The organism is Pseudoalteromonas luteoviolacea S2607 (assembly GCF_001625575.1).
GTDB lineage: Bacteria > Pseudomonadota > Gammaproteobacteria > Enterobacterales > Alteromonadaceae > Pseudoalteromonas > Pseudoalteromonas luteoviolacea_E.
This window is the reverse complement of record NZ_AUXV01000072.1, coordinates 57,672-288,357: the sequence shown is the minus strand read 5'-3', so window position 1 is coordinate 288,357 and position 230,686 is coordinate 57,672. Positions and strand designations below refer to the sequence as shown.

Below are 230,686 nucleotides of genomic sequence, written 5' to 3'. Positions count from 1 at the left end.
TTCTTTTGTATTCATAAATATGTACCAAAAAGTACCTAGCTTACCAATTTGTACTTACTATTCAGTAAGTTCGCTTACTCCTAATATTATCACGAATCGACAAACACTCTAGGTGAACATATGAACTTTACAAAATCAGGTCGCGCTGTAATCGTGGGTGGCTCCAGTGGTATGGGTTACGAAACAGCGAAAATTTTACTCAGCCATAATGTGCCCGTCACGTTAATAGCAAACAACGCAGATAAATTAAAAAGTGCGGAGCAAACTTTACAATCAATGGGTGATGTCACGAGCGTGCAGCTAGACCTCTACGACCGTCAAGCCGTTCAAGCATATGTCCAGAGTTTATCTCAGTCGCAGCTGCAGGTGAGTTATCTGGTAAACGCGGCGGGCTATTTCTCACCATTAGCATTTTTAGAACATCGCGATGGAGACTTTGACCGTTACCATGAATTGAATCGAGCACTCTTTTTAATTACACAAGCGGTAGCTAAAAATATGGTATCAGGCAAAGGTGGGAGCATTGTTAATATTGGTTCCATGTGGGCGAAACAGGCAATAAAGGCCACTCCTTCGTCGGCTTATTCCATGGCAAAAGCTGGCTTACATGCGCTGACTCAACATTTGGCGATGGAGCTGGCTCCCCATAATATACGTGTCAATGCCGTCTCTCCTGCGGTTGTGAAAACCCCCATCTATGGGGCTTTTATTGAACCGCATGAAATTGACTCGGCATTAAATAGTTTTAATGAATTTCATCCGATTGGGCGCATAGGGGAGGCGCATGAAGTGGCTCAAACCATTGCTTATTTACTTAGTGATAGTACGCAGTGGGTGACGGGTGCAAATTGGGATATTGACGGGGGCGTTATGGCCGGAAGAAATTAGAGGGTGTTGGCCTTTGGTATTTGTATATCAAGGGCCACTGCCAATGGCGGCCATTAGTGTGTAACGCGAATTTACGTGTGAATTAATCAATCTAAATCGAATAAAATAGCTAGTAATTACATTGTATTTCAAGGATATTCTTAATTAGAAAAACGGAGCTTGATGTAAGGAGCATGAAGTGAAAACAGTGGTGATTCTAGGTGGCTATGGCAACTTTGGAAAAAGGGTTGCAACCGCACTTGCTCAGGATACAGGAGTTAACCTTGTCATAGCGGGGAGAAGCCAAGTTAAAGCACAAGCGTGTGTAGACAAATTAAAGCCTGCGGCCAAAGCGCAACTCAGTGTATGGCAGATAGATATTTTTGCCGCCAGTTTTAGTGAGCAACTATGCCAACGCAGTCCATTTTTGGTGATCCATACTGGTGGACCTTTCCAAGGCCAAGGGCATGGTGTACCTCAAGCTTGTATTGACGCTAATGCACATTACATAGATCTGGCTGATGATAGGCAGTTTGTATGTGACATTCACCAGTTGGATAAATTGGCAAAAGCGCGCAAAGTGCTTGTTGTCAGCGGTGCGAGCTCAGTGCCAGGCTTATCTTCAGCTGTCATAGAGCATTATCAACCGCTGTTCAAAGAGATTAAATCCATTGATATTGCGATTGCGCCAGGGAATAAAGCTGAACGAGGATTAGCGACAATCGCAGCCATTTTGTCTTATACGGGCCATCCTTTCCAAGTGTTCAAAGGCGGGCGGTGGCAGCCTGCTTATGGTTGGATGGATGCCAATGTAAATGACTTTGGCGGTATTGCAAAGAAGCGAGGTCTGGCTAATGTAGATGTCCCTGATCTATTGATCTTTCCCGAACGATACAGGGTGACTGACAGAGTCTCATTTCAAGCGGGGTTAGAGTTGCCTTTATTACACTGGAGTATGGTGTTTATGGCAACATTGGCCAAGCGAGGTTTCGTCAAAAATTGGGCACCTTATGCAAAGCTGATCAGCTCGATGAGCAATTTATTACTGCCATTTGGCAGTGATATTGGTGCGATGGAAGTACATATCTCAGGGGAAGCACAGGCGCGTAAAGATGTAGTTTGGCGGCTGTATGCACCAGACGGCCAAGGGCCTTATATTCCTACTTTATCGGCCATTATCATTGCAAAAAAATTATTGGCAGGTGATATCAATAAGCGAGGGGCGATGCCGTGTGTTGGGTTGTTTGAGTTGGCTGATTTTGACGCTTACTTTGAAGATTTGGGTATTTATGCGCAAGTGGAGATAAGACCGTGATAGAGCCATATTTTATTGCCAAACTGATTCACATATTGGCTGCGGTTGTTGTGACAGGCACAGGCGCTGGGATTGCTTTCTTTATGTTTATGGCAAACCGTTCTGACAATCCGCAAGCAATTTATATTACGACAAAGTTGGTTGTTTTGGGGGATTGGTTGTTTACAACCCCTGCGGTGATCACGCAGGTAGTCAGTGGTGTGTATCTTATGCATTTACTTGGTTATTCATTTGATTCTGATTGGTTTTATGCGGTAGCTGGGTTATTTACCCTGATTGGGTTGTGTTGGTTACCCGTGCTAAAAATTCAGTACCGTTTACGCGATTTAGCACAGCTTAATGCACACAAAAACCAAGTATCGAAAGAGTTTAAATCTTTAATGCGGATTTGGACACTATTAGGCATTCCAGCGTTCGTTGCAATTTTGGTTATCTTTTGGTTGATGGTGTTTAAACCACTTTCAGTCGTTTAATTTTTGGGGGGCACATGAAGCTGCTTTATCACATGGCCTGTTATTCTTTGGCACTGGTGTGGATCTTTACTGGTTTAACCTCGATGTTTTTTGCCCCTGAAGTTGGGTTTGATATTTTGGCACACGCGCAGATAACTGGTGTACTTGCGCAAGTAGCGGTGTATGGCGGTGGTGGGCTTGATATCGTATTGGGTTTTTGGCTTATAACGCGTTATGCGCTTAAATATTGCTGTCTGGCCCAAATCGTAACTATATGTACTTACAGCGTATTGTTGACATTTATTGATGCTTCATTTTGGTTGCACCCCTTCGGACCTGTGACAAAGAATTTGCCGATTTTGGTGCTAATTACTTGGTTATATCAAGTCGATAAAGAAGCCAGTGGGGTGAAGCTGTAGCGCAGAGCATTCCCATAAGTGGGTTTTGAATAATATGTGATTGCTATCTATAGTGTAAAGGAGGTCATTTGTTGGAGAGGTAGTGTGCGATTAGCTGGGTTTATTTTGTTGCTTGGGCTAATTTGTAACAGTGCAACTGCCACCACAATTGACGAAAAAATTAAGGAAGCGGAAGACTACCTACGTATTGATCCATCTCGCTCGCTTGCTATTCTTAATGCTATTCCACATATCCATGCAATGACAAACGCACAACAAGTGCGGTGGCATATCGCAGCAATGCGAGCAGCTGTGCCGACTGGCAATAACAAACTACTAATAGACTCTTTAGAGGTGGTCTTTCATCATCACAAGCATCCTTACTTTATCGACAAGCTAGTATCGATTACGAGCGGGACCGGTATTTGGCTGCGTAAACACGATTACCTTCAAGATGCGCAACTGAGTTTTGAGTGTTCATATAAACATGCCATAAATGATAGGCAAAGGTTGACGCTCACAAATAGCTTGGCTCTATTGGCTCGGCAGCTAAATGATCTGGAAAAAGCAAAAGCGCTCTATGTGAAAGCGAAAAAGATGGCGCGTTTAGCAGATAGGAAAAATCTGCTCGCGATTATTGAAAACAACCAAGGGATGATAGCGCTAGAAGAAGGAAACATTACCTTGGCTGAGCAACATTTTAGGGTAGCACTTGCTGGTTATCAAAACGTGGATAAACGTTCTGGACAAATATCCGCAGGGGTTAATTTATTGTTTGTGTTTGTGATTCAGCAGCAATGGATTAATTTTCAAAGATTATACCGACCAACAGAAACACTGGCACAGGCCTTTCCCAACACAGCTAAGCAATCGTTGTTACTGTGGTTAAACACTCGCTTTAAGCATATGCAAGGCGATCCGCTTAACGAACAAGAAAAGACGATGCTTTTATCTGCATATGAACAGCTTGATGATGAGAGAATTAGAGCGCTTGTAGCGCAGCATCTTGCCGGTGCAATGGATGTCGAATTACCAAAAAGTGTTGCGCCGAAACCAGTCCGATTTAACCGACCTTGGTTTGAAAAAGTGAAGCAATGCGATTGGTAGTACGAGATTGTTTATCATAAAATTAAAAAATTATAAGTATATTATATTATTGAATTCATGAGTGTTTATGCCATGATTGCGGTGATTAAAAATGATAAAAAGGACTATCATGAACCAATTAACCGCGCTAATTTTAGCAACGCTCTCAACGTCAACCCTCGCTTCCAATACTCAATGGGAACTGCTCACCGATACTCAGTTAAATGGTGTACTGGACTCGAGTACTTCGCAATTACAGACGCTAACTTTAACAACCTATGCCAATCAGTTTAATGCAGTTAATAATGCATCCCCCGATGCGTCAGTGATTCAGGGGGAATTTGAACTGCCCAATACTTTTGAGCTTGGCTCAGGCGTTGTGCAGCGTATTCAATTTACAATCGCCAATGAAGGCAAACGAGTATACTTTTTAGGCCAAGGAAGCGCGCAACAAGGATATCGAGGTACTTGGTATGGCCCAAATAACAACGCAGGTGACTTTAGGCTCGACACTAAATCGGCCGAAGTTTCTGTGCCGGTAAACTGTGCGCAAATTCTAAGTGAAAACCCTGAAGCATTATCTGGTGTTTATACCATAGATCCAGACGGTGCGGGTGCCCATGCACAATTTGAAGCCTATTGTGATATGGAAACAGACGAAGGGGGCTGGACGCTCATCGGTACTTACAGTAAATCAGAGCCGGGCGGTAAACAGTATATTAGCGACTATTCGCCTCAACCAGATACAACACCAACTAACCCTACTGCCACAGGGCTATATCAAGGCTCTTTGGGCGCTTTCAGAGATATTAGAGAGCAGGTGGCATGTGACTTTGCCAGTTGCAGAAATGCATATCAAACAGCGATGAGCGAAGCTGAGCTAGATATGGTGCGCTACACATGGGGCTATTTAGATCAGCAAGAAAAGCAGAAAAATACACCTTTGCCAGATTGCCGTGCCACATATCAAGTAACAGGCACAGCGTTTACACACTGTTTGATTAATACTGATAGAAACAACACCAACGTCGTAGGTTGGCAGCGAGATATTCATGCGGGAAATCATTCATGTTGGCTTGCGCATGGTGTTTATAGACCTACGTCATTGGGTTCATCACGATGCAGTTACTTAGCTCAGGCAAACGGAACTCGCTGGGGTTTGTTGTGGGCTCGATAAATACGGATTAATGGTTTAGTTGCTTCCGTTGACACTGAATGGCAAAGCGCTGTGTGGCAGTTGCTTTTGCCATTTCTAGATTATGTCTATGCGTTTGTTTTTTAATCTAGTTGAATACGGCTTCTCATCTAAAAGCGCAGTATGGGTGATTACATAGTGATTAGGCCTAATAAATACACGTCATGTAAGTTAGTAGCCAAAAATTGAATTTAAGTGAATGCCGTACAGCCCGCCTCGGCATTACGAAGCGCAATAAATAAGAATACTTATCTAAACCTACTGCCTACACCCTCTATGTGGAGTTGTAATACAGGGTCCATTGGTCCAGCATGGCATTTGCCCTGAGTGACACCAGTAATCTTTTGATGCGATAGCCCCTGCGCCAACTTGGTTTGTTACCTCGTGATTGAGTGTCTTATTATTAAGTTGCTTTATGTTTTTTTTGCTTAATTTTAATTTCATTTCGAGCTCCTTCTGGTTGTTTTTTGTTCGTTACCAGCTTTGCAGGATATGATAACGCTGTCAATTGCAAAATAAGGCTTAGTGCTGATGATAGACGATGTGGGAACCTGCCACTTTGTAAGGGGGTCTTTTAAGTTGCTGTATTTATTTTGAAAACTAGCTTAAAACGACCGAAAGTATTGATTAGCGTATGAAATTTTGGAGATAGCACAATGAGCGCAGAACTAAACCAATAAATAATAAATTGCGACAATACAGGCTGTTGGTCGCATTAAGCTTTTATTTGTGCCGTTTATTGAGGCATCTTTATGCCCATGAGCATAAAAAGGTGTGCACAGTTGTGTACTTAAGGTGACGCATTTAGGGCGTTAACTATTACAATTCCACGAGTATGGGTATGAGAAAATACAAAAACTTAAAAGTTGCAGTCTGTATGGCGAACTTGCTTACAGCTACGTCACTGATGGCAAACAGCAGTCAAAGTTTGACGAATGATATTTGGCAATATGAAGATGTCTTTAATATCGAATACGCGGCTTCGCCTGAGGTACACCCAAGTGGCTATAAAGTCCTATATGAGCGTCGCGCTATGGACATTATGTCTGATAGTGTTCGCTCTAACTTATGGGAGCTGGATTTAAAAAATAAAACACACAGCCCATTGTTATCCGGCAACAAGCAGTATCGAAGTGCACGATATTCACCAGATGGTTCACGTGTGGCTTATTTAACAAATGCTGAGGGTGATAATCAACTGTATGTGCGTTGGTTAGAGAGCGGTAACACTGCTCGAGTTACGAATGTGACGCAAGGTGTTCGTAATCTGAGTTGGTCACCGGATGGTAAATGGATTGCCTTTACGATGTTTAAACCCAAAGCCCATAGCGGTATTTTTAAAGAGATGCCAAAAAAACCAAAAGGTGCACAGTGGGCAGGCAATGCGACCTATATTGATACCAAGCTGTACCGTAGAGATGGTGGCGGATTTATCAAACATGGTTATGAACATATTTATGTGGTGCCTTCTGAAGGTGGTACACCACGTCAATTAACGACGGGTGATTTTCATCACCGCTCTCAAATGACATGGAGTGAAGATGGTAAGTCTATCTACTTTAGTGCCGATCGACATAAAGACTGGCAGGATAGACCTAGAGAGTCAGATATATTCCGCATAGATGTTGCGACTCAGCATGTTACGCAAATTACTAACGAGGTTGGTCCCGAGCATAGACCTAAGATCAACTATCAAAGAAACAAAATCGCCTATCTTGGTTTTAAAGATAACAAGCGTTCAAGCCAAAACTTTGATATTTACATGGTGGGCTTAGATGGCAAAGAGCCTGTCAACTTAACTGAATCTTTGGACCGCCCTATTAAATCTCATCAATGGGATAAAAAAGGTCGCGGCTTGTATTTTAGCTACGACGATCACGGTCAACAGTATGTTGGTCATGTTACTTTGAAAGGAAAAGTGACCGAGAAACTTGCGTCGTTAGGCGGGCAATCTTTAGGTCGACCTTATACATCTGGTGACTTTGCAGTTGCAGGTAATGGCCGTTTAGTGGTCACCGCAGCCAATACGCAGCGGCCCGCAGATCTGGCATTGGTTGACAAGCGACGGAGTGTTTCCATGCTCACGGAGCTTAATGAAGATCTTCTTGGTCATAAGAAGAGTGCGCAGGTAAAAGCATTAACGGTAAAATCTTCTGTGGATGGGCGAGAGATTGAGGCATGGTATGCATTACCCCCAAATTTTGATAGCGCTAAGAAATACCCTTTGATCTTAGAGATCCACGGAGGCCCACATACAGCATATGGTCCAAACTTCAGTACTGAGGTACAACTGATGGCTGCCAAAGGCTATGTGGTCGTGTGGTCAAACCCACGAGGAAGTACGTCATATGGTGAAGAGTTTGCCAATTTAATTCACCATGATTACCCATCAAAAGATTACAATGATTTAATGGATGTTGTTGATGGCATGGTGGCTAAAAACTTCATCGATGACAATAACCTATTTGTTACTGGTGGTTCAGGAGGTGGTGTACTTACAGCTTGGATTATCGGTAATACCGACAGATTTAAAGCTGCGGTTGTAGCAAAACCTGTAATCAATTGGATTAGCTTTGTATTGACCGCCGATGCTTATAATTATTATGCAAAATACTGGATGCCTGGGATGCCATGGGAAAAGACAGAGCACTTGTGGAAGCGTTCTCCATTGTCTTTAGTTGGCAATGTAAAAACACCAACCATGCTGCTGACAGGTGAGTTAGATTATCGTACTCCAATGAGTGAAACAGAACAGTACTATCAAGCTCTGCAATTACGAAATATTGATACGGCGATGGTACGTATCCCTAAAGCGGGTCATGGTATAGCGGCAAAGCCCAGTAACCTTATTCAAAAGATTGGTAATATTATGGCGTGGTTCGAAAAGTATAAAGACCCGTCATAAACCATTTTAACGGAGCTGATGGGGCTCCGTTTACTGTTTTAGGCCATAGCAACCTGTGGCCTTCCTTCATTTGTCAGTGTTTTTCTAATAACCAAATACAAACAAAGCGTCGATGCCATGCTCATCATCACAAAAATGGCAATCATAATCATCAACTGATATTTAATGGCGACCATAGGAGATGCGCCTCCTAGGATTTGACCTGTCATCATGCCCGGTATTGTCACCAATCCTGTCGTTGCCATTGTTGCTAACATAGGTGCTAAAGCATGCTGTAGTGCATGTTGAACAAAAGGGCGCGTTGCCTCTAATGGGGAAGCCCCCAAAGATAAAGCTGCTTGATATTCTGGCCAGCGCTCTTTTAGAGAAGAAAAGAAGCTCTGCAAGCAGACGATATTACTGGTTAGACTGTTGCCAAGTAGCATGCCTGCTAGCGGAATTGCGTACTGTGCATGATAATAGGGGTCTGGCTTAATCACTGCCGTAGTGAGTATTATCAGCAGTGGAAATAGCCCTGCGGCAAGGCTCATTGCGACCGGAAAAAATAGGGCTTTCAGAGGCAGCTTTGTTTTGCTGACAATAGCTGAAGTACCCACAATTACCATGATAATCAGCCAACTAAGATTGATCCAAATGTTATTCAACTGAAATAAAAACTCTAAGTATAAACCTATCATTATCAGTTGTAGCGTCATGCGACCTAAACCCACCAATGCGTCTTTGGCAAAACCTAACTGATAATGAAAGTTTATGTAAAATGGAATGAGTAATGTGAGGCTAAAAGTGGCTAATTGCCACCATTGAATATCTATAACACTTTGCATAATCGAAACTATCTTAATCTATCCAACATGGGTTAGTTAATTATTGTTGACGCTGTGACTAAGCTAGCACTGGAGCATGACACTTTTATTGAAAAAACCAGTATGAAAGGATGGCGAAGTTGAAGAGGGGGCTGGCGCAATAAAAGCAGCCCGCTCATTATGTTTATATTTTTTTTGTGCCCAAAAACTGGTAGTTGGAGAAGGTTGTCTGTGAGGTTTCTTCAATATCGACAAAAAAGGAGAAAGTGCCGTTCATCTCCATATGCGTGTTTTTAGGTAAAACACTATTGTTAATGGTCTGAAATTGCATGCTTAATTTAAAATGGCTGATATCCGCAAGTGCCACGGGGCTAAACGTCTCAGTATTAATAATGTTTACCTCTTCAATGCTGGCTGTAGATTTATTAATTGTGACTGTGCCTGTCAGTTTTCCTATCGCATCTTTACCAAGATCAGCAAGTTCGACAGGGTAGGTAAATGTGATGGTTTGATCCGTCTCTTTGTCTAAAGAGAGCGCATTTGGATTAATAAGTTCTGTGAGTTTGATGCTATAGCCTTGGTGCTCGCGATTAGATGCAAAGTTTTTTGCTTCTTTTGGCGTTGGTTTTATTCCATTGAGTTTAAGTAATTGCCAGCGTTCTCCATGGGGATTTTGTGGGGCATACTGCGCGTAAACTTCGGTTTTTTCGCCTTCCTCGACCTCGTTGTTATAATAGGTGAAAGCCCACTTGCTGCGTTCAGTTGCTTGAAATTTTGCAATTGCCTTTTCTACAAACTGTTGATGTGTCCCCTCAAGCGCCAACGTTGAGAAAGAAACAAATAAGCAGGTATATAGTGCGTGTTTTATTGCCATCATGCGTGCTCCTTTTTATTTAAGTATTGGAGCTTTGGTGTGAAATAGACGTGAAATGGGGTGAGGGTAAAAGCCTATTTATGACCACACAATAGGCTTTTGATATCAGCTTTGGTCGGCTACTAGCAGGTTAACCATTTGCACGCATCCGTGCCACAGGTTGAGGTAGTGACAGGGTATTTACCTGCTGCGATCTGTCTCGTTAGCTGGTTAGGGAGACGTTGTTGATCGGCGCTTAGTGTTTTTAGTGCTTTCGCTTTTATCTTCAACTTCATGATCTTTTCCTTGTTTTATTAGAAATATGTTATTCACATGAATATCTGTACAACTCATCAATCAGGCATTGGCAATATTGCCGTGAAGTTAAAAATTAGCATGTTTATTCTGAGTTTCTCAATGCTTTTATGGTATTAATCTGTCATTGTGGGTTATGTGTGCCGTTATGTACCTCTAAAGCCTTCAATATTAAGTAGCAGTTCTTGTCGTAACACTTGAGTGAGTTTGCCCGGTGTATATGAACCAGACAGGTGCCTGTCGACACTTGTTGAGGCGGCTGGATCATACAAATTATCAGCCCCCGATAGCCGATAAAACTGATTAACAATCGCAGTCGTGTGTTGTGGGTCTGCCTCAACCATAATCATAGCTTGGGCTAGAATACCCCGGTGCAGTCCATGATTATTGGTGGATGATAATGCAATACGTTGGGCAGTCCCTGTGACTTTTAGTGATTCGATGTTTAAATTAAAGCGCCCATCACAGTAAGCTCCGGGTGTTTCGCCATACTCACTTTGAATGCCAAGATTATTGAGTGCACTGCGGATCGGTTCACATAAAGCAATGTAAATTTCATCCACATCCAGCGCTTGAGATTTGGTCTGCGCGAATATCAATGAGAAGTTTAAGATCCCCGGTCCATGGGGCACCGCGGTGCCACCGCTGTCTCGAACTGAAACTGGCCAGTCGAGTTGTGATAGTGTTTGGCAAGCTTGTGCAAAAAAAGGGAGCTTGGCTTCTTTACGGCTTACAATCAACGATTGTGGGCATTCCCACAAGCGAATTGTCGCGGGCTGCTCTCCTTTGGCAACCTGTTTCAATAAGGCTGCATCCTGTGCAAGAGCATGGTCTGTATTTTGCGCAATTGGCTCATTGAGCACAGTCCAATGGTGAGACTGATATAGGCGTTTTGCAAGTTCTTTTTCTGTCATGAGCCATTACTTCCTTTGATTAACATGTTACGCATCGTGGTTTAGTGTAGACGTAAAAGTTTATTGTGTATTTAACCTTTATCTGCCAGTGCTAATTGCGATGTTGGCATCATCATGCTCTGGTATCTAAGTTCACCTAAAAATGCTCTCGCTGCGGGCCCAAGGCTGTCTCCGTCGACAAAAGTAAGATGCAGTTGGGCTTTGCGTGTACGCCCTGTTTGCAAATCTAATGGGATTAGCTCGCCTTTATTTAGCGCTTGCTCGATGAGTGGTACGGGTAGCCAAGCAAAACCGAATCCTTGTTTAATCATGTCAATAGATGTACGCATATGGCTGACAGTCCACCGCTGTGAAGCTTGCAACCAACCCGAATCATGGCTTTTCGCGACAGCTGAGTCTCGTACGACTATTTGACGATGTGACTTAAGATCTTCCAGAGTGAGTTGTCGCGAGGTCTGATGGAGTGCATGCTCTGGACTTGCTACAGCGATAAAATCAATCTGGCACAACTCTTCGCTAAACAGTCCTTCTAGTGTGAAAGCTGAAACCGCAATGTCTACCAGCGCATTTTCGAGTTGCTCATTGGCGCCATTGAGCACGGATTCAACCAATTCAATACGCAAAAATGGAAACTCACTCGAGACTTTATCAAGGACTTGGTACAGCATATGCGAGGGAAATATTTCATCGATGGCTATGCGTAATTTTGTTTCAACCCCTTCGGCGAGGGTAGTACCGATTGTTTCGACTTTGGATGCTTCGTTTAGCAAGTATTCCACTCGGCGCAGCATTAACTCACCCGCTTCTGTTAATACTGTTTTTCGTCCTTCGATGCGAAATAGTTTGACGCCTAATGCGGTTTCGATTTTATTCACTGAATTATGAATACTGGATTGGCTTTTGTGGATTTGCTGAGAGGCTTGATTGAAACCACCAAAATCAACAACCGCTTTAAACATTCGCCATTGCTCTAAGGTTACTTTGAGCATGATAATTCCTACCTTTTACTGTCTGAAAAACACGATGAAAATAAACTGATTAGAACGGTACGCTACCATAATTATAATATTCATTCTCTATTTGAGAATAGTGTAGGGTGCAATACCGCGATTAAGTGTTTGGGCTATTTTCGCGTATAGTGCTCAATTTAGTTTGCTTTATTCAGTTACAGTACAGTCGGTTACGCTAAAGTTTAAGCTCCCAAGCACTGGAGCTCATCGGTTATAGGTGGGCTTTTTTCTCGCGTTTTGATGTGGTAATTGGTGACTACAAATAGCCACAGTACATGTTAAGCCAACGGTCCTTTCCCCCAATCGGGCTTTTGTGCTTTTTGCGCTAACTTTTTAGCTCGTTTTGCTTCACTTTTTCGAACATGTTTAGAGATCCATTTAATCAATTTTGGCATGAGTTCAGGTGGAAAATTGTGGCCCATCCCCGGCACGATTTTGAGTTTGGATTTACGGATTTGTTGGGCTGTTTTTTCACCTTCCTGACTGGGGATTATGGGGTCTTCTGCACCGTGGATCACCAACGTTGGTGCCTTAACCTTTGCCATTAGATTTTGCCGACCGCCGCTTGCCGCCATGGCCGCGAGCTGCCTTTGAAAGCCATGAGGATTATAGGCTCTATCTACTGTTTCAATTGCTTGGCGTTTTAGGGTGCGTTCATCTTGGGGGTATGCAGGGCTGCCAATTAACTGGTTGAGCCGAATATTGTAATTGATGGCAGCATCTCGATTGGTTGCACTTGGCCGCAGCCGAGCTAATTGAGCAAATACCTTTAAATTTGAATGTGTGAGCTTCAAAGCAGAAGAGGTAGACATAATAGAAGTTAAACTCAGTACCTTTTTTTTCTGTTTGGCCGCAATAAGTTGCGCTATCATTCCTCCCATAGAGGCGCCAATTAAATGGGCGCGCTTCACTTTAAGTGCCTTCATGAGGGCGAGTGTATCTTCCGCCATTTCCTCTAATGTGTAAGGTGCATTGGCACGGATTGGTAAGCGTGAACTCAGCCATGATTTTATCAAACTTGGTCTGCCATACTGCTCTAGTTGAGTTGATAACCCCGCATCTCGGTTGTCGAAACGTATTACTCTAAACCCAGCTTCTGCCAAACCATAAAATAACTCGTCAGGCCATAGGGTCATTTGGGCGCCAAGCCCCATGATCAAGATAATTGCAGGGGCCTTTTTGTCACCTTCATCTTGATAGTTTATTGAAATACCGTTGTGAATTGAGACTGATGACATAGTTACGCTTAAAGTCAGTCAACTTACTTAAAGCATTTTAGGCATAAAAGTTACAAAATGCCTGCACCATTGAAAAAATGACGCCTATATACATAATTTCTTTCATAAATGGGACTAGCTCTATCTCGGTATGTGGGTTTCAACATGATATTGCTTGCGCAGTGAGTAGTGAGTATGAATAATAATGCAGCACATTTAACTCAATTAAATATGGAAACATGATGAGTAAAAAAACACCCCATGCGCATCAGCGCGGAGAGATAAAAGACAATGCACTTAAGGCATTGGTGACCAGCCCATTGTTCAAGAGTAAAGTTGAGAAAGCGAAAAAAGGCAAAGGCAGCTTTCGCAGAAAGGCGAAACATCAGGGCCAAGAGCCTTATTTTATGGCAGCGTAATTGCGTTTGCGGCAAGCCATAAAATAAGCCTTTTGACCCTTTCAACTAATTTGTAGGATCACTGACTAACCAGAAGGGATTTATCATGTATCGTAAGTATGTGCTTACTGTTGTTTTCGCACTTTTTTTTATTAGCGGGTGTCAATCAACTACATTTACGTACAACCCCGAAAACCATGCTCAGAACAGTTTAGCAGAAGTGCTTTTAGAACAGGGACCTCGGCGCTATGCGAACGACTATTTGGCTGAAATAGAGTATATCTGGAATGAACAGGGTAAAGAACTAAGCGGGCGGTTACCCTATGTCAGCGCAACGTTTTCAACAATGAAAATGCAGCCCGGTGTTTATCGTATTCAAGCGAAATGCGGCAATACGCAATTCTCGGGCAGTGTGGAAGGGATCTTTAATTTTCAAGCGCACGGCCAATATCGCATTTATTGCAAACAGAAGAAAGACCGCAATACACTCGGATTTACGGTCTCCACTCATGTCTCTTTAATACTTGAAACGCTCAAGTTGCAAATCGACTAATTTGATAATTGCTCATTGTGAACGCGTGAATGGGGTGTGTCATCAGCTGGTGGGCGTCTGCACCAAATGCTCGCTAAAATAGAGCCGCTGATATTGTGCCAAATAGAAAACAAAGTACCAGCTAATGCTGCCCCAGGGGCAAAAAACTTCATCGCTAGGGCCACCGCTAAACCTGAGTTCTGCAACCCAACTTCAAAAGCGATGGTTCGACAGATGCGCTCTTGGCAGCCACACCAACGAGCAACCCAATAGCCAGACAATAGGCCAATGCTGTTGTGTAGGATGACCGCAAGCAGAATGATGGGACCAAGTGAACTGATCTGGGTTTTGTTCAGTGCCACAATAACTGCGATGATAAAAATGATAGCGAGCATTGAGATAAGCGGTAAGATGGGCTGGATTGTTTTGACTGCCTTCCCAAAAACCATATTTATTGCGAGCCCAAGTAATACTGGCGCGAGTACAATTTTAATCAGATTGAGCATCATGGCCATCACTGGAATATCGACTAGTTGCCCCGCATAGAGCGAAACTAAAAAGGGGGTTAAAACCACGCCCAGTAAGGTGCTTATAGCGGTCATAGAAATCGAGAGCGCGACATCCCCTTTAGCTAAAAAGCACATGACGTTGCTGGCTGTCCCGCCTGCAACACATCCTACCAAGATCATACCAATGCTGAGGGTCGTGTTAAGTTGTAAAGCATACACGATCCCTATTGCAACGAGCGGCATGACCAAGTATTGCAATGAGACCCCCAACACGACAGCTTTAAGAGACTTGGCAACGCGACTGAAATCTTGCAGCGTCAATGTTAAGCCCATACTTAACATTATTAGGCTCAGCAACGGGATAATTGTCGGTTTAAACTGTGAGAAGCCCTCAGGTGTTGTATATGCGATAGCACTCAAGATTAAAGCCCACAGCGGAAATAGCTGAATAATACGATTTAACATGAAATATCCACTAGGTTGATTAGACGCACCATTAAACCCCAACAATGTGTAGTGAGTGTGGTGGTATTGGATAAATGGTTAATTTGTACAATGTTTGCACTGTTTGATATGTTAACAACCAGTTACTTCAAGTCAAGCATACTAAAATCGTGTTGTACTTAATCAACTCCAGTAACCAATGCGCTGATCAAGGTAGGTATTATGAGTGAGTATATTGTCGGACCAATGAACAACCTTTTATGGGGAAATGGGCAACTCCTTATTTACGTTTTGTTATTTGCTGGCGTGTGGTTTAGTGTGAAGCTGCGCTTTATCCAATTGCGTAACTTTGCGTATATGTTCAAGTTACTCAGACAAGATGGCAAGTCCGATCCACGAGGGATCAGCTCATTTCAAGCCTTGTGCACGGGCTTAAGTGCACGCGTCGGGACCGGTAATTTGGCAGGCGTGGCCATGGCCATTTCTTTAGGGGGGAGTGGCGCGGTATTTTGGATGTGGGTTATTGCACTGCTTGGCATGGCAACTGGGTTTGCTGAAAGTGTTTTGGGCCAATTATATAAGGTGCGAGACAGCCATCAGGAGTTTCGTGGTGGTCCTGCTTATTACATTCGTTCGGGGTTAAATAATAAATGGTTGGCGGTGCTATTTTCGCTCTGCTTATTTTTGGGTTATGGCGCCAGTTTTAGCGCTATGCAGGCAAATACTATTGCCGAAGCGTTGAATAACACCTTTGCAATCTCAACGAGTATCAGTGGTTTGGTTATTGCGGCTGTTGCAGGCGTGATTGTGTTGGGGGGCTTTAAGCGTATTGCGCGGTTTGCCGAGTTGGTAGTGCCTTGGATGGGGTTGGCATTTGTTGCCACGGCGGTGATTATTGCGGCAATGAATATCACTGATATTCCCACATTGGTTATCGATATAGTCATGTCAGCATTTGGCTTGACGGAGGCTTCTGCGGGGGCTTTGGGGGCCGCGATTAAGAGTGGTATACAGCGAGGCATGTATTCAAATGAGGCGGGCGCTGGGAGCGTCCCCCATGCCGCAGCAGGGGCAGCCCCAAAACCTAATCACCCAGTAGCGCAGGGCTATATCCAAATGCTGGGTGTATTTTTGGACACCATAGTGTTGTGCAGTTGCACGGCTTTAGTTGTTTTACTGGCTGGGGTTGGACCTTCAGGCGAAATTGCAGGAATAGGCGTAACTCAATACGCTATGTCAGTGCACTTTGGGGAGTATGGTGATGATTTTATTGCGGCCGCAATCACTTTGTTTGCATTCACTTCTGTGGTTGCTAATTATGCGTATGCTGAGAGTAACTTACACTTCTTTCATTTAGACAATAAATGGGGGAAGGGAGGATATACCCTCATTTATTTGTGTATGGTCGTTTGGGGAGCGAATGCAAGCCTTAAGGAGGCTTGGAACCTTGCAGATATGTCACTGGGATTAATGACGCTGGTTAACATCTATGCGATTGTGCAGCTAACGCCAACGATAGTGAATCTGATGCACGATTACGCAGATAAAAAGCGTGCAGGTGGTGCAATGGAGTTTCGTTGCAGTGAAGTGAAAATTCAAGGGCAGGTTGCTGACAATGTATGGAAAAACTAAATGAAAAATTGGTTCAAACATTTCTTTTCTAAACATGATGAGCATTGTGCTGAACACCAGACAGATGTATTTAATTTTACCACCGCATTACTGGGACAGAGTAAAACAGCAATGCTGCAAGCTTTAATACATGATGCGATGGGTAACCCTTTCATCACTGTACGCTATCATTTGGGTCGAAGACGCACAGATCCGTTGACCACGGAGTTTAACAGTGTTGCGTTGGTGAATATCGATAAGCTGCTTATCTCCAATCGCTGGGAGGTGCGAGCAGAAAACCAATGGCATGAAGGGGTCTACACTTTAGTGTTTAGCAAAGAAAAGTTGCTTGATGTGCTACATACTCGATCGATTTTCTACACTAATCAAGAGCAAAGCGAGGTTCAATCCTATTTAAGCTTGAACAGTTTGACGAGTTTAAATAAACCTATTTATCATCACATCATTCCCCTCATGCTGAAAAGCTATGCACGTCAATTTTCAAAAAAGCAGTCATCTGAACAAACATTTTTAGAGGTTAAGTTATTGAAAATACTTATGGATAGCTACCTTGACACGATGGCAAACACGCAATCTAAACAGTGGGATGAGCAGGCTAGAGAGTTGACCAAGGCGCGCTTTATCGAGCGTATAGCGGCTAATCATGTTGGCCGCTATACCGATAAGCAAGTCGTACAAGCGTACGAGACTCTGACTTCATTTTGATGGCTTGTTAAGCGCTAAACCAATCATTTAATTTTGCTTGGTAAGGTGTAATGTCACCAATATGTTCTCGTACCCACTCAGGGTTGTAGTAGGTATTCAAGTAGCGGTTGCCACTGTCGCAGATAAGCGTGACAATTGCGCCGCCTCGGTTGTCATTTTTCATTTTTTCCGCGGCACAAAGCGCTCCCCATAGATTTGTTCCTGTAGAAGGACCGGCTTTTCGACCGGTAAACTCTTCTAACCAGAGCATCGCTGCAATACTGGCTGCATCTGGCACTTGCATCATATGATCGATGACATCAGGCTGAAACGACTTCTCAACTTTTGGGCGGCCAATGCCCTCTATGCGGCTTGATCTTCCAGTGCAAACTGCGTCATTTTTTTGTGTATAACCTTGGTAAAATGCCGAAAACTCAGGATCAACAACCATCAGTTCTGTTTCGTAGCCCTTATATAAAATATAACGGCCAAGTGTCGCTGACGTACCGCCCGTGCCAGCTCCCATCACAACGAGGTCGGGGACTGGATGTGGTTCATACTTCATTTGGTTAAAAATGCTCTCAGCAATATTGTTATTGCCGCGCCAATCGGTGGCTCGCTCAGCATACATAAATTGGTCCATAAAATAACCATTGAGTTTTTCTGCTAGTTCCACTGCGGCGTCATGCATATCTGTTGCACACTCTACAAAATGACATTGCCCTCCGTAAAATTGAATTTGATCGATTTTGCTTTGTGCTGTCGATGCCGGCATGACTGCAACAAATGGCACTCCTATCATTTGTGCAAAATAGGCTTCTGATACAGCTGTACTACCTGAAGATGCTTCAATGACTGGCGTGCCTTCTTTTATTTTACCATTGCAAAGCGCATACAAAAAAAGCGAGCGAGCAAGTCGATGCTTTAAACTGCCAGTAGGGTGAGTGCTTTCATCTTTGAGATATAAGTAAATATCATTGAACTGGGGTATTTGAAATTTAAACAAATGTGTATCTGCAGAACGGTTTTGATCTGCTTCTATCTTGGCAATGCTTTTTTTTACCCAGCTTTTCATTTTATATCACTCCTACTCATGTTGGCTTAAACATTCAGTGTAGCTTAACTAGTTTATATTCTTTTTGGTTATAACTTATTCTACATTTAAACTGAGTGTAATTTAAGCTTTATTTCAATGGGGGTTTTGCCAGAGCTTATTGAATGGCAGTTTTTTTAATAGTTGAGCTGTGGCAAACTTAGAGCAACAATAATCTGTTGTCGACGCCACTAGCCCCATCGACAGCCCACTCGTTTAGAAGTTAAGGAGTAGACAATGAGTGCCACAAACCTCCAATCAACGCGGGCTTACACTAGCTTGTTACCCATCGTTTCATTTATAAAACCCTACAAGTGGGTCGCGGCCTTGGCATTGTGTGTGTTGGTGGTGACAGCCGGTCTAAATTTATCTATTGGTCAAGGGGTCAAGTTTGTTATCGATAGTGGCTTCATTGCAGGTTCTGAGGAGCAGTTAACACAAGCGATTGGTGGTTTGGTCATACTTATTTCTCTTGTTGCTATTGGGACGTTCTGCCGATTTTATTTGATGAGTTGGTTGGGAGAGCGGGTAAGTGCCGACATAAGAAAAGCTGTATTTAGTCAAATTGTGCATTTGCACCCAAGTTATTTTGAAGACAATCGCAGCGGTGAGCTGATGTCTCGTCTCACGACAGACACAACTTTATTGCAGTCTATTGTCGGTTCATCTTTTTCTATGGCACTGAGAAGTGGGTTGGTGCTAATCGGTGGCTTAATAATGCTGCTGGTCACTAATTTGAAATTAACTCTACTGGTCGTGGCTTGTGTACCTCTGGTTTTGGTTCCCATCATGATGTTTGGTAAACGTGTCCGTAAATTGTCTGAAAACAATCAAAGTGCAATTGCAGATATAAGTACCTATGCGGGTGAAATTATTCAGCACATCAAAGTTGTACAAAGTTACACACACGAAGAGAAAGAGAAGCAGGCCTTTGGGGGAGAAGTCGAAAAAGCATTTGATGTCGCCAAACAAAGTATCAAGCAACGGTCTTTTTTAATCGCAGCGGTGATCTTTCTGAATTTTGGTGCTATCAGTATCATGTTATGGGTTGGTGGCATGGATGTACTAGAAGGTCGCATGACTGGTGGTGAGCTAGGTGCATTTGTTTTCTATGCCATTATGGTTGCTATGTCAGTGGCGACTATTGCTGAAGTTTATGGTGAGTTGCAACGTGCTGCAGGTGCGGCGAGCCGCCTCTTAGAACTGTTAAAAATAAAAAGTGCGATTCAAAGTGTCGCAGATCCAGCAGCTATGCATCAGAGCGAAGATACTGTTATTGCTTTCAATAATGTGGACTTTTATTATCCTTCAAGGCCGGATTCCGCAGCCCTTAGAGCGATAAACTTACGTATTAGGCAAGGTCAGATAGTGGCACTAGTTGGACCTTCGGGTGCGGGGAAAACAACACTATTTGAATTATTACAACGGTTTTATGACCCGCAAGTTGGTGATATTCAGTGTAACGGTGAAGATATCAAAGCGCTGTCATTAACTGATCTTAGACAAAGCATGGGCATGGTGCCCCAACAACCTGTTTTATTTAGCTCTGACGTTTGGCACAACATCCGTTATGGCAACCCTAATGCCTCCGATGAGCAAGTTATTGAAGCCGCAAAAAGAGCGCATGCTCATGAATTTATCGAACAGTTACCTGAAGGGTATAACAGTTTTCTAGGCGAGCAAGGTGTGAGGCTATCAGGAGGTCAAAAACAACGTATTGCTATTGCACGCGCGATTTTAAAAGACCCTGAATTGTTGTTACTGGATGAAGCGACTAGCGCACTAGATGCTCAAAGTGAGTTTCATGTTCAAGCTGCTTTAAATGAATTAATGCACACGCGAACAACTCTGATTATTGCCCACCGTTTAGCCACCGTGACGCATGCAGATATGATCGTAGTGATGGATCAAGGACAAATCGTGGCCACAGGGACGCATCACTCATTATTAGAAGAGTCACCTCTCTATCAAAGACTATGTGAATTACAATTTGAAAAAGCCCAATCGGGTTCGTTGTAAACGCTTTAGGCTGCCATTTATGATTGAATTTAAATGACAGCTGGTACACCTAAGGGTGGTTAAGTCTGCGCTGAAATTCGGTTTAGTAAGTCTTTGACAAAAGGTGATTTAGCTTTGCCATAATCGTCTTGATGATGCTTTCCTGCCGCCAATACCGCTTTTTTTTGCGCTTCGTAGGCAGCTCTGTCTTGTGGGTTTGCAAGCATATGTACTTTATATGTAAGTTGCTTATGGTGCTCTTTACTATTTAGCTCAATGACATGGGCATGGATATTAAACTTCTCACCGTTAAATAAAACCCCTATGTCTTTGCGTGGACGAGTATCAGGAAATGGGTTGTCGCTGTGTTGTGATGTAAAACCAAAGCTTTCGAGGTAGGCTACCGCTTGTTCTCGTTGCCCTTGCTGATAAAGAATTGAAATATCAATGATACCTTTGCCCGCGACTTTAAAAGAGGATGAACCAAAATGGATAAATTCGAAACGTGGATCAGCCAACTGAGCAATCACTGCATTTGCGACATCGAGGTATACTGAACGCCAGGCATTAAAACTGGCTGGCACTAATTCATAGGAACAAAACTGAATCATGGTTAGGCTCTTAACGATTAATCAGTGCCAATTTTGCCCTGCTAAAGCACAAATAACAAATGGCTTTGACAGACAAAGTGGAATCATGAATTGCACCTTTATTCAATAATGCAAAGTAGTGTTCACTAATTTATGTTTTAATCTAAATGAAACTGGGAAAAACAGTACATCATAAGAGGGACTGATATGAAGAAACAAACACTGTGTGCGCTCGCGTTGCTGCTGGCTGGCTGCTCTGATAGTGAGGTGGGAGATGTATCTTTAGGGTTATTTACACTGAAAGATATAAAACTAGACTCGATGGTAGACCCTGTGGTGACGGGTGTCACCTGTCATGTTGCCAGTGTTGAAGCTGATTTAAGCTTATCTGATCCGAGTGATAGTTCTATCTCATGCCGCCAAACCGGTGAGATAAGCGCGCATATGATCGCACAAATAGATAAGTCTAAGTCTGGTGAAGTGGTTTTCAAAAAATCTAAAAGCATCTTTCTAAAGTCAATGAAAGTACGCCGAATCTATGACGCCAAAAGTCAGACTTTGATGTATCTGTCTTACAGTACAAAAGAAACATCGGGTAGCTTCAAGCACAGCTTATCAACAGTGCCTTTGTGGGGAACTGATGCTTATATAAAATCATCTGAAAAGTCACAATAATTATGCTGACAGGCCGATTTATTGCGTATCGGCCTTTGCTTATGCGCTTATTTCTCGCCTTGAACTTCAAACTCGTCAAATATCAGGCGAGCTTGTCCATCTTCTTCTACGATCCAGTGCTCTTTATGTACCACACCATAAGCCTTATTCATGGTCCATTTAGACGTTAACAGGTAGCCACCATTTGGTGATGCCTGCCATTCGACTTCGGTATAATCAACATTACTAAATCCTTGTGAAATAATATCTTGCCAAAATTGCTCAATTTGATCCCGTCCAGTGAAGGTTCCAAATGGACGAGCAAGCATGACAGCGTCATGGCAATACTGAGCTGCACAGCCTTGAGCATCTTGGTTGTTGAATGCATTTTGCCATGCTGTGATACCCGCTTTGCAGCGAGTGAGTGCTTGTGATTCAGTCATTTTGTTTATCCGTTCAGTTGCATTTGTCATAGCTTAGAAAATTTATTAACGTATAAAAACAGAATAAATAGAACTCATTGTTTAATTTTAAGAGACAATAAATGAATAAACTACGGCATATGTCTTTGTTTGCACACATTGTGGAGAGTGGTTCAATTACGGCAGCAGCTCAATCCTTAGACTTGTCTAAATCCGTGGTAAGTCAGCATCTAAAGTCATTAGAGCAAGATTTAGGTGTGACGTTATTAAAGCGAACGACTCGTAGGCAGAGTCTTACTTACGCAGGAAAAGCGTTCTATGAGCAATGTAAGGTGCTAAATCAGACTGCACAACATGCTTGGCATGAAGCCCAGCAATTTACTCAAATTGCGAAAGGGAAAGTTAGAATAACTGCGCCAAATGCGTTGATGTCTACACTGGTTGCTCCAGCAATTGCTGCTGTATGCATTGAGCATCCAGAGCTTGAACCAGAGCTCATTGCTGATGATAGGCAACTAGATTTACTCGAACAACACATCGACTTAGCGATTCGAGTGGGGTATTCAAAAGACAGTGATGCAAAGCAGCGTAAGATAGGTGAATTTAAAGATGTACTCTGTGGTCGGCCCTGCGTAGTAAAAGATCGCAAGCCACAAGAAGCGAAGTATATTGCTAACCTTTGGCAAGGGAGAGCGATAGAGCATACATTTATTGACGCACAGGGAAATACAAAGCAATTTTCTACCGATGCCAGCTGTATTGTGAATTCATTTGATACGAGTTTTGCCTTGATCATGAGTGGCGTAGGAATTGGGCTTGTACCCGAGTTTAAATTGACGGAGCAAGCAAGCGGGCTCGTACCTGTATTTCCAGAGCATCAGCTTGCGAGTAATCCTGTTTTTGCACTGTATACTTTTGGCAATCAAATACCATTGAGCATAAAAGTGTGTTTACAAGCAATCGAAACCAAGCTGAGCCAAACTATGGTATAGGTAGGGCACATTGCATGCCCTGTATTGATGAGGTACTTTACTGATTTTGCGAGTAAGGAGTATAGTCTCCCTCTGTGACGTATACCGCATAACCGCGACTAGGTGCGCTAAAATAGCCTCTCCCATCTTCATAAATAGTCACTTTTTCACTTGGGTCAAATGCATTGACGAGCGTTTGCCCAGCTAAGTTGGTAAAGCCGATGCTGTGAGTTGTTACCCATAGCCCTTGCTGTTGGGTATCGTGATTGTTGAGCACCACAATAGCGCCTTGTTTTGTTCCTTTACCGCCGCGTCTGGCTACATAGACATGCTGTACCGCGCCATATGGGTTGCCTGACTGAGATAAAACACTGAGTGCACCATCTGTATAGGTGTTACGCACAAACATGAGGCGGTTGATATCTTGCTGTAATGAGGCGGGAGCGACTACATCAAAACTAGGATTGTGGTAATCATGTTGCTTAATGCCGTAGTAGTGTGAGTAAAAAACAGTAGGTTTGCCTTCATGGGTTAAAATATAGGCATAGGCCATTTTAAAGTCCTTATGTAGCCATTTATCGTGCTCTTTTCCTGTGTCATGGTTTTCAACAAAGGTGACTACAGCAGTCCCTGGCAATTGATTACCAGTTTGGTTACGTACTAAACCGGCCTGATTGAGTGTACGCATATCAAAGCTTTGATTTTGATTACTCATTTGTGTCAGGGTTGATTTCAAAGGAAAGTCAAAGACATCAATGTCAGCTCCCTGTGCATTGACTGTGTCTACCCACGCTTTGATACTGCTGTCCCCGCCCCAGTACTCGGCGACCACAAAGGGTTGTTTGCCACCTGTTTTTGGCAGGCTATTGACCCATTTAGCGGCAAATTCAGGTTGAAACCCTCGCACAAAATCAAGGCGAAACCCATCAAAGTGATGCTCGTTTTTAAGCCACTTTCCCCAGTCAATGAGCTTTTGCTGCACGCGCGGGGAAAACGTATTACTGTCGTTACCAAACATTTTGGTGTTGGTAATGATATTATCGTTGCCTAAGTCACCAAGCCAATCATGCTCATCAACTGGGTGAAAATCGGCGTATTGCCAACCGTTGTCTGAACTTGGATAGTTGCCATATTGATTGCGCTCAGGAGGTGTTATTTTAGTATTGGTATAGGCTTGTAGGTGAGTCGCTGTGATTTCTTTGGCTGGAGCGCCTGGGGTTATTTGCTGCCAAACTTCTACTGGAAAAAAGCCGTTACTTTGTGCACTATCAGTCCACTGATTGCTGCTATTGAGCGTGCCTTGCTTGGCACTAAGTTTAATGAACAGGTCCTGCTGGGTTGGCACATCCAACCAGTACTCATCGATATCTTGCTTATCAATAATTTGGCCTCGGATAGCTGTGTTTAAACCTGAAAAAGCATTATTGCCGGGTCTGATTGTCGCAAATTGACCATCATTCGGCTCCTGTTCTACATAAAGGTGGCTTGATATTTGTGCATCTTTCGCATCTGTTATTGTGAGCTGATAGCCGCGTTGGTTGATGTCTTGATTCCATGGCATGGTCGAGCCATAGCCTTGAATCTTTATATAAATTCGTCCTTGTACACCTTTTAACTGCCAGCTAATTTCATTGCTTGGGTATGCCACATGGAGATGGTTATGCGCTTTATGCATAGCATAAGCTTTAACAGCAGGATTAGGCTCGCTGTCTTGTTCATTGGTATAGATGTGGTTGAGAACGACGTCAGCGTATACTTGAATGTTATTTTGCTGCAACTTGGTTATCATATTGGTCAGTTCTTGCTGGCTACCGAAACGCGTTTCTACGGTGCCTTTTTGTAAGTAACTGCCTAAATCATAATGGTCATAGATGCCATATCCCATATCGATAATTCCCCAGTTGCCTTTAGAGGGCGGTGGGATCCAAATACTGGAAAATCCAGCTTGAGAAAGGGCGGGGGCCTTGTTGGCGAGGTTGTCCCACCAAATACCGTTGTTATTTTTTTCATCGACGGGGACATCCCAAAAAAAGCCTTGCAGCATGACATCGTCAGTTGCAAAGCTGGTGGCTGGTAGGCCTAAAGACATGCACATAGCTAAAACATAGCTGGGTGCAAGTTTGGTAGTATTCAAGTGACTTTTTAAGATATACATGGCTGTTCCTTGCAAACAAATAGCGCGTGTTTTTTAAACACATGGATCTGCTAAGGTAGCATCATTGTAAATTTTTTGTTTTGAATACGTATGCAAAAACCGATTGTTAACCCTGAGGCATACTGATAAACACGTCTGTACCTGTATCATCATCACTGCGGTATTCAATAAAGCCATGTTGCTTTTCAATGAACTTTTTCGCTGTATAGGTGCCGAGTCCAGATCTATCCCCTTTACCATGGGTGACAAATTTCTCGAAAAATTGATTACGAATAGGGGGGGGGATTGGATCTGAGTTTTGAATGCGCAATGTGTGTAACTGCCCTTCGCTGCGCGCACTTATGGCCACCGCTTTTTGCTTTGTTGAAGCTTCTAGTGCATTTTGAATCAGTTGCGTGAGTACCGTAAATAATAATTGAGCGTCGCCTTTTACTTTGAGATTGGGTGATAAGTTGTTTGTGATCTGGATCTGCTCTTTAGAAATAATATGGCTTAGACCGAGCAATACTTTTTCTGTTAACTCATAGAGGGCAACAGATGCGATTGATAGTGCATATTCATCCCGCTCAATTTTTTGCAGTGCTTGCATGTTGTCGACATGTAACTGTAATTGCTGACAGTGCTGCTGAATATGATCTAAATATTGCTGTGCTTTCTCAGGTTCATTAAGGTGTACCGATAGCTTATCACTGGCATTTTGAATATCTCGTATTGGCGCGATTATTTGATGCTGGCTCATGCTTTCAAACTGATCTTGCAGTTTGGCATTTTCCATCATGGTATCGATTTGGTTTCGCATTAAGCGGTTTGATTCTATTGAGCGGCAATGGGCTTTGACTCGAGAGCGCACAATAGAAGGGTTGGCTGGCTTAGTAATATAGTCGACTGCACCGAGCTCTAAGCCTTTCACTATGTGTTCCGTTTGCTCTAGGGCCGATAAAAAAATCACCGTGATATGCTGTGTTTGAGGGTCTGATTTTAACCGCTTACACACTTCGATACCGTCCATATCTGGCATCATTATATCCAAAAGAACGAGATCGGGTTGCGGTTCCATCGCGCAAATTTGCAGTGCTTTCTTACCGTTTAAAGCAGCCTTAACTTTATAATCTTTTCGTAAAATATCACTGATCACTTTAATGTTGTCTGCCACATCATCCACAACCAATACTTGAGTAACATGTTCTTGTTGGGTGTGCTCTGCTGGGGTTTGCTTGATTGCTCTAACAGGCTTACTCAATGCTCTTTGCAAACGAGATAGGAGTATCTGGCTAGAAAAAGGCTTTACGATGTATTCAGATACGCCGCTTTGGATCGCCTGCATCACGTTGCTTTGATCTATCGTTGCGGATGTCATGACAAATGGAATGAGGGCAGTACGCGGGTTGCTGCGAACCCATTGTAATAGGGAGATACCGTCAAGCTTTGGTAATTGCCATTCAGAGATAATGAGCTGTACATCGTGATAAGTGAGTTTTTCTCGGGCATCTACACCATTTGAACTTTGAATAACCGTCACATTGCCGAGCTTTTTTGCTGTACTTGCAATCATAGAACGGATTGTCTCATGGGGTTCTACAATGAGTACGGTGATGATTTGGCTACTGTCACTATTGGTCATTGGATCCTCCGCGTCGATTCCGTTTAAAAAAAGATTAAACGCTAATTAGCTGCCTGTGCGCACGCGACTTCATAACTGAGTGATAGTTAGACAAAAATTAACTGTTCTTATTTTGCACATGTTCTTCAAAAGTGTCTAATAATTATGCATACAGATTTAAAAATTAGATATTAAATTATCCTAATTGGCAGCGTGATGTTGCTAGGAGAACCAAAACGTGAGAATTAAAACTCAATCAAGGAGTAAGATATGAAGCCTTTGCGGCTGCTATTCGTCATTGTAAGTACGTTTGTATTGATGGTCAGCAATCAGAGCTGGGCGCAACTTAAAGTTGAAAGTATCTCCGCGTATAACGGCTTGGCAAACCCACAAATTTACGCGGTATCCAAAGATCCTCAGGGGTTCATGTGGTTTGGCAGTGCCGATGGTGTTAAACGCTACGATGGCTACGAGTTTATTAGCTTTAATCACGACCCTGACGAACCAAATTCGCTCTCGGCCAATAGCGTCGGTGCGCTGCTTTTCGACAAAAAGGGGCAATTATGGGCTGGCACTTGGGGTGGTGGGCTCAATTTATTTGTGCGTGAAAAACAGCATTTTGTTCATTTCAAGCATGACCCGAATGATCCTCATTCTCTGGGGGCAAACAAAGTACAATCACTTTTTGAAAGTCGCGACGGCACTTTATGGGTCGGTACCAATGGCGGCGGTTTGAACCGATTGCAAGAAGACGGTCAAAGTTTTGAGCGTTTTGTGCACATTGACGATGATCCGAGCAGTTTGGGAAACAATCGGATTTGGAGTATTAGTGAAGACTTGAATGGCGGAATATGGGTTGGCACCTCCAATGGTTTATATCGGTTAGATCGAAACTCGGGCAAGTTTCAGGGGTTTGGTGTGGCGCCAAATTCTTTAGATCATGCTGAAGTTAGACAAGTTTCTGTTGATGAACTTGGACAAATATGGGTTGCTACTCGAACGAGTTTTGGCTTGTTTAACCCCAAAATTAGTGAATATAAAACGTATGATTTACCGTCAGGCACATTACCGAGCGTGACTCGATTAATGTACTTTAACGGCGATATCTTGCTCGCGTCTTTTGCTGGTATTTATCGCTTTTCTCCTAAACTCTCTCAATTTGTACCTGTGATCCCAAATGGTAAATTGACGTTGCTACAAAATCGAGATGTTCGCCAAGTATTGATAGACGACAGTGGACTACTGTGGGCGGCGACGCGCTACTCTGGGGTACAGAAGGTCTTTCCAAATCCTGCTGCATTTATTTCTTGGCAAGATTATTTGCAAGAAGAGTTGCTTTCAGGGCTGTTTAATCAGGTATTAACAGCTGAAAAAGCCAGTCAAGGTGGTGTTTGGTTAGGAACTGGTCGCGGTTTAGTTCACTTTGATGGTAATGAAGAGTTTATTCCATTCGCAGATGCGCAAACTTTACAAGGTAATTATCGTTTACGTGTGCACAGTATGGCGCGAGACGAGCAAGGCCAATTGTATGCGGGGACTAGCTTTGGATTGTATAAAGTGGATGAACTGAACAAGCAATTAGAGCTGGTCCCACTTACTTGGTTGGCAGATTCGCGCCGCTCTGTAGAACACGTGAGTTTTGACAGTGAAGGGCATATGTGGCTGGTGTTGTCGGGCCGAGATGGCATGATCCGCTGGCAAGTTGGTACAGATGATAAACGCAGCTATATTGCACAACAAGATTTGGAATTTGTTTTTCATGACAGTGAAGGTCAGGTATGGGCTGGAACTGACGGTGAGGGGGTGTTTCGCGTTAACCCAGAAAGTGGTCAGTTTGAGCAATACACAGCATATGGCGATAAAGTTGGTCCAAATGGCAATTATGTGACCCATGCTATGCAGCAGGGGGGGTATGTTTGGTTGGCAACCAACCGCGGAGTAACTCGCTTTGAATTGGCAACAAAGGAGTTTAAGCAATACGTAAATACAGCATCTCAAGTAAACTTTGCCGTTAAGTCGATTGTCGCTGATGAAGAAGGCTTTTTATGGTTTGCCAGCGCAAGTGGGGTGTTTAAATTTGACCCGACATACGGTATTTTTCATCAATTTACGACCAATGATGGGTTGATTAACCATCACTTTTTAGCTCGTTCTTTTGTTAAGTTTGAAGACAGAATTCTATTTGGCAGCATCGATGGTATCACTGGCTTTAACCCGAAGTCTGTACAGGTTAATACCAGTGCTCCGCCAGTGGCATTTACTCAAGCATTTATTGATGGTAAACCGATCGACATTCAAAGTGGTCAGGTTGAACTCAATTACAATGATAAAAACTTATCTATTCACTTTGCGGCTTTAGATTACCAGGCCACGGGTGATAATCGGTATCGTACTTGGCTTGTTGGGTATCATGATAATTGGAGTGCAACTACACCAGCTCATACGGTCAATTATCGTGAGTTACCACCAGGTGAATACCAACTCAAAGTACAGGGCAGCAACAACCATGGAGTGTGGAATCAAACGGGAATAGAATTATCGATAATCAGTGTGCCCGCGTGGTATCAAACACTGTGGTTCAGAATTTCTTTACCTGTGTGTGCGGTGTTGTTGTTGTTATTGTTTTTTTGGTGGCGAGTAAGACAATTACGTGAAAACAGTTTAGAGCTGGAGCGAAAAATTGCCCGCAGAACTCGCGATATCGTAGTGTTGGGTGAAGTGGGGAAGGAAGTCGCGGCCACGTATGACATGCATGTCATCAGCGAAACCATTTATAACCATTTAAGTACCATACTACATTGTGAGTTCTTTGCTGTTGGTGTGTTTTATGAAGATAAACAATATATTGATTATATATACGCCATGCAGCAAGGAGAGTTATACGAGGCGCTAGAAAGTCATACCAAAGTTGTGAGTAGCGCAGATGTTTATTGCGTAGCGCACGGTGAAGAGTTTTATGCTGCGACTGACGAAAGTTGGCAGCAAATGAACTTAAAAGCATGTAATAACCTATATGGTGAGCAAACTAAATCTGTTTTTTGTGCCCCCTTAATTGTTGAAGGGAGAATTCTTGGGGTTTTCACCGTGCAGTCCAACAAACCCAAAGCGTACAAAGAAGTTCACCTGAATGTACTTCGTACTGTGGCAAATCATGTAGCAGTAGCACTAGCTAACTCACTGTCTTACAGTGAATTAAAAGAGGCAGAACAGCGTTTAGAGTTAGCGATGCAAGGCGCCAATGCGGGTACGTGGGAATGGGACTGCCAAAGTGACAAACTGGTTACGAATGCCATTTGGTCGACAATGTTAGGGTATCAAGAAGGCGAGCTTGAACAGCAATATGGCGAGACGATTAGCAGATGGCGCAGCCTTTTACATCCAGATGATTTGGCACGGGTTGAGAATGCATTGCAGGCGCACCTGAGCAAACAGTCAGAGACTTATCGCTGTGAATTCAGAATGAGAACTTCTGACAACGAATGGAAATGGATACTCAGTATGGGCCGCAGTGTCAATGTCAATCAAGATAGTCGACGAAAAGAAATGTTTGGCATTCACATGGATATTTCTGATGCTAAAGATCTAGAAACGGCGCTAAAGCAAGCAAAAGAGCGGGCAGAGAGTGCCACACAAGCTAAGTCTGACTTTCTTTCTAATATGTCCCATGAAATCCGCACCCCGATGAATGCTATCATTGGTATGAGCTATTTAGCGCTGGAAACCGAGTTAGATCATAAACAGCGAAACTATGTTGAGAAAATCCATCGTAGTGCAGAGTCTCTATTGGGGATAATCAACGATATATTAGACTTTTCAAAAATCGAAGCCGGCAAACTGGATATTGAACATGTGGAGTTTTGTTTAGAAGAAACAATTGGCAGTTGTTTGGACGTTATTTCTGTCAAAGCCAAAGAAAAAGGGCTGGAGTTGTGTGCGCATATTGATGCGGATATACCTGCTTACCTCATTGGTGACCCATTACGGATTTCTCAAGTTTTACTTAATTTAGGGAGTAATGCGGTTAAGTTCACAGAGCTTGGTGGAGAGGTGTTGTTAGATGTCAGGTTAGAGAGCCAGTTTGATGGCGACATCACCCTTAGGTTTGCAGTCATCGACTCTGGTATTGGTATGACGCCAGAGCAGCAAGCTAAGCTTTTTAGTTCGTTCTCGCAAGCGGATACATCTACGACGCGTAAATATGGCGGCACCGGGCTTGGCTTGGCGATCAGTAAAAAGCTCGTAGAGCTCATGCAAGGTGATATTCACTGCCAGAGTGCGCCGGGTGTAGGCAGCACTTTTAGTTTTACACTGCTGGTAAACGATGCGTTAAAAGCGCCAGACGCCTATCCTGAACTCGGTATTCGAAGTGCGCTCATTATCGATGATAACTCAAGCTCAAATCGCAATTTGCAGTCATGCTTAGGGCGCTTAAATATTGATTCTGAATGCATGATGTCTTCACAGGCTGATTCAATAGCCAAGCTGGCAGCTGAACAAGACGTGGTGTTTATCGACGCGCGGATTGAAAATGAATTGGGGCTATTGAAACAGTTAAGAGCTGGGGGAGATAACACCGCCTGTATTGTCATGCCACTATATGAAACGCAGTCAGTCGAGTCTTATTTACAAGTATTCAATCGAGCAACCTATTTACAAAAACCATTTCTACCGAGTACCGTAGACGACAGCTTACAGCGGGCACTTGGACTGTTGAAAGATGCTCACCAGCATACAGACAAGCAAGATGCGACCATCGACTCGTTGACTGGTGCACACCTCTTGCTAGTTGAAGACAATGACCTTAACCAAGAATTGGCTATTGCCCTGTTAACGAGTCATGGTATATCGGTAGAAGTCGCTGAGCATGGTGCTCAAGTGTTGGAAAAGCTATCCACAGGCAGCTTTGACGGTGTGCTAATGGATTGCCAAATGCCAGTAATGGATGGTTATACAGCGACGAGAAAAATAAGAGAGCAAACGCAGTACGCGTCTTTACCAATTATTGCCATGACAGCCAGTGTGATGATGGATAATCAAGAAGCTGCGTTAGCGTGCGGTATGAATGATATTATCGGTAAACCGCTCAACGTGGAAAAAATGTTTGCGACGTTGCAAAAATGGATAGTTGTAAGCAATACCGGCAGATCTTCTAGCCCTAATTCACAGGCTGCAAATGACGTCGAAGAATATCCAAATATTGCTGGAATTGACGTGGTGGTGGCAAAATCAATATCGCAAGGGGATGTTGCCTTATTTACACGTTTACTAAAGCGCTTTGCTGATAAACATCAGCACTTTAGTGAACATTTTGAGCAAGCTGAATTAGAAGCGAGCGACGATCCTGATGCTCCGATGCGCTGTGCACATACTTTGAAAGGTACGGCAGGTAACATTGGGGCTACAGAGGTCCAGAAAGTTGCTGGTGAATTAGAAAGTGCATGTGCTGAAGGAAAACCTGTCGATGGGATTATTGTTAAGGTGCAAAATCAATTGATGCCTTTGGTGGCTGATATTTATCGCGCTCTAGGGGAGCTAGCGACGGATGAAGTCGCCCCTTCAGACGATTTGCATGCGCAGCTGTCTGAATTTGAAATCAGCGAAAAGCTAGCACAGCTAACCACATTGCTTGCGGATTATGATACTGATGCAATCGACCTTGTCGGTGAGCTCTTGCCCATTTATCAAGGGACGGCATTTTTCGACTCGTTTAATAAATTGAATCACTTGATTGATGACTATGATTTTGATGCAGCAAACGAACTATTAGCGGAGCTAAAGCCACAGCTATTAGTGCAAGAGCAGGCCTAAACTCCGTCATCTAGCTTAGAAAAATTATAGTGTGATATTAGACGTGTTAAGTGACACGTATTACTATGAGGTGTTTCTAACATCGGTGTAAAAGTGAGTCAGGTGTGCAAAAGCAGTTTATCAGCTTAGGGTATCGAGTTGATGGTCGAACATTCAGTGTAGAAAATGCAGCTGGTGAGCGTCTGAAGATTAGACCCAAAACTTGCCAGTTACTGCTGGTGTTAATGGAATACCACCAGCAAACGCTAAGCAAAGAGCGCCTATTATCACTGGTATGGCCAAATGTTGTTGTTGATGAGCAAGTTGTATTTCAATCAATAAAAGAAATACGCCAGTTATTTCACCCGCATGAAGTGATTAAAACGCTGCCAACCCAAGGTTATCAGTGGGTTGCACCGGTGAGAACTAAATCAAATATCAGTATAAAAACTAAGTTGGCTGCGGTGCTCGCCTCTGGTTTGTTGCTAAGCGGTGTTATTTATTTTGCAATGGGCGACTCTCCAAGGGCGCCCGCAGGGTCTTCTCAGGCACAGGCGCAACTTCAAGGCTCAGTAGTTATCCTACCCACTCAAAACCTAATTGCAGGCAATGACCATGATTGGGTTCGGCTTGGCTTTATGGATCAGTTGATCCAACGACTGCCCAGTGAGGAATCTTTTGGCGTACTGCAAACGGATTATGTACTTGAAGTGATAAACCGTGCAGGGTTGAGTTTATCTAGTGCGCCTTCGCATAGCGTTAATGTTGGCGAGCAGATGCTTGAAGTGGGCATGTTTAGTGAGCGTGAGATAAAACAAATATTCACCGTTTCTGGTGCGCAACTGATTGTTACATCGCGATTAATGGGAACCCCTCATGACTACCAGCTGAGTTATAAATTGTACTGGCCACGAAAAACCATGCAGGGTGTGGTATTTGGCACAGAACCCCATGTGCTGTTGGATGAGTTATCAGCACGTTTAAAGCGCTTAGTTGGTAGCGAGGTTGTGCTTAATTCCCAAGATTATCACACTGATTTTTATGACGAGATGATGGGGCGAGCGCTGGAGTTAAAATTGCAAGGTGAATATGAGCCAGCGATTAGCTTACTTAAAGCTTTGACCGTGCAAGCACCAGAAAATATGACGGCGCATCGCGTGTTGATTGAACTACTGCTTTCTCAGTCACAATATGGGCAAGCCCAAAGCCTGTTAGAAAAAAGCTTACCAATTGCAAAGTCACTAAATAACCATCACGAGTTAATAAGACTCCGCTATCTACATGCTTTGCACGCAGCTATAAATAAGGATTTTCCTTTAGCTGTATCGCGGGTAGAAGAGGTAATTGAATTGGCTAAACATCATCGCGACTGGCTGTATCTAGCTTACAGCACCGATTTGAAAGGCCACATTGCAATGCAAAATGCGCATTTTGACATCGCTCAAGCCCTGTATCACGAAGCCAGATCTTATCATCAAATTTTACGTTGTCCTGTGGGAGAGGCAACTTCATGGCTCAATTTGGCCAAGCTTGCCAAACAAAGAAATGCAACGACGCTTTACACAGAATCACTCGACAATGCGCGACGTATTGCACAAGCGCGGGCATTGGGAAATATCATAAAAGAAATCAATGAATTTAAAAATAAGTAATAATTTCAATGGTTTTAGATAATTTCAGGAAGTTTTATTAGCTCTTTCTGATTGAGGAATGAGACAACATCAGCTCAATTTATAGGAGTTGTATATGTCGAGTTTTCAATCCCGTTCATTTATTGGCGTGATTCTGTTTTGTGCACTGCTGATTATGCTAGTGACATCCGTAATTATGTTCTCAAAACAGCACAATGCCCTCATAGCGCTAATGCATACGTTAGTTGGTTTATTAATGTTGCTGATTTTAGTTTGGCATTTAATTAAAAATATTCGTCCATTGAAGCAGTATCTAAACCCTTTTGAAAAACATACCGGACGGTTTTCTCTAGCTTGGCCCTTAGCACTATGTGTGGTGAGCTATGTCGGGCTAGCGCCGGTCTTACAATTATCGCCGGCAATTGAAGTGTACCGATTTGGCCAAACTTTGAAAGCGGCTGATAAGGCACAAGGGGATGCTGAAATCAAATATGTGCAAAGAGAAGTGAAAGACTCAAAAAATACCGGCCAACAGATTACGATTGAGCTTAAAAAAGGCCCTTATTTTCTGTGGCCACAATATGCACTGTGGGTTGAAAGCCTTTCTGGGGAGTTTATACAACCGCTGTATGTGACTGAAAAGCTTGCAACTAATCAATTTACTAATAAGGTGACTAAAAAAGATCCTGATCAAATCTTTAATACACATTTACTGACAGGAGAAGGACCAAATGCGTGGGATGTCTTAGAAGGAGAAGAGGATCCTTCAAGCAAAAACAATCGTATGCGCCCCGAGTCGCTCCCCGTATTTTTGCACCAATTGAGTATGCGTGCAGAAAATGGTGTGCTAGTACCGGATAATGATTCCTTGGCTATAGATGGCTTCAGTGGCGCCACAATGACAGACAATTTCATCTATACAACGCAGTTGCAAGCGCCATTGCAAGGTCCTCATCGCGTCCGGTTAGAAGTGAACCACTCTTTTGATTTTAACGAATACTATTCAAGCGACCGATTTGTGGATGATCCGATATATTCTGGCGATGGCTATAGTGCACAGCCCTCCGTAATTTACGAGGCGATTATCGATTTTGACACTCAGCAAAATACAGTGTTGGAAGTGATGTCGTTAGTAGGACACGGCCATCACTCTGGGAGAGATGGCAACGTGTACACTGATGTTAGTAAGTTAACCTCTGCTTTGGAACTGGTTGATAGAGTGATTGTAAGTGTTAACTAACTTTTTTGCTCTTGTCTGTCAGTGATAAAAAGCTGGGCGTGCCAAAAGGTCAGGTATGTTGGCAAGGATGACTAATGCACGCCCAGCAAAACTTTTATAAGGCAATAAGCCTGTATAAGACGCCTACTTAGCTCTTGTCTCGTAGGCAGACTGCGTCACGTAGTGGTGATTGTTAAGTTCATGCCTTAAAACTTGATCATTGAGATAACTGATGGTTTTTGGCCTTCCGGCCGCATCAAGTGAACCATCATTCTCAATGCTGTTTTCGATGAGCTTGTGTGCTGAGGCGGTGTTAACCGCATACAACTTAATCGCGTAGCTTTGTGGGTGCACAATCAGGTTACTCTTGTAAGAGTGCGGTGCACCACCGGAAACATTTGAATCATGTTGCGCACGATTACGCGCAAATATGCCATTTTCACCCGGGTAGATAATATGATTATTGCGTACGTTAATATCATCCCCTTCTATCATCATGCCATTACCGCCGCTGCGATATATTAGGTTATCCTTTACTTCGACGTTATCACCGCCAATTTGAATTCCGGTATTTTGCCAATGGGGATCGAATGGGCTCACACCAGTGCGATATATCGTATTGCGTGCAATATGGGCATTTTGCTTGATTGAATTTACTTGTATGCCATCTGCAGCGATGTGTTCCAGACGATTATCGTAAATATGTATATCTTCAATCTTATGTGGATAAACCGTGGTGAGCGCGTTATCACACATGAGGTTGCGCGAATAGCCTGTGTAACCAATATACATGCCTTCGCCACTTTCAGTGTCGTGGATATAATTATTGTGGATACGCAGCCCTGTCATGGTGAAGTTTTCAGCCCATGTACTTGGGTCGCATGTGGGATCTGTTTTAACTAACATGCCTGCAAATCTTGCACGGTAGATTTCAATGTGATCCACCTCAATTTGCTCGCTCAAGGAGCCAATACCCAAAGTTCCACCTAACCTCAGGCCATACAGTGACTCTTCGTCAACTGGCATTGAGGTAATCCTAAGCCAACGGCTGTTTTCTACAGCAATGCTGTATTCATATGGAGAAAAGGTTACCACGCCATTTTGGTTACGCAGTGTAACGGGGGCATGAGCACTTCCTTGCACATTTCTGAGCCTTAAAGGACCGCGAACACCGGCTTCTAAGCACAGCGTGTCACCCGCTCTAATGGTCATTTTATTTCCATCTATTAGGTGTTGTGTCGTGCTAATGTAGTGATCGCATTGTAAATTTATTGGGTCTTTAAAGTTTTTATTTTGATTTGTTTCTGTTGCAAAAGCAGTGGTTATTGTGAGTAAATTAATGATAACCATCGCAGGTTTGTGTGCTCTAAAAGAATTCGTCATTGGACACTCCATTATCAAATGCTTGAATGTATTGTTGTTTCAAAGTGGATAAGAAATTGATTGTATGGTGTTCACGGAACGTAAAAAACACTAGAAAAACAGGGTAAATAAAGAGTAAAATCATTTTTACCGGAAATGGGGAATTGTTACCCTTTGATATATATGGATAAATTTTTTATGGAAGAAAAGGGTTTGAGTTTAGACAATTGTAAAGGCTTATGGTTTGGAACTGTTTATGCAGATTTAAACACTAAAAGTTTAATTAAAGATGGTGAACAGCAGCCACTGTCTGAGCTGTCATTTACCTTACTCCTAGCATTAGTTGAGCATCAAAACACACCTCTGACCGCTGAACAGTTACATGATATTGTTTGGCAAGGGGTAATAACAGGCAATGAAAATGTAAAACAGCGCATCAGTATTTTGCGCAAGGCATTTCAGGCGTTAGATGATCAAGAGCAAATCAAAAACATTCGCGGTAAAGGTTACTTGTTGGCACAGCCTGTCAAATTAGATTACATCAAAAGTGACATCAATTGGCAGCCATTATTGATTGGCGCAGCATTACTATTGGTAGCGCTAATTTTGTGGTTTCTTTGGCCCACAACACAGAGCAAAGTATTAAAAAGCGAGCAGTCTCAGCTTTCCGTTTTTCAGGGGGAAGAGATAAGTCTTGCCAACAAAAAAGAAAATTTAGCATTTTGCTTAGACGGCTTTGATGATTATGTAGAAGTGTTTGACGATAATTTAGATGTACACAAAGGTGATTTTTCATTGTCGACGTGGGTAAAGACGGCGTCGCTCGGTCAACATATTATTGTCGATAAACGGTTTGAAGACCAAGTGTCGGATGTACAAGGCTATGTTTTTTATATCGATGACGGTTATTTAGCACTGCAGTTGGCGGATGGTGATGGCAGCTGGTATTGTCAGGAGCCCGATTCCTCGTGCACATTTTACGACTCTAAAGCTTTTGTTGCGGATGACCAATGGCATCACGTCGCGGTAAGTATTGACAGAGATCGCAGTAAAGGGATCCGGTTCTATCTCAATGGGCAGTTTAACAGTGCCTTCGATCCTACTGGTCGACAGGGCTCCTTAAGCAATGAAATGCCACTGCGAATTGGTAGCCGCTCGTCATTTAAAACAGGTTTATTTAAAGGCGCGATTGGCGAAATACAATTTTATCACCGTGTACTTACGCCCTCAGAAATAAAGCGAGCTCATCAAAAAGGAAATGCGCGCAGTTGCAGTGGCTCTGGAAATAAAGGCGGTATTTAAGTTTGGAGGAGACAGTGAAAAACAGCTTCACTGTCTGCCCCAGTTGTTTTTGTCTTTTTCTTTGCGCTCTTCTAAAATCATGTCAATCATTTTCGTACGGATTTCAGCCTCTTGGGATTGCAACTCCCTAAGCTGTTGTTCCAAAATCTCCACTTGCTCTTCCACCTGAGTGTTTTTGTAGAACTTGCCACCTAAATGTGTAGATTGTTGTTGATCAGGTAAGTCAGGCACGTCTTGCAACTGCTCAGTATGCAGCACCAGTGTTTTTTGGATAGGGGCTTTTTTGAGCGCATTAATTTCTTTTTGCAATTCACGGATCTGGTCTTGGATCAAAGTGACCACTTTTTCTAAGTCTTCATACTGGCTTTTGAAATTAGGATTACGCTCTTTATAGCCTTCGGCTTCCTGATCCAGTTCTTTGGTAATCATTGGTGGCTTTTCTTGTTCTTGCTGCTTTTGGTGTTCTTGAAGTTTATCGGCAACTTTTGACGGCTGCTCATCCGACGCATCATTTGCGCGATAGGAGGCGACTTTATGAGATGTACTTTCATGGCTTAGCGCCATTGAATTGGATTGAGCGACTGATGTGTGATGGAGAATTTTCGATAGCATAATGACTCCTTGTCAGTGTGCGAAGTATTGTTATGCTTATCGGCCAAGGATGTGTGTTGTTTAGTTCAATTGGTATAAATGGATTAAATAAGGGGCAATTTGCCCCCTTATTTGAGTATGGCTATTTCGCTTGTGGTTTTTTGTACATTTCAAACCAAGCAAGTGTATGCTCTATTTTTGAGATCATACGTGACGGTCTACCTGCGATACCGTGAGGAGCACCAGGCACACGAATAAGGACGGTATCAACCTTACGTAGTTTCAGCGCTTGGTAAAATTGCTCTGATTCTGACATTGGTGTACGTCGGTCTAACTCGCCCGTCATGATTAGTGAAGGTGTTGTCACATTACCTACCAGAGAGAGAGGAGAGCGCTGCCAATAGTGAGCGAGGTTCTCCCAAGGCAGCCCTGGGAATTGATTGCGGATCTGACCGATGTAGCTATCTGCGGTAAGTACTTTACTGATCCAGTTTATAACCGGCTTAGTAATCGCGGCTGCATTAAATCGATCTGTTAAACCAATGGCGTAAGCTGTCGCAATACCACCAGCAGATCCCCCCGCGATAAACAGGTTTTGTTCATCAATAAAGCCTTTTTTAATTAGCGCATCAACCGCTGAGTTGTGATCTGCAAAATCTTCTTTAGAGCTATATTTACCATCGAGTAAAAGCGCAAAACGCTCGCCATAGCTGGTTGAGCCTCGATAGTTAACGTATACAACGACGTAACCTTCAGCAGCATAGCGTTGTAACTCAGCGCTAAAGTGAGGGCCATATGCTAAGTGCGGGCCGCCATGGATTTCGACCATTAGTGGGTATTTCTTAGATTTATCGAAGTTCGGTGGCGTGATATACCAACCCTGAATATGTTCACCATCAAACTCTGATTCATAATTGAGTTCATGCACTTGGCCCAGAGTTTTGGTTGCAAGTAGATCTTGGTTTAACTGTGTCAGTGTTGTTTTCTTTCCTTTGTGGAAATAGCCCACATCGGCAGGTGAATGGCTATGTCCCTGCGTAAAGGCAATTGCGCCATTATTGGCCATGGTAAAATTACCACTGACGTAAGGGCGGCCTAATGTTGTGCCAGACACGTCATCCAGCAAAGACTTGATTTTACCTCGAGATGAGACTTTAGCTAAAACTCGCTTGCCATGGTCGTCATATTGGACGACAAAATCCCCCTTACCTGACCACTGGTAGTCGGCAATGGAGCGGTCAAGGTCTTGTGTCAGTGTTGTACGTTCATTGTTTTTAGTAGAAAGTAAAGTCAACTGCCCATTTACGTATGGTACGGGGGCATTTCCTCGACTGATAAAAGCCAGTTTATCGCCTTTTTGAGAGAAAGTAGGGTTATATTCACGTCCGGGGTAATCGGTAAGTTGAGTTAACGCCATAGTCTTGAGGTTGACTTTATACAAGTCTGACTCAGTGGTTCTGTACTCCCACTCTCGGTGATGATCGGATGAGAAAACAAGGTTCTGATTGTCCGGAGTCCATGCCAGTGGGCCATAGTGTTGAAAATCACCCTGAGTTACTTGCCTTGGCGTCCCCCCGTTTGCAGGGATAACAAATACATGGCGAAAAGCTGGTTCAATGAAGCCTTTACCATCTGCTTGATAGCGCGCTTTGTCGATAACTTTAACAGGTTCTGACCACTGTGCACCTTTTGGTTTGCTTGGTAGTTTTACTGATTTGGCAAACTTAGACTTACCCTGTGGCACATTCATGGTAAAAGCTATTTGCTGGCCATCGTGAGACCAAGTGATATTGTTAACTGCTTTGGGTAACTGAGTTAAAACGGCAAGCTTATCTTGCTTTACCCAGTATACATGCAGTTGTCGAGAGCCACTGCGGTTGCTGGTAAACGCTATTTTGCTGCCATCAGGTGACCAGCGAGGCTGGCTGTACGTATATTGATCTGAAAATAGCGGGTAATGTTCCTTCGATTTTACGTTATACAGCCACAGCGCTCGTTTCGGAGTGTCCTTCATAATATCGTAGCTATTACGTTCATAGACGACTTTTTTGCCATCTGGGCTGATTTGAGTGCTGGCTGCATACTCTAATTGAAAGATATCTTCAGACTTTAGCGTAGAGTCTGCGTAACTAGTGACTGAAGTGAGCCCAAGCAAAGTGCCCACTGCGGCGAGAGTCAGTGTTGTTTTCATAGTCATTTTTGATTTATTAATATTGTCACTACATTAAAAGTGAACAGCGAGGGAGACAAGCGTTATGAGATAGGCACACTTTGTATAGGGTGAATGGACAGGTATCTAATTGATCTGAGTCAAATGAATGGTTTATTAGATTATTGATAAGAATAAAGTAGTTGTTTTGTTTGTTTAATACCTTCGTGCAGTAACATTGCAGCACAGATGCGTATCGCGAAGGCTCAGAGTATATTGATTGTTATTGTTTTTACATTTTTCTGCTTTTTATTTGTTCAAATGTATGTTTTACATAAGTTATTTATAAATAACTAATTGTTGTTTTTTTATTTTTTATGGGTATTTTATTTCCCGCCATCGAGATGGCAAACGAAAAATTTAAATAAGGAAATAAAAATGAAGTTAACATTAAAATCAAAAAAGCTAGCTAATTTATCAAACAAGCAGGTGACAGAGTCTGCAACCGCAAAAGTCGCTGGTGGCGCTGTAATTACAGGATGTTACTTTCCTTGCAAACCACAAACGCATACAGGCAAGTAATTAGTTTTAGACAAATAAATAACGCCTTTAGTGAGTTATGCTATTTCTGCCTAATAGCTGGTTGATTAACCAACCAGCTATATTGAATTCAGGCTTATGCGAGATGGCGAGTGGGCGTGTTTTTTTGAAAGGTGATGGCCGTTTGATTGTAGCGCTCCATCATAAATTCAGGTTGTTTAACGCACTCAAAACCAAATTGCTCATACAACCCGTGGGCATCATGAGTGGCTAGACTAAAACGCCGAAGCCCTTGTAGTTTAGGGTGAGTTACAACGGCATCAATGAGCTTTTTGCCATGCCCCATGCCTCTATAAGGCTCTAACACAAAGACATCCAACAGGTTTGCAAAGGTGGCATAGTCGCTTACGACTCTGGCAAACGCGATAAGTTGCCCGTTATCAACGAGGGCGAAGCAAAGCGAGTTTTCCAGCGCAGTACGTAACTTTTCGCAACAAATCCCTTTATTCCAATAACTTCTTTGAGATAGAAATTGGTGAACTTCATTGAATTGTTGCTTGCTGAGTTGGTTGGTAAGTTTCATTCGTGACCTCGCAGTGATTAGCCAATGTGAATTAAAGGCAGGCAAACCAGTAATAGTGCAGCCATTGCATAGTTAAAATACTGCTGATGCATGGGGTTTTGCAGCTTCTGGCTAATGACTTTGCCAAAATAAATCCAGCTAAAGCCACTGAATAAAGCAACGACATTAAACATCAGTACGCCAAGTATTGCCGATGGCCAATATAGCTCGCCAGGCAGTGTTAGCGCCGTACTGAGAGAAAGGAGTGTTGCAATACACTTGGGGTTGATCAGCTGAAAAATTGCCGCTTCGATAAACGACATTGGTCTACTTTGGTCTTGTTTGGTGCTATTAGCCGAGCGGCTCAGACAAATTTTATATGCCAAATATAGAATGTAACCACTCGCAAGTAGTTTGAATAACATATGTATATTGGGGTTGCTGGCAAGCAATTGGCCGAGTCCAATTAGCATGACAATATGAATCAAAGTCATGCCAGCACGAATGCCCGCAATGTGTGGAACTGTTTTTCGGACCCCAAAATTCGCGCCAGAGTAAGTCAGTAAGATGTTATTAGGCCCGGGGGTAATTGATGCTGCAAAGCTAAACATGACTAAAGCAGGTATAAGGGCAATCAGTTCGGTAGCGTGCATTGTAGTCCTCCCATATTGTATTGATACAATTGTTGCTATTTGTTCTGTTATCTATTAGTGTCATAAATACAATTTCTCATCAATTTATTTATTGTTATGAATACAATTTGGCACCCAGACAGAGAAGCGTTTAATAACCTTGCCAAAAACCAGCCCAAATACATGGCGTTAGCCGAGTTAATCGAAGCAGCTATTGAGGCAAAAAACCTGATATTTGAACAGCGTCTACCAGCTCAAAGAACGCTTGCAGACCAATTGGGGATTACTCATGGCACCGTAACTCGTGCCTATGTGCTGTTGGAGCAGCGAGGATGGGTTAGTGCCAAATTGGGTGCAGGGACTTATGTATCAAAACGCAGCAGTAGCGCAGTAATACATGGGGTAAGTGATCTGGCTTCCAGTATGCAGCCATTTATGGGGCAAGACACGGTAATGGCCTCGGCGATGAAATCGTTATCACACAGTTTGGCCGATCTCGCGGAGGTCATGACATACAAACTGAATGGTCTGGACCGCCATCAGCGCTTTTATCGAGAATGGCTTAAACAAAAAGGGTTTGAATGTGAGCAGCACGATATTGTTTTTACTCAAGGCGCTCAACAGGGAATTTTTGCCTGCTTATCTGCTTTGTGTGAACCTCAAGACTTAGTGTTACACGAATCACTCACTTACCCGGGTTTTTTAAAAGCATGCGAAAGCCTTCACCTTCAATATCAAGGTGTACCAGTGCAAGAAGACGGCATTGACCTGCAAGCGCTCGAAAGTATTTGTCAAAAATATCCCGTTAAAGCCATTTATATTACGCCAAATTGTCAGAACCCAACTAACATCCGATATAGCGATGAAAAGCTTTCTTTGCTATTGGCGATGAGCCGTAAATACCATTTTTTTATCCTCGAAGATGACGTAAATTACTGCCTACCCGAAAATTGGCGTTTGCCTTTGTGGCAACAAGCAAGCGACCGCGTTTTTTATATTGCGAGCTTTTCAAAGTACTTTAGTGGCGGGCTGAGAGTGGGATATGTGCTTGCGCCACTTTTGTGGCAGCAGCAAGTTATCAATGCCATTCATGCTCAGTGCTGGTCAGTCTCTATGATGAACTTTGAACTACTTATACGAGCACTGCAGGGTAAAGAATATGAATATGTACAAAATAAACTTGCTGAGGAGTTAAGGTATCGTCAGAGGGCGCTTCAAAGTGTGCTGGAACGGTTTGACTTTCATGCGCGTTTTGCTGGACTTAACGTATGTTTAGTGTTGCCTGATGAGTTAAATATGCATTATATGGCAGCCCATCTTAAAGGTCATAAGATCTTGGTGCGCACCTTGGATGTGTTTAGCTCGAGATATGAGCCGAAGGCTCTAAATGGCATCCGCTTCACACTAGGTGGGCCCATGTGTAGGGCTGAATTTGATCTGGCAATGACGCGTTTACAGGCCGCTCTGTCTCAATTGTCTGAGCGTGGAGATGTCGTGATTTAATTAGTCAGTTGCAGAGTGCGCGTGTTATAAAACACGCGCCAAAAGTCACCTAGCCCTTTTTAACTGCTGCGGTAACAGATACTTCAACCAGTAATTCAGGCCTTGCCATTGCTGCCTCTACACATGCCCTTGCTGGTGCATGGCCTTCAGGTACCCAGGCATCCCAAACTTCATTCATTTGTGCAAAGTATTTCATATCACTGATGTAAACGGTGGCACTCAAAATATGGTATTTATCACTGTTGGCTTCTGCTAATAGCGCATCGACTTTGTCCAGCATAGTTTGGGTTTGTTCTTTGATACCTTGAGTGGCGTCTTGGCAGACTTGTCCGCACAAATAAATGGTGTCGTTGTGTACAACAATTCTGCTCATACGCTGGTTGGTATGTTTACGTGTGATAGTCATGATGTTTCCTTAGTTTTGCGCCATACACAATGGCTGATATGACAAAATAGGTATATTCTATCACATCTCATTATGTCAGACGCAGGCGATGGTAACCAAGGCTGTGAGCACTATACGGAGATCATTAATAAACCGATGGCGCAGACTATCGTCAGCCCAATAAAGATATTGGCTAAGTTTCCGGTGTCGGCGATGGGCTCTGGGACGAATTCAGGTTCAGGTATATGTTGTTGTGTCATACGGTAATAAAAATTATCGCCGTAGCGCGCTCTCAGATCATCTCGGGTGGACCATTCAAGTTGCTCGGTTAGATAAATTAGTACCTCACTGGATATCAACTGTTTATCATCTTCGCAGGTCCTTTGATAATGCAGTATCTGATCAAAAATAAGGGCGCTGAGATCGTCTCTAAGTTGATGTTCTTGGCCGGCTGGGTGGTCGACCAAAAGCTGCCAAGCAGTCAATTGATTTCGACGCAGTGCATTGCCTAATAGCTGCGATAACTCCTCGCTAAACTCTTGGTAAAGCGGGTGTGCTTGACTCGCTTCAGCAGGCATAAAGGGCTGCTTTAGTGTTTGTATCGCCTCTTCATAAGCTTGCTTGAGTAAAGCCGTTTGTTCTTCACGTACTTGGTCGGATTCAGATGCGAGTTCTGCCAGTTTCTGTTGATAGGCCGCTTCAATTTGTTGCTGATCTGAAGTCGGTGCAAGTTCTAATACTTTCCAAGGATCAATTGACACAGTTACATTCACCTTTTTTCATTCTTGAGCTTAAACGCTACGCTAACAACCCAGAGTTTAGCAGAACCGCAGCGAATATCTAAACCTGCTGTAGGGGAGTTTGTATTTATTTTAGGAAATAAAACGCAATTTAACTCTGTGCTGTATACCTAGGGGTGAATAAAGATTGTGTGTTTATCGCAGTGTGTATCGATACACGCCGACACCACCGTTTCTCCAAGGTAATCACTGAGATGTAATTGAGGCTCGGCAATGGGCTTATGGTTGATAAACCACTGGGTTTTCTCTGTATGAGATGAAGTGAGAGGCAAAATATCTAATTGCGAACGATAATAATGCTGACCACTTTTTAGCGAGGTAATCGTTGGTGGCGCGGCGAATTGGTTTAGCAACATGCTAGGTTGTATAGCTTTTTCTGACATCAACCACTGGGCTAATTTGCTCGGCCATTGCGATGACACGGTAAAGCTTCCATATAGGTCCATACTCGGTGGTGTCATACCATTGATAGTGAACGCAAGGTGCTGCTCTTTACAGTCTTCTGGTTGCACCTGAGCCAAGGCTCTGCCACTTGGCCAACAGATTAAAGTCTGCTGGACCCCCGCGGGTTTCACGAGCGGATTTTGATCTTCGGGTAACAGATCAAATGCATCAAACATAATTGGTGCAGCTTGTGTGGCACCCAAGTACCCTAACATCGGACTGGCGTCAGGTCGTCCTACCCAGACTGCAACAGTATAGTCAGGGCTGACACCGACAGACCAAAAATCTCGATAGCCATAACTTGTGCCTGTTTTCCAGGCAATCTTTCTGCGAATTGAGGGAATAACCCTGTCTGGCGCACTCTGCGAGCTAAGCATCTGAAACAAAATCCAGCTGCTTTCAGGACTCAAGATTGTACTTGCTTCGGGTTGTGGCTGATTGCCTAACGGTAACTGCACTTTGTCTGTTTTTAGTGTTTGCAGTTTAGTTACTTTGCCGTGATTGGCCAATGCTCGATACAGTTTTGCCAGCGTGATTAGATTGGTCCCTGTGCCACCGAGGCCCACAGCTAAGTTTGCATCTTGGTGTATGAGATGAATATTGGCTGCCGCTAATTTATCTTCAAATCGTTGTGGTGTGATGCGATTAAGGAGTTGTATTGCCGGTACATTGAGCGACTTTTGTAATGCTTGCTCCGCGCTTACCGGACCACTGAAATAGCCATTTAGATTTTGAGGTTTGTAGCCATTGAAATTACTGGGTACATCACTTAATAAGCTCTTGCTGTGGATCAACCCCATATCTAATGCTTGTCCGTAGATAAACGGTTTTAACGTAGAGCCCGGAGAGCGGATAGCCCGTGCCATATCAACATGCGCAAAACGGCTAAGGTCACTGAAATTAACAGAGCCTTGATACGCGATTACCTCAGCACTGCGATTTTGTACAATGACGGCTGCGGCCGACGCCTTACGCGGTAATTGACCGCTGATGCGCTTCATCATTGTGTTGAGACGGCTTTGTAGTTCAAAATCGATGGTGGTGTTGATAGTGTGGTTTTTTGGGTGTTGGCTTTTTAAATAGCGACTTAATAAAGGTGCTAAAGGGGGGTGAGTGCGTGTAAATAACTGGATGGGCTCATCAACCAGCAAGTCCAGCTGCGCAGCATTGATTAAATGACCGTCTTTCAACCTTGCTAGCACTTTGTTGCGCATTGCTTTAGCCTTGTCTTTGTAGCGGTCAGGACGGTAGCGAGAAGGCTGCTGAGGGAGTACAACGAGTAACGCCGCTTCATTTTTATTGAGTAATTTAGGATGTTTGCCAAAATACTTGATTGAAGCAGCAGCAACACCCTCAATATTGCCCCCAAATGGTGCCAAATTTAGATAAAAGTTGAGAATTTCGTCTTTAGAGTAATACCATTCGAGTTGCACTGCACGGGCTATCTGATGCAGTTTCCCTGTGATGGTTCTGTCATGAGGGTCAATCAATCTTGCAACTTGCATCGTAAGGGTGGAACCCCCAGATATGATTTTACCATGCATAATCCACTGTCCTGCAGCCCTAAATAGTGACAAGGGGTTTACGCCATAGTGGTAGTAAAACCAACGATCTTCATAGTGCAATAGGGCTTTAAGATAAAAGCTGTTTACGTCTTTTGACTCAATATGATAACGATGCACGCCTTTAGCATCACCAAATGCGCGCAGGGTCACATGGTCACTGGCGGTGATACGCGTTGCTGGCCCATCTGGGTAAATTGGGGGAAGTGGATGCGTAATAAACCAAACGATGCTCACCATAATCAGCATGAATAGGACAAATGAGATAGCGACAAAAATTTTTTTGATGGTCATTGCATTACGACTAAGTTAATAGGCAGATAGCAGGGTAAAGCTATCTGCCGTGTGGTTGTTAAACAATACTAACGCTCAATGGAGAGTGTAGAGGGGTATTGTGTATAAAGCACATGCTTTTGTGGACGGTACATGGATTCCATAAAGCTAGGTGGGTTGCCATATATGCCTGGGATTTCAGCTCTGAGGAGGTAAGCAAATTGCTGTTTTCCTTTACGGATATCTGCTGCGGCGACATATCGGTCGTGACGATATTCTTGGTGCTCAGTATTGGCCAAAATGACCCCATCAGGCAGTAGTAGCTCAATATTTAACTCTTGAAGTAATGCTGGGTTTTCAAGAACAAACCCTGCTGGGATATGGTCAACCAGCAGTGCATCATGAATACGCTCTTTGCTGTGAACGTCTAGTACTACTACAACGCGATCGCCAACTTTTAACGAGAGGTTGTCATCCATAGGTTGACCATCTAAGGTGAACCAACGTCGCAATAAGTGTTTCATATTGATGGTATTAAACGGGTTCACTTGGTTTGCAATGTTATCATCATATCTTACATAGCCTTTAGCTAACTGCTGAACATACAAACTTTTGCTGCCTGTATTTGTGACCGTTGTGCCTGGTTTTAGCGCTTTTTCCAGCTGGCCTGTGTGTATGAGTTGCTCCTGATTAATTTGCACTTTTAGCGTTTGTTGGTTGTGTTGGGTAGCTGATACCGCTCCGCGCAGTAGAGCTGCTCGTTCTTGTGTGCTTAGCCAAGATTGCGCAGTTACCTGCTCTGGAAGTTGTTCAAGTAGTGTGCTACGTAGTTTATGTGCCTGATCCCTTAAATCTTGTAATTGAGCGATATCATCCAAGGCTAATGTCGCTAATGCTTGATCTCGAATATCACTGCCATAGTCATAAAAATAGTGCTGACTTCTTGTTTGCTGTTCGTATTGATTAAGTAGTGCTGTGCTTTGTGCACTTGCGCCAGTATTGGCATACGCTGCGGCCAAATGTAGCAAACTAAGTTGAGATGGATGAGTTCGAAGGTGCAATGCTTCAATATCACTGTAACTTACTTTACCCATACGGCTAGAAAAATAAGCGGCATAGCTTTTTGCTGCTGTAGCTTCTTCCTTACGGCTAGTCAGGCCATCCACAAAGTCACCACGCGCGTACCTAATTACGCGATATTGGGCGTCTTGGAGCATGTTTTGGGGCACTATCTCTGGATAGTTTTTATCAATATGGGTGAGTAGATCGGTTACATAGACAGTTAGCCAAGGTTTTTCTACGCTGTAGCTACCCCATAGGCCAAAACCTCCCGTTGTTTTTTGCATTGTTTTTAAGCGTTTAACGGTTGCGCTTAAAAAATCTTCATTGCTGTTGAGCTTGGTGTTTTGACTTAGCGCGCTTTGTTGGAAGCGTTTAAGCTGGGGATGTTTGAGTGCGAATGGCCACGCTTTACTGGTGGTTTGTTCTGCGCAACCATACGGATAAGAGTGTAATTCTGCAGCATATTCGGCAATGTTCAGTATCGGGACATGACTTATCAATAGTTTGCCCTCTTTACCTGCAATCATATTGAGCCCTGACCAACTAGCTTGGTTAATCGTCAGGGACTTGCCAGATTCAAGCATATGAGTGGTGACATTGGTTGCCTTTGGCTCTAAATATTTGATTGGCACACGCCAACTTCTGTTGACTTCTATATCTTGACCTTGAACTGTTAAAGTAAAAGTGACGATATCATCAGGACTAGTTTTGGAGACCATAATAGATTGCGCATGACTCCAGCGTTTTCCATGTTCAAGTTCAATGTGCTGCTCAGTTTGGTTTGTTATTTGAACCCCTGTATCAGCCAGTAGGTTGACGCTGAGTTGCTTTGTTTCACCGCTGATATTGTGCAAGTCAATTGCAACACTGGAGAGGTCTCCGGGGACTAAAAAGCGTGGCACACTGAGCTCTGCAACCAATGGCATACGAATGATTTGATCTTGGACTAATTGGCCTACTTGTACATCGTTGAACGCCGTTACGATTAGCTGAGCCTCGCCACTGTAGTCTGGAAGGGTAAGCTCAATGCGTGCTTCTCCATTAACGACTTTCACGGGGTTAGACATCAACTGGATGGTTTTGCTCTCAACCAAGTCGTCATTACGGTTGGTGTTATTACTATTGTTATCACTACCAAACCGTGATTGTGCGAATGGATTGGGACGAGGATCATATTGTCGAGAGTATAAATCTACAATATCACCGCTGTAGCGGCGCTGCGCAAATAGAAAATCGTAAGGGCTTTGCGGAGAAAATCGGCTCAGATTAATAATCCCTTTATCAACCATTGAGACGGTCACCCAGGTTGTTTCCCCCGCAGTGACGCCGGAGGCTGTTACCGGAATAGAAATGGTCTGTAATGGTTCAATACTCTCGGGCAGTGTGGCAGTGAGTTTAATTTCACGATTGGCCCTATCTAGCTTAAGCGGTGAAATGCCCAAATAGCGTTTTGGCGCACTCTGCTGGTGTCCAAACACACTTGCCGTTACATATAAATCGTGACGATTCAGGGCTGGGTCAATCGGTATTGACACCTCAAACTGGCCTTGTTTTACAGCGAGTTTTTTCGACCATAGTACTTTGTCAGCTTCAAGTGTAAGTAATAGTTCTCCGTCTATTGGTGAATCAAAGGTGATTTTCGCATGCTCTCCACCTGAGTAAGCCGTTTTATCTAACGAAAGCTGCAAATGTTCCGGTTTTGCAGGATATTGGTGATAACCGCGATACCAGCCTGCGTAAAAATGATGTACGGTTTTGCTCCCACTATTTAAATCCATCGCTTCGAGCTTGTAATTCCCCCAGCTGACAGGCAATTCAACTCGTGTAGTTGTGGCATTTAAGTCGACGACTATTTGCTGCTCTTGACGCCACTGATCTTGCTTTTGTCTTGTCCAGCCGATGCCCTCCTCAAACATCCAATAATATTGGCCTTGGTCATAGTGCAAAGTTAACTGCACACTGCCGGTTTCAAGCTGCTGACCATCAGGGCTTAGCAAAGCTACGTCAAATGCGGCATCAGAGCTATATTTGAAGGTTTTAGTTAATGGCTTAAGTGCAGGAATTGAGGTGTCTTTCCAACTAGTAAATATTGCACTGCGCTGCACCGCTGCGCCACCTGACTCCTGCAATGCGAAAAATACTTTGGTGCTGATTGGGCTTTTAATGTTGCGCGCACTTGGCGTCGAGATGGCGACCGATGCAGTACCTTCCTCAGACATACGCTTTTTAGGTAGAGATTTGTAACGGCTAGATAAGTAAAAGTCTTGTCCGACGATAAAGTCTTTATAAGGGCCTGTAAAGTGGCGCACAGGGTGGTGGGAAATGTCAGTAGTAAATTGATTCCCTGCGGCTGGACTACCAAACAAGTATTTTCCCGAGAGGTTTATATGGTTTTTCTTACCTGCATATACAAAAGTGGAGGCGGGTGTAACTTGCAAATCCATGCGCTCTGGCACAAATTCTTCAAGCTGAAAATGAAACTCCCCGATGGATTGATTTGCGCTTGGATCTAATTGGACCCCCACGGTATATCGTCCTGTAGGCCAATCATTTGCTGTTATAAGTTGTTTTTGAAATAGACCTGCCTCACTGGCAGTCAAGGTCTCCTTGATGATTTCATCTTGATGTGGGTTTTTAACTGTAAGCGTTAGCGTCTCACTTTCATGTGCAAAACCATCGTGATCACGTAATAGCACATTAACCGGGAGACTATCTCCTGGTCTAACTAAATCCCGATTACTATAGAGATAGGCCTCTACATCTTGGTAAGGGCGCCCTCCGAGTGCATAAGCGGACAGATCTAAAGGGACTTCTCGCAAAGGTAACAACGCGATTTCAGGTGTCGTGCCGTTTTGTTCATGTTCTACGAGTACGATATCGTTTTGCTGCGCTGAAAAAGCGAAATGGAGGTTTCCATTTTCATCAGTTCGACCTTGTCTATGCAGTTTATGGTTGCGGTAAATACTCACTTTTGCATTGGAGACACTGCTGCCATCTTTTAACCGATTGACACTGAAAAACGCATTACTTTTTTGAATACGAGCTTGTATACCTAGCTCAGTAAGGAGCATGTGTTTGACCTTAATATCATCAAATGTACCGGCGGCTTTCACTGTTACTATGTACCAGCCCGATGCTAAATGCTTTGGAATAGGTAGTTTTGCGCTGTGAGTTGTTTCAGGTTTGTGATCTGGCAGGGTGTATCTGTCAGCGAATACGCTATTAAAGCTGTAACTCAAGCGGTCTAGAGAGCTCGGGTAAATGGTGTCATTCAGATAGTGCCTACTTAAAAAGTCATGGGGGCTAGTCAGGTGAAGAATTTCGACATCGACTTCTTTGGCATTTTTGTAGCTGACAGGTATAGCTTGACCATTGCCTTTCGGCACCAGAGGGCCGGAACCGACTATTGCGACATGTGGTGCTTGACGAGTTTTATTTTCGGCTTTGAGTGGTGTATGCCAACCGAGCAGTATGAACAAACAAAAGCATAGCACGACATATGTTTGCACATTCCTTATGTTCATGATTTTCCCCTATATTATGACAGCGTATTGAACAATTTTAAGTGATTTAAATGAATATGAGGTGATTATCCAACTAATCACATCTAAGAGTAAATGCTTAGAAGAAGACTATTAAAAAATAAATGGCACAGTTTTGTCAGAACAGGCCATTTATGGGATAGGTAAACGGTATTGAGAAAATAACCTATAGCGCTTTTGCAGTGAGTGCCCCTGGAATAGAGGCGCTGCAATACATGCGCAATGAGAGGAGTGCAGCCATAAATGGAATACTGAGCAGCGCGCTGAATGTCATACCACCGACAATAACGGCTGCTAAACCGCGGTATATTTCTGCGCCTTCACCGGGTAATAGCATAAGCGGTAGCATGCCAAATATACTGGTCCCTGTGCTCATAAATATAGGGCGTTTGCGTACCGCAATTGCATGCATGATAGCGGTCTGTTGGGGTTTTCCTTGTTGCAGTGCATGGTCATATTGGTTAATGAGTAAAATGGCATTGTTGATGACGAGTCCCATTAAAATAATAAACCCAATCATAGTGATGATATCAAGTGGCTGATTGGTAAATAATCCCATGAGTCGCAGACACACTGTGCCACCTAACATCGCGAGGGGCATGCTCAATAGCACGGCGCAGGTTTGTCGCCAATTGCGCAAGTTCAAACGAAGTAATACACACAAGATAAACAAGGATAATAGAAACATATGACTAAACTCCGTCATAAATGTATCTAATTGGTCAGCACTGCCACGCCAAGAGGTAATAACTTGATTATATTCTTGCTGAGAAAGAAAGGTTTTGGATTCTTGTTTAATGGCTGAGATAAACTCACTTTGACTCATATTTGCAGGAGGTGTGAGGCTTAATGTCACAACGCTACGTTGATTGATTCGATTCAGTCTTGATGGCGCAACAGAGAATTGAGCATCGGTAAGTTCTGAAAGGGGCCTGAGACCAATACCTGGAATAGTTACTTCTCTCCCTAGTAATGTTTGTAGGTCTTCTGATTTATGTATCTTTAAATAAAATGGCAGGTTTTGCCCTTGGTTATTAAATCGCCCTAAATAAATACCTTGCGTGAGTGCCTCTAAGTACGTTTTTAAATCGTTTAAATTTAAGTTATAGCGCAACAGCGCTAAGTGGTTAGGCGCGAAGTCTATTCTGGCAACATTGTTAGTTAATTCGCTTATGGGCCTTATTTGTGCGCCCGTAAACTTGTTTTGAAGGTGATTGAGTAGTTGTTTACCAGCAGATTGCAGCAAAGTACGATCTGCTCCATGCAAGTCTAAGTAGCTGAGACCTGCATTGGGTAGGGCGAGTCGCAGTAAATCTTCTTGTACCACAGTTACGCGGGTTCCCGGTAAGTCATGCACGACCGAGGATTTGAGCCATTGACTAAATGTTTCATAGTCCCATTCTTTGGGGGGGTAAAAGTAGAGTAGGCAGAAACCTTGCCAGCAAAATAGTCCCGATAAATCGTAATTCGGGGCTTGGCCAAGTTTTTTTTGCTGTGCTATTCGAGATAAGATAGGTTTCGCAATGTGTAGTTCTGTCGCTTTGGGAGACAGCGGATCTTGGAAGCTAATATAAGCATGAACCGCACGATTTTTGGCAGTAGGTAGCAAGCTCATTTGCGGTGTGAGTAACCAAACAGCAAGACATGCAATTGGTACCAGTGTGATTATAATACCCATTGCAATTGAGCGGGACTGAGAAATAGATTGAAAGAAGGGGTGGACTTTACTGGCTGTATGACTTTGGGATGTGGTTTTATTCAGTAATAGCCTGGCGATGACAGGCAGTAAGCACAAAGCGCTCAGTAAAGAAACCAGTAATGCGCCTGAAATTGTGAAGGCAAGGTCTTTAAAAAGCTGCGCTTCTGGACTGCGCATAAGTAATATTGGAACAAATATTACGATGCTCGAAAGTGTTGATGAGATGATAGCGCCTTTAACCGTCTTTACGCCAGAGGCTATGGCTTGTCCAAGGGGTACTCCCTGACGGCGTTGTTGTTCTATGCTGTCGACTGCCACAATGCTGGCGTCTAGTAGTAGACCAATTGAAAGCGCCATGCCTGCGAGGCTTATGACGTTTAAGCTATAATCGAATAGTGACATGAGTAAAACAACGGCCGCAAGGCAGACGGGAATCGAGACAAAAATCAGCGCAACGAAGCGATGCTGTTTGATAAAAAAGTAAAGGACCAAGCTCGATAAAACTATCCCTAAAAGCAGCGATAGATAGACTTGTGATATTGCACTTTTTACGGCCTTCGAGTCGTCACGGCTGAGCAGTAATTCCATATTTAGCGAGGCTAGCGGCCCTTGGTTTAGGTGTGCTATGACTTGTTTAGTGTGCTCTAAAGTTGCTAGCACATTGATATCAGGTGAAGATTGAAAATAAATATAAAAGGCCCGTTTGCCATTAACCGAGGAAAATAGCCACTCGCGCTCCGTGTGTTGCTCAATGGTGGCAATGTCACCAAGTTTGATGAAACTCGGCTCATGATAAGCAATAGGAAGAGACATCAGCTCAGAAAAGTTTTTCTGCCCTGAAAAATGAAGAGCGTAACGCCTATCGCCGAGGTACATGTAGTCTCCCGAACCATCACTTAACGTATTTAGCTGGTTTTGAATTTGCGTAATATCTAAACCGTAACGCTTAATCTTGTCGTGTTGTAAGGTGATGTCTACTCGTTGTTGCGTGGGATTATTGCTGGTGATAACACTTTGCACACCCGTAATTTTACTGAGTGCGGGTTTTAAATGGTTTTCATAGGCCTGAATTAAGGCTTGTTGTGAGGTGGACGAGTGGCTGACTAACATCATGGAGGCAAGTGAAGTACTGCTTCCTGATGCAAAATTTGTCACCGTCGGTGCTGGTACTTCACTTGGCCAACCAGGGACTTGATTAATGCGATTTAAAGTTTCGAGGTACGCATCATCCATATCACTATCAGGCTGAAAAGACAGGTTAATATTGGCATTACTCGCGGTCACCGTGGTAGATAGTAGGGTGCTATTTGGAATGCCATTAAGTGCCTCCTCGAGCGGGGAAACTAACACTTGTTGCACTTCCTCTACCCCCTTGCCTGGCCATGTCACATTGATGCTTATCTCAGGTCTTTTTATTGGAGGCAGTAGAGCACTGTCTAAGTGATTGACAACTAAAATGGCGAGGACACAAATTAATGTTGCGATTGATAAAACCACCTTATCTCTTAACGTCATAGTTGATATCTGTTGTGCCATTTCTACTCTCCTTGTGCTAGTAGCGTAGGAGCTGGTGAAAGGCGGACTTTTGTGCCATTGGCCAAGTTAGATTGACCCAAAACGACGACTTGTTCACCAACTTGCAAAGGACTTTGCACAACAAAGTCATGTGCTTGATTTTGCATCACCTCAACGACAACTTTTTCAACCAGATACTGTTTGTTCACGCGCCAAACGTAGGCTTTATCTCGTTCAAAAATGACGGCTTGCACTGGTAACTTTGCTAATTTTGAGCGTTGAGACTGCCAGTGAACATTAATGAGCTTGCCAATTGGTAGGGCGTGTTTTTGTGGTACATGAAACCACACTGATTGTGTCTGATGGCGCTGGTTAACACTTTGAGCATGGCGCTTGAGTTTTAGGGTCTCTGATTGAAAGAAGAACTGCACAGCTTGAGCTATGTCTTGGTCAACTCGAAATTGAGTGAGTGGCAGTTCACAATGTAGCTCTTTATCATTACTAGCAGTGAAACTGAGTATCGCATCACCTCTAGCCACAAAACTGCCTAGATTACTGTGGAGTTGAGTGACTTCACCATCCGCGGGTGCGTAGTGCTTGAGTGCTGAAATCTGTTTTTCCACCGTCGAAATACTATTTAGGGTGGCTGCGACTGAATGTTTAGCAAGCTCCAAAGAGAGTGCATGTTCATTGACCGCAGAAGCTGAAACATGATCTTTGTCCAAAGTAATTAAGCGTTGGTACTCTTGTTCATGGTAACTCAGGTTCGCTTTATGTTGTATTAGCTCATATCGCATGGCATTGAGGGATTGGCGTAGATAAAAACCATCTTGCTGAGCTAACAAGTCTCCGGCTTTGACATAGCTACCAGCACTTACAAGGTAATTTAGTTTCGCTTGACTCTCACTGGCAACAGTATACTCAAGAGGGACTGAAACTTGGCAGGATAGGTGGCCTTGTATGCCATCGTGCCATGGAGAAACTTGGGCTGTTTTAACTAAAGGAGCGTGAGGTGTGGCCATGGAATGGGCGCTACAAATTAAGCTAAATCCAACTAAGAAATACTGTAACTTTGAGCCTTTCATGCAAGCTGATAGTGAGATCATTGTAATTATAATATCCTGATGTAAAACACATGAAAGTGAGCTTGCCAACGTCGACACGTGACTTACATGGAATTGTTATGAACTTATGTGTAGACTGATAAAGTCACAATTAGTCATTCAGCTAGAGAAAAAATAATATGATAAATCAAAGGATTGTAGATTCTTCCAGTAAGGTGCAGTTAGCTGACAACCGAGTTTGTTTTAACACTGGGCGCGTAGAAAATAGTCAAGGAGAGCAGCGTTTGGAGCCTCTGCCTTTGGCGTTTCTTGATTATTTGATTTCTCGAACGGGTGAAGTAGTAAGTCGCCAAGAGCTGTTAGAGCATGTTTGGTGTAACCGCCAAGTGACCGACGATGCCATTAGACGAGTTGTGAAAAAGGTGCGTGTTGCACTCGGTGATGACGCCAAAGAGCCTAAATTCATCAAAACGATTCCCTTACAAGGTTATCAGTTTGTTGGCGATGCGACAGTACTGTGCGAACAGCCAGCGCAACACGCGCGCAAAATCGGCGCCTGGTGGATCATTGCTTGTTTCGTTTTAGCTGCGGTTATGAGTGCCACGTTGTTTGTGTTAAACAGTGAAGAGCCAGAGTATTTTGGCGCTGTTATTACCCCATTGACAGAAATATCAGGCTCAGAAATGGGGGGGGAATATAATGCACAAACAGATACGCTTGTGTTTATGTATCGAGGCAGTAATAGAGAGCCTTTCTCTTTATATGCGAAAGATCTAAGTCGCGACCTTTTATACCGTTTAAGTGGAGATGACGGTGCCTACCATACCATATCCATGTCGCCGGACGGCAGCAAAGTATTATACCAAAGGAATAAAGGCGAAGGTTATCAAGTCTATATTGCTGATTATGAGAATGGCACACTGCGCCGCCAACGTCGTTTAGACATTTCTCAAAAAAAGTTAGCGCTACAAGGTTGGTCTGCTGACGGTAAAGAGATCTTGTATCACGCTTATGTAGTGGGGGAAACCGCGCATCATAAAGCTAGTAGCAAAGCTATCTTCAGTTACAACTTAGAGAGTAATACGAGCAGACAAATCACTTTTCCGCTGTCTAAAGGGCGAGGGGATGTGCTTGCTCGGCAATCTGCTGATGGGCAGTATTTGGCCGTAGTTCGGAACCAACAACTACGTCAATATCGGTTGCTTGTGTTCGCGCAGCATGATGGCAAATTACTTCATGAAACGCTATTGGGGTTTGAAGCCTCCAATTTAGTGTGGAGTCAGGAACAACCTAACTCACTGCTGCTGAGCAGCTTCAAAGGGCAGCTGGCTAGGTTTGATGTTAACAGTGGAACATTGATTGTATCTGAACACATTACGCCAGGTTTAAATGATGTCTTTGGTGAATGTGGCAAGGATTGTTTGCTAATGCGCCGTCACGGTATGAATTATCGCGATATTGTGTCGATGCCGAATCCATTTGTTACCTTACCTTCCCCCCCAGCTAAGCTAAAAATTGCCAGTGAAGAGGTTGAATGGTCTCCTATTTATAGTCATGACGGGAGTGCTATCTTCTATTTGAGTCGCGATAAAAAATATAGCTATTTATATCGCCTCGTGTATGAAGGCCCAAATGCTGGTGAAAAAACATTGTTACATCGGTTTGATACATTAGATGCGATTAATGGTTTGCAGGCTAGCTCTGACGGTAGTTATTTGCTCGGTCGAAGAGAAGAGCGGCTGTTTATGTACGACATTCTTAACCAGCAGTTTAGGTGGCTGACGGGAGACGATGAGCAGATTGTGTATGCTAATTGGAGCGCAGATAGTGACTATATTTACTTTTCTCGGGTTGAGCAACATAGCTACAGGTTACTGCGTTACAGCCTTGCAACAGACTTAACTGAGCGAATTCAAGACAATACTTTGGCGCGTATTGAAGATGAACTAGGACGCGTATTTATCTTAAGAGATGATTTCTGGTTAATGCAAAAACAAGCTGGTGGCACAGAGCGTGCGCTGGTGCAATTGCCAAGACTTCCTGAGCTTACTGTTATAGCACGAAATAATGCATTGTATTGGGCAGATAAACAGAGCTTAACGGTGCATTTAAATCAGCTAGACCTACTCACAATGGAACGGAGATCTTTTGCCTTGAGTCGCAATGAATGGACGTTTAACTTTGATCTCCACCCCAAACTGGCTTCAGTGATCTATTCAAAAGAACTGTTAGCGGCCAGCGATCTCGTGAAAGTCGCTGGCCGAGAATAAAATGAATCAGGATTTTACTAAGAAGTTGATTTGAGTAAGGAGGTCCTGAGGTGCGGTGTCTTTTACGTCGTTTAAGTACTCTTCAAAAGGCGGAAAGTCAGCAAGTTCAAACTGACTTTGCGGTAGCCATTGTCCATATAACCAATTGTAGGGCTTTTCCAGTTCAGTGTAGTCACCTTTGAATAAAATACTGACCGTATCTCCCTCAGGAATGGTGATCTGTTCAAATACGTGATCTTCAGGTAGTCGCTTTGGATCTACAGAGATACAAGCCATAGATCTCAGTGCATCTTGCGCCACGGAGTCCGGATCATCGAAATAGATCCCAAAGAAACGTGTTTGCTGATCGATTAGCTGTGCTTTGCCCGCCATTAAAGACAGCTTTTCAAAAGCTTGCCCAATTTGCATATAGTCGCCTTTATGCGAGATACCGATTAATGCCAATGATGGAATGTGTTGCTGTTGGACTGAATACATAATGAAATATTCCTTGTTGGATTTTGGATACAACACAGTGACATTTTGCTGACTGTCAGCACGAGATTGGCGATACTGTTGAGGTGTCTCGCCATAGTGTTTACGAAAAGCTCGGTTGAATGCTTCAACACTCCCGTAGCGTACTTTTTTCGCAATTTGATGCTGGTTTAAGTCACTGCGTACAAGATATGTCGCCGCTTTCAACATACGCATTCGTCTCACTGTGAGGCTAATCGTTTCACCTGTGTATTCACGATAGATGCGATGGAAATGATACGCAGACATACACGCTATATCTGCCAAAGTATTTACATCTAGCTCTTGGTCAACATGTTCATAAATATAGTCAATGACTTTGAGTAGGCGGTGCTCGTACTGATTTTGCGTACTTGTCTTATGCTTCATAACGATTCGTGCTCCGCATATTGAAAATACCTTTATAGGTTTTAATGTTGCTGGCGACAAGCCTAAAGTAGCGCAGATCAGATTGATAATGTTTGCGAATTTTCATCCGAAAAAGTGGTGTCAGCAATCGCAGCAGTTTAGTGGTATCTATCTTATTGATACCACTTTATTAGAGTTATAAGTGTTGGGCAAAAAAAGGCAACATGTGGTGCTCCAGTCTCGCCAAGGCTTTGTCACTGTGGCCACCAGGGAAAACATCAAACGAAATCGCAAGTTTCTGCTGCTGTGCTTTTTGCTTCAAAGCCAATACTCCTTCAGTGATCCAAATATAGTCATCTTTGTCACCAACTTCGATGTGAATTGAGTGCAACTGTTCAACGATCTCAGGGGTGGTGTAGAGGGAAATAAGCTCGCCAAAACCTCGGTACCAAAGCGGTTTTTGATTTGCGTCTTGGTCAAAGTGGATACCAAAAGGCTGCTTGGCGGTACCTGCAAATGCGCCTGCGTAAGCCATCAAGTAGGCACTGTAACTATTGCTTTGCCCATTTTCCCAAATCTCTCGACCCTGAAAGGAAGCAAACTCTTCTTTCATTACTGCGCTAGGGTCGGAACTAATTGCAAGTTTTTGCTTGAACTTTTGGTAGCGTGCAATGGCAGCCTCTGAGGTTAGATACGATTTTGCCATCCCTTGTTCATCAAACATACCTGGGCTAAGTGCATAAACATGGCTGAATATATTAGGGTTATTTGCTGCAAACCGCAGTGCGCCGGTACCACCCATGGAGAATCCCGCAATACCACGGTGCTGTGCTGATGCTTTTGTGCGGTAAGTAGCGTCTATCCAAGGAACAATTTCATTGAGAACATAGTCACTGAAGTTACCATGAACTTTTGAATTAACATAAAAACTACCGCGAAGTGGTGTATTGCCTTCCAGCATCACGATGATCATCTTCATTGGGTTACCCTTGCGTTTATGATTTTCCACCATTTTTTCTATATGCGAGCTGTAGACGATTGGCCAGCTGTACGCACCGAGGAAGTACAAAACTGGGTAGCGCTTGTCGCTGGTATGGTAGTCATCGGGTAAATAAATATGGACGTCGCGCGTTGTTTTAGTGCCAATTAGGCTGTTGGCAAGGGCCTTTGATTTAAATGGCTGCTTTACTATTTGGGCGTAAAGTTGACCACTTGTGAAGAGCATTATTGTAAGGATCAGGTATTTCATTCTTGTTCTCCTGCTGATTTAGCTTGCACTCAACTTACAATGGGCCTAACTTAAGGACAAATATTAAAAAATGTTTATTTATATGTAATGAATATAAATTGGTTAGATATAAAAAAATTGAGCTATGTTGTTGCTGTAGCCGAAGAGCTGAGTTTTAGCCGGGCAGCACTGCGATTACATATGTCTCAACCACCATTGAGTCAACAAATTCGTTTAATTGAAAATAATCTCGGGATGGCGTTATTCGAACGGTCTACGCGGACTGTGACATTAACGGTATTTGGCAAGTTATTTGTCGAGAAAGCAAAGCAGGTACTCGCGGCTCACGCAGAGTTAGGGGAGTGTGTCAGTGCAAGCCAAAAAGGCACGGAGCTGCCATTAAAAATAGGGTGTATTAGTCTTGCTTTTGAAGCCCTGATGTCGGATGGAATGGCGACGCTGCAAGCTCAACAGCCGTATTTGGAGCTTGTTATCGAAGAGGGGAGCAGCCCCGAATTGCTCGCTCAATGTGACGCTAAACAACTGCATGGTGCAATAATACGAGCGCATGCGCCTGATTTACCACGCTCATCTTTACGTCATTTAAAAAGCGAAAAGTATGTATTAGCATGTCCAAAACAATGGCTGTTAACGGCCACAAGTGCATCAATTCAAATCTTGAATGGACGACCTTTTATTCATTATCCGAAGCAAGTTCAGCCTAAATTACATGCTGCCATAGAACAGGTCTTTACTGACGTGCAGGCACAGATGAATGTGGTGCAAGAAGTAAAAACAAAGTCCACAACGTTGTCTCTGGTTGCAGCAGGTCTTGGAGCGGCAATTGTGCCTCAATCAATGTGTAGCAAGTACCATCAACAGGTCGATTTTATTGAAATAGAAGAGCACTTACCCAGTGTAGATTACTATTTGTATAGTGCTGACTGGCAAGCGCACAGTGGACTAGAGGCACTTTATGGGGTGTTAAATAATACCCCATAAAGCTAGTAAATAGGGAAAATTGGTCTATTTAAAGAAGTCGTCTTCATTTTTGGCTAGCATTGCTTCGATGTCTTCTATCAGAGCCTGTGGATCAGGTTGTGCCAAATCTGGGCTTTGAATTTGAGTGGATATTTTATTGTTCTCTTCAGACCATTCGCCAAGGTCGATGAGTTGACAGCGTTTAGAGCAAAAGGGGCGATGTGGGCTTTGTGCTGACCAGATCACGTCTTTTTGGCAGGTTGGACATTTTACAGCTGTTGGCATGGTAAATTACTCATCTTTAAATACAGCCTATAGTTTACTGCTTTGCAGTAAACTATACCAGCTAAGTACTTTCGCTTAGAAGTTGGTTACGCGATTGATTTCGGCAAGAGAAGTAACACCTGATGCGGCTTTTTTCAAACCTGATTTACGCAGGTTGTCGAACCCGAGCTTTCCGGCAAGTTCAGCGATCTCTAATGAGTTTGCACCGGCCATGATTTTCTGCGAAATTTCAGGGGTAATTTTCACGACTTCATAGACACCTACTCGACCTTTATAGCCATCAGTACAGTGGTCACAGCCCTTTGGTGAGAACAACGTCAGCTCTTTTATTTGCTCCTCATTAAAGCCTTGGCGTAAGAGCTCTTCTTTTGGCAGTGTTTCAGGCTCTTTACATTTAGGGCATAGCCTTCTTGCAAGACGTTGAGCAATGATTAAACTCACTGAGCTGGCCACATTATAAGCTGGCACACCCATATTCAGGAGTCGCGTGAGTGTTTCAGGAGCAGAGTTAGTGTGCAATGTACTGAGAACTAAGTGGCCTGTTTGTGCTGCCTTAATGGATATTTCAGCGGTTTCTAAGTCTCGGATCTCACCAACCATGACGACATCGGGATCTTGTCGTAAAAATGCTTTAAGTGCATTTGCGAATGTCATATCCGCTTTGGTATTGATCTGTACTTGGTTAATACCCTCTAGGTTGATTTCTACAGGATCTTCTGCGGTACTGATATTTCGCTCTGGTTTGTTGAGAATATTGAGACCAGTATAAAGCGAAACCGTTTTTCCAGAGCCTGTCGGCCCCGTTACTAAGACCATGCCTTGTGGTTGTGCAAGCGCATTCATATACAGGTCTTTTTGTTCTGGCTCGTAACCCAGTACATCGATCCCCAACTTGGCAGCAGAGGAATCGAGTATACGCATTACGATTTTTTCGCCCCAAATCGTCGGCAGTGTACTGACACGAAAGTCTATGCTCTTACGCTCTGAAATCTTAAGTTTGATCCGGCCATCTTGAGGTTTACGCTTCTCTGCAATGTCTAGGTGTGACATGACTTTGATACGTGCAGATAAACGGCTGGCAAGCGCATTAGGGGGACTGGCCATCTCATGTAAAATACCGTCAATACGAAAACGCACACGATACTTTTTCTCATAAGGTTCAAAGTGTAAGTCTGATGCTCCTTTTTTAATTGCATCCATCAATATTTTGTTGATGTAAACAATGATCGGCGCGTCGTCTTTTTCTTCGTCTTGTTGCTGGGTTTGAGGTTCGTCTTCAACATCAAGGCTTGCGAATTCTTTAAACTCATCTTCACTTAAAGATAGGCCCGAGCTATCATCAAAGAGTTGGTCGATTTTTTGTTCAAGTAGCTTATGGTCTACAACGACAATCTCGCATTGCAGCCCCGTACTAAACTCAAAGTTCTCAAATGCACCGTAATCAGTTGGATCGGATGTTGCGATGAAGAGTTTGCGATCTTTTTTAACCAGTGGAAGTAAATAGTGTTGCCTGATCAGCTTTTCTTTTATCAGGTCCTTGGGAACATGTTGAACATCAAACCCATTAAGATCAAAATAGGGAACGCGAAACAGATCAAGGCATTGCTCAGCAAGTTCTTGGCCGCTCATTCCGCTGCACAAGCAGATCAACTCTGCGGTTGTGGTAGCTTCAGTATGCTTTGCCTTTATTTGATCTGGAGTAATTCTACCTAAGGTAATGAATTTTCTCAGTAACGGAGAGTGATGTTCCATAACGTCCTTTAATACTTCAACAACTTACACAAATGTAGCAAACAATTAGTCAAACTGCTTAATTTTGCTTAAATGAACATTCTATATATCGTTCTAATGAATAATACCTAATTTTAGAGATAATAGGTTTAATATTTTTTGGCAGCTTGTAAAAATGTTTGATGCAGTGATAGCAATTCATTTTGTAAGTCGTCCAATTCTTTATCGTTGCTGACAATATAGTCTGCAAGCTGGCATTTTTCTTCCCGACTCATTTGTGCAGCAATGATACTTTGCACTTGTGCTTGAGAGACATTGTCACGTGCCGTTGTTCTGGCAATCTGAATAGATTCAGGAACGTCAATCAGAAGTGTTTTTTGGCAATAAGATTGCAGCCCATTTTCAAATAGTAAGGGGGCACATAAGATACAATAACTGCTTTTTGCGGCGTTAAGTTGAGAGAGTATTTGTTCTCGAATTAATGGGTGAAGTAACTTGTTGAGCCAGCTTTTTTGCGTCTCGTCACTAAAAATAATTTCTCTAAGCTTAGCTCGATTGAGCTGCCCATCAGGTGTAAGTACATCTGAGCCAAAATGCGCCGTAATTGCATTGAGCCCAGGTGTATTTGGCTGGACAACTTCTCTAGCTACAATATCCGCGTCTACGACCTCAACACCTTGTGTTTGAAAAAAATTTGTTGCGGCTGTTTTTCCACTGCCTATTCCACCCGTAAGGCCAAGTATCCATTTAGACAAAACTACACTCCTAAAAAGTTTAAATACCAGTCTTTTAGTGCTGTGCCATAAAATAATGTTAACCAGCCAGCAATGGCTAAGTAGGGGCCAAATGGTATGGGCGTGGCTTTGTCTTTGCCCTGAACCGTAAGCTGTACACTTCCTATTATGGCGCCGACCAAACTAGAAAGTAACACAATGGTGATAATAGACTGCCAACCGAGCAGAGCGCCAAAAATTGCCAGTAATTTAAAGTCACCAAAGCCCATTCCCTCTTTGCCTGTTAAAAGTTTGAACAACCAGTACACGCTCCATAAACTCATATACCCAGCCGCCGCACCAAAAATGGCATCTACCGGCGCTATAGTCAGGTCCATTGCGGCTGCTAACAGCGCGAGCCAAAGCAAGGGGAGCGTGATTTGATCAGGCAACAGCATTTTATCAATGTCGATAAAGATAAGTGTTATCAATGCCCAAGTTAAAACTATGTAGAGCAGGGCTTGTAGAGTTGCATCAAAATGCCATGCAACCCACAGTGAGCTTATAGCTGTGAGCATTTCAATTAGAGGATAGCGAACAGAGATTGCTTTACTGCAATATGCGCAGCGACCTTTGAGTAGCAGCCAGCTCACCACAGGAATGTTATGTTGTACTTTGATTTGTGTATTACATGATGGACAAGTTGAGCGCGGTGTTACCAGATTGAAAGCGGGTCCTGATTGAGGTTGCTCACTTTCTTCGTTGCCAAGTATTATTTTGCACTCTTTACGCCACTCCGCTTCCATCATTTTTGGTAGTCGATAAATCACAACGTTGAGAAAGCTGCCAATACATAGGCTTACTAACCCCACGGTCAAAAGAAAAAACCATGATTGTTGTTGCATTAAATGCCAAACATCTTGCATATGTGTGCTCTTATTATTATTTACTGAGGTTAAATGACAGAACCAAGTTGGAAAATTGGTAAATACATAGCGATGATCAAGCCACCAACAAGCACACCTAACACGGCCATAATGATTGGTTCTAACAAGGTAGACAGGCCGTCAACAGCATCGTCGACTTCTTGTTCGTAAATGCTTGCCACTTTACTGAGCATGCTATCAAGTGCGCCTGACTCTTCGCCAATGGCAACCATTTGCACGACCATATCGGGGAAAATTTTTGAGTTTCGCATTGCCCAATTCATTTGATTACCTGAACTGACTTCGCCTTTGATATCTAAAATCGCATTTTTATAAATAATATTACCAGAAGCGCCAGCGGCTGAATCAAGTGCATCAACCAGCGGAACACCGGCAGCAAATGTGGTCGAGAGCGTGCGAGCATATCTTGCAACCGCAGCCTTTCGCAGTATTTCGCCTATCACCGGAAACTGCAATAAAAGCCTATCATTTGTGTGTCTGACAGACTCATTTCTAATGAGCATCTCTTTGTAGGTGTATATGCCAGCGCCAATGGCAATTAACATTATCCACCAATATTCTTGCATAAATTCAGAAATACCGATTACAAAACGAGTAAACGCAGGAAGTTCTGCACCAAATCCTGTGAAGATGTCTTCAAACTGCGGCACCACGAAAATAAGTAAGATTGAAGTTACTATGAGCGCCACTGTAATGACCGCAATTGGATAAAACATCGCTTTTTTTATTTTTGATTTGAGTGCTTCTGCTTTTTCTTTGTATAAAGCAACACGATCAAAAATTCTATCCAGAGCGCCCGATTGCTCGCCTGACTCTACTAAATCACAATATAACTCATCGAAATATCGAGGGTGCGCACGGAGGCTTTTAGCCAGCGGCTGGCCCGCTTTGACTTCATCGGCGATGGTACCAATTAACTTACTAACACTTTTATTTTTTGCACCTGACGCAATCATATCAAGAGATTGAACCAGCGAAACCCCTGCGGTTAGCATAGTTGCGATTTGTCTGGTGACAATTGAAATATCTTTGGGGGTAATCTTTTGCACGCTTTTAAAGCCAAATAACGGCTTAGGTTTGCGTTTAACCTTGGAAGGGGTAATACCTTGTTTGCGAAGCTGGGCTTTTACCAAAGCAACACTGGTGCCTGTCATTTCGCCTTCGAGTCGTTTGCCTCGCGCGCTCACGCCAACCCAAACAAAAGTATCTATTTTATTCGTACTGTCTTTAGAAGAAAGAGCCATAGAGTATATTCACGTAAAAAGAAACTGGGCTGAACCCAGTTTCTTTTATTATGTGTTGTTAGTAGCTTATGGTGTACCAGAAACTGTAGCTGTACAAGTACTTGGTAGCCAGTTAATTTGATTTTGATTAACTGTTGCGGCACACGTCCACGAGTGTACTGCAAACGAATTAGTGAAGTTCGTTGCCGTTGCAGCAGTGTTCGCTGCGCTGTTAGGAGTAAGCGTCATAACGATACCGTTAAGGTCATTTTGACCAGTGATCGTCATCAAGCCTTTTGAATCAATAGTTAGTGAAGTTACAAGGTCAGTTGCACTGAAACCTTGTGCACAATTTGTTGGTGCACTGCCCAATTGTGCTCTTTCTTCAACACATGCTTTTGGCATGCTTGAAGCAGCTAGCATTTCAGAAGTTTTCGCACGGTTGATATAGTCTGTGTAAGCTGGAAGCGCTACTGCTGCCAAAATACCGATGATTGCAATCACAATCATTAATTCAATAAGGGTAAAACCACCCTGTTGTCTTTGCGTCATGATGTGTCTCCTAGGGGATATTAAGCCCGATGTTAGTTAACACTTACATCAGGGATTTATTAAACCAAATCAACTTTAGAGATATCACTGCCAAATAGCAGCGCTAACAAATATTCACAGTTTTAACCAGATTACAGTCAAAAGAATTATTCTAAATCATTAATTTAATTCTTTTTTATTAAATCTTGTTTGTAAATAAATGTCAATGTATTAAATGTACATTTAGTTACAATTTAATTACAACCAAAAATATACTATTCAAAGCGCATCGACAAATCGATACTTTGTACATGCTTGGTTAGGGCTCCACTAGAAATATAGTCGACACCCGCCTGTGCGTATTGCTCCAAAATTTCTAAAGTCATATTACCTGACACTTCGAGCTTGGCTCTACCAGAGGTTAGTTTAACGGCGTTTTGAATGTCCTCAACGGTAAAATTATCCAACATAATGATGTCACTACCCGCATCTAACGCTTGTTGTAGCTCATTTAGGTCTTCTACTTCTACCTCTACAGGTTTATCTGGGTGGTTGGTTTTTGCTTGTGTAACGGCGTTTTTAATGCCACCACAAGCAGCAATATGGTTCTCTTTAATTAAAAAAGCATCGAAGAGGCCTATACGGTGATTTTTACCGCCACCGCAAGACACTGCGTATTTTTGCAACGCTCTTAAGCCTGGAATGGTTTTTCTTGTGTCTAGCAACTGCGTATTACTGTTTTCCAATGCTTTTACATAGTGAGCAGTGGTTGTCGCTGTGCCAGACAAGGTTTGCACAAAGTTCAGTGCAGTTCGCTCTGCAGTTAAAATAGCACGAGCTGAGCCTTTTGCTTCAAAAATACGCGAGTTGGCACTGAGCTTATCTCCGTCGTTAGCTAACACGGTAACTTCAACATTGGGATCGACTTGACGAAAAACTTCGAGAATTAAGTCTTTACCGCAGAAAGTACAGTCTTCTCGGGTAATGACATACGCATTCGCAGTTTGTTGCTGTGGAATTAAAGCTGCGGTGATGTCTCCTTCGCCTGCTGATTGATAGTTTAAGTCTTCGTCAAGTGCTTGTTTTACGAGTTGAGAGATAAGTTGTGGTTGCATAGCTAGATTCAATCTTTATTTGTTATAAACTAAATTCTACTTTGATTAATGCAATGAAACAATTTTCTTTGCGCTGTAGCGCGCTTCAGAGCGACATAAAATTGCCATAGTGCTTGGGATGAAATCTTGTTAAGGTAGTCAAGGTGTAGTGACTAGTTAATTTTTTTATGCAAAATCAATATCCATGGCTACCTTTTGCGGACCATAGGTCGTCACCTCATTTTGATGAACGTCCTAACGAAGAGTGTGTAGATTTACTCGTTATCCATAATATTTCTCTGCCAGCGGGGGTATTTGGTACACATTACGTCGACGATTTATTTATGGGGAATATAGACTGCCAGGCGCATCCAACATTTTCGTCTCTTAATGGATTACGCGTCTCGGCGCACTGCTTTATCCGTAGAAATGGTCAAGTCATTCAATATGTTCCGTTTTCTAAAAGAGCATGGCATGCTGGTGTCTCAAGCTTTGCAGGTCGTGAGCGATGCAATGACTTTAGTATTGGTATTGAAATGGAAGGAACAGACACCACACCATATACTGATGCGCAATATGAGGCATTAGTAGCGGTTAGCAAAGCCATCTTTGCGCAATATCCTGACATTACACGGGACAGAATTGTCGGACATTGTGATATCGCTCCGGGGCGAAAAACAGACCCTGGCGACATATTTGATTGGCAACGCTATTTCAACACGTTATACCAAGAATCAACGATCGAGTAAGAAGAATGATATTAATCTCAATACTAGTAGCACTTATCATTGAGCGACTGGGTGCCCGTTCAGAGTACTGGCAAATCGACTATTACCTAGCGCATTACCAAAAATGGTCTCATCAACAGCTCTCAAGCAACTGGCTTGATAAATCTAATATTGGTGTAATGGTTTGGATGGTTATACCTGCTATCTTAGTGGCTTTGCTCTACAGTTTTTCTGATTTTGTTATCTGGGAGCTTGCTTTAAATGTGTGTGTATTGCTGGTTTGTTTTGGTTGTGCAAAGTATCGAAAGTCGTATAAAGCGTATTTGAATGCGCTCGCTCGTGGCGATAACGAAGCGGCTACGTTATATGCTTTTCAAATGGGCCAAACAAGAACTGAAGATGAGCCGCATGGTGAAACCTTTGGTCAAACATTGGCGTGGATTAATTTTACACATTATTGTGCAGTCATGTTTTGGTTTGTGGCTTTGGGCGCGCCAGGTGCAGTTTTATACGCAACCACTCGCACAATAGTGGAACTTTTGAAAGACAAAACTAACGCTGAGCCACCAGAGAATCAGCAATTGTGTGTACAAATGCTAGGTAAACACAATGAGCGATTGAGCTTCTTTTTCCACGCACTAAATTGGTTCCCTGCAAGACTCGCTGGATTCGGATATTTAATTATTGGTAACTTTTCGAAAGGGACCGGAAGTTGGCTAAAGTATCTATTGGATTTTAAAACCTGCAACCGCAAAGTAGTGGCTGAAACTGCTTTGGCGGCTGAACAAATAGAACAGCAATACTTTGGCTGCACTTACGAAGCCGCGTGTATGATGCGACTAGTGAAGCGCAATGTGCTGTTTTACCTGTTCATCGTTGCCGCATTAACGCTATTTGCCGGATTAAATTAAACTGCAAAATACTGAGTGGCACGTTAATGAATTTGTTCAAGCCACTCAGATTTTCTTTGCTTCATGCGTTCTACAAGGTGGTTGTCGATGCCTAAGACGGGTAACACCACATCGGTGACGTCAACCACATCACACACACCCGTCACGGACCAAAGCGCCTCTTCCAAGCCTTTAGCTTTGTGCAGTGCATAATGACTGACATAGCGCAATTCATTGGAGAGGTGGTCCATGTCTGGTCTGCCAGTTTTAGATACATACAAATGACAAATAAATAAAATGCCATTCTTAAGTGCTTTTTTTGCAAATAAGAATATCGGTTCGATAGGGTCTCCGAAAGGAATGCACTGGGACTTGATCCCACCATTGGCTTCGTCTGCTTTTTTACCATCGTAATGAATAAACAGCGTAAAGCGCAATGGCTTGTCTTGACGTGACTTGGTGCGTAAATTCTCAGTCAGGATGTCCTCGATATAGTTGCTGGGGAACAAACTGCTTGGGAAAAGGAGCTCTTGGTTATTCTGCTGGACAATTTTTGGCAATAGCAAAGAGTGCAATGGTGAAGGGTACAAGCCGTGGCCGACAGCACCGACTTCTAAATGAGATGCTTTTTTATGCAAATAAAGGGGGAGCTGGCAAATGCTTTTAGTTACCATATTTCTGAGAGCTGTTGATAAGCCCGGAATTTTGGGGGCCTCTTCACTCGGCTGCAGTTTATCTTTGTTATTTTCAATCAGTGCCGTAAAAAATTCGATGGCTGTGTGTGGCACGTTAGCAAACTGTTTTACTTTGAGATTGATGATGGTTTTAGACTTGCTGACAGCCATGACCTCGTATTTTAGATCGGACAGTTGATGTTGTTTCGTAATCTTTTGCAAATCAGGTAATTCTACCGTTACCAGATCGCCTTTGGTGATTTCAATAGGTTGCTCTAATTCCAGTTGTAGCCCCATAACCGAAAAATCACGCGTGTTTCCTGTAAAAGATTGCTGCTCTGCTAAGTTGAGCGTGATCCCTGTGCGATACAAAAAGCGTTTGTGGGCTCGTAGGTTTACGTATTCCAATGCAACCTTCTCAAGAGGTGGGGGTGTTTTGGCTTTTCCATGACCAAACTCTTTGAGGCGATTAATACTTTCTTGCGGATAATCTAATTTATTACAATGTGTACGCAGTTCCTGCGTCGTGATCTCTGTTAATACCATCAGATGATGAACTGGTTCAATCAGCCCCTGTGCGCGAGGTGGCGGTCGCTTATTTAACTTCTCGACATTTTTGCCAGCACTTTTGGGCAGAGACAGGGGGATAAATGCGTCTTCATGATGACTTGGCATCAATTGGACTTTAAATACACGCCAACTTTCTTTTTCACTGCCAAAGCCCAAAAACAGGCTTTTTAATTCTGGTTTTTGTTCTAACTCATAGTCAAAAGCCGAGTAAAAATAAATCTTGCCTGCATTAGAATGTGTAAAGGTATAACAATAAGCTTCTTTGACGGGAGTAGTTTGGGTTAGTAGGGTTTGTAGTCGTTTATTGTTGAAGACACTGTATAAACAAGAGGTTTTTCTTTCATCTTCGAAGTAGTAGTGTATGAATGCATTATTTTCATTGGTAAGCACCATACTGGGCAGTAACAAATTATTGATGTGACTGAAAAAAACAAATAGTGAACTGACCCGTGGTAAATAATATTGTTCATAACCTTTGCAAACAACAGCATCCATGGTGTTATCTAAATTTACCTTGTAACGCCGTTTGTTACCGTGAATAAAGCTTTCTAGAAATTCATCAAACCCAGAGTTATTTTCAACAAATGTACGCTTAAGGCGCACATAGTTGTAGTCGCTATTGGTTTCTTCTACCGCGACGACTTCATATTGTATGCCTTCTTTTAGTCCTAGCTCGAAGTCTTGTTCAAGGCCAACCAACCTCAAGGTGAGCAAGTTACGTGGGTAAACTGTGTAATTTTTCGATAGCTTTATCTTTGAGCCACTCAATGAGATGTCGGATGTACTGGCGTGAACCGTGGTCCCGCTTTTCAGTTCGACGGTAATTTTGATTGAGTAGTTCATGCGCTCTTCGATTCTGCTTTCATATGAGGCAAAGCGAATTAATTGCGCGGCATGGTCGTATGTTGCTTCAGGTTCAATATCAACTTGCTCCTGAGCCTGTTTCTGCATAACTTTGAAATTGTTCTCAGTATGCATAACTGCTTCATATACGGCCATTGTGTATGCGCCATGTTGGGCAACTTCTCTTTCGAATACGCCGATAGCGACATCATCCATAAAATGTTGCTTACCTTCGTGCTCGTACGGTTTAACTTCGCCAGATACTTGACCGCGCAAGTCGATAAATCTCGCAACGGGCTGAGATAGGCGCGTCATCTCCATTTTTAGAAGGAATTGATCAGGTTTACTTAATTGGGCAGTCTTTTGCTTGAAGATAAAATCAAAATTGGGATCGCCTAAGTCTTCCTTGAGGGTATTTATAAGATCTTGATGTAGTTCTAGTTTATCTTCACTCATAGCATTTCATGTTGCGTCTGCGGACAGTCTCTCGTTGTTATTATTTCAGCCTTCGCCAATTTTATGTCAGTATAGCCACATATTTAACCTGTAGCTTAATGGGTTTTTCCTTTTAAGCAATAACTGTGCCTTGATTTTTATGGGAAAAAAGAAAACCGCATTTGTATGTAGTGATTGTGGAGCGGAATTTGCTCGTTGGCAAGGGCAATGTTCTGAATGTAAAGCTTGGAATACTGTAACAGAGTTTCGTGTACCTTCTGTGAAGGCAGCTCCTCGTAGCGCTGGCACCACTGGTTATGCCGGTGTGGTAGAAGCAAAAATCCAAACTTTAGATGAAGTTAACCTTGAATCTTTGCCTAGGTTCTCAACCGGTTTTAAAGAATTTGACCGTGTTTTAGGGGGAGGGGTTGTTCCAGGAAGTGCTATTTTAATTGGCGGTGAGCCAGGCGCGGGTAAGAGTACGTTGCTGTTACAAACTATGTGTTTGTTGGCGCAATCTATGCCAACTCTATACGTGACAGGTGAAGAATCATTACAGCAAGTTGCTATGCGAGCCAAACGCTTGGGGTTGCCAACGGACAAACTAAAAACGCTGGCAGAAACTAATGTTGAAACAATTTGTCAATTAGCACTGCGTGAAAAGCCCGCCATCATGGTTATTGATTCGATACAAGTTATGCATATGACAGATGTTCAATCTGCCCCAGGAAGTGTTTCTCAGGTGCGTGAAAGCGCGGCTTATTTAACACGATTCGCCAAACAAAACCAAGTAGCTATCGTGATGGTAGGCCATGTTACAAAAGATGGTACATTGGCTGGTCCTAAAGTACTAGAGCACTGTATCGATTGCTCTATTTTGTTAGAAGGGAGCAGTGACAGCCGCTTTAGAACATTACGGGGCAACAAAAATCGCTTTGGCGCGGTCAATGAACTTGGTGTATTTGCCATGACGGGACAAGGGTTGAAAGAGGTAAGCAACCCCTCTGCAATTTTCTTAAACCGTGGAGAAGAACAGACACCGGGCTCTTTGGTTATGGTGATCTGGGAGGGGACTCGTCCTTTGTTAGTCGAAGTTCAGGCGCTGGTCGATTACTCTCAATTGGCCAATCCAAGGCGCGTAACGGTAGGATTAGAACAGAACCGTTTAGCTATGCTGCTTGCGGTATTACATCGTCATGGAGGCTTGCAGGTCGCAGATCAGGATGTTTTCGTTAACGTTGTTGGCGGTGTCAAAGTGAACGAAACAAGTGCTGATTTGGCTTTGATCACCGCACTCGTATCGAGCTTTAAGAATTATGCATTGGATAAACAGTTAGTTGTATTTGGAGAGGTCGGTTTAGGTGGAGAGATAAGGCCTGTTCCAAGTGGTCAAGAGCGTTTACGCGAGGCTGCAAAACATGGTTTTAAACGCGCAATCGTACCCGTTGCAAACAAACCTAAAGAAGTCATCGAAGGTATGGAAGTCATTGGGGTTTCTAGCCTGAGCGATGCACTACAAGCTCTATTTTAAGGAAGTACTATGAATAAAGTGGCTATAACAGCCGTTGCTATTGCCGTGTGCGGCGCAGTCGGTGCAAATTGGTATGCGAATAACCAAGCTAATGAGGTAATCGCACACCAAATGCAACAATTCTCGGAGCAAACGGGGTTTAATGTTAATTACGAAAATGTCGACTACAGCTTGCTCAGCAATACAGTGGTAATAAACAACGTTTCTTTCATGAATAAGGAAACAAGCCTACCACTGATTGATATTTCAAGCCTTTCAATTGCAGGCTATGAGTCAGATAAAATCAGCCCGTACACAGAGCTTGTTATAAACGGCTTATCGTTTTCTAGTGACTGGCAAAAAGAGCCGATGAATGCTGCGGTCTTGCCTGATAGCATTGTAAAAGCGCAATATGATTTGGTTGCCTCTATGAGCTTTGATGAAAGTAATGGAGACAGCGAGATCAAGTTCTCAGCATCGGCGCACAATATTTTAGATCTTGTTATCGACTTTAACATGACCAATAGCCAAGACCTCATGAATTTGCAGCGTGAAATTGACAAACTGCACGAAAAGGGCGAGATGGACCTAGAAGCTGAGCTGCAAATGCAGAGTAAAATGATGAGTGCAATGCAGGCGATACAGCCGAAAGCATTTTCGTTTTCACTTAACAATGATGGTGAGCTAAAAACCTTGGTCGATGAGCTTTTACAAAAGAATGGCTTAGACCACACTCAATTACAATCGATGTTATCGGCCCAGCTAGACGCAGTACCTGCTAGCGAAGCGAACAAGCAAGCTGTAAAAGACTTTGTAGGCGGTTTAAACTCATTTGAAATAAGCATGGCATTTCCTGAGCAAACAAGCATGATGCAGCTAGGTATGCAATTACAACCATTGGCGGCTGATCCTCAGGCATTAGAGCAATTTTTGAAATTAAAAATGGTTGGAAATTAAAATTAAAAAGGCGAGGAGATCCTCGCCTTTTTAAATAGTGATGTTGTTATTTGTCATTCAACGCCAGCATTAACTCACGTTTGCGCTCCAAACGTACCACCATCTTATCAGCAAGCGGTTTAAACTTGGCAAGCTCTGCCTTAGGGAGCGGTAGTGACTTAGGCAGCTTTACTGTTTTAGGATTGCGGTGTTGACCGTTTACCAAAAACTCATAGTGTAGGTGAGGCCCTGTCACTCGACCAGTTGCGCCTACAGTTCCAATCTTTTGCCCTTGTTTAACTCTTTGCCCGGTTTTTACATGCTTCTTATGTAGGTGCAAATATTTCGTTGTATATTGCCCCCCATGTTCAATGAACACGTAATTACCATTTAACCTGTTATAACCCGCTTTGGTTACTTTACCATTACCAGCTGCTACGACCGGTGTGCCTACTTTCGCTGCGTAATCAATTCCCCTATGGGGACGAACTTGTTTGGTTACAGGATGCAGCCTGCGAGGGTTAAAATTAGAGCTGATGTACTTAAAGTTCACAGGTGCCCGCAAGAAGGCTTTTTTCATACTGCGGCCTTCAGGCGTATAAAATTCGCCATTGGTGTGCCTAATCGCTGTGTAGGTGTCACCTTGGTTTATAAACTCAGCAGCGATAATTTTGCCATTGCCAATTTCTTCACCATCTACAAAATGAGTTTCATACACTAGGGTAAACGAGTCGCCTTCTCTTATATCGTTAGCGAAATCCACATCCCAGCCAAAAATATTTGCAAAGTTCATAATTTGTCTTTGCGTCAGGCCAGCAGAGATACCAGCCGTCCAAAACGAAGATCTAATTTTTCCACCTGAGGTTTCTTCTCTGGTTTCAATTTCTTTACTGGTAATTTGCGTTTCGTAGTGACTATCGTCTTTTCGAGTGACATACAAGGTATCCGTTTTGGATAGTACATACTTTAACTGTGCTAAATTGCCTTGTTCATCGCTTGCAAAGCTTAATACTTCACCTGGGTGGATTTTGGTGAGTTTGCGTGTTTCTGCATTTGTGTTGACAAGCTTATGCAGCGTTTGCGCGGAGTAACCTGCGCGTTTGAATAAGATAGCTAAACTATCTCCTGATCTAACTTTATGATCAACATAGTTGAAGTGAACTGTGTCCGTTTCTTCTTCAGAGTGCGTATGTTCTTCGCTTAATTCGGTGATTTGTTCTTGTTGTTCTTCCACCTTAATTGGAAGCTCATAGCGTTTGCCTACTTCTAGCGCATCATCTTTGTGATCTCTAGATGCAGTGGCCTTCTCTGAAGGTATCAAGGCTATCCCAATCATTGTAGCTAACAGCCCAGCAATGAGCATTTTATGTTTTTTGGGTAGCTTCTTTACTGCAGGTACCATAACGTGCCTTTTTCGCTGTCAAGAATTTTTATGGATAATAGTGCAGCATATACGTAATAAAGCGTTAATACCAGTATTTTGTGCATTTAAACTCCGTGAAATATAGGCTAGAATCGAGCGATAAACTGAATTTTGTGTTGGAGTGATAATGGTGGACATTGAAACTGCATTTGCTGAGATTAAGCGCGGTGCAGAAGACATATTGATTGAAGACGAATTGAAAGAAAAACTGAAGTCAGGGAAAAAGCTGCGTATTAAGGCTGGATTTGATCCAACAGCGCCGGATTTGCATTTAGGCCACACAGTTCTAATTAATAAATTAAAAACTTTCCAAGATTTAGGTCATGAGGTTATTTTCTTGATTGGTGATTTCACAGGTATGATCGGTGACCCAACTGGAAAAAATGTAACGCGTAAGCCTTTAACGCGTGAAGATGTGCTAGCGAATGCTGAAACCTATAAAGAGCAAGTATTTAAAATTTTAGACCCAGAGAAAACAACGGTTGCGTTTAATTCTCAGTGGATGGAAAAATTAAGTAGTGCCGACATGATTAAGCTTGCATCGCGTCAAACTGTAGCTCGCATGCTGGAGCGTGATGATTTTAAAAAGCGTTATGCTGGCGGACAAGCAATTGCTATTCATGAATTCTTGTATCCATTAGTACAGGGCTGGGACTCTGTAGCACTTGAAGCGGATGTTGAGCTAGGTGGTACCGATCAGCGCTTTAACTTATTGATGGGGCGTGAATTACAAAAAGAAGAGGGGCAAAAGCCTCAAACTGTATTGATGATGCCACTGCTAGAAGGAACGGATGGTGTTCAGAAGATGTCAAAGTCACTGGGCAACTACATAGGTATTACGGATGCACCAACAGAAATGTTTGGTAAAGTGATGTCGATTTCTGATGATCTTATGTGGCGTTACTATGAGCTACTCAGTGCTAAATCTCTGACTGAAATAGACGCGTTAAAAGAAGAAGTGGCAGGTGGCCGCAACCCTCGCGATATCAAAATAGATTTTGCTAAAGAAATGATTGCACGTTTCCACAGTGAAGATGACGCGCAAGCAGCCCATCAAGACTTTATCAAGCGTTTTCAAAAAAATGCGCTACCAGATGATATCCCTGAAGTCGCGATCGAAATCGAAGGTGAAACGACCTTTATTGCGAACTTATTAAAAGAAGCTGGCTTGGTTGCAAGTACGTCTGAAGCGATGCGTATGATCAAGCAGGGTGCGGTTAAACTAAATGGTGAAGAAAAGGTAACGGATACTAAGCTAGAAATCGCCAAGGGTAGCACAGAAATTTACCAAGTTGGTAAACGCAAGTTTGCTAAAGTAACAGTCAATTAAGTTGTTTCTAGGCCAAGTAAAACACTTATTTGGCCTAGGTTAAATTTATCCCCGCCCACATCAAGCCTGTTAAACCCAACCAAAACCACCGCATTGTGCCTTGGAGTTTGAGCATGTGTTGAATGTCTTCTACCGTTGGTTGGCGATCACTGCCAATACGAATGTTTTCAAATCGTTGACCGTGATAAAAGCGTGGCCCAGCGAGTTGCACATTTAGGTTTGCCGAAAACAATGAGACGATCCAGCCAGTGTGCTTATTACTATAGTGTTGAGCGTAATGCTTGAGATAATGCTGTGTTTTCGCAAAGTTTTGTGTCAGTGACATCGTAATCACAAAGGCGCGTAGAGGTAGCCATTCGAGCACATAAATAGCCCGTTGCACTGGGGCTAGAAATGGGTGGTTTGGACTCAGTAGTTGTCTCCAACTGTGATCACATAGCATCATGAGCTTATAAGCAAGTGCTAGGTATGGACCTCCAACTAAATAAAATATAAGCAATAGATAGAACTGCCTGACCGAATTAAGTGCCAAAGAGTCTAAACAAGCTTTAATTATGCCAATCTCAGATAAAGATTGTGTATCTCTTGCTACCATCGAGCTCAAAAGTTGTTTTGCTGAACCTTTTTGGCTCACTGTTAATAGCTTGGCAATTCTTCGAGCGCGTTTTTCAAAATGTGTATCTAGACATAAATATAAAATCAGCCCGCCAAACCACTGTGGGTAAAATGAAATAAATGACAGGGCAAATAATAATGCCATGATAGTGATAATCGGCAATGTAAAAGCCAGTGTGCCAGAGAGAGTATGATGGCTTTTTGCCATGTTATCCCTGACGACGCGCTTAGCAAGATTGCTGGCGATCAGAGTGAAAAGCGTATTTGGGTGGTAAAGGTTTGATAGCCTTAAGGAAAAAGCACAAAAAATAGCTAGATAAAATATCAGCAAGCCCTCTTGGGCTTGCAATATTTGTAGCACCACTTACAGCGTAACCTGTTGAAGCTTTTCTAGTAGTGCGACTACTAGCTTAGATGAGTTGACTGATGCCACTTCTAAATATTCTTCAAAAGATTGAGGAGATTCTTTGCCAGCGATATCAGACATAGAGCGGATCACGACAAATGGTGTGTCTAGCACATGACAAGCTTGTGCGATTGCCGCGCCCTCCATTTCAACAGCTAACATGTTAGGGAAATCTTGACGTGTTTTTTCTATGCGGACAGGATCACACATAAACGAGTCACCCGTACAGATTTGGCCTACCATAGTTTGGATGCCTTCAACGGCATGAATACTCTCTTTTGACGCTTTAATGAGGGCTGGGTGTGCGGCAAACCCAGCTGGCATTTGCGGTACTTGGCCCATTTCGTAACCAAAAGCAGTTACATCAACATCGTGATGGCGAACTTCGTCAGAAATAACAATGTCACCCACATTTAGAGAAGGTTCAAAACCACCTGCTGAGCCTGTATTGATAACGCAATCAGGTGCAAAGTTATCAATCAACAGCGTCGTGGCTACTGTCGCTGCAACTTTGCCAATACCTGACTGAACTAATGTTACTTCGTGGCCGCCTAATTGGCCTGTAAAGAAAGTAAAGCCGCCTTTTTTTAGCGTTTGAGGAGATTGCATTGTGTCACGTAAAATAGTGACTTCTTGCTCCATCGCACCAATAATGCCGATTTTCATAATTTGTCTCTTATGGATTTATTTATTGCTCATTATATACATTCTTATTTTGAAAGCATTATTTAGGCGGGGAAATCTGAGAACCTAGCTGCCTGACGAAGCAGGCAGCTGGGTATTAACTAGATTTCAGCAAGCTGTGTGCTTGCAGCTTTTGCTTGAGAAGGTGATAAAACTGCTGGTTTGTAATTGCGCTTGCGAACTGGCTTTGTTTGATCCGGCTTTTGACCAAGCTTGAACAAGATTGCAGCACGCACTTCTGGGCTTTTATAACCAGACTTAATTTTCATTCGGATATGAGGGATCCCAGCAGACTCAAGGGCACCACTGACAAACCAATCTTTTTGCGCTTTATGCCCATTTTTATTGGCATTATTAACCAAGTCTACGGCGGCAACAATATTTAAAGTACTTTTATCGACTAAGACATAGTCGAGCTGTTTATTTTGCGCTTTCGTTATGGCTGAGCGGCGAGCTTTTTTTGATAACCCCGGCTTGCACTCGATAACGTCGACCAACTTTACTCGACTAACTATTTTAAATCTGTCGCCAACTGCGCGTTCTAAAAGTTGTAAGAATGATGCTTCTACGGTTGAGAATACAGAATCTTTGCGATTAAACGGATAGGGGTTTCCGCCCGCGTCGGTATACTTTGAAATTACAATTGAGGCAACAACTACGAGCGCTAAAATAGCTAACAGTGTAAGTTCCATAAATCACTCCACGACAACAATTTGACTTTGTATTTAATAAGCAAAGAGTGTGCCGAAAAGTGATTTTTAGGTTTGCGAAGGCTGAAAACCTTCGCGAGAGGGCTAGGCTTGATAGCCTCCTTGAACACCTTTAACCGCATAGGCTACAGCATCATGCGCATGCAGTGATTCGTAGTGGTTAATTTTTACATAGAAATCGAGGTAGTTCTGCGTATTAAAAAGTGCTTTTAATTTTCTTGCTGCATCTTCACAAAACATCAAGTTTTGGCCATTCAATCTAGCAAACTCTTGCTCGTCTTCTCTTTTAACCGCTGTTTGCACCGGCGTTTTTAGCTCTTGCTCGACCAAATCAACAAGGCCAAGTATATCGAATTCAGTCGTATCTTGTGGTAACTGGACCTTTATATTGGCGATTGAACGCTGTGAATGTGGTGTTGCAACAATACCCTCTGTTGTACCTAGCCAATTGATGACAGTTTCATGATCTAATTGCTGACCGGCAAACTTTTCTTCAAATGCATTTTGAATTAATTGTCTAGCAAGGGCGGCAGAGCAAGGGCATGTTGAAGAGTACGTAACGTCAATTGCCAACTCCATTTTGATTTGGTTGTCTCTTAAGACGGCAGAAATCGTGACCGGATAATTCTTCCAACCTCGTTTACCACTTAATAAAGAAGCACGTCGCAGAGGCAATTCAAAAGCGATAACAACTTTTGCTGCTTGACTCAAATCTTTATGCGTTGTCAAAAATTGGTCAAGTAACGCTGTTAAAGTGATGGGAGTTAGGGTTTGCTCGCAAGATAACTTATCCAAAGCCAAAAATAATCGTGACATGTGGATGCCTTTGGCATCGGCTTTGTCTAAGCTAACAAAAGTGTCTGCTTTTGCTGTAACGGGAATATCATTTAGTCCTTTGCTACTCAGTTGGAGTGGCAATTCTATATTTCCCATTCCGACCCAGTCTAATGTTCCCGTTTTTAGCGCATCTGCACAGTGCGCAATGTCTGGCATTGAAGTTGGCATTTAAACTCTCTTTAATCACGACCTAAAACGCTCGCATATTACACTAAAACAAGACGTTTTGCTGTTGATATTCTGATTTCGCATAAAGAAAATATAGGCTAATGTGCAGTATTTGATACATTATCACATAAATTTTATGGGTATTCATGAGTGAGCAAGTAAATGGAATTTTAGATTATTCAACAAAGTTACAGTGTTAGGCTGCTCGCATATGTGTTCAGCTAAGGTATAATGGCTGCGTTAACAAGGTGACTATTATTATGCTTGATTCTTCATTTGGGTCTTGGGCTCGAATTCTTTCCAATTTGGTTCGTAAATACGGAGAACGTAAAGCCGGTGCAATTGCATATGTATTGGTGCTTATCGCTTCACTCGTTTTATCCTGTATGTTTTTTTACGTTGCATTGGGCTCTGTAAGCTTAGTGAACGTGTTGTCGGTCGTGGTGTTCGCGGCATTGACATCGCCGTTACTAATATCTGTTGCAGTTTTTGCAATTCGTCAATTGGAAAGTTCGAAAGAGTATTTAGAGTCAGCGACTCAGCAAGAAAAACTCTTAAATCAGACACTAAAAGACAATATTAATCGCCTAAATAACGAAATAGATGAAAGAAAAATGGCATTGCATGCCAAGCACAGGGCTATTGCTGAATTGCGTAATGAGATCACCGAACGTCGCAAAGCTGAACAGGAACTCGCTCAACAGAGCATGTTACTTCGTTCGATAGTGGACTCCTCGCCAGATTTATTTTACTACCGAGACGAGCATGGTGTGTTTGCTGGCTGTAACAAGAAGTTTGAACAAGTCATAGGCATTGAAAGTGCAGGGCTAATTGGTAAAACTGCCGATGAAATTTTTGCTGAACATTTGGTACCAAAAGTATTGGAAACGGATGAGCAGGTAAGTGCAACGCAGCAAACTATTTCACTCGATGTTGAGTACCCTGTGAAAGACGAAAACCGATGGTTTGAAATGCGAAAGTTACCCTTTATTAATAATGAAGGGGAATACATTGGTTTATTGGCTTTTGGCCGTGATATTACCAGCCGTAAAGAAGCAGAGCAGGCGCTTGAAACAGCTTATAAGGACAAGGGGAAATTTATTGCCACCTTGAGCCACGAACTACGCACGCCACTCAATGGTATTGTGGGCCTTACTCGAATGTTACTTGATACTGAATTGACACAGCAGCAAAAAAGCTGGTGTAACACTGTATTTTCAAGTGCAGAGACGTTAGGCAATATATTCAATGACATCATCGATCTCGATAAAATTGATAGAGAACAACTTGATATCGCGACAGACAGCATTAATGTGTCTGACTTTATTAATGATGTTGTTAACTTCTCAGACTTAATTGCCGGACAAAAAGGCCTAGAGTTTAAAATAAAGCGTACAGGTGTATTAGATATATACGCTCTGCTAGACCCAACTAGATTGCGTCAGGTGCTATGGAACCTGATAAACAATGCAGTGAAGTTTACACACAGAGGCAGCGTAACTTTAGACTGTCGCCGTGAAAACAGAGAAGATGGCCCATGGTTAACCATGAGTATTATTGATACTGGGGTTGGGATCTCCGCTGAACAGCAAGATAAAATCTTTGACATGTATTACAAAGCACCGGACGCTGAGGGGAACAATGCGATAGGGTCTGGTATTGGGCTCGCAGTTACTAAAGCACTGGTCCAGGCTATGAAGGGCAGTATTGAAGTCAAAAGTGAAGCGGGCCAAGGCAGTCGTTTTGATGTGGAAATCCCGTTAGAACTATGTAGTGCTCCGAACCAGCAAAGTTATGCAGGCAGAGGGCTGTATATTCTCTTGGTTGAAGATGTGCCTCTGAATGCTGAGATTGCCACTAACTTGCTTGAACAACGGGGTCACGAGGTTATTTGGGCCGAAACTGGTGAAGATGCCTTGTCACTAGTGCAAACTGAAGATGACCTTGATTTGATTTTGTTGGATATGCAATTGCCAGATCTCAATGGTGATGAAGTGGCTAGACAAATAAGAGATGATAGCCACTTCGATGCGTTACCAATTGTTGCGCTCACTGCAAATGTACGAAGTGCTGAGCAGGAGCTGCAGGGTATAAGCATTCAAGGTGCGTTGGCAAAGCCAATCAACACGACTAAGTTAGATAAAATGCTGGCTGAATTGTTTGGCATTGACAATGCCAAAGAGGAAGTGGGGGCGTGTAGCAACGATACCATCGAAGTACTGGAAATAGAGCGAACTTTATTAGATATAGAAACGATCACTGATTTTGTATCTTCAATGGGGGTCAGTACTTTCAGAAGAAGCTGTGAATTGTTCGGTAAACTAAACCCAACGTATTGTGATGAGCTCAAAGCGGCTAACAGCGAAGGTGATGAACAGGAGTATGGTTCAGTAGCACATAAGTTGAAAGGGGCAGCCGGCTCTGTAGGCCTAAAATTAGTACAGCAGCATGCTAAGGTAATGGAAACTCAATCTGCTGAATCAAATAAAGAAGAACGTGAAGCGTGGATAGTTGAACTTGAAGAATTAATAAGAGAAGGGCAAGAAGCCCTTCACTCATTAATTGCAAAACTCGCTGAAAACTCGTAGCGAAAGATTACTGCTGAGTGTTATCGATTTTGCCAATGAAACGATAACCTTCACCATGAATTGTGCTGATAAGCTCTGGTGTATTACTGTCAGTTTCAAAATGCTTACGAATACGGCGAATCGTAACATCTACAGTACGGTCGTTAGCGCGTAGCTCACGGCCAGTCATATGTTTAATAAGCTGCTCACGGCTAAAGATACGACCCGGAGAGTCTAGCATTAGGCGCAGAGCTCTGTACTCACCTTTCGGTAAGCGCTTTGATTCACCTGTTGGAGATGTCAAACAACGGCTGTTTTCATCTAGTTCCCAACCATTGAATGTGATTACACCGTTGCTGTCGATAGTCGACTCTTCAGGTGTAGAACCAGTACGTGAGATAAGGTTACGTACACGGATAGTTAGCTCACGAGGGTTGAATGGCTTAGTGACGTAGTCATCTGCACCGATTTCTAATCCTAAAATTCTATCGACATCGTTGTCACGACCCGTTAAGAAAATTAGGCCGACATTTTTTTTCTGGCGTAACTCACGAGCCAAAATTAAGCCGTTTCTACCTGGTAGGTTTATATCCATGATTACACAGTTGACATCGTCATTTGCTGTCAATTTTTCATGCATATCATCGCCATCAATGGCTTCAATTACCTTGTGACCTTCGGCTTCAAATAAACTAACGAGGTTCAGTCGAGTTACGTCTTCATCCTCAACAATTAGAATGACTGGCGTTTGCATTATTAATTAACCTTTTCGGAATGTTTTATTTACAAAAACTTCGGTGTTATATAATAAAACCGAATGTTAACGATTATAGGAGTATATTCAATTGTTAACAAGTAAAATCAGTCAGGATAGAACTTAGAAACAGCGAGCAGTCGAGAGAGCACTTTGAAATTATGTTGTGCAACTTCTTGTCTGTTAATATATAACCGAATTTTACTCCCTTCTTGAACCAAGGAAGCAATCCCACCCCCTTCCAAAAATTCGATACTTTCACCCACAGTTACCATGTTTAAAGCAATTGTATCGGTCCAAGCAGATAGTATATCATCTTCCTTTGTTTCATCAATGTATGTGATATCACAGCGCTTAGAAAGTTCCCTAAATGGGTCGGAAATATCAATTTTTATTATTTCGATAGGCTTGCCGCGTATTTTTAACTTGTTATTTTTATTTAAAATTGCGCCGGGTCCATGATTTAAATCATAAAAGCAAAAGCGGATCGTTTTTTTATTTTTTTGTTCCGGAAAATCGATCAACTTTGCCATTTGATATAAAAAAGCTGAGCGTATTTCATGGGTAGATTTTGCGTCAACTTTTAAACTACAAAAAATAAAAATAAATGCAGCTATTAGGTACATTATTTTCATTAAATTACCCCTTTTAGAGGCAAAACTATAATAAATTTTGTTCCTGTTTTATTTTCTTCGGAAAGGGTTATCGATCCTCCAAGAGCTTGAGTAATCAAGTTGTAAACTAAGTGCATACCCAAACCACTACCACCTTCGCCTCGCTTAGTGGTTACAAATGGGTCAAATATGCGCTTTTTAATGGCTGTGGAGACACCCACGCCATTATCCATGTAAATAACCTCAAGTGATTGGTTTCGCAGCTCTACATTGACGGAAATCTGGTTGTCTTTTAAATCTAAGAATCCATGTATCAATGAATTGGATAAAAGTTGTTCAAAGACCTGCTGCAATAACCCTGCTTTGGTTCTAATTGTAAGTTGCTCTGAACACGTTAGCTGCCATGTGACATTTTTTAGGTCCATTTCAGCGCGCATACTTCTAACAATCGCACTGAATAATTTGTTTATGTTCACTTCTGAGCTTACTTCTATATCTTGGCTTACAGCGACTTTCTTGAAGCTTGAAATCAATTCTGCGGCCCGATTTAAATTGCGATAGATAAGATCTAAATTCTCAATGCCATCGTGAATAAACCGTTCAAGCTGCTTTGATGTGAGCGTTTTTTGTTCAAAGGCGGCGTTTATATCAGCTAGCTTGTCTCTCAACAGGGTAGAGCCAGTGACACCGAGCCCGATTGGTGTGTTTACTTCATGTGCAACACCAGCAACCATTTGACCCAGCGATGCCATTTTTTCATTTTCAACAATTTGATTCTGATATTGATGCATACGCTCTAGCGTATTGAGTAGCTCTTGGTTTGCTTCTCTTAGCGCAATGGTGCGCTGGTTTACCTTTTCTTCAAGGTTTTGGTTGAGTTGTTTAATTTCTAGCTTGTCGGCTTGGTGCCTAGCGAGTTGGTTTTGAGTTCGTGCAAGCATAATATTGAGATTGTTAGCCAACATATTAACTTCTTCAATATCACTTTTTGTCGCTCGTGCGGAGTAGTTGTGATTTTTAGAAACGTCTTGTAACAACAACGATAGCGAATCAATAGGGTTGGCAATGCGCTTTTGAATGGCGCGTGCTACCAATAAAACGAGCAGCAGTACAAATAGTGTTAGCGCAATGTCGACGAGGATCTTTTGATTAATGTACTGCGACAAACGCTCCAGTCCTCCGCGCACGTATACATAACCCTCAATTTTGCCTTCATACTCAACAGGAATGATGAGCTCTACGTAGTCCGCTGATATTTTGGGCACTTTGAGTGACTCTATATCGTTTACTTTCAATGGTACAGGCGGAGTTTTGCTCGCGTTGTAACTGGTGAAGAAAACCGGCTTGTTGGTGACATCATCAATGGCATAGATATGGATGTTTTTTACAAGATCAACTTTGTTAAACGATTTAAGGCGCTTTTCTTCAGTTTTTCTATCATCAAAAATGAGTGTTATCTGAGCATTAAACGCAATGATCTCAGCAATCATTTCTAGCTTATTTACGATGAGCTTTTTTTGCTCTTTCACATCTAAGTAAGTGGAAATAGAAATGGATAGAGAGAGCGACAGTGCAGTCACTAGCATAACGGCACTGATTAGAACTTTTCTTATACTTGTTTTTGTTGCGTGTTTTCCCATTGTGAGCTCATAGTTGGACCTCTTAACAGCTAATCTTAGTTTAGCAGCTTAGTTAAGTAAGTTAACAAAAAAGCGGACAATAACGTAGAACAAGTTAATGGTTTGATTCTTTAGTACTACTTTGATGTATGCCAGAGCTTATTTTTTATGTCTTGTCTGCACGATACACTGCGAACTTAGTATTCTTAATTACCGTACTGTAAGTACCAAAATATTGCTCAATAATTGGCGGGTACTTTAAAAAGCTGTTGGCTACGATTTGTAAGCTGGCCCGTTTGTTCATTATATGTCTGGCATTTTTTATAAATGCTTCTGAAATACTGTAATCGGTGCTCAAGCCGGTGTGAAATGGTGGGTTACTAACAATCGCATCATATTTCTCAGTGACCTCAGATAGACCGTTGCTTAAAATAAATGTGCCAGTATGGCCATTCAATTTTAAAGTTTGCTCAGAGGCATACAGTGCTAGCGCACTGACGTCGAGGCAATGCATTGAGAGGTTTGGTTGCTTATTCAGTAAAAACGTGGCGATGATACCGGCACCACAACCAAAGTCTAAAGTTTGTCCTTTTTTCGGTAACTCAATGTTGTTAAGTAACAATTCGGTACCAATATCGAGTTTTCCATGATTAAACACACCAGGGACGCTTATTGCGTCAAATTGTTGCTCTGCGGCCTTAACACTAAATTGTTGATGATAGTCTGTAATGTCAAATTGGTTCTCAGGCGCCAATTTATTAAATTCGTACAAAATACAATGTTTAGCGCTATCTAGCTTAAAGCTTGCCTCAGCGTAAGCTTTGAGTTGTTTTTCAACCGATTTCACACCACCTTTGTTTTCGCCAACGACCAACAGTCGCGTATCGAGCGTCGCAATAGCGCGAATGTTTGAGAGCATCATTAGCGCTTCAGGTTTAGATTTTGGGTAGTAATATACAATCAAATCAAGTTGTTCTAACGCCGGTAAGCTGTGGCCTACAAAGCTAGATACTGAATTTACCTTTTGAGCAGCTTGGTGGTCGGCAAAGTTATAGCTAAATGCGTTTATTTTTGCGTCTAAATTAATTTTGACCAGTTGCGATAAAAAACCATCATCATTGTGATTGATCACAAGTATATTCTTGCCTATAAGCTCCTCTTCGTTACGAAGTAAAAGAAGGCTAGGGTTGGATAGTTTTTGCATAGTGGATCTCGAAATTATGAACTGCTCTGAATTAAGCTCTTAGTTTAAAGGTTAATACTTGGGGCTATCTAGGCCCCAAAATACGTTATTAAGCAGTGCGCTCAAACATTAGATCCCACACGCCATGGCCTAGTCTGTGGCCTCTTTGCTCGAACTTGGTTAGCGGTCTAAATTCAGGTCTAGGCACGTAGTCATTCGTTTCTGATTGATTAGAATAGCCTTCAGCTTGCTGCATTACTTCGAGCATATGTTCAGCATAATTTTCCCAGTCAGTGGCCATATGGAATACCCCACCCACTTTTAGCTTGGCGCGAATTTTTTGTGCAAACTCTGGCTGTACGATACGACGTTTGTGATGGCGTTTTTTGTGCCATGGATCAGGGAAAAATAGTTGCAGCTTACTTAAGCTACCATCTGCAATGCAGTCGGCTAATACTTCCACTGCGTCGTGCTCGAATACACGAAGGTTTGTGATACCTTGTTCATCAGCTTCCATTAAACAAGCACCAACACCTGGTCGGTGGACTTCAATACCGATAAAGTTTTGTTGTGGGTTGTTTTTAGCCATTTCAACAAGCGACTTACCCATGCCAAAGCCAATTTCTACAACTACGTCATTGTCGTTGCCGAATATTTCACTGAAGTTGAGTAAGCCTTGGCTATGCTCAAGTCCAAGCGTTGGCCAGCACTTTTCAAGAGCCGCTGCTTGACCTTTGGTTAAGCGACCTTCACGTTTTACAAAACTGCGCACTTTACGGATGTATTTACCTTCTTGCTCAGCCTGCTCTAGGGCTTGTTTACTCGATTCGTTCATTGTCATCATCTGCGGTGTAAAAATTGGGCGCATATTATCCCTGTTCACGTCGATAAGTACAAGAGCTTGACGTTTTTAAAAAGCTTCTTACACTGGCGGCTTGAAGCAAGAAGATTGAGTATGAAGATGTCCGTTGACCGTCAAGATGCAAAGTGGTTTGCAACGCAAGTTGTAGATTGGTACCACGTCCATGGGAGAAAAACGCTGCCATGGCAGATAGATAAAACGCCCTACAAAGTGTGGATTTCTGAAGTGATGCTTCAGCAGACACAAGTGGTGACTGTGATTCCTTATTTTGAGCGTTTTATGTCGCGCTTTCCAACCGTCATTGATTTAGCTAATGCTGATGAAGATGAAGTACTCCACCATTGGACTGGGCTTGGCTACTATGCTCGGGCGAGAAATCTACATAAAGCAGCTAAGCTCATTCGTGATAAATACGATGGTGTGTTTCCTGAAACTTTTGAAGAAGTTGTAGATCTACCTGGGGTTGGGCGTTCAACTGCAGGCGCTATTCTGTCGTTAGCGCTAGGTCAGCAGCATGCAATACTAGATGGCAATGTGAAGCGTGTCTTAGCGCGGTTTTTTATGGTTGAAGGTTGGTACGGGGTCAAAAAAGTCGAAAACCATTTGTGGGAGCTAACTAATGCGGTGACTCCTTCTGGTAATGTGCGAGAGTTTAATCAGGCGATGATGGACTTGGGCGCAAGCCTTTGCTCGAGATCGAAGTTTCAGTGTGAGTCCTGTCCGCTAGTGAAAAAGTGTCTTGCTCACAAAAATAACCTTGTGAAGTCCTTCCCCAATCCAAAACCCAAAAAAGATAAGCCAAAGAAAAGTGCATATCACTTAATGATTAAGGCTAACGACAAAGTGTTAATGGAAAAGCGCCCAAGCAGCGGCATTTGGGGCGGATTGTTTGGCTTTTTTGAGTTTACAGAGTTGGCTGAGTTAGAAGCTTTTTTAGTGCAACAAGGGCTCTCAACTAAAACTCGTACACTAGACTCATTTGTGCATATCTTTACGCACTTTGAGCTAACGATCCATCCAATCTGCTTGGATGTGAGTGAAATTCCAGATTGCGTACATGACAATCAACTACTTTGGTATGACGTTAATGAACCACCCGAAGTTGGATTAGCAGCACCAACGAAAAAGTTAGTTAAAGTATTAAGAGCGATAGGGTAAACTTGCTCCAATAAACAGACAGAATATAGGTGATAAAATGGCACGTACAGTTTTTTGTCAAAAGCTAAACAAAGAAGCGCCAGGGTTAGATTTTCAGCTTTACCCTGGTGAAGTGGGCGAGCGCATATTCAATAATATTTCCAAAGAAGCTTGGCAGCAGTGGCAGCACAAACAAACAATGCTGATCAATGAAAAGCATTTAAATATGATGGATCCAGATCACAGACAGCTGCTTGAAGAGCAGATGGTCGGCTTTTTATTTGAAAATAAAGAAGTTGAGATTGAAGGCTATAGACCGCCTGAGAAATAAAAAAAGCTGCCTCGGCAGCTTTTCTTTTTTTATGCTTTTATTAATATTCTCTGTCCACAGACAGCTTTGCTAATGCAATAAGTGCCGTTTTGAATTCTGACTCTGCGAGGCACGCTAGCTGAGCGATTGCTTTGTCTGATTCTTGCTGTGCTTTTGCCATGGTTTGCTTAAGTGCTTGGGTTTCTTCTAGAGTTGCCAAAATATCAGATAGGTGGTCGATACCATTTCCCGACTCAATAGCAGCTCTAATTTGGTTCACTTGCTGCTCGGTACCTGATTTCATTGCATAGATTAACGGAAGGGTTGGTTTCCCTTCTGCCAAGTCGTCACCAATGTTTTTACCCAGTAATTCAGCATTTGCACTGTAATCAAGCACATCGTCCACTAATTGGAATGCAGTACCTAAGTGCATTCCATACAGCTTCAAGGCTTCTTTGATATGCTCTGGTTGATTCGAAACAACCGCAGGTAGCAATGTAGCGGCTTCAAACAACTTAGCCGTTTTACTATATATCACCTGCATATAGCTTTCTTCTGTGGTGTCTGGGTCATTGCAATTCATTAATTGCAGTACTTCACCTTCAGCAATGATATTGGTTGCGTCAGCTAGTATTTGCATGACTTCCATATTATTGAGGCCAACCATAAGCTGAAATGAGCGGGTGTATATAAAGTCACCAACCAGAACACTCGCTGCATTACCAAACTCTGCATTTGCGGTAGGCTCGCCACGTCTTAAATTAGACTCATCAACTACGTCATCGTGCAGTAATGTTGCTGTGTGGATAAACTCAATGATAGTAGCCAAAGTAATGTGCTTATTTTGTTGCTCCGCTTCCAGCGCTTTAGCAGCAAGTAAGGTCAACATTGGTCTGACACGCTTGCCACCGCTGTTAACAATGTAAAGACCCAATTGGTTTACTAACGCAACATCAGATTGCATTTGCTCAAAAATAAGTTGATTCACAGAGAGCATATCCTGCTCAATCAATGATTGGATAGCCTTAATATCCATAGTATACCGTGCTAAAGCCTCAATTAGAGATAAACGCCGCAGATTGTACATTAAAATTCTGGCTTACTCGAATTTTATGCGTACGGGAGCTAAAAAAAGTCACTTTTCGATTATTTAGTAGGCGATTGGTAGGCTATGTTAGGGGAGTGCTTGATAAAAAAAGATTTTGTCAATACCCACATTAAGTTAGTTTTATGAACAAAAAACAGTTTGGTAAAACGAACTTTTTAGCTAGAATAGGCAAAAATGAATTAATGCTCTCAAACAAGCCAATTTTTATTCATTATTTTGTCTCTAGGGTATTGCGTGTACTGCGACATTAGCGTAAACTTCGCGCCCTATTGAAGAATATTAAGTTGCGTCGATTTGAGGGCGCACAACGGAGTTAAGTTATGTACGCGGTTTTCCAAAGTGGTGGTAAACAGCACCGTGTGACTGAAGGTCAAACAATTCGTCTAGAGAAATTAGACGTTGAGACTGGTGCATCAATTGAATTTGATTCAGTACTTCTAGTTGCTGATGGTGAAAAGATCGAGATCGGTGCACCATTCGTAAATGGCGGTAAAGTGACTGCTGAGGTTGTTTCTCACGGTCGTGGCGAGAAAATTAAGATCGTTAAGTTCAGACGTCGTAAGCATTCTCGTAAGCAGATGGGCCACCGTCAGTGGTTCACTGAAGTTAAAATCACTGGCATTAGCGCTTAATTTTTAGAGGTACAGAAAGATGGCACATAAGAAGGCAGCTGGTAGTACTCGTAACGGTCGTGATTCAGAAAGTAAACGCCTAGGTGTTAAGCGTTTCGGTGGTGAATCAGTATTAGCGGGTAACATCCTTGTTCGTCAACGTGGTACTAAGTTCCACGCAGGTACTAACGCAGGTATCGGTAAAGACCACACTATCTTTGCAAAAGCAGATGGTAAAGTTGTTTTTGAAACAAAAGGTCCTTTAAACCGCAAATACGTTAGCATCGTAGCTGAGTAATCGGTTAAGAATCTAAAAACCCCGCTTAGGCGGGGTTTTTTGTTTTTATAGCAACATAATATTGATCAGCAGCTAAGCGTATATTGCTATAATAGCTGTTGCTGTTCCAATCCAGTAAGAGAGTAACCATGAAGTTTGTCGATGAAGTAGAGATCCGAGCTGAAGCCGGAGATGGAGGAAGCGGTGTTGTTTCGTTCCGTCGAGAGAAGTTTGTCCCAGATGGTGGTCCAGATGGTGGAGACGGTGGCGACGGCGGTAGTGTATTTCTAGAAGCGGATGAAAACTTAAATACTCTGATTGACTATCAATTTGAACGCTTTCATCGAGCTGAACGTGGTACTAATGGTCAGGGCAGAAACTGTACCGGCAAAAAAGGCACAGATTTGGTGCTTAAAGTACCTGTAGGTACCCGTGTTACTGACGTTGACACACAAGAAAGCCTTGGTGATTTAACTCGCCACGGGCAGAAGTTGTTGGTTGCTAAAGGCGGTTACCACGGCTTAGGCAATACGCGTTTCAAGTCGAGCACAAACCGAGCGCCGAGACAGAAAACGTTAGGTACGCCAGGTGAAGTGCGAAACCTTAAGTTAGAGCTTATGCTGTTGGCTGACGTTGGCTTGCTAGGTCTACCTAATGCAGGAAAATCAACATTTATCCGCAGTGTTTCGGCTGCTAAGCCTAAAGTAGCAGATTATCCGTTTACAACCTTGGTGCCAAACCTAGGTGTTGTTAGACCTGAGGCAAATAAATCTTTCGTTATTGCTGATATTCCGGGTCTTATTGAAGGGGCATCTGATGGCGCTGGCTTAGGTATTCGCTTCTTAAAACATTTAGAGCGATGCCGCGTGCTATTACACATTGTTGATGTTATGCCAATTGACGGTACAGATCCTGTAGACAATGCATTTGCAATTATCAATGAGCTACATCAATACAGTCCAAAGCTAGCTGAAAAGCCACGTTGGTTAGTACTTAACAAAATTGATCTTCTGGCGGAAGACGAGCTTGAAGAAGTGTGCGAGCGCATTGCGCAAGAGCTTGACGCGACAAAAGTGTATCGTATCTCAGCTGCCAATAAGTTCAATACACAACAGTTATGCTACGATATTCAAGGCTTGTTAGATACCTTACCTAGAGACAAGTTTGAAGAAGATCAGCAAGAAGATGTTGAATTCAAATGGGATACATATCATCGTCAGGCTACCCAAGACAGTCAAGATGACTGGGATGATTGGGATGAAGATGATTATGACGTAGAGGTAATCTACGAACGCTAATAAGGGGCCTTTAGGCCCTTTTTTAATACAATATTATGATTGGAGTAAATTGTGGTTATATCAATGATAGCGGCTATGGCGAAGGATAGGGTGATTGGTGATGACAATAAAATGCCTTGGCACTTACCCGCTGATCTTCAGCACTTCAAGAAAGTGACAATGGGTAAGCCAGTTATTATGGGCCGAAAGACATTTGAATCAATTGGTCGCCCATTGCCTGGCAGAAGAAATATTGTAATTACCAGAAATGCTCAGTACCAAGCTGACGGTATTGAAATCGCATCATCGACGGAAGCAGCCTTAGCCTTGGTGGATAAAATAGACGAAGTAATGGTAATAGGTGGTGGAAATATTTACGAACAGTTTCTACCCTTATGTAATAGGCTTTATCTAACCTATATTGATTTAGATGTAGGTGGTGATACTAGGTTTCCAGACCATACAGTCGTAGGTGATTGGACTGAAGTTGAGAGTGAGTCTCATGAGCCTGATGAACGTAATCGGTATAATTATAAGTTCGTAACTTTAAATAAAGGATTATGACTTTGTTGCTAACAATTGTATGGGTTGCTACAATAGTGTTTGTCCTTATGTAATAAAAAAGTGCTAGGTGAATTGGCAATGAAATTTGTACCTGTTTTGTTAAGTGTTAGTATGGGATTAGGCGCGTTTTCTTTAAGTTTTGAAACTAAAGCAAACGATCAGCTTGCAGTAACTTTATGTGAGTTCATCGCTGTAGATGACAAAGGGCGTGTTCGTAAAGCGCTTAAAAGCTCACGTGTTAAGATTCGTAATGTTTTTAATGCGATTGAATGTAACGGAAACAACATGCTACGCCACGCAATTGCAAGTAATGCAGTTGAAACAGGCAAGCTTATTGTTAAAGGTCTTCCTAAAAGTGCACTAGCTGATGGCGCTGACATCGCTTGGGCTGAGAGTAATGGCCACGGTGGTTCACCTTTAATTGCAGAGATTAAAAAGCGCGCAGGTTTATAAGACTTGGCACTTTAAGAAAAGCTCCCTTGTGGAGCTTTTTTACGTTTAGGAGCTTTAAAATTGAATTGTGAGCGTCGAAGATGAAGGCGAATACTTAATTTCAATGCAGGAGCGCAACAGAAAATAAAAATATACCCACCTGACACTTTATTTTAATCTGACTTAAATCAACTTTATAACAGCGTAATGACAATTTTCTTAATTTACCCCTTGAGAATTGGATTAGTTGCTCCAATACTTATCTATAGGGTAAATAAAAAAAGGAAGATCCTATGAAGATTAATCTTTCTGGTCACCACGTTGACATGACGGATGCAGTAAAACAACACGTGTATGAAAAGTTCGCTAAGATTGCGAATCACTTTCCATCATTGTTATCACTAGATATCATCATCAGCAAAGAGCATAAAAAGTTTTATACGGAAATAAGTACAAATTATGCGGGTTCAAGAATCTCGGTAAAAGGTGACAATGATGTCATGTACCCCGCAATCGCAAACGCTGCGAAAAAATTAGACGCATCATTAAAACATAGAAAAGGCCAATTAAAGGCCAACAAACACGAAAAGCCAGTCAGTACTACGCCGCCAATAGCGCATGAAATAATTCAAGAAATGAATTTAAATTAATCTAGAAAGGGGTCTACAATGACCCCTTTATTATTAGTTGTGTTCATCCTAATGCGTCGATAAAGTTATTTATTTAAATACAGTGACTTGTAAGATAAAATCGCGGATTAGACTTCTTAGACGATTGAAATTCAATAGCGAACATATATGAAAGCAGTGATACCTGTTGCGGGTTTGGGAACCCGTATGTTGCCGGCAACTAAGGCAATACCAAAAGAAATGCTACCAATTGTAGATAAACCGCTTATTCAGTACATTGTTAAAGAGTGTGTTTCTGCAGGTCTAAAGGAAATAGTACTGGTGACGCACTCTTCCAAGAATGCTATCGCCAACCACTTCGATACGAGCTTTGAGTTAGAAGCAACATTAGAGAAGCGGGTAAAAAGAACTCTGTTAGATGAGATCAGAGGTATTTGCCCTGAAGATGTTACTGTTATGCATGTTCGTCAGGGAGAGGCTAAGGGGCTGGGGCATGCTGTATTATGCGCCAAACCGATTGTAGGCGATGATGACTTCGTTGTAGTACTGCCTGATGTGATCCTAGATGAATACAGCGCTGATCAGTCTTCTGAAAACTTAGCGGCTATGGTCAAAAGATTCCAAGAGAATCGCTGTAGCCAAATTATGCTTGAGCCAGTCCCTAAAGAGGATGTGAGCAAGTATGGGATTGCAGATATCAATGGTGTAGAACTTTTTCCTGGCCAAAGTTCACCAATTACATCAATGATTGAAAAGCCTAATCAATCAGAAGCACCTTCTAACCTTGCCGTTGTTGGCCGATATGTACTCTCCAGAAATATTTGGTCTCTTCTTAAGAAAACTCCAGTAGGAGCTGGCGGTGAAATACAGCTTACAGACGCCATTGATATGCTGATGGAAAACGAAACCGTGGAAGCTTTTCATATGAGCGGTTTAGCCCATGATTGCGGTGATAAGATGGGGTATCTGAAAGCCATCGTACAATATGCAATGAAAGACGCTGCATTAGGCCCTGAGTTTACTGATTACGTTAAGTCTTTATAATAAGCTCATTATTTGGCTGTTGCCTTCAAGCTGCAGCCTCATCTGACAGGGTCCAGATATCACCCCTAGTGACGTTCGAGATACCGTTGCCAACTTATCTTTGTGTTGATGACGCGCACAGGCTTAACGACTTTTTGTAGGGTATCCGAGGTTGGTTTTTCGACTACTTGGCCTTCTTCTTTTAGCCCAAGTAAATAGCTCATAGCCGAACGTTGGCCAGACTGAATGGCTGAGATATAAATTTGCTGCTCAAAATTAAGTCTTAAGCTACTAATAGCAGTTTTTAAACCTTGTTGGTCGATATTTGGCAGGCCACAACGTTGCAAATAGCCGAGGCGCTTGCCTTCTCCGGAAAACCAAATTCTGACTTTTTCGCTGTATCTCCCTGACTTTGAAGGCAGATCATAAAGTAGCCGGTCATGTCCAAGTTGTTTTACGTGTTGAATATAGGTTTCTAGCCCCGCATGCCATAATGCCGGATGAATCGGTACTAAACGCGGCTGAATTTTACCGTGTGTGGTAAATCGAAAAGTATGAATTGAGTCCATTTTTTCAATGTCACTCAGTGTTAAGTTGCCCAGTTCATCACTGTACGCACCTGTATAATAAGCCAATAACGGCAGCCAAAAATGCCAGTGTTTAGGTTGCTCTCGTTTTAGTTTCTCATCGCCGTAAATGTAGCCATTGAATAAACTATATAGCTCCATATGAGTGAAGGCGCGTCTACCAAACTGAGATTTCATGGACAAGTGCTATAAATTTCAAAGAATTAATAGGCTAGTTTATAAGTTTTAAAGGGATTGATAAAGCACTGTTATCATAATTTATTATCAGTGCTATGTAGTAACTCGTTACTACCACTTCCGCTTTTTGATTTTGTAGAATTGAGCAAATAAGTAAGGCAAGAAACGCGAAGTAGAGAAGCTAAATTTTCAACTTTTCCATGTCGTTCGATTGACTCTTGATACAGGGTCGCAATGAATTGCGGAACTGTTAGGCTCTCTTGATTGGCTATTTCTTCGAGTACTTGCCAAATTTGGTTTTCCAGCGCCAAACTGGTCACGACACCTTGTATTCGAATCGACTTCTTGCTGACTCTATACAATAGCGGGCTTTGAGAGGCGTACAGTTCACACATAGTTTTGGAGGCTCCTGTGGCAAAAATGCTTCACTCAATGGTCAGAGTACTAGACCTTGATAGTTCTATACAATTCTATCATGACTTATTTGCGTTAACGGTGAAGAGGCAAATAGAATTTGAACAGTTTTCACTGACGTATTTATCCAACCATGATTGCGATTTTGAACTTGAGTTAACTTATAACTTTGCTCAGCAAACACCCTATGAGCATGGTAATGGGTACGGGCACCTCGCCTTTGGTGTGGATGATTTAAACGCGATTTGGGGCAAAGCCAATAAACTTGGGTACCGCCCTAAAGAGATTAAGGAGTTTTATAATCAAGAGCAGCTGATCGCAAAGTTTTTCTTTATTGAAGACCCTGATGGTTATCAAATAGAGGTTATTGAGCGAAATAATATGTTTCAATAGTGACTTGATTAACTAGCCGCTAGGCCATCGCAAACTCACTACGATTTCCCATCCACCTTAAAATAAGTGGGTCGACACTGTTCGTGTGATGATGGAGTAAATCAAATGCAATCCCTCTAATGCTGGGAAGCATATGCTTGTCTCTAGTTAAATCAGCGATTTTTAGGTCAATTAATCCGGTTTGTTTTGTGCCTAGTACCTCACCTGGACCACGAATTTCGAGGTCTTTCTCCGCAATAACAAATCCATCATTGCTGTCTCTTAGCACACCTAAACGTTTTTGCGCGGTGTTGGATAGAGGTGCATGGTAAAGCAGTAGGCAGTGCGACGCGATATCTCCTCGACCAACTCGACCACGCAATTGGTGCAATTGCGCCAAACCTAATCGCTCGGGGTTTTCAATTATGATTAAACTGGCATTTGGCACGTCAACACCTACTTCAATCACGGTTGTTGCGACGAGTACATGATAAAGGCCAGCTTTAAAGTCCGCCATAATTTGTTGCTTTTCTTGCGCTTTCATCCTGCCATGAACTAAAGCAACTTTGAGCTCTGGCAGCTGCTTACTGAGCTGCTCGGCTGTGTCTTCAGCAGCTTGGCATTGTAGTACCTCAGACTCATCTATCAATGTACAGACCCAATAAACTTGGCGCTGTTGTTCAATACACGCATTTTCAACACGTTTTATCACTTGGTCGCGTCGAGTGTCGGGCACTGCAACGGTTGTGATCGGTGTTCTTCCTGGTGGTAGTTCATCTATGACAGAGGTTTCTAAGTCTGCATATGCGGTCATCGCCAAGGTGCGCGGTATAGGTGTTGCTGTCATAACCAGTTGGTGTGGATAACAATCACCAAATTTACCTTTTTCTCTGAGTGATAAACGCTGATGGACGCCAAAGCGGTGTTGTTCATCAATAATAATGAGCGCTAAGTTTGAAAAAGCGACTTGCTCTTGAAATAAAGCATGGGTACCAATAACCATTTGAGCTTGGCCTGTCGCAATTTTCTCGAGGGTTTGAGTGCGCTCTTTTCCCTTGGTTTTACCGCCTAACCAACATGTTTCTATATTCAATGGGGTAAACCAAGCCTTAAAGTTGAGCGCATGTTGCTCCGAGAGGATCTCCGTTGGTGCCATTAAGGCGACTTGATACCCTTTCGCAATAGCCGTTAATGCACTTAAAGCCGCGACTAAGGTTTTACCTGAGCCGACATCACCTTGAACGAGTCGCAGCATAGGCTCTGACTTTTGTAGGTCTTGCTTTATTTCACTCACTACACGTCCTTGAGCATTGGTCGGTTTAAAAGCCAGTTGCGCAAGAAACGTAGGTTCCAGTGAGTTTGTTGGGGGAAGAGGCACTGCTTTTACTGCTTGGCTTTTTTGCCTCAACTTTAGCAAACTGAGGTTTTGCGCCAGTAGCTCTTCGAATGCAAGTCTTTGTTGTGCCGGATGCTGCCCTGTCTCTAGCTGTGTTAAGTTCACATCTTGTGGTGGACTGTGCAGCAACAGCAAGGCCTCTTTTAGGCTTAGCTGATTGGGCCTGTATTGTTGCGGAAGGTGATCTTCAATATCATATTTTCTCAGCAATTCAACAGCTTGCTCTGCAATGGCGCGTATGCTCAGCTGCTTGAGTCCCTCTGTGGTAGGGTACACAGATGTAAGTACCTCATCGGTTGAGCAGCTATCTTCTATGGAGTCCACAATACTGTATTCTGGGTGTGCCATTTCTGGCCCAACACGACCACGGCGTACTTCGCCAAAGCAGCGCATATACTTGCCCGGTTGCATGGCATTTTTTTGTGCCGCAGAAAAGTTGAAAAACCTGAGGGTTAAGCGCCCGGTCCCATCGTTAATTTGACAGACCAACATTTTACGTTTACCAAACGTAATATTTGCTTGTTCAATCTCACCTTGTGCAGAGACATGCATATGAGGCATCAATGTGGCTATTGAGTATGTTTTAGCTCTATCTTCATAACGTAAGGGAAGGTGAAACAGCATATCTTGGACGCTTGAGATCCCTAATTTAGCAAGGCGTTCAGCTGCTTTTGGGCCAACGCCTTTAAGATCGGTAATTGCATACTGTGCTAAATTAGGGCTAGACATAGGTTTCCTTAAGCTTTGCTAAATTTAAGCGTATTCCAAAACGCTTCATCTGCGATGATCTCGCCTTCATCATCTAGTTGAGGGTAAGGTAACCCTTTTTCGTTACAGCGATTTGCAATAATAGGGTGGCAGCCCTCAAAAAGCAGTTTATGTTTCACCTGTGGATCAATCATATCCTTTCTTTGGTACATGCCAGCGGCTTCTCTTTGCCTTTGTGCTTCATATAAAATGAGCGCGGCTGCGACAGAGACATTTAATGACTGCACCATACCAGCCATAGGAATAACAATGTGTTGATCCGCATGTTGGAGCGCTCTATCTGAAATTCCAAGCCTTTCTTGTCCAACAATAACGGCAGTAGGCTTAGTGTAATCGATCTCTCTAAAGTCAACGGCTGTGTCACTCAAGTTAGTCGCCAGTAATTGAATACCAGGGGTTTTCTCTCTGATGGTTGCAACGGCTTGATCAATGTCATCGTGCATCTGAGTATCTACCCAGTTTTTACTTCCACCAGAGGTATTATTCGTTAGGCGCCTTTGTTCTTGAGGCCAAACTGCATGTACATAATGGCAGCCAACAGCGTCAGCAGTACGAACGATTGCTGATAAGTTATGGTGCTTATGTACTTCATCAAGACATACGGTTAGGTCCGTCTGACGTTGTTCTAGAATGCGTTTTACGCGTTGAAAGCGATTCTCTTTCATCAAGTACTGCTCATAAATACAAAATTGTGTGCATTATATCAAAATTATTACTGTATAAGTACACACCCTTTCGGTACTACCTGATCAGGTCAATCATGGCGTGACCTCTCGCATGATTGGTGCTTGTAATGAGATTAATGTCTCTGTGGATTGAATGGCTTCTATAGATTGAATTTTGTTAACTAATACATGGTGTAAATGATCCATAGAGCTACTCAATACTTTGATAAATATACTGTAGTTACCAGTTGTGTAGTATGCTTCTACCACTTCTTCAAAGCTCTCTAATTGCGCAATTGTATTTTGATAATCTCTGGCGTGTTTTAGATTAATACCAATAAAACAGCAAACATCATAGCCCAGCTTTTTGGCATTGATACATACTTTCGTTCCTTCAATGATCCCAGCTTGCTTCATTTTTTCGACTCGGACATGAATCGTGCCAGCACTAACCTTAAAGCGTTTGGCTAATTCTGCATACGGTGTTCTTGCATCATCCATTAATGCGTGAAGGATGGATTTATCGAGATTATCGATTTGATAATTTTCCATGCAATATTTAGTGGTTGATTGATGATTCGATAAATATAACCACCTTTTATTGGGGATTAAAGTTATCTTTCAATGTTTTTGGTTTTGAATGTTGAATTTATTTCTAAATTTGTTGACGATGGATATATCAGCACTGGCTGCACATAATCATCAACAGTTTGGAATGAGGTTCAAAATGAAATCAGATTACTTGGTAACACAGCAACAAATAGCGCGTGTAAAAAGCGTTTTTTCAACCCAGCTAACAGAGCGCCTTGGCCTAATTGAAGTACAAGCTCCTATCTTGGCGAAGGTAGGTGATGGAATACAGGACAACCTAAGTGGCACTGAGCAAGCCGTGTCTGTCAAAGTGAAGACTTTACCTGAGAGTGAATTTGAGGTGGTTCATTCACTAGCAAAATGGAAGCGAAAAACACTTGGAGATTATGGCTTTTCAGTCGGTGAAGGGCTGTATACCCACATGAAAGCATTGCGCCCTGATGAGGAGCGCCTTTCTCCTATTCATTCGGTGTTTGTTGACCAATGGGACTGGGAAAAAGTGATTTGCGGTGACACGCAACGAAGCTTAGACACATTAAAGGAAACAGTCAGCACACTCTACCGATGCATAAAGGCAACAGAGCAAACAATTGCAGATGAGTTTGGTTTAGCGTCTTTTTTACCTGAGAACATTACTTTTGTTCACTCGGAAGAGTTACGTAGCATGTATCCAGATTTCACAGCCAAGCAGCGTGAAAAAGCAATTGCACAAGAATATGGTGCGGTGTTCTTAATTGGTATCGGCGGTGAATTAGGTGATGGCAAAATTCATGATGTTCGTGCACCTGACTACGATGATTGGTCAACTCCAACTTGTGATAAATACCAAGGGCTTAACGGAGATATCATCGTTTGGAACCCAGTGCTTGAAGACGCTTTTGAAATTTCATCAATGGGAATTCGCGTGTGTCCTAAGTCTTTAGCACACCAATTAGAGTTGAGTGATGCACAGGATCGTAAAGTGTTTGATTGGCACCAGGCATTACTCGCTGGTGAGCTTCCACAAACTATTGGCGGTGGTATTGGGCAGTCTCGATTGGTTATGTTACTACTGCAAAAAGCGCATATCGCCCAAGTACAAGTAGGCGTATGGCCTGAGCAGCTCAAACAGTCAATTGACGGGGTTTTATAATTGAAAAAGGGGCGTGTTGCCCCTTATGTTTTAAATTCGATTTCGATTTTGCCATCTTGCAACTTGGCAGTGCAGGGGGGGTAACTTCGATTAGTTCGATAGGTTTTGTCAAAAATATGCAACTCAACGCCCGAATGTAAGGCACTCGTCGCTTGTAATTGTGTGCCTTCAAGCAATTCGTGAAGAGTATGGTCCAGCTCACTGAGTTGGTTTTCTAGTGCTTCGGCTTGTTGGCTATAGTGTGTTTGTGTCGCACTAATTTTTGCCATGAGCATCTTTTTCTTTTCGGCGTCCTTTAGTTGGTCCGCCTTTTCAACCGCTTTTTGTAAGTTGTCAATTTGTTCGTCGGTTTCGCCAAGCTCTCTTATGCACTGGTCGGTTTTATTGGTGATCTCAATTCCAGAGGTTGCGAGGTAAACTGACATAGTTGCCCCAGAAGGGCTGCCTATTTCTCCTGCGATTACAGATTGAGCATCGAAGATGGTTCCGCCTATGAGTTTTCCTCTTGGGTTGTCTTCAAGTCCCACGAGCACTTTTCTTAATGCTTTGATATCACAGTGATTAGCTTGCTTTTGAATGTATACATTACGCCCTTCTAAGTAAGTATATTGACCATGTACGATGTTAATGTCACCTTTGGCAACCAGTTTACTGGTTAGGCTTTGATCATTGTCACTGTGATCTAAGTGGCCGATGACACCGCCTCGGACTTCAATATTGCCATCACTAAAAACTTCTCCAGAATCGACCGTGCCCATGATGGTTACATCACCGGATGCTTTTACCTTCATTCCTGGTTCCACATTGTGGGTCACAATTACACTGCCACTAAAATCGATATGACCGCTTTTAACGTTGACATCATTGATGGTAAAGATGTCGTCGACGCGCATGCCATTGGCAATATCTGATGGGCAACCAGCAATGGTTGCAATCAGTTCTAGCGGGTTAGATTGGGAGATTTCCGTTCCTTCGCCTGCCACTAACTGAAACGTTTCTCCAGGTAGTGGCTCAACTGTTTCACCGGTAACGGTAAACCCCTCTTTTCCTGGAGTTGCAGGCCTTTGTGTAATTAGCAAAGTGCCAGGAGACACGCTCGATAATGCGCCAAAATCACGCATATCTACCGTGCCATCTTCTCTCATTTTTGGCTGTTTCAGGCGTTCTTTTAAGGTTAAAACATGAGATATCAGTTTGGCTGGCAAGCCATTTTCAGGTGGGCGACCTTGGGCAATGACCCCTGAATACTCAGCTCCAGGCTGAGCGTCGAACTGTTTAGATAACACTTTTTCTAAATATGCTTGTTTATAGCCTCGACACACGCCCGCTTTTACAATAATTTTTTTTGCTTGATCTAGGCTTATCAGGCTGCCGCCTTTTGCAGTGGTAAGCTTGGCGGAGGCTTGCATTTTATCCTCTGAGATCGAAATGGATAATTCAGCGTCTTTTTGTTTTGCTACGAGTAGTTGTTGTTCAGACACTTCACTTTGAAAATATGCGGCGATAGAATCATGATCTACCTCACAGTCAGCGTAAGGAGAGCACTCTAGTGCCTCGACTATAAAAGCTTGGCTTGGTGGTGTTGCTGTTGCAACATCCATTAAAACTTGGCCATTTTTAGTGACTTTAAACACAGGCTTTTCCTTATCGACCGAGCGGCCTTTGCAAAAGGCTCGCAAAAAATCTAACTCTTGTAAGCTTGCAACCGTATTGCCTCTCTTAAACCCTCGATTAAAAGGGGTATTATTCGTAAGACAGGCATGAGCCAGATAAATTCCATCACCACTCTAACTAAGCGGTTTTGTCTGTTTAAAATTAATTAGTGCCAATGAGCTGGTTTATCTTATGACTCACTTCCAGCTTGCTTAATTAATATTATGTAGTCAAGTGGTTAAGATCAAAGTTCAAAGTGCAAATAAAACATTTTTTATAGATAGGCGGCGGAGTGTTTGAATTGATAGGGCATAAAAAAGCCCGCGTATTGCGGGCTTATTGTTGAGTTTAGTAAAAGTGCCTAATTAGTTGAGGGCAGTTCCATGATGCCGTCAATTTCGATTTGGACATTTTTGGGCAACTCATTCACCCCAATCGCAGCACGTGCTGGGTAAGGGGTTCTGAAATACTGACTCATGATTTCGTTTACTGTTGTAAAGTTGCTCAGATCAGTCAAAAAGATATTTACCTTGACCATATCCTGAAGCTCACCGCCTGCGGCTTCACATACGGCCGAAAGGTTTTTAAATACCTGATGTGCCTGCTCAGAAAAATCTTCAGAAATGACTTCCATAGTCTTCGGTACGAGTGGAATTTGGCCAGATAGATATACAGCAGTTCCCACTTTAATAGCTTGGTTATATGTCCCAATAGCTGCCGGAGCTTCATCAGTCGATATGATAGCTTTAGTCATAATTCTTTCCTTTAGCGTTTACGATAAACGCGTTGTACATCTGGCATTACTCGGATTTTTCGCATGATATTTGCGACATGGATCCTATCTTTTACTGTAACGCCGAGATCAATAATATACAGATTGCTTTCTTTTTCTTCGGTTGCAATCTCAACGATATTTGCCTGTGCACTGGCAACGACATTGGTCAATTTGGCAAGCGCACCCTGATGATTAATAATTTCAACACGTAAAGCGGCAATATATTCTTTTTCAGGGTTATCTTCCCATTTCACCACACAGTATTTGGCACGTTCGCTTTCCCAGCCTTTGATATTACGACACTCTTGTCTATGCACCATCAGCCCTTTACCTTGGCTGACATAGGCTGCGATGGCATCGCCAGGTACGGGTCGGCAGCACTTAGCATAGGTGACGAGCATGCCTTCAGTTCCAATAATGGCCGCCTTTGCCTGTTTGGCAAAGTTTTCTATACCGTCATCGGCTTGAAGTAGTCTCTTGGCTATTAAAACGCTCATGATATTACCATTGCCAATTTCCACAAGCAGCTCAAGTAGCGTGTTTAGGTTATGCTCCTCAAGTACATGTCCTATGTGTTCAGCAGGAATATCATCTAGCTTTTGCTCACCAAGCGCTGAATCTAGAAGGCGTCTACCTAATTGAATTGACTCTTCTTGGTGTTGGCTCTTCAAGTAATTTCGTACGCCCAATCTGGCTTTACCTGTGACAATAAAGTTTAGCCAAGTGGCGTTTGGATGGGCCCCAGAACTTGTAATTATCTCCACAGTCTGGCCTGTATCAAGCTCTTTACTGAGAGGGTATGGTTTACGATTAACACGGGCCCCCACACATGTATTACCCACATCGGTATGAACCGCATAAGCAAAATCAACCGCAGTGGCGCCCATTGGAAGCTCGATAATACGGCCATCTGGGGTGAAGACGTAAATTTCTTCTGGGAAGAGTTCCGTTTTTACGTTTTCTACAAATTCAAATGAAGAGCCTGCGCTCTGTTGCAGCTCTAACAAGCTTTGCATCCATTGACGAGCACGCTGCTGAGCAGTGTGACCGGCGCTGTCACCAGCTTTTTTATACATCCAGTGTGCAGCGACCCCTTTGTCAGCCATATGGTCCATATCGTGAGTACGGATTTGAATTTCGACAGGGATACCGTGCGGCCCAACTAGGGAGGTGTGCAGTGATTGATAGCCATTGGTTTTAGGTACGGCTATGTAATCTTTGAAGCGAGTCTCAATGGGTTTATATAAATTATGAGTAACGCCAAGAACACGGTAGCAAGTATCAATATCATCAACATTGATCCTAAACGCGTAGATATCCATTACTTCATTGAATAGAAGTTCTTTATTAAGCATTTTTCGATAGATACTGTAAAGGTGCTTCTCTCGACCTTTGACTGACGCAGAAATACCCGCTTCTTCCAATCTTGATTCAATTTCAGTTTGGATGTTACTAATAACTTCTTTTCTATTACCACGAGCTTTGGCGACTTCTGACTTCAATGCGCGATGACGCATTGGATACAATGCTTGGAAACCTAAATCTTCGAGCTCATTTTTGATATCATGAATACCCAAACGGTTCGCAATTGGTGCGAATATTTCAAGGGTTTCTCTGGCAATTCTTCTGCGCTTCTCAGGTCTTAAAAACCCTAAAGTGCGCATATTGTGGGTTCTATCAGCAAGCTTAATCAAGATAACGCGAATGTCCTGCGTCATTGCCATGATCATTTTACGATAGTTCTCGGCTTGAAATTCTTTTTTGTCTTTAAAGTCGAGTTTGTCTAATTTACTGACGCCCGCAACAAGTTCAGCTACGGTTTCACCAAATATTTCTGCCAAGTCTGCCTGACTAAAGTCTGTGTCTTCAATAACATCGTGCATTAATGCTGCCATCAGGGTCTCATGGTCTAGCTTCATGCTGGCAAGTATTTGCGTGACTTCTACTGGGTGGGTGATATACGGTTCACCGCTTGAGCGAGTTTGTCCCTCATGCGCTTCACGAGCGACAACATAGGCTTTTTGCACCAGCTCAACGTCTTCTGGTGTTAAGTACTCTGAGATTTTTTTCTTGAGGCCTTCAAATAGATACATTCACACTCCAATGTTCCAGTGAAGTTAATAGATAGTTATTATTGAATATACGATGAATTGGCTCGGAAGCCAACGCAAAGGCATACTGCATTTGCAATATAATGAAAAAAAACGCCAGCAAAAGCTGGCGTTCATTCAAACTTTACTAAGACTTGGCATATATAGCCGTCTAAAAGTTTACTTTAGCGGTTACCACCAACGATGGCTGCTACTGCTGCTAGCTCAGCTGCCTCTTGGTTTTGTTGCTCTTCACGGTCGATCATGTCCAAAGAGTCTGTTGTTACTAGACCTTCTTCAATTTCACGTAGCGCGATAACAGTTGGCTTGTCATTTTCGGCTTCAACCATAGGGTCTTTACCACCAACAGAAATCTGACGAGCGCGACGCGCTGCAACAAGGATTAAATCGAAACGGTTACCAATTTTATCTACTGCATCTTCTACAGTTACGCGAGCCATCGAAGCACTCCAAAAAAATTATACATTTAGCAAAGGGCTAGTTTACTGTAAAGTGCCCGCTTCGCCAAGTGAATGGTTAAAATTTATCGAAAGCAATTGCCATGGGGTGATTGCTTAAGTGTAATAATCAATTCTTAAGCTAACAGCTGTGCTATCAGATCTTGATGTCGAGTTTGTTGTGCTTTGGTCTGTAATCTCGCAGCAATAACAATGTGCTCTAACTCAGCCAGAGCGACATTGAAGTCATCATTGACAATCACATAGTCAAATTCATCATAGTGGCTGCTTTCTGACTTCGCTTCAGCCATTCTGCCCGCAATGACTTCTTGAGAGTCTTGGCCACGATTATTGAGGCGCTTTTCAAGCTCATTTTGAGAAGGTGGTAAAATAAAGATGGTTTTAACCTCTGGCATCAGGTCACGAACTTGTCTTGCACCTTGCCAGTCAATGTCCAAAAATACGTCAATGCCATTATTTAACTGATCTTCAATCGCTTGCTTTGATGTGCCGTAGTAGTTTTCAAATACTTGCGCCCACTCAAAAAAGTCACCCTTGTCAATTAAGGCTTTAAACTCATCAACGTTAACAAAGTGGTAGTGCTCACCATTATTCTCACCTGGGCGAGGCGCGCGTGTAGTATGAGAAACAGAAACTTTTATGTTTGCTTGTTTTTCCAGTAAAGCTTTGATTAAGCTTGATTTACCAGCACCTGATGGCGCAGATAAGATAAACAGATTACCACGTGTCATTGTCATAGTGAGACCTTTGTGTACTCAAAAGGAGATAAAATAGAGCCCGTTACTGCTCGTAAAAAAGCCCTATTTTAAATCGTTGAGTCCTGAGTTACCAGCGCAGTTATCCACGTAGCCTAAATCTGCTGACTAAAGTTGCCAGCTCTTCAGCTTGTTTATTCAGCTCTTGAGCCGAATGCGCAGCAACTTGGGTATCCTGTAAGGAGCTTTGACTCGACTGTTCTATTTGTGAAATATCCCGTGCCATTTCACTGGCAACCACAGACTGCTCTTCAGTTGCGGTTGCGATGGATTGGATCATCGCGGCGATTTCGCTGGCGCCAGTGACGATGCCTTCAAGCTGAGTCCCTGCATCTTCGGCCATGGTCACACTGTGATTTACCTGTGAAACGCTGTTTTCCATTGATTTTACTGCATGCTCAGTTTGAGACTGAATTGATTGCACCGTACTGACAACCTCTTCAGTTGCTTTCGATGTACGCTCTGCCAATGTTCTAACTTCATCAGCAACAACGGCAAAACCTCTACCTTGCTCACCCGCTCGAGCTGCTTCGATGGCGGCGTTCAGTGCCAGTAGGTTAGTCTGCTCTGCAATACTGCCAATTACGCCGATCACATTACCAATTTGGCTACTTAACTCGCCTAAATGGGTTACATTTTCTGATGTATCTTGAACTTCATTTGAGGCAGATTTAATTTTATCTACCGTTGACGTCACTGTGGAGCCGCCTTCTGATGCGAGATTACGTGCGCCTTCGGCATGGCTTGCTGCCACCTGACTCTGCGAAGCAACTTCAGATACCGTTGCACTCATCTCTTCTATCGCCGTTGCAACTTGTGTTGATTGATCTGCCGAGGCTTGGCTGCGAGAGGCTATCTGGTTGTTTGTATCTGCTATGTCGTTACTTGATGTTTTGACATCATTGACCACATTGCTGATAGCTTGCAGTAAGTTATTAAGGGAGTTGGACATTTTATTGGTTGCCTCTGCGAGGCTATCAATTTCATCTTTGCCTTGGTGCTGAATGAGAGGTTTAGAAATATCGCCCTCGCTGATCCCTTCGGCAATAATAAGTACCTCACTTAAGCGCGTGACAATCGAGCGGCTGATCACATAAGCCACTGCAATTGCTATGACAGCTGCAATCAGGGTGATCATAATGATGATCACGAGTGTGGTATTGAGCCCTTCTACTAAGTGGTCTAGCGCATTGGTGGCATCGACCTTTTCTTCTTCACTTGAGACACTCAAAATATCAGACAACTCAACCATTTGTCTGGACGTTAAATCTCGGAGTTTTTGCTGTGCTTTAACGTAGGCTGTTGAATCATAAGTTCTAAAAACGTCTTTCGCTTCGCTTTGAATCTCGGCGAACATCTCTTCAATACGTGCAATGTCGCGTAGCTCATTTGGTTTTTGCTCTAATGGCTTCAATAAATTCAGGTAATTTCGAAAGCTTTGCGCATCATCATTAAAGTCGGCTTCTGCGGCAGGTGCGCCAGTCGTATGAGAAATGATAGCTGCAATCATATCCCCGGCTTCATCTACGAGCTCAAGATAATAGCGCACACCCGGTAAGTCATCATTGAGCGATTCTTGTAAATCGGAGGATTTCAAAGCGTCGTTAAATTCTTGCTCTTTGAGTGAGTCGAGCAAATCTTCCAGCTCTTCACCAGTGCCTTTGTCTAGTTTATCAACTCGCTCTTTGACTTGTGCGTAGGCTCTTGGGTCGTATTTGGCGAATATTTCATTATTTACATCGCGGTGAAACTTTTCTGCAAGTTCCATGATGCGCGCCATTTTCTCACGGTCTGATTGCTTTGCAGACTCATACCCGTATAACTCTTTTTGTGTGGTTTTAAAGCGCTCGAATAGTTGGTTAAACTGCCCAGCTTTACTCACATCCCCGTTAAGGTATTCAAGTGCGGTATTGTTGAGTTGATATTCAAGGTGCAAAAGTCGGTTATAGAGGATCATACCCGGCAAATCATCACCTTTAACCTCAAATGCGCGTGCAGTTTCTGTGGAGACCTTAAACCAGACGACAGTGCTTGAAAACACCATCAAGGCGATAAGGCAACCAAAGGCCAAATATAGCTTTTTGCTTAAGTTCATATTGTTACCCAAGAAAGTTGTTTACTCCAATTCCCTGGAATATCAAATTTGCCTACCCAAATTATTATTTAAGGTTAAGAAAATTGCGAATTTGGGAATTAATTTCTCAATTGATTGTTTCGTATTCAGCTATGAAGTGATTCATAATTATCTATTCGAGGGACGCAGCTTATTTATAATTGGCATAGAGAGCGGGACTATTGCTTGTTTTTGAGGCGACGGGCAATACTTTTAGTCACTGAAGTGAGATAACAAATAGCCTGAATTATTGCACTCTGGTGCATGTGCCAAGCCTTTTAATATTAAGCGCTATAGATGAGACGCGACTACTTTTTTGCAGGTTAAGGCCATATCATTAGAAAAAACTAAACCAGTGCACGGGCTCTTGGAAGGGGAGGGTTATTGGTTAAAAATATTACCTTAAGACTCATTGTAGATTTACTAACTAAGGCGGCCTTTATAAAGCCTGTTATCAGTGTCTGGAAGATTAATATGTAAATTTTCATAAGAGTAAGCATTAAAACACGCGCTTACTCTTAAAGTCAGGCTACTAGCTCTTTAATGCTTGGCTGGTTTATCAATCAGTTCGCAGCCAACTTGGGCTGATGCCTGAGATCTTTCTGGTAGCTTGGGAGAGCCTGCGTGTCCGGTTCCCCCTTTGATATATTTTAACAGGTCAGTTTTCAGTGATTTCATAATTCAATTCCCTAGAATTAGCCTGTTTTGCATAAGTTAAAAAGCACCCACACAAGACAAGCTTGGTCAATAATATAGTGTTATCTCGTACGTACAGCTTTATATAGGCGTTATCAATCCAATAGTATTTATAGGCCAGTACTTCAATCCAAGTAATCAAGTTAACGAACACAGATATTCCAACTAAGAGTATTATCGTACATTCTTGTACCGTTAATCTTTGCTTTTTATAGATTTCTAAATAAAAGCTGATGTTGGTTTTATTGTAAATAAGCAACGCCAAGTTTCTACGGTAAATGATTGGAAATGTAAATACAATAGCCATGAATGCTTCAAAAATGTAAAAGTGAGTATTCCAGTTCACAGTTATTTGAAACATTGCCAAGTTGACAACGATAAAAGTTAAATAGCAAAAAGTGAACCATCTTGCTGTCGCTATTTTCCAGCTCAATAACAAACTAAATGAGACAACCAATGGAAATATATGGTCAAAAATTGAATGAATATCGTACATCGCTATTGCTCTCTTTCCTGCTGCTTTTGTGTTGAATCCGTTGAGGTCGAAGACTTAAAATCAAACACACTGCTTAAATCCTTGCCAAATATTAGAAATAGCTCAAACAACTGAGTAAAGGTCATATCCGTTTTACCGGATTCATAATTACTGATGGTTGCCTGATCGACACCGAGCTTTCTGCCCAACTGTTCCTGAGTCCACTTTTTTTCTCTGCGTAACTGTCGCATAGAGCGCTGCACATAAACGCGAAAATTCTCTGTTTTGATCCTTCTAGTGCTACCTAACACACCTTGTTACCTCTTCCTTAATCCGTCAGCGTAACATATCAATAGACATTATTTTCATCAACTAATTTTTAACAAAACCCCTTTAAAATTAGCATTTTATAAAAGTATTAATAAAAATAGGCGTAAGATTCAATACTTATTATAAGTAGTGCGCTTTTTTGCTTTTACTTGTTAATAAAAAAGAAGTAGCAGAGCTTTGAGGGGGCAATTCACATTTGAAGGAACACAGGCTGATGAGAGTTATATGGTCAAATCATAAAGTGCGCTTAAACTAAACAGGCATTAAATTGCTATTACTTTTACTCTGAGATCCGCGTCCCTATTTATATTGGGCATAACTCCGTAATCTTCAGGAATGCAGTGGTCGTAATATCATGTAATACCAAGCCAATCGGGATTCTTCTAACCTGCCATTACTCAATGAACGGTAAACATGAGGAATAAACCGATGAAGGATGTATTTTTTGGACTAGCAGAACAATACGACACAGGCAGTATTCCCAACGTAGCAATCAATACTTCAGGTCAAGTACTTGAGGTACACAAGAACGAAGAAGGCTTTAAACTTTACTATCGCTTTGGCAACTTGAATAAAGCGACTGTAAACTGGGAGGCAAGTCACCATTACGATGATGGCAATACGCCTGCTGTCGCAATGAACAACCGCGGTGTTGCAGTAGAAGTTCATAAAAATCAAGCAGGCTCTTCGCTGTATTATCATGTGGGGGATGTATCCTCAAACGGTGTAAGCTGGCATAGTTCCCACAAATACGATAGTGGTATTGAACCCAATGTTGCGGTTAATGACGATGGCATTGTTGTAGAAGTTCATAAAACGCAAAGCCCTTTTAGCAACGGCCTTTACTATCATGTGGGGCAGGTTAACGGTAGCAAAGTTGACTGGCATTCTAGCCACGAATACGATTCAGGTTCTGTGCCTCAGGTCGCCCTGAATAATAATGGTTATGTGGTTGAGGTACATCAGTCACAAAGCAAGTCAAAAGTCTGGTATCACGTTGGTCGCGTAAATGGCAGCAAAATTGATTTTGGAAGCAGTCATGAATTCGGCTCTGGGACAGCGCCAAGTGTTGCATTGACCGACGATGAAACAGTGATTGCTGTGTGGAGTCAAGGCGGAACACTGTATCAGCGCAAAGGCCAAATTAGTGGCACTCAAATTGATTGGCAAAGTGATGCTGTTGAATTTGATGATGGTCAACGCCCTTCTGTTGGCATTGCCAATAACACCGCAGTACAAGTGCACCCTTCAGAAACAATTTTATACGGATTGTGGTATTCCACGTCCATACTTACAAACCGAGCATCATGGATGCAAGATCGATTAAGCGAGCTGGGTAACAAAAGCATATCTGAATTAGCCCTACCAGCTTCGCACGATTCCGGTATGTATAAAGGTGGATTGGCTGTATTTGGCAAAACGCAAGACTTATCAATTAAAGGCCAATTAGAAGCTGGGGTTAGGTACTTCGATTTGCGCCCTAAATGGACAGGGAGTAAGTTTGTTATTTATCACGGCCCAATTACCGGACCAGACCTATCAGAAGTCCTTTCCGACATTCGCTCCTACTGTGAGCAAGGTCATAAAGAGCTTGCCATACTTAAGTTTTCTCACTTTGATGGCATCAATAGCGATAACTACCCAGCATTTCGTCAACAAGTTGAAGATGCAATTGGTGCGTGGATGGTTAAATCTAAACCTGAAGGTAAGCGTTTGGCTGAAGGCACGCTAAATGACTACGTTAACGACGGCACAGCCATGATGGTCGCCATTGGTAATGATTTATCGATTAATCAGCCACAGCAAGGCTTTTGGGTTTACAAAGATTGGGACTCTAGCTCTGTTGCTAAAGCCGATCTCACCGTATTTGATGAGTATTCTGATACCATTAGTTTTAGTACGATGAAGCAAGATCAGTTCAAGAAATTTGAGGAATTTACTGGCCAATGCAAGAAAGACCCAAGTGTCCCTTGTGACCTATTTTTACTCTCATGGACACTTACCCCACCAACCGCGGTATGGCCGATTTCCAAAGAAGCTAATCGGGCATTAGGAAGCGCAATGGTAGAGCTACCCGTAAAAAACCAATACGGAAAGATAGTAAACCTGCTTTATGTGGATTATGTGGAGTACGCCCGAGCTACTGATGTGGCAATCGCTCAAAACAACACAAATCAGCTTTAAAGTTGTTTGTTAGGTAACAGGAAGGAGTAAAAGACTCATGTCTTTTGCTTCTTCCCATTTTACGGGCCGCGTAACGGTCACTTAGGTTGAGCTCGATCTTAAATACTTGGTTATTAATTACTACCGGAAGTTTTGCTTGGTTGTTCTTCATCAATTTGGGCGAGTTTATTGACGAGTTAGTTTAGTAATTCTAATCATCTGTGCTCGAGAAGTGGATGAAACAGAAATAAAAAACACAGTGTCATAAAAACAAAACCCCGCATTAGTAGCGAGGTTTCTTCAGCTGCATATGAGCTTTTTAAAGCCTTGGTAGGCTTTTATTCAATATTCTGAATTTGCTCACGCATTTGCTCTATCAAGACTTTAAGCTCGACGGCTGCGTTGGTGATCTCAGAGTTAATAGACTTAGACGCTAGGGTGTTTGACTCGCGGTTAAACTCTTGCATCATAAAGTCTAAGCGGCGGCCGCATGCGCCGCCCTTTTTGAGGATTTTATGGGTTTCTTTAACGTGCGACTTTAAACGGTCCAGCTCTTCGGCAACATCTTGCTTTTGTGCAAGATAAATAAGTTCTTGCTCAAGGCGAGATTCATCGATTTCGGCCTGTAGCTCTTCAAGTTTTTGAGTGAGTTTATCACGCTGCCATTTTGCGACTTCTGGCATATGACCTTCAACCACAGCAACTTGCTCTAAAATCGCATCTAAACGGGTTGTGATCATGGTTTCAAGGTTGGCACCTTCGCTGGCTCTTGCCGCTTTAAAGTCGGTGACTAATTCATTGAAACCTTCAAGCAGCGCGCCATTTACTTCGTCTAAATCGACTTCTTCTGCTTCCATTACGCCTGGCCAGCGTAAAATGTCAGCGGGGTTGATGTCGCCGCCACTGTGTGATTGAACCCACTTTGCGTTATCAATCAGTTGCTTTGCCAAGGTTTCATTAATTGACATTTGACCAACGTGCGCAGGGTTTGCTGCAAACTTTAAATAGACCTCAACTTTGCCTCGTTGTAGTTGTTTACGAAGGCGTTCACGTACTACTGGCTCTAGTGCCCTAAATTGTTCCGGTGCGCGGATAAACGTTTCAAGATAGCGTTGATTGACTGAGCGGATCTCCCAAACCCCAGTGCCCCAATCTCCTTTCACCTCTTTTCGAGCGTAGGCGGTCATACTATGGATCATATAAAGTTCCTATTTAATTAAGTTAGCGTGGCCATTATAGCCTAATAAAAACGCTGCTCGGTAGCTAAAGCTAAGATTTCTTTTGGTATTGCGTGGCATAGCGCAAAGGATCCCTTTATAATATTGCGAAACTTTGATGATAGGGGAACGTGGATGCGTCCAAGCGAAAGAACTGCGAATCAGATTAGACCTGTAACATTTACCCGTAACTATACAATGCACGCCGAAGGCTCGGTGCTTGTAGAGTTTGGTAATACTAAAGTGTTGTGTACAGCAACAGTGGAAGCGGGTGTACCGCGTTTTATGAAAGGACAGGGTAAAGGTTGGATCACCGCAGAATATGGTATGCTTCCTCGCTCTACTCATACACGTAATGGTCGAGAAGCTGCGAAAGGCAAGCAAGGCGGCCGTACAATGGAAATTCAACGTCTAATCGCACGAGCTTTACGCGCTGCGGTTGACTTATCTGCACTTGGCGAAAACACAATCACGATTGATTGCGATGTTTTACAAGCTGATGGCGGTACACGTACAGCATCAATTAGTGGCGCTTGTGTTGCACTTGTTGATGCTCTTACACACATGCGTGCAAAAGGTATGATCAATGCAAACCCGCTTAAGTTTATGATTGCGGCAATCTCAGTTGGTGTATACAACGGCGAAGCGATCAGTGACTTAGAGTACCTTGAAGACTCAGAAGCTGAGACCGATATGAACGTGATCATGACTGAAACGGGTAAGCTAATTGAAGTACAGGGTACTGCTGAGGGCGAACCGTTTTCTTTTGAAGAACTTGATGAGTTGCTAGCACTGGCTAAGCATTCTATTCGTGAAATCATCGATATTCAAAAACAAGCTTTAGCGTAAACATAAAAGGTTAGTTATGAAACAGTATCAAAAAGAGTTTATTGAGTTTGCACTTGAAAAGCAGGTGCTAAAGTTTGGTGAGTTTACGCTTAAATCTGGCCGTACAAGCCCTTATTTTTTCAATGCGGGTTTGTTTAATACGGGCCGTGACCTTGCGCGTTTAGGCCGCTTTTATGCAGCGGCGTTAGAAGATGCCGGTATTGAGTACGACGTCCTATTTGGCCCTGCGTACAAGGGTATCCCAATTGCAACAACGACTGCGGTAGCACTAGCAGATCACCACGATAAAGATGTACCTTATTGCTTTAACCGTAAAGAGAAAAAGCAGCACGGTGAAGGCGGCAACTTGGTCGGCTCTGAGCTTAACGGCCGCATCATGTTGGTTGACGACGTTATCACGGCAGGTACTGCAATTCGTGAGTCAATGGAAATAATCAAAGCCAACGAAGCGGACTTAGCAGGTGTACTCATTGCACTTGATCGCCAAGAAAAGGGTAAAGGTGAGCTTTCTGCCATCCAAGAAGTTGAACGTGACTTTGGTACTGAAGTGGTTTCTATTGTAAAACTGGCTGACCTAATTACTTATCTTGAGCAGCAAGGCAGTGCGTCTGAACATTTAGATGCCGTTAAAGCATATCGTGACCAGTACGGTGTAGCTTAATCACTCCGATTTAGAAAAATACCAGCCATAGGCTGGTATTTTTTTGTCTGTGCAAAACTGTTTTGCATACAAAGTCAGCCTAGGCTCATGGGAGTGTGTTACCCTAGGAGCAATTTTAATAACTAGCTGAACTTATGCATATTCATATTCTTGGGATCTGCGGCACCTTTATGGGTGGCATTGCAGCCATTGCGCAATCTTTGGGCCATAAAGTAACCGGCTCAGATCAAAACGTTTATCCACCAATGAGTACTCAACTAGAGGCTTTGGGCATTGAGCTAACTCAGGGCTACGACCCTGTACAGTTGGAGCCTCAGCCAGACGTGGTTGTTATTGGAAACGCAATGAGTCGTGGCAATCCGTGTGTTGAATATGTATTAGAAAAGGGCCTACCTTATACATCGGGGCCTGAATGGTTAAAGCATCATGTTTTACAAGATGCTTGGGTATTGGCGGTGGCAGGTACTCATGGCAAAACTACCACTGCCAGTATGTTGGCTTGGCTACTTGAGTACGCGGGGTTAAAGCCTGGATTTTTAATTGGTGGTATTGTTCAAAACTTTGGTGTGTCAGCACGAGTGAGCGATACGCCATTTTTTGTGATTGAAGCGGATGAATATGACACCGCATTTTTTGATAAGCGCAGTAAATTTGTTCACTATTTACCGCGTACGCTTATTTTAAATAACCTTGAATTTGATCACGCCGATATTTTTGCTGATTTAAACGCGATTCAAACCCAATTTCATCATCTGATCAGAACCTTACCAGGCCAAGGCAAAGCTATTTACCCAGAACAAGATAGTGCAATTAATGACGTACTGGAACGCGGTTTTTGGAGTCAAAAAGAATCGCTAGGTAAAGATTGGTCGTATCAACTATGCAATCCAGATGGTAGCCGCTTTAAAGTGCTGCTTGAAGGCAAGGTTGTTGGTGAGGTGAATTGGCAGGCTATTGGCGAGCACAATGTAAAAAATGCCATCATGGCGATTGCCGCAGCCCGTCATGTTGGCATTCCTGTTGAAGTCAGTGTTGAAGCGTTAGGTCTTTTTAAGTCGCCAAAAAGGCGGATGGAATTAAAAGCGGATATTGCCAATATTCGTGTGTACGACGATTTTGCTCATCACCCTACAGCGATTGAAACAACATTGGCAGGTTTAAGAGCCAAAGTCGGCGATGAAGAAATCATTGCGATTCTTGAGCCTCGCTCCAATACCATGAAAATGGGAGTCCATCAGGAGACGTTGATGAATGCACTCGAGGCAGCTGACAAAGCATTCGTCTATGAACCTGAAGGTCTATCTTGGTCTCTGAAAGATGCTGCGACGAAAGCGGGGCGTCAGTGTTTTTCAAATACAGACGACATCGTGGCCGAAGTCATAAAGCAAGCAAAGCCAAACCAACATATATTAATCATGAGCAACGGCGGATTTAATGGCATACATGAGACCTTAATCGCCGAGCTTAACAAGGTAATGTCATAATCACATGTCAAAATATAAAGATCCCATCACGTTAGCGTTTAGCGGTGCATCGGGTGCACCTTATGGTTTACGCCTATTAGAAGTACTGGTTGAACTTGATTATCAGGTTTATGTACTTATATCTAGTGCAGCACGGGTAGTATTAGACACCGAGTCTAATGTCAAACTCTCTGGCAATGAACACAAAGCAACTGAGCAGTTAAGTGCACTTTGCAAAGCCAAAGAGGGCCAAATTCAAGTATTTGGTAAAGATAATTGGTTTAGTCCTGTGGCATCGGGCTCGGCTGCACCCAAGAAAATGGTTGTTTGCCCATGCAGTGCCGGCAGTGTCTCTGCAATTGCTTTGGGTGCTTCAGATAATTTATTGGAGCGCGCGGCAGATGTGGTCATCAAAGAAAGAGGACAGCTCATCTTAGTGCCACGAGAAACGCCATTTAGTCCGATCCATTTGGAAAATATGCTTAAGCTGAGCCAGTTAGGTGTCACGATTATGCCAGCTGCACCAGGGTTTTATCACCAGCCTCAGTCTATCGCAGATTTAGTGGACTTTATGGTGGCGCGTATTTTAGACCATTTGAATATTGAACACACACTCGCCAAACGCTGGGGTTATGGCGATTAAAAACAGTGAAATACACATCTAGGGGATTGGGGATCCAAATTAAATGACAACTGCATTAAGTATAAAAGGCTTAAAAAAAGTCTATAAAAACGGTGTCGAAGCGGTAAAAGGGATTGATTTAGAAGTAGAGCAGGGTGACTTTTTCGCGCTGTTAGGCCCAAATGGAGCTGGGAAATCGACGACTATCGGAGTGATAGCTTCACTGGTAAACAAGACTGATGGTGAAGTAAAAGTATTTGGCCACTCAATTGATACCGCACTCGAAGCGGCTAAATCTGAGCTTGGTCTGGTGCCACAAGAGTTTAACTTTAGTCAGTTTGAAACACTGAACCAGATTTTGGTGAATCAGGCTGGTTACTATGGTGTACCTCGCCAAGCCGCTCATGAGCGTGCCGAGAAATACCTCAAACAACTAGGTTTGTTTGATAAAAAAGACAAACAAGCGCGGACATTATCGGGTGGTATGAAGCGCCGTCTGATGATCGCACGTGCGCTGATGCATGAACCAAAACTGCTGATTTTGGATGAACCAACAGCGGGTGTCGATATAGAACTAAGACGTTCTATGTGGGACTTTTTGCGCGAAATCAATAGCCAGGGCGTGACGATTATTTTGACTACGCACTACCTAGAAGAAGCGGAGCTATTGTGTCGCAATATCGCCATCATTGATAAAGGCGCCATTGTTGAACATACAACGATAAAAGCGCTTCTGGCCAAATTAGACAAAGAAACTTTTGTTCTTGATTTAAAGGCGCCGATTAAGCCTGTGTCACTTGATGGTTACCAATTTACGCTGGTTGACGACCACACCCTTGAAGTTGAGGTCGAAAAGTCACAAGGGCTGAATGGGGTATTTACTCAGCTCAGCGAGCAGGGCAATACGGTGTTAAGTATGAGAAATAAGGCGAATCGATTGGAAGAGCTTTTTGTCAGTCTATTAGAGCAGGGGCGCAGTGAATGAGTATTTTAAAATATCGGGTTGCACTTAAGAGTATCTGGATAAAAGAGTGTATTCGCTTTTTACGTATTTGGGTGCAAACGCTCGTCCCACCTGCTATCACGATGACGCTGTACTTTATTATTTTCGGCAGCCTTATCGGCTCTCGAATTGGCGAAATGGGTGGGTTTGGCTACATGGAGTTTATTGTGCCGGGCCTTATCATGATGTCGGTGATCACCAACTCATACTCCAATGTGGCGTCTAGCTTTTATTCTACTAAGTTTCAAAAGAGCATCGAGGAGCTTTTAGTCGCACCGGTGCCTAACTACGTTATTGTACTTGGTTATATGGGCGGCGGCATGGCGCGAGGTATGCTCGTAGGACTTATTGTGAGTATCGTGAGTTTATTCTTTGTGGATATTCAAATTCACAATATAGCCGTGATAGTTGCGACCGTCGTGTTAACGTCTGCGGTGTTCGCTTTAGGTGGACTTATCAATGCGGTGTATGCGAACAGTTTTGATGATATTAGTATTATCCCTACCTTTGTTTTAACGCCACTGACGTACTTAGGCGGCGTGTTTTACTCCATTCAGCTGCTGCCTGAATTTTGGCAAGGTGTGTCCCAAATCAACCCAATTATTTATATGGTTAATGCGTTTAGATACGGCTTTTTAGGTGTCTCTGACGTCGATATTTACGTCGCCTTTACCGTTCTAATCGGCTTTATTTCAGTGTTATTTACGATTGCATTGACGCTGATAAAGCGAGGAGTTGGTTTAAGACATTAATTAAAAGCAGAGCAATCGCTCTGCTTTTTGCTTTTGTAGCCTCTATTTTATCAACGCCCTATTTACTTTACTCTCCAAGCTTCTAAAATTGGCCCCATTTACAGATAAAAAATACGAGTACCATGGCTGACGCAAACTCTCGAAGTATCACAACAAACCAAACTGGGTTGCATGAAAAGTTGGACGAAATTGTTCAAAAACATCTCAATGCAGAGTTCAAAAAGCCCATTGCCGAGCATACATTAAACGCATTTAATGAAGTTAATGAAAAGGTACAAGCTTTTGCTGGTCCAATTATATTGGACTCATGTTGTGGTGTCGGTGAGAGCACAGCAAATCTCGCAAAAAAACACCCTGAAGCCCTCGTCATCGGTATTGATAAGTCTTCCCATAGGCTCGATAAGCATGACGTAGAATATAAGCAAGACGAACATGGCCAGTATATTCTGGTGCAAGCTGACTTGAATGATTTTTGGCGCTTGGCTTGCGAAGCTCAGTGGCAGCCAACCCATCACTATTTGCTTTACCCCAATCCTTGGCCGAAGTCTAAACATATTCAGCGCAGATGGCACGGTGCCGCTGTATTTCCATTTATCGTCAAGCTAGGCGGCTGTTTAGAGGTACGGAGTAATTGGGATATTTATGTAAAAGAATTTGCGCGAGCGCTACATTTGGCTGGAATTCAAACGCAAGCTGAGGCCTATCATAGTGACGATGCGATTACGCCATTTGAAAGAAAGTATTGGGCCAGTGGCCAATCGAGTACGCGCCTTATCGTAGATATTAAGCCGTCATAAAATAGGCACCTTAGGTGCCTATTTTAGCTATGATCAGTGATGAAAAGCTGGTGATTCTTGCTGTTCTTTTATATGTGGTGCAGCGGCACCAATATAAGAGCCCTCAAACATAGTGATATGAGTTTCTTTGAGCTGTTGCAACTGCGCTTTATTGGTGATCCCAGACACAATTAACGAAATTTCGCTATTCTTGCACTGCTCTCCAATATGTTTAACGAGCCCTTTTACTTGTGGGTTGTCAGCCAACTGCTCAACCAAAGTTTCTTCTAACTTCACAGCATTGATAGACATTTTCAGCATACGACTGATAGTAAGTAAGCCACTATTTCGGGAATTGACCAAGATATTGACCCCTTTACTACGCAAAATACTAATAATTGCCGACATATCGTTAAACTGGCTGATAAGTGCTTGCTCATCTAGTTCAAAAGTGATCAGGCTGGGCTGTGGATAGCGATTAATAGCTTGGCTAATACATTCCATCATTTGTGGGTCGCTCAAGTCCTGAGGCGTGAGGGCAAGGCTCCAAGCAATATTGGTTTTTCTGAATTGCGTAACGCACAACTCAAGCATCTGTCTTGTCAGCTGAGAGTTTAAGCGCGAGTGTTTAATGACCTCGCCAAATGCTTGGGACTTGAGTATCACACCTTGTTCGGTCAGCACTCGGGGCGCGCAGTGGTATTGCACAATTTTTCCATCTTGAATGCGAGCCCGAGGCGTAAAATATGGAATGATGCGGTGTTGATCAAAGGCACTTTGTACTGTCTTCGCAATGGCTAGATTGGACTCTTGAAGTAACTTTGTTTTTTGCGTTTGCTGACCATAGATATAAGTCGTTTGATACAGCTGTTGTGCTTGTCTACAAGCGATAAATGCGTTTTCTAGAAGTAGATTTTTGTTGCCCTTGGCTATGCCCGCTTTGATTTGTATATATAAAAGAGGGTCTTCCAAAATGGGGCGTGAAAAAGGAAATTCAGATATCAAATTGTTTAAGTAGTGCTCTCCATTTGGTGTATCGCACATTAACACAAGCTTGGATGTGGCGAGTCGATACACTTTAAATGGTTTGGTAAAACCCTGAAAATAGTTCATTACGTTTTGAATGACCTTATCGCCGACGGCTGCACCATAAAAGCTAATAATCTCCTCAAGCTCGCAAATGGAAATGATAGCAAGGCTTAAATGTTGGCGTTTTGAACGCTGTAAATCTTGCTCTAATGCAAGACGATTGGCAAAACCTGTTCTCGCATCTGTAGTTAAAGTGCGTCGGTAGACCAACAAGTACATGCCGGCTACCAACAGCGCTATACAAAAGAAGAAACTAGCGGAGAGCGCAGCTTGAGTCACGTTGTCTTGAAGTTGCTCTTCTATATGAGAAATGGTGATATCAGCGCCCGTCAGGTAAATTTGTCCTTGTGGCGTGATATGCGGCACAAATATCGTCTTAAAGTGCCCCCATTTATCCTGTGATATTTCAAAAACTTCTTTTGTTGAGCGAAATGCCCCTTTGTTTATTGTTGTTGCTTCGGGGTAGATATCTCTAAATTGTGTGACATCACCATTGGTAATGTCATCAACGGTGTAACTTGAGGCTGTAAAGCGCACATGTGGAGAGTCATATACCATGGTATACACATACTCGACCCCTACAGCTCGTGCTAGTTTGGTGAGCTGTTCGCTCACTTGTTTAAATTCAGCTTGGCTTACCGTATTTAAATCATCGTGATATTGGGCACCGACAAATAAGTTGGCACTTTGTGCTGCAGTACGCAGCCGTTTGTCGATATCTTCCATGATCACAGTTTTGGTATTGTGGTAGGTATAGTAAACGTAGCCTGCCAGAGATATTACGAAGGTGAGAAAACCCACTAAGACCCATGTGAAAGATAGGGTACGATGAGCAAAGTTCCATTTATTCATTGCAATTCCGCTTGCCTGAGCATAAACAATATCGCAAATTTTATAGCCTCGTAGGGTATTTTACAAAGTATTTCATAAAATGCCGGGACATTATGTTCCTAAAAAGCTCTATTTCGTTTATTTATACGGAAAATAGCCATTAAGGTTACTTTTTTGCATCGCATTTGCAGACATTTTGACAACTTTAAAGTAGAGTTAGTCATTTCGTAATAAATTAGCAAGGTAGATGTGCCTATCAGACGCAGCCTCGAGGCGCACACATCTACTTACTCTTTTGTGATTGGGAATTAGAATGGGTCCAAAGCGTTGTGCAGTCGCTTCTGAAGAAAGCTTAATGCGAATTTTTACAGTACCAGAAGCGCCTGGCTCTACACTCAGCAAAATAGAACAAGAAATCTCACATAACCTTGCTGGGTTTTTGAATGAGAACATTGCTGCTGTTGAGAAGCCTTTACACGAGATAGAGAAAGATTTTCAAACTGCTGCTATCCCTGAAGAGCCGACTTTTGTATCGGATTATGCTCAAGATATCATGGAGCAACTAGTTGCGCACTCGGTGCATACCGCGTCCCCCAGCTTTATTGGTCACATGACTTCAGCATTGCCACACTTTTTACTGCCTTTGTCAAAGTTAATGGTGGGGTTAAACCAAAACCTCGTAAAAATTGAAACTTCTAAAGCGTTCACACCGCTTGAGAGGCAGGTGCTTGGAATGATGCATCACTTAACCTATGGGCAAGGTGATGAGTTTTATCAAAAATGGATGCACAGCGCGAAAAATGCACTCGGTGCATTTTGCTCCGGTGGCACCATTGCCAACATTACAGCACTGTGGATCGCCAGAAACCGTTTATTAAAACCCGATGGTGATTTTAAGGGAATATCTTCTCAAGGTATGTTTGCCGCGATGATGCATTATGGCTACAAAGGGTTAGCGGTATTAGTGTCTGAACGCGGGCACTATTCATTGGGAAAAGCGGCTGATGTGTTAGGGATAGGACGTGAGAATTTCATTGCCATTCGTACAAATAAAAACAATAAAGTCGACATGCTCGCGATGCGTGAAAAAGCACGTGAACTAGAAGCGCAAGGGATTAAAGTAATGGCCATCGTGGGTGTGGCAGGCACCACTGAAACTGGTAGTATCGACCCGCTCAATGACATGGCGCAATTATGCGAAGAATTGAATTGTCATTTCCATGTGGATGCTGCGTGGGGTGGGGCAACATTACTTTCTAATACTTATAGGCATCTCTTATCTGGGATTGAAAAAGCGGACTCGGTCACGATTGATGCTCATAAGCAGATGTACGTGCCAATGGGCGCTGGTATCGTACTATTCAAAGATCCAGCAGCCACTGATGTGATTGAGCACCATGCCGAATATATTTTACGTAAAGGGTCGAAAGACTTAGGTAGCCACACATTAGAAGGAAGTCGCCCTGGCATGGCCATGCTGGTACATGCCTGTTTGCAGGTTATTGGCCGCAAAGGCTATGAAATGCTGATCGATCACAGCATTGAAAAAGCGCACTATTTCGCAAAGCTTATTTCAGAGCAAGAGGACTTTGAACTTATTTCTCAACCTGAACTGTGCTTGCTAACTTATCGCTATGTACCAAAAGCAATTAAAACAGCACTTGAACAGGCTGATGCACAAGAAAAGTTAGATATCTATGCTGCGTTAAATCGCCTGACGGCAAGTATGCAAAAAAGACAGCGTGAAACTGGGCGTTCGTTCGTATCTAGAACCCGATTAACACCAGAGCAATATGAAGGGCAACCAACGGTGGTGTTTAGAGTTGTGTTAGCTAACCCGTTAACTTCATATCAAATGCTGGGTGAGATACTAGAAGAACAACGAGAAATGGCGCAGCATGACCCCATTATGAAAAAGTATCTAAGTAAATATCTATGAGTCTAAAAAGGAGTACTTCACTCCTTTTTTTATGTCCGATTAAAAGTAATCAGTGATTCTTATTACTTACTTTTAAACATTGCTTCATGGCTACTTTCCTCTTATAAGTATTTTTCGATTGATAAATCAAGTATCTAGATTTGATATTCATACAGTTGATTAACCGCCTTCTGTAGTAAAGGTTGACCTATGGTCATTATTCTAGGAATAAGTTCCTCTAACAGGATAAAAATGGGTGATTTTTTATCTTATCGGCGTATTATTATTCAAAGCAGTAGCTTAGTTGTTATATCCAAGTATGGAAAATAGCTGATTGGGTGGAGCAAAGTGAATCAGCCGCTGTAGCTGGTAAGTTACGATCTAACTTGGAAACAAGTGCAACACTTGACGTATTTGGGTGATAAAATTGGCTGTAGACAGTAGAGAAAATGACGGTTTGTCTAACCATAGACATAATGAACTAACGCATGTAACGCAAAGGCTTCGACGAGTATTATCCAAAGAAGTTGATGTGTCCGTTGGTCACCAACAGTTTCTTGCTGACATTATTTTAGAAGGTAAAGCATTATTAGATGTTAGTCGTGTGTCCGTCTGGCTATTTGATGACGCAACGAACCCGACTAGATTAATCAACTACGCCAATACTGATTGGGACGGTTTAGTCTCAGGGCCACTCCCTGAACTTCAAGTTACTGACTATCCTATTTATTTTCGTACTATTGTCAGCGGTGAGACCATTTCTGCGAGAGATGCGTTAACCGACTCTCGTACCACCGAATTCACCGAAGGCTATCTAAAACCGCAACAAATTGCGGCATTACTGGATACAGCAATTTTTCAAAATGGCTTAGCAATTGGTGTCGTATGTTGTGAAGGCCGTTTTGACCCGCGAGATTGGCTTTCATGGGAAGTTGTCGCAGCAGAACTGCTTGCCGATTGCTGTAGCCGCCGTTTGCTGGTTCATGAGCTGTGGCAAATGCAACAGCAACTAACCGAAATGGCCTTTCAAGACGTCCTAACGGGTTTGAAGAATCGCCGTTATTTAATGGATTATGCTAAAAGTGAAATGAGCCGCCATCAACGCGCAGATAGACCATTAAGTTTGTTAATGATCGATTTAGATAGATTTAAAGGGATCAATGATAAATATGGTCATGATGGGGGGGATGAAGTGCTTAAGCGCTTTTCAGACTGTTGCACTAACCTTGTACGAGCAGAAGATTGTGTGTGCAGGCTAGGTGGCGAAGAGTTCATTATTTTGCTTCCAGAAACAGAAGTGGCATTGGCAATGAATGTTGCGCAGCGACTAAAAGAAGAAGCGGCTGCGCTTAAAGTACCGTATGAAGGGCAAGACATCACTTTCACAGTGAGTATCGGGGTCGCAGACGTCAATTTAAATATGCCGTTTAGCAAGTCACTCAAAGCAGCCGATCAAGCTGTTTATCAAGCTAAGGCTGCTGGTCGCGACCAAATTAAGTTGGCGTTGTAGCTCCGTTTATCTAGAGTGATTTAAAAGGGCTTTCAGCTTTGCAGGCTTCAGCGGTTTAGTTAAATAGTGTATATGGTTGTCTTTGGTCTCGGCTTTGAGAGATTGGTCACGCACGGCCGTAATCAGTACTGCTGGGATGTCGCTTTGCCATATCTCTCGCAGTGTTTTAATCAAGGTAATCCCGTCACAGTGTGAATCTAGTTGGTAGTCAACAAGCAGCAAATCAGGGGCTTTGTTATCCTTTGCATATTGAATTGTTTCATCTACTTGGCTAAACAACTCATGTTGTAATTGCCACTTATTCAATAAGCTAGACATGGCAGATAAGTTATTAGGATCATCATCAATAGCGATAATTTTTAGCTTTCGTTTGCTGTCGGTTTGATTCACTTTGGTTGGTGCAACAATTTGGCTGTGATCGCCAAGCGGTACATCAATGTAAAAGCGACTCCCCTTTTTAGGAATTGATTTCATAGCCAGTGGAATACTCATTAAATCGCACAACCGTTTAACCACGCCAAGCCCTAAACCGACCCCTCTATTATCACCAGCCTCAATGCGGTAAAAGTCATTAAAGATTTTTTGTTGCTCGTGAAGGGTGATCCCCGGTCCGGTATCCCATACTTCAATGCGTAAACTGTGCGCGCGTTTTCTACAGGCAATTAATACGCAGCCCGAATCAGTGTACTTCACTGCATTTGAAACCAGGTTTTGCACTACTCGGCGCAGATAAGTGATGTCGCTATGTACTGTTAAGGTACAGTCTCTCACTCTGAGCTTTAAGCCTTTCTCTTGGCAGATGATTGCATATTCATTTTCAAGCGGTGCCAAAATATCGCTGATTTTAAAATGACGGGGAGTCGGCTTCATGGCCCCTTGCTCTAATTTCGCAATATCTAACAGTGATGACATTAAATGGACGGTGGAATCTAAGCTATCACCAAGCTTGTGTAGGTTACTTTGTTCGGTTTCAGGTAAGTGTTTTTCCTCGATGGCACCGAGATACAGTCTTGCTGCATTCAGCGGTTGTAAAATATCATGGCTTGCGAGAGCCAAAAATCGTGTTTTACTTTCATTTGCTCGTTCCGCTTCTTTTTTGGCCGCGACGAGGTCCTGCTCGATTTGTTCTCTGGTTGCTATCTGGGCTTTAAGATCCTGATTAATTGCTCGGATCTCTAGCATCCTAGCCTCAATACGATTCTCTAAGTCCATGTTAATTTCTTCCAATGCATTTTGTGTAGCCATATGCATCGTGATATCCGAAAAGCTCGTGACAAACCCGCCGCCAGGTAGGGGGTTTCCTGTCATTTCAAATACCTGTCCGTTTTCTCTATGACGAATATAGTGGTGAGGTGTCCCATTTTTGAGGTGTTGCACTCGTTTCTCGACTAACTTTTCAAGGGTCCCAGGCCCGCATTCACCCCGTTGCGCGTTATAGCGAATGACTTCTTCAATATCTTGACCAACTTGCAGGTAGCCCTTGGGGTATTCAAACATTTCATGGTAACGCTTATTCCATGCTACTAGTTTCAAGTCCTTATCCACCACCGAAATTCCGTGACTCAAATTTTCTAAAGACGTGAATAACAGATTCTGATTAAATTGTAATGCTTGAGTTGTTTCATCAAAGAACGTAACGACCTCTTCGAAAGCCATTTGCTTACCAGATGAAACTGTGTGAATTAAAGCCTGCGCGGAAGATGCACCAAGTACACCGGTCAGCGCACGCTCGCAAAAATTAATAAAGTCGGCAGTGGGAGAAGCATTGTTATCATCAATATCTTCATTAAGCGCATAGTGTCCTAGCAGCTGTTGGCTACGCTGGATACCAAGGAAGGTCTGTAGCAAGACTTTAAAATCGTAGACTGTTGCTTTAACTTCTTTATTGAGCTTTTTGGCCAATGCCGCCTGCTCCTTCGGTTTAACAAACGCTGTGGCCTGCAACTTATCAATTAAGCGCTCGTATGCCCCCAGTGAAAAGCTGATGTAACAGCTTATGTTTGCCAGCAGTGCTAATAAAGTACCGCGTGTCACAATCGATTGCTGAGTTTGATAATCAAGCAGCTCGGGTGTTGAGATAATTGGCAGCAGTAAAAACAATGCCCAACAAATGAGCCCCGCCGTCAGTCCAGCATATACCCCATAAGCATGACCTTTTCGCCAGTACAGGCCGCCAACTATCGCTGGAAGCAATTGGGTTACCAAGGAGAATGCGACTAAGCCCATACTCGCCAGTGCAGCACCGTGTCCTGCCCATTGTTGGTACAAGTAGGCCAGCAGTAGAATCGCTGCGATAATAAAGCGTCGCACTAAAAGTATTTGTGATTTGTAATTGTTGGTTATTAAGCTCTTTCTGAAGCGCCGCTTCAGCAGTAAGGGCAAAACAATATCGTTAGACAGCATGGTACTGAGTGTTAGCGTCGCAACAACTATCATGGCGGTCGCTGCGGATAAACCGCCAATAAAGACAAATGTTGAGATCACGGGGTATTCGAGATTAAGCGGCAAAGCAAGGACAAAGCTGTCTGCTGCAATTTGTTGACCTATCTGAGGGTGAATCGCAGCACTGGCAATTGGGATGATCATCATTGCAATTAGCATCAAATAAAGTGGGAATGCCCATCTTGCAGTGTTTAAGTGTGTGCTATTTTGATTGTCGACGACTGTAACGTGGAACTGCCTAGGCAAACAGATAATGGCCGCGGCGGCCATTAAAGTTTGACCGATAAAGTTAAAGTCAAAGAAGTCGAATCCTTGCCAATGTGACCAGATTACTTCTGTACTGGGGTGTGATACCAATGCCTGCAAAGATATATAGGCCACGGCAACTAAAGCCAATAGCTTGATTAACGACTCAAAAGCCACGGCTAACATTAACCCCGATCTGTATTCGGTCACATCGACTTTTCTAGCGCCGAAGAAAATAGCGAACAACGCCATCATCAGCGTCCCTGTGAGCGCCAAAGTAGAACCCGAAATATCATCATTATTGCGCAACAACTCAAAACTATTAGCCAGTGCTTTCAATTGTAGTGCGATGTAAGGGATGGTTGCTAACAAGGCAATTAATGTCACCATAATTGCTGTGGTCTGGCGCTTACCATAACGGGCGCTAATAAAGTCAGAGATAGTGGTGATGTTTTGTTTTTTACTAACGAGGATCAACTTACGTAAAAAGCCATGCCCGAATGTAAACAGCAGCGCAGGGCCCAATAAAATGGGAAAGAAGTGCCAACTACTAGCTGCGGCTGTACCAACTGAGCCATAGTAAGTCCAAGAAGTACAATAGATCCCCAAGGCCAAAGCGTACACAAATGGATGATGACTGATTTTTTGCGCCAAAGGCGTGTGTTTATCGCCCCAATTTGCGAGCCAAAACAGCAATCCAATATAGCTTAGAGCAACGAATATGAGGGCGGCAGTCATCTTAAATCCTAGTCGATGTTTTTGATTACATTATTAAATCTGTCACGTTGACGCAGGTTAATCATATCTGGCTTAGTTTCGATAAGCCAGTTAACTCGAAGTGAGAATATAATACACTGATTTATAAGAACTATTGTTACTTTGTTGTGCTATTTAGACTAATGTCTTATACCGTATGGATTGTTAACTAAGTGCGCAAGTAAACATATTTTAATTTTTAAGTTTATGATTTTATTGACTATTAATGTTCTTCAAGTTCATGGGTTTTTCAGTTTACGTAAACGTAAGGTTGTGCTTACGACTAAGGTCTCAATTCAATAATCCAAAGCCATTGCTACAGTCAAAAGGTCAATTAATACCAACACATTCGATTCGAATGAGTTAAAGGGGGAGTCAATAATGGCCTTTAAAAGTGAAGAACAAGCAAAAGCATATTGGTCAGAAAATCTAGCCTTGATGTTTAAATTGCTGACAGTGTGGTTTGTCGTGTCATTTGGTTTTGGCATTTTACTGGTGGATGTTTTAAACGAAATACGTTTTTTTGGATTTAAGTTGGGCTTTTGGTTTTCCCAGCAAGGTGCAATTTACACGTTTGTTGCTTTGATTTTTGTCTACGTATCAAAAATGGATGCGCTTGATAAAAAATACGGCGTAGATGAATAAGGAGCGACATGATGGATGTTCAATCGTTTACATTTTTAATCGTAGGGTTGAGTTTTGCCCTTTATATCGGCATCGCAATTTGGGCGCGAGCAGGGTCAACTAATGAATTCTATGTTGCTGGAGGTGGTGTTCCGCCACTAGCTAATGGTATGGCAACCGCAGCGGATTGGATGAGTGCAGCCTCGTTTATATCGATGGCAGGGATTATTTCATTTGCTGGTTACGATGGTGGTGTTTACCTGTTGGGGTGGACTGGTGGTTACGTGCTGCTTGCTTTATGTTTAGCGCCCTACCTACGTAAATTTGGTAAGTTTACCGTACCAGATTTCATCGGCGACCGTTACTACTCTCAAGTGGCGCGTGTGGTGGCGATTCTGTGCGCAATTTTCATCTGCTTTACTTATATTGCTGGCCAAATGCGTGGTGTTGGCGTGGTATTTTCGCGCTTTTTGGAAGTAGACATCGAAACCGGTGTATATATTGGTATGGTGATTGTGTTTTTCTATGCCGTACTTGGCGGCATGAAAGGGATTACATACACGCAAGTCGCACAGTATTGTGTGTTGGTATTTGCTTATCTTGTACCTGCTATTTTTATCTCTATGATGATGACTGGCCACTTGCTACCGCAAACTGGATTTGGCGCAACACTGGCTGATGGCTCGGGTATGTATGTGCTCGACAAGCTTGATGGGCTCAGTGCCGAACTAGGGTTTGCCCAGTACACAGAGGGTTCCAAAAGTATGATCGATGTGTTTGCTATCACCGCAGCGTTGATGGTTGGTACAGCCGGACTACCTCATGTGATTGTACGCTTCTTTACGGTTCCAAAAGTGAAAGATACCCGTATTTCAGCGGCTTGGACACTAGTGTTCATCGCTATAGTGTATACGACGGCGCCTGCTGTTGCGTCTTTCGCACGGGTAAATATGATAGATACAATCAATGGCAAAGACGGAAGCGGAACTGCGTATGCTGAAGCGCCTCAATGGGTCAAAAATTGGGAAAGAACAGGGTTAATTACCTTCAACGATAAAAATGGCGATGGCAAGATGTTCTACTCAGCCGGTAAAGTTGATGACCCAGCAAGTGCCAATGAAGTGAAAATTGACCGTGACATTATGGTATTAGCAAACCCAGAAATTGCAGACTTACCAGCATGGGTTATCGCTTTGGTTGCGGCAGGTGGTATTGCGGCGGCGCTCTCTACAACGGCTGGGTTACTGCTGGTTATTTCTACCTCCGTATCTCACGATCTGCTTAAACGTACGCTTAAACCCGACATCAGTGATAAACAAGAGCTCATGGCGGCGAGGTTAGCGGCGATGATAGCGATTGGTATCTCCGCATACTTTGGTATAAATCCTCCCGGGTTTGTCGCATCCGTTGTCGCCTTTGCGTTTGGCTTGGCTGCGGCAAGTTTCTTCCCTGCGATTATCATGGGGATCTTCTCCAAACGTATGAATAAGGAAGGTGCAATCGCGGGTATGATTTCAGGCATTGGCTTTACCGCCGCGTATATTATTTACTTTAAGTTTATCAGCCCTGAGCTTAATGGGCCTGCAAACTGGCTATTTGGTATTTCGCCTGAAGGTATCGGTATTGTTGGTATGGTCGTAAACTTTGTTGTGGCGGCTGTAGTGATGAAATTAACTGCTGAAACACCAGAAGAAGTGAAGCGCATGGTTGATGGGATCCGTAATCCTAAAGGGTCTAGTGCAGCGCACGCACATTAATACTTAAACCACAATAAATAGCCCAGTTTTATAGCTGGGCTATTGTGCTTTAAAGGGATGGAAAAATGACCGAAACAGGAATAACCGCAGAACTTCAGGATGTTTTGAGCTTTGTTTCAAAGCAGTCCCCCTTTAATGAGTTGCCCAGTGCCTGCGCGCACTATTTTGTTAACCACGCCGAAGTGGTATATCTCACCGTGCATAACCAAGACGATGCATTACAGGGCGAAGAAAGGTACTTGTATCTCGTAAGGACTGGTATTTTTGATCTTGTGGATGTGTCTGGAGAGGTGGTGACACGTCTATCTACTGGCGACTATTTTGGCTACCCCTCATTACTTACCGGAGAAGAAATTCAAAACCAACTTGAAGTGCAAAGTCCGGGCCTCATACTTATGCTGCCCCAAGCAAGCTTTGATTATTTAAGACATGAGTACAAAGTACTTGAGCAACACTTTGTAAGAGCACATAAAAAGCGTTTGCTATCGAGCCACTACAAAGAACGTAGTAAAGGATGGTCAGAGCGAAAAATCTCAAAGTTGATGGCTAAATCAGCGGTTGTAATAGAGCCTCAGGCTACGATTGTAGAGGCCGCAAAAGTCATGCAATCTGAAGGCGTATCGTCTGTGATGGTGACAGAGGATGGGTGCTTAAAGGGGGTTGTGACAGATAGAGATCTGCGTAATCGGGTACTGGCTAGTGGACTTGATCCTTTGATGCCGGTGTCATCTATCATGACGCCAGAACCCAAGTTCATTTTTGAAAATAATCGCGTGTTTTCTGCTCTACATTTAATGTTAAAACACAATATTCATCACCTGCCCGTTTTGAATGAAGCACGTGTGCCACTGGGGATGGTAACTAGTACAGATTTGCTGAGGCTACAAAACAGCGATCCTGTGCAGTTAATCGGTCAATTATATAAGGCCAGTAGCACTCAAGAATTAAAGCTTTTAGCTAAAGAGATACCGGTGCTCCTGCGCAGCTTTTCAAATACAGTAGAAGATTTCTCTTTCGTCGGCACCTTATTGAGCGGCTTAACTGATGCACTCATGAGCAGACTCACAGAATTATTTGTAAAACAACATGGTAAAGCGCCTTGTTCGTTTAGTTGGATATGCTTTGGCTCGCAGGCGCGGGAAGAGCAAACTCTAGACTCTGATCAGGATAATGGGCTTATTTTCTCCAATGACATAAAGCCTGCAGAGCGAGATTATTTTGCGTCATTGGGTGAATTTGTTACCAGCCACCTAACCGAATGTGGCATCCGCGCATGCCCTGGTAATATCATGGCAAGTAATGAGCAATGTCGAGGTACAGTTGATGAGTGGACAGCGCGGTTTCATCACTGGATCACGTCACCCACACCACAAGCGATGCTGAACTGTAAAATATTTTTTGACCGTCGTTATATTTGTGGCGATCACGCCTTATATCAGAGCTTTAATGCGCAAATGAATGAGATAAGCACGCAGGAGTTATTTTTTGCTGCGATGGCAACGGACATTAGTACCAACAGTGTACCTATAGGTTTATTTCAGCAGTTTAAGTTGCAACGCAGTAAAGATAAGAGCAAGTATTTAGATTTAAAGACCCGTGGTATTGCCATCATTAACGATTTAGTAAGAGTGTATGCATTAAAGTGCGGCATCAAGCATGCAAATACTCAGGCGCGTTTAAAAGCTTTGAAAAGTCATACAATTTTGAGTACCAGTGATATTTACAACCTTCGCGATTGTTGGCGGTTTTTAACTCAGCTACGACTGAAAAGTCAGATTACGGCGCAACAACTGCCAGCAAATTGTATCAACCCTGAGACGCTTAGCTCTCTAGAACGACATCAATTAAAAGAGGCCTTTCACCTCATTAAACAAGCGCAGCAGGCGTGTGTTTTTAAGTTCGCTAGGGGAAGTTTATAATTTTATGAAATGGAGATTCCCATGGTTCTTTGGTCACGGAACTGCAGGACAACGTTGGCTGGAAAGCGAGTTAGTGGTATTGGATTTAGAGCTTACTGGTTTAAACCCCGCGCGACATGAGATTGTTTCAGTTGCTTGGGTGATTATAAAGCGTGGCAAAATCGTCTTATCCGAATCACGATATATGCTCAATGCCGATGTGCAAAGTTTAGCGCAAAGCCCTGTGTATCATGGAATAGATGAGGAGCAGCTAAAACGAGGAGCCAGCCTTGAAGGGATTATGAACAACTTAGCAGGAGTATTAAAAGGTAAAGTACTTGTTTGTCACAATACCCAACTTGATTGGTCATTTATTCAAACACATGCTCGCAAGTTTGGCTTAGAAATACGACCCGACTATATGTTAGATACGCTAAAAATTGAAAAGTCGAGATTGCTCCGTCAGCGCCAAGAAGTTGGGCAGGACCAATTGCGATTACCTGCTTGCCGACGTCGATATGGATTACCAGATTACCAAAATCATAATGCCTTAAGTGACTCGCTCGCGACTGCGGAGCTATTGCTCGCCCAAGTAAACCACTTGGACGCTGAGAAGCACATTAAATTGAGCGCACTAATGTAGGTATGTAATTGGTACGAGATTTATAGCCGCTCACCTTATATCAGAGAAAAATTTTTGCATATCCCTTACACATTTGTTCAAGGTCGATTACAATAGCGCCATCTTATATAGAGGAGCGTTAGTAACTCCTTTTTGCATTTAGAAACGGGTCTTCTAATTAATGACAATCAAACTGGCAATCAATGGTTTTGGTCGCATAGGTCGCAATATTGTCCGAGCCCTTTATGAATCAGGGCGTCACAATGAAATTCAAATCGTAGCAATCAATGAGCTCGCTGATCCTGAAGGGATTGCGCACTTGATGAAATACGATACCTCTCATGGGCGTTTTGCCTTTCCTGTAAAGCTAAATAAACCATACTTAGAAGTTGCCGGTCAGCAGATCCAGATTTTTAACGAACCCGACCCGAGTCATTTACCTTGGCATGCATTAGGAGTAGACGTTGTACTAGAATGTACGGGCGTTTATCACTCGCGTCAGCATGCTGCTGCACATATATCAGCGGGTGCAAAAAAGGTGTTATTTTCTCACCCAGCCGATGCGGATGTAGATGAAACAATTGTCTACGGCATCAACGATGACAAATTATCTGCTGAGCATACTGTAGTATCAAATGGTTCTTGTACAACTAACTGTATTGTTCCTGTCATAAAAGTACTGGATGATGCATTTGGGATAGAATCAGGTGCAATCACTACGATCCATGCTTCAATGCACGACCAACAAGTGATCGATGCCTATCATAAAGACTTACGACGTACTCGAGCTGCGAGCCAATCTATTATCCCGGTAGACACTAAGCTAGCGAGAGGGATAGAGCGGATCTTGCCTAAGTTTCATGGTCGGTTTGAAGCTATTGCGGTCAGAGTTCCGACAATTAACGTAACCGCGATGGATCTCAGTGTATCTCTGGATTCAGATGTAACGCTAGAGCAGGTAAATCAGGTTTTAGAAAAAGCCGCAGAAGGGCGACTACAAGGTATTCTTGATTATACCGAAGAGCCTCTGGTCTCGGTGGATTTTAACCATGATCCTCATTCAAGTATTATTGATGGGACTCAGACCAGAGTGAGCCACAAGCGTTTAGTAAAAGTTTTAGTTTGGTGTGATAACGAGTGGGGTTTTGCAAACCGTATGCTCGACACCGCAATGGCAATGATGAATGCCAAATAATTTTAGTATCGTTCTTTTAAGGAGATGTCCATGTCAGTCATCAAGATGGCGGATTTAGATTTAAACGGCAAACGCGTGCTTATTCGTGAAGATTTAAACGTGCCAGTGAAAGACGGCAAAGTAACGTCTGACGCACGTATTAAAGCATCGTTGCCAACCATTAAATTAGCGCTTGAAAAAGGTGCAAAAGTAATGGTTATGTCTCACCTTGGTCGCCCAACGGAAGGGGAATACGATGCTCAGTATTCACTTCAACCCGTTGTTGACTACCTTAACGAAGCACTTGATCAAAGCGTACGTTTAGTAGCTGACTACCTAGATGGCGTAGAGGTTGCTGACGGCGAAGTGGTTGTTTTTGAAAATGTGCGCTTTAATAAAGGTGAGAAGAAAAACGACGAAGCATTGTCTAAGCAGTTAGCTGCACTATGTGACGTTTACGTAATGGATGCATTTGGCACGGCTCACCGTGCACAAGCTTCTACACATGGTGTGGGTTTATTTGCAGAAGTAGCTTGTGCAGGCCCACTGCTTGCTGCTGAATTAGATGCACTTGGTAAAGCACTAGACAACCCGGCACGTCCATTGGTGGCAATTGTTGGTGGATCTAAAGTTTCGACTAAGCTGACAGTATTGGACTCTCTGTCAACCGTTGTTGATCAACTAGTGACTGGCGGTGGCATCGCAAACACATTCATCGCAGCTTCTGGCAGCCCAGTTGGTAAGTCTCTGTATGAAGAAGAGCTGATCCCAGAAGCACAAAAGCTAGCTGCGGCAGCTAAAGCTAACAATGGCGATATTCCTGTACCAACAGATGTCGTTGTTGGTAAAGAGTTCTCAGAGACAGCGGTTGCTGTTATTAAAGATGTTGCCGAAGTACACAGTGATGACATGATTTTTGACATTGGTCCTAATACGGCAAATGAGCTAGCTAAAATCATTGAACAAGCTGGTACCGTTGTTTGGAATGGGCCTGTTGGCGTATTCGAATTTGACCAATTTGGTAATGGTACTGAAGCTATCGCACATGCAATTGCAAAATCAAAAGCGTTTTCAATTGCTGGTGGTGGTGACACATTGGCGGCAATAGATAAATATGGCGTCGGTGATGAAATCTCATATATTTCAACTGGTGGTGGTGCTTTCTTAGAGTTTTTAGAAGGTAAAAAACTACCAGCAGTTGATATGCTAGAGCAAAGAGCAAAAGCATAATTTAAGTGAGGCGCTTGCGCCTCAAACTATTTACTAAACACTCTCTCACTCATTTGTTTAGTAAATAGCGGTTGGCAACAACCACAAAATATCTATCCCGTTCAAATAGATGGTGAAAGGCCATCAAAAATTGGAGAAAAGCAATATGGCTTTAATCAGTATGCGTCAACTTCTCGATCATGCGGCTGAGAATGGATACGGCGTTCCTGCCTTTAACGTGAATAACCAAGAGCAAATGCGTGCAATCATGGAAGCGGCTGATAGAACTAACAGTCCAGTGATCGTACAGGGCTCTGCAGGAGCTCGTCAGTATGCGGGCGCGCCTTTTATTCGCCATATGATCCTAGCAGCTGTTGAAGAATGGCCACATATTCCAGTTGTAATGCACCAAGACCATGGTACGTCACCGGCGGTATGTCAGCGTTCAATTCAGCTTGGTTTTTCATCAGTCATGATGGATGGTTCACTTCTTGACGATGGTAAAACACCTTCGACATATGAGTACAACGTTGATGTTACACGTCGCACAGTAGAAATGGCGCATGCGTGTGGTGTTTCTGTAGAGGGTGAGCTGGGTGTTTTAGGTTCACTTGAGACAGGCGAAGCGGGTGAAGAAGATGGCATCGGCGCTGTAGGTAAGCTAACACAAGACCAGCTACTGACAGACCCTGAAGAAGCTGCTGATTTCGTTAAGAAAACTGGTGTAGATGCACTGGCTATTGCATGTGGTACGTCACATGGTGCATACAAGTTCACGCGTCCACCTACAGGCGATATCTTAGCGATCAACCGTATTAAAGAAATCCACGCACGTATCCCTGATACACACTTAGTAATGCACGGATCTTCATCGGTTCCTCAAGAGTGGCTTGCTGTGATCAATGAATTTGGTGGTGAGATCCCAGAAACTTACGGTGTACCGGTTGAGCAAATCGTGGAAGGCATCAAGCACGGTGTGCGTAAAGTAAACATTGATACGGACTTACGATTAGCTGCAACTGGTGCGATTCGTCGTCACCTTGCACACAACCCAGCTAACTTTGATCCTCGTAAATATTTAGCTGAAGCGACAAAAGCGATGACTGAAATCTGTATCGCTCGCTATGAAGCATTTGGTACAGCAGGTCAAGCTGCCAATATTAAGCCTATTTCTTTGGATGACATGCACGTGAAATACCTTTCAGGTGAGTTGGCCCCAAAAGTAAAGTAATAGACTTTTGACACCATAACGATTTCTAAAGCCCCTTTAAAGGGGCTTTTTTATGCATAAGTAAAATTGATTTTCAGCACGGCGTATACTTGATAAGTAATAATATGTGGTGCAGTTTTCAGACGAGATAAGATCGTTGATAAAATAAGTGAGATCACTATTTGACTAAGTCAGCGAGTAAAGATCAATATCTTACTAACTGATCTCGCCGTCAGATCGCAATTATACTTACTAAACGCATGCGGATCGTGCTTTTACTAACTTTAGCTCGAAAGGATCTGTTTTATACCAACTGATCTAGATAAAAGATCCGACTCATCAGGCGTTCAAAGGGAAGAAATATTTTCCTCTACACGTATATCAATGAGTTAGAGCTTAGGAAACGATAAAGTTTATCTGAGAAGTAAGTATAAATCTGATCCCTAAGTGATCCACTAGGTAATAATCTGATCCCTCTATCACCAAGTTAGAAAAATAGTGATCTCGACGATTAGAATATTTTTTTGTCCTGAAAAAGGTATTGTGGATACTAAGGTATTCGACGCTAATTGCATCAAATTGAAGACAATTTAGGGACAAGAAGAACATAACTTATTGAAATTGTGTCCTTGGGAAATTAATTTACCTGATATTTATCAGGCAGTCTTTCATAAAACTGTCATACTTAGTCATAATAATGAAACCGACTTCGGTAACGTAAGAGATAAATGGGAATGTCACGTAGAGTACTAGTAGTTGATGACGAAGCACCGATCAGAGAGATGCTGGTGTTTGTGTTGGAACAAAATGGCTTTCAAGCAATTGAAGCTGAAGACTATGATTCGGCAATTGCAGCCATGGTAGAGCCATACCCTGATATGGTACTGCTGGATTGGATGTTACCAGGAGGTAGCGGTATCCAAATAGCTAAAAAGTTCAAACAAAGCGAATATACACGTCAAATTCCAATCATCATGTTAACAGCACGTGGTGAAGAAGAAGACAAAGTTAAAGGATTAGAAGTAGGCGCAGATGACTATGTGACTAAACCTTTTTCACCTAAAGAGTTAATGGCTCGCATTAAAGCAGTAATGCGCCGTGTTTCTCCAACATCTTTGGAAGAAGCGATTGAAGTACATGGCCTAAGACTTGACCCTATTTCACACCGTGTTACTTCAGCGGGTAATGAATTAGAAATGGGTCCTACTGAATTTAGACTACTACACTTCTTCATGACCCACCCAGAGCGTGTTTATAGCCGTGAACAGCTATTGGACCACGTATGGGGCACCAATGTGTATGTTGAAGATCGTACGGTAGACGTACATATTAGACGTTTGAGAAAAGCGATTGCACCATTAGGCCATGACCGACTGGTACAAACAGTACGTGGTGCTGGTTATCGTTTCTCAAGTAAGGTATAAAGCAATCATGTACGCGCTGTGGTAGCGTTATCCTAGCGCTTAATATTTAGGATCATTTTATATGTATAGAGTGATTGATAAACAGGCGTTATTAAAGCGCCTGTTTTTGTATTTTCTCCCTTTGACCCTTATCGGTATATTGCTAGGGGCACCCTTTGTTTTATTGTTTTTGGGTGCATCAGTCTTACTGTTCTGGCACTTTAAACAACTTTACAAGTTAAGTGATTGGTTGATCAATCAGCGCAGTTTCAATCCTCCTGAGGGATCTGGTGCGTGGGAACAAATTTTTGAAGGGATCTATCACCTTCAACATCGCAATCGCAAAAAACGCAATGAGTTAGCCGCTTTGATCAGACGCTTTCGTGAGGGTGCTGAAGCAGTACCGGATGCGGTGATCGTGATGCAACAGGATCTAAGTATTATTTGGTGTAATCAATTGGCGCTTAGGATCTTAGGCTTGCAGTGGCCTACGGATCACGGGCAGCGCTTGGATAACCTGATCCGCGATCCAAAGTTTGTAAAATATATGCAGGAGCATGACTTTACGGATCCACTGGAATTAGAAAGTGGCCATAACGGAGAGCGCGTACTAGAGTTTCGCGTCATGCCCTATGCCGAGCAGTTAATGATGGTTGTCCGTGATATCTCTAGACTAAAAAAGCTTGAGCAAATGCGCAAAGACTTTGTTGCCAACGTCTCTCATGAGCTACGAACGCCGTTAACCGTGGTGACAGGCTACTTAGAGATGATGGAAGGTGACCAGATGCCGCCGCCTGCAATGTGGCAAAAAGCCCACAATACGATGATAGAGCAGTGTAAGCGCATGGATAGCTTAGTGAATCAATTGCTGTCTTTATCGCGCATTGAAGGCGATAGAGATCAAGCAAATGACAAAGCCGTAAATGTACCTAGTATGCTTAAACTCATTCGCACTGAAGGCTTATCTTTAAACCAAGACAAGCACCACGAAATTATTTTTGAAGTTGACGAAACATTGGATATTAAAGGCTGCATGGATGAATTGAGAAGTGCATTTTCTAACTTAGTGTTCAATGCAATTCACTACACTAAACCCAATGGCAAAATCATTGTTAAATGGTATTTAGACGGTGAGCGGCCTGCGTTTTCTGTTGAGGACAACGGTGACGGCATTGCCCCAGAACATATTAACCGCTTGACCGAGCGCTTTTATCGTGTCGATAAGGCCCGCAGTCGTAAAACGGGGGGATCGGGTTTGGGCTTGGCGATTACAAAGCATGTGCTGAGTCGACATGACTCTCATTTAGATATTGAAAGCACATTGGGAGAGGGCTCGTGTTTTTCATTCTCCTTCCCCAAAGAAAAACGCATTTTTATGACATATAATGAAAGTCATAAAAGTGTCATTTAAGAGTAATTTTATTGTAATTAACTGAGCGCACAATGAGCACCAGTTAAACAAATGGGACGAACAATCGGAGTGACCCCAATGAAATTTAAAAGCTTAGTTGCCGCAATGGGTGTGGCTGTAACAACATTGGTATCTGCACAAGTTTCTGCACTTGATAAAAACTTACCTGAGTACAACAAAACCAGCGGAATCTCGGGTAACTTTTCATCTGTGGGTTCAGACACACTTGCAAACATGATGACGTTTTGGGCAGAAGAGTACAAGCGTATTTACCCTAACGTAAATATTCAAATTCAGGCTGCGGGTTCTTCAACTGCGCCTCCTGCGTTAACTGAAGCAACTGCAAACTTCGGCCCTATGAGCCGTAAGATGAAGTCGAAAGAAGTTGAAGCATTCGAAAAACGTTATGGTTACAAGCCTACAGAAGTACGTGTTGCTATCGATGCACTGGCGGTTTTTGTACATAAAGACAATCCAATCAAAGGTCTTCGAATCGACCAAGTAGACTCTATCTTCTCTTCAACACGCAAGTGTGGTGGCGATAAGCAAGTTGACCGTTGGAGTGAAGTAGGTCTTAACGGTCCTTGGGCTGCAAAAGATATCCAGCTTTACGGTCGTAACTCAGTGTCTGGTACTTACGGTTACTTCAAAAAGAAAGCACTTTGTAAAGGTGACTTCAGAAACAACGTAAACGAGCAACCAGGTTCTGCATCTGTAGTACAGTCAATTTCCTCTTCTGTGAACGCAATTGGCTACTCAGGTATCGGTTACAAGACATCTGGTGTACGTACTGTTCCTCTAGCGAAGAAAGGTAGCAACTTCGTAGACGCAACACTTGAGAATGTAGCAACTGGTAAATACCCGCTATCTCGTTTCTTATATGTTTATGTGAACAAGCACCCTAACAAGCCGCTTTCACCAATCGAAGCTGAATTCTTAAAGATGGTTCTATCTAAAGAAGGTCAAAAGATTGTAGAAAAAGACGGTTATGTGCCACTGACAAACAAAATGGCTAGCCGTGAGCTTAAGAAGTTAGGTCTTCTATAATTTCAGGATGAATAAACTCAGCCGTCCAATTGGGCGGCTTTTTTGTGTCTCTAATTTTCTACAAACAATATTAATACTGGCCCGTTCTTATTTTTGACAGCTCTTCAGCTTGCGCTTTGCAGTTGTTATATTTTTCTACGCATTCACCGCTACATATCTGTCGAGTCATCGTTTGCTCTGTCGAACTTAAATTACAATTTTGTTCACATTGGTAATTTTGTTGGGCGCACTGATTCAGCTCAGGAGAGTTATTTTGATTGCTGCAGGCTGCAAGCATGACAAATAAAAACGGAAGCGCAGTTCTCATAGTAGTTCCTATTTTGGCGTGATTTCAGAGAGTTTTAATAATAATTATTTTTAAAACTTTGTTTAATTTAGCACACTTTATATTTACAAGCGTACCGATGAATAAAAAACTCACTTAATTTCAGAGGGATTAAATTTTAAAAGCGACAAAAAAAGCGCCTAATAAAGGCGCTTCATAGCAATACTTTTAGTCTCTTTATTGAGTTACTTGAATGTTATCGATGAGCCTGACAGTGCCTAAGAAAGCTGCAGCTAAGATAACGAACTCGTCATCTTCCTTGGTGGCTGGTTTAAGTGTACTGCGATGTGCAATTGAGAAATAGTCGGTTTTAAGCCCAGCGTTTTCCAGCTGTGATTTTGCACCTTGTTCAATCTTATCGAATTCACGTATGCCTGCTTTTAGTTCGCCTGCTGCGCTACTTAATACCTTATACAGCACTTTAGCAACATCTTTTTCTTGTTCAGATAGATAGCCATTTCTGGAGCTCATCGCAAGCCCAGAGACTTCTCTTTGTGTTGGTACGCCAATGATTTCAATTGGCATTGACAAGTCATGTACCATCGTCTTGATGACTTGTAGTTGCTGATAGTCTTTTTCACCAAAGCAAGCAAAGTCAGGTTGAACGAGGTTAAATAACTTAGTGACAACCGTTGCCACTCCTCTGAAGTGGCCTGCTCGGCTGCCTCCACAGTAACCTTCAGATACACCAGGGACGTCAACAAAGCTTTGTGTGTCTAAGCCATTCGGGTAAATAGTTTCTACACTTGGTGTAAAAACAATGTCGGTTTCGAGCTCGGCAAGGCCCTGTTTATCTTGCGCTAACGTTCTCGGATAGTTATCTAAATCTTCGTTCTGACCAAACTGCATTGGATTGACGAAAATACTGACTACGACTTTGTCTGCGAGCGTTTTGGCTTTTTCAACCAATGAGAAATGCCCTTGATGAAGATTTCCCATAGTGGGTACGAATGCGATACTTTGACCTTGTTGTCGCCATGCTTTAATTTGACTGCGTAAAGACTTTATTTCAGTAATTGATTGCATTAGTTAAACTCGTGTTCGCTACCTGGGAATGCGCCTGATTTAACATCATCACAGAATTTTTTCACCGCGTCTTGCATATTGCCTGTTTCTGCCAAGAAATTCTTGGAAAACTTGGGAATATAACCTGCTGAAATACCGACTAAATCGTGCATTACTAAAATTTGACCATCGACTTCTTTCCCAGCGCCTATGCCGATAACAGGAATATTGACTGACGCTGTTATACGTTTTGCTAAGCTAGGAGGTACGCATTCAATGACCAGCATTTGTGCACCTGCAGCTTCCAGTGCTTGTGCATCAGCAATCATTTCCAGTGCTTGTTGTTCTTCACGGCCCTGTATCTTAAAGCCGCCAAATACATGAACAGATTGGGGGGTAAGACCTAGGTGTCCACATACAGGAATACCTTGCTGAGTAAGCAACTTAATTGAATCAACAAGCCATGCGCCGCCTTCCAATTTAACCATGTTAGCGCCACTGCGCATTAACTGAGCCGCATTCTCACATGCTTGTGCAGGGCTGGAGTAGGTCATGAATGGCATATCTGCGATGACAAATAGCTCTTTGCTGCCAGCTCGAACACTGCGCGTGTGATATGCAATGTCTTCATTCATTACGGCAAGCGTATCATCACCGCCTTGCAGTACCATTCCAAGAGAGTCACCCACAAGGACAACATCAACGCCATTTTCATGAAAAAGTTTAGCAAAACTCGCATCGTATGCAGTCAAAGCTGTGATCTTTTCACCCTGTTGCTTTTTCTTTATGAGGGTGGATACTGAAACTTTTGCCATTTTTATGTCTCCTTATTTTGGGTCATAGGCAGCGCTGTTAAGCCATTGCGTGGAAGTTGTGTTGCGATGTCTTTAAGTGCTGTGCCATTCGGCAAGCAAAGCTCGGGAGCGAGCTCTAACATTGGAAATACAACAAACTCTCTGTCGCATAGGCCATAATGAGGAACTGTGAGTCTTGGCGTATCAATTGTTACGCTATTAAACAACAGTATGTCCAAGTCTAATGTACGAGGGCCCCATCTTTCTTCTTTTCTTACTCTACCTTGCTGCTGTTCAATCAATTGAAGTTGGTCTAGTAAAGGTTCTGGTTCTAATAGGGTTGATAATTTAGCAACCGCATTGACATAATCTGGTTGGTCTTGTGGCCCCATGGGCTTAGATGCATAAAAGCTAGAGACGACCAAATGCTTTATATCAGTGTGGTTGTGCAGTGCTTCAACCGCTTTGTGTAACTGTGCTTGAGGCTCATATAGATTTGCCCCAAGCCCTATGTAAACTGTATTCATGTATCTTGTTTAGGTTTTCTTCTGGGCTTACTACGGTGACGGCGCTTAGGACGATCTTTCTGGCCAAGATTTTTCACCATATCCTTCTGACCAGTGACATCTTGTTTCAGATACTCAGTCCACCAATCAGCAAGTGCTTTCTGATCTGTTTCGCCGCTCTCAACACGTAATAATAAAAAGTCGTAAGACGCTTTAAACTTAGGCTGTAAGCTTAATCGATAAGCACGCTGACCACTGCGTCTGTCCAATCTTTGCTGGATATGCCAAATGTCTCGTGCGCCGAGAGTGAAGCGTTTTGGTACAGCCACTCGTTGAGCATTTTCGCTCAGAACTTGGCTGATTGCTTGCATAAAGGCATCATATTCTGCAATACCTTGCTGTTGCAATAGTGCTGCACGATTGCGCAATGGAAACCAAAGTAGTGCCGCATAGATAAAGGCTGGTGTCACTTTTTTATTGCCGTTGATCCGTGCATCCGTATTAGCAAACATTTGTTGAACAAAACGACGTTCAAATTCGCTGCTTTCTTGCGATAAAATCTCTTCAAGGCTTGGGAACAGCTCTTTAAATAAACCAAGCTCTCTGAGCATCAAAAAGTTTGCTTCAGCTTTTCCACTTAAAAACAGTTTCAATGTTTCTTCAAAAAGTCGTGCTGGTGGAATATTACCAAGTAGTGGAGAAAGTTCTGTAATCGGCGAGAGTGTCGCAGGCGCAATGTCCATATCAAGCTTCGTTGCAAAACGCACAGCACGAAGCATCCGCACTGGATCCTCTCTATAGCGCGTTTCTGGGTCACCGATTAGCTCAATTCTTCTTGCTTTAATTGCATCAATACCGCCTGCAAAGTCCCTGACACCAAAATCATTGATTGAGTAATATAGGGCATTGATTGAAAAATCTCTGCGCTGTGCATCTTCTTCGATAGTACCGTAAACATTGTCACGCAATAGCTGACCTTGTTCACTTGCTTTACTGGTTGGGTCGCCATCGCCAGTAGACAGGTGGTGCCCACGCATAGTCGCAACTTCAATGACCTCTCGGCCAAATACGATGTGGGCCAGCCTGAAGCGACGGCCGATTAGACGACAGTTTCTAAATAGGCGCTTAACTTCTTCAGGTGTTGCATTCGTTACAACGTCAAAGTCTTTTGGCTCGATGCCTAACAAAATATCCCGAATACAACCACCTACAAGATATGCGTCATATCCGCCATCTTTCAGTCTATACAATACTTTGATTGCATTGGGGCTAAATTGTTTGCGTGAGATATTATGCTCACTACGAGGGATAATTTGAGGCTGTAATTTTGCCTCCACGTTTCCCTTGTCCTGCTTTGACCCAACGATTTGTCGGCACAGCTTAAAAATTTTAGAAATAATAACCACTCTCCTAACTACTCTGAGTCCCCACCCGTAGCACCATTTGTTGTAACTATTGAACGCCACATATCGCTTTATTTTTGTAAAGTGTAGGCTAATTCATAAGGCTCGCTATGATATACGCAAATGCGGCTAAATTGAAGTTTCCCATGTGAATTAGCGATTAAAATTTCATCCAAGTTACGTATTAGGTATTTCAAAAAAAAATGGCTGGGTTTGTTTTTAAGAAAGCAATGATCTCTAGGCGTATTTATAGCACCATTGAGCGGTAGATTTACATAGTAAAGGGGATATTTCGGCCTGATCAGAGTGGTGTGAAGTCATAGTGCCCCGTGTCTTGCTGAGTTACCTGAATTTCCTTGTTATTGGGGAGCAAAGAGATGTGATAGTGCGAAATAGCCCATTTTAGCAATGTGTCTACATTATCAAAGTGCACATGAGAGAGGTTGAAGCCCAAAAATTTTAAAGCCGCAGCAAGCGCTGGGAGCGGCTTACTGTTGTCGATTGCTGGTGCATGGTTTTGCTTAGACAGTTTAAAGCCTGCTGTTGCAACAGCCAAAGGGACGTGCATGAAATGAGGCGCAGTGTAGTTCAGCTGCTTAAATAAACTCAGTTGCCTAGCCGTCGGTTCCAACAAATCGGCGCCACGCACAACATGCGTGATCCCCTGTTGATGATCATCAACAACAACGACAAGCTGGTAGGCGAAAAGTCCATCTCTGCGTTTAACAATGTAATCTTCACTCGCGATGTCCTTTGGGATTTGCACTTGACCTTGCAAGTCATCTTGAAATTCAAAAACGGGATAATTTTGTTTTAGGCGCAGTGCATTGCCTTCAAATTGATGACTGGTATCTCGGCAGTGGTTGTCATAAATACCACCACGCGCTTTAATCTGCTTTCTTGTGCAGGTACAAGCGTACACATGCCGCATTTTAATGAGCGGTGCGAGTATATCTTGATAAAGAGCGTGTCGTTGGCTTTGATAAACGACCTCACCATCCCAATGCAAACCATAGGCATCCAACGTAGTAAGAATTGCGTCAGCGGCACCTGGGACGACTCTTGGTGTATCAATGTCTTCCATCCTCACCAGCCATTGCCCTTGATTTGCTTTGGCATCTAAGTAACTTGCCAGTGCTGCAACCAGAGAGCCAAAATGAAGTGGTCCAGAAGGGGAGGGGGCAAAACGACCACGATAAGTGGTAAATGAAGAACCCAGAGCATCTGAGTGTTTATGCTCTGGGAGCCTATCTTGCAATGTATGCATCGTCGGTAAGTTTAACCTTCGCTAATCGGCGTTAGCGTCAGCTTAACCTCGACCTTGCTGCTTTTCTTTGATTTCTGCAAGTGTTTTACAGTCAACACAAAGGTCGGCTGTCGGTCGCGCTTCTAAGCGACGAATACCAATCTCGATACCGCAAGAGTTACAGAATCCGAAATCATCTTCTTCAATCAGCTGCAACGTTTTTTCTATTTTCTTGATCAGCTTGCGCTCTCGGTCACGAGTACGAAGCTCAAGAGAAAACTCTTCTTCTTGCGCTGCACGGTCTACAGGATCAGGGAAATTTGCCGCTTCATCTTGCATGTGGTTCATGGTGCGATCAACTTCGTTACGAAGGTCATTACGCCACGCTTCTAGTATTTTTTTAAAATGAGCTAACTGTGCCTCGCTCATGTATTCTTCGCCCGGCTTTTCTTGGTAAGGTTCTAAACCGGCCTGAGCCAATAACCCTAGTTTTTTCTGGTCTGGCATAGCATTCTCCTAAATCCTTAATAAACAACCCCAGCTAACGCCGGCGGCTATAAATAGCAAAATCTTCACCCCTTAGCAAACACTTTTTACTCATTTACTGTTCTAAGACAAGCCGTTGGCATGAAGTTTTTAACGGCAGTGATATAAGGGTGAACTTATTTTTTTCAAGTGTCTAAAACAGATAGTTTCTCAACCACGCTCACTTCTTGAGGTGTAACTTTCGCTTTAAATGCATATATTTCAACCCCTTGTTGTCGTGCTTCAGTAAATAATTGAGCATATTTTTTATCGATATGCTTTGCGGCTCTTACGTTCTCAATGCCGTTATGCATCACAATAAAAAGCAAAACCGCACGTTGGCCGCTTTGAGTTATATGCATAAGTTCTCTCAGGTGCTTTTGCCCTCTAAGTGTTTCTGCATCCGGGAAAAAGCCTTGTCCGTTTGTTTCTAGTAAAGTGACGGATTTTACCTCTACATAGCAATCAGCCTTGTCTTTGGCGCTCAATAAAATGTCGATTCGGCTATTCTCATGGCCATATTTTACTTCGCTGGTAATGTTTTGATATCCGGACAACTCAGGTATCAAATTTTGTTCAATGGCTTCAATTGCCACTTTGTTTGCCATTGCTGTGTTTACGCAAATTAAATTGCCTCGCTTGTCCTCTGTCACTTCCAACGAGTGTGGATATTTTCGTTTTGCATTGTCGCTCGTTGAGTAATAGGCTTTAAACCCAGCACCTGCGCATCCTGTCATTTTTCCAGTGTTAGCGCAGTGCACGGTAAATTCGTCACCATTATCTTTACGTAAATCGACTAAGAATCGTTTATAACGTTTTAACAGGGTTGCGCTTTTCAGCTCAGATGAAAATTTCATAGTTTAATCGCATTCGTTTTGGGGCTGCTGTGATGGTGGTGTACACTGACCATAATCTACAAGCGTAAGAGTGAAAACCTATATGTCTGAAAAATTTATTGTTCGCCTAAGTGAACAAGCTCCTGCTGCACATTGGGGCAGCAATGCATCGCTTTCATTTGATGAGCAAGGTGCAACAATTCATTTAGCCGAACAAGAAACACTAAAGCATATTCAAAAAGCGGCTCGTAGCCTAGCACAGCAAGGCATCCCAGCGATAGAGCTAAGTGGTGAAGCGTGGTGCACAGAGTCCCAGTGGGCATTTTATCAAGGCTTTGTAAGTCCAAAGCAACTTGACCCTGTCACTTTTGTTGATAACGCACAATCAGATCTTAAAGAGCTAGTCGCTTTGCAGCGCGCTGCAATTTGGACTCGTCAGATGATCAACGGCACAGCAGAAGACATCTATCCTGAAAGTTTAGCAGGAAAAGCGGCTGAGTTTATTCAATCTTTAGCGCCTGAGCATGTTAGCTACCAAATTATTAAAGGCGATGCACTACTAGAGCATCAGTGGATCGGTATCCACGAAGTAGGTAGAGGCAGCGAAAGGCCGCCAGTTTTACTAGAACTGGACTTCAACCCGACCGGGGATGAAGATGCACCGGTGAGCGCAGCGTTAGTTGGTAAAGGCATTACATTTGACTCAGGTGGTTACTCAATCAAACCGAGTGAAGGTATGTTGTCAATGAAGTGTGACATGGGCGGTGCAGCAACGGTTACAGCTGGTCTGTCATTGGCTATCCAACGTGGAATTGATAAACGCATCAAGTTGTTCTTATGCTGTGCTGAAAACCTGATTTCGGGCCACGCTTATAAATTAGGCGATATTCTTACTTATAAAAATGGCACAACTGTTGAAATCGTAAATACGGACGCGGAAGGTCGACTTGTACTTGCTGATGGCTTGATGGCTGCTGGAGAGACTGGTGCGCCACTTATCATCGACGCTGCAACGTTAACTGGTGCTGCATTAGTGGCTGTTGGCCAAGAATACAACGCACTATTTGGCTTAGATAAAGAGCTTGTGAGCGAAGTACAACAGCTAGCAAGTGAAGAGTTTGAGGCGGCGTGGCCATTACCTCTAGAAAAGTGGCATCAAAACAATTGTCCTTCTCCGTATGCTGACACTGCGAACAGTCGCGCACAAAAAGGCGGTGGATTTGGTGGAGCTTCAAATGCGGCTGGCTTCTTATCACGTTTTGTGCCAAATGACGGTCAAGGTTGGGTTCACATTGACCTTGCTGCTTCATTCCAAAATAGCGCAGGTGCTCAGTGGGCATCAGGTGCGACTACGCTAGGTATGCGTACGGTTGCTCGTACGTTGATGGCAAAAGCGTAAGCAAATAGAAAATATATAAAAGCCTCTCATTGAGAGGCTTTTATATATTTGTAATTAAGACAATAGCGCTGCTGCTAAACGTACAAAGTCAGAAGACGTTAATATACCTAATAATTTACCGTTACTATCGACAACGGGCATACATCCGTGGCGATTTTCAACAAAAAATTTGACGACTTCATGCAAACTTTGGTCTGGCGTAACGCTGGCAAAATCTTGCGTCATAACATCAACGACCTTTTCTTGTTTTTCTTTTCTCTCTAAAGCCAAAGTGCCATATGTCGCGAGTATGTTCATGACTTTCGCTATCATGATTTTTTGAGTCAACATACCGACTAATTGACCGTCATCATCAATTACAGGGATATGACGTATATTTTTTTCACGCATCAGATTGTGTGCATCGTGTAGCGTGTGTGACTCTTTAACTGCGAGAGGATCAGCGGTCATCAGTTGCTCAACTGTGTGCAGCATAGTGTTTTCCCGTTAATTAACCTTCTTTAGGTATAACTGAAAGTGAAAGAGTTTGCCTGTGTCTAGATCAATAAAGTAAAAATAACGAGGTGGACACTACTGCTTTTTGTCTTTGGTTTGCTGTAATGCGACTAGCCGCATATGTCTGTTTTCTAAGAGTGTTGAAAGGGGAACAAGCTCAAATCCTTCCGCTGCTAAATCTTGTAATGCTTGCAATAAAAACTGTTGGGTTTCGGGGTAAGGGTGGGCGATGCCAATTGCATAACCTTGCTCTTGTGCTATGGCTTTTAGCGCAACTAACTGAGATTGAAGCTGTTCAAATTGCAGTTCATTGTCTAAAAATACATGCCTTGCGATATTATCTACACCATACAAATTTGCCATCTTTTGCGCCTGGCTATAAGGCGTTGTTCGACTATCTAAGAAGTATAGAGCGCGCTTTTTAAGCACTTCCATCGTCCACTTCATTGGCTCATCGTATTGAGTGAGGGCGGAGCCCATGTGATTGTTAACGCCTTTTACATGAGGCAGGCTTGCCAGAGCATGCCCTAACGTTCGTTGTAGTTGCCATTTAGGCATGTCTAAGGTCAGCCCTCCGGGCCCCAAAGCTTTGCCATTCAGAGCTTGCATAGGAATATGTAAGATAATCTCTTTGTTTTGTTTGGCCGCATGATACGCAAAGTGCTGAGAAAAAGGGGTATGAGGCAACACCGCATATGTCAATTGCCCAGGCAGTGACAAAAACGCGAGGTCACGCTGATGGTTGCCAATATCATCGATGACAATTGCAATTTGTTTTGCATAACAAGCAATTGGCATCAGACACAGCAATGCTATTGATATAATTGTATTGCGCACAAAGTGAATCACGTTTATTTAATTATTTTATATTTATAAGTTTGTCAGCGGCATCGAACTGACGCTTTTATCATCTAACCTAGCATGTTTTTTGTGCTGATAAAAGCGTCTATATGTGTATTAATTAATCACAGGCTGTTGTTTTGCCACTAACTTTTTAGCGGCTTTCCAATGCTGAGAAAGCCGAGCATAGAGGTCACTATCTGCCTCTTCGTTTGTCATTATAGCTGCTTTATTTAGCATCGATAGGGTGTTATTACTGTATTCTACATCGGGCTGTATGCCAGTTCCTTCAATGGATTGGCCTGATGGAGTGAAATATCGTGCGGTAGTCAGTTTAAGCGCACTAGTACCGTTGCCAATAGGGATCAAAGACTGAACGGAGCCCTTACCAAATGACTCTTGACCCAGTATCAAGGCGCGTTTGTTATCTTGAAGCGCACCGGCCAATATTTCAGCTGCTGAAGCGGACTGTTTATTGATAAGCACTAATATTGGCGCACCATTTAAAATATCGCCTTGAACAGCATAAAATTTCTGGTTGGCATCAAAGAAGCGCCCTTTTGTGGAGACAATGACACCACTTTGTAAAAACAAGTCAGAAATGGCAACTGCGCTGTTGAGGGTGCCACCAGGGTTATCGCGTAAATCAATCACTAAACCTTTCAAAGAGATACCACTATGTGCAAAAAGCATATTGATGTGCCTCGCAACATCATGATAGCTGTGATTATTGAACGCAGATATGGCGAGATAGCCAATATGTCCATTGAGTAGTTTACTAGAGACACTTTCAAGGGTGATTTCTTGGCGCCTTAGTGCCAGTGTGACCAACATTTCTGCACGCTCAACGGTGATGTGAATAATAGAAAGCTTTGCTTCTCGAAGTAGCTTGGAGACTTCTGAGATAGATTTGTCAGTAACATCGTGTGTATTGACTGCTACAAGCTTGTCGCCGCCTTCTATGCCTGCTTGTTCAGCAGGGGAGCCTGGTAAGGTATCAACAATAACAATGCGATTCTCAATTTCTTCAACCTCAATACCAAGTCCTGTATAGCGCCCGTTAGTTGCACTAAATAAAGTTTCTAGCTCATGTTCATTTAGATACTTAGAGTACGGATCGAGCTGTTCGAATAACTCATAAAAGTTATCGCGCTTGATATGGTTTAACTGCACTTCTTCCACGTAGTATGTTTGGATGTGATAGAGGATTTCTTCCATATGCGCATGGCTTATTTGTTTCGCTTGAAGATTGCTAAAAAACAGAACAAATAACAATAACAGTGCGCTTATTGCCAAGCTGCAATAGCGGGAGGGAGGGGAAATAGAGGCGAAATATTTCATATGCTGCTCCTAGTGACGGGGCAGCATAGGTTATTCATTTAACTTGATCTGCACCATTTAACTGGATTCACAGCGCTTCCTTTATGCCGTATCTCGAAGTATAGCCCAGGATTTTGTTGTCCGCCGCTTTGACCTACTAATGCAATTGGGTCTCCTGGGTTAACATGGTCGCCAACATCTCTAAGCAGTGTTTGAGCGTGCCCGTATAAACTCATAAAGCCCTCACCATGATCAAGCACGATGACCCAGCCAAAACCATTTAGCCAGTCTGCATACACAACATGTCCAGGTGCAACACTGGTGATCTCATCGCCATTGTCACCGGCAATCATGACACCTTTCCAGCTCATTCCAGCATGTTTTCTTTGCCCAAATCGCTTGCTTAAGCGGCCTTTCAGAGGCCAAGCGAGTTTTCCTTTTAGTCTGCGCAGCCCATCTAATTTTGCGACAAAGACTTCGTTACTGGGTGTTTGAACGTCTGCGAGAGATTCTAAAGTTGTCTTTAACGTCGTTTCGTTTTCTTCTAAATAAGCAATAGCAGATTGTGTTTGTTCCAGCTTGTCGTTGAGATTTTTTAAGTGCGTTTGACGTTGGTTTTGTGCCAGTTGTAGCTCATTCTGGCGGATTTGCTGTTGCTCAAGTAATTCAACTAGGCGTTGCTGTACCTTTTCCAGAGCTTGCTGATTTTTTTCTAGCTCAAGAAAGATCTTTTTGAGATCTTCGAGCTGATTAATACGGGCTTTGTTAAAGTAATCATAATAACTGATAGTACGCTCTAAAGCAGATGTCTGCTGTTGGCTCAGTAACATCTTAGAATAGTCATGACTACCAGTGACATATGCACTCTTGAGCTGAGCTGCAAGAAGTCTTTGAAGGTTCTTTTTGCGGCGATTTAGCTGTTGACTTTCAGTTTTTAAAGCATATTGCTGTTGCTTATTTTCACTGATCCCCTGTTTTGTGAGGGTCAATGCCTTAGCACTGCGTGCAATCTCCAGTTCAAAAGACTTCAGCCTCTTTTTTAAAGAGGTAAAGGACTTTTTCTGCTCATTATAGGCAGCCTGACTTTTCTTCAGTTCTGCCTGAACAGCCGCAAGATCTGCTTTGGTTTGAGACTCATTGGCAACGCTTGATTGCGTTGCCAATAAACAGGTTAAAGTCAGGCTAGTTAAAAGTCCACGTAGCATATTATTTTAAGCGCATAATTGGTGAGCCAGTCATTTCTTCAGGCTGCTCCATACCCAATAAATGTAGCATCGTAGGGGCAACGTCGCTTAAGGTTTTGCTAGCTTGTGGCTCTGCATCACGACCAACATATATAAATGGTACGGGCTCGCTAGTATGCGCGGTATGTGCCTGACCTGTGCTTGGGTCTTGCATTTGCTCTGCATTACCATGGTCTGCGGTGATAAGGGCTTCACCACCACATTCTTCAAGTGCCTTAACAACACGACCGATACAATGGTCAACAGCTTCACAGGCTTTAACCGCAGCGTCAAACACACCTGAGTGACCGACCATATCGCCATTTGGGTAGTTGCAGATAATGACATCAAACTCGCCACCGTGGATGGCATCGACCAGTTTATCAGTCAGCATTTCAGAGTTCATTTCAGGCTGCAGATCATATGTAGCAACTTGAGGTGAAGGAATAAGCTCACGCTTTTCACCTTCAAATAAATCCTCACGCCCGCCGCTGAAGAAGAAGGTCACGTGTGCATATTTTTCGGTTTCTGAGATGCGCAGCTGTGTTTTGTCATGTTTTGCAAGCCACTCACCCAGCACATTATTAAGCTTTTCAGGTGCAAATGCGATCGGTGCATTAATGTCTGCCGCATATTCGGTCATCATCACGAAACTACTTAACGCTGGTGCTTTCTTTTTATCAAATCCGTTAAAGTCGGCGTCAACAAACGCGCGTGTCATTTGTCTTGCTCGGTCTGCGCGGAAGTTTAAAAATAGTACTGCATCACCGTCGTTAATGGTTGCAGGCGTTTGACCATCAGGCACTATCGTTGATGCTTTCACAAACTCATCGTTTTCGTCACGCGCATATGCGGCTTGAAGTGCTTCAACCCCATTTGGGTATGAAAATTCAGCTTCACCTGAAACCATTAGGTCATAGGCCAGTTCAATACGGTCCCAACGATTGTCGCGATCCATAGCATAATAACGACCGACAAGTGTTGCTAACCTACCTGTGCCTAATTTAGCAAAGGTTGCTTGAATTCTTTCGATGGAAGCTTGTGCACTTCTCGGTGGCGTATCACGACCATCTAAAAAAGCATGAAAGAAAATATCGGTTGCGCCGCGCTCTGCTGCCAGTTCAATTGACGCGACAATGTGATCTTCATGACTATGAACACCACCTGGGCTTAATAGACCCATCAGATGCACGGCTTTGCCTTGTGCAACCGCATCATCAATACTTTTTACGAGTGTTGGGTTTTGAGCAAACTCACCATCATCGATTGATTTAGTAATGCGAGTGAAATCTTGATAAACAATACGGCCAGCGCCTAAATTCACGTGCCCAACTTCAGAATTACCCATTTGACCATCAGGCAAACCTACATCCAAACCAGAACCTGAAATCAAAGTTTTAGGTTGTGTTTGCCAAAGCTCATCAAGTACAGGTGTATTAGCAGCGAGGACCGCATTACTCTGTGTTTCTTCTCTATATCCCCAACCATCTAAAATCATAAGTACAAGTGGTTTTTTCTTCGCAGTCATTTGGGCTCCTGAAAAATGCACGATAGATGGGCATAGAATACCTTGTTTTGCGTAATTATTCAGCCCTGTACTGGTGATTTATGTTCAACTTTGATTAATGCTATGGTAACAACCCTACGTTATAATACGGCGCAAAATGCACAAGAACTGTTTCCTTGGTAAGGACTGTGAGGTTAAAAGCCATCTCTGGTGCAGGAAAAACAAGATGGGTTTGTGCCAAGTCACTTAAAAAAGTATACTCGCTGCACTGTAAGTTTTATCTCCCATTAAGTGGCAAGGTCCATGGAACAATATATTACTTTTTTTTCTAATCACCCAGTATTGAGTATTATCTGGGTAGTCTTGGCAATTATGCTTGTGCATAGCTGGTATAAAAGCCGCTTTTCAGCAATTCGCCCAATCAACCCTCAGCAACTAACACTTTTGATCAATAAAGATGATGCTCAGGTATTGGATATGCGCGGCAAAAAGGACTTCATTGCGGGTCGTATTGCTGGCGCTGAAATGATGAATGTTGATAAAGCCAAACAAAATGACTTTGGTGGCCTTGAAAAGTACAAAACTAAGCCCATTATACTTGTGTGTAATACAGGTATGACTGCCAATAACATTGCCGAAAGAATGCATCAGCAGGGCTATGAACAGGTTTATGTGTTATCTGGTGGTATGAGTTCATGGCAAAGTGCAGGTTTACCTACGACTAGTGGAAAGTAATCGGAGTAGTTTATGAGCAATGATGTAACTATCTATACAAAAGATTATTGCCCTTTTTGTCATCGTGCTAAAGCTTTACTCGATAGCAAAGGCGTAACATACACAGAGTACGATATTGGTATGAAGCCAGAGTTACGCGATGAAATGATCGAAAAAGCGAATGGCAGCTACACAGTGCCACAAATTTTTATCAATGGGCAACACATTGGTGGTTGTGATGATATGATGGCGCTGGAAGCTCAAGGCAAACTGGCATCTTTACTGAATTAGTTGAGTAAAATAAAGCATTACCAGCGTCTAACTTACGCTTATTCTTTTACGTCTTAGATGCTGATTAAACAAAATTTATAGGAATAATAATGACTGAACAAAATCAAAACGCGGCAGCAGAACAACAAGAAGGCCCACAATTTAACATCCAACGTATCTACGTAAAGGACGTATCGTTCGAGACTCCTAACTCTCCAACTATCTTCCAAAAAGAGTGGACACCTGAAGTTAAACTAGACATGGATACTCGCTCTGCGAAATTGGACGAAGGCGTATTTGAAGTTGTTTTAGCATTAACTGTTACAGCTACTATCGGCGAAGAAACTGCTTTCCTATGTGAAATCCAGCAAGCTGGTATTTTCTCAGTTGGTGAGCTTGAAGAGATCCAACTTGCACATATGTTAGGTGCGTTCTGTCCGAACATCCTATTCCCATATGCGCGCGAAGCGGTTGCGAACTTAGTTAACCGTGGTACTTTCCCACAATTGAATCTAGCTCCTGTTAATTTTGACGCGCTATTTGCACAGTACATGCAGCAGCGTGCATCACAAGAGCAAACAGCTGACGCATAATTTATGAATACATCACAGTCTGCTGTGACCGTATTAGGGGCGGGGTCGTATGGCACCGCCCTTGCTATTTGTTTTGCTCGCAACGGTCACCGAGTTACATTATGGGGGCGTAATCAAGCTGATGTTGAGACATTGGCATCTGAGCGTCAAAACAAACGCTATCTACCAGACATCACATTCCCAGAATCTTTGGAATTGGAAGCGGATTTAGAGTCTGCAGTTAAAGCAAGTCAAACTATCTTGGTTGTGGTTCCTAGTCATGCCTTTGCCCAAACACTCAAACAAATCCAGCCATATTTACAGGATGGGGCGCGGATCGCTTGGGCGACAAAAGGGTTAGAACCTGATACGGGACGTTTGTTGGAAGAAGTTGCCAAAGAAGTCGTAGGTGAAGCTGTGCCTTTGGCTGTTTTGTCAGGACCTACTTTTGCTAAAGAAATGGCAGCTGGCTTACCTACGGCGATTTCTGTATCAGCTAGAAATGAAGCGCTTCGTACTGAGCTTGCCAGCTTACTTCACTGTAGTCGCTCTTTTAGGGTGTACAGCAATGATGACTTTATAGGCATTCAACTTGGCGGTGCGGTTAAAAACGTGATTGCGATTGGTGCTGGTATGTCTGATGGGTTCGGCTTTGGTGCAAACACCCGTACTATGTTGATCACGCGTGGCTTAGCGGAATTATGCCGTTTAGGATGTGCACTGGGTGCTCGGACTGAAACTTTTATGGGTATGGCAGGACTAGGCGATTTGATTTTAACCTGCACAGATAACCAATCAAGAAACAGACGATTTGGCTTAGCACTGGGTCAAGGTAAAACTGTAGAAGATGCAATGGAAAGTATTGGGCAGGTTGTTGAAGGTTTTCGCAACACCAAAGAAGTTTACTTGTTGGCTAAGCGCAGCGGCATAGAAATGCCTATTACAGATCAGATATATCAAGTTCTGTATGAAAATAAAGATGTTAAAGAAGCTGCGATGGCATTGTTAGGACGAGAACAAAAAGCCGAATAGAAAAAACCACCATAAGGTGGTTTTTTTGTCTCTGTTTAAAAGGCATATTTCACTGAGAGCTGAAGTCTATTTAAATCTCCGTCGGCACCACTCTCGGTTTCTCGATTAGCCATTTTGTATTCTGCGCCAAAGGTCAGCTTTTTAACTGGCGAATACAAAATATTGGCACTATAGCTCATTGTCGACTCAGTTGGGTCGCCGGTTACGGCTGATAGTGTGCTGTCATTATCGGCACTAAAGAATGAATACAAGAAGGTAGAGCGCCACTGATCATTCCAAAAGTGTTGGTAGGCAATGAAACCGGAGGTCGAGTCTATTGCATGTAACTCATTACCATCATAGACCCCGCCATTTGCGACGTTTAAGCCAACATATCGACCTAGTCCCTGACCATGGGTAACCATAAATTTGACGTTGTTCTTGCCAAAATTGACACGACCAGAAGCGCTTACACCAAAAGAAGTTTCAGATTCATCCGCGGCACCGATTTTATAGGTTAGTTGGCGGCCCAGCGCAGCGACGGTTAAATGGCCCCAGTCAGCTTTGTAATTATATCGTGCAGTAAAATCTGGCATCGATGCGTCATCAGTAACCGTGCGAGCCCCACCAGCTGTCGTGACTGTACTTTCTGGATTTTCTGCTGAGAAGGACCAATTACCAACCGTATATTTTGCCATGGCCTGTCTAACGAATACGGTGCCTTCTGCTGGTCCAACAAAGTCGAGCGTTTCAGGTAGTGCGCCAACATTTTGGAAGTTTGACCATGCTTGGCCAAATAGCCACCCTTTATAGGTTACAAAGGCTTGCCTGATACGTGGCGAATATGAATTACTCACACGTTCATTACCACCGACCGAAGCGATAAAATCTAACTCAATTTTTGTTTTAATTGTGCTGCCATCATCAAGTTTAGACGCTGTGCCAAAATTGAATCTCGACTGACGTGCATGCATATCAAAGACAGCATCTTCCCCTGTGCTGGGAGTGACGGGTGTGGTGCCAGGCACGTAAAAATCACGGCCGATATGTTGTGATCCGAGTGTACCATCGGAAAAGTCACTCCATATCGCATCGAGCTTAATATAGCCACCGTAACTGACTTCGGTATTTCCAATATTGGCAGCGAATGCTTGACCACAAAGCACAGAAGATACAGCCATAGCTGCGAGATTTTTTTTCATATTAATTTTAGTTGTCATAATGTTGTTCCTGTATAACTGCCATCTCAGTTGCATCGCAGAGAAATTATTTCATCGTTCACTTTTGATGATGGTTGTTATTTGCTCAATTACCTTTTGGTCTATAAGACTAAGGTTGAATAGCGAATGGCATATTTGAAAAAGCCTTTGGCAATAAATAATTACACTTCCATATTGGTTGCTTTAGGCCCCTTTCTAGCTTTACTTCGAAAGAATCAGTATGCTGTTTCTGGTTAATTTATAGTTAATACTTAGAGAATTGAGTAAAGTTAAAGCAACAATTACAACTAAGGTCTAATACTTAATCGTACAGTTGTAAGTGATCCTTGAGTGAAGCCGTAAGGCAAGTAATTAATATGGAGATAAGTATGTCACAGAGCATTTATCCGGTACCTGAAGCGATCAAAAAGGCTGCACTGGTAGATAACGAGCAATATCAATCACTATACAAGCAGTCTATTGATGACCCAGAGGGGTTTTGGGCCGAACACGGTAAACGCCTAGACTGGTTCACACCGTATAATAAGGTAAAAAACACCTCTTTTGACAAAGGCCACATCAGTATCAAGTGGTTTGAAGATGGTGTCCTTAATGCTTCCTATAACTGTATTGATCGTCACCTTGAAAAAAATGCCGACAAAGTGGCAATGATTTGGGAAGGTGATGACCCTAGCCAAAGCGAAAATATTACCTTTCAAACATTGCATGACGAAGTGGCCAAGCTTGCAAATGGCTTGAAAAAGTTGGGTGTTGAAAAAGGTGACCGAGTCGCAATTTATATGCCGATGACGCCACAAGCCATTTATGCCATGCAAGCGTGTGCGCGTATTGGCGCTATCCACTCTGTTGTTTTTGGCGGCTTTTCACCGTCGGCAATCGCTGACAGAATTAAAGATTCGGGCGCCAAAGTTGTGATCACATCTGATGAAGGTCGTCGCGGTGGCAACACAGTTCCTCTAAAAGCGAATGTAGATGAAGCCGTTGCACAGGACTCTGTTACAACTATTGAACACGTTATCGTGCACCAGCTGACTGGTGGTGAAGTTGAATGGAGTAACCACGATGTATGGTGGCATGAGTTAACGGCAGATGTTGCTGCTGAGTGTGCGCCAGAACCAATGAACGCAGAAGATCCGCTCTTTATTCTTTATACATCAGGTTCAACAGGCCAGCCTAAAGGTGTTGTACACACAACGGGTGGCTATTTAGTGTATGCGTCAATGACACATGAGTATGTGTTTGACCTAAAAGATGATGACGTATTTTGGTGTACAGCAGATGTGGGTTGGATTACAGGCCACAGTTATATGGCATATGGCCCATTGGTTAATGGCTGTACTCAGGTTATTTTTGAAGGGGTACCAACATACCCAAGCTCAGGTCGTATTGGTGAGGTCGTTGATAAACATCAAGTGACAATCTTATATACCGCACCAACAGCTATTCGTGCCTTGATGGCGAAGGGTGACGAACCTACAGCTAGCTCTAAACGTACGAGTCTACGTATTATGGGCTCGGTAGGTGAGCCGATTAACCCTGAAGCATGGGCATGGTACTACGAGCAGATTGGTAACAGTGCTTGTCCGATTGTTGACACTTGGTGGCAAACGGAAACGGGTGGCATTATGATCACGCCACTGCCTGGTGCAATTGATATGAAGCCAGGTTCTGCAACACGTCCATTTTTTGGCATCGCGCCAGCGTTGTTTGATGCCGAAGGCAATACACTAGAAGGTGCAACAGAAGGTAACTTAGTTATTTTAGATAGCTGGCCTTCACAAGCGCGCACGGTGTATGGTGATCATGAACGTTTCGAGCAGACTTATTTCTCTGCCTACCCAGGCGTTTATTTTACTGGTGATGGCTGTCGCCGTGATGAAGATGGATATTATTGGATAACAGGCCGTGTAGACGATGTGCTAAATGTATCAGGTCACAGACTTGGCACAGCAGAAATTGAAAGTGCGTTGGTTGCGCACGAAGCTGTTGCAGAAGCAGCCGTGGTGGGTTACCCCCATGATATCAAAGGCCAAGGTATCTACGTATACGTCACACCGAACGAAGGCGTAGTGGTAACCGATGAACTAACGAAAGAAGTTCGCAGCTGGGTGAGAAAAGAGTTAAGCCCAATCGCATCGCCAGATATGATCCAGTGGTCACCAGGGTTACCAAAGACACGCTCTGGTAAAATTATGCGCCGTATTTTACGTAAAATCGCCGCGAATGAGTACCAACAGTTGGGAGATACCTCTACATTGGCAGATCCAAGTGTAGTGGACGAGTTGATTGAAAATCGTTTGAACCGTTAATTGAGCGTTAAAAACTTGAAATTAAGCGAATTCTAAACGTACTATATCGGCTGTCTTTACAACAAAGACAGCCGATTTTTTAGGAGCTATGCATGAATCAGTTTTTAATTGCGGATGATCACCCTCTATTTAGAGAAGCGCTAAAGGGGGCATTGCAAAATCAGTTTGAGGGACTAGAAGTCATTGAGTCGGAAAACTTTGAACAGACGTTAGAGCGGCTGTCTGAAAATGATGACTTAGATTTATTATTATTAGATCTACATATGCCAGGTAATGGCGATTTGTATGGACTTATTCGCATTCGAGAAGACTACCCAGCTTTACCCATCGTTGTCGTTTCGGGAAGTGAAGACCTGAATACCATTTCTAAGGTGATGGGGTATGGTGCGATGGGGTTTATACCCAAAGCTTCCTCTTCACAGGATATTGTCACGGCACTGACGCAAGTATTAGAAGGTGAAACGTGGCTACCCTCTGATATAAAAGAAAAAATAGAAGACTTGGGAGGTGAAGAAAGGGAGCTTGCACAGCAGATTGCTTCATTGACACCACAGCAGTATAAAGTACTTCAATACCTTCATGAGGGATTACTTAACAAACAGATCGCTTATGAACTCAGTATTTCAGAAGCCACTGTCAAAGCACATATCACCGCTATCTTTAGAAAGTTAGGTGTTTACAATCGAACTCAAGCAGTATTAATCGCTTCTAAATTACAATTAGAGCCAATTGAAGCGGCAAAGTAGCAAGCGCTACTTTTGCACCTTCATTAATACGCTATTTAAAAACCACCGTTTTGTTGCCATTAATAAATAGCTTGTGTTCAGAAGCAAGCTGCAACGCCTTGCAAAAAACCGTCTTTTCTATATCTCGGCCAATTTTGGCCATTGATTCTGCATTGTTGGCATGCGTGATTTGGGTTACATCCTGAACGATGATTGGCCCTTCATCGAGCTCATTATTGACAAAGTGCGCGGTTGCACCGATGATCTTTACACCGCGTTCAAATGCTTGGTGATAGGGTTTTGCGCCAATAAAGGCTGGCAAGAACGAATGGTGAATATTGATTATTTTGTCTTCGAAGCGTGCCACAAACTCGGGGCTTAGGATACGCATGTACTTTGCAAGTCCAATAAGCTCTGGAGAGTATTTTGCAATCAAGTCGCCCACCTGCTGGTCATGCTCACTGCGGCTTAAGCCTTCATGTGAAACACAATGAAATGGGATTTTAAACGCGCTGACAAGCGGCTCTAAATCAGGGTAGTTGGCGATAACTGCCATTACTTCAATATTGAGAGCGTTTTCAAACTGTTTTAAAAGCACACCTCCTAAGCAGTGGGCTTCTTTGGTTGCAAGTAACACAACTTTTACCTTGGTATGGCTATGCAAGTGGGTCATTGCGCCATCGGGTAGGTTAGCCTGTAGCTGCGACAAGAAAAGCTCGCTGGGCGAACCTGTCAGCTCAGTACGCATAAAGAAACGTTTGCCTTCGGTGTCTACAAATTCATTGTTTCGAACAATATTTAAGTTGTGCTCATGGCACAAACTTGTGATTTTGGCGATTAAGCCGATTTCATCACGACATTGCGTTGTTAATATATAACTCATGGTCCTCATTCCAATCGTTTAGCGGTCTTTCAGATTAACCTAATGACATATAAATGCAATGCGACTTTTGAATCGATTATTCCGATTTTTGTGTTGAATCAAGTCAAACTATCAATAGAGAGAGTTGAACACTAAATGTTCTTATGTACTACACTAATATTTCGTTGAAAACAGCCTAGGTCTACAGGTGCGTATGGCCCGAATAAAAATACTGATCGCGGATGATTCCAATACAATGAGGCAGTTAACATTACAGACTTTGAGAGCATTGGGGTACAGGGAGTTAGACGAAGCACGAGATGGACGGCAAGCGCTGATGAAGCTCAATACTTATCATTACGATGTTTTAGTCACGGATTGGAACATGCCTGGCTTGAATGGGTTTGACTTAGTCAAGATTATGAAATCGGACGAACGCTTAAGCCGAATTAAGGTGATTATGCTCACGTCAGAAACATCAATGTATAAAGTGAAGCAAATTGTTGAACTTGGCATTAACGAGTATATCTGCAAACCTTTTTCGCCTGATATGCTCGCCAAGAAAATATCACGTCTTAACCTCGTTCAGGGCTAAATAATGTGATTTTAGAGTTCTAATTTTCTACGGATCCGACTTAGGGCGATGGGCGTAATACCAATATGAGAGGCGATCATTTTGAGCGGTACTTTACCACTGAGTTCGGGGTTATTAGAGAGAAAGTCTAAATACCGTTGTTCGGCGCTGTGGTATGCAAAAGCATGTTCGCGTTCCTCTTTTTTTATGAAGAGGTTTTCTAATAATTGGGTGTAAGCTTCTAAAAAGCCTGGATGCTGTTTCATCGTGTTGAAAAAGCGATGCCATTCAAACTCTAGACAAATGACTTCATCAAGGGCTTCAATACTAAAAAGTGCAGGCGTATTTCTGGTCATTGCCCGCGTTGACCCAGCGATGCTTGGCGCGCACGCAAATGATTGGGTAAACTCTTTGCCATCGGTCGAGACATTAAAATAACGTACGTAGCCTTGTGTAATAAAAAATAAATTGGGTGCAAGGTTGCCTTGACTCATGAGCAAAGCGCCTTTTTGATAGTGTCTTAACTTGCCCCGTAAGCCGTATTTATTAAAATCAGCCACTGATAACGGCTTATGCTCACTGCTGAAAAAAGCTACAAAGTCTTTTAATTGGTGTTCTATATCCATATCTAATTCCTAGCTTTTTGTAATTATAGGTACAATCCTAGGCTTTACTTGAAATCAAGTAAAGCGCTAACAATGTGATTAAAAAAGCCGGTAGACAAGTAAGTAATACCTCGAACTGGGCAAGACCTTGAAACAAGATAACCAAAATCGGCACCAAGTAAGTGGCAGCCAGAAAGGCATTGGGACTATAGTGCTTGAGTAGGTATTGCTGTAAAAAGAATGTGCCTAAAGTCGTAAACAGGGTCAAATAAACAATGCCAAACCAAAATACCGAATTGTCCCAAGCGATTTTCTGAGGGCGACCATACAACATAAACGATGGAAGTAGTAATAGGCTGCCAAGTGAAACGATCATAAATGTGCTTAGCAAGGCTGGTTGCGAACTGGCCCACTTTTTAGCGAGCACCACATGTAGTGCCAAACTAAAGCAAGAGAGCAAAAATAGGCTGTCGCCTCTGAACCATTTAGTTGTTATTTCGGCGTTGGTGTTGGTAATCAATAGCGTCCAAATGGCACCAAATATGCCCAGTAAAAATCCCAACAGTTGCATTGTTTTCGGTACAACTTGTAATAACCCATAGCTCAGCAGCACACATATCAGTGGTAGCAATGTATAAATAACCGCTGTTCGTTGCGCTGTCGTAGTTTTGAGTGACTCAAATAATCCGATGAAAAAAAGCACAAGGAACAGACTAATAACCGCATATTTTATCAGCTGCCGCACATCAAGTTTGAAGTCAGTGCCAAAACGAATCAAAGGGAGCAGGCATATACTAGTCAGAGAAAATCGTAACCAAGTTGCAGCTATGGGAGATGCATAAGGTAGCACTTGCTCCGACACAATAAACGAAGAAGCAAGCAGGCCTACCCATACAAAAAGCAATATAGATTGAGTGAGAGGGGATTGCATACATATCACCTGATTTGGCTATCTGGTAGAGCAAATTTTCTGAATAAGTACGTTGAAATCGCGAAGTCCAAGTTGAGATTAAACTGTTGATTGAGTAGCTGGTGGAGCTGTTTTTCACAGGTGATGGTGGTGATTTCTGTGTACTTGTCGGTGATATGGTGGTATTGCCCATTTCTGAGGGAGTGTGTTATATCGAGTGTCTTTCTACTTACCACCAAGTTTTTGACAAAAGCGGCCTCAGGGTACTTGTGGGAATAAAAATGACTTAGGTCGCAGTCTGATTCTGTATAGTTATATAAATCAAAGGTATACAAAGTAAAAAACGCCCCATTTTTTAACACTTGAAAGTGATAAGTTGTTCCGTTTTTTAGGCTTATCTGAAAGATCTCACTGCCTTGCTGTTGTGGGGTATCTAAAACAAGCTTTAATGGATAAAAGGCGCCTTGAGGGCCAAATCCAACGTCCAAAAGATAGTCCGCACCTTCATAGGTTACTAAAGTTGCTCTGTGAGTTCTTGGGACATCAATATCGCGGTTATAAACTACTTTTGCCAATAGCAGTTTTACATCAAATCCGAGACTTTGCAGTATTGTGTAAACCAACTTGTTGTGTTCAAAGCAGTATCCGCCGCTTTGTTTCGTAATAAGCTTGTTGAACAGGTGCGGTATGTCCAATGGCATTGGCCGATTGAGTAATACCGAGATGCTGTTAAAGCTGTATTGGGCGATGTGCTTTCGTTGTAGCTGGTTTAAAAACTCGAGGTCGAGAACGCGGTGTGTTAGGCCTAGTTCTGTTAAATACTGTTGTGCGATTTGTACATTATTCATGGTGGGTTCTTTGTCTAATAAATTATGAATCAAAGCTTAAAGAGCAAAGCGGGGGTTGTAATGAACCTAGGTTTATTGTGCGCAAACAAAAAAACTTCAGTGACTAAACCTCGGTTAATTTATCTTGGGACCAAGGTACTTAAAGTAAGCACCGTGTACAGCGTAACAAACATATAAAGGAGAAAGGTATGCGTATAACAGTATTTGGTGCAACAGGTAACATTGGTCAAGTTGTGGTGGCTGAAGCGCTCAATCGAGGGCATCAAGTAACCGCGGTGACTCGCAGTGCAGCGAAAGCTACGCAGCTACCAGCGTCGGTACAGGTTGAAGTGGCAGATGTGAATAATGTTGAAGATGTTATTAGGCTAAGCCAAGGCCAAGATCTTGTGATTAGTGCGACAAGGCCAGCTGAGGGGCAAGAAAAGCAATTAGTCAGTATTGCGAATGCACTATTAGAAGGGCTTTTAGAAACACACACGCGATTACTCCTTGTCGGTGGAGCCGCTTGTTTAACCGTTCCTAACACAGGTGGCAAGTTGGTCCTTGATGATGTGTCTTTGGTTCCCCCTGCGTGGAAAAGTATTGCACAGGCTTGCTATGAGCAATATCAACATTGTGTGTCTCATCGCAATCAAAACTGGACATATATGAGCCCTGCGGCATTAATTGGCCCTGGGGCACGCACCGAGCAATTTAGAGTGAGCGATGGAGAGCTCTTAGTGGACGAACAAGGGAAGTCACATATTTCTTGGCAAGACTTTGCCATTGCATTGCTTGACGAAGCACAATCTCCAAAGTTTTTGGGGGGTAAATTTACAGTTGGCTACTGACATGCGATAGGCTATGAGCGGTTTTTGTCTGAAGCATAAATTGGCGGTATTTGTGCGGCGTGTTTAAAAAGAGGGCCTTAAATGCCGAAATGTAGGCCGCGTCGGATGCAAAGCCAAGGTTTAGCGCGATGTTTTGTATTGAACAGTTTGTGGATAGCAGTTCTAAAGACAGCACGAGTCTCAGGTGCTGACGCCAAGCTCTAAATGATTGATTAAATTCTTTGGCGAACAAACGACTTAATGTACGCTCAGAGGCGCCTACTTGCAGTGCCCATTGGGCCAATGTTAGGCGTGTAGCTGGTTGGTCTATGAGTCCTTCAAAAATCGCTAAAGTTCGCCGATCTTTTGGTTTTAAAAGCGGAATATCGTAGTTGGCGGCCGCGGCAATTTGGTCGTTTAAAACGCGCAGCAGGTTTTCTGTGGCCTTGTTGTCGGGCGCATCTGCTTGTTTGAGGAGCAGTAACACCAATTCTTTAAAAAAAGGTGTCACTAAGCAAGACTTTGGCGCATGACAAAAAGTCACCTTACTTGCAGGGTTCAAATAAAGTGAAGAAAACTCTGTGTGGGTGAACGCCACAGATTTATGCGGCGTTCCAGCTGGGATATATAAAAGCGCGTTATGTGGCACAACAACCCGTCGTTTGTCTATCTCCGACTGCAATAACCCTGATACGGGAAAAATAATTTGATGCCAAGGGTGCTGGTGGTAGTCATCTAGGTAGCCAGCAGGCATGCTAATTGTCTTTGCTAAGAGCTGTTTTTGTTGGTTGATATCGATTAATGTGTTGGCGTCCATAGATGGCGGTTTTTATATGTTTTATGTCTTATAGTTTAAATTAAGCCGTGAAAGATTGTTATATGATAAACCTTCCTTTATTTTGCCAAGGCAAAGAAGCGCATGCATCTTCATTTTGTTATTCATGAGTATTTTGAGGCGCCAGGTGCTTTCGAGCAATGGGCGCGACGGGCACAGCATCGAATTAGCTATTCTCGATTGTATCAAGGTGATCATTTACCAAGCAATTCAGACGGGGTTGATATGCTGGTGGTAATGGGTGGCCCACAAAGCCCTGCTACTACTCAGGCTCAATGCTCTCATTTTGACGCTATTGCAGAGCAGCGTTTAATCAAGCAGTTTATTGACGCGCATAAACTAGTGATTGGCGTTTGCTTGGGCGCTCAGCTAATTGGTGAGGCATTGGGGGCTCCCCATCAACCCAGTCCAGAAAGAGAAATAGGCAAGTTTCCTATCTATTTGACTGACAATGCTAAGTTACATGCTTTGGTAAGTCACTTTGGACAGAAACTCGATGTTGGCCACTGGCACAACGACATGCCAGGGCTTACGCCAGAGGCTAAAATATTAGCTTACAGTGAAGGCTGTCCAAGACAAATTGTACAATACCAAAAGTGGGTCTTTGGCTTTCAATGCCATATGGAATTGACCATCGATCTGGTTAAGCTTCTGAGTCAACATGAAGACTTTAGCGAAGCACACCTCCAGCGTTTTGTGCAAAGGCCAGAAGAGCTTGCAGGTCATGACTATGCACAAATGAACGAGGTACTTTATGTCTTTTTAGACAAGCTCGCAGAGGCCTTTTCGCAAGGTTAGCGCTTTGAATGTATTGATTTATAGCTCAAGTTAACGATTGTGATTATACTGCGGTTGTTGCTGTATTTATTGGTCATAAAAAATGGAAAAATACGAAGAACTCTTAGTATCGATAAGAAAAGTCATTCGGGCGATTGATCTACATTCTAAGCATTTGAATAAATCGTCAGGTTTAACTGGGCCACAACTCTTGATCATGCAAGAAATTGCGCGAGTAAAAGGGGTGACAGCCAGTCAAATTGCGAAAAATGTGAATTTAAGTGCCGCGACAGTGACCAATATTTTGGACCGATTAGAAAGTCGGGGGCTTGTTGAGCGTGTAAGGAGCTCGCAAGATAAAAGGCGTGTTAGCTTGTTTTTATCGCAGCAGGGAAAAGGGCTATTAATTGATGCCCCCCAGCCCTTGCAAGAACACTTTATCCAAAACTTTTGTGAATTAGAGGAGTGGGAGCAGTCTCTATTACTGTCTTCGATGCAACGTATTGCAACTATGATGGATGCCAATGAATTAGACGCCGCACCAGTGTTAGAAATTGCCCCTATGAGTCAGAACGAGTCCGGTAAATGAATGTGCTACTCACGTAGCACATTCAAAAAGTGTAGGTGTTTTTGGTACTGCGACAGTACATCATTAATAACGGCGGTTTCCGACCAGCCCATTATGTCGTAATTTTGCCCACCTTCGCTGAGGTGCACTTCTGCACAGTAGTAAGAGTCACTATCGGTGACATCACTTTGTGTAAAATCAGGTTGCAGACGCTTGTTTTTATAAACACCATAAACAAAGTCATGCTCGTCGCCGTGGTGAACGGTAAGAATAACAGCCGAGTTGTGCACTTTCACCTCTGCGTCTACCTGATTATTTTCAAATTCATCTCTGATTTTTTTCAGAGCAGGTTTGACTTCTTTCAAGATAAACTTATCGACTTTTCCCTTTGCTGGAGTAGCAATCAGAAGTGCAAGACTTTCTTGCCAAGTTTGCTCGTCATTTACTTGGTTTTCAAACGTCATAGGCATGGTTTGTGCGCTGCGTTTGGCATCGTCTACTCTAAGGGCGCTAATTAAGCCATAGCAGGCAATTAATAGCACAATAGAAAAAGGCAGAGCACTTGCAATAGTGAGTGTCTGCAGCGCATCTAATCCGCCAGCTAAACTCAATGCTGCCGCAACAACCCCAACGCCAATAGACCAGAATAGTCTTTGCCACAGGGGGGTATTGTTATTACCGTTAGAGCACAGCATGTCGATGACCATTGCGCCAGAGTCGCATGAGGTGACAAAGAACACCACAATCATAATGATAGAAAGGCCAATGAGTATTTGTGACAGAGGGTAGTTTTCTAAAAAGACATACAAGGCAACAGCCGAGTTGTCGCTAACCATTTGCGAAATATTGGTTAACCCCTGCTCAAAAATCATCGCGAGGGCTGAGTTACCAAAGATGGTCATCCACAGTAGAGTAAAGGCTGTTGGTATGCAGGTAACCCCAATTACAAACTCGCGAATTGTGCGTCCTTTAGAAATTCGGGCAATAAATAATCCGACAAAAGGCGCCCACGCTAGCCACCAACCCCAATAAAAGATTGTCCAACCGCCTATCCAGTCTTTCTTTTCATAAGCAAACAAATTGAAAGTAGTTGAAACGATATCTGAAAGGTATTCACCAACATTTTGTACATAGGCTTGAAGTAAAAATACGCTAGGACCAATAAAAAATATCAGGGCCAATAGCACTACGGCCAAAATCATATTCGTTTGAGAGAGAATCTTAATGCCTTTATCTAGCCCAGTTGCCACGGAAATAGAAGCCAAGGCGGTGATACCTATCATGATTAAGACTTGGTTGAGCGTTGAAACTTCAAATGAAAATAGATATGCCAGTCCAGAGTTGACTTGAGCGGCTCCCAGTCCAAGGGAGGTCGCGACACCAAATACAGTTCCCACTACCGCGAATATATCTACAGCATGGCCTGCCCAGCCATTTATTCTATCGCCAATTATCGGGTAGAGCGCGGAGCGCAGTGTTAAGGGTAAATTATGGCGGTAACTAAAGTAAGCGAGGATCATCGCTACTATGGCGTAAATGGCCCAAGCGTGAAAACCCCAATGAAAGAATGTGATCTTCATTGCTTCTTTAATCGCTTCAAGAGAGCCACTCTCTTGTGATGGCGGAGAAACAAAATGCATTACGGGTTCCGCAACGCCAAAAAACATCAGCCCGATCCCCATGCCGGCGGCAAAGAGCATTGCCAACCAAGTTGAAAAACTATAGTCGGGATCAGAGTGGTCAGGCCCAAGCTTTATTTCGCCAAATCGTGACATACTAAGGTACACGACCAGACCTAAAATAATGGCCACCGTTAATACGTAAAACCAACTCGCGTTTTGAGTTATGGCTGATTGAGTGAATGAAAATAGTGAAGAAGCGGTCGCAGGACTGAGTACGGCAAAAATAACCAGCAATAATACGACGGCTGAGGATGTATAAAATACGGGTAAATTTAGAGACGAGTTGTCTTTTTTCATAGTGAAGCTCTAATGATTAGATCACAAATAAACTTGTTTTGGTCTGGTATATCACTATTCGATGCGTTGGTTATAAACATATTGCCTAACATCGTCAGTATAAACCTCATTTCAAAACATAAAGCGCTAATAAATTTAGAGCTCTAATGATTAGTATTGTAACTATTAACCCATCATAGATAAAGAAAGGGGTTGTTTATTCAGTTATGGCTACTGAGAGAGGGCGTTTCAGAGTTTCGTTGTGATATGGTATTGAGGCTAAGTAATTTTAGTTGTAACTAAATTGGAGTGGATTATTTATTCTTGTTCTTCTTGAAGCTCTGGTTGCACAGATTGACGCAGTTTCTCTTCAAGTTCAGCGGTATAAAAGGGAACGTAGCGCTGTATGATCTCAAGTCGCTTGCCTGCTTGATTAAGTTTTTCAAGTGCACTTTGCCATTTAGCGATAATGTCATCTGGTGTTTCCAATGAAAACGCCATGTATACACCTTGAGCTGGCAATTGAATATTCATTGCTTTGAGGTGTGACAGAGGATGACCAGCTAAGCTGAGGACTTCACGGGTATTCATTAACGACAACATTGTACAATCAAAACGGCTTTTAGGTTGGAGCAACAGTTGTATCGCTCGAACTTGGCTTTGTGTTTCATGAAAAGGGATTTGATTCCGTTCGTAAAGCTCCGAATCCCGCACCTTGTGTTGCGTGATACATGTCGCATCACTCTGCTTTATATCTTCCAAGCTATTAAACTCTCTCGTGTCTTTCGACTTTTGATAGAGTACCGGGCCATCATATAACAAAGGACCAACCCACTTGAATCGCTCTAGTCTCGCTGGTGTTTGTGCAACAACGAGGTGAGCACGATGGTATACAATGGTTTGCCGATATCTGGCACTGACGACTTTAGAACCCTTTTCTAGCATTTTAATGCCACGTGCAAATGAGCCGATTTGAACCGAATGCTGACGCCCAAGTATTTGTTCAAGCTCATGAAAAATATCCACGATAAAGCCACTTTGCACTTCACCGTGATGGGTAATGATAAATGGCTCTAGTGGATGCGCTGATACCAATAGTTTGTGTCTATAAGTCTTAGCATGGGCTGGTTGAATACTGGCCCACATACATATCAAACTGACAATCCACAGTGCTTTCATAAGTACTTACATTACATCAAGGTTTGTATGAGTATTGTGGCCAGAGTCGGATTTGTCTAATTTACAAGAAGGGCGAACAAAAAATATGCAAACAAAAGAGTCAAATGAAGCACTAAAACTAATAGGGCCATGTTATTAACATCGCCCTATTGTAGATTGAGCGCAGCCGTTTATCTCATAGTAACAAACTCTTCTGAGCCTGTTGGGTGAATGGCTACTACCGAATCAAAGTCTGCTTTGGTTGCGCCCATCTTCATCGCAACACCAAAGCCTTGGATCATTTCATCAACCGCGAAACCAATACCGTGTAAGCCTACAATTTTTTCTTCAGGGCCTACGCAAACGAGCTTCATTCGGCAAGGTTGACGGTGTTGTGTTACTGCCGTGTACATGGCTGCGAAAGTTGAGTTGTACACTTTAACGTTGTCTTCGCCGTACTTTGCAATTGCTTCTGGTTCAGTAAGTCCAATGGTACCAATTGGCGGGTGGCTGAACACAACGGTTGGTACAAGGTTGTAGTCCATTTTGGCATTTGGCAGTTCTGGGTTAAATAGGCGTTCAGCAAGCATACGCCCAGCTTTTACAGCCACTGGCGTTAACTCAATACCGCCTTCCATAATATCGCCCAGTGCATAAATACCAGACACAGATGTATTTTGCCACTCATCTACTTTTACGTAGCCTTTATCCGTGATTTCAACATCGGTAGCGGCTAAGTTAATTTTGTCTGTTACCGGCTCGCGACCAATTGCCCAGATGACTTGGTCGACTGTGTGTGATTCGCCGTTTTCAAGATGTAGTGTTATAGAACCATCTGCTTCTTTCACAAGCTCTTTTGGTGTTGCATGTGTATGTAGTGTTGGCCCTTCTTTCTCCATCACTTCAGTCAGTGTTTCAACGACCATAGGGTCAAAATTACGAAGTGGCGCATGTTTGCGTACAAATAAGTGGGTCTCAGTACCTAAACTATGCAGAACACCAGCTAATTCAACAGCGATGTAGCCCGCGCCAATAACAGCAACGCGGCGTGGCTGCTCGTTTAATTCAAAGAAGCCATTTGAATCAATGCCATGTTCAGCGCCTGGGATATTCGGCACACTCGGGCGGCCACCAACAGCAATACAGATATGGTCGGCTGTGTATTGTTCACCATTGACCTCAATGGTTTTATTGTCGATGAATTTGGCAAACCCGTTAATGACAGTGACGCCATTACTTGCAAGGTATTTGTTGTAACCTTGATGAATACGACCAATATAAGCTTCGCGGCTTTCCACTAATTTGGCCCAGTTAAAGTTTTTTAGCTCAACATCGAAGCCGTAGTCTGGTGCATAAAGCTTGATGGCTTCTGCAACCTGAGCACCGTGCCACATAACTTTTTTAGGTACGCAGCCTACGTTAACACACGTGCCACCCATATGTTTTGCTTCGACAAGTGCGACTTTAGCGCCACGCATTGCCGCACGGTTAGCTGATGCGATGCCGCCACTGCCACCACCGATGGCAATGTAGTCAAAATGTTGAGCCATAATTTTTCCTCTTCTGAATTCGCTGAACTAGTCTTAAGATGACAGACTAAATACGTCATTACTTTCAACTAGGTTAGTAAGTTTTACTTGTATTTGCGCTATTAGCCCTTATTTCAAGTTTAATTGGGAAATAAAAAATTAAAGAGAGACATTATGAGTAACCCATTAATTGGTTTAGAAGGATTACCGCCGTTTTCAAAAATAAAGCCAGAGCATATTGTTCCCGCACTAAAAGCAGCTATTGAACACTGTCGCAATACCATTGACCGTATTGTAGAGCAGGACCAGTTTACTTGGGATAACTTTGTTCTGCCCTATGAAGAAGCGGATGATAAGCTTTCTAGAATGTGGTCACCAGTGTCTCATATGAACTATGTCGTAAATAGTGAAGAATTAAGACAAGCCTATGAAGAATGCCTTCCGCTTATCTCTGAGTATTCAACTTACACAGGTCAACACCAAGGCTTGTATAAAGGCTATTTGTCTATTCAACAAAGTAGTGAGTTCGATAAGCTGTCAGTCGCTCAACAAAAGACCATTACCAATGCTCTAAGAGATTTTAAGCTATCGGGTATTGCTTTAGATGAGGCTGGACAAAGACGCTATGGCGAGATCAGTGCGCGACTTTCTGAGCTAGGATCAAAGTTTGGTAACAACGTGATGGATGCCACACAAGCTTGGCATTTACATGTAACGGATGAAGCTGATCTTGGTGGATTGCCTGAATCGGCTTTAGCGCTTGCGGCGCATACGGCACAAAGCAAAGAGCTTGAAGGGTGGGTATTTACATTAGATATTCCTTCCTATTTACCGGTGATGACGTATGCCGATAATCGCTCTATGCGTGAGCAAATGTATCGTGCATACGTAACTCGTGCATCGGATCAAGGTCCTAACGCAAACCAATTCGACAACTCAGAGTTAATGACAGAAAAACTAGCTTTGCGCCATGAAATTGCGCAACTGCTTGGATTTGATAATTACGCAGAGCATTCTTTAGCTACAAAAATGGCAGAATCTCCAGCACAGGTCTTTGAGTTTTTAAATGACTTGGCAAAAGCATCTAAACCGCAGGCTCAAAAAGAAGTCGCTGAGCTACAAGCGTTTGCGAAAGAGCAGCATCAGGTGACTCAGCTTGAAGCGTGGGACTATGGTTATTATGGCGAGAAGTTAAAGCAAGCCAAATACGCAATTTCTGATGAGCAATTACGTCCTTACTTCCCAGCTGACAAGGTCCTCAGCGGTCTGTTTGAAACGGTCAATCGCTTATTCGGTATTTCAGTATCGGAAGTGAAAGAATTTGATACGTATCATGAAGACGTACGCTTCTTTGCTATTCACGATCAGCAGGGCACATTGCGTGGTAACTTCTATTTAGACCTATACGCACGAGAGCATAAACGCGGTGGTGCATGGATGGATGATTGTCGAGGTCGCAGAGTATCTGAAAGTGGCACACTACAAACACCTGTAGCTTACTTAGTGTGTAACTTTAATAAGGCGGTAGGAGATAAGCCAGCATTATTTACGCACAACGAAGTGACCACTTTATTCCATGAGTTTGGTCACGGTATTCACCATATGCTGACACAAGTTGATGCACCTGCAGTTTCGGGGATCAATGGGGTTGCTTGGGACGCCGTTGAATTGCCGAGTCAGTTCTTAGAAAACTGGTGTTATGAAGTGGAGGCGTTGAACTTTATTTCCGGTCATTATGAGACGGGTGAGCCACTCCCTAAAGAGTTGCTTGACAAGTTACTTGCTGCTAAAAACTACCAGTCAGCGATGATGATGCTCAGACAAATTGAGTTTTCATTATTTGACTTCCATATTCACGCAGATTACGCCGCTGCACAACCGTGCCAAATTCAAGCGACATTGAATCAAGTCCGTGATCAAATTTCGGTTATTAAGGCGCCTGAGTTCAACCGTTTTCAGCATGCCTTTAGTCACATTTTTGCGGGCGGTTACAGCGCGGGGTACTACTCGTATAAGTGGGCAGAAGTGCTTTCGGCTGATGCGTTTTCTCGCTTTGAAGAGGAAGGGATTTTCAACGCGCAAACGGGTAAATCCTTTATGGAAAATATACTGGAAATGGGCGGGTCTGAAGAGCCTATGGCATTGTTCCAGCGTTTTAGAGGACGTGCACCTCAGGTTGACGCGTTGCTTCGCCATAGTGGCATAGGAAAAGCTGCCTAATTACATAGCTAAGTCACTAATTGGTATATCAAGGCGCCCGAATGGGCGCTTTGTTGTTTTTGCACTCGCAAAATAAGCGTTTCCGTCTATGCTTTGGTAAAGACCTGATCTTGTAGGGAAAGCCATATGACCAACTTAGTGCTTGCCATTGACGATGACAAGCTGATCCACCATGTTATCGAGCAGTCACTATCTCAAAACTGTAAATTGATCCATGCTAAAAATGGTGAGCAAGGCTTAAGGTTAGCGATAAAGTATCAGCCAGATATTATTTTACTTGATGTTGAAATGCCGGGTATGTCAGGGTTTGAGGTGTGTGAACGGCTCAAAGGTGGAGAGCACACGGCAGATATACCCGTGATGTTTTTGTCCTCAAAAGGGGATATTAGCGAGCGAATGCGGGGCTACAATGCGGGAGCCGCAGACTACATCGTTAAGCCTTTTGAAGGGTCTGAGCTACTAGCAAGAATCAAAGTCTTAGATGACTATCGGCGTCAATCGGTGGCCCTCAAGCAAGACATGCAGCGGGCACAAATTACAGCTGAAATTGCCATGACAGACTCTGGCGACATGGGGCGCATAATGCGTTATGTGGGTCAGTCTTATCATGCGCATGACCTCAGTACCCTATCTGAGTACTTTTTAGAGTTTTTTACGCCTCTCAACTTAGAGGTCGCGCTGGCATTTTGGTATCACAATCAGGCCGTGTTTTTTTCACAAGAGGGGGCTATTCAGCCCATCGAGCAAGAGTTACTGGAAACCAATAAAGAGGGAAGCCGTTTTGTCGATTTTGGTCGACGAACCATTATCAATTACCCAAAAGTATCGCTACTCATAAAAAATATGCCGACTGACGACCCTGCGCTTTATGGTCGGTTTAAAGATTTACTCCCCCATATACTTGAAGCAACCAATGCCAAAATAAAAGACATGGAAGTAAGTGAGGTTGCACTTAACAAAGTGGAAGAAATTGGTTTGGCTTTTGCTCAACTGAGCGAGCAACTGAGTTGCATTGGTGAAGTGTATGGCACCAAAGTTTCTGAGTTAGAAGCATTTATTAAAGAAGATAATGTAAAAGCCGCTTTAGGAGAAGAATATAAAGCATCGATGGAAAGCCTTTGCGAGCACTTTGCTTTTGTGAATGACGAGTTTTCAATTATTCGATACAAACTGGGCGAAATAACTCAGGTACGTCAGGAGCTTATTCAAAGTCTCAATCAAATGGCGAAGCCTTGGGGCGAAGAAGAAGTCCCTGCGCAAACTGATATTGAACTGTTTTAGCATCGCAAAGCCGATGCATTCTTTTTTTCTTCATTAAACGTTATACTCTGCAGGCTTAAACAACAGGAGTCTGCAGTTGTACATTCATACGCCATTTTCTGAAAACCGCGCATACCTAGACGAGTTATCTCAACGTTTTAAATTAGATACGTTAATCGCACTCGATGATGATTTTCGTCTTGTTTATGATGAAGACGGACTACAGTTATTAAAAAAGGACGAACCGAAGCTGGGTGCCATTCGAGTCGACTTTGTGACCGGTGCGAGCGCACATAGGCGCAAATTTGGCGGTGGTAAAGGGCAGGCGATTGCCAAAGCGGTTGGCCTAAATAAAGGCGTGACTCCCGTGGTGCTAGATGCCACAGCAGGGTTGGGTCGGGATGCGTTTGTACTGGCATCGTTGGGTTGTAAGGTGCTTATGCATGAAAGGCACCCTGTTGTTGCAGCGCTATTATACGACGGGCTACAACGCGCTTATCAAGACCCTGAAATCGGTGATTGGATGAAGGAAAACATGGCCATAGCTTTTGGTTCGAGCCATGAGCTGCTTGAACAAGCCACCAGCGATGCTTCGTCAAAACCAGACGTGGTGTATTTAGATCCGATGTTTCCACATCGTGAAAAGTCGGCACAGGTTAAAAAAGAAATGCGGGTATTTCAATCTCTGGTAGGTGCAGATGAGGATGCTGATGCATTATTACCTTTCGCTACAGCACTTGCGACAAAACGCGTGGTGGTTAAAAGGCCCGATTACGCGCCATTTTTAAATGAGCAAGCGCCAAGTATGCAGATCACTACCAAGAAAAACCGTTTTGATGTGTATGTTAATGCGGCCATGAAGTAATGGCATGAGGATGCCAAAAACTTAATTTTTAATGGCAATCACATACAAGCTTCAAAAAACTGTCAAAGTTGTCCACAAAAAGCATACGTAAAAAGTATGCTTTTTCACTTGGCTGGACAGGAACTAAACAATTTACATCAAACTGTCATAAAACATTAATAGTCTAGCGCCGAAATCAACTGATAAGGCCTGTAGTACATATGCGTGTTTCGTCTTTCACCCGGTTGCTTGCAATTTTATTAGCGACAGCCAGTATCATTCTTGCGGTAACTTTATTTTGGGCAAGCCAAGTATTTAGCAAGTTGGATCAACAGGACAGTGCGTATACGCAGTTAAAAAATACGGTGTTGATTGACCTCGCAGGCACGATTGAAGACTATTTAGGTGCGGGAGATAGCCAGTATTTAAACCAAGCCAGTGAACAAATTAGCACTATCAAGCGCGTGCATCTATCTGAAATTTCATCTGATGTTATGTCGAGTATGGTTCAGCAATTAGATGCGCTAGATGCAGATATTCAAGGCAAATACCGAGCCTTGGGCAAGCTCTCTGGCAATGAGTTAGCGCTGCTCGACAACGCTTTGAGACAAATGGCGGGTTCTGCATCCTCTTTGATGAATTATGTCGCAGATGCGAATGGCCATGAACTCAGTCAACGCTATTACTCTTTAGCGTCAGACTATTATTTTGAGACAACGAATTTAAGTATCTATACCTACCAGCTAGTGCTTCACTATGATAAATCAACCCAGCAAAGCTTGAATCAATCGCTTAATCGACTTCAGGAACTTGCGCGTCAAATAGAGCGCTTAGATGACTTGGGAGTAATGACCGAAGTTGATGAAGACGAGCTGTTCTTAGGTGAAGAGCCAGAAGACTTAGCGCAGGAAATAAAGGCAGAACTGACAAGTTGGCCAAATCGATTTAGCCGTGATTTACAAAACACAATTGTGCAAGCACAGCAAAGACAGCAGGGTATTACCGCACTAAGAGACGATATCAAACAGCTTTCTGCTTTGATGCTAGAAGCGGGAGAGCAGTTAAAGAGTGAGCAAGTTGCCGTTAAATCTCAGGTGTTTACGATCTTTGGTGCCGCGATTGGGTTACTCGTATTCCTAGCTGGTGGTATGTATTGGGTGCAGTTTAGTCAAGTACTAACACCACTGCGTAACTTGCGCGACGGATTTGCGTTTTTAATCGAAAGCAATGAGCTGAAGCAGATTAAATGTAAACGCGCCAATACTGAAGTGGGTGAAATTGCCCAGTACTTTAACCAGTTGATTGAAAGGCAGCGTACAGAAGCGCAAGAGCGTGAGCAAATGCTGCAAGTCATTAACGATTTTATGCAGGGGATGAATCGAAACTTGGCCAGTATTGGACATCAGTCTGAGAATACCTATGAACAGGTTGAACACAATCAAACGCAACTCGAAGAAATCAAAGTCATTGGCGGCGAAGCGAGCAATATCAATCAGCAAGTAGCGGACAATGCCAGTGACACCTTTAACGCTATGACACAGAGTGTTGGGTTTGCAGAGTCGATGTTAAAGGCCAGCTCCAGTACACAGCAACGTGTAGAACAGGGATTAAGCAGCTTAAACGAACTGCTTGTAGGTGTCGAAGATGTGGGTAAGGTGATTGAGATGATCCATACCATTGCAGAGCAAACTAACCTATTAGCATTAAATGCTGCGATTGAATCTGCTCGGGCAGGAGAGCATGGCAGGGGCTTTGCTGTAGTTGCCGATGAAGTCAGAAAGCTAGCTCGTCAAACGCAAGAGTCGTTGACGGATATTAACGAGCAGTTGAATATTTTAAGTGACAACTCAAGCAAGGTATCTAATCAGATCAGTGCACTGGCATCCGAGGCACAGCAACAAACAGATCATGCACAGGAATTGAAACGTAATTCTGAAGGCGTTGCCGAGCGTGCCCAAGGCGCGAGCCAAGTTGCAGCTGATGCGATGGCGTTGTCAAATCAGCAAACCAAATTGGTAGACAGCTTTAGTAGTTCGATGGCATCAATGAAGCAGCAGGTCAGCAGTTCCAACCAGCAAATCCAACAAATTCAGCAAAGCTTAGAGCAGCAAATGGCTCAGATCAGAGACAGTCTAGGCTTGTAAGTATTAACGTGAGAGTAAGCGAAAGGCCAAACTTCTGTTTGGTCTTTTTTTATGTATAGAAAATATAGCGACCATAACTGGCAATGACCCAACGGCCCCAAACCTGATGCAGCCGGTACAGAGATAGGCAATGCAGACAACAAAAGGTATGAGCTTCGTAAATTAATGAGGCTCTAATTCTGTGTGTAAAAGTGGCGGCCTACGGCGCCAATGTCACACGAAAGCGCACTTACAAAAAAGGGCCGAACGTTGTTCGACCCTTATTTACTGCAAGTTATAGGGGATTACTTGTATTGAGCGTCTAGTGTCACACCAGAGAAAGTGCGGTACGCTCTTACACCGAAGTGCCAAACGCCAGCAGCTGGGTTTGTGATAGTACATGTTTCAACGTTACCACTTTCGTAAGGACGACATTGGTAAGTTGAAGTAGAAGGTGCAGCACCTGGATTTACATAAAGGTCAGCATCACCTGAGCCACCAGAGATTTTAACTGTAAGGCTAGACATACCAGCTGGTACAGTCAGTTGGTGACGGCTCCAGCTACCTGTTGATGCTGAAAGGTTGTTTTCAGTAAGGCCACCTGGTTGAGTTGCACCTGAAGTTTCTGCGTTAGCAACAAGGCTTACACCGCTGTATGCAGAGTAACCGCGCATCATTACATGGTAAGTACCTGATGGGTTGTCAATTGTACATACTTCATTGTTACCACTTTCGTATGGACGACAGTCGTAAGTTGACGTTGTAGGCTTAGCACCCGCTCTTACGTGTAGGTCCGCGTCACCTGTACCACCGCTCATAGTGAAGGTGATTTTGCTAGCATTTGCAGGTGTTTCGAACGTGAAGAATGCTTCAGAGTTTCTCGCACCGCTTAGGCCTGTTTTCGCTTCGCCGTCAACAAGTGCGTTGTCACCTGGGTTTGTATTACCGTTACCAAGTGCCATATCTACTGCTGCACTTGCATCTACAATACCAGTACCACAGTTAGTACATGTCGCAGGGAAACTACGAGTAGTATCTTTTAGGATTGTTTCGATTTCATCAGGCGTAGCTGTTGGCTTAGCTTGTTTAATAAGTGCCGCAATACCCGCTACGTGAGGTGCAGCCATTGACGTACCTTGTGAGTACGAGTAGCTATCAGTAGTTGGCGTTGTAGAACCCGCGTTGTAAGTTGAAAGAATACCTTCAGGGTCGTTAGCGAAGCTTTGTGCGCCACCAGGTGCTGCAACATCGATTGAAGAACCGTAGTTAGAGTAGTATGCGCGACCACCGTTACGACCAACTGATGCAACGTTTACTACGCCTGCACAGTTACCTGGGTTGTAGTTGTTTGCGTTGTCGTTGTCGTTACCTGCTGCGATGACAACCACAGTGCCATTTGCACGTGCTTGGTTGATTGCGCTTTGTGTTGTAGAGCTACATGCACCACCGCCACCTAAACTCATGTTGATTACATCAGCTGGGTTCGCGTTTGCAGGTACACCTGATACTGAGCCACCTGATGCCCAGATGATGCCATCAGCGATATCAGATGTTAAACCACCACACTTACCTAGTACACGTACAGGTACAACTTTAGAGTCGTAAGCAACACCCGCAACACCTTCACCGTTGTTTGTTACAGCGGCAACTGTACCCGCAACGTGTGTACCGTGCCAGCTTGAATCTCTGTCGCTGCTAGGAACTGGTCTACCTAGGCTATCAGTACCACACTCACCACGAGTTGTCGCATCACCTGGGTCACGTGCATCGCTATCACGACCGCCACCGTCATTCGCTACAGATAGGTTAGAGATCATGTCATAACCAGGCAGGATATTTGGGTTTAAGTCAGCGTGAGGACGGTAACCTGTATCTAGTACCGCAACTACTACGCCGCTACCAGTCGCTTTATCCCAAGCTGCTGGTGCATTGATACCGCCCGCTGCTTCAAAGTAGTGCCACTGTGAGCTGTAGCTAGGATCGTTCGGTGTCGCAAATGGTTGTAACATTTGGTCAACTTCAATGTGCTCAACATTGCCTGATGCGATCATGTCTTGCATGAATTTTTGTGTTTCAGATGCACTTAGTTTTTTGTCTGCGCGCATTACGTGGTGGTTTGAAAGCGCCATTGGACGAACGTACTGTGCTTTAGCTGATGCACGTTTACTGTTAAAGCCTTTAACGAAACTACGAGCGCGAGTGTTCATCATTGCTGGTGACATGTCTGCACTTGAAATAGACATGATGTCGTTGTTGTTGTTTTTATACTTGATGATGAACTGAGTGCCAAACCCGCTTTGTGATTCTAGTTTTTGAGCGAGTTGTGCTTGGCTAGGTACGTTTGGACCAATTTGTTCCATTTGCACATTTGCAATCTCTGGTAGCGCCATTGCGTTTGCAGAAAGTAGTCCTGTTACTGCCATTGAAAGAGCAGCTAATTTGAAATTTCCTGTTGTCATGTTTTTTACCCTTGTTTTACTTGTTGTTATCTTGGCAACCTTTATCCGCCAAGAGGTTAACAAAAGTAAACTTGGTGTGATTTGTGTGAAAGTATTGTTTTGTTATTTACACTATTGTTTTGGTTATAAGGGGATGGATAAAAGTCTTTATTATTTCATTATCATTATGTTTTTATTACATTTTATCAAAATATTCCCGGTTAAAGAATAAACTATTTCATAATGTAAACGATTGTAAATGATTTATCTCATATTCTAAAAAGTGATAAAAATATGTCTTTTTGATTGTCTTTTGAACTATAAACTCCCCCTTAAGCTTAAAAATAGTTATAATTGCGACATAAGTTTTTCGTTTCAGAGTATACAATGTTGCAATATGACGTAGTGATCATCGGTGCTGGTGCGGCCGGATTAATGTGTGCGGCACAAGCTGGCTATCGTGGACGTAAGGTAGCCATCGTTGATATGGGTAAAAAAGTGGGAAGAAAAATTCTCATTAGTGGTGGTGGACGTTGCAATTTTACCAACGAAAATGCCAGCCCAGAAAACTACCTATGCGCAAATCCACACTTTGTGAAGTCTAGTTTAAGTCGTTACACACAGCATGATTTTATTGAGCTGGTTGACCGCCACGGGCTTGCTTATCACCATAAAACACTTGGTCAATTATTTTGTGATAACAGTGCACAAGACATTGTGGATATTCTAATGACTGAGTGCGAATGGGCTGGGGTCGAAGTCTTCTTACGTAACGAAGTACTTAAAGTGTCCCGCGATGAACAAGGTACATATATAGTCACAACCTCTGATCATACATTTACCTGTGAATCTTTGGTGGTGGCATCTGGCGGGCTCACTATGCCAAAGCTGGGTGCATCTCCAATTGGGTATAAAATTGCGGAGCAATTTGGCTTACAGTTATTACCTACCACCGCTGCACTGGTGCCTTTTACGCTGCATGATCATGACAAAGCACGTTTTGAAGGCCTTTCTGGGATCAGTGTAGACAGCTTAGTGACCAGCGACGATGGCACACAATTTAGAGAAAACATCTTATTTACACACCGTGGCCTATCCGGTCCGGCTATTTTACAGATCTCTTCCTTTTGGGAAGCGGGACAAGCTGTGAGCATCAACTTGCTGCCAGATACACACATTGCAGAGCTATTACATGATTGGCGCCAAAACCAAGGGCAAAAATCAGTCAAAAATTTACTGGGTCAGCTACTCCCTAAGCGCTTTGTCGAGGTATTAATCGCAGAAAATACTGTACCAGACAAGCCCGCTAACCAGCTTTCTCATGGTGAGGTTGACACTATTGCCAGCACATTAAGTAACTGGCAAATTAAACCCAATGGCACCGAAGGCTATCGTACTGCCGAAGTCACATTAGGCGGTGTTAACAGCGATGAATTGAGTTCCAAAACCTTTGAAGCGAAAAAAGCCAATGGCCTCTACTTTATTGGTGAAGTGACCGAAGTCACCGGCTGGCTTGGCGGATACAACTTCCAATACGCCTGGTCAAGCGGCTGGGCATGTGGGCAGGTGTGTTAGTGTTTTCATGGAATAGTTTCGAAGACAGTGTTGCGAATTCTAAGACAAGATGTAACTCCCCAATAAACTGAAACAGTTCATAAGTAGAATTTCTATCAAAATAAGAAGGAAATTTTACGATGCGAAAAAGTAAGTTCACCGAAACACAGATCGTGAGCATGATCAAAGAAGCTGAAACGGGTGTGCCTGTACCAGAAATATGCCGTAAACATAGTGTTGGTCAAAGTACATTTTATAAGTGGCGTTCTAAATATGGTGGGATGGAAGCCTTTGATGTGAAGCGCTTAAAAGAGCTTGAAGATGAAAATCGCAAGCTAAAAGACATGTTTGCGACTCTCAGTTTAAAACATTCAATGCTTGAGGAAATCATCTCAAAAAAGCTGTGAAAACAAGCAGACGCAGAGCTTGGGTCGAACACTTACGAGCACACTGGGAAAACATAATAACTCTTTTTCGATGGATTTTATAAGCGATGCACTCAATTACGGACATCGTTTTAGAACACTGAATGTGCTGGACGATTACAGCCGCCAAGCGTTAGCTATTGAGGTTGATACAAGCTTCACCGCTGAGCGAGTTATATGAGTGTTGGAAAGGGTCTTTGCATGGCGTGGAAAGCCAAAACAAATTAGAGTGGATAATGGCCCTGAGTTTACGTCAAATGCTCTGGAAAGTTGGGCTACTAAAAAGTGCACAAAGCTTGAGTCTATTCAGCCAAGTAGACCTTATCAGAACGGTTTTGTTGAGCGATTTAATCGCAGATACCGAGAAGAAGTATTGGATTTATATCAGCTTGAATCACTTCAGCAGATTCGTGATATTACAGATAAATGGTTAAGATATTCATAATTATGAGAGCCTCACGATGCACTAGGAGATCAAACTCCAATGGGCTATCTTGAGGCGGCATAATTGTACTAATGAGCAGTACTAAAACTGGGACAGTTACACGTTCATAAATTGAACAATTGAGTTAGTGTGCTATCATCTTGATAAGAGCTCGGTGCAAGAGCCTATCTGACTTTAGCCTTCAATTCAGCCATTGGTAACTTAAGTACAGCTTCGTTTGGAAGAACTTAGTTGAAAAGAGAATAAAAAATGTTGTAAAGAAAAGTGTAACCAATAACCTTATTATAAATGCTCACCAATATGTGCTATGGCAATTTTCGGGTTTTCAGGATCTATCCTGTTAAAGAAACCAAAATATATACGGTTAAAATAATAAGTGCCCTTCCCGTTAGCCCCATCAATTCGCTCTAATTTATAGTGATATTCACAGTTAACATTCTTATATTCGACGTCATCAATTAAAAAGTCTCTTTTTAAAGCTGCAATTGTTCTCTTGTTTTTACCTGTACCTTCAGGGGTAACTGTAAAATCTAAATTTGCATTGAGAATATTTATGTTGTTCTGAGAGTCTCGAGGGATTATTTCATATTGATCCATAAAATTAAGGCAATCTGTAATACCTCGAATAAATGATTGATAACCCCCCTCTATTTTTCGAATGCTATCAAAAGTCTCATTATTCTGGTGTCCTGGGTAGTCTAAAAAAATCAGACTTTGATAAAGTTGCACAAAATCTTGCGCATACTCAGCGTGAGGTCTTGGATTATTCACAAGTACATCCGAACAGAATTTAACCAAACTTTTGCCACCTGAGACGTTACGGTGTTCTCGTGAAGTTAAAGCATTGTTTGAGTCTGATGAATATAAGGACACCCATGTCCCATTATATTCTGGCTTGGATGAATCAACCAAAGCCTTCACTCCCTCTGAGTCTAGTTCGTTGATGGTACTTGCCTTTCCCATATTTGCATCATAGAGCAGCCCCATTATAGTACCAGCATCAAGGTGTTGAGGTTGCTGATATAACTCAATTGCAGCAAGTGAATCAAAATCATTTGCTTTCGCAAATACAATAAATCCATCATCTTTAAAGTACTTTTCGACTAACTCTGAAGTAGCTTTAATTGATAAGGCAACTGATTCTTGCTCTTTTGAAAAATCGAAACTTTCTGAAACAAAACAAATGGTAGCTTTCAAAATTAAGCTCCTTTATTTGGGAGCTGCGTCTGTCCAGTCATAATCATGAACATGTCTTGGGCTTGCTGATCAAAGAAACCCTCTGGCCAGTTTGATAACTTTCCATCTTTAGTAATCGTTATTTTTTCTACATTACTCTGCATCTTGCCTTGCGATATGTAATAAAGAGTAAATAGCTTGGGATCAAAATCCTCTTTCAATCTCGTAATTACACGTATGCCATTTAACAAATGATCACTATGGGTCTCTACAATAACTTGAACCCCAGCTTTTGCTGTTAGAGCAATAAGTCGACCTAAATAACTTTGTCCTTTAGGGTGTAAGTGTGCTTCTGGGTTTTCAATAATTACCAAATCTCCAGGAGAAGAGGCTAACAAGGCAACCACTATACTCATCGAATAACTGTAGCCAAAACCAGTATTAATTGACTTAATTGATTTACCAGATTGGTGGATTATTGAGTTATATGAAACATTGGCTTTGGGTTCTGTGCCTGGTTCCAAGTTGTAACCAGGTGTAATTTCACCCATCCAAGACACAATATTGTCAAATAAAAAAAGACTAGTAGTACTTTTGTGTCTTCTTGGATCTTTATCGATGGAGAACTTTGATATTGAATTGTCTGACTTATTTAATAATTTATCTAACACTTCAGCAATATATTCGCCTTTTGTTCCCAACCATAGAGGGTGAGGGACATTTTCAGACAATAGTAAGTTATCTCTCGGCCCCCACCTGTCTGCCACAATATATTGAAAATGAAAAGACCCTTGAACTTTTTCGTTTAATTCCATAAGTTCCATTGAGTTACTGGAACAATATGGAAGATAATTCTTACCCAATAAACCTTCTCTTTGATCTGCATCGTTGTAACCCCATTTATAGTGATTACCTCTAGACTTAATTTCTATATATAGCTCGTCTTCATCACGATTATACGTATTATGTACATCATCAAGGTTCCCGACATGAACTAATTCATCATTCAGATTGACAACCTTCCCAAAATTAGATTGGAGCAATATTCCTATTGCCTGTATTGCTGTACTTTTACCTACGGAGTTATTCCCACAAAATACAGTTAAATTCGAAAGTTCGAATGGTTGCTCTTTGTAAGACTTAAAATTTTTTAGATTGAGTTCTTCAATAGGTCTCATTTAACATCTCCAACTAACGGATCAAACTTAACATCTATCCCAGTGCTTTCTTTTAATATCCTTTCAAATGACTGGAATCGATAATTAACTGTCACTTTCTTGCCTGTAGATGTGGATATTGAGTACATAAACCCTCGGTTAGCCTTATCATAAATATCTGATTCCCATACAGCATACTCACCAGAATCATACTCTATTGCAGAGTATAAGTAATCTACTAACGATGCGGAGTTTTCCTTAAGCTGTTTGATTTGCTCAGAGTTAAGTAATGAAAAATATGACACAATCAACTCAAATAGCTGCTTACTAATAGGCGCATTTTTACTATTTAGTGATTTTCTAAAAGCACTCGTACCGAATATTTCATAAGCTAATTCTAAACCCTGAATAAACCTTCTCTCCAACTCATAATAATAAGTACTAGTTCCAACAGTTAAAGATGAACTTCCTTCATCGAGATCTTTCAACTCATCGACATTTAACTTGTATGAGTTGATTCGCATCATCGCTTGAGACAAAAACTCATCATAACCTTCATAATTTTTAGTACCAAATTTATGATAGCCATTTACCATAAACGACAAGGCTGAGAGACACAACTCCATATCTTTTTGTCTATCTGGTTTAACTTTATGATGTGTAGCTTTTTTAAACTCGTTTGTTGCAGACATATAACGTAAAAACTTAACACTACTTCCCTGGTTCATTGCAGAACGAATTTCTTGAGGACTTAACTTCACTCCATAAGTGTTGATCCTGTGGAATAATTCAACTAGCACGTTTGAATTATCAGTGTCTTTATCCATATCTATTAAATAAGCTGTTATTGCATACTCTCTGATACTACGTTGCTGAGTTCTTTCTAAATCTCTAAAATACAACCCACTGTATTTTTCACCCAAAACCTTCAAGTCTTTTAACGGGAACTCCCCTCTCATGAAGTCATAAACACTGGTTATTCTTTGCAAGCCATCTACGATAATCCATGTGCCATTGGGCTTAACTGCAAAATAGAAAACTGGGAGAGGTAACCCCATTAAAATTGACTCAATAAGTTTTGCTTTCTTGTCTTGTTTCCAGATCCGGTCTTTACGTTGAAAGTCAGGTTGTAGCTCTATATCTTCAAATTGAATTCGATCATAAATTAGTGATAAAACCGGCGTTAACTGCCTAATTGGTTTAACATTCTTACTTCTAGACTCAAATGAAGTATTGACTTCGTCGACATCGTCGTCATTTTCGCCATCATCATCGACACCTGTCATCACAGATTTATCAAGCATTTGTTCACTAGTAAGGGCATTATTAGAAATACTCGTTTCCTGATTCTCTCTTTCGGATATCAACAATTGAGTTTTATCTTCATCTTCAAGTTTCGAGACTGTTGCGGAAACGACTTTATCGGTTAAGTCACTTAATCGATCTAATGTTTTCTCTGTATCCTGAATTGAAACCTCACCTGGATACTTTTTCATTACTGCATCTAAAGAGGTGGTCAGTGAATCAAGTAAGTCTCTTTGCTCATTAACTAGCTCTTTGTTTGATAGTTCAAAATAGTTATCTATCTTTTTTCTAAGAGCTCTAAATTCAGCGCCTTCAACTTCTTTGAGAATACCTAATTCATGAGTCTTTTCGTTACATAAAAGGAGGTGTTTCTTTTTTTTATATTTGAAATGCTCAATATAAGGTAAGTTTGCAAAAATAGTTTCCGGTTGATTACGGCTACTGCCACTACCATATAAAGCTTGGTCTACATTACTAAAGCCTTTGAAAAGTAGATCTTGCCAAATATCTTCTAACTCCCTGAAAGAACGTGCATTACCTTGTTTATTTGAATCGCTAGATATGTAGTATCTACGAGCCTTTTTATCTACTTTTGTTAGGTATATTGGGGCGGTACTAGGATTGATAGATTGAAGCTGCTTCCCAATTAACTTTTCAATATCTGATAAAACATCGTTAAAATGCATGAACTAGACCTAATATAAATCACTATCTTGCATGCAGTCTAACATGCCAATATGGAAATGCACTAGATTGGCTTGTAACGTTGTGAAATGTATAAAATTAGAAGCTTTTCAGCTCCTACTTTTATAAGGAATCGAGGTAAAAGAGTACGGTTTTGGCTATGCCTTCAGATGCAAGGAAAGGGACACCGTTGCCTATGGTTTTAAACATATCAGAAAGAGTCATTGTAGATGGTAAATGAAATTCTTTAGGAAGAGACTGAATTGCCAACGCTTCAGCAGCACTTAGTCTACGTGATTTATATGGGTGTAAATGTACTTCGTTGTTTCCATATGCAGCTGTTGGAGAGTAACGAAACCTATGAAGGCGCTTGAATGACTTTTTGCTGTCGTCACCTTCTTTAATGGTCTTAAACTTATCAGAATACGGCTTAAAATGATGTTTAGCATTCACATGCTTATACACATCATTTTTCTTGAACCAATGGTCAATCGTGAGTTCACTAACTTTTTCTAAATACTTAGGAAGCTTACGAACCGAGTTTTCTTTGTAATCTGAAAACTCTGGCCAGATAGATTTATCTAAGACCTTAGCTTTATCAAACTTAACTTCTCGTTCCCAATGAAAATCAGCAGTTAGCTGTTCGCTCGTAAGTTTTTCACCAACATGTTTTCGATGAATACCAAACATTAAGATGCGGTCTCGGTCTTGCGGCACTCCAAATTCAATACAGTTCGTTAATCTGTCCGTTAAAACATAACCTGCAGCTTCCAGTTTTTTTTTCATTTCATTATAGAAACCTCTATGTTTTATAGTTCTCCACAGACCTTTCACATTTTCGAACAAAAAGAAATCAGGTTGGTTTTGGACTATTGAATCAACGTAAACACTAGTTAGAACGCCATTGTCACCATCAGAGCCTTTGTTTTTACCTGCTACTGAAAAGTCAGGGCAAGGAGGACCACCAATAAAACCCGTTAACGCTTCAGACTTTGCTTCTTGCACAAAATCATGAAGTAATTGTTTCTTATCGCCAGTAACAAAGTCATCAATGCTTGCTAAATGATGCCCATACTTAGGTTTAGGTAAGTCCATATCCTTTCTTGAATATTTATAGGCTTCTAAGAAAGGCTGATGAAATTCATTTACGAAACGGACATCGAACCCAGAGAGTTCAAATCCAAGATCTAAAAAGCCACTACCCGAGAAGAAAGAAAAAATGATTGGTTTAGTTACTGAAGACAACTCTATAGCCTTTTTACGCTAACGATACGGATAAATGACTTAAATTTTATCTCATAAAAGGCTCAGAGGCACTAAATAATACATAAAATTTCTATACAACTAGCAACTAAGAATGTAATTCTGTAACTCCCCCATAAACTGAAACAGTTCATAGGGGGAATTTTACGATGCGAAAAAGTAAGTTCTCTGAAACACAGATCGTGAGCATGATCAAAGAAGCTGAATCTGGTGTACCTGTACCAGAAATATGTCGTAAACACGGCATTGATCAAAGTACGTCTTATAAGTGGCGTTCTAAATATGGTGGGATGGAAGCCTCTGATGTAAAACGTTTAAAAGAGCTTGAAGATGAAAACCGCAAGCTAAAAGATATGTTTGCGACTCACAGTTTAAAACACTCAATGCTTGAGGAAATCATCTCAAAAAAGCTTTAAAAACAAGCAGGCGTAGAGCTTAGGCCGCTCACTTACGGACACGGCTTGAGGTAAGCGTAGCATTTGCTTGTGACGTAGCAGGTTTAAGTCGAAGCAAATGCAAGCGCCGTGTACCAGCAAGCACACCAGAGCTGTTAAGCGCATCGTAATAACATAATGACTCTTGGTCGATTGACTTTATGAGCGATGCGCTTAATTACGGACATCGCTTTAGAACACTGAATGTACTGGATGATTACAACCGCCAAGCACTAGCAATTGAGGTCGATACAAGCCTGACAGTTGAACGAGCTATTCGAGTGTTGGAACGGGTCATAGAATGGCGCGGAAAACCAAAACAAATTAGAGTGGATAATGGCCCTGAGTTTACGTCAAATGCTTTGGAGAGCTGGGCTGCTGAAAAGAGCATAAAACTTGAGTTTATTAAGCCTGGAAGTCCGTATCAGAACGGTTTTGTGGAGCGGTTTAACAGCAGCTATCGAAGAGAAGTATTGGATTTATATCTGTTTGAATCACTTCAGCAGGTTCGTGACATTACAAATTATGAACGGCATCACGATACACTCGGAGATTAAACTCCAATGGGCTACCTTTAGGCGGCATAATTCTACTAATTAGCTGTACAAAATCAGGGCAATTACAGTTTCGCTCACGTTGGAAACCGAGGCTATATATGATTTTGGGCTACCTTGATGTTCGTATAAATCTGTCTTCGTTTTTACTTTAGAGCCGAGCAAGTTTTATGACTGCAACCAGGCAGCGGTGAAGCGTCTTTGTCTTCGCTTCAGTTCAGTCGTTTCACAATTAATAAATTGCGACGTATCAGTTATCTGGTGTGCGTCCGACTGATTAAAGTGGCTCGTCTTAATGACACAATAAGCTGCTATGGCGTAAGCCCTGTTTTGTATCCTATTACCGGAGTGTCGGGTTGAACACTCCTTTCAGGTTCATGCCTGACCGAGAGAATACTTTGTACTAAAAAGGCACCTTTCCCTGACTTTTTAAGCCTTATAACAGATCTTGATTATCACACTCGTGTAGCTCTAATCCCGCTAAATTGCATAATTTATACCTTTTTGTTTTTTTGGGCTTTGGCAGGGTTGTCCGAGCGTTTTATCACAGGCGTTTGCTTTTTTACATTTTATGTTGCCGAAGAGTGAGTGAAAGCTTCTTGATATAAGTTAAATAATGGCTTGGTTTCTCACAATTAAACCACTTGTACATTTTTGGGTAGATTCTTTCCATACCTTACTTTCTTTTTGTGTGTGAATACTTGCTTACTTTATAGGTTTTTAATTTTTGGGTTTTTGTATTTTCTGTTCAAATGGAAGTGTACTTTATATAACCAGATTAAATTAACATATACTTAAATATTATACACTAAATAGGAACGCTCCTATTTGCATAGATACCTGCACGGAATGATTTTTTATCCGCTATATCCTCAAAGTACCGAAATTACATTCATCTTGGCGCATTGGTATTTTTTATGCGTTGAATTTTTGCACTTGTCATAATTGTATATTTTATACATTCTAATTTTTCTTCATCAAAATGTAACAAATTTCATTACATCAACTAGGGGAGCCTCCAGTCTGTTTGGAGGTGGGAATAAAATGCGAAATACATTTATAAGAAAAACCATTTTGGGCATTGCGATTAGTAGCGCTTTGGGCATGTCACAACACTCATTTGCGCAGGAAAGTGGCGCTGACGATGAAAAAATTGAGAAAATATCGGTCACAGGAAGCCGGATCTTAAGACAAGGCATGACCACCGTTGCACCCGTTATGGTGATAAGCTCTGATGAACTAAACGTCGGCGGAAACCTGAATGTAGGTGATGTACTTGCGACATTACCGCAGTTTGCACAGGGGATTGAATCTACAGACAATGCCTACAATCCCGCCAACGCTGGCTTGTCAGTTCCTGATTTGAGGGGGCTTGGTGAAATTCGTACTTTGGTGCTGATTAATGGTCGTCGCCCGACGCAAACGGTAGATAGCAGTGGCTTATTAGTAACGGATGTCAGTAATATTCCCGCAAGACTTATTGAGCGAGTGGAGATACTCACCGGTGGTGCTTCGTCAATTTATGGCTCAGATGCTGTCGCTGGGGTGATTAATGTCATTTTAAAAGAAAGCTACAATGATTTTACCGTGGATGCGCAAGCAGGTACGTCTGAGCGAGGGGATGCAGAATCACAAAGTCTGACATTAACCTATGGCAAAGAAATCGATGGGGGCAACATTATGATGAGCTTCGATTTCTTTAATCAAGAGAACCTAAGGGTTGTCGACCGTAAAGGTGCTAGAGGGCAGACAAGTTATATTCGTAACCCAGATGGCGACAATCCAAGAAACATTATTTTAAATAACGTGGGTTGGTCGGACTATAACATTACGCCCGACCGTCCGACATTTATGATTGATAAAACTTTTAACTATTATCAGTTTCAACGTCAGGACGACGGTCAATTGGGAGAAGGGTATCTCGCCATTTTAGACTCCGAGTTACATTCATATTACAAGCAGTCTCATGATTTAAACCCTAATTTGTATTCCAGCGCAGGCCCGACAGAACCCATTCAGCCTTATCAGCGCCACAGTGCCTATGTGACGGGCAACTATGAATTACCGTCTGACATCTACATGACGGGCAGTGTGTCTTATAGCAAAGTCAGTGCGACCACCCAGCTCGACCCTGAGTTTATCTTTAGTAACAAGGGCTGGGTAGATATCACCGATGCGCCATTTACCGTGCCGCAGCAAGTTATCGATACGGTAAAACAAGCAGATACGGGCTCTAACTGGATTGCCACCCCTTATACGTTTAATGACTTTGGCAATCGCACCACCGATACAGAGAGGGAGTATTTTGGTGCGTCATTGTCTTTTGAAGGTGAGCTGGAGAATGGCTGGGTGTGGGATGCATACGTAGCAAGTGGCCAAACAACCTCTCAAGCGACGTCATTGAATCGTATCAACAGTGAACGGTACGATGGTGGCTACACATTGATTGGTGAGTGTGAACCCAACTGTCCTGAATTCAACCCATTTATGCCTTTGAGTAAAGAGGTGGTGGACTACTTGCGATTGGACCCTTTCACTGATGAGCGGGTGATCTCACAGCATACTTTCTCGGCAAATCTCACGGGTGATATTCTTGATTTACCGGCGGGTTACTTGTCTTTTGCAACCGGTGTCGAAATACGCAAAGAAGGCATGGAAGTTAACTTGTCAGAGACTACATTATTGGGTTTAAACCGGAACAAGAAAAGCCAGAATAACGACGTGGACCGCACGGTGAAAGAGGCATATGTTGAATTGGTTGTGCCTGTATTGTCTGATGCGCCAGCGGTGAAACAGCTTGATATTGAAACCGCCTATCGTAAGGCGAACTATACCTATGCGGGTACTACAGATAGCTGGAAGTTGGGGATCAACTGGGCTGTCACCGATGATCTTCGTTTGCGCGCGGTTAAATCAAAAGCTGTGAGAGCGCCTCAGTTAACCGAGTTATTGAGCCCAAGTTCGATTACCTTTATTCGCGGCGATGATCCGTGTGATGCAACAGAAATCGACACCATATCGACAGACAAACAAGCAACCCGCAAAGCCAATTGTCAGGCTTTGGGCTTGCCTGCGGATTTCAACGCCGCGACGAATGTCACAACCGGTGTGGATGTTACCGTATCTGGCAACGCGCAATTAGAAGTTGAAACGGCTTACACAAAAACAGTGGGGTTGGTGTTCACGCCAAGCTTTGTTGAAGACTTGAGCTTGACTGTGGACTACTTTGACATTGACCTGAATGACGGGATTGCGCGATTTGGCGCATTTGATACCGCAGAAATGTGTGTTGACTCTGCCACCATTAATAATGGCTTTTGTGCTCAGGTTACACGCGCAGCAGATGGCAATATCACCAATATTAATGACACTTGGGTTAATGCGAATCTACTTTCTCGCCGAGGTGTGGATGTCGGCGTTTACTACCCGTGGAAGTTAGGAGATTACGGCAGCCTGCAGTTGAGCGCCTATGCAACACGCATTATCAACTCTACTTTTGTCGACTCTCCGCTGGAGGGAGAAACCGTCTTTGAATATGCAGGCTCCTCTGGCACGCCTGAATGGAAAGGCAGCTTTGTCGCAAAGTACAGCTTAAATGACTTATCCGTGCGTTGGAAAACCAATTACGTACATTCTGTTTTATATAGAAGGGATGTAACCGCACAAGACTACGAGCAACATGTTTTGCCAACGTCAGTTCTTCATCATTTGCGGGTCGGTTATTACTTAAATGATGATTTTGAGGTTTATTTTAACGTAAACAATGTAATGGATAAGGATTGGTTAGGCCATCCGGGCACTAGCTCCGGTGGTAGCACTTATCCAATCACTGGTCGTAGCTTTAGCTTGGGGCTAAGTTACACCCTTTAGTGATTTATTAGAGCGCCGTACTCCGTCACAGATGTTCCCCTGTGCGCAAATGCCAGCAAGCAACCTTGCTGGCATTTTTCGGTGATTAGCAGGTTGCGTAATGTGTAAAGTTGTTCAAGGCAAATTCCTTGAACGCCGTCACTCTTGAAGGCGGGTGCTTATCTTGTAAATAAACAAGATACAGTGGAGAGGGCCTTGGCTGCCAATGATCAAACACGGGCAGCAGCTTACCTTCATTGATTTCAGTCGTGCAGTAAATTTCTGGTATGCGGATAATGCCGTTCCCCCGTATGGCTGAACAGAGCATCACTCTGCCATTTTTACACGTCAGGTCGCCTTTGATGTTGACCTCTTGTGTCTCGAGCGTTTGTGTATTTGTAAACATCCACGTTTTCATGCTACCTGTGATGCACTTGTGCGTTATGAGATTTTTAGGGTGTTCGGGTTTGCCGTATAGCTCGATATATTCTGGACTGGCGTATGTTCCGATAGTAAGGTCCATCAACTTTCTGGCTATCAAGGCGGAGTCGGTGAGTTCCCCCATCCGAAATACAAAATCGAATTCACCAGCAATGAGATCGACTCTTCGGCTACTAAAATCAAGGTTAACGGTGACTTCGGGATGTTGCTGCATAAAGTCCGCGACCAGTGAGCCAACTATATTCTCACCAATAAAGCCGCCAACACAGTTAATTTTAATTTCACCAGAAAGGCGACTCGTTGCCTCAATGGTATTGTCTATCGCTTTGTCTATACCGATAAATGCGCGTTTACACTGCGCATAAAATACCTGACCGGAGGGGGTTAAATGCTGTGTTCGGGTTGTTCTAACGAGTAGGCTTACGCCTAAATTGGCCTCAAGTTGAGAGAGTTGTTTAGAAACTTGTGAGCGTGAACATTGCAGTTTATCAGCAGCGTTTGTAAAACTGCCTTCTTCTACTAATACCAAAAAGCTATTTATATCCGCGTAATTTACTTCTTTTCTCATACCAAAGACCAACTGTGAGCATGTTTAAATCATAACTATTAGTCATTATTTGTAAACAGTGATGTGAATTTGGTCATGTATATCATCAATAACGGCTGCCTTAAAATACTCTCCTAAGTTTGAGGGACGATATTTATTTGAGTAGACAAGCTCTGGTTTATCCGTCGTCAAGCAAACTTCTTTATAACAAACAGGCATAGTCAAAGAGGTCAGTATGAAAAAGTTAGTGGTTATTACAGGTGCAAGTTCGGGCATTGGTGAGGCGATAGCTAAGCGTTTTAGCGAAGCTGGTTACCCGTTATTGTTAGTTGCCAGACGTGTCGAGAGATTAACGGCGCTAAATTTACCTAACTGCCTTTGTGCACAGGTTGATGTAACAGACCGCACCGCATTTGAACAGGCTCTAAAAGTAGCTGAAGAAACGTATGGCCCAGTTGAGTGTCTCATTAATAATGCGGGTGTGATGTTGCTTGGCCAAATAGACAATCAAGACAGCAGTGAGTGGCACACAATGTTTGACGTCAATGTGTTAGCTCTTATGCACACCATGCAAGCCGTGCTTGCACCGATGAAAGCGCGACGCGGCGGTACCATTATCAATATCAGTTCAATTGCGGGTAAGAAAACGTTTCCAAACCATGCCGCATATTGCGGCACTAAGTTTGCGGTTTCTGCTATCAGCGAAAACGTGCGAGAAGAGGTTGCAGACTTTGGCGTGCGGGTGAGTAATGTATGCCCAGGAGCCGTCGAAACTGAGTTACTCAGTCATACAACGTCCGACGAAATTAAAGATGGCTATGAGGAGTGGAAGCAAACGATGGGCGGCGCTTTGCTTGCCGATGATATTGCGCGCACCGCGCTGTTTATTCAAGCGCAACCTCAGCAAGTGTGCATCCGAGAGATTCAAGTTGCAGCGACTCGTCAGCAGCCTTAATTTTTTAGTGTTTGGGTCCGTTAATACTACGCTTTTTGTGTGATATGCGGACCAAACCGTTTGCTCATAAACTCGCGTGTACAGGCGTTGAATAGCACCCCTTTAGCTGGCTCAGCGTAACTAAAATCATACCAAGATGATGTAACTCAGTTCACAAATTAAACAAGCACTTGGGTGTGTTGTGTCTATACTTACTGGTATCGAATCATAGACGAAATAAGAGTTCAGCAAGGATGTATAAATGAGTACAAGATATGTGTTGCTGATCACTGGGCTGCTACTTTGTATTTGCCTTAGCCTCGTACTTCAGTTCTTTACGGCAGAGCAAAAATATCGTTGGAAGCAAAATACAGAGCGCAGCGTCATCAAAATGCGGTTTTTGGAGCGTGATGTCGATGCGCCGATCCAGCCATTACCTAAGGTGATGGAATATGATTTAGCTTGGGCAAAACTCGGTAAGGCGCTATTCAAAAGTCCACTGCTTTCGGCCGATAACTCCACATCTTGCGCCTCGTGTCACGACTTGTATAACGGGGGAGATGATGGGTTTCCTGTTTCAGTGGGGATCAAGCAGCAATTGGGTGACCGCAATTCCCCAACGGTGATAAATGCGGTTTTCAACTTTCGTCAATTTTGGGATGGCCGCAGTTCTGACTTAATAGAACAAGCACCTCAACCTATCCATAATCCACTTGAAATGGGCACTAACTGGGCGCAAGTGATTGAAAAGCTCAGTGCTCAGCCCGGTTTTGTCAGTAGTTTTAATGCCCTCTCTGAAGAGGGGATCACAGAACAAAACATCATCAAAGCCATTGTGGCTTTTGAAGAGTCTTTGGTTTCCGAAAATACCCCTATTGATGCGTTTTTACTCGGTGATACCAATGCACTGAGCCCCCAACAAAAAAGAGGGTATGACAAGTTTGTAAATTATGGCTGTGTCACTTGCCATCAGGGGCGCAATATTGGCGGTAATCTCTATCAAAAAATAGGTCGGTTAGACAGAGTACCGACGAGTTTGCAGGACGATTTTGGCCGATATGAATTGACTAAAAATGAACAAGATAAATATGTATTTAAAGTACCAAGTTTGAGAAATGTCGCCGACACCTCGCCGTATTTTCACAATGGGTCGGTCGATGAGCTAGCTGATGCAATTCGCATTATGGCAAGAGGGCAACTGGGCCTAGAGCTCAGTGATGAGGATGTCGCAGATATTGAGGCGCTTTTACATGCTTTTTCTGGTGAATTACCGAGGTCTTTGACAGAGTGAAATATCTAATCGAAGCAATATTGCTAGGGTTGATATGGTTTTTTGGCTTTGCCGCCATTGATGCCTACCACCTTCTTAACCGACACCAACATGAGTTGGAGTTAAAAAGCCGCCTCAACTTGGTGGCAACGGAGCTATCACTTGAAACGCTGTCTGCGATGGATAGCAATATTTACCATTTTGACCGGCATGCGCAAAAGCAATTGGAATTTGAACGTTACCTCCAAGAGTTAGATTTAAATGACTTATTGAACCAAGATGTGGCCACAGAGTTAGATAAATTTCAGGTGACTATCGACACTTACATGCAATTGGCGTCAATGCTAAAAACATCCTACCGATACATCGCGAAACAAGAATTAGAAAGAGGAGAATATGCGCCGCAATCGCAGAACATTATCAGTGAAGTGGTATCGCTAGTTTCAAATCTGATGGTGACTAACTCCATCCCTGTCATTGAACGTGTAAGAGCAAAGCTTGAAGCAACTTTGCCAGCGCTTGAGCAACTTGAAGAAGCTGAGCCTAGATTCAGGATAATGCGACTGCATATCGAGTTTGTACTAGAAAACGCATTGCAAGCTTCGAACTTATTAGTGCCCATTCAACAAAGTGAGATTTCTCGTGTCATTTTAAAAGATAACCAATTACTGGCTGAAAATATCAAGGGCACGTACTGGTCGATGATGCGCTCTATTATGCTGCTATTGGCAGTGGTCTTTTTGTTGGTGATCACCGCTTTAGCTCGCTTGATGATGGATTTGAAAAAGGCGAATCAATTGGCTAACCAAGCCGCCGAAACCAAGTCGCTATTTGTATCCAACATGTCCCATGAAATTCGTACGCCAATGAATGGGATCCTAGGACTGACAGATATTTTGCTTAATACTGAACTTACCGCGATACAGCGAAACTACCTTGAAAAGGTACGCTTTTCGGCGAATGCCCTGACAACAATCATCAATGATATTTTAGACTTTTCTAAGATAGAATCTAAAAAGCTGCATATCGAGCACGTGTCTTTTCAATTTGAAGACCTACTCGATAATTTACGGTCTTTGATAACGCCGATAGCAAATACGAAGGGGATCAAATTGATATTTGATTTGGACCCAGAATTGAACGACCAATATGTGGGCGACCCAGTTCGCATTAATCAGATTATGCTCAACTTTGCGTCTAATGCGGTTAAATTCACTGAGCAAGGAACGGTGACGCTTAACGTTCGCAAAAAGCGCAAAGAGCAAGATAAGGAGTGGGTAGAGATCTCAATCATAGACACTGGTATCGGCATTGCAGAAGATAAAGTGGCATTGTTATTTGAACGATTTACACAAGCAGAGTCATCCACGACACGAAAATACGGTGGCACGGGGTTAGGGCTCACGATTTGTAAGTTATTAACGGAGCTGATGCACGGTGAAATTCATGTTGAAAGTACGGTAGGGCAAGGTTCTAAATTTACAGTTACGTTGCCGTTGGACACTGTATGTAACGAAGAGCCTGAAATTGTGGTTAACATGCAAGGCTCAATGTTAATCGTAGAAGATGACCCAATTTATTTGGAAGTGAGCACTAACATCGCACGTTCGTTGGGCTTAGAGGTGACAGGTGCCACGCGAGGGTGTGAAGCACAGCTACGCTTGTCTGAATCTCAATTTGATATCCTACTACTTGATTGGGTCCTACCAGATTATGAAGCCAATGAACTGCTTAAAAAGCTCGAGAGTCTCGACGTACTGCCACAAAGGGTCGTGATATATACGGCGCATACGGAAGAGTTCATTAAAACGGATTTGGATTACCCTATTTTGTATAAGCCGCTGCTTAAACGTGACTTAATTGATGTGCTAACGCGCCCCCGTGATTTAACGAGCAGTACTGCAAGTAGCTCAGGTGGTGCAGTTGGCCGTGATGAAACGGCAAAGACGGCCGGTGATGTATCATCCAATGTATTACAAGGTTCTCAGTTGAAGGTTTTACTGGTTGAAGACAATGAGATAAATCGCATTGTGGCCTTAAAACTACTTGGGCGTATAGCTGGACTGGAAGTCGATGTGGCAGTAAACGGGCAAGAAGCGGTGGAAGTCATTAATGCCTGCGACGGCGCTTTTGATATGGTGTTTATGGATATTCAAATGCCTGTGATGGATGGTGTAGAAGCTACGAAAGTGATTCGGCAAAGCTATGATGCAGACACGCTGACCATTATTGCACTAACGGCGAACGTGATGCAGTCAGAAATTGATAAATATTTTGCAATTGGCATGAATGGTCATTTAGGCAAGCCGTTTAAAATGAGTGAGCTAGAAGATGTGTTTAAGCAGCATGCAGACTTGGCCGATCAATAGTTGAGCGCTGAAAATAAAAAGTAGCCACACCAAATACGAAGTCGTCGTTCGCAAGGGCAGTGTGGCCACTTTTAAGTACGGTTTATTTTGATTAGCGTGTTTTAAGGGCCAACATATCCTGCATGCCGTATAAGCCATATATTTGTTGCATGGCATTTTCAGTTGCTTGATTGACTGACTCGATAATCGGGTTCAGTCCTGTGCCATCAACCGTTGTTCTAAATGGGCGCTCAACAGGGGCTGTTTGCAATAGCTTAAGCACCGCATCAGCTACCATTTGTGGGTTTGGTGCGTCGTCGGCATCGTGCCCTTGCTCTGTACCTGCCCACATTTTCTCCGGTGCGTCAGCAAATTCTCCATAACTTTGGCTCACCGCAGCATCGCTCGATCTTAATAAGTTTGCGCCAAAATCAGTTCCAAACCCGCCCGGTTGGACGATTAAAGACTGAATGCCAAATTGCGAGAGTTCTACACGATAGTTTTCAGCCAAGCCTTCCACCGCATGTTTAGTGGCGTTATATGCGCCAAGAAATGGTAAAACAAACTGGCCTAAAATACTCGAGACTTGAATCAGGGTACCGCTGCCTTGCTGTTTCATGTTTGGTAAAACAGCACGGGTCATTCTTTGCACCCCAAATACATTAATATCAAACACGCGTTTAAAGTCCTCAACATCAAAACTTTCTTGCCAGCCTAAGGTACCCACACCGGCATTGTTAATGAGTACGTCAATTTTGCCCGTATGTGTCAGAGCCAATTTGACACCCTGTGCAACACTTTGGTCATTGGTGACATCAATATCGACGATTTTAATGCCTTTGGCTTTAAGTTCATTGGCGATTGAGGCGTTACGACCCTGTGGGTCGCGCATGGTGCCAATCACGTGGTGGCCTGCATCAATTAATGTATTTGCGATTAAGTAGCCAAAGCCACTGTTAGCACCGGTTACTAAAACTGTTTGTGTCATGGTGTTCTCCAAAAGTTGTATGATTAACGTGTGAGTAGGTGTGGTTTAATTCAGCTTTTCTAACAATGCTTTGGCGACGCCCACGGAAGACTTGTTGTTTTGGCCTGTAATGAGCTCTCGGTCAATCACGATATGTGGCTGCCAATCTTGTTCTCCTCTTGTGTAATTGCCACCCGCTTTGGTAAGCGCATCTTGTGGCCAATAAAAGAGTTCATCACCACCTAGGTAATACTTTGTAGCAACAGCTTCTTCTGAGTTGCTAAAAGTCGTCATTTTATAGCCATCGTATACCCAACCTTTAGCGGCTTTGGCTTTGCCGTTTGATTTCATTTGCTGTTCGAACTGCTGTGCATTGGGTAAGGCTGAGAGTAGCGCCACAGGTCCATGACAAACGAGCCCTGTGGGTTTTTGCGTGGCATTGAAGTGACGTAAAAACTGACCGAGCTGTTCATTACTGACTAAATCGCCAAGTGGCGCGTGCCCACCTGGGACAAATACAGCATCAAACTGCTCAATGCCGATTTGCTCGATGCGAGAAAAGCTCATAACGGGGCTGTGTGTCTTGTCGTCAATCATTAATTGATTAAAGAGTGCTTTGTGTGCGGCGTAATTTTCTTGGCTTACATCTAAAAAATGATCCGGTGTATCAGATACTGGGTCCAACCTTGGTGCCATACCCTTAGGTGATGCAAAGGTCAGAGTATGCCCAGCTTCTAAAAACAATTTAACCGGTTCCATCAGCTCATTCAGATAGACGCCTGTTTCGTAGTTTGAACCATTTTTTAAAGTCATTTGTGCGGTGTCCGACATCACAACCAGAATTTCATCGGCCAAAGTGAGAGGGCTCATTGTGAGTGCGGCCAGTGCAAATAGCGGTTTAAGTTTCATAACGGTTTTCCTAATAGTCTGTATGTCTTTTCGAGATGGGTTAAGAATATGTGGCAGAGCTTCATTAATGAAATTAATAGGTTTAATATTGCTATTAATTTCATTAATAGCTGGTGGTTGTAAATGGGTAATATTTCAGATATCGAATTGAATCAATTAAGGTTATTGCAGATTATCTTTGAAACGAAAAACTTAACTCGCGCAGGAGAAAGGGCGGGTTTGACGCAGTCTGCGGTGAGTCATGTTTTAAAAAAGCTGCGTCACAGTTTTAATGACTCGTTAGTTATTCGTCAAGGTAATCAGCTGGTATTAACGCCGAGGGCAGAAGCGTTAAAGCCCCAGCTAGGGCGCTGGTTAAATGACTTTGAGCGGCATATTTTACATCAAGAGCAGTTTGACCCAGGAACGTCTTCGCGCATTTTTTATATTGCCACCAGTGATCTTGTCGAGCAGATGCTTGCAGGGCCTTTGCTGACGTACCTTGGTCGTATTGCGCCTAATATTCGAGTCGTGTTTACTAAGCTGGATAAACGGGGTTTTGCCAGTCAGATTGAAAGTGGTGAGGTAGACTTTTCGATTAGTGTCATGGAGTCAAGTCATCCGAGCCTTATGGTAACCACGTTGTATCGAGATGATTTTGTTTCTATCGTGCGATGTGACCACCCACTGTTGCAAGAGCTAAATGTGCCAGAGGCTTTTTGCAAGTACCCCCATGTACTGGCGGGCACGGGGAAAGATTTAAAAGGTATGGTCGATGATGCGCTTGCACAAGTTGGCTTATCTCGAACTGTGCAGTACAAAGTTGCAAACTTTTCGAGTGCGCCTTATATCGTCGAAGACAGTGATGCCGTATTTACAGCGCCACGCAAGTTTATCCAGGCCATTGCACCTAAGTTTAAAGTCACTGAATTCGACACTCCCTGTGCAATAACTGGCTATGCAATGAAACTGTATTGGAACATCAGAAACAAAGATGATGAAGCAATCAGTTGGTTACGCAAGCAAATAGTCGCTGTATCAAGAGACGGTTAAGCCTATGAACAACCTGTTGTTTTGGTGGCTAAACGCAATTACTTTTGTAACTGCGGTATGATTCATTATGATTCTCTACAAATTGATTAAGGAAAATGAGATGCGCTTCATATCTTTGTGTAGTTTGTTAATGCTGGTTGGCTGTACTGGCCCTCAGCTAGCGCAAACATTTGTTGAAGACAATTGGCGTTATGCCACAGATCCACATGGTAGTCAGGTGATCTTAGCTGAACCCTTGGTTCAGGATGATAGAGTGAAGATTGGATTTGATAGGGTGCCTCGTGTAGACAAAGCAAATAACTCTTGGGTAGAGCTGATTTATGACATTCCCGCGGGGGATTTGAGCGCGGTATCTGGTATCGCAATAACCTATGAGAGCGACCGCCCTCTGGTTATTAAGTTGTCGCAAAAAGAGTACGGAGGGGAAGGTGATAAAAGCTATGCGCACTATCAGGTTGTATTACCTGTCGCTATGACACCGACTTCTAAACGCGTCGATATTACGAGCTTTGCTCGCCCTGATTGGACCCCTGAGTGGTCGCAGGACAAGGGAATCGTAAAAACCTCAGTGTCGGCGCTGTATTTTGTGCCAGATTTGACCGATAAAGCCGGAGGCAAAGCCCAAATGACCATACACAAATTAGCGCTTCATTGATTCTACTTGGCCAAGCAATCGCTTGTTTTGGGCAGCAAATGAGTCCACAAGTTGCGTTTTAAAGGCGCGGATCCGCGCCACTTCTCTCGAATCGTGGTGTGACAACATCCAAATATCAAAGGCAATGTCTGGTTTACAGTTTGGCACTCTGATTAATTCTGTGGTTTTATCTCCGATAAAGCAGGGTAAGCGGGCTATGCCCAACCCAGCTTTAGCGGCTTCTACTTGCATCGCCGAATGATTTAAACGGCAGATAGTCCCCAAATGTGCAAATGGCGAGGTTTTTATCCAGTCGGGGTAGTGACCTAACTCTCCCCAACCAATTAGTTTGGCGCTGCTTTGCTCAATCCAAGGGTCGTGTTTGGCTAAATAGGCCGGTGTGGCATAGTAGCAGGTGGCTATCTTACCAACCATGCGACCAATTAAGGGTTCTGGTGGCATCACGTTATTGGGCAATATTCGAAGAGCAATATCAACTTCTCGTTCGTTTAAATCCATTACTTGGCTTGATAACACCACTTCAATATCAATATCTGGGTAGGTTTGGCTGAATGAAGTTATCATCGGCATGAGCAAGTGGTTGGCTATCGCATCTGAGGTCGTAACACGTATTGCACCGCTGAGCTGTGCGTCAAGCCCCTGAATTAAGTTATATGCGGTACCAATCGCTGACTCAGCTTGCTCTGCAAAGTGTACTAACGTTTCGCCTTGCTCTGTTAATTTAAACCCTGACACGTCTCGCAGAAATAGTTTAGTGCCTAAACTTGACTCTAACTGATCTATACGTCGTGTAATCGTTGAGTGACTACTGCCTAGCTGCTGTGCAGTGGCGCGTGCACTACCACTTCGCACCATGGCTAAAAAGTAGTGAAGATCTTGCCAGTTGATGTTCGATTTTTGCAACATGATGTTCTAATAATGTCTGTATCGTATCGTTTTTAGTCCGCTTATAGTTACACCAGACAAAGAAATTGGCAACTAAATAAACGGTAAGTATTGCTATGAACATACACAACAAACAGACAATTAACGCACCTATCGAACAAGTTTGGAAGTTAGTCGCAGAAGATTTTGCAAATGCATACAAGTGGATGAGTGGGGTTGTGCACAGTTACGAGATCAACCACGGCCTAAAAGGTGAAACCCCCGTCGCAGGGCGCGTATGTAACTTAGAGAATCACGAGCATCCATTTCACGCCGTAGAAAATATTTTACGCTTTGATGAATCATCACACACCTTAGTATTTGAGGTGATCCCAGTTAAAGAGCGCGGCCCTCAACTACCAATTGTAAAAAACAAAGTAACGATTCAGCTAACGGCTACATCAGGCGGACAGACGAGAGTGCATTGGCACAGCAAGGTGACCCTCAAATGGATAGGAAAGGTGCTGTATCCAATTTTAAAGCTGGGTCTTTATAAAGCATTTTCGGATATTTTACAGGATTTGAAGGCTTATATAGAGACCGGTTATCCCAGCAAACGCAAAGTAAGCTCAGACAAAAAATTACTGGCGACCACTTAGTTGAAGCTTAGTTTAAGGGGTCTTTGGAGGAGTAATTTAAGCACTTTGAAACAATGCAAAGTTGAAAATTCACAGTTTTTGACGATGCTTAAAGGACTGAATGTTCACCTCAGTAATATTAAAAAGATTTGTATACTCAGGCTGTAAGCGCAGTCTGACGTACTGATCTTCGTTGTATTGCCGATTAGGGTGTGGAGCGTGGCTATTGATGTATCACTTCCTCTGTTTGTTTCGAAGCGCATAGTTGAGCGGTAATGAGTATAAAATACCGCCAGACACCTTGGTTCATGCCTGCTGTATCAGCTTTTTTGGTGCTGATGATTTTGCTTTACTTTAGTGTAAAAGAGCAATCGAATCTCATTGAAAATGAATTGTTTGAAATAAAGGAGCAACGGGCATGGCAAGCTGGGTTCATTGCTGAACACATAGAGCAACGGCTGCGTTATGCTTCCGCATCGTCATTTCGATTGGCTAAAGCCGTACAAACTCGCTTAGAGCAAGATAATTTAATCACAAAAAATAGTCTTGCAAGTATCACCCAGCCTTACCCTGATGGCTCAGTTCGAACGCGAGAATCTGTATTCAGCGGCCTTCATCAGGCGGGTATATTTTTGCCAGCAGGCGTTGTGCTCACAGCTGAAAAGTCAAGGCACTTAATGCTTGTCAAAGAAACCGTTGAAATGTTTGGACAAGGCGCACTATCAAATCAATTTTCAGATTCGTGGTATATGAACGAAGATGGCGGCATTGTTATTTACTGGCCTCAAGAGCCGGACTTTGTTTTCAAGGCACCTGAAGGGTTTAGCTATTTAGGTAGTGCTTGGTTGATGCCCAATGCGCCGCCGAGCACGTATTGGACACCTTTGATGCAAGACCCAATACCTGAGCTACTCATGTTATCGGCAGTGACGCCTGTATATGTCGATGGGGTATGGCGTGGCTCTGTAGGGCACGATATCACATTACAAAGTTTGCTTGATAATGCGCAACTGTTAAAAGGCGAGCAACAAAGCGAGTTTATTCTACTCAATGAAAAAGGTTTAGTCGTTGCATCTGATATTGAGGGGCTACTGCAAACAGGTAATGACAGAAACTTCGAAACTCAGCTTATGGTACGTGATTGGAATGAGGCTTATCAACGTCTTTGGTCTCAAAGTGCCGCTTATTTAGTCCATAAACAGCGGTTATATACGATGTCTACGATTAACTCTCAAGGCTGGGTATTTATGACATCCACGCCGCTACAACCTGTGACAGATAAAATAAAAAGTGCATTTACTGCATTGCAGACAATGGCCTTTCTGAGCATTGCGGCAGAAGTCATCATTTTAACTTTGCTGTTTGCGTACTTTCATCGGCGTAATAAAGCGTATGTCAATCACCTTAAAGATGCGTCAGCGTTGTTGGCTGAAGAGAAACTACGTTACGAAACATTGGTGGATAAAATCCCTTCCATTGTGTATCGATGCAAAAATGATAAATACTGGACCATGCTCTATTTAAATGGCGCGGTGGAGTTCGCAACGGGCTACCATGCTGAAGATTTTATTGACAACAAATCGTTGGCATTTGCCGATATCATCTACCCAGATGATCAGGGGATGGTATGGCAAGTTATCCAAGAGGCGCTCGATGTCAGTGGACGCTTTAAAGTGGTTTACCGAGTTATTCATAAAAATGGGCAAGTACGATGGATGATAGAGCGGGGAGGTTATAGCGATAATCAAAAGCACATTGAAGGCGTGATCACAGATATTACTGAATTGAAAGAAGCTGAGCAGCAGCTTAAAGTTTCAAACATGACACTAGATGAAAAAGTGGCTTCTAAAACCGCTGAACTTCAAACGACCAATGAACAGCTGACCGAAAAAACCGCAAAACTCCAAGACTCGATTCTGACATTACAGGAAACGCAAAACGAACTCATTGAAGCAGAAAAAATGGTATCAATGACGAGCATGGTGGTGGGTATGGCTCATGAGATAAACACGCCGCTGGGGAATATTGCAACTGCTGAGTCCACCATTGCATCGAAAGTCGATCAGCTACAGTATGCGCTAGCACATGACCAGCTTAAAAAGTCGGACTTGGTGCAAAGTTTAGAGGTCATTCAATTAAGCTTACAATCCAATGATGCAAGCCTCAAAGCGTTATTAAGTCTTAGTGAACGGTTTCAGAACTTGCATTACAGTCATGATGTAAAATTAGAACGAGGTGAGTTTTCGCTTAAGCTCTTGGCAACGCAAATTGTGGAGAAGTTTGCGACAACGCTTGGGCGTAAAAATATTCAATTTGATATTAACATTGATGAGGGCCTTAATTTGCATGGTTCGATTGAAGCCATTGATGAGGTACTCACCAAACTGATTGAAAACTCGCTCAAACATGGATTTATATCTTTAGATTACGGGCATATCTGGCTAGATGGCCACTTTGATACGCATTTGCATGCAGCGGTAATCACCTATCGTGACAATGGCAATGGCATCTCACCCAGCATCGAAGGGAATATTTTTATTCCTTTTGCTTCACAAGCTCTTAATCAAGGTGGCGGTGGTCTAGGGTTGAGTCGAGTTTACAATATTATTCGAACAGAATTTAACGGCAAAATAGAGCTTCAAACGCCCGAAAAGCAACAAGGTGCATGCTTTGTGATCACACTGCCGTTAGCGAAATCGTTAAGTTAAATCACGAATTAGCTTGTTTTTGAGGTTTTACAAGTCCTGTCAAATCGCTAGTGCTTCTTACTATAAGCTTATAAGTCAAAATCACAGTTTACATGTGTTGTTATTAATATGGTAACTTGCGAGGTGCTTTAGATGTTGGCGGGTCAGTCAGATACTTTTGTTCAGGCTGACCCTTAAGTTTGTCCTATACCACCACCTTTGATGTTTGAGGTGCTGCCAACACACCAACATTTCTAGAGGTGCGGTGGATCAGTAATAAAGACAATACAATCAACCAGAGCATAGGTGCCAAATTGACGTTTGGTGTCGGGAAGTCTTTATCAAATTGGGGCAATGTCGAGAGATCTGTGATTGTGGGCCGAGCATTGCAGCCTTTACAAGGAGAAAAGTCACCTTTTTGGTTCGCCTCTACAATTCCTGTTGCAAAAAACGACTGTAAGGCTTGGTGATGACGTTGTACTTGAGCCATAAACGCATTGTGACGTACAAGTCCATTACCAGACAGTTCAACTAAGATTGAATGTGTCAAAGTCGCCACAGATAGATATTTCAGCCACATGGCCTTACCAAGCTGTGCTTGTTGTATTTGCTGATACTGCTCATCAAATGCTTGCATCGCTTGTTCAACAGCATTAATCGTTGCTATTTTTTTAGTTGCAAAATCACTTCCTGATGCACTGGAACTGGCAAGTTCTGGGTGGTCCTGAAAAAACTGCGCCAAGGTTTTCTCGGCGGCTTTTTTCGCCTCGTCAGTACTGGCTCTGAGGCTATCTATATACTGAATTCTAGACGGTGTAGGGTCCGCGTGGGTAATAAAGGTATTGATCAGCGCAGGTAGCACGACTACAAATGATAGCCAGCAAGTCACTAAGATTGCAGCATTGGTCGCAGCGCCTTTTCCACGGCTATTGACCCACGCACATAGCGCTAGCCAAAATCCGCCATATAATAGAGTGATTAGGGTGAAATTAGTTAGCGTCTGTAGTTCGATCTGTTCGCGAAAAAGCATAAAAAACAAGTTGCTGATCACTAGGAAGGGCAGTAGTACGATCGCGCCCCGTAATAGGATTTGTATGGTTAAAAGCTGGCCTGCTGATCCCCCTTGTAACAATAACAGGCGCAGCTGGCCGCTATGTTGTTCGTTGGACAGGGCGTTAAAGCATATGCCAATGATCAGTAACGGCAGTAGATAAATAAGTACAAAGCTAAGGTCAAATTGGCCAAGTAGTAAATTAAGCGGATGTACATAGTCATACTGCTGTACAACTTGCTGTTTTTCTTGAACTAGCATTCGAAAATAATAAGGCAAGACATCGGCCTGCCCAATCGCAATGGGAGACGCTGGTAAGGGCGGTTTGGTTGCGTAATTGACCATGACATAAAAAGCTTGCGCACGCAGATCGTATCTATCTTGCCACCACTTCACAGGCTCAGTGGTTGATAGCCTTAGTGGTAATTGGGTTGCAGCCTCAGTTATATTATGTTGTTGGCTTGTCCAAGCCGCCTCAACAACCTCACTTTGCGACTGGCTAAAAAAGTGGCCATTCAAAAAGGCTAAACCGGCCAATAAGATGCTGAAAGCGGCAATGATGACCGCCACTTTTTCGCGCAAAAGATTTTTGAACTCTGTATTTAGTAATAGCCGTTTCATCTTAGTGGCTCCTTCGTTAATTTTCGAACTGCGAAAGTGCCCAGTAATAAAGAGGCCGTGAGCCACAGTACTAAACTGAACCAATTAACTCGGTAATGGTGAGTCAGATCGGTAAATGCGGGTGGGTGATATTCAAATTTTGGGATTTGTTGCCATAAGCTAAGGTTGGCAACGTATTGCCCTTCGCTTTTGTGCGCATGATCACGCTGATTGTGGTTAAGCACGCGCTGCATCATTCGGCGGTGAAGTTCCGCCCGCGCCAAAAAGTGCTGATGATGGTGAAAATCACTGGCGCTAAAAGCCATAGACAGCGACTGTACGGCGATCATAGGACTGAGCAAACTTGCCAAAAAGTAACTGTCAGTTTGTGATTGTAATTGCTCAAGGCGTTCACCAAACAAGCGATCAAAAATTGCGTCGGCATATTGTTCGCCAAATTGTAGCCTGGCGCCTGCAAAATCAAATGGGAGTTCACTCGTAGAAGAAACCGCATATTTTTGCAGTAAAGATTGCTCAAAGCGTTCGAAGGCCATTTCTCGATGGTCTGTATATACCTCACGTTTTAATCGATTTTGGAATGCTTGGTTGGAATCGAGAGGGTAAACACCTGTGCTGTAATTCATCGCCAATTTAGGTATTAACAAAGTGGACAGTGCCCATATTGTTAATAAAACAATGAGGCTGCGCCGCGAACTTTTCAAAAGGCAAGAAATGGCGATAGTAATGATTGACCAAAGTGCGACATAGCTGATGTAAACAACAAAAAAACCAGCACTTCGATAGGCCAGTTTGGCAGACTCGTTTTGTTCAAACTGAATAAATAGCAGATAAACAATAACAGGCAATAGCAAGGTGGCGGCAATGGCGAAGAGAACGCAGCATTTTGCTGCGAATAGTTGTAAGGGTTCGACTCCGGACGCCAATAGTTGTTTTAATGTACCTTGTTCCCTTTCTGATGCGAACATTGGGTAGCCGATTAAAAGTATTAACAGTGGTAAAAGGACTTGCAGCACGAATGCAGGTGTGAGTGAACCAAAACGCGCCATTGGGAGATTGTCTTGCACAGTTCGGAACATTCCGTCATTTCGAGTGTGTGCTTCAAGTCGCACAACGTTTCCTTGATATGCTTGCAACCCATCATCAAGGGCAACCAGTGGAGTAGCCGGTTTAATCACGTAAATACCATAGTGCGCTGCGGAATGAGGACCTTTTTCACCTTGATTGAGCCAGCGCGTTTGTTCTTGCTGAGCTACGTCATAGGCATCACTTTGGTAACTCTGATAGTTTTGCCAGCCAGTCGTACATGCGAGTAATAAAAGTAAGGATGCGATTAGACACAACCACCACAGTTGTCCCTGCCGTTTGGCATCTAACCATTCTTTCGTAAGCGTTTGTCTAAACATTATGCACCCACCTTGATGTGTTTTAAGTAGTGGGCTTCTAACTGTGTTTCTTGAAGCTGTTGATAATGTATAGTTTCAACCAGCTTGCCGCGATTAATAATCGCGACACGATGGGCATCTTCTTGAGCGCGAAAAAGGTCATGTGTGGCCATTAAAATAGCCACCCCTTGGCGCGCCAAACGCTGAATCAATTGGCTAAACTCATGGCTTGCAGATGGGTCAAGGCCAGAGGTAGGTTCGTCTAGAATTAAGGCTTTTGATTTTTTTGCCAAGGCAATCGCAATGCCGACCTTTTGTCGCATGCCTTTTGAGTAGCTGGATACCGGTTTATCAATGGCGTGATTGGGTAGCGATACAATCTCAAGTAGGGCTCTCAAGTCGCAGTCAGCCATTGCCACTTTGGCAATTTTACTAAAATAGACCAGATTCTCTAGGCCTGATAAACGGGGGTATAGTGCAACTTGTTCTGGAATGTAAGCGAGCTGTTTGCGAACTAAAGCGACGTCTTCTTGAGGGCTGTACCCAGCTACAGAAATACGGCCTTTATCTGGTTTCAAAAAACCTAACAAACAATTAATTGTTGTAGTTTTTCCTGCCCCATTTGGGCCGAGTAAAGCGAGTATCTCTCCTTGATTAACTGTCAAACTTAGCCCTTGAAGCGCCGTATGATCAGCGAATGTTTTAACTAAGTTGTCTATTTGAATGACAGGACGCTTTGGTTGTGTTTGCATTGAGTCAAATCCTTAAAGTACGAAAGCTGTGAATAAGCAGGGACATGATTGCGATTTGTTTATGTTCATAAATCACCTGTAATTTTAATTTGTTATAACATAACAATTTGTATCAGGTTGTACAGTGAATTAAAAGAGGAACAAGCAATTAGTGCTTATCAAATAGATAAAATGAAGATAAGCACATGATGGCTATGAGCTGGATGATTTATATTTATATAAGTTGCTGATAAATAGCCATTACCTCACTAGGCTCTGCCCGCGATGTATAGTCTTCTTCAATAAAAGCGTACTGGACAATGCCATTTGAGTCGATGATATAGGTGGCGGGGATTGGCAGCGCGAACTCTTTACGTGCAGTGCGTTCAGTGAGATCAACGCCCCATTTTAGTAGCACCTCTTTTAGAGCATCATTGACTTCATAGACCAATCCAAATTGTTCCATAACAGAAAAGTTAGGGTCAATAAGTACGGGAAAGCTGAGCGCATTATCTTGTTGTACTTGCTCGGTAAAACTTTGTGTTTCGCCAGATACCGCAATCAGGTTTGGCATCAATGGTTGTTCATTGATGAGCCCCTCCCATGCTTGCAACTCTAGCATGCAGTACGGGCACCAGCCGCCACGAAAAAAGGTAATAATAAGAGGGCGTTGCAGCAATGCATGCAATTCAACCGCATTACCTTTGTTATCGAAGAGCGTACCAATTGGCATCGGCTCTGAAACTTGTGGGCCTTTCGCATGGAGCTGTTGCTGTTGCAACAGTGAGACATTGCGACTTAGGGTTTCCAATATTTCTGCTGGAGCCGACTGTTCATAGGTTTGCTTGAATTCACGCAAAGCTTGCGCCAGAGATGCCATAAGGATGCACTCAGTTCAATTGGTTATTAACGCTAAGTGTAGAGTGTGTATTTCGTTTCAACAATGTTGATACGGCTTTGAACAAGGTAACTGTATGGGTTGTTTGTCACGAGATTGCACAACATCTTTTGTTGAATACCGACGGACCATATACAAATGGGGTTTGCTCCCTTATGCTAGTTTCATTTGTGCTAAGGCAAGTCAATGATTTTAAACTTTAAGGATCTTTCTCCTAATCGAGTCTATCACACACTCACACAAACGGTTGTTCCTCGCCCTATTGCTTGGGTTTTATCGAAAAATGCGAAGGGGACTTTGAATTTAGCGCCCTTTTCCTATTTCACCGCAATAAGTTCTAATCCAGCTATTTTGATGTACGCAGTCGGTCAAAAACCGACAGGAGAGTACAAAGACTCGGCAGTCAATGTTGAGGTGAATGAAGAGTTGGTGATCCACATTGCCGACAGTGATCTAGCACATGATGTGACGCAATCGGCAGTGACACTTCCAAATGAGCAGTCTGAGTTAGACTTACTTGATTTAAATTTGGTGGAATTTACCGGTTTTAGCTTACCTAGAATTGAGAAAGCAAAAGTCGCTTTTGGCTGTAAGCTACATAAGGTGGTGGAGATGGGCGAATTACCAATGAAGCTGGTGTTCGTCGAGGTCACACAGGCTTATATCGACGATGAAGTGGTTGAACTTGACGACAAAGGTCGCAGTAAAGTCGATGCGCTCAAGCTTGATCCGCTGGCGCGATTGGGTGGCGCTGAATATGCTAATTTAAAAACGGTATTTAAATCTGCACGGCCACAATAGCCGTGCAGTAATAAGTGGGGTGATAACGCCCCACTGTTAACTTACTTATTGAAAGTTAACGGTTACTTCTTCAGAACAAACATCACCGTACTGACATACTTTATAGGTGTAGCTTGTTGCAGCCGCGTTGCGCGAGAAGTCGCGGTATTTACCCGTGTTGTTGACAGTTCTAATTGCTTCACCGTCGCGATAAATTGTGACTTGATCAGCACTTGTACCTGTCCACATTAGTTCAACTCGGATAGAACCCAGACGTGACTTGTTAACACGACCAATTGAAAGCTCTGGGTTGTCAGAACTAACAGAAACTGTTTGAGTCGAGGTGTCGGTATTACCCTGACTGTCAGTAACTGTTAGTGTGACTTGGTAGTCACCTGAAGCTGCAAAGGTATGCACAGGATTTTGCTCTGCACTTGTATTGCCATCACCAAAGTCCCAAGATCTACTTACAATGTCACCATTAGAGTCGCTACTGGTATCTGTAAATGTGACGTCTAGACCATTCTTAGCGAACTCAAATCCTGCTACTGGAGGCACTTCTGATACTTCACCTAGACCTGTTAGTGTAATGGACCAATTGTTTAGCGTACCCGTGTCAAGGTTTGCATTATCGACAACTTTCAGTAGCCAGTCACCCGCTGCATTTTCACCATTGAATGCATCAGAGCTAAAGCTATCTACGATGTCGTCGGCACTACCACCGGCTCTATTGTGTAGTGTTGCAACCGTACCCGTTGGAGACGTTAATGTTACAAGCAAGTCACCAATATAAGTGTGGCTGATATTCAGTGCTGTGCTGCTGCCGAAAATGGTCACGTCATCTGCAATTGTGATTGTTGAAGTGACACCTGCTTGATCATTATCAGGAATATCTACACTTGTCGTGTTGTCATAGACAAAGTCACGTAATCCATTTGGCAAAACGCTCAACGATAATTGTTTTTGCTGATTTAGTTCACCTGAAACTGCGTCAACGGTGAAGTTGTAATTACCCCATTGCGTTTCAGTTGTAGTCGCTACACTGAGTACCGCTGTTTCACCTGGTGTGACGGTTGTTTTCGACAGTGTTACGCCGTTTAAGCCACCTGTTGCTGACAAGTCGATATCACCTTGCCAGTTTGCAACAGAAGTGAAAGTTAATTGATAGTCAGCAGTTTGCCCAGCCGTGATTTCTTGTGACACTGGTGTTGCTACAACTCTAAAGCCAGGTGTTGGATCTGCGTCGATTAGCATTTGCTGTGCATCTAACCGTTTTCCAGATACCGTTTTGCCATCCAATGCCGCGATGCTTTTGCCTGAGTCCATAAGTAGCGCTTTGAGCTCTAATGTAGTCAGGTTAGGATTGACTGATAACGCAAGCGCAGCGGCACCAGCTACATGAGGTGTTGCCATTGACGTTCCTGAGAATGAAGCATATCCGCCACCAGGAATTGTCGAAAGAATATCACTACCAGGCGCACCCATATCAACAGACGTTAGTCCCCATTGAGAGAAAGAAGACATTGCATCTGTGTGCGTTGTAGAGGCAATTGCCATTACGCTGTCATGATCGTAACTTGCTGGGTAGCTTGGAGACAGGTCATTGTCTCGAGCGCCATTACCTGCAGCAGCGATAAAGAGAATACCAGCTTGCTCACTCGCTGTGATTGAGTCATACAATGCTTGGCTAAAGCCGCCGCCACCCCAGCTATTATTTAGTACGTTGATATTGTGGCCGGCATTTTTCATTGCCACCATGTAATCAATACACTTGATTGCATCAGCGGTTGAGCCGCTACCTGATGAATTTAGGAATTTACACCCGATGATAGATACTTCATGGTTAACACCGACAACCCCTTCGCTGTTATTACCTGTTGCACCAATAGTACCAGATACGTGTGTACCGTGACCTTGGTCATCCATCGGATCACCACTGTCCGTGATTGCATTGATGCCGTATACATCATCGATGTAACCGTTATTGTCATTGTCGATGCCGTCACCAGCGATTTCATTTGGGTTAACCCACATGTTTGCTGTTAGGTCAGGGTGTGTGTAATCAACACCCGTATCAATAACACCCACAATGACATCGCGAGAACCTATACTGATATCCCACGCTTCAGGTGCGTTAATATCAGCATCATTGGTTCCGCCAGTTTGACCTGTGTTATGTAAGCCCCAAAGTTCATCGAAACGGCTATCATTTGGCAGTGCCATCGCTTTCACTGTGTAGTTTGGTTCTACATAAGAGATAGCAGGGTGTTTTTCTAATAATTGAATAGCCTGCTTAGAAGTCATGCCATCTAGCTTGAAATGTGCAAGACGGCCATTGAGGACATTTTTGTAGTTGTCGTCTTTTTCATCAGCATTGCTGTCTGAAATACGTGCTTTTACCAAACCTCGAGCCTGTGCACGCATTGCTGCTGTCGCGTCATTTTTAAACACGACGATGACACTGTCATCAGCGGTTTGAGTTGTAGTATTGATCTGTATTGCAGCGTGAGAGTTGAACGCAAACAACGGCATCAATGCCATTGTTAAAGCTGTAAATTTTGTTTTCATCATTCTTCCAAATGTTAGTTGTTCAGACTTCGTAGATGTATGTGTGACTACACAGCTACATATAAGTGACTTCTTTTAGAACTGATGACGGCATCGTTTTTGGCAACGACTAACAACCTAATATAGAGAAATGAGGTACATCAAATTGAAATTAGTTCAATATTAAAAATTCATGACTTTTTGGGATTTAACGCAGTAAGTTTTGAAGTGGATTGGTACTTTTTTGGTAATTTATAATCGGAAAGACATTAAATTTTGGTGGAAATTAACTCATACTTTTTTTGTATACAATTTTACTATGAATCAAGTTTCTTAGTTATAACGTTATAACTTTTTGATTTATAATTTGTTTTTTAATCAAAAAAATTTCTCATTTATCTTCTCTTTGGAGCCAATTAGAGTGAATACGTGACTCAGTTTTTAGTTTACTCATTGCGAGCGACGCAAGTACTGAAATAGATCAAAAATTGATGAAACAATAATTACAGAACTTCTAATAAGAACAGGACGCATCTTGATTTATTTTCATAAATGCATTTTTGGGAAATAGGTCAAATTAATTCAATAGTGCTCAAACATTGAATATCGGTTTACTAAAATTTAAGTAGCACTTGTTATGGCAACGACAAGGTTATTTGAGGTTAGATTTTAGAGCGGTAGGGCATGAATTGGTAATTATTCTAATTTCAAATGCGAAAAAAACACTAAGGAGAAAAGTGTGAAGTTTTCTAAATCATTAATTAGCTGTGCACTGGCTATTGCATTCTCACAATCTGTTATGGCTCAAACTGCTGAAGAAACAGGTAAAGCGCAATCAACTTCAAATCTTAGCCAGTTAGAGCGTGGCCTGACAACAGGTAATGCACTTACTATTAAACAACAAGCCGTGGTTGCAGGTAATACACTGGCAAGTTTTCAAGAAGGCACGAGTAACCAGATCAACGTCACTACAGTAGGTGATAATAATGAAACCGTGACGAATCAGTCTGGGACTCAGCACGCGATTATTGTCTCTACAACGGGAGACAGCAATGTTCAAAGCTACGTACAAAGTGGTGAAGCGCACGGCGCAGAGTCAACCTTAACAGGTAATTTCAACAACATCGCTGTGGCGCAAAGCGGCGCAGGTCACTTAGGTATAGATAATGAAGTGACTAACGTGATTGTTGGTGATGAGAACGATGTACGTATTTCTCAAGGCGCTGGTGGTCATTGGTACTACAACAAAAATATGCAAGGCAACCAGAATGCAGTAACTGGCACGCAAGCTGGGTCTTGGCATGAAATTCATATCGATAGTGTCAGTGGTGACCAAAACTCGATCGAAACAACGCAAGAAGGTGATTTTAACAAATCAGAATTCAAATCGATTGAAGGCGATGAAAACTCAATTGAAGTTGCGCAACTTGGTGATGATCAACGTATCGTTATTGAACAAGTGGTAGGTAACGATAATGAAGTAGAACTAGAGCAAAGTGAAGGCAACGATAACCGCATTAGCATTGCAGGTATTGTGGGTGATGACAACGATTTGAGTGTTGACCAAGAAGGTAACAACAACCAGTTTGTCAGTGCGCTTTATCAAGGTGATGACAATGACGTAACCGTAAGTCAAAGTGGTGATGAGTCAGAGGTCAGTGTCGATATTTCAGGTAATGACAACACGTTCACTGCATCACAGCAAATTGGTAATCAAAACACACTTTATGTTGGTGCGATTGGTGACAACAATGAAGTGAATACGATTCAGACAGGTACTGAAAACAGCACGCACATTGCTGTGTTTAATGGTGATAACAACGACATTGATGTTGGCCAATACGGTATCCAAAATGAATTTGTTTATCAAACGTCAGAGCCAGATCCTAGTATTGAAGCAAATGACAATGATATCAACGTATTGCAGCGTAAAACTGGTAACTCAGCTGCGGTTACTATGGGTTATGTAACGGCGAGCTCAAATAACCAAGTGGACATTGCGCAAACGGGTGATTTGAACGCCATCGATCTATTGCTAGAGGGTAACAACAATATGGTTGACCTAATGCAAGAAGGTGACAACAACTTTATTGTTGGTATCGAGTCAAGCGGCTTTGTTGTGAGCGGTAATGACAATGTTGTGTCTATCAGCCAAACGGGTAATGGTAACCTGGTTGAAGGCGGCATTGCTGGTAACGGCCAAAACCTAAACATTACACAGGTTGGCGATTACAACGTAGCAACGATTATTCAGCAGTAATTAGGAAGGGGGCTTAAGCCCCCTTTACCGTAATGAAACCTATATTCTTGATAATTTTTCTCGCCTTGCTGACAGATCAAGCGTATAGCAGGCAAATAACTGCACATGAAGAAGAGGAGTTAGGAGGATTGGTGATTGATCAAAGTATCAGTCGCTTTGGTTACCAATTCTATTTTGACTTTTCTCAATTGTGGCGGGACGTTCCGAATACCTCTGGAGTTAACATCATCATCAAAGAAACTGTGTTGCCTCGAGCGGGCACCCGTCTGCAAGTATTGATGAATCGACGTGTGGTCTACAGTACGGCAATGGGACGCCGAGGTGGGTCGCTAGACGATAGAATTGAAACTGCGCTGTTTGCGGTTATGGATGCAATGGCCAGTGAGCGATATCAACAACGCTCTCCAGATTTAGCTGAAAGTGGATGGTAAAAATGAAAACAATAACACTGACTCTTTTTTTATTTGTATCTTGTTGGGGATCCGCAACCGAGATTGTATATAAACCCATTAATCCGTCGTTTGGTGGTAACCCTTTAAACGCGAGTATGTTACTCAATAAAGCAAATTCTCAAAATAAACATCGCGCGCCAGTAATTGAAAAGTCTTATGGTGAGCGCTTTCAAGAGTCTCTAGAGCGCACTTATCTAAACCGCATGGTGCGAGAAATCTCGGATATGGCATTTGGTGATGATGTCGAAGACAGCATTTTTAATGAAGACTCCGTGTTTGTTAGTGGCGACTACGAAATTCAAGTGATCACGAGCACACCAGACTCAATCACGGTGCAAATTAAACATATAAACAATGGTGACACCACAATTATTGAAGTGCCGAGGTTTGGCTGATGCGAAGCTTAGTCGTATTTTTTATCGTATTTATCTTAAGTGGCTGTACACAAATGCGTTCGGTCATTCCTCCTGCGCAAAGCTTACCGCAAGAATTGGTTGAAAGTCATGACTTTGAAGCATTAAGGGCCTTACCCAAACCATTAGGCCGTATTCCTGTGGCAGTTTACTCATTTCGTGATCAGACCGGTCAATATAAGCCAAAAGACAACGTAAGTTCATTTTCTACCGCTGTGACGCAAGGTGCTAATTCAATACTTACGCAAGCTTTGCATGAAACGGATTGGTTTATACCAGTAGAGCGTGAGGGGTTACAAAACCTATTAACCGAGCGAAAAATTACGCGGGCGGCAATGAGCGACGAGCAAAAAAGCACATCACAGTTACCGCCACTCACCATGGCCAAAATTATTTTTGAGGGCGGTATTATCAGCTATGACTCCAACGTTAAAACTGGTGGATTAGGCATGGAGTATTTTGGTATCGGTGCGTCTGAACTATATCGTGAAGATGTGATCTCTATTTATTTGCGTGCTGTGGATGTCAGAACTGGGCAAGTACTTTTGTCGGTCGCGACTACAAAGAAGGTGCTGTCTATGGAAGTAAGAGCTGGTTTTTTTCGCTACGTAAGTTATAAGCGGTTAGCAGAAGCTGAAGCGGGTTACAGTGACAATGAACCTATGCATATATGTGTGACTCAAGCGATAGAAAAAGCCCTAACTATGCTGGTGGAGCAAGGTATAGAAAGAGGCGTTTGGTCAGCGAAATCTCAGTCTACTTCGACATCGTAATTAAAATGGGCGTTGTACACGCCCTTTCATTTAGTGCCGTCTCATCGAAACGGGTGTTGTATTGAGTGGAATATGTTTTTGCGCCCAATTGGCTAATTCAATACGGTTTCTAGAGTTGGTCTTTTTGAATGCACTGTAAATGTGTGTTTTTACAGTATGGCTGCTGATATTTAATGAGTCAGCGATGTCATCATTCTTTGCACCATTGGCGAGTAATTTGATGACTGATTTTTCTCTTGCTGTTAGCAGCTCTAGTTCAGTATCTTCAACATCTTGCCCAAGGGCATAGGTTGTTTGTGGTAATTGTTTTATCAGCATGTTGAACGCTTTAGAGATAGACGTCCGACAAAACCACAGTTCACCACTGATGACACGCTGTATGCCTTTAAAAATGTTCTCAACAGATGTGTTTTGGTAAATAACCCCTTTAATATTGGCGAGCAGCGCGGTTTGTTCATTGACCAGATGGGACTGTGCATTGAACAGTAAAACATTATGATTTGAAGCCAAAAGGCGTACTTCAGCGCTGAGTAAGTCTTGGCATTCTCTATGGCTGATATCAACTAAATATAAATTATGTGTGTCACGAGTTGTAGAGTCGGGGAGACGTGTGTCGATTTTAATATGGTTACTTGTGGCTTCTAAAATTTTAACAAACCGAACAAATTCTAAATCTTGTGTATCGGTTTCTTTGTGTGTCAAAACAAAAAGACTAACTTCCTTGTTACTTGCTTGTATCGCATTCATTCGTACAACAACCTCTTATTGTTCCTATTACCTTAAATATACATATTTTTCACAATAAGTTTAGCTTTAATTTTCATTTTGTTTTTTGCAGTATCAATTTGTGAGTAAAAAGGCTTGCTTTTACGGCCTTTGTCAGCAATTTCTGAGGGCGTTGAATAAGTTTCAAGTGGCTAGCGTTATAGCCACTTGAAACTTGCGGAAGGAGTTAACGGTATAGGCGTGACCAAGCACACGTTCTATAACCATTTCTCTCGAAGTAGAAACGATAGCAGTTGTCGTCATAGTTGGAGTTACCTACATCTATCCGGTATCCACTAATATAGGTGTTGTGTAAAGAGATAAAGCGCCCATTGTACAGCAGAGAGAAGTGGACATGTGGTCCAGATGATTGGCCACCTTGGCATAATGCCATAGAGCGATTATTGGCATACCTGCCTAGCCAAGCACCAGCAGAAATATAGTCGCCGCTGCTGTATTGCAGGTTATCCATGTGATAGTACTGTGTTGCGTAGCCACTTGAATGAGTGACTCTGATATTGCACGCCGAATATCGTGTAACGGTTCCTCCGTGCGCGGCTTGAACCCATGGTGTATTTGACCCCCATCCACCAGAACCATTATTGAAGTCTAGCGAAGAGTAAGGATATCCTGAACCGGTATTTGAGTGGGCACCACCGCTGTACCAAGCGTAACCTGAAGGCCAAGGTAAATTCATTGAAAAGTTAACTTGGGGCGCTACATTTGCAGCTGTAAATTGTATCTTTTCAGGTGCGAATAAATCCTGAGAAAAGATGGTTTTATATTGTTTGGCCAACGTGGCTAACGCGTTTGTGCTACCCAATAGGCTTGTTAAAGCAGCGGTGGAGGGATTGCTTTTTTCGGTTTTATGCTCGTTTGTGTATAACTCAAAAGCATAAAAGCGTTGACTTAACTTGAGTGCAATATCTTCTAATTGTGATGCAAAACCAACTTTATCTGACCACTCAGCGAAAGGTTTGTTGAGCGCTTGCTTCGTTGGATTACTCAACAACTGGCTTGATTGCTCCATTAGGGCTAACAATAACTTGGGATTAATACTTGTATGTCCAGCCCAATGTAGTAGGACTTCCTGATGCTCAACTAAATGCGGTGCTGCGCTATACAAAAGAGCTTGCCAATCTTCGTTGAGTAATTCATTGGTGAAAATGAATTGTGTTTCATCTACTTGAATCAGCGGGTTCATAGCAAGCTGCTGGATATCCGTGTGCTCAAAGTGGAAAGGGGCAATATCTAGGTGTTGACCTTGTGCTGAACTGTAGGTTGATGTGAATAGCAGGGCACAGAGTGCGCCTGCCTTGGTGCTTTTTTGAATTTTCATGCTGTATCCTCTTGATTGTTTTTTGTACTACATTGTTCTGTATATCGGTAAGTAACAAAATTGTAAAATAGGAGTAAACAATCTAAATAAGGGGTTTTGTACAAAAAACACTACAAATTGGCCGGATAATCAATAAAAGTGCAAGAGTGGGGAGGGAGAGCGGCAAACTCACTAAGATTATGTATGCAGTGTGCTTGCCTTGGTGGATTAGGTGTCTACTTGCCCTGTCAGGGTTAAGTATTTCTCAGCTAACGTATCTAAGCTTTCTCGATGGTTTGGATCTGGCTTAATACAATCGATGGGACACACACTAACACAAGTGGGTTGGTCATAATGTCCGACACACTCGGTACATTTGTCGGGGTCGATTTCATATACTTTACTGCCCATATAAATGGCCTGATTTGGACACTCAGGGTCGCACATATCACAGTTGATACACTTACTGGTGATGAGCAGCGCCATAATTATGCCTTTTTAAACGGGTTACGAGTGTCTTCTTCATTACCCAAGTTACGCATTAAAATGGCATGGTCTAGGTTGATGTCGTCAGGCAGTGGGATTTGTACAATATGGCCCGACCCTTTGGCATCATTGATAGACTCCCCTTTTTTATTTTCCATGTGCTCTAGATTAAAAGCGATGTTTCCTTGTGGTGTCATGAGCTCTAAGCTATGGCCGGTGCAAAACTTATTCTTTACGTCTATCTCCACCAAACCATTGTTGTTTCTTCCTAGCACTTCACCCACAAATTGCTGTTTGTCAGATACAGAATGGCCGTATTCATAATTTTGATAGTCTTGATGTACATGGCGTTTTAAAAAGCCCTCGGTGTAACCTCTGTGCGCTAAATTTTCTAATGTATGCATGAGGTTTGGATCAAATGGTTTCCCTGCGACTGCATCGTCTATGGCTTTACGGTATACCTGAGCTGTTCTGGCAACATAATAAAATGATTTAGTGCGGCCTTCTATTTTAAGGCTGTGCACCCCCATTTTTGTCAATTGATCAACATACTGTACGGCTCGCAAGTCCTTGGAGTTCATAATATAAGTACCATGTTCGTCCTCAAACGCAGGCATATACTCCCCAGGCCTGCCTTGCTCTTCAAGCATAAACACGTGGTCAGTGGGTCGCCCTTCTCCTAAAGTTGGGATCACATCGTTAGGGTTGACCTTATGTACAATATCTCCCAGCTCGGTTTCTTGACCCGACTTGACGTCATAGCTCCAACGGCATGCATTTGTACAGGTGCCTTGATTGGGATCGCGCTTATTAATGTAACCTGAAAGCAAGCAGCGGCCTGAATAAGCCATGCATAAAGCACCGTGTACAAATACTTCTAGCTCTGTATTTGGACATAAAGATCGTATTTCTGCGATTTCTTCCAGTGAAAGCTCACGAGATAAAATAACGCGTTCGATCCCTTGATTAGCCCAAAACTGCACGGATGCATAGTTAACCGCATTAGCTTGCACGGACAGGTGAATAGGCATATCAGGCCATTTGTCACGCACGAGCATGATTAACCCAGGGTCCGACATGATCAAGGCATCGGGCTGCATGGCAATGACTGGCTCTATATCATTGAGGTAAGTTTTTACTTTTCGATTGTGAGGCGCAATATTTGATACAACGTAGAGCTTTTTATTTTGCTGATGGGCTTCTTTGATGCCAATTTCTAGGTTGGCTAAATCAAACTCATTATTTCTTACGCGCAAACTATATCTAGGTTGACCGGCATAAACGGCGTCAGCGCCATACGCAAAAGCGTAACGCATATTCTTTAAACTACCGGCTGGTGAAAGTAGCTCTGGTACAAACATAACTAAACCTCATACATTGAACTGGGTGCAAGCCAGCTGCTGGGGAAATTAAAAAGCGGCGCAGTATAAGTGAGATTGTGCAGTGGAATGTTGACTCAGATCAGGTTTAGCGAAGCGCTATTGCCACACTAACTAAATAAAGCGGGTGCAGGGTGTAGGCTTTTAGTCATAAAGCGCGTATAATTCGCGCCCGTAAATATCAACAATTATTAATGGAGCTAAAAAGATGGCTTTAGAGCGTACTTTTTCAATCGTTAAACCTGATGCGGTAGCTAAAAACCACATCGGCGCAATCTACAACCGTTTTGAGTCTGCTGGTCTTAAGATCGTTGCTTCTAAAATGGTTCACCTTTCTCAAGAGAAAGCTGAAGGTTTCTACGCAGAGCACAAAGAGCGTCCTTTCTTTGGTGCACTAGTTGAATTCATGACATCTGGTCCAGTAATGGTTCAGGTTCTTGAAGGTGAAGATGCAGTTCGTAAAAACCGTGAAATCATGGGTGCTACTAACCCTGCTGAAGCGCTAGCTGGTACGCTACGTGCTGACTACGCAGACAGCATTGACGAGAATGCGGTACACGGTTCAGACGCTCCTGAATCAGCTGCTCGCGAAATCGCTTACTTCTTCAGCGACGAAGAGATCTGCCCACGTACTCGTTAATATCGAGTTGAGCAGAAAAAAAGGGCTCTCGGGCCCTTTTTTAATCTCTTTAAGAAACTTTAATCGTTTTTAAAAGCAATTGGGGTGTTTCTAAAAGCGATTACATTATTGCGATGCTTGATTGATTTTTGTACAATTGCGCGCTTTTATTTATGTTGTTCAATCCGTCACCTGAACTGAGGTTGTTTCATGGCCACGACTGAGAAAAAAATTAACCTATTAGATTTAAACCGCGAGGGGATGCGCGAGTTATTTGCTTCATTTGGCGAAAAGCCATTCCGCGCCGATCAGGTGATGAAGTGGATATACCATTTTGGTATCGACAACTTTGATGATATGAGCAATATCAATAAAAAGTTACGAGCAAAATTGCAAAGCCAGTGTGAAATTAAAGCCCCTGAAATTTCAGTAAAGCAAGTGGCAAGTGATGGCACGATTAAGTATGCAATGATTCTAGAAGGGGGGCAGGAAGTCGAGACTGTTTGGATCCCAGAAAAAGAGCGTGCTACTTTGTGTGTTTCTTCGCAAGTAGGCTGTGCACTCGAGTGTACTTTCTGCTCGACCGCCCAACAGGGGTTTAACCGCAACTTGAAAGTGTCTGAAATTATCGGTCAGGTGTGGCGTGTTGCGACCGACATTGGTCTTCATGATGGCGACAGTACCAAACGTCCAATCACGAATGTGGTAATGATGGGCATGGGTGAACCGTTGCTAAACATTAATAATGTGGTTCCTGCGATGGAATTGATGATGGATGATTGGGCATTTGGTTTGTCTAAGCGCCGTGTGACGTTAAGTACGTCAGGTGTTGTTCCAGCACTGGATATCCTAAAAGAAAAAATTGATGTTGCCTTGGCAATCTCACTTCATGCACCAAATAACCCACTGCGTGATGAGCTTGTCCCTATCAACAAGAAATACCCAATTGAAGAGTTTTTAGCCGCTTGCCGTCGTTACATTGATGGTTCTAAAGCAAATAAAGACGTGACGATTGAATACGTCATGTTGCAAGGGGTAAATGATAGCACCGATCATGCACATGAACTTGTGCAGGTCTTGAAAGGTACGCCTTCAAAAATCAACTTGATCCCATTTAACCCGTTCCCAGGTAATGATTATGGGCGTTCTAGTAATAGCCGTATCGACCGCTTCTCAAAAGTACTACAAGCAGCAGGTCTAACCTGTATTGTGCGTCGTACCCGAGGTGATGACATCGATGCTGCTTGTGGGCAGCTGGTTGGTGATGTTGTAGACAGAACCAAGAGAGTGGTTAGAAAGCAGCAAAATCAAGACAATGCAATTGCAGTGAAGGTCGGCTAAAAAATAGGTGAAACACAGTGGCTTTCAGGTAATATAGGGTCACTGTGTCTTGGCAAAAGGGTGGTTAATGCCTGCTTTTACTGATGTTTTGCTCACAAAGCTTACCTATGCGACGATTAAGCGCTGGCTCGTAGGTGCGAGTGTTCCTGCTATATTACTTGGTTTAAGTGGCTGTGTGACCGAAACGCGCTATGCAAATAGCAATAAACCTGTCGTACAGAAAAAAACGGATAATCAAGATGCAGCGAAAACCCGCATTGCATTGGCTCTGCAATACTTAGGCGCTGGTAATAACACCCAAGCGAAGTACAATCTAGATCGTGCCCTGACACTTGCCCCAAAACTACCTGAGAGCCATTACGCGCTTGCGTATTACTTTGAACAAGTCGGCGAAAATGAGAAAGCAGAGCGAGCCTACATTCAAGCGCTTAAGTTTGGCCCTAATGATCCCAATACACGAAACAACTACGGTACGTTTTTATGTCGTATTGGTGAATATGACAAAGCGACAGAGCAGTTTTTTAAGGCCATAGATATACCAAGTTATTTACGAGTTGCCGAAAGCTATGAAAATCTAGCTTTGTGCGCATTGAGCCAAGATAACTTTGATTTGGCGTTGGATTACTTAAAGCGCGCGCTTGACCACAACTCACAACGACAATCGGTGCTGATTTTGACCGCCAGTATCTTTTACGCTAAAAGTGAGTTACACAAAGCGGAAGATGTACTGAAGCTTTATGCGAACAAAGGGTTTGTTTCAGCAAGAGGTATGTTGCTAGAGCATTTATTGGTATCTAGAATGGGTCGCCTGCAATATGCACAAGAGTTAGAGACATTGCTATTACAAACTTATCCTCAGTCTCTCGAAGCGCAGCTGGTGCTCAATAACACTTTGCATTTAAGTGAGTTTGAGCAACTAAAAGAGCGATTTAGAACTTCTCAGTTGGATAAAATTACAGGCACTGATGGCACAATTGTCAAAGCAAACCCGCAAATTAAAATCAAGCGCAAGACACCAAAGCGCCAAAAGAGTGCGGTTGAACAGCCAGCTCCACAATCAGGTCAAAGTGAAGTAGATACATCTCGCTCTTTAGTGTCACCTGTAACAGCACCATTGCCTACACAAAATACATCAATGCAGCCTGCTTCCAATGGCGTAACTCAACAGGAGGCTGTGATTGGTAGTGAGACATTCATTACAGATTCACCCGAGCCTCGTAGAGTACAGCTTGCGCAATCTGCTCAAGCTCAAATTGAACCTATTTCTGAGTCTAATCAACAAAAGGTAAAATTCACGACTGAGGCACCTAACCCCCGTGCTGAGCAAGTGGTATTTCATCGCACAGATCCTAACGATATTGTGTTTACACCAGAGCCTAAAGTATTGAGGACTACCACTCGCAATGGTGAGGGTAAAATGCTCAATGAAGAGGTTTTAGTGCCAGAGGTACCGTCACACAGCATTGAAATGGGCGAGAACTTATTTAGTTTATCGGTTAAATATAATATTAAGCTAGAAAAGTTGTTAAAATGGAATGCGCTTAAAAAATCTGACAGGCTCACGATTGGGCAAGTCGTATATTTAAATGACCCGAATACAACGCATGCAATAGCCAAGGGTGAGTCTTTGTTTGATATCGCCATAAAGCACAAGTTGCTGATAGATGATTTGATGCGTTGGAATAGATTAACACCAGACGTCGCTCTAGAGCCTGGACGACGTATTTTAATTGTAGATCCCAATAACTATATTTTATGAACCAAGAAGAGATTGAAACCACTACCGAGACAGTATCACTCGGTGAAACTTTAGCGAATGCGAGGGCTCAACAAAACTTGAGCCTTGAAGATGTTGCTGCGCGTTTGAAGCTGAACCACACTCAAATCACAAAGCTTGAGCAAGACGAATATCACAGCTTGGGTCCAGAGACATTTGTTAGAGGGTATATTAAAAGCTACAGTGCATTGCTTGGTTTAGACAGTGAGCACATACTCGCTCTATATGAAACTCCAAATGTCCCTGAACAGAAGCGCAACATGAAAAGCTTCTCAAGGCGAACGGAAAAAGAAGCCAATGATAGCCGTCTGATGATCGTGAGTTATATTGTGGTGATCGCGTTTATTGGTTTGTCAGCGTTATGGTGGTGGCAAACAGCCAGTACCTCAGATACCGTAGAAGAAGCGAACTTTATACCAGAGGCAACGAGCTCAACGATGCCCTCAACACCTAAAGTATCGGAACCAGAAGACCAAGCTGGGCATCCACCAGTTGAAGTGAAAGCTGAGACAACAGAGGCAGCACAGCCTGCTTCGACAGACCTTGTTGAAGTCGACTCAGCGCCCGTTGAAGAGCTTGTTGAGACGCGGACGCAAGCACCAGTGCAAAGCCTTGTGGTTGAATCAGAATCCGAACCGCAGCCGCAAACGTCGCCTGCGACTGACATAGCATCGCAAACTGCCCCCGAAGAAACGACAACGAGTGAAGTTGTTATGCACTTTGCAGATGACAGTTGGGTCGAAATTTTTGATGCAACGCAAGAGCGCATTGCATTTGGTGTAAAAAAGGCGGGCTACACTATGACAGTAAATGGCGTTGCGCCATTTTTTGTTGTACTAGGGAAGCATCAAGTAGTCAGTATTGAGCTGGATGGTCAACCAGTCGATATTTCAGGGTTGCCTCGTAACCGATTAGCAAAATTTAATTTACCGTTAGCAGAGTAGTCGTCATGTTTTCAGAATCACCTATCAAACGAAGAAAGTCCACGCGGATTAATGTTGGCAATGTGCCTATAGGCGATGGAGCACCGATTGCTGTGCAGTCGATGACCAATACCGATACCCTTGATGTGGACGCCACGGTTGCTCAAATTCGTGCCATTCAAGATGCCGGTGCCGACATTGTTCGCGTATCTGTTCCAACGATGGACGCAGCTGAAGCATTTAAAAGCATCAAGGAACAAGTAGACATTCCGTTGGTTGCCGATATTCATTTTGATTATCGGATCGCATTAAAAGTGGCTCAATATGGAGTAGACTGCCTAAGGATTAACCCTGGTAATATTGGCAGCGAAGATAGAATTAGAGCGGTTGTCGATGCCGCACAAGAGCGCAACATTCCCATTCGTATTGGTGTAAATGGGGGCTCTTTGGAACGTGACCTGCAAGAAAAGTATGGCGAGCCCACACCAGAAGCGCTACTTGAGTCAGCAATGCGCCATGTTGAAATATTACAGCGCTTGAACTTCGATCAATTTAAGGTTTCGGTAAAAGCCTCAGATGTATTTTTAGCTGTAGGTGCCTATCGTTTATTGGCAAAAGAAATCGATCAACCTCTTCATTTGGGGATCACTGAAGCGGGCGGTTTTAGAGCCGGTTCTGTAAAGTCTGCTGTCGGGCTAGGTATGTTGCTTGCGGAAGGTATCGGCGACACTTTGCGTGTTTCGTTAGCAGCTGATCCGGTTCAAGAAATCAAAGTAGGGTTTGATATTTTAAAATCTCTGCGGATCCGCTCTCGTGGTATTAACTTCATTGCTTGCCCGAGCTGCTCGCGACAAGAGTTTGATGTTGTTAACACGATGAATCAGTTAGAAGAAAGGCTTGAAGACATAATCTCTCCGATCACTGTTTCCGTAATTGGGTGTGTGGTTAATGGCCCTGGTGAAGCTTTGGTCAGTGATTTAGGCTTAGCGGGCGCTAATCGTCGCTCCGGCTTGTATATTAATGGTGAGCGCCAAAAAACTCGCATTGATAACGACAATATCGTTGAACAGTTAGAAGAGCAGGTCAGAGATTATGTTGCGAAGAAAGAAGCGCAACCAAGTA

General features: G+C 42.8%; 195 protein-coding genes and 2 pseudogenes (2 of these 197 only partly in view). 95 read left to right on the top strand and 102 right to left on the bottom strand.

Annotated elements, in window-relative coordinates; genetic code table 11:
• A protein-coding gene (locus N480_RS22950) for a winged helix-turn-helix transcriptional regulator (protein ID WP_063374753.1) crosses the window boundary here: on the bottom strand, positions 1-15 show its 5' end (the start). 327 nt of this gene lie to the left of the window's left edge; the window shows 15 of its 342 coding nt (coding positions 1-15); the start codon lies at positions 13-15; its stop codon lies beyond the left edge, outside the window.
• A 105-nt stretch (positions 16-120) separates the two neighbouring features.
• Here N480_RS22950 and N480_RS22945 point away from each other — a divergent pair, with 105 nt between their 5' ends.
• From N480_RS22945 to N480_RS22920, 6 genes are all read left to right on the top strand, one after another.
• Positions 121-888 carry an SDR family NAD(P)-dependent oxidoreductase gene (locus N480_RS22945; protein WP_063374752.1) on the top strand — a complete coding sequence of 256 codons (768 nt, stop codon included), beginning with the start codon at positions 121-123 and terminating at the stop codon, positions 886-888.
• A 178-nt stretch (positions 889-1,066) separates the two neighbouring features.
• Positions 1,067-2,182, top strand: coding sequence for a saccharopine dehydrogenase family protein (locus N480_RS22940; protein WP_063374751.1), 1,116 nt, complete (start codon positions 1,067-1,069; stop codon positions 2,180-2,182).
• Entirely contained in the window at positions 2,179-2,655 is a 477-nt protein-coding gene (locus N480_RS22935) for a DUF2269 family protein (protein ID WP_231101452.1), read from the top strand. Before N480_RS22940 ends, N480_RS22935 begins: the two co-directional genes overlap by 4 nt.
• A 14-nt stretch (positions 2,656-2,669) precedes the next feature.
• Positions 2,670-3,053, top strand: coding sequence for a DoxX-like family protein (locus N480_RS22930; RefSeq protein ID WP_063374750.1), 384 nt, complete (start codon positions 2,670-2,672; stop codon positions 3,051-3,053).
• 84 nt (positions 3,054-3,137) lie between these two features.
• The gene (locus N480_RS22925; protein ID WP_063374749.1) at positions 3,138-4,139 is read left to right on the top strand and encodes a tetratricopeptide repeat protein; all 1,002 of its coding nucleotides are present in this window, start codon (positions 3,138-3,140) and stop codon (positions 4,137-4,139) included.
• A 109-nt stretch (positions 4,140-4,248) separates the two neighbouring features.
• On the top strand, positions 4,249-5,295 hold the full coding sequence (locus tag N480_RS22920; RefSeq protein ID WP_063374748.1) for a fibrinogen-like YCDxxxxGGGW domain-containing protein: 1,047 nt from the start codon (positions 4,249-4,251) through the stop codon (positions 5,293-5,295).
• 276 nt (positions 5,296-5,571) lie between these two features.
• On the opposite strand, the gene N480_RS22915 is transcribed toward N480_RS22920, so the two are convergent.
• On the bottom strand, positions 5,572-5,757 hold the full coding sequence (locus N480_RS22915) for a hypothetical protein (RefSeq protein ID WP_063374747.1): 186 nt from the start codon (positions 5,755-5,757) through the stop codon (positions 5,572-5,574).
• 397 nt (positions 5,758-6,154) lie between these two features.
• On the opposite strand from N480_RS22915, the gene N480_RS22910 reads away from it, so the two are divergent.
• The gene (locus N480_RS22910; protein WP_063374869.1) at positions 6,155-8,218 is read left to right on the top strand and encodes a S9 family peptidase; all 2,064 of its coding nucleotides are present in this window, start codon (positions 6,155-6,157) and stop codon (positions 8,216-8,218) included.
• 38 nt (positions 8,219-8,256) lie between these two features.
• Here N480_RS22910 and N480_RS22905 read toward each other — a convergent pair whose 3' ends face one another.
• The 6 genes from N480_RS22905 to N480_RS22885 all read right to left on the bottom strand — a co-directional run bounded on the left by N480_RS22905 (position 8,257) and on the right by N480_RS22885 (position 13,351).
• Positions 8,257-9,042 carry an ABC transporter permease gene (locus N480_RS22905; RefSeq protein WP_063374746.1) on the bottom strand — a complete coding sequence of 262 codons (786 nt, stop codon included), beginning with the start codon at positions 9,040-9,042 and terminating at the stop codon, positions 8,257-8,259.
• A gap of 163 nt (positions 9,043-9,205) precedes the next feature.
• Positions 9,206-9,898 (bottom strand): hypothetical protein, encoded by a 693-nt coding sequence (locus tag N480_RS22900; protein ID WP_063374745.1) that lies wholly within the window; start codon positions 9,896-9,898, stop codon positions 9,206-9,208.
• A gap of 119 nt (positions 9,899-10,017) precedes the next feature.
• On the bottom strand, positions 10,018-10,170 hold the full coding sequence (locus N480_RS25500; RefSeq protein WP_155732932.1) for a hypothetical protein: 153 nt from the start codon (positions 10,168-10,170) through the stop codon (positions 10,018-10,020).
• A 165-nt stretch (positions 10,171-10,335) separates the two neighbouring features.
• Entirely contained in the window at positions 10,336-11,103 is a 768-nt protein-coding gene (locus N480_RS22895; RefSeq protein ID WP_063374744.1) for a lipoate--protein ligase family protein, read from the bottom strand.
• Between the two features lie 71 nt (positions 11,104-11,174).
• Positions 11,175-12,092 (bottom strand): LysR family transcriptional regulator, encoded by a 918-nt coding sequence (locus N480_RS22890; RefSeq protein ID WP_063374743.1) that lies wholly within the window; start codon positions 12,090-12,092, stop codon positions 11,175-11,177.
• Positions 12,093-12,391: 299 nt separating this feature from the next.
• Positions 12,392-13,351 (bottom strand): alpha/beta fold hydrolase, encoded by a 960-nt coding sequence (locus N480_RS22885; RefSeq protein ID WP_063374742.1) that lies wholly within the window; start codon positions 13,349-13,351, stop codon positions 12,392-12,394.
• A 221-nt stretch (positions 13,352-13,572) separates the two neighbouring features.
• Here N480_RS22885 and N480_RS25150 point away from each other — a divergent pair, with 221 nt between their 5' ends.
• Both N480_RS25150 and N480_RS22880 read left to right on the top strand, forming a co-directional pair.
• Entirely contained in the window at positions 13,573-13,749 is a 177-nt protein-coding gene (locus N480_RS25150; protein ID WP_081225414.1) for an alternative ribosome-rescue factor A, read from the top strand.
• 85 nt (positions 13,750-13,834) lie between these two features.
• Positions 13,835-14,281: a hypothetical protein gene (locus tag N480_RS22880; RefSeq protein WP_063374741.1), complete on the top strand. Its 447-nt coding sequence runs from the start codon at positions 13,835-13,837 to the stop codon at positions 14,279-14,281.
• On the opposite strand, the gene N480_RS22875 is transcribed toward N480_RS22880, so the two are convergent.
• A complete protein-coding gene (locus N480_RS22875) occupies positions 14,278-15,234 on the bottom strand; it encodes a bile acid:sodium symporter family protein (RefSeq protein WP_063374740.1) in 957 nt (318 codons plus the stop codon). The genes N480_RS22880 and N480_RS22875 overlap by 4 nt on opposite strands.
• 201 nt (positions 15,235-15,435) lie before the next feature.
• Between N480_RS22875 and N480_RS22870 the strand changes: the two genes are divergently transcribed.
• Both N480_RS22870 and N480_RS22865 read left to right on the top strand, forming a co-directional pair.
• Positions 15,436-16,845 (top strand): alanine/glycine:cation symporter family protein, encoded by a 1,410-nt coding sequence (locus tag N480_RS22870; RefSeq protein WP_063374739.1) that lies wholly within the window; start codon positions 15,436-15,438, stop codon positions 16,843-16,845.
• Positions 16,846-17,550, top strand: a complete 705-nt coding sequence (locus N480_RS22865) for a hypothetical protein (protein ID WP_063374738.1) — start codon at positions 16,846-16,848, stop codon at positions 17,548-17,550.
• Between the two features lie 7 nt (positions 17,551-17,557).
• Here the strand turns inward: N480_RS22865 and N480_RS22860 are convergent, their stop codons facing one another.
• Positions 17,558-18,604: a PLP-dependent cysteine synthase family protein gene (locus tag N480_RS22860; protein ID WP_063374737.1), complete on the bottom strand. Its 1,047-nt coding sequence runs from the start codon at positions 18,602-18,604 to the stop codon at positions 17,558-17,560.
• A 255-nt stretch (positions 18,605-18,859) separates the two neighbouring features.
• Between N480_RS22860 and N480_RS22855 the strand changes: the two genes are divergently transcribed.
• On the top strand, positions 18,860-20,641 hold the full coding sequence (locus N480_RS22855) for an ABC transporter transmembrane domain-containing protein (RefSeq protein ID WP_063374736.1): 1,782 nt from the start codon (positions 18,860-18,862) through the stop codon (positions 20,639-20,641).
• Between the two features lie 59 nt (positions 20,642-20,700).
• Here the strand turns inward: N480_RS22855 and N480_RS22850 are convergent, their stop codons facing one another.
• On the bottom strand, positions 20,701-21,231 hold the full coding sequence (locus tag N480_RS22850) for a GrpB family protein (RefSeq protein ID WP_063374735.1): 531 nt from the start codon (positions 21,229-21,231) through the stop codon (positions 20,701-20,703).
• 186 nt (positions 21,232-21,417) lie between these two features.
• On the opposite strand from N480_RS22850, the gene N480_RS22845 reads away from it, so the two are divergent.
• On the top strand, positions 21,418-21,885 hold the full coding sequence (locus tag N480_RS22845; protein WP_063374734.1) for a CreA family protein: 468 nt from the start codon (positions 21,418-21,420) through the stop codon (positions 21,883-21,885).
• 47 nt (positions 21,886-21,932) lie between these two features.
• Here the strand turns inward: N480_RS22845 and N480_RS22840 are convergent, their stop codons facing one another.
• Complete coding sequence (locus N480_RS22840) at positions 21,933-22,307, bottom strand: YybH family protein (protein WP_063374733.1); 375 nt, start codon at positions 22,305-22,307, stop codon at positions 21,933-21,935.
• 101 nt (positions 22,308-22,408) lie between these two features.
• On the opposite strand from N480_RS22840, the gene N480_RS22835 reads away from it, so the two are divergent.
• Positions 22,409-23,278 (top strand): LysR family transcriptional regulator, encoded by an 870-nt coding sequence (locus tag N480_RS22835; protein ID WP_063374732.1) that lies wholly within the window; start codon positions 22,409-22,411, stop codon positions 23,276-23,278.
• 37 nt (positions 23,279-23,315) lie between these two features.
• Here the strand turns inward: N480_RS22835 and N480_RS22830 are convergent, their stop codons facing one another.
• Both N480_RS22830 and N480_RS22825 read right to left on the bottom strand, forming a co-directional pair.
• Complete coding sequence (locus N480_RS22830) at positions 23,316-25,412, bottom strand: alpha-amylase family glycosyl hydrolase (RefSeq protein ID WP_063374731.1); 2,097 nt, start codon at positions 25,410-25,412, stop codon at positions 23,316-23,318.
• 106 nt (positions 25,413-25,518) lie between these two features.
• Positions 25,519-27,033 carry a response regulator gene (locus tag N480_RS22825; RefSeq protein WP_063374730.1) on the bottom strand — a complete coding sequence of 505 codons (1,515 nt, stop codon included), beginning with the start codon at positions 27,031-27,033 and terminating at the stop codon, positions 25,519-25,521.
• Positions 27,034-27,282: 249 nt separating this feature from the next.
• Between N480_RS22825 and N480_RS22820 the strand changes: the two genes are divergently transcribed.
• From N480_RS22820 to N480_RS22810, 3 genes are all read left to right on the top strand, one after another.
• Positions 27,283-32,820, top strand: coding sequence for a two-component regulator propeller domain-containing protein (locus N480_RS22820; RefSeq protein WP_063374729.1), 5,538 nt, complete (start codon positions 27,283-27,285; stop codon positions 32,818-32,820).
• Between the two features lie 104 nt (positions 32,821-32,924).
• Positions 32,925-34,451 (top strand): winged helix-turn-helix domain-containing protein, encoded by a 1,527-nt coding sequence (locus tag N480_RS22815; protein ID WP_063374728.1) that lies wholly within the window; start codon positions 32,925-32,927, stop codon positions 34,449-34,451.
• Positions 34,452-34,545: 94 nt separating this feature from the next.
• Positions 34,546-35,670, top strand: coding sequence for a hypothetical protein (locus tag N480_RS22810; protein ID WP_063374727.1), 1,125 nt, complete (start codon positions 34,546-34,548; stop codon positions 35,668-35,670).
• A gap of 123 nt (positions 35,671-35,793) precedes the next feature.
• On the opposite strand, the gene N480_RS22805 is transcribed toward N480_RS22810, so the two are convergent.
• On the bottom strand, positions 35,794-37,032 hold the full coding sequence (locus tag N480_RS22805; protein WP_063374726.1) for a right-handed parallel beta-helix repeat-containing protein: 1,239 nt from the start codon (positions 37,030-37,032) through the stop codon (positions 35,794-35,796).
• A gap of 177 nt (positions 37,033-37,209) precedes the next feature.
• Between N480_RS22805 and N480_RS22800 the strand changes: the two genes are divergently transcribed.
• Positions 37,210-38,313 (top strand): LamG-like jellyroll fold domain-containing protein, encoded by a 1,104-nt coding sequence (locus tag N480_RS22800; protein WP_196761542.1) that lies wholly within the window; start codon positions 37,210-37,212, stop codon positions 38,311-38,313.
• 27 nt (positions 38,314-38,340) lie between these two features.
• Here the strand turns inward: N480_RS22800 and N480_RS22795 are convergent, their stop codons facing one another.
• Complete coding sequence (locus N480_RS22795) at positions 38,341-38,925, bottom strand: hypothetical protein (protein WP_063374724.1); 585 nt, start codon at positions 38,923-38,925, stop codon at positions 38,341-38,343.
• Between the two features lie 121 nt (positions 38,926-39,046).
• Complete coding sequence (locus N480_RS22790) at positions 39,047-41,095, bottom strand: prolyl oligopeptidase family serine peptidase (RefSeq protein ID WP_063374723.1); 2,049 nt, start codon at positions 41,093-41,095, stop codon at positions 39,047-39,049.
• A gap of 396 nt (positions 41,096-41,491) precedes the next feature.
• Here N480_RS22790 and N480_RS25495 point away from each other — a divergent pair, with 396 nt between their 5' ends.
• Positions 41,492-41,635 (top strand): hypothetical protein, encoded by a 144-nt coding sequence (locus N480_RS25495; protein WP_155732930.1) that lies wholly within the window; start codon positions 41,492-41,494, stop codon positions 41,633-41,635.
• Positions 41,636-41,729: 94 nt separating this feature from the next.
• Here N480_RS25495 and N480_RS22785 read toward each other — a convergent pair whose 3' ends face one another.
• Together N480_RS22785 and N480_RS22780 are read right to left on the bottom strand one after the other, a co-directional pair.
• A complete protein-coding gene (locus N480_RS22785; RefSeq protein ID WP_063374722.1) occupies positions 41,730-42,176 on the bottom strand; it encodes a GNAT family N-acetyltransferase in 447 nt (148 codons plus the stop codon).
• Positions 42,177-42,193: 17 nt separating this feature from the next.
• A complete protein-coding gene (locus tag N480_RS22780; protein WP_063374721.1) occupies positions 42,194-42,808 on the bottom strand; it encodes a LysE family translocator in 615 nt (204 codons plus the stop codon).
• A 96-nt stretch (positions 42,809-42,904) separates the two neighbouring features.
• On the opposite strand from N480_RS22780, the gene N480_RS22775 reads away from it, so the two are divergent.
• On the top strand, positions 42,905-44,290 hold the full coding sequence (locus tag N480_RS22775; RefSeq protein WP_063374720.1) for a PLP-dependent aminotransferase family protein: 1,386 nt from the start codon (positions 42,905-42,907) through the stop codon (positions 44,288-44,290).
• 49 nt (positions 44,291-44,339) lie between these two features.
• Here the strand turns inward: N480_RS22775 and N480_RS22770 are convergent, their stop codons facing one another.
• The 6 genes from N480_RS22770 to N480_RS22745 form a co-directional block, all read right to left on the bottom strand.
• Positions 44,340-44,696 (bottom strand): RidA family protein, encoded by a 357-nt coding sequence (locus N480_RS22770; RefSeq protein WP_063374719.1) that lies wholly within the window; start codon positions 44,694-44,696, stop codon positions 44,340-44,342.
• A gap of 110 nt (positions 44,697-44,806) precedes the next feature.
• Positions 44,807-45,436, bottom strand: a complete 630-nt coding sequence (locus N480_RS22765; protein WP_063374718.1) for a J domain-containing protein — start codon at positions 45,434-45,436, stop codon at positions 44,807-44,809.
• A gap of 149 nt (positions 45,437-45,585) precedes the next feature.
• A complete protein-coding gene (gene pbpC, locus N480_RS22760) occupies positions 45,586-47,775 on the bottom strand; it encodes a penicillin-binding protein 1C (RefSeq protein ID WP_231102305.1) in 2,190 nt (729 codons plus the stop codon).
• A 68-nt stretch (positions 47,776-47,843) separates the two neighbouring features.
• Entirely contained in the window at positions 47,844-52,340 is a 4,497-nt protein-coding gene (locus N480_RS22755) for an alpha-2-macroglobulin family protein (protein WP_081231967.1), read from the bottom strand.
• A 184-nt stretch (positions 52,341-52,524) separates the two neighbouring features.
• Positions 52,525-55,593 (bottom strand): efflux RND transporter permease subunit, encoded by a 3,069-nt coding sequence (locus N480_RS22750; RefSeq protein ID WP_063374716.1) that lies wholly within the window; start codon positions 55,591-55,593, stop codon positions 52,525-52,527.
• Positions 55,594-55,595: 2 nt separating this feature from the next.
• Complete coding sequence (locus N480_RS22745; RefSeq protein WP_081231966.1) at positions 55,596-56,678, bottom strand: efflux RND transporter periplasmic adaptor subunit; 1,083 nt, start codon at positions 56,676-56,678, stop codon at positions 55,596-55,598.
• A gap of 137 nt (positions 56,679-56,815) precedes the next feature.
• Here N480_RS22745 and N480_RS22740 point away from each other — a divergent pair, with 137 nt between their 5' ends.
• Positions 56,816-58,906, top strand: coding sequence for a winged helix-turn-helix domain-containing protein (locus N480_RS22740; RefSeq protein WP_063374714.1), 2,091 nt, complete (start codon positions 56,816-56,818; stop codon positions 58,904-58,906).
• Positions 58,907-58,912: 6 nt separating this feature from the next.
• Here N480_RS22740 and N480_RS22735 read toward each other — a convergent pair whose 3' ends face one another.
• Together N480_RS22735 and N480_RS22730 are read right to left on the bottom strand one after the other, a co-directional pair.
• Entirely contained in the window at positions 58,913-59,788 is an 876-nt protein-coding gene (locus tag N480_RS22735) for an AraC family transcriptional regulator (protein WP_063374713.1), read from the bottom strand.
• Positions 59,789-59,963: 175 nt separating this feature from the next.
• Positions 59,964-61,016 carry an alpha/beta hydrolase gene (locus tag N480_RS22730; protein ID WP_063374712.1) on the bottom strand — a complete coding sequence of 351 codons (1,053 nt, stop codon included), beginning with the start codon at positions 61,014-61,016 and terminating at the stop codon, positions 59,964-59,966.
• An 87-nt stretch (positions 61,017-61,103) separates the two neighbouring features.
• Between N480_RS22730 and N480_RS22725 the strand changes: the two genes are divergently transcribed.
• The gene (locus N480_RS22725) at positions 61,104-61,997 is read left to right on the top strand and encodes a LysR family transcriptional regulator (protein ID WP_063374711.1); all 894 of its coding nucleotides are present in this window, start codon (positions 61,104-61,106) and stop codon (positions 61,995-61,997) included.
• 24 nt (positions 61,998-62,021) lie between these two features.
• Here the strand turns inward: N480_RS22725 and yacG are convergent, their stop codons facing one another.
• The 7 genes from yacG to nadC form a co-directional block, all read right to left on the bottom strand.
• The gene (gene yacG, locus N480_RS22720) at positions 62,022-62,261 is read right to left on the bottom strand and encodes a DNA gyrase inhibitor YacG (protein WP_063374710.1); all 240 of its coding nucleotides are present in this window, start codon (positions 62,259-62,261) and stop codon (positions 62,022-62,024) included.
• 75 nt (positions 62,262-62,336) lie between these two features.
• Complete coding sequence (pilB, locus tag N480_RS22715; RefSeq protein ID WP_063374709.1) at positions 62,337-64,013, bottom strand: type IV-A pilus assembly ATPase PilB; 1,677 nt, start codon at positions 64,011-64,013, stop codon at positions 62,337-62,339.
• Positions 64,014-64,141: 128 nt separating this feature from the next.
• A complete protein-coding gene (gene coaE, locus N480_RS22710; RefSeq protein WP_081231965.1) occupies positions 64,142-64,747 on the bottom strand; it encodes a dephospho-CoA kinase in 606 nt (201 codons plus the stop codon).
• A 2-nt stretch (positions 64,748-64,749) separates the two neighbouring features.
• A complete protein-coding gene (locus N480_RS22705) occupies positions 64,750-65,631 on the bottom strand; it encodes a prepilin peptidase (RefSeq protein ID WP_063374707.1) in 882 nt (293 codons plus the stop codon).
• Positions 65,632-65,660: 29 nt separating this feature from the next.
• Positions 65,661-66,896: a type II secretion system F family protein gene (locus N480_RS22700; RefSeq protein ID WP_063374706.1), complete on the bottom strand. Its 1,236-nt coding sequence runs from the start codon at positions 66,894-66,896 to the stop codon at positions 65,661-65,663.
• 66 nt (positions 66,897-66,962) lie between these two features.
• Positions 66,963-67,427: a pilin gene (locus tag N480_RS22695; protein WP_063374705.1), complete on the bottom strand. Its 465-nt coding sequence runs from the start codon at positions 67,425-67,427 to the stop codon at positions 66,963-66,965.
• A 254-nt stretch (positions 67,428-67,681) separates the two neighbouring features.
• Entirely contained in the window at positions 67,682-68,521 is an 840-nt protein-coding gene (gene nadC / locus N480_RS22690; protein ID WP_063374704.1) for a carboxylating nicotinate-nucleotide diphosphorylase, read from the bottom strand.
• A gap of 167 nt (positions 68,522-68,688) precedes the next feature.
• Here nadC and ampD point away from each other — a divergent pair, with 167 nt between their 5' ends.
• Positions 68,689-69,249, top strand: a complete 561-nt coding sequence (gene ampD / locus N480_RS22685) for a 1,6-anhydro-N-acetylmuramyl-L-alanine amidase AmpD (protein ID WP_063374703.1) — start codon at positions 68,689-68,691, stop codon at positions 69,247-69,249.
• A 5-nt stretch (positions 69,250-69,254) separates the two neighbouring features.
• Positions 69,255-70,139, top strand: a complete 885-nt coding sequence (gene ampE / locus N480_RS22680) for a beta-lactamase regulator AmpE (protein WP_063374702.1) — start codon at positions 69,255-69,257, stop codon at positions 70,137-70,139.
• A 23-nt stretch (positions 70,140-70,162) separates the two neighbouring features.
• Here the strand turns inward: ampE and N480_RS22675 are convergent, their stop codons facing one another.
• Positions 70,163-72,661 carry a PilZ domain-containing protein gene (locus tag N480_RS22675; protein WP_063374701.1) on the bottom strand — a complete coding sequence of 833 codons (2,499 nt, stop codon included), beginning with the start codon at positions 72,659-72,661 and terminating at the stop codon, positions 70,163-70,165.
• Between the two features lie 139 nt (positions 72,662-72,800).
• On the opposite strand from N480_RS22675, the gene radA reads away from it, so the two are divergent.
• A complete protein-coding gene (gene radA, locus N480_RS22670) occupies positions 72,801-74,171 on the top strand; it encodes a DNA repair protein RadA (RefSeq protein WP_063374700.1) in 1,371 nt (456 codons plus the stop codon).
• A gap of 9 nt (positions 74,172-74,180) precedes the next feature.
• Positions 74,181-75,107, top strand: coding sequence for a hypothetical protein (locus tag N480_RS22665; protein WP_063374699.1), 927 nt, complete (start codon positions 74,181-74,183; stop codon positions 75,105-75,107).
• A 46-nt stretch (positions 75,108-75,153) separates the two neighbouring features.
• Here N480_RS22665 and N480_RS22660 read toward each other — a convergent pair whose 3' ends face one another.
• On the bottom strand, positions 75,154-76,488 hold the full coding sequence (locus tag N480_RS22660) for a peptidoglycan DD-metalloendopeptidase family protein (protein ID WP_063374698.1): 1,335 nt from the start codon (positions 76,486-76,488) through the stop codon (positions 75,154-75,156).
• A gap of 151 nt (positions 76,489-76,639) precedes the next feature.
• Between N480_RS22660 and tyrS the strand changes: the two genes are divergently transcribed.
• Positions 76,640-77,839, top strand: coding sequence for a tyrosine--tRNA ligase (tyrS, locus tag N480_RS22655; RefSeq protein ID WP_063374867.1), 1,200 nt, complete (start codon positions 76,640-76,642; stop codon positions 77,837-77,839).
• Positions 77,840-77,873: 34 nt separating this feature from the next.
• On the opposite strand, the gene N480_RS22650 is transcribed toward tyrS, so the two are convergent.
• The 4 genes from N480_RS22650 to folE2 form a co-directional block, all read right to left on the bottom strand.
• On the bottom strand, positions 77,874-78,815 hold the full coding sequence (locus N480_RS22650; protein ID WP_231102310.1) for a cobalamin biosynthesis protein CobD/CbiB: 942 nt from the start codon (positions 78,813-78,815) through the stop codon (positions 77,874-77,876).
• Positions 78,816-78,818: 3 nt separating this feature from the next.
• Entirely contained in the window at positions 78,819-79,526 is a 708-nt protein-coding gene (gene mtnN / locus N480_RS22645; protein ID WP_063374696.1) for a 5'-methylthioadenosine/S-adenosylhomocysteine nucleosidase, read from the bottom strand.
• A gap of 119 nt (positions 79,527-79,645) precedes the next feature.
• On the bottom strand, positions 79,646-80,236 hold the full coding sequence (locus N480_RS22640) for a DUF2726 domain-containing protein (RefSeq protein ID WP_063374695.1): 591 nt from the start codon (positions 80,234-80,236) through the stop codon (positions 79,646-79,648).
• Positions 80,237-80,338: 102 nt separating this feature from the next.
• Positions 80,339-81,259 carry a GTP cyclohydrolase FolE2 gene (gene folE2 / locus N480_RS22635; RefSeq protein ID WP_063374694.1) on the bottom strand — a complete coding sequence of 307 codons (921 nt, stop codon included), beginning with the start codon at positions 81,257-81,259 and terminating at the stop codon, positions 80,339-80,341.
• 260 nt (positions 81,260-81,519) lie between these two features.
• Here folE2 and arcB point away from each other — a divergent pair, with 260 nt between their 5' ends.
• Positions 81,520-83,847: an aerobic respiration two-component sensor histidine kinase ArcB gene (arcB, locus tag N480_RS22630; protein ID WP_063374693.1), complete on the top strand. Its 2,328-nt coding sequence runs from the start codon at positions 81,520-81,522 to the stop codon at positions 83,845-83,847.
• Between the two features lie 7 nt (positions 83,848-83,854).
• Here arcB and arcA read toward each other — a convergent pair whose 3' ends face one another.
• From arcA to trmB (N480_RS22605), 5 genes are all read right to left on the bottom strand, one after another.
• The gene (arcA, locus tag N480_RS22625; RefSeq protein ID WP_063374692.1) at positions 83,855-84,580 is read right to left on the bottom strand and encodes a two-component system response regulator ArcA; all 726 of its coding nucleotides are present in this window, start codon (positions 84,578-84,580) and stop codon (positions 83,855-83,857) included.
• Between the two features lie 107 nt (positions 84,581-84,687).
• The gene (locus tag N480_RS22620) at positions 84,688-85,215 is read right to left on the bottom strand and encodes a YfiR family protein (protein ID WP_063374691.1); all 528 of its coding nucleotides are present in this window, start codon (positions 85,213-85,215) and stop codon (positions 84,688-84,690) included.
• Positions 85,215-86,834, bottom strand: coding sequence for a sensor histidine kinase (locus N480_RS22615; RefSeq protein WP_063374690.1), 1,620 nt, complete (start codon positions 86,832-86,834; stop codon positions 85,215-85,217). The genes N480_RS22620 and N480_RS22615 overlap by 1 nt, the downstream gene beginning before the upstream one ends.
• Before the next feature lie 145 nt (positions 86,835-86,979).
• Positions 86,980-88,017 carry a methyltransferase gene (locus tag N480_RS22610; protein ID WP_063374689.1) on the bottom strand — a complete coding sequence of 346 codons (1,038 nt, stop codon included), beginning with the start codon at positions 88,015-88,017 and terminating at the stop codon, positions 86,980-86,982.
• Between the two features lie 88 nt (positions 88,018-88,105).
• On the bottom strand, positions 88,106-88,831 hold the full coding sequence (trmB, locus tag N480_RS22605; RefSeq protein ID WP_063374866.1) for a tRNA (guanosine(46)-N7)-methyltransferase TrmB: 726 nt from the start codon (positions 88,829-88,831) through the stop codon (positions 88,106-88,108).
• 126 nt (positions 88,832-88,957) lie between these two features.
• Here trmB (N480_RS22605) and mutY point away from each other — a divergent pair, with 126 nt between their 5' ends.
• Positions 88,958-90,016, top strand: a complete 1,059-nt coding sequence (mutY, locus tag N480_RS22600; RefSeq protein ID WP_063374688.1) for an A/G-specific adenine glycosylase — start codon at positions 88,958-88,960, stop codon at positions 90,014-90,016.
• A gap of 37 nt (positions 90,017-90,053) precedes the next feature.
• A complete protein-coding gene (locus tag N480_RS22595) occupies positions 90,054-90,326 on the top strand; it encodes an oxidative damage protection protein (protein ID WP_046356858.1) in 273 nt (90 codons plus the stop codon).
• Between the two features lie 40 nt (positions 90,327-90,366).
• On the opposite strand, the gene ispB is transcribed toward N480_RS22595, so the two are convergent.
• The gene (gene ispB, locus N480_RS22590) at positions 90,367-91,341 is read right to left on the bottom strand and encodes an octaprenyl diphosphate synthase (protein WP_063374687.1); all 975 of its coding nucleotides are present in this window, start codon (positions 91,339-91,341) and stop codon (positions 90,367-90,369) included.
• A 392-nt stretch (positions 91,342-91,733) separates the two neighbouring features.
• Between ispB and rplU the strand changes: the two genes are divergently transcribed.
• The 7 genes from rplU (at position 91,734) to galU (ending at position 96,247) form a co-directional block, all read left to right on the top strand.
• Positions 91,734-92,045 (top strand): 50S ribosomal protein L21, encoded by a 312-nt coding sequence (gene rplU, locus N480_RS22585; RefSeq protein ID WP_023399739.1) that lies wholly within the window; start codon positions 91,734-91,736, stop codon positions 92,043-92,045.
• A gap of 19 nt (positions 92,046-92,064) precedes the next feature.
• The gene (rpmA, locus tag N480_RS22580; RefSeq protein WP_063366771.1) at positions 92,065-92,322 is read left to right on the top strand and encodes a 50S ribosomal protein L27; all 258 of its coding nucleotides are present in this window, start codon (positions 92,065-92,067) and stop codon (positions 92,320-92,322) included.
• A 128-nt stretch (positions 92,323-92,450) separates the two neighbouring features.
• Complete coding sequence (cgtA, locus tag N480_RS22575) at positions 92,451-93,599, top strand: Obg family GTPase CgtA (protein WP_063374686.1); 1,149 nt, start codon at positions 92,451-92,453, stop codon at positions 93,597-93,599.
• A gap of 51 nt (positions 93,600-93,650) precedes the next feature.
• Positions 93,651-94,142, top strand: a complete 492-nt coding sequence (folA, locus tag N480_RS22570; RefSeq protein WP_063374685.1) for a type 3 dihydrofolate reductase — start codon at positions 93,651-93,653, stop codon at positions 94,140-94,142.
• 111 nt (positions 94,143-94,253) lie between these two features.
• Positions 94,254-94,595, top strand: coding sequence for a DUF3718 domain-containing protein (locus tag N480_RS22565; RefSeq protein WP_419554961.1), 342 nt, complete (start codon positions 94,254-94,256; stop codon positions 94,593-94,595).
• 272 nt (positions 94,596-94,867) lie between these two features.
• Positions 94,868-95,224, top strand: a complete 357-nt coding sequence (gene hpf / locus N480_RS22560) for a ribosome hibernation-promoting factor, HPF/YfiA family (protein ID WP_063374683.1) — start codon at positions 94,868-94,870, stop codon at positions 95,222-95,224.
• A gap of 147 nt (positions 95,225-95,371) precedes the next feature.
• A complete protein-coding gene (gene galU / locus N480_RS22555; protein ID WP_063374682.1) occupies positions 95,372-96,247 on the top strand; it encodes a UTP--glucose-1-phosphate uridylyltransferase GalU in 876 nt (291 codons plus the stop codon).
• Positions 96,248-96,312: 65 nt separating this feature from the next.
• On the opposite strand, the gene N480_RS22550 is transcribed toward galU, so the two are convergent.
• Together N480_RS22550 and N480_RS22545 are read right to left on the bottom strand one after the other, a co-directional pair.
• Entirely contained in the window at positions 96,313-96,990 is a 678-nt protein-coding gene (locus N480_RS22550; protein ID WP_063374681.1) for a hypothetical protein, read from the bottom strand.
• 74 nt (positions 96,991-97,064) lie between these two features.
• A complete protein-coding gene (locus N480_RS22545) occupies positions 97,065-97,385 on the bottom strand; it encodes a ribbon-helix-helix domain-containing protein (protein WP_063374680.1) in 321 nt (106 codons plus the stop codon).
• A 25-nt stretch (positions 97,386-97,410) separates the two neighbouring features.
• Between N480_RS22545 and N480_RS22540 the strand changes: the two genes are divergently transcribed.
• On the top strand, positions 97,411-97,797 hold the full coding sequence (locus N480_RS22540) for a VOC family protein (protein WP_231102309.1): 387 nt from the start codon (positions 97,411-97,413) through the stop codon (positions 97,795-97,797).
• 19 nt (positions 97,798-97,816) lie between these two features.
• Here the strand turns inward: N480_RS22540 and recG are convergent, their stop codons facing one another.
• From recG to asnC, 3 genes are all read right to left on the bottom strand, one after another.
• Positions 97,817-99,901: an ATP-dependent DNA helicase RecG gene (gene recG / locus N480_RS22535; protein ID WP_063374678.1), complete on the bottom strand. Its 2,085-nt coding sequence runs from the start codon at positions 99,899-99,901 to the stop codon at positions 97,817-97,819.
• An 8-nt stretch (positions 99,902-99,909) separates the two neighbouring features.
• A complete protein-coding gene (gene trmH, locus N480_RS22530; RefSeq protein ID WP_063374677.1) occupies positions 99,910-100,605 on the bottom strand; it encodes a tRNA (guanosine(18)-2'-O)-methyltransferase TrmH in 696 nt (231 codons plus the stop codon).
• A gap of 93 nt (positions 100,606-100,698) precedes the next feature.
• On the bottom strand, positions 100,699-101,157 hold the full coding sequence (gene asnC, locus N480_RS22525) for a transcriptional regulator AsnC (RefSeq protein ID WP_063374676.1): 459 nt from the start codon (positions 101,155-101,157) through the stop codon (positions 100,699-100,701).
• 175 nt (positions 101,158-101,332) lie between these two features.
• Here asnC and asnA point away from each other — a divergent pair, with 175 nt between their 5' ends.
• Positions 101,333-102,328: an aspartate--ammonia ligase gene (asnA, locus tag N480_RS22520; protein ID WP_063374865.1), complete on the top strand. Its 996-nt coding sequence runs from the start codon at positions 101,333-101,335 to the stop codon at positions 102,326-102,328.
• Positions 102,329-102,351: 23 nt separating this feature from the next.
• Here asnA and N480_RS22515 read toward each other — a convergent pair whose 3' ends face one another.
• From N480_RS22515 to N480_RS22480, 8 genes are all read right to left on the bottom strand, one after another.
• Positions 102,352-103,962: a DUF342 domain-containing protein gene (locus tag N480_RS22515; protein ID WP_063374675.1), complete on the bottom strand. Its 1,611-nt coding sequence runs from the start codon at positions 103,960-103,962 to the stop codon at positions 102,352-102,354.
• Between the two features lie 380 nt (positions 103,963-104,342).
• Positions 104,343-104,735, bottom strand: coding sequence for a RidA family protein (locus N480_RS22510; RefSeq protein WP_063374674.1), 393 nt, complete (start codon positions 104,733-104,735; stop codon positions 104,343-104,345).
• An 11-nt stretch (positions 104,736-104,746) separates the two neighbouring features.
• Positions 104,747-106,849, bottom strand: coding sequence for a bifunctional GTP diphosphokinase/guanosine-3',5'-bis pyrophosphate 3'-pyrophosphohydrolase (gene spoT, locus N480_RS22505; RefSeq protein WP_063374673.1), 2,103 nt, complete (start codon positions 106,847-106,849; stop codon positions 104,747-104,749).
• A 182-nt stretch (positions 106,850-107,031) separates the two neighbouring features.
• A complete protein-coding gene (rpoZ, locus tag N480_RS22500) occupies positions 107,032-107,307 on the bottom strand; it encodes a DNA-directed RNA polymerase subunit omega (protein ID WP_039611918.1) in 276 nt (91 codons plus the stop codon).
• 134 nt (positions 107,308-107,441) lie between these two features.
• Positions 107,442-108,062 carry a guanylate kinase gene (gene gmk / locus N480_RS22495; protein WP_063374672.1) on the bottom strand — a complete coding sequence of 207 codons (621 nt, stop codon included), beginning with the start codon at positions 108,060-108,062 and terminating at the stop codon, positions 107,442-107,444.
• Between the two features lie 100 nt (positions 108,063-108,162).
• Positions 108,163-110,175, bottom strand: coding sequence for a methyl-accepting chemotaxis protein (locus tag N480_RS22490; RefSeq protein ID WP_063374671.1), 2,013 nt, complete (start codon positions 110,173-110,175; stop codon positions 108,163-108,165).
• 558 nt (positions 110,176-110,733) lie between these two features.
• A complete protein-coding gene (locus N480_RS25490; RefSeq protein ID WP_155732929.1) occupies positions 110,734-110,871 on the bottom strand; it encodes a hypothetical protein in 138 nt (45 codons plus the stop codon).
• 516 nt (positions 110,872-111,387) lie between these two features.
• On the bottom strand, positions 111,388-111,615 hold the full coding sequence (locus N480_RS22480) for a helix-turn-helix transcriptional regulator (protein ID WP_231102304.1): 228 nt from the start codon (positions 111,613-111,615) through the stop codon (positions 111,388-111,390).
• Positions 111,616-112,123: 508 nt separating this feature from the next.
• Between N480_RS22480 and N480_RS22475 the strand changes: the two genes are divergently transcribed.
• The gene (locus N480_RS22475; protein WP_063374668.1) at positions 112,124-113,878 is read left to right on the top strand and encodes a hypothetical protein; all 1,755 of its coding nucleotides are present in this window, start codon (positions 112,124-112,126) and stop codon (positions 113,876-113,878) included.
• A 317-nt stretch (positions 113,879-114,195) separates the two neighbouring features.
• Here the strand turns inward: N480_RS22475 and N480_RS22470 are convergent, their stop codons facing one another.
• Positions 114,196-115,056 carry a YicC/YloC family endoribonuclease gene (locus tag N480_RS22470; RefSeq protein ID WP_063374667.1) on the bottom strand — a complete coding sequence of 287 codons (861 nt, stop codon included), beginning with the start codon at positions 115,054-115,056 and terminating at the stop codon, positions 114,196-114,198.
• Between the two features lie 153 nt (positions 115,057-115,209).
• Between N480_RS22470 and rph the strand changes: the two genes are divergently transcribed.
• The 7 genes from rph (at position 115,210) to trmB (N480_RS22435) (ending at position 121,221) form a co-directional block, all read left to right on the top strand.
• Positions 115,210-115,923 (top strand): ribonuclease PH, encoded by a 714-nt coding sequence (gene rph / locus N480_RS22465; protein ID WP_023399777.1) that lies wholly within the window; start codon positions 115,210-115,212, stop codon positions 115,921-115,923.
• A gap of 16 nt (positions 115,924-115,939) precedes the next feature.
• A complete protein-coding gene (pyrE, locus tag N480_RS22460) occupies positions 115,940-116,584 on the top strand; it encodes an orotate phosphoribosyltransferase (protein ID WP_063374666.1) in 645 nt (214 codons plus the stop codon).
• A gap of 134 nt (positions 116,585-116,718) precedes the next feature.
• Positions 116,719-118,068, top strand: coding sequence for a UDP-N-acetylmuramate:L-alanyl-gamma-D-glutamyl-meso-diaminopimelate ligase (gene mpl / locus N480_RS22455; protein WP_063374665.1), 1,350 nt, complete (start codon positions 116,719-116,721; stop codon positions 118,066-118,068).
• A gap of 4 nt (positions 118,069-118,072) precedes the next feature.
• A complete protein-coding gene (locus N480_RS22450; protein ID WP_063374664.1) occupies positions 118,073-118,690 on the top strand; it encodes a flavin prenyltransferase UbiX in 618 nt (205 codons plus the stop codon).
• Between the two features lie 43 nt (positions 118,691-118,733).
• Entirely contained in the window at positions 118,734-119,654 is a 921-nt protein-coding gene (locus N480_RS22445; RefSeq protein WP_063374663.1) for an ABC transporter ATP-binding protein, read from the top strand.
• Positions 119,655-119,656: 2 nt separating this feature from the next.
• Entirely contained in the window at positions 119,657-120,424 is a 768-nt protein-coding gene (locus N480_RS22440) for an ABC transporter permease (protein WP_063374864.1), read from the top strand.
• Between the two features lie 122 nt (positions 120,425-120,546).
• Positions 120,547-121,221: a tRNA (guanine(46)-N(7))-methyltransferase TrmB gene (gene trmB / locus N480_RS22435; RefSeq protein ID WP_063374662.1), complete on the top strand. Its 675-nt coding sequence runs from the start codon at positions 120,547-120,549 to the stop codon at positions 121,219-121,221.
• A gap of 33 nt (positions 121,222-121,254) precedes the next feature.
• On the opposite strand, the gene N480_RS22430 is transcribed toward trmB (N480_RS22435), so the two are convergent.
• Positions 121,255-123,141, bottom strand: coding sequence for a GGDEF domain-containing protein (locus tag N480_RS22430; RefSeq protein ID WP_063374661.1), 1,887 nt, complete (start codon positions 123,139-123,141; stop codon positions 121,255-121,257).
• A 292-nt stretch (positions 123,142-123,433) separates the two neighbouring features.
• On the opposite strand from N480_RS22430, the gene panP reads away from it, so the two are divergent.
• Both panP and N480_RS22420 read left to right on the top strand, forming a co-directional pair.
• Entirely contained in the window at positions 123,434-125,059 is a 1,626-nt protein-coding gene (gene panP, locus N480_RS22425; protein WP_063374660.1) for a pyridoxal-dependent aspartate 1-decarboxylase PanP, read from the top strand.
• A 406-nt stretch (positions 125,060-125,465) separates the two neighbouring features.
• Complete coding sequence (locus N480_RS22420; RefSeq protein WP_231101455.1) at positions 125,466-126,548, top strand: sensor domain-containing diguanylate cyclase; 1,083 nt, start codon at positions 125,466-125,468, stop codon at positions 126,546-126,548.
• A gap of 6 nt (positions 126,549-126,554) precedes the next feature.
• On the opposite strand, the gene N480_RS22415 is transcribed toward N480_RS22420, so the two are convergent.
• A complete protein-coding gene (locus N480_RS22415) occupies positions 126,555-129,974 on the bottom strand; it encodes a PAS domain-containing hybrid sensor histidine kinase/response regulator (protein WP_063374659.1) in 3,420 nt (1,139 codons plus the stop codon).
• A gap of 399 nt (positions 129,975-130,373) precedes the next feature.
• On the opposite strand from N480_RS22415, the gene N480_RS22410 reads away from it, so the two are divergent.
• The 10 genes from N480_RS22410 to N480_RS22365 all read left to right on the top strand — a co-directional run bounded on the left by N480_RS22410 (position 130,374) and on the right by N480_RS22365 (position 142,347).
• Positions 130,374-130,637, top strand: coding sequence for a DUF4212 domain-containing protein (locus N480_RS22410; protein WP_063374658.1), 264 nt, complete (start codon positions 130,374-130,376; stop codon positions 130,635-130,637).
• Positions 130,638-130,648: 11 nt separating this feature from the next.
• The gene (locus N480_RS22405; protein ID WP_063374657.1) at positions 130,649-132,373 is read left to right on the top strand and encodes a sodium:solute symporter family protein; all 1,725 of its coding nucleotides are present in this window, start codon (positions 130,649-130,651) and stop codon (positions 132,371-132,373) included.
• Positions 132,374-132,453: 80 nt separating this feature from the next.
• Complete coding sequence (locus tag N480_RS22400) at positions 132,454-134,292, top strand: DUF294 nucleotidyltransferase-like domain-containing protein (protein ID WP_063374862.1); 1,839 nt, start codon at positions 132,454-132,456, stop codon at positions 134,290-134,292.
• A gap of 4 nt (positions 134,293-134,296) precedes the next feature.
• A complete protein-coding gene (locus tag N480_RS22395; protein WP_063374656.1) occupies positions 134,297-134,914 on the top strand; it encodes a 3'-5' exonuclease in 618 nt (205 codons plus the stop codon).
• Positions 134,915-135,074: 160 nt separating this feature from the next.
• Positions 135,075-136,088: an erythrose-4-phosphate dehydrogenase gene (gene epd, locus N480_RS22390; RefSeq protein WP_063374655.1), complete on the top strand. Its 1,014-nt coding sequence runs from the start codon at positions 135,075-135,077 to the stop codon at positions 136,086-136,088.
• Between the two features lie 30 nt (positions 136,089-136,118).
• Positions 136,119-137,297, top strand: a complete 1,179-nt coding sequence (locus tag N480_RS22385) for a phosphoglycerate kinase (RefSeq protein WP_063374654.1) — start codon at positions 136,119-136,121, stop codon at positions 137,295-137,297.
• Positions 137,298-137,442: 145 nt separating this feature from the next.
• Positions 137,443-138,507: a class II fructose-bisphosphate aldolase gene (fba, locus tag N480_RS22380; protein ID WP_063374861.1), complete on the top strand. Its 1,065-nt coding sequence runs from the start codon at positions 137,443-137,445 to the stop codon at positions 138,505-138,507.
• A 713-nt stretch (positions 138,508-139,220) separates the two neighbouring features.
• Positions 139,221-139,910: a phosphate regulon transcriptional regulator PhoB gene (gene phoB / locus N480_RS22375; RefSeq protein WP_023399796.1), complete on the top strand. Its 690-nt coding sequence runs from the start codon at positions 139,221-139,223 to the stop codon at positions 139,908-139,910.
• A gap of 61 nt (positions 139,911-139,971) precedes the next feature.
• Complete coding sequence (gene phoR, locus N480_RS22370) at positions 139,972-141,300, top strand: phosphate regulon sensor histidine kinase PhoR (protein ID WP_063374653.1); 1,329 nt, start codon at positions 139,972-139,974, stop codon at positions 141,298-141,300.
• Positions 141,301-141,378: 78 nt separating this feature from the next.
• The gene (locus N480_RS22365) at positions 141,379-142,347 is read left to right on the top strand and encodes a PstS family phosphate ABC transporter substrate-binding protein (protein WP_063374652.1); all 969 of its coding nucleotides are present in this window, start codon (positions 141,379-141,381) and stop codon (positions 142,345-142,347) included.
• A gap of 70 nt (positions 142,348-142,417) precedes the next feature.
• Here N480_RS22365 and N480_RS22360 read toward each other — a convergent pair whose 3' ends face one another.
• From N480_RS22360 to sfsA, 8 genes are all read right to left on the bottom strand, one after another.
• Positions 142,418-142,654: a hypothetical protein gene (locus N480_RS22360; protein WP_063374651.1), complete on the bottom strand. Its 237-nt coding sequence runs from the start codon at positions 142,652-142,654 to the stop codon at positions 142,418-142,420.
• Positions 142,655-142,849: 195 nt separating this feature from the next.
• On the bottom strand, positions 142,850-143,698 hold the full coding sequence (gene panC, locus N480_RS22355) for a pantoate--beta-alanine ligase (RefSeq protein ID WP_063374650.1): 849 nt from the start codon (positions 143,696-143,698) through the stop codon (positions 142,850-142,852).
• A complete protein-coding gene (gene panB, locus N480_RS22350) occupies positions 143,698-144,492 on the bottom strand; it encodes a 3-methyl-2-oxobutanoate hydroxymethyltransferase (RefSeq protein WP_063374649.1) in 795 nt (264 codons plus the stop codon). The genes panC and panB overlap by 1 nt, the downstream gene beginning before the upstream one ends.
• 2 nt (positions 144,493-144,494) lie before the next feature.
• Complete coding sequence (folK, locus tag N480_RS22345) at positions 144,495-144,998, bottom strand: 2-amino-4-hydroxy-6-hydroxymethyldihydropteridine diphosphokinase (protein ID WP_063374648.1); 504 nt, start codon at positions 144,996-144,998, stop codon at positions 144,495-144,497.
• Entirely contained in the window at positions 144,995-146,344 is a 1,350-nt protein-coding gene (gene pcnB, locus N480_RS22340; protein WP_081231978.1) for a polynucleotide adenylyltransferase PcnB, read from the bottom strand. Before pcnB ends, folK begins: the two co-directional genes overlap by 4 nt.
• A 337-nt stretch (positions 146,345-146,681) precedes the next feature.
• Entirely contained in the window at positions 146,682-147,647 is a 966-nt protein-coding gene (gene gluQRS, locus N480_RS22335) for a tRNA glutamyl-Q(34) synthetase GluQRS (protein ID WP_063374647.1), read from the bottom strand.
• Positions 147,648-147,689: 42 nt separating this feature from the next.
• Complete coding sequence (gene dksA / locus N480_RS22330; protein ID WP_063356637.1) at positions 147,690-148,133, bottom strand: RNA polymerase-binding protein DksA; 444 nt, start codon at positions 148,131-148,133, stop codon at positions 147,690-147,692.
• A gap of 164 nt (positions 148,134-148,297) precedes the next feature.
• Positions 148,298-149,008: a DNA/RNA nuclease SfsA gene (gene sfsA / locus N480_RS22325; protein ID WP_063374646.1), complete on the bottom strand. Its 711-nt coding sequence runs from the start codon at positions 149,006-149,008 to the stop codon at positions 148,298-148,300.
• Positions 149,009-149,090: 82 nt separating this feature from the next.
• Between sfsA and pepB the strand changes: the two genes are divergently transcribed.
• The gene (pepB, locus tag N480_RS22320) at positions 149,091-150,386 is read left to right on the top strand and encodes an aminopeptidase PepB (protein ID WP_063374645.1); all 1,296 of its coding nucleotides are present in this window, start codon (positions 149,091-149,093) and stop codon (positions 150,384-150,386) included.
• A gap of 54 nt (positions 150,387-150,440) precedes the next feature.
• On the opposite strand, the gene N480_RS22315 is transcribed toward pepB, so the two are convergent.
• The 5 genes from N480_RS22315 to gpmM all read right to left on the bottom strand — a co-directional run bounded on the left by N480_RS22315 (position 150,441) and on the right by gpmM (position 155,792).
• On the bottom strand, positions 150,441-150,860 hold the full coding sequence (locus N480_RS22315; protein WP_063374644.1) for an HPP family protein: 420 nt from the start codon (positions 150,858-150,860) through the stop codon (positions 150,441-150,443).
• Positions 150,861-150,956: 96 nt separating this feature from the next.
• Positions 150,957-151,679 carry a divergent polysaccharide deacetylase family protein gene (locus tag N480_RS22310; RefSeq protein ID WP_063374643.1) on the bottom strand — a complete coding sequence of 241 codons (723 nt, stop codon included), beginning with the start codon at positions 151,677-151,679 and terminating at the stop codon, positions 150,957-150,959.
• 159 nt (positions 151,680-151,838) lie between these two features.
• A complete protein-coding gene (locus tag N480_RS22305; RefSeq protein ID WP_155732928.1) occupies positions 151,839-153,062 on the bottom strand; it encodes a S41 family peptidase in 1,224 nt (407 codons plus the stop codon).
• Between the two features lie 38 nt (positions 153,063-153,100).
• The gene (locus N480_RS22300) at positions 153,101-154,246 is read right to left on the bottom strand and encodes a murein hydrolase activator EnvC family protein (protein ID WP_063374642.1); all 1,146 of its coding nucleotides are present in this window, start codon (positions 154,244-154,246) and stop codon (positions 153,101-153,103) included.
• A gap of 1 nt (position 154,247) precedes the next feature.
• Positions 154,248-155,792, bottom strand: coding sequence for a 2,3-bisphosphoglycerate-independent phosphoglycerate mutase (gene gpmM, locus N480_RS22295; protein WP_063374641.1), 1,545 nt, complete (start codon positions 155,790-155,792; stop codon positions 154,248-154,250).
• A gap of 282 nt (positions 155,793-156,074) precedes the next feature.
• Here gpmM and N480_RS22290 point away from each other — a divergent pair, with 282 nt between their 5' ends.
• The 4 genes from N480_RS22290 (at position 156,075) to gpsA (ending at position 158,359) form a co-directional block, all read left to right on the top strand.
• Positions 156,075-156,506: a rhodanese-like domain-containing protein gene (locus N480_RS22290; protein WP_063374640.1), complete on the top strand. Its 432-nt coding sequence runs from the start codon at positions 156,075-156,077 to the stop codon at positions 156,504-156,506.
• Positions 156,507-156,518: 12 nt separating this feature from the next.
• Complete coding sequence (gene grxC, locus N480_RS22285) at positions 156,519-156,776, top strand: glutaredoxin 3 (protein WP_063374639.1); 258 nt, start codon at positions 156,519-156,521, stop codon at positions 156,774-156,776.
• Between the two features lie 89 nt (positions 156,777-156,865).
• Positions 156,866-157,348 (top strand): protein-export chaperone SecB, encoded by a 483-nt coding sequence (gene secB / locus N480_RS22280; RefSeq protein WP_063374638.1) that lies wholly within the window; start codon positions 156,866-156,868, stop codon positions 157,346-157,348.
• Positions 157,349-157,351: 3 nt separating this feature from the next.
• Complete coding sequence (gene gpsA / locus N480_RS22275; protein WP_063374637.1) at positions 157,352-158,359, top strand: NAD(P)H-dependent glycerol-3-phosphate dehydrogenase; 1,008 nt, start codon at positions 157,352-157,354, stop codon at positions 158,357-158,359.
• Positions 158,360-158,394: 35 nt separating this feature from the next.
• On the opposite strand, the gene N480_RS22270 is transcribed toward gpsA, so the two are convergent.
• On the bottom strand, positions 158,395-159,558 hold the full coding sequence (locus tag N480_RS22270; protein WP_063374636.1) for a DcaP family trimeric outer membrane transporter: 1,164 nt from the start codon (positions 159,556-159,558) through the stop codon (positions 158,395-158,397).
• A gap of 368 nt (positions 159,559-159,926) precedes the next feature.
• Here N480_RS22270 and acs point away from each other — a divergent pair, with 368 nt between their 5' ends.
• Positions 159,927-161,867: an acetate--CoA ligase gene (gene acs, locus N480_RS22265; protein WP_063374635.1), complete on the top strand. Its 1,941-nt coding sequence runs from the start codon at positions 159,927-159,929 to the stop codon at positions 161,865-161,867.
• A 92-nt stretch (positions 161,868-161,959) separates the two neighbouring features.
• Positions 161,960-162,613 (top strand): response regulator transcription factor, encoded by a 654-nt coding sequence (locus N480_RS22260; RefSeq protein ID WP_063374634.1) that lies wholly within the window; start codon positions 161,960-161,962, stop codon positions 162,611-162,613.
• Positions 162,614-162,644: 31 nt separating this feature from the next.
• On the opposite strand, the gene purU is transcribed toward N480_RS22260, so the two are convergent.
• Positions 162,645-163,475 carry a formyltetrahydrofolate deformylase gene (gene purU / locus N480_RS22255; RefSeq protein ID WP_063374633.1) on the bottom strand — a complete coding sequence of 277 codons (831 nt, stop codon included), beginning with the start codon at positions 163,473-163,475 and terminating at the stop codon, positions 162,645-162,647.
• Between the two features lie 193 nt (positions 163,476-163,668).
• Between purU and N480_RS22250 the strand changes: the two genes are divergently transcribed.
• A complete protein-coding gene (locus tag N480_RS22250) occupies positions 163,669-164,049 on the top strand; it encodes a response regulator (protein WP_063374632.1) in 381 nt (126 codons plus the stop codon).
• 11 nt (positions 164,050-164,060) lie between these two features.
• Here the strand turns inward: N480_RS22250 and N480_RS22245 are convergent, their stop codons facing one another.
• Genes N480_RS22245 through N480_RS22235 form a run of 3 tightly spaced genes read right to left on the bottom strand, consistent with a single transcriptional unit; the run spans position 164,061 to position 166,391 of the window.
• Positions 164,061-164,654, bottom strand: coding sequence for a Crp/Fnr family transcriptional regulator (locus N480_RS22245; protein WP_063374631.1), 594 nt, complete (start codon positions 164,652-164,654; stop codon positions 164,061-164,063).
• Positions 164,655-164,691: 37 nt separating this feature from the next.
• Positions 164,692-165,564 (bottom strand): DMT family transporter, encoded by an 873-nt coding sequence (locus N480_RS22240; RefSeq protein ID WP_063374630.1) that lies wholly within the window; start codon positions 165,562-165,564, stop codon positions 164,692-164,694.
• 5 nt (positions 165,565-165,569) lie between these two features.
• Positions 165,570-166,391: an arylamine N-acetyltransferase family protein gene (locus N480_RS22235; RefSeq protein WP_063374629.1), complete on the bottom strand. Its 822-nt coding sequence runs from the start codon at positions 166,389-166,391 to the stop codon at positions 165,570-165,572.
• 188 nt (positions 166,392-166,579) lie between these two features.
• On the opposite strand from N480_RS22235, the gene N480_RS22230 reads away from it, so the two are divergent.
• A complete protein-coding gene (locus tag N480_RS22230) occupies positions 166,580-167,221 on the top strand; it encodes an NAD(P)-dependent oxidoreductase (protein ID WP_063374628.1) in 642 nt (213 codons plus the stop codon).
• Here N480_RS22230 and N480_RS22225 read toward each other — a convergent pair.
• Positions 167,205-168,017 carry an AraC family transcriptional regulator gene (locus N480_RS22225; RefSeq protein ID WP_063374627.1) on the bottom strand — a complete coding sequence of 271 codons (813 nt, stop codon included), beginning with the start codon at positions 168,015-168,017 and terminating at the stop codon, positions 167,205-167,207. The two genes, N480_RS22230 and N480_RS22225, sit on opposite strands and share 17 nt — an antisense overlap.
• A gap of 102 nt (positions 168,018-168,119) precedes the next feature.
• Here N480_RS22225 and N480_RS22220 point away from each other — a divergent pair, with 102 nt between their 5' ends.
• Positions 168,120-168,833, top strand: a complete 714-nt coding sequence (locus N480_RS22220) for a glutamine amidotransferase-related protein (protein ID WP_063374626.1) — start codon at positions 168,120-168,122, stop codon at positions 168,831-168,833.
• Positions 168,834-168,915: 82 nt separating this feature from the next.
• A complete protein-coding gene (locus tag N480_RS22215; RefSeq protein ID WP_063374625.1) occupies positions 168,916-169,401 on the top strand; it encodes a MarR family winged helix-turn-helix transcriptional regulator in 486 nt (161 codons plus the stop codon).
• 5 nt (positions 169,402-169,406) lie between these two features.
• On the opposite strand, the gene N480_RS22210 is transcribed toward N480_RS22215, so the two are convergent.
• From N480_RS22210 to gorA, 3 genes are all read right to left on the bottom strand, one after another.
• Complete coding sequence (locus N480_RS22210) at positions 169,407-171,359, bottom strand: BCCT family transporter (protein ID WP_063374624.1); 1,953 nt, start codon at positions 171,357-171,359, stop codon at positions 169,407-169,409.
• A gap of 297 nt (positions 171,360-171,656) precedes the next feature.
• Positions 171,657-172,517 (bottom strand): substrate-binding periplasmic protein, encoded by an 861-nt coding sequence (locus N480_RS22205; protein WP_063374623.1) that lies wholly within the window; start codon positions 172,515-172,517, stop codon positions 171,657-171,659.
• 170 nt (positions 172,518-172,687) lie between these two features.
• Positions 172,688-174,046, bottom strand: coding sequence for a glutathione-disulfide reductase (gorA, locus tag N480_RS22200; RefSeq protein ID WP_063374622.1), 1,359 nt, complete (start codon positions 174,044-174,046; stop codon positions 172,688-172,690).
• A 153-nt stretch (positions 174,047-174,199) separates the two neighbouring features.
• Between gorA and prlC the strand changes: the two genes are divergently transcribed.
• The 4 genes from prlC (at position 174,200) to N480_RS22180 (ending at position 180,493) form a co-directional block, all read left to right on the top strand.
• Positions 174,200-176,245, top strand: coding sequence for an oligopeptidase A (gene prlC / locus N480_RS22195; RefSeq protein WP_063374621.1), 2,046 nt, complete (start codon positions 174,200-174,202; stop codon positions 176,243-176,245).
• 126 nt (positions 176,246-176,371) lie between these two features.
• Entirely contained in the window at positions 176,372-177,526 is a 1,155-nt protein-coding gene (locus N480_RS22190; protein WP_063374620.1) for a response regulator transcription factor, read from the top strand.
• 76 nt (positions 177,527-177,602) lie between these two features.
• Positions 177,603-178,370: a class I SAM-dependent methyltransferase gene (locus N480_RS22185; RefSeq protein WP_063374619.1), complete on the top strand. Its 768-nt coding sequence runs from the start codon at positions 177,603-177,605 to the stop codon at positions 178,368-178,370.
• 200 nt (positions 178,371-178,570) lie between these two features.
• Entirely contained in the window at positions 178,571-180,493 is a 1,923-nt protein-coding gene (locus N480_RS22180) for a methyl-accepting chemotaxis protein (protein ID WP_063374618.1), read from the top strand.
• A 284-nt stretch (positions 180,494-180,777) separates the two neighbouring features.
• On the opposite strand, the gene N480_RS22175 is transcribed toward N480_RS22180, so the two are convergent.
• On the bottom strand, positions 180,778-182,931 hold the full coding sequence (locus N480_RS22175) for a S8 family peptidase (protein WP_063374617.1): 2,154 nt from the start codon (positions 182,929-182,931) through the stop codon (positions 180,778-180,780).
• A 366-nt stretch (positions 182,932-183,297) separates the two neighbouring features.
• Between N480_RS22175 and N480_RS22165 the strand changes: the two genes are divergently transcribed.
• Both N480_RS22165 and N480_RS25845 read left to right on the top strand, forming a co-directional pair.
• On the top strand, positions 183,298-184,485 hold the full coding sequence (locus N480_RS22165) for an NAD(P)/FAD-dependent oxidoreductase (RefSeq protein ID WP_063374615.1): 1,188 nt from the start codon (positions 183,298-183,300) through the stop codon (positions 184,483-184,485).
• Between the two features lie 119 nt (positions 184,486-184,604).
• A pseudogene (locus tag N480_RS25845) lies at positions 184,605-185,397 on the top strand (transposase).
• Between the two features lie 219 nt (positions 185,398-185,616).
• Here the strand turns inward: N480_RS25845 and N480_RS22150 are convergent.
• From N480_RS22150 to N480_RS22135, 4 genes are all read right to left on the bottom strand, one after another.
• Positions 185,617-186,531: a hypothetical protein gene (locus N480_RS22150; RefSeq protein WP_063374613.1), complete on the bottom strand. Its 915-nt coding sequence runs from the start codon at positions 186,529-186,531 to the stop codon at positions 185,617-185,619.
• A gap of 2 nt (positions 186,532-186,533) precedes the next feature.
• Complete coding sequence (locus tag N480_RS22145; RefSeq protein ID WP_063374612.1) at positions 186,534-187,688, bottom strand: DUF3696 domain-containing protein; 1,155 nt, start codon at positions 187,686-187,688, stop codon at positions 186,534-186,536.
• Entirely contained in the window at positions 187,685-189,658 is a 1,974-nt protein-coding gene (locus N480_RS22140) for a DUF262 domain-containing protein (RefSeq protein WP_063374611.1), read from the bottom strand. Before N480_RS22140 ends, N480_RS22145 begins: the two co-directional genes overlap by 4 nt.
• Positions 189,659-189,779: 121 nt before the next feature.
• A complete protein-coding gene (locus N480_RS22135) occupies positions 189,780-190,901 on the bottom strand; it encodes a DNA cytosine methyltransferase (protein ID WP_081231963.1) in 1,122 nt (373 codons plus the stop codon).
• A gap of 167 nt (positions 190,902-191,068) precedes the next feature.
• Between N480_RS22135 and N480_RS25140 the strand changes: the two are divergent.
• Positions 191,069-191,910 (top strand): annotated as a pseudogene (locus N480_RS25140) (transposase).
• Between the two features lie 1,041 nt (positions 191,911-192,951).
• A complete protein-coding gene (locus N480_RS22120) occupies positions 192,952-195,777 on the top strand; it encodes a TonB-dependent receptor plug domain-containing protein (RefSeq protein WP_063374608.1) in 2,826 nt (941 codons plus the stop codon).
• 85 nt (positions 195,778-195,862) lie between these two features.
• Here N480_RS22120 and N480_RS22115 read toward each other — a convergent pair whose 3' ends face one another.
• The gene (locus N480_RS22115; RefSeq protein ID WP_063374607.1) at positions 195,863-196,765 is read right to left on the bottom strand and encodes a LysR family transcriptional regulator; all 903 of its coding nucleotides are present in this window, start codon (positions 196,763-196,765) and stop codon (positions 195,863-195,865) included.
• 214 nt (positions 196,766-196,979) lie between these two features.
• Between N480_RS22115 and N480_RS22110 the strand changes: the two genes are divergently transcribed.
• From N480_RS22110 to N480_RS22100, 3 genes are all read left to right on the top strand, one after another.
• Positions 196,980-197,699 carry an SDR family oxidoreductase gene (locus N480_RS22110; protein WP_063374606.1) on the top strand — a complete coding sequence of 240 codons (720 nt, stop codon included), beginning with the start codon at positions 196,980-196,982 and terminating at the stop codon, positions 197,697-197,699.
• Positions 197,700-197,940: 241 nt separating this feature from the next.
• A complete protein-coding gene (locus tag N480_RS22105; protein WP_063374605.1) occupies positions 197,941-198,969 on the top strand; it encodes a cytochrome-c peroxidase in 1,029 nt (342 codons plus the stop codon).
• Positions 198,966-201,317, top strand: a complete 2,352-nt coding sequence (locus N480_RS22100; protein ID WP_063374604.1) for a hybrid sensor histidine kinase/response regulator — start codon at positions 198,966-198,968, stop codon at positions 201,315-201,317. Before N480_RS22105 ends, N480_RS22100 begins: the two co-directional genes overlap by 4 nt.
• A gap of 91 nt (positions 201,318-201,408) precedes the next feature.
• Here N480_RS22100 and N480_RS22095 read toward each other — a convergent pair whose 3' ends face one another.
• Positions 201,409-202,284 (bottom strand): SDR family oxidoreductase, encoded by an 876-nt coding sequence (locus N480_RS22095; protein ID WP_063374603.1) that lies wholly within the window; start codon positions 202,282-202,284, stop codon positions 201,409-201,411.
• A 45-nt stretch (positions 202,285-202,329) separates the two neighbouring features.
• Positions 202,330-203,172, bottom strand: coding sequence for a type 1 glutamine amidotransferase domain-containing protein (locus N480_RS22090; RefSeq protein ID WP_063374602.1), 843 nt, complete (start codon positions 203,170-203,172; stop codon positions 202,330-202,332).
• 123 nt (positions 203,173-203,295) lie between these two features.
• Between N480_RS22090 and N480_RS22085 the strand changes: the two genes are divergently transcribed.
• Together N480_RS22085 and N480_RS22080 are read left to right on the top strand one after the other, a co-directional pair.
• The gene (locus N480_RS22085) at positions 203,296-204,204 is read left to right on the top strand and encodes a LysR family transcriptional regulator (RefSeq protein ID WP_063374601.1); all 909 of its coding nucleotides are present in this window, start codon (positions 203,296-203,298) and stop codon (positions 204,202-204,204) included.
• A gap of 100 nt (positions 204,205-204,304) precedes the next feature.
• Positions 204,305-204,859: a hypothetical protein gene (locus tag N480_RS22080; protein WP_063374600.1), complete on the top strand. Its 555-nt coding sequence runs from the start codon at positions 204,305-204,307 to the stop codon at positions 204,857-204,859.
• On the opposite strand, the gene N480_RS22075 is transcribed toward N480_RS22080, so the two are convergent.
• Positions 204,845-205,765 (bottom strand): LysR family transcriptional regulator, encoded by a 921-nt coding sequence (locus N480_RS22075; RefSeq protein ID WP_196761541.1) that lies wholly within the window; start codon positions 205,763-205,765, stop codon positions 204,845-204,847. The two genes, N480_RS22080 and N480_RS22075, sit on opposite strands and share 15 nt — an antisense overlap.
• A 95-nt stretch (positions 205,766-205,860) precedes the next feature.
• On the opposite strand from N480_RS22075, the gene N480_RS22070 reads away from it, so the two are divergent.
• Together N480_RS22070 and N480_RS22065 are read left to right on the top strand one after the other, a co-directional pair.
• Positions 205,861-206,382, top strand: a complete 522-nt coding sequence (locus tag N480_RS22070) for an SRPBCC family protein (RefSeq protein WP_063374599.1) — start codon at positions 205,861-205,863, stop codon at positions 206,380-206,382.
• A gap of 254 nt (positions 206,383-206,636) precedes the next feature.
• Positions 206,637-209,069, top strand: a complete 2,433-nt coding sequence (locus tag N480_RS22065) for an ATP-binding protein (protein WP_081231962.1) — start codon at positions 206,637-206,639, stop codon at positions 209,067-209,069.
• A 184-nt stretch (positions 209,070-209,253) separates the two neighbouring features.
• Here N480_RS22065 and N480_RS22060 read toward each other — a convergent pair whose 3' ends face one another.
• The 4 genes from N480_RS22060 to N480_RS22045 all read right to left on the bottom strand — a co-directional run bounded on the left by N480_RS22060 (position 209,254) and on the right by N480_RS22045 (position 213,713).
• Positions 209,254-210,720, bottom strand: a complete 1,467-nt coding sequence (locus N480_RS22060; RefSeq protein ID WP_063374597.1) for a DUF3526 domain-containing protein — start codon at positions 210,718-210,720, stop codon at positions 209,254-209,256.
• The gene (locus N480_RS22055; RefSeq protein ID WP_063374596.1) at positions 210,717-212,123 is read right to left on the bottom strand and encodes a DUF3526 domain-containing protein; all 1,407 of its coding nucleotides are present in this window, start codon (positions 212,121-212,123) and stop codon (positions 210,717-210,719) included. The genes N480_RS22060 and N480_RS22055 overlap by 4 nt, the downstream gene beginning before the upstream one ends.
• Complete coding sequence (locus N480_RS22050; RefSeq protein WP_063374595.1) at positions 212,123-212,854, bottom strand: ABC transporter ATP-binding protein; 732 nt, start codon at positions 212,852-212,854, stop codon at positions 212,123-212,125. Before N480_RS22050 ends, N480_RS22055 begins: the two co-directional genes overlap by 1 nt.
• 214 nt (positions 212,855-213,068) lie before the next feature.
• The gene (locus N480_RS22045) at positions 213,069-213,713 is read right to left on the bottom strand and encodes a peroxiredoxin-like family protein (protein WP_063374594.1); all 645 of its coding nucleotides are present in this window, start codon (positions 213,711-213,713) and stop codon (positions 213,069-213,071) included.
• A 204-nt stretch (positions 213,714-213,917) separates the two neighbouring features.
• Here N480_RS22045 and N480_RS22040 point away from each other — a divergent pair, with 204 nt between their 5' ends.
• On the top strand, positions 213,918-214,532 hold the full coding sequence (locus N480_RS22040) for a flavin reductase family protein (protein WP_063374593.1): 615 nt from the start codon (positions 213,918-213,920) through the stop codon (positions 214,530-214,532).
• A 45-nt stretch (positions 214,533-214,577) separates the two neighbouring features.
• Here N480_RS22040 and N480_RS22035 read toward each other — a convergent pair whose 3' ends face one another.
• A complete protein-coding gene (locus N480_RS22035; RefSeq protein ID WP_063374592.1) occupies positions 214,578-217,079 on the bottom strand; it encodes a S8 family serine peptidase in 2,502 nt (833 codons plus the stop codon).
• Between the two features lie 718 nt (positions 217,080-217,797).
• Between N480_RS22035 and N480_RS22030 the strand changes: the two genes are divergently transcribed.
• The 4 genes from N480_RS22030 to N480_RS22015 are packed head-to-tail and all read left to right on the top strand — an operon-like array spanning position 217,798 to position 220,956.
• The gene (locus N480_RS22030) at positions 217,798-219,318 is read left to right on the top strand and encodes a curlin (protein WP_063374591.1); all 1,521 of its coding nucleotides are present in this window, start codon (positions 217,798-217,800) and stop codon (positions 219,316-219,318) included.
• 47 nt (positions 219,319-219,365) lie between these two features.
• Positions 219,366-219,749 carry a CsgE family curli-type amyloid fiber assembly protein gene (locus N480_RS22025; protein WP_269201057.1) on the top strand — a complete coding sequence of 128 codons (384 nt, stop codon included), beginning with the start codon at positions 219,366-219,368 and terminating at the stop codon, positions 219,747-219,749.
• Positions 219,743-220,165 carry a curli assembly protein CsgF gene (locus N480_RS22020; protein WP_063374589.1) on the top strand — a complete coding sequence of 141 codons (423 nt, stop codon included), beginning with the start codon at positions 219,743-219,745 and terminating at the stop codon, positions 220,163-220,165. The genes N480_RS22025 and N480_RS22020 overlap by 7 nt, the downstream gene beginning before the upstream one ends.
• Complete coding sequence (locus tag N480_RS22015) at positions 220,165-220,956, top strand: CsgG/HfaB family protein (protein ID WP_196761540.1); 792 nt, start codon at positions 220,165-220,167, stop codon at positions 220,954-220,956. Before N480_RS22020 ends, N480_RS22015 begins: the two co-directional genes overlap by 1 nt.
• A gap of 30 nt (positions 220,957-220,986) precedes the next feature.
• On the opposite strand, the gene N480_RS22010 is transcribed toward N480_RS22015, so the two are convergent.
• The 4 genes from N480_RS22010 to yegQ form a co-directional block, all read right to left on the bottom strand.
• Entirely contained in the window at positions 220,987-221,703 is a 717-nt protein-coding gene (locus N480_RS22010) for a helix-turn-helix transcriptional regulator (protein WP_063374587.1), read from the bottom strand.
• Between the two features lie 205 nt (positions 221,704-221,908).
• Complete coding sequence (locus tag N480_RS22005) at positions 221,909-223,060, bottom strand: M23 family metallopeptidase (RefSeq protein ID WP_155732927.1); 1,152 nt, start codon at positions 223,058-223,060, stop codon at positions 221,909-221,911.
• A 207-nt stretch (positions 223,061-223,267) separates the two neighbouring features.
• Positions 223,268-223,525 (bottom strand): YfhL family 4Fe-4S dicluster ferredoxin, encoded by a 258-nt coding sequence (locus N480_RS22000; protein ID WP_063374586.1) that lies wholly within the window; start codon positions 223,523-223,525, stop codon positions 223,268-223,270.
• 2 nt (positions 223,526-223,527) lie between these two features.
• Complete coding sequence (yegQ, locus tag N480_RS21995) at positions 223,528-224,886, bottom strand: tRNA 5-hydroxyuridine modification protein YegQ (protein ID WP_063374585.1); 1,359 nt, start codon at positions 224,884-224,886, stop codon at positions 223,528-223,530.
• 226 nt (positions 224,887-225,112) lie between these two features.
• On the opposite strand from yegQ, the gene ndk reads away from it, so the two are divergent.
• The 5 genes from ndk to ispG all read left to right on the top strand — a co-directional run.
• Positions 225,113-225,544: a nucleoside-diphosphate kinase gene (ndk, locus tag N480_RS21990; protein WP_063358800.1), complete on the top strand. Its 432-nt coding sequence runs from the start codon at positions 225,113-225,115 to the stop codon at positions 225,542-225,544.
• Between the two features lie 189 nt (positions 225,545-225,733).
• Positions 225,734-226,864: a bifunctional tRNA (adenosine(37)-C2)-methyltransferase TrmG/ribosomal RNA large subunit methyltransferase RlmN gene (locus N480_RS21985; RefSeq protein WP_063374584.1), complete on the top strand. Its 1,131-nt coding sequence runs from the start codon at positions 225,734-225,736 to the stop codon at positions 226,862-226,864.
• A 67-nt stretch (positions 226,865-226,931) separates the two neighbouring features.
• Positions 226,932-228,623 carry a type IV pilus biogenesis/stability protein PilW gene (gene pilW / locus N480_RS21980; RefSeq protein ID WP_063374583.1) on the top strand — a complete coding sequence of 564 codons (1,692 nt, stop codon included), beginning with the start codon at positions 226,932-226,934 and terminating at the stop codon, positions 228,621-228,623.
• Positions 228,620-229,585: a RodZ domain-containing protein gene (locus N480_RS21975; protein ID WP_063374582.1), complete on the top strand. Its 966-nt coding sequence runs from the start codon at positions 228,620-228,622 to the stop codon at positions 229,583-229,585. The genes pilW and N480_RS21975 overlap by 4 nt, the downstream gene beginning before the upstream one ends.
• A 5-nt stretch (positions 229,586-229,590) precedes the next feature.
• Positions 229,591-230,686 carry the 5' portion of a flavodoxin-dependent (E)-4-hydroxy-3-methylbut-2-enyl-diphosphate synthase gene (ispG, locus tag N480_RS21970; protein ID WP_039611838.1) on the top strand. Its footprint extends 26 nt past the window's final position, so the window shows 1,096 of its 1,122 coding nt (coding positions 1-1,096); its start codon is at positions 229,591-229,593; its stop codon lies off the right edge, out of view.

Bases quoted from the DNA above. Each gene is read 5' to 3' on its own strand.
- N480_RS22945 (WP_063374752.1), top strand. From the start codon at position 121: ATGAACTTTACAAAATCAGGTCGCGCTGTAATCGTGGGTGGCTCCAGT.
- N480_RS22930 (WP_063374750.1), top strand. From the start codon at position 2,670: ATGAAGCTGCTTTATCACATGGCCTGTTATTCTTTGGCACTGGTGTGG.
- N480_RS22920 (WP_063374748.1), top strand. From the start codon at position 4,249: ATGAACCAATTAACCGCGCTAATTTTAGCAACGCTCTCAACGTCAACC.
- N480_RS22915 (WP_063374747.1), bottom strand. From the start codon at position 5,757: ATGAAATTAAAATTAAGCAAAAAAAACATAAAGCAACTTAATAATAAG.
- N480_RS22910 (WP_063374869.1), top strand. From the start codon at position 6,155: ATGAGAAAATACAAAAACTTAAAAGTTGCAGTCTGTATGGCGAACTTG.
- N480_RS22905 (WP_063374746.1), bottom strand. From the start codon at position 9,042: ATGCAAAGTGTTATAGATATTCAATGGTGGCAATTAGCCACTTTTAGC.
- N480_RS22900 (WP_063374745.1), bottom strand. From the start codon at position 9,898: ATGATGGCAATAAAACACGCACTATATACCTGCTTATTTGTTTCTTTC.
- N480_RS25500 (WP_155732932.1), bottom strand. From the start codon at position 10,170: ATGAAGTTGAAGATAAAAGCGAAAGCACTAAAAACACTAAGCGCCGAT.
- N480_RS22895 (WP_063374744.1), bottom strand. From the start codon at position 11,103: ATGACAGAAAAAGAACTTGCAAAACGCCTATATCAGTCTCACCATTGG.
- N480_RS22890 (WP_063374743.1), bottom strand. From the start codon at position 12,092: ATGCTCAAAGTAACCTTAGAGCAATGGCGAATGTTTAAAGCGGTTGTT.
- N480_RS22885 (WP_063374742.1), bottom strand. From the start codon at position 13,351: ATGTCATCAGTCTCAATTCACAACGGTATTTCAATAAACTATCAAGAT.
- N480_RS25150 (WP_081225414.1), top strand. From the start codon at position 13,573: ATGAGTAAAAAAACACCCCATGCGCATCAGCGCGGAGAGATAAAAGAC.
- N480_RS22880 (WP_063374741.1), top strand. From the start codon at position 13,835: ATGTATCGTAAGTATGTGCTTACTGTTGTTTTCGCACTTTTTTTTATT.
- N480_RS22875 (WP_063374740.1), bottom strand. From the start codon at position 15,234: ATGTTAAATCGTATTATTCAGCTATTTCCGCTGTGGGCTTTAATCTTG.
- N480_RS22870 (WP_063374739.1), top strand. From the start codon at position 15,436: ATGAGTGAGTATATTGTCGGACCAATGAACAACCTTTTATGGGGAAAT.
- N480_RS22865 (WP_063374738.1), top strand. From the start codon at position 16,846: ATGAAAAATTGGTTCAAACATTTCTTTTCTAAACATGATGAGCATTGT.
- N480_RS22860 (WP_063374737.1), bottom strand. From the start codon at position 18,604: ATGAAAAGCTGGGTAAAAAAAAGCATTGCCAAGATAGAAGCAGATCAA.
- N480_RS22855 (WP_063374736.1), top strand. From the start codon at position 18,860: ATGAGTGCCACAAACCTCCAATCAACGCGGGCTTACACTAGCTTGTTA.
- N480_RS22850 (WP_063374735.1), bottom strand. From the start codon at position 21,231: ATGATTCAGTTTTGTTCCTATGAATTAGTGCCAGCCAGTTTTAATGCC.
- N480_RS22845 (WP_063374734.1), top strand. From the start codon at position 21,418: ATGAAGAAACAAACACTGTGTGCGCTCGCGTTGCTGCTGGCTGGCTGC.
- N480_RS22840 (WP_063374733.1), bottom strand. From the start codon at position 22,307: ATGACTGAATCACAAGCACTCACTCGCTGCAAAGCGGGTATCACAGCA.
- N480_RS22835 (WP_063374732.1), top strand. From the start codon at position 22,409: ATGAATAAACTACGGCATATGTCTTTGTTTGCACACATTGTGGAGAGT.
- N480_RS22830 (WP_063374731.1), bottom strand. From the start codon at position 25,412: ATGTATATCTTAAAAAGTCACTTGAATACTACCAAACTTGCACCCAGC.
- N480_RS22825 (WP_063374730.1), bottom strand. From the start codon at position 27,033: ATGACCAATAGTGACAGTAGCCAAATCATCACCGTACTCATTGTAGAA.
- N480_RS22820 (WP_063374729.1), top strand. From the start codon at position 27,283: ATGAAGCCTTTGCGGCTGCTATTCGTCATTGTAAGTACGTTTGTATTG.
- N480_RS22810 (WP_063374727.1), top strand. From the start codon at position 34,546: ATGTCGAGTTTTCAATCCCGTTCATTTATTGGCGTGATTCTGTTTTGT.
- N480_RS22805 (WP_063374726.1), bottom strand. From the start codon at position 37,032: ATGACGAATTCTTTTAGAGCACACAAACCTGCGATGGTTATCATTAAT.
- N480_RS22800 (WP_196761542.1), top strand. From the start codon at position 37,210: ATGGAAGAAAAGGGTTTGAGTTTAGACAATTGTAAAGGCTTATGGTTT.
- N480_RS22795 (WP_063374724.1), bottom strand. From the start codon at position 38,925: ATGCTATCGAAAATTCTCCATCACACATCAGTCGCTCAATCCAATTCA.
- N480_RS22790 (WP_063374723.1), bottom strand. From the start codon at position 41,095: ATGAAAACAACACTGACTCTCGCCGCAGTGGGCACTTTGCTTGGGCTC.
- N480_RS25495 (WP_155732930.1), top strand. From the start codon at position 41,492: ATGAAGTTAACATTAAAATCAAAAAAGCTAGCTAATTTATCAAACAAG.
- N480_RS22785 (WP_063374722.1), bottom strand. From the start codon at position 42,176: ATGAAACTTACCAACCAACTCAGCAAGCAACAATTCAATGAAGTTCAC.
- N480_RS22780 (WP_063374721.1), bottom strand. From the start codon at position 42,808: ATGCACGCTACCGAACTGATTGCCCTTATACCTGCTTTAGTCATGTTT.
- N480_RS22775 (WP_063374720.1), top strand. From the start codon at position 42,905: ATGAATACAATTTGGCACCCAGACAGAGAAGCGTTTAATAACCTTGCC.
- N480_RS22770 (WP_063374719.1), bottom strand. From the start codon at position 44,696: ATGACTATCACACGTAAACATACCAACCAGCGTATGAGCAGAATTGTT.
- pbpC (WP_231102305.1), bottom strand. From the start codon at position 47,775: ATGACCATCAAAAAAATTTTTGTCGCTATCTCATTTGTCCTATTCATG.
- N480_RS22755 (WP_081231967.1), bottom strand. From the start codon at position 52,340: ATGAACATAAGGAATGTGCAAACATATGTCGTGCTATGCTTTTGTTTG.
- N480_RS22750 (WP_063374716.1), bottom strand. From the start codon at position 55,593: ATGGCACAACAGATATCAACTATGACGTTAAGAGATAAGGTGGTTTTA.
- N480_RS22745 (WP_081231966.1), bottom strand. From the start codon at position 56,678: ATGATCTCACTATCAGCTTGCATGAAAGGCTCAAAGTTACAGTATTTC.
- N480_RS22740 (WP_063374714.1), top strand. From the start codon at position 56,816: ATGATAAATCAAAGGATTGTAGATTCTTCCAGTAAGGTGCAGTTAGCT.
- N480_RS22735 (WP_063374713.1), bottom strand. From the start codon at position 59,788: ATGAAGCATAAGACAAGTACGCAAAATCAGTACGAGCACCGCCTACTC.
- N480_RS22730 (WP_063374712.1), bottom strand. From the start codon at position 61,016: ATGAAATACCTGATCCTTACAATAATGCTCTTCACAAGTGGTCAACTT.
- N480_RS22725 (WP_063374711.1), top strand. From the start codon at position 61,104: ATGAATATAAATTGGTTAGATATAAAAAAATTGAGCTATGTTGTTGCT.
- yacG (WP_063374710.1), bottom strand. From the start codon at position 62,261: ATGCCAACAGCTGTAAAATGTCCAACCTGCCAAAAAGACGTGATCTGG.
- pilB (WP_063374709.1), bottom strand. From the start codon at position 64,013: ATGGAACATCACTCTCCGTTACTGAGAAAATTCATTACCTTAGGTAGA.
- N480_RS22705 (WP_063374707.1), bottom strand. From the start codon at position 65,631: ATGCAAGATGTTTGGCATTTAATGCAACAACAATCATGGTTTTTTCTT.
- N480_RS22700 (WP_063374706.1), bottom strand. From the start codon at position 66,896: ATGGCTCTTTCTTCTAAAGACAGTACGAATAAAATAGATACTTTTGTT.
- N480_RS22695 (WP_063374705.1), bottom strand. From the start codon at position 67,427: ATGACGCAAAGACAACAGGGTGGTTTTACCCTTATTGAATTAATGATT.
- nadC (WP_063374704.1), bottom strand. From the start codon at position 68,521: ATGCAACCACAACTTATCTCTCAACTCGTAAAACAAGCACTTGACGAA.
- ampD (WP_063374703.1), top strand. From the start codon at position 68,689: ATGCAAAATCAATATCCATGGCTACCTTTTGCGGACCATAGGTCGTCA.
- ampE (WP_063374702.1), top strand. From the start codon at position 69,255: ATGATATTAATCTCAATACTAGTAGCACTTATCATTGAGCGACTGGGT.
- N480_RS22675 (WP_063374701.1), bottom strand. From the start codon at position 72,661: ATGAGTGAAGATAAACTAGAACTACATCAAGATCTTATAAATACCCTC.
- radA (WP_063374700.1), top strand. From the start codon at position 72,801: ATGGGAAAAAAGAAAACCGCATTTGTATGTAGTGATTGTGGAGCGGAA.
- N480_RS22665 (WP_063374699.1), top strand. From the start codon at position 74,181: ATGAATAAAGTGGCTATAACAGCCGTTGCTATTGCCGTGTGCGGCGCA.
- N480_RS22660 (WP_063374698.1), bottom strand. From the start codon at position 76,488: ATGGTACCTGCAGTAAAGAAGCTACCCAAAAAACATAAAATGCTCATT.
- mtnN (WP_063374696.1), bottom strand. From the start codon at position 79,526: ATGAAAATCGGCATTATTGGTGCGATGGAGCAAGAAGTCACTATTTTA.
- N480_RS22640 (WP_063374695.1), bottom strand. From the start codon at position 80,236: ATGGAACTTACACTGTTAGCTATTTTAGCGCTCGTAGTTGTTGCCTCA.
- folE2 (WP_063374694.1), bottom strand. From the start codon at position 81,259: ATGCCAACTTCAATGCCAGACATTGCGCACTGTGCAGATGCGCTAAAA.
- arcB (WP_063374693.1), top strand. From the start codon at position 81,520: ATGCTTGATTCTTCATTTGGGTCTTGGGCTCGAATTCTTTCCAATTTG.
- arcA (WP_063374692.1), bottom strand. From the start codon at position 84,580: ATGCAAACGCCAGTCATTCTAATTGTTGAGGATGAAGACGTAACTCGA.
- N480_RS22620 (WP_063374691.1), bottom strand. From the start codon at position 85,215: ATGAAAATAATGTACCTAATAGCTGCATTTATTTTTATTTTTTGTAGT.
- N480_RS22615 (WP_063374690.1), bottom strand. From the start codon at position 86,834: ATGGGAAAACACGCAACAAAAACAAGTATAAGAAAAGTTCTAATCAGT.
- N480_RS22610 (WP_063374689.1), bottom strand. From the start codon at position 88,017: ATGCAAAAACTATCCAACCCTAGCCTTCTTTTACTTCGTAACGAAGAG.
- trmB (WP_063374866.1), bottom strand. From the start codon at position 88,831: ATGAACGAATCGAGTAAACAAGCCCTAGAGCAGGCTGAGCAAGAAGGT.
- mutY (WP_063374688.1), top strand. From the start codon at position 88,958: ATGTCCGTTGACCGTCAAGATGCAAAGTGGTTTGCAACGCAAGTTGTA.
- N480_RS22595 (WP_046356858.1), top strand. From the start codon at position 90,054: ATGGCACGTACAGTTTTTTGTCAAAAGCTAAACAAAGAAGCGCCAGGG.
- ispB (WP_063374687.1), bottom strand. From the start codon at position 91,341: ATGGATATTAAGGCTATCCAATCATTGATTGAGCAGGATATGCTCTCT.
- rplU (WP_023399739.1), top strand. From the start codon at position 91,734: ATGTACGCGGTTTTCCAAAGTGGTGGTAAACAGCACCGTGTGACTGAA.
- rpmA (WP_063366771.1), top strand. From the start codon at position 92,065: ATGGCACATAAGAAGGCAGCTGGTAGTACTCGTAACGGTCGTGATTCA.
- cgtA (WP_063374686.1), top strand. From the start codon at position 92,451: ATGAAGTTTGTCGATGAAGTAGAGATCCGAGCTGAAGCCGGAGATGGA.
- N480_RS22565 (WP_419554961.1), top strand. From the start codon at position 94,254: ATGGGATTAGGCGCGTTTTCTTTAAGTTTTGAAACTAAAGCAAACGAT.
- hpf (WP_063374683.1), top strand. From the start codon at position 94,868: ATGAAGATTAATCTTTCTGGTCACCACGTTGACATGACGGATGCAGTA.
- galU (WP_063374682.1), top strand. From the start codon at position 95,372: ATGAAAGCAGTGATACCTGTTGCGGGTTTGGGAACCCGTATGTTGCCG.
- N480_RS22550 (WP_063374681.1), bottom strand. From the start codon at position 96,990: ATGAAATCTCAGTTTGGTAGACGCGCCTTCACTCATATGGAGCTATAT.
- N480_RS22545 (WP_063374680.1), bottom strand. From the start codon at position 97,385: ATGTGTGAACTGTACGCCTCTCAAAGCCCGCTATTGTATAGAGTCAGC.
- N480_RS22540 (WP_231102309.1), top strand. From the start codon at position 97,411: ATGCTTCACTCAATGGTCAGAGTACTAGACCTTGATAGTTCTATACAA.
- recG (WP_063374678.1), bottom strand. From the start codon at position 99,901: ATGTCTAGCCCTAATTTAGCACAGTATGCAATTACCGATCTTAAAGGC.
- trmH (WP_063374677.1), bottom strand. From the start codon at position 100,605: ATGAAAGAGAATCGCTTTCAACGCGTAAAACGCATTCTAGAACAACGT.
- asnC (WP_063374676.1), bottom strand. From the start codon at position 101,157: ATGGAAAATTATCAAATCGATAATCTCGATAAATCCATCCTTCACGCA.
- asnA (WP_063374865.1), top strand. From the start codon at position 101,333: ATGAAATCAGATTACTTGGTAACACAGCAACAAATAGCGCGTGTAAAA.
- N480_RS22510 (WP_063374674.1), bottom strand. From the start codon at position 104,735: ATGACTAAAGCTATCATATCGACTGATGAAGCTCCGGCAGCTATTGGG.
- spoT (WP_063374673.1), bottom strand. From the start codon at position 106,849: ATGTATCTATTTGAAGGCCTCAAGAAAAAAATCTCAGAGTACTTAACA.
- rpoZ (WP_039611918.1), bottom strand. From the start codon at position 107,307: ATGGCTCGCGTAACTGTAGAAGATGCAGTAGATAAAATTGGTAACCGT.
- gmk (WP_063374672.1), bottom strand. From the start codon at position 108,062: ATGACAATGACACGTGGTAATCTGTTTATCTTATCTGCGCCATCAGGT.
- N480_RS22490 (WP_063374671.1), bottom strand. From the start codon at position 110,175: ATGAACTTAAGCAAAAAGCTATATTTGGCCTTTGGTTGCCTTATCGCC.
- N480_RS25490 (WP_155732929.1), bottom strand. From the start codon at position 110,871: ATGAAATCACTGAAAACTGACCTGTTAAAATATATCAAAGGGGGAACC.
- N480_RS22480 (WP_231102304.1), bottom strand. From the start codon at position 111,615: ATGCGACAGTTACGCAGAGAAAAAAAGTGGACTCAGGAACAGTTGGGC.
- N480_RS22475 (WP_063374668.1), top strand. From the start codon at position 112,124: ATGAAGGATGTATTTTTTGGACTAGCAGAACAATACGACACAGGCAGT.
- N480_RS22470 (WP_063374667.1), bottom strand. From the start codon at position 115,056: ATGATCCATAGTATGACCGCCTACGCTCGAAAAGAGGTGAAAGGAGAT.
- rph (WP_023399777.1), top strand. From the start codon at position 115,210: ATGCGTCCAAGCGAAAGAACTGCGAATCAGATTAGACCTGTAACATTT.
- pyrE (WP_063374666.1), top strand. From the start codon at position 115,940: ATGAAACAGTATCAAAAAGAGTTTATTGAGTTTGCACTTGAAAAGCAG.
- mpl (WP_063374665.1), top strand. From the start codon at position 116,719: ATGCATATTCATATTCTTGGGATCTGCGGCACCTTTATGGGTGGCATT.
- N480_RS22450 (WP_063374664.1), top strand. From the start codon at position 118,073: ATGTCAAAATATAAAGATCCCATCACGTTAGCGTTTAGCGGTGCATCG.
- N480_RS22445 (WP_063374663.1), top strand. From the start codon at position 118,734: ATGACAACTGCATTAAGTATAAAAGGCTTAAAAAAAGTCTATAAAAAC.
- trmB (WP_063374662.1), top strand. From the start codon at position 120,547: ATGGCTGACGCAAACTCTCGAAGTATCACAACAAACCAAACTGGGTTG.
- N480_RS22430 (WP_063374661.1), bottom strand. From the start codon at position 123,141: ATGAATAAATGGAACTTTGCTCATCGTACCCTATCTTTCACATGGGTC.
- panP (WP_063374660.1), top strand. From the start codon at position 123,434: ATGGGTCCAAAGCGTTGTGCAGTCGCTTCTGAAGAAAGCTTAATGCGA.
- N480_RS22415 (WP_063374659.1), bottom strand. From the start codon at position 129,974: ATGACTGCCGCCCTCATATTCGTTGCTCTAAGCTATATTGGATTGCTG.
- N480_RS22410 (WP_063374658.1), top strand. From the start codon at position 130,374: ATGGCCTTTAAAAGTGAAGAACAAGCAAAAGCATATTGGTCAGAAAAT.
- N480_RS22405 (WP_063374657.1), top strand. From the start codon at position 130,649: ATGGATGTTCAATCGTTTACATTTTTAATCGTAGGGTTGAGTTTTGCC.
- N480_RS22395 (WP_063374656.1), top strand. From the start codon at position 134,297: ATGAAATGGAGATTCCCATGGTTCTTTGGTCACGGAACTGCAGGACAA.
- epd (WP_063374655.1), top strand. From the start codon at position 135,075: ATGACAATCAAACTGGCAATCAATGGTTTTGGTCGCATAGGTCGCAAT.
- N480_RS22385 (WP_063374654.1), top strand. From the start codon at position 136,119: ATGTCAGTCATCAAGATGGCGGATTTAGATTTAAACGGCAAACGCGTG.
- fba (WP_063374861.1), top strand. From the start codon at position 137,443: ATGGCTTTAATCAGTATGCGTCAACTTCTCGATCATGCGGCTGAGAAT.
- phoB (WP_023399796.1), top strand. From the start codon at position 139,221: ATGTCACGTAGAGTACTAGTAGTTGATGACGAAGCACCGATCAGAGAG.
- phoR (WP_063374653.1), top strand. From the start codon at position 139,972: ATGTATAGAGTGATTGATAAACAGGCGTTATTAAAGCGCCTGTTTTTG.
- N480_RS22365 (WP_063374652.1), top strand. From the start codon at position 141,379: ATGAAATTTAAAAGCTTAGTTGCCGCAATGGGTGTGGCTGTAACAACA.
- N480_RS22360 (WP_063374651.1), bottom strand. From the start codon at position 142,654: ATGAGAACTGCGCTTCCGTTTTTATTTGTCATGCTTGCAGCCTGCAGC.
- panC (WP_063374650.1), bottom strand. From the start codon at position 143,698: ATGCAATCAATTACTGAAATAAAGTCTTTACGCAGTCAAATTAAAGCA.
- panB (WP_063374649.1), bottom strand. From the start codon at position 144,492: ATGGCAAAAGTTTCAGTATCCACCCTCATAAAGAAAAAGCAACAGGGT.
- folK (WP_063374648.1), bottom strand. From the start codon at position 144,998: ATGAATACAGTTTACATAGGGCTTGGGGCAAATCTATATGAGCCTCAA.
- gluQRS (WP_063374647.1), bottom strand. From the start codon at position 147,647: ATGCATACATTGCAAGATAGGCTCCCAGAGCATAAACACTCAGATGCT.
- dksA (WP_063356637.1), bottom strand. From the start codon at position 148,133: ATGCCAGACCAGAAAAAACTAGGGTTATTGGCTCAGGCCGGTTTAGAA.
- sfsA (WP_063374646.1), bottom strand. From the start codon at position 149,008: ATGAAATTTTCATCTGAGCTGAAAAGCGCAACCCTGTTAAAACGTTAT.
- pepB (WP_063374645.1), top strand. From the start codon at position 149,091: ATGTCTGAAAAATTTATTGTTCGCCTAAGTGAACAAGCTCCTGCTGCA.
- N480_RS22315 (WP_063374644.1), bottom strand. From the start codon at position 150,860: ATGCTGCACACAGTTGAGCAACTGATGACCGCTGATCCTCTCGCAGTT.
- N480_RS22310 (WP_063374643.1), bottom strand. From the start codon at position 151,679: ATGCCAATTGCTTGTTATGCAAAACAAATTGCAATTGTCATCGATGAT.
- N480_RS22305 (WP_155732928.1), bottom strand. From the start codon at position 153,062: ATGAAATATTTCGCCTCTATTTCCCCTCCCTCCCGCTATTGCAGCTTG.
- N480_RS22300 (WP_063374642.1), bottom strand. From the start codon at position 154,246: ATGCTACGTGGACTTTTAACTAGCCTGACTTTAACCTGTTTATTGGCA.
- gpmM (WP_063374641.1), bottom strand. From the start codon at position 155,792: ATGACTGCGAAGAAAAAACCACTTGTACTTATGATTTTAGATGGTTGG.
- N480_RS22290 (WP_063374640.1), top strand. From the start codon at position 156,075: ATGGAACAATATATTACTTTTTTTTCTAATCACCCAGTATTGAGTATT.
- grxC (WP_063374639.1), top strand. From the start codon at position 156,519: ATGAGCAATGATGTAACTATCTATACAAAAGATTATTGCCCTTTTTGT.
- secB (WP_063374638.1), top strand. From the start codon at position 156,866: ATGACTGAACAAAATCAAAACGCGGCAGCAGAACAACAAGAAGGCCCA.
- gpsA (WP_063374637.1), top strand. From the start codon at position 157,352: ATGAATACATCACAGTCTGCTGTGACCGTATTAGGGGCGGGGTCGTAT.
- N480_RS22270 (WP_063374636.1), bottom strand. From the start codon at position 159,558: ATGACAACTAAAATTAATATGAAAAAAAATCTCGCAGCTATGGCTGTA.
- acs (WP_063374635.1), top strand. From the start codon at position 159,927: ATGTCACAGAGCATTTATCCGGTACCTGAAGCGATCAAAAAGGCTGCA.
- N480_RS22260 (WP_063374634.1), top strand. From the start codon at position 161,960: ATGAATCAGTTTTTAATTGCGGATGATCACCCTCTATTTAGAGAAGCG.
- purU (WP_063374633.1), bottom strand. From the start codon at position 163,475: ATGAGTTATATATTAACAACGCAATGTCGTGATGAAATCGGCTTAATC.
- N480_RS22250 (WP_063374632.1), top strand. From the start codon at position 163,669: ATGGCCCGAATAAAAATACTGATCGCGGATGATTCCAATACAATGAGG.
- N480_RS22245 (WP_063374631.1), bottom strand. From the start codon at position 164,654: ATGGATATAGAACACCAATTAAAAGACTTTGTAGCTTTTTTCAGCAGT.
- N480_RS22240 (WP_063374630.1), bottom strand. From the start codon at position 165,564: ATGCAATCCCCTCTCACTCAATCTATATTGCTTTTTGTATGGGTAGGC.
- N480_RS22235 (WP_063374629.1), bottom strand. From the start codon at position 166,391: ATGAATAATGTACAAATCGCACAACAGTATTTAACAGAACTAGGCCTA.
- N480_RS22230 (WP_063374628.1), top strand. From the start codon at position 166,580: ATGCGTATAACAGTATTTGGTGCAACAGGTAACATTGGTCAAGTTGTG.
- N480_RS22225 (WP_063374627.1), bottom strand. From the start codon at position 168,017: ATGGACGCCAACACATTAATCGATATCAACCAACAAAAACAGCTCTTA.
- N480_RS22220 (WP_063374626.1), top strand. From the start codon at position 168,120: ATGCATCTTCATTTTGTTATTCATGAGTATTTTGAGGCGCCAGGTGCT.
- N480_RS22215 (WP_063374625.1), top strand. From the start codon at position 168,916: ATGGAAAAATACGAAGAACTCTTAGTATCGATAAGAAAAGTCATTCGG.
- N480_RS22210 (WP_063374624.1), bottom strand. From the start codon at position 171,359: ATGAAAAAAGACAACTCGTCTCTAAATTTACCCGTATTTTATACATCC.
- N480_RS22205 (WP_063374623.1), bottom strand. From the start codon at position 172,517: ATGAAAGCACTGTGGATTGTCAGTTTGATATGTATGTGGGCCAGTATT.
- gorA (WP_063374622.1), bottom strand. From the start codon at position 174,046: ATGGCTCAACATTTTGACTACATTGCCATCGGTGGTGGCAGTGGCGGC.
- prlC (WP_063374621.1), top strand. From the start codon at position 174,200: ATGAGTAACCCATTAATTGGTTTAGAAGGATTACCGCCGTTTTCAAAA.
- N480_RS22190 (WP_063374620.1), top strand. From the start codon at position 176,372: ATGACCAACTTAGTGCTTGCCATTGACGATGACAAGCTGATCCACCAT.
- N480_RS22180 (WP_063374618.1), top strand. From the start codon at position 178,571: ATGCGTGTTTCGTCTTTCACCCGGTTGCTTGCAATTTTATTAGCGACA.
- N480_RS22175 (WP_063374617.1), bottom strand. From the start codon at position 182,931: ATGACAACAGGAAATTTCAAATTAGCTGCTCTTTCAATGGCAGTAACA.
- N480_RS22165 (WP_063374615.1), top strand. From the start codon at position 183,298: ATGTTGCAATATGACGTAGTGATCATCGGTGCTGGTGCGGCCGGATTA.
- N480_RS22145 (WP_063374612.1), bottom strand. From the start codon at position 187,688: ATGAGACCTATTGAAGAACTCAATCTAAAAAATTTTAAGTCTTACAAA.
- N480_RS22140 (WP_063374611.1), bottom strand. From the start codon at position 189,658: ATGCATTTTAACGATGTTTTATCAGATATTGAAAAGTTAATTGGGAAG.
- N480_RS22120 (WP_063374608.1), top strand. From the start codon at position 192,952: ATGCGAAATACATTTATAAGAAAAACCATTTTGGGCATTGCGATTAGT.
- N480_RS22115 (WP_063374607.1), bottom strand. From the start codon at position 196,765: ATGAGAAAAGAAGTAAATTACGCGGATATAAATAGCTTTTTGGTATTA.
- N480_RS22110 (WP_063374606.1), top strand. From the start codon at position 196,980: ATGAAAAAGTTAGTGGTTATTACAGGTGCAAGTTCGGGCATTGGTGAG.
- N480_RS22105 (WP_063374605.1), top strand. From the start codon at position 197,941: ATGAGTACAAGATATGTGTTGCTGATCACTGGGCTGCTACTTTGTATT.
- N480_RS22095 (WP_063374603.1), bottom strand. From the start codon at position 202,284: ATGACACAAACAGTTTTAGTAACCGGTGCTAACAGTGGCTTTGGCTAC.
- N480_RS22090 (WP_063374602.1), bottom strand. From the start codon at position 203,172: ATGAAACTTAAACCGCTATTTGCACTGGCCGCACTCACAATGAGCCCT.
- N480_RS22085 (WP_063374601.1), top strand. From the start codon at position 203,296: ATGGGTAATATTTCAGATATCGAATTGAATCAATTAAGGTTATTGCAG.
- N480_RS22080 (WP_063374600.1), top strand. From the start codon at position 204,305: ATGCGCTTCATATCTTTGTGTAGTTTGTTAATGCTGGTTGGCTGTACT.
- N480_RS22075 (WP_196761541.1), bottom strand. From the start codon at position 205,765: ATGTTGCAAAAATCGAACATCAACTGGCAAGATCTTCACTACTTTTTA.
- N480_RS22070 (WP_063374599.1), top strand. From the start codon at position 205,861: ATGAACATACACAACAAACAGACAATTAACGCACCTATCGAACAAGTT.
- N480_RS22065 (WP_081231962.1), top strand. From the start codon at position 206,637: ATGAGTATAAAATACCGCCAGACACCTTGGTTCATGCCTGCTGTATCA.
- N480_RS22060 (WP_063374597.1), bottom strand. From the start codon at position 210,720: ATGAAACGGCTATTACTAAATACAGAGTTCAAAAATCTTTTGCGCGAA.
- N480_RS22055 (WP_063374596.1), bottom strand. From the start codon at position 212,123: ATGTTTAGACAAACGCTTACGAAAGAATGGTTAGATGCCAAACGGCAG.
- N480_RS22050 (WP_063374595.1), bottom strand. From the start codon at position 212,854: ATGCAAACACAACCAAAGCGTCCTGTCATTCAAATAGACAACTTAGTT.
- N480_RS22045 (WP_063374594.1), bottom strand. From the start codon at position 213,713: ATGGCATCTCTGGCGCAAGCTTTGCGTGAATTCAAGCAAACCTATGAA.
- N480_RS22040 (WP_063374593.1), top strand. From the start codon at position 213,918: ATGATTTTAAACTTTAAGGATCTTTCTCCTAATCGAGTCTATCACACA.
- N480_RS22035 (WP_063374592.1), bottom strand. From the start codon at position 217,079: ATGAAAACAAAATTTACAGCTTTAACAATGGCATTGATGCCGTTGTTT.
- N480_RS22020 (WP_063374589.1), top strand. From the start codon at position 219,743: ATGGTAAAAATGAAAACAATAACACTGACTCTTTTTTTATTTGTATCT.
- N480_RS22015 (WP_196761540.1), top strand. From the start codon at position 220,165: ATGCGAAGCTTAGTCGTATTTTTTATCGTATTTATCTTAAGTGGCTGT.
- N480_RS22010 (WP_063374587.1), bottom strand. From the start codon at position 221,703: ATGAATGCGATACAAGCAAGTAACAAGGAAGTTAGTCTTTTTGTTTTG.
- N480_RS22005 (WP_155732927.1), bottom strand. From the start codon at position 223,060: ATGAAAATTCAAAAAAGCACCAAGGCAGGCGCACTCTGTGCCCTGCTA.
- N480_RS22000 (WP_063374586.1), bottom strand. From the start codon at position 223,525: ATGGCGCTGCTCATCACCAGTAAGTGTATCAACTGTGATATGTGCGAC.
- yegQ (WP_063374585.1), bottom strand. From the start codon at position 224,886: ATGTTTGTACCAGAGCTACTTTCACCAGCCGGTAGTTTAAAGAATATG.
- ndk (WP_063358800.1), top strand. From the start codon at position 225,113: ATGGCTTTAGAGCGTACTTTTTCAATCGTTAAACCTGATGCGGTAGCT.
- N480_RS21985 (WP_063374584.1), top strand. From the start codon at position 225,734: ATGGCCACGACTGAGAAAAAAATTAACCTATTAGATTTAAACCGCGAG.
- pilW (WP_063374583.1), top strand. From the start codon at position 226,932: ATGCCTGCTTTTACTGATGTTTTGCTCACAAAGCTTACCTATGCGACG.
- N480_RS21975 (WP_063374582.1), top strand. From the start codon at position 228,620: ATGAACCAAGAAGAGATTGAAACCACTACCGAGACAGTATCACTCGGT.